This window comes from Cytobacillus spongiae, from assembly GCF_021390075.1.
This window is the reverse complement of sequence record NZ_CP089997.1, coordinates 1-230,686: the sequence shown is the minus strand read 5'-3', so window position 1 is coordinate 230,686 and position 230,686 is coordinate 1. Positions and strand designations below refer to the sequence as shown.

Annotated in this window: 208 protein-coding genes, 25 tRNA genes, 15 rRNA genes, 1 other RNA gene, 3 pseudogenes and 3 other annotated features (1 of these 255 cut by a window edge); of the genes and pseudogenes, 23 read left to right on the top strand and 229 right to left on the bottom strand. The window is 40.3% G+C overall.

Annotated elements, in window-relative coordinates:
- The 4 genes from LS684_RS01255 to LS684_RS01240 form a co-directional block, all read right to left on the bottom strand.
- Positions 1-2,263, bottom strand: the 5' portion of a protein-coding gene (locus LS684_RS01255; RefSeq protein WP_233809195.1) for an efflux RND transporter permease subunit. Its footprint begins 884 nt before the window's first position; 2,263 of the gene's 3,147 nt are visible here — the first part of the coding sequence; its start codon is at positions 2,261-2,263; its stop codon lies off the left edge, out of view.
- Positions 2,264-2,962: a GTP pyrophosphokinase gene (locus tag LS684_RS01250; RefSeq protein ID WP_432418789.1), complete on the bottom strand. Its 699-nt coding sequence runs from the start codon at positions 2,960-2,962 to the stop codon at positions 2,264-2,266. It abuts the gene before it with no gap.
- A gap of 150 nt (positions 2,963-3,112) precedes the next feature.
- Positions 3,113-4,441, bottom strand: a complete 1,329-nt coding sequence (locus LS684_RS01245; protein WP_233809193.1) for a HAMP domain-containing sensor histidine kinase — start codon at positions 4,439-4,441, stop codon at positions 3,113-3,115.
- Positions 4,438-5,154 (bottom strand): response regulator transcription factor, encoded by a 717-nt coding sequence (locus LS684_RS01240; protein ID WP_233809191.1) that lies wholly within the window; start codon positions 5,152-5,154, stop codon positions 4,438-4,440. Before LS684_RS01240 ends, LS684_RS01245 begins: the two co-directional genes overlap by 4 nt.
- Positions 5,155-6,019: 865 nt before the next feature.
- Between LS684_RS01240 and LS684_RS01235 the strand changes: the two genes are divergently transcribed.
- Positions 6,020-7,762: a methyl-accepting chemotaxis protein gene (locus LS684_RS01235; protein ID WP_233809188.1), complete on the top strand. Its 1,743-nt coding sequence runs from the start codon at positions 6,020-6,022 to the stop codon at positions 7,760-7,762.
- A 45-nt stretch (positions 7,763-7,807) separates the two neighbouring features.
- Here LS684_RS01235 and cyoE read toward each other — a convergent pair whose 3' ends face one another.
- From cyoE to LS684_RS01215, 4 genes are all read right to left on the bottom strand, one after another.
- Entirely contained in the window at positions 7,808-8,728 is a 921-nt protein-coding gene (cyoE, locus tag LS684_RS01230; protein WP_233809186.1) for a heme o synthase, read from the bottom strand.
- Positions 8,729-8,966: 238 nt separating this feature from the next.
- Positions 8,967-9,365 (bottom strand): VOC family protein, encoded by a 399-nt coding sequence (locus LS684_RS01225; protein WP_233809184.1) that lies wholly within the window; start codon positions 9,363-9,365, stop codon positions 8,967-8,969.
- Positions 9,366-9,385: 20 nt separating this feature from the next.
- Positions 9,386-9,862: an SRPBCC family protein gene (locus LS684_RS01220; RefSeq protein WP_233809182.1), complete on the bottom strand. Its 477-nt coding sequence runs from the start codon at positions 9,860-9,862 to the stop codon at positions 9,386-9,388.
- The gene (locus LS684_RS01215; RefSeq protein ID WP_233809180.1) at positions 9,834-10,169 is read right to left on the bottom strand and encodes an ArsR/SmtB family transcription factor; all 336 of its coding nucleotides are present in this window, start codon (positions 10,167-10,169) and stop codon (positions 9,834-9,836) included. The genes LS684_RS01220 and LS684_RS01215 overlap by 29 nt, the downstream gene beginning before the upstream one ends.
- Before the next feature lie 126 nt (positions 10,170-10,295).
- Between LS684_RS01215 and LS684_RS01210 the strand changes: the two genes are divergently transcribed.
- Positions 10,296-11,276 carry an alpha/beta fold hydrolase gene (locus LS684_RS01210; RefSeq protein ID WP_233809178.1) on the top strand — a complete coding sequence of 327 codons (981 nt, stop codon included), beginning with the start codon at positions 10,296-10,298 and terminating at the stop codon, positions 11,274-11,276.
- 113 nt (positions 11,277-11,389) lie between these two features.
- Here the strand turns inward: LS684_RS01210 and LS684_RS01205 are convergent, their stop codons facing one another.
- Positions 11,390-12,709 carry a M48 family metallopeptidase gene (locus LS684_RS01205; protein WP_233809176.1) on the bottom strand — a complete coding sequence of 440 codons (1,320 nt, stop codon included), beginning with the start codon at positions 12,707-12,709 and terminating at the stop codon, positions 11,390-11,392.
- A gap of 156 nt (positions 12,710-12,865) precedes the next feature.
- Between LS684_RS01205 and LS684_RS01200 the strand changes: the two genes are divergently transcribed.
- The gene (locus LS684_RS01200) at positions 12,866-13,246 is read left to right on the top strand and encodes a winged helix-turn-helix transcriptional regulator (protein WP_233809174.1); all 381 of its coding nucleotides are present in this window, start codon (positions 12,866-12,868) and stop codon (positions 13,244-13,246) included.
- A gap of 24 nt (positions 13,247-13,270) precedes the next feature.
- Here LS684_RS01200 and LS684_RS01195 read toward each other — a convergent pair whose 3' ends face one another.
- The 4 genes from LS684_RS01195 to yfcC all read right to left on the bottom strand — a co-directional run bounded on the left by LS684_RS01195 (position 13,271) and on the right by yfcC (position 17,701).
- The gene (locus tag LS684_RS01195) at positions 13,271-13,954 is read right to left on the bottom strand and encodes an NAD(P)H-dependent oxidoreductase (protein ID WP_233809172.1); all 684 of its coding nucleotides are present in this window, start codon (positions 13,952-13,954) and stop codon (positions 13,271-13,273) included.
- Positions 13,955-14,257: 303 nt separating this feature from the next.
- On the bottom strand, positions 14,258-14,731 hold the full coding sequence (locus tag LS684_RS01190; RefSeq protein WP_233809170.1) for an NUDIX hydrolase: 474 nt from the start codon (positions 14,729-14,731) through the stop codon (positions 14,258-14,260).
- A gap of 188 nt (positions 14,732-14,919) precedes the next feature.
- Positions 14,920-16,092, bottom strand: a complete 1,173-nt coding sequence (gene iadA / locus LS684_RS01185) for a beta-aspartyl-peptidase (protein WP_233809169.1) — start codon at positions 16,090-16,092, stop codon at positions 14,920-14,922.
- A 106-nt stretch (positions 16,093-16,198) separates the two neighbouring features.
- Positions 16,199-17,701 (bottom strand): putative basic amino acid antiporter YfcC, encoded by a 1,503-nt coding sequence (gene yfcC / locus LS684_RS01180; RefSeq protein ID WP_233809168.1) that lies wholly within the window; start codon positions 17,699-17,701, stop codon positions 16,199-16,201.
- Positions 17,702-17,948: 247 nt separating this feature from the next.
- Here yfcC and LS684_RS01175 point away from each other — a divergent pair, with 247 nt between their 5' ends.
- Positions 17,949-19,955: a sigma-54 interaction domain-containing protein gene (locus LS684_RS01175; RefSeq protein ID WP_233809167.1), complete on the top strand. Its 2,007-nt coding sequence runs from the start codon at positions 17,949-17,951 to the stop codon at positions 19,953-19,955.
- A gap of 60 nt (positions 19,956-20,015) precedes the next feature.
- Here the strand turns inward: LS684_RS01175 and LS684_RS01170 are convergent, their stop codons facing one another.
- From LS684_RS01170 to LS684_RS01155, 4 genes are all read right to left on the bottom strand, one after another.
- Positions 20,016-20,834: an HD-GYP domain-containing protein gene (locus tag LS684_RS01170; protein ID WP_233809166.1), complete on the bottom strand. Its 819-nt coding sequence runs from the start codon at positions 20,832-20,834 to the stop codon at positions 20,016-20,018.
- Between the two features lie 132 nt (positions 20,835-20,966).
- Positions 20,967-21,368, bottom strand: coding sequence for a hypothetical protein (locus LS684_RS01165; protein ID WP_233809165.1), 402 nt, complete (start codon positions 21,366-21,368; stop codon positions 20,967-20,969).
- Positions 21,369-21,454: 86 nt separating this feature from the next.
- Complete coding sequence (locus LS684_RS01160; protein WP_489886018.1) at positions 21,455-22,552, bottom strand: CopD family protein; 1,098 nt, start codon at positions 22,550-22,552, stop codon at positions 21,455-21,457.
- A complete protein-coding gene (locus tag LS684_RS01155; protein WP_233809163.1) occupies positions 22,552-23,136 on the bottom strand; it encodes a copper resistance CopC family protein in 585 nt (194 codons plus the stop codon). The genes LS684_RS01160 and LS684_RS01155 overlap by 1 nt, the downstream gene beginning before the upstream one ends.
- Before the next feature lie 211 nt (positions 23,137-23,347).
- On the opposite strand from LS684_RS01155, the gene LS684_RS01150 reads away from it, so the two are divergent.
- From LS684_RS01150 to LS684_RS01140, 3 genes are all read left to right on the top strand, one after another.
- Positions 23,348-23,716: an ArsR/SmtB family transcription factor gene (locus LS684_RS01150; RefSeq protein WP_233809162.1), complete on the top strand. Its 369-nt coding sequence runs from the start codon at positions 23,348-23,350 to the stop codon at positions 23,714-23,716.
- Positions 23,709-25,832 (top strand): heavy metal translocating P-type ATPase, encoded by a 2,124-nt coding sequence (locus LS684_RS01145; RefSeq protein WP_267930350.1) that lies wholly within the window; start codon positions 23,709-23,711, stop codon positions 25,830-25,832. The genes LS684_RS01150 and LS684_RS01145 overlap by 8 nt, the downstream gene beginning before the upstream one ends.
- 140 nt (positions 25,833-25,972) lie before the next feature.
- Entirely contained in the window at positions 25,973-26,371 is a 399-nt protein-coding gene (locus tag LS684_RS01140) for a nuclear transport factor 2 family protein (protein ID WP_233809161.1), read from the top strand.
- 142 nt (positions 26,372-26,513) lie between these two features.
- On the opposite strand, the gene LS684_RS01135 is transcribed toward LS684_RS01140, so the two are convergent.
- The 9 genes from LS684_RS01135 to cntA all read right to left on the bottom strand — a co-directional run bounded on the left by LS684_RS01135 (position 26,514) and on the right by cntA (position 36,226).
- Positions 26,514-27,200 (bottom strand): MBL fold metallo-hydrolase, encoded by a 687-nt coding sequence (locus LS684_RS01135; RefSeq protein ID WP_233809160.1) that lies wholly within the window; start codon positions 27,198-27,200, stop codon positions 26,514-26,516.
- 562 nt (positions 27,201-27,762) lie between these two features.
- Positions 27,763-28,116, bottom strand: coding sequence for a DUF2200 domain-containing protein (locus LS684_RS01130; RefSeq protein ID WP_233811508.1), 354 nt, complete (start codon positions 28,114-28,116; stop codon positions 27,763-27,765).
- Positions 28,117-28,654: 538 nt separating this feature from the next.
- On the bottom strand, positions 28,655-29,824 hold the full coding sequence (locus tag LS684_RS01125) for a SidA/IucD/PvdA family monooxygenase (RefSeq protein WP_233809159.1): 1,170 nt from the start codon (positions 29,822-29,824) through the stop codon (positions 28,655-28,657).
- Positions 29,825-29,932: 108 nt separating this feature from the next.
- Entirely contained in the window at positions 29,933-31,111 is a 1,179-nt protein-coding gene (cntE, locus tag LS684_RS01120) for a staphylopine family metallophore export MFS transporter CntE (protein ID WP_233809158.1), read from the bottom strand.
- A 47-nt stretch (positions 31,112-31,158) separates the two neighbouring features.
- The gene (locus LS684_RS01115; protein WP_233809157.1) at positions 31,159-31,905 is read right to left on the bottom strand and encodes an ABC transporter ATP-binding protein; all 747 of its coding nucleotides are present in this window, start codon (positions 31,903-31,905) and stop codon (positions 31,159-31,161) included.
- Complete coding sequence (gene cntD / locus LS684_RS01110; RefSeq protein WP_233811507.1) at positions 31,889-32,716, bottom strand: staphylopine uptake ABC transporter ATP-binding protein CntD; 828 nt, start codon at positions 32,714-32,716, stop codon at positions 31,889-31,891. The genes LS684_RS01115 and cntD overlap by 17 nt, the downstream gene beginning before the upstream one ends.
- Positions 32,717-32,719: 3 nt before the next feature.
- Positions 32,720-33,616, bottom strand: a complete 897-nt coding sequence (gene cntC, locus LS684_RS01105) for a staphylopine uptake ABC transporter permease subunit CntC (RefSeq protein WP_233809156.1) — start codon at positions 33,614-33,616, stop codon at positions 32,720-32,722.
- Complete coding sequence (gene opp1B, locus LS684_RS01100) at positions 33,617-34,549, bottom strand: nickel/cobalt ABC transporter permease (RefSeq protein WP_233809155.1); 933 nt, start codon at positions 34,547-34,549, stop codon at positions 33,617-33,619.
- 81 nt (positions 34,550-34,630) lie between these two features.
- On the bottom strand, positions 34,631-36,226 hold the full coding sequence (cntA, locus tag LS684_RS01095) for a staphylopine-dependent metal ABC transporter substrate-binding lipoprotein (protein ID WP_233811506.1): 1,596 nt from the start codon (positions 36,224-36,226) through the stop codon (positions 34,631-34,633).
- 489 nt (positions 36,227-36,715) lie between these two features.
- On the opposite strand from cntA, the gene LS684_RS01090 reads away from it, so the two are divergent.
- A complete protein-coding gene (locus LS684_RS01090) occupies positions 36,716-37,042 on the top strand; it encodes a YnfA family protein (RefSeq protein ID WP_233809153.1) in 327 nt (108 codons plus the stop codon).
- A gap of 406 nt (positions 37,043-37,448) precedes the next feature.
- Here the strand turns inward: LS684_RS01090 and LS684_RS01085 are convergent, their stop codons facing one another.
- The 5 genes and pseudogenes from LS684_RS01085 to LS684_RS01065 all read right to left on the bottom strand — a co-directional run bounded on the left by LS684_RS01085 (position 37,449) and on the right by LS684_RS01065 (position 41,762).
- A complete protein-coding gene (locus LS684_RS01085) occupies positions 37,449-38,066 on the bottom strand; it encodes an NUDIX hydrolase (protein ID WP_233809151.1) in 618 nt (205 codons plus the stop codon).
- Positions 38,056-38,709 carry an HAD family hydrolase gene (locus tag LS684_RS01080; protein ID WP_233809149.1) on the bottom strand — a complete coding sequence of 218 codons (654 nt, stop codon included), beginning with the start codon at positions 38,707-38,709 and terminating at the stop codon, positions 38,056-38,058. The genes LS684_RS01085 and LS684_RS01080 overlap by 11 nt, the downstream gene beginning before the upstream one ends.
- A 670-nt stretch (positions 38,710-39,379) precedes the next feature.
- A pseudogene (locus tag LS684_RS01075) lies at positions 39,380-39,832 on the bottom strand (Type 1 glutamine amidotransferase-like domain-containing protein); the annotation flags it as partial.
- A gap of 221 nt (positions 39,833-40,053) precedes the next feature.
- On the bottom strand, positions 40,054-41,199 hold the full coding sequence (locus LS684_RS01070) for a DUF4179 domain-containing protein (protein WP_233809147.1): 1,146 nt from the start codon (positions 41,197-41,199) through the stop codon (positions 40,054-40,056).
- Positions 41,196-41,762: a sigma-70 family RNA polymerase sigma factor gene (locus tag LS684_RS01065; protein ID WP_233809145.1), complete on the bottom strand. Its 567-nt coding sequence runs from the start codon at positions 41,760-41,762 to the stop codon at positions 41,196-41,198. The genes LS684_RS01070 and LS684_RS01065 overlap by 4 nt, the downstream gene beginning before the upstream one ends.
- Before the next feature lie 532 nt (positions 41,763-42,294).
- Between LS684_RS01065 and istA the strand changes: the two are divergent.
- Positions 42,295-43,839, top strand: a pseudogene (istA, locus tag LS684_RS01060) (IS21 family transposase).
- Positions 43,839-44,152: pseudogene (locus LS684_RS01055) on the top strand (ATP-binding protein); the annotation flags it as partial. The pseudogenes istA and LS684_RS01055, both read left to right, overlap by 1 nt.
- A 467-nt stretch (positions 44,153-44,619) precedes the next feature.
- Here LS684_RS01055 and LS684_RS01050 read toward each other — a convergent pair.
- From LS684_RS01050 to sigW, 10 genes are all read right to left on the bottom strand, one after another.
- The gene (locus tag LS684_RS01050; RefSeq protein WP_233809143.1) at positions 44,620-45,123 is read right to left on the bottom strand and encodes a VanZ family protein; all 504 of its coding nucleotides are present in this window, start codon (positions 45,121-45,123) and stop codon (positions 44,620-44,622) included.
- Positions 45,124-45,183: 60 nt separating this feature from the next.
- Positions 45,184-45,888: a TnsD family Tn7-like transposition protein gene (locus LS684_RS01045; RefSeq protein ID WP_267930348.1), complete on the bottom strand. Its 705-nt coding sequence runs from the start codon at positions 45,886-45,888 to the stop codon at positions 45,184-45,186.
- 215 nt (positions 45,889-46,103) lie between these two features.
- Positions 46,104-46,406, bottom strand: a complete 303-nt coding sequence (locus tag LS684_RS24265) for a TnsA endonuclease C-terminal domain-containing protein (protein WP_432418788.1) — start codon at positions 46,404-46,406, stop codon at positions 46,104-46,106.
- Positions 46,372-46,932: a TnsA endonuclease N-terminal domain-containing protein gene (locus tag LS684_RS01040; RefSeq protein WP_233809141.1), complete on the bottom strand. Its 561-nt coding sequence runs from the start codon at positions 46,930-46,932 to the stop codon at positions 46,372-46,374. The genes LS684_RS24265 and LS684_RS01040 overlap by 35 nt, the downstream gene beginning before the upstream one ends.
- A 786-nt stretch (positions 46,933-47,718) precedes the next feature.
- Entirely contained in the window at positions 47,719-49,521 is a 1,803-nt protein-coding gene (gene glmS / locus LS684_RS01035) for a glutamine--fructose-6-phosphate transaminase (isomerizing) (RefSeq protein ID WP_233809140.1), read from the bottom strand.
- A 446-nt stretch (positions 49,522-49,967) separates the two neighbouring features.
- Complete coding sequence (glmM, locus tag LS684_RS01030) at positions 49,968-51,320, bottom strand: phosphoglucosamine mutase (RefSeq protein ID WP_233809139.1); 1,353 nt, start codon at positions 51,318-51,320, stop codon at positions 49,968-49,970.
- Positions 51,321-51,356: 36 nt separating this feature from the next.
- On the bottom strand, positions 51,357-52,598 hold the full coding sequence (locus tag LS684_RS01025; protein ID WP_233809138.1) for a CdaR family protein: 1,242 nt from the start codon (positions 52,596-52,598) through the stop codon (positions 51,357-51,359).
- Positions 52,591-53,415 (bottom strand): diadenylate cyclase CdaA, encoded by an 825-nt coding sequence (gene cdaA, locus LS684_RS01020; RefSeq protein WP_233809137.1) that lies wholly within the window; start codon positions 53,413-53,415, stop codon positions 52,591-52,593. Before cdaA ends, LS684_RS01025 begins: the two co-directional genes overlap by 8 nt.
- 150 nt (positions 53,416-53,565) lie before the next feature.
- Positions 53,566-54,195 (bottom strand): anti-sigma factor family protein, encoded by a 630-nt coding sequence (locus LS684_RS01015; protein WP_233809135.1) that lies wholly within the window; start codon positions 54,193-54,195, stop codon positions 53,566-53,568.
- Positions 54,196-54,210: 15 nt separating this feature from the next.
- On the bottom strand, positions 54,211-54,774 hold the full coding sequence (gene sigW, locus LS684_RS01010) for an RNA polymerase sigma factor SigW (RefSeq protein WP_233809133.1): 564 nt from the start codon (positions 54,772-54,774) through the stop codon (positions 54,211-54,213).
- Positions 54,775-54,953: 179 nt separating this feature from the next.
- On the opposite strand from sigW, the gene LS684_RS01005 reads away from it, so the two are divergent.
- Positions 54,954-55,118, top strand: coding sequence for an aspartyl-phosphate phosphatase Spo0E family protein (locus LS684_RS01005; RefSeq protein WP_233809131.1), 165 nt, complete (start codon positions 54,954-54,956; stop codon positions 55,116-55,118).
- A gap of 80 nt (positions 55,119-55,198) precedes the next feature.
- On the opposite strand, the gene rocF is transcribed toward LS684_RS01005, so the two are convergent.
- The 14 genes from rocF to LS684_RS00935 all read right to left on the bottom strand — a co-directional run bounded on the left by rocF (position 55,199) and on the right by LS684_RS00935 (position 62,917).
- On the bottom strand, positions 55,199-56,101 hold the full coding sequence (gene rocF / locus LS684_RS01000; RefSeq protein ID WP_233809129.1) for an arginase: 903 nt from the start codon (positions 56,099-56,101) through the stop codon (positions 55,199-55,201).
- A gap of 309 nt (positions 56,102-56,410) precedes the next feature.
- A tRNA-Ala gene (locus LS684_RS00995) sits at positions 56,411-56,486 on the bottom strand.
- Positions 56,487-56,560: 74 nt separating this feature from the next.
- Positions 56,561-56,633, bottom strand: a tRNA-Lys gene (locus LS684_RS00990).
- Positions 56,634-56,638: 5 nt separating this feature from the next.
- Positions 56,639-56,713 (bottom strand) — tRNA-Gln (locus LS684_RS00985).
- Positions 56,714-56,777: 64 nt separating this feature from the next.
- Positions 56,778-56,861, bottom strand: a tRNA-Tyr gene (locus LS684_RS00980).
- A 7-nt stretch (positions 56,862-56,868) separates the two neighbouring features.
- Positions 56,869-56,944 (bottom strand) — tRNA-Thr (locus LS684_RS00975).
- Positions 56,945-56,967: 23 nt separating this feature from the next.
- Positions 56,968-57,043: transfer RNA gene (locus LS684_RS00970), tRNA-Val, on the bottom strand.
- Between the two features lie 9 nt (positions 57,044-57,052).
- Positions 57,053-57,127: transfer RNA gene (locus LS684_RS00965), tRNA-Glu, on the bottom strand.
- Between the two features lie 21 nt (positions 57,128-57,148).
- Positions 57,149-57,221, bottom strand: a tRNA-Thr gene (locus LS684_RS00960).
- 34 nt (positions 57,222-57,255) lie between these two features.
- Positions 57,256-57,330 (bottom strand) — tRNA-Asn (locus tag LS684_RS00955).
- Positions 57,331-57,344: 14 nt separating this feature from the next.
- Positions 57,345-57,461: ribosomal RNA gene (gene rrf / locus LS684_RS00950) — 5S ribosomal RNA — on the bottom strand.
- A gap of 188 nt (positions 57,462-57,649) precedes the next feature.
- Positions 57,650-60,582 (bottom strand): 23S ribosomal RNA (locus LS684_RS00945).
- Between the two features lie 315 nt (positions 60,583-60,897).
- A 16S ribosomal RNA gene (locus LS684_RS00940) occupies positions 60,898-62,448 on the bottom strand.
- Together the 16S, 23S and 5S rRNA genes with 9 tRNA genes alongside form the textbook arrangement of a ribosomal RNA operon.
- 235 nt (positions 62,449-62,683) lie before the next feature.
- Complete coding sequence (locus LS684_RS00935) at positions 62,684-62,917, bottom strand: hypothetical protein (RefSeq protein WP_233809127.1); 234 nt, start codon at positions 62,915-62,917, stop codon at positions 62,684-62,686.
- A gap of 140 nt (positions 62,918-63,057) precedes the next feature.
- Between LS684_RS00935 and pdaB the strand changes: the two genes are divergently transcribed.
- Entirely contained in the window at positions 63,058-63,810 is a 753-nt protein-coding gene (pdaB, locus tag LS684_RS00930) for a polysaccharide deacetylase family sporulation protein PdaB (protein WP_233809125.1), read from the top strand.
- Positions 63,811-63,839: 29 nt separating this feature from the next.
- Here the strand turns inward: pdaB and LS684_RS00925 are convergent, their stop codons facing one another.
- Positions 63,840-64,466 (bottom strand): KinB-signaling pathway activation protein, encoded by a 627-nt coding sequence (locus LS684_RS00925; protein ID WP_233809123.1) that lies wholly within the window; start codon positions 64,464-64,466, stop codon positions 63,840-63,842.
- Positions 64,467-64,614: 148 nt separating this feature from the next.
- Here LS684_RS00925 and gerD point away from each other — a divergent pair, with 148 nt between their 5' ends.
- Entirely contained in the window at positions 64,615-65,256 is a 642-nt protein-coding gene (gene gerD / locus LS684_RS00920) for a spore germination lipoprotein GerD (protein WP_233809122.1), read from the top strand.
- 54 nt (positions 65,257-65,310) lie between these two features.
- Here the strand turns inward: gerD and LS684_RS00915 are convergent, their stop codons facing one another.
- Positions 65,311-66,363, bottom strand: coding sequence for an Mrp/NBP35 family ATP-binding protein (locus LS684_RS00915; RefSeq protein ID WP_233809121.1), 1,053 nt, complete (start codon positions 66,361-66,363; stop codon positions 65,311-65,313).
- A 187-nt stretch (positions 66,364-66,550) separates the two neighbouring features.
- Between LS684_RS00915 and LS684_RS00910 the strand changes: the two genes are divergently transcribed.
- Positions 66,551-67,087, top strand: coding sequence for a dihydrofolate reductase family protein (locus LS684_RS00910; RefSeq protein ID WP_233809120.1), 537 nt, complete (start codon positions 66,551-66,553; stop codon positions 67,085-67,087).
- Between the two features lie 17 nt (positions 67,088-67,104).
- On the opposite strand, the gene cwlD is transcribed toward LS684_RS00910, so the two are convergent.
- From cwlD to spoIIE, 106 genes are all read right to left on the bottom strand, one after another.
- Positions 67,105-67,830, bottom strand: coding sequence for an N-acetylmuramoyl-L-alanine amidase CwlD (gene cwlD, locus LS684_RS00905; RefSeq protein ID WP_233809119.1), 726 nt, complete (start codon positions 67,828-67,830; stop codon positions 67,105-67,107).
- Positions 67,831-67,908: 78 nt separating this feature from the next.
- Complete coding sequence (locus LS684_RS00900; protein ID WP_233809118.1) at positions 67,909-68,352, bottom strand: YbaK family protein; 444 nt, start codon at positions 68,350-68,352, stop codon at positions 67,909-67,911.
- Between the two features lie 644 nt (positions 68,353-68,996).
- A complete protein-coding gene (rpsI, locus tag LS684_RS00895; protein ID WP_233809117.1) occupies positions 68,997-69,389 on the bottom strand; it encodes a 30S ribosomal protein S9 in 393 nt (130 codons plus the stop codon).
- A 20-nt stretch (positions 69,390-69,409) separates the two neighbouring features.
- Positions 69,410-69,847 carry a 50S ribosomal protein L13 gene (rplM, locus tag LS684_RS00890; RefSeq protein WP_233809116.1) on the bottom strand — a complete coding sequence of 146 codons (438 nt, stop codon included), beginning with the start codon at positions 69,845-69,847 and terminating at the stop codon, positions 69,410-69,412.
- A 183-nt stretch (positions 69,848-70,030) separates the two neighbouring features.
- Positions 70,031-70,774 (bottom strand): tRNA pseudouridine(38-40) synthase TruA, encoded by a 744-nt coding sequence (gene truA / locus LS684_RS00885; protein ID WP_233809114.1) that lies wholly within the window; start codon positions 70,772-70,774, stop codon positions 70,031-70,033.
- A 9-nt stretch (positions 70,775-70,783) separates the two neighbouring features.
- Entirely contained in the window at positions 70,784-71,581 is a 798-nt protein-coding gene (locus tag LS684_RS00880) for an energy-coupling factor transporter transmembrane component T family protein (protein ID WP_233809113.1), read from the bottom strand.
- Positions 71,578-72,447, bottom strand: a complete 870-nt coding sequence (locus LS684_RS00875; protein WP_233809112.1) for an energy-coupling factor ABC transporter ATP-binding protein — start codon at positions 72,445-72,447, stop codon at positions 71,578-71,580. Before LS684_RS00875 ends, LS684_RS00880 begins: the two co-directional genes overlap by 4 nt.
- Positions 72,423-73,262 carry an energy-coupling factor ABC transporter ATP-binding protein gene (locus LS684_RS00870; RefSeq protein WP_233809111.1) on the bottom strand — a complete coding sequence of 280 codons (840 nt, stop codon included), beginning with the start codon at positions 73,260-73,262 and terminating at the stop codon, positions 72,423-72,425. The genes LS684_RS00875 and LS684_RS00870 overlap by 25 nt, the downstream gene beginning before the upstream one ends.
- 704 nt (positions 73,263-73,966) lie before the next feature.
- Positions 73,967-74,329 (bottom strand): 50S ribosomal protein L17, encoded by a 363-nt coding sequence (gene rplQ / locus LS684_RS00865; protein ID WP_233809110.1) that lies wholly within the window; start codon positions 74,327-74,329, stop codon positions 73,967-73,969.
- A gap of 68 nt (positions 74,330-74,397) precedes the next feature.
- Positions 74,398-75,342, bottom strand: a complete 945-nt coding sequence (locus LS684_RS00860; protein ID WP_233811505.1) for a DNA-directed RNA polymerase subunit alpha — start codon at positions 75,340-75,342, stop codon at positions 74,398-74,400.
- 173 nt (positions 75,343-75,515) lie between these two features.
- Positions 75,516-75,905: a 30S ribosomal protein S11 gene (gene rpsK, locus LS684_RS00855; RefSeq protein ID WP_233809109.1), complete on the bottom strand. Its 390-nt coding sequence runs from the start codon at positions 75,903-75,905 to the stop codon at positions 75,516-75,518.
- 21 nt (positions 75,906-75,926) lie between these two features.
- Positions 75,927-76,292 (bottom strand): 30S ribosomal protein S13, encoded by a 366-nt coding sequence (gene rpsM, locus LS684_RS00850; RefSeq protein ID WP_233809108.1) that lies wholly within the window; start codon positions 76,290-76,292, stop codon positions 75,927-75,929.
- 24 nt (positions 76,293-76,316) lie between these two features.
- The gene (gene rpmJ / locus LS684_RS00845; protein ID WP_000868344.1) at positions 76,317-76,430 is read right to left on the bottom strand and encodes a 50S ribosomal protein L36; all 114 of its coding nucleotides are present in this window, start codon (positions 76,428-76,430) and stop codon (positions 76,317-76,319) included.
- Positions 76,431-76,469: 39 nt separating this feature from the next.
- Complete coding sequence (gene infA / locus LS684_RS00840) at positions 76,470-76,688, bottom strand: translation initiation factor IF-1 (RefSeq protein ID WP_191782121.1); 219 nt, start codon at positions 76,686-76,688, stop codon at positions 76,470-76,472.
- Positions 76,666-76,998 (bottom strand): KOW domain-containing RNA-binding protein, encoded by a 333-nt coding sequence (locus tag LS684_RS00835; protein ID WP_233809106.1) that lies wholly within the window; start codon positions 76,996-76,998, stop codon positions 76,666-76,668. The genes infA and LS684_RS00835 overlap by 23 nt, the downstream gene beginning before the upstream one ends.
- Positions 76,999-77,014: 16 nt before the next feature.
- Positions 77,015-77,761: a type I methionyl aminopeptidase gene (gene map / locus LS684_RS00830; RefSeq protein WP_233809104.1), complete on the bottom strand. Its 747-nt coding sequence runs from the start codon at positions 77,759-77,761 to the stop codon at positions 77,015-77,017.
- Positions 77,761-78,411: an adenylate kinase gene (locus LS684_RS00825; protein WP_233809102.1), complete on the bottom strand. Its 651-nt coding sequence runs from the start codon at positions 78,409-78,411 to the stop codon at positions 77,761-77,763. The genes map and LS684_RS00825 overlap by 1 nt, the downstream gene beginning before the upstream one ends.
- Positions 78,412-78,471: 60 nt before the next feature.
- Positions 78,472-79,767 (bottom strand): preprotein translocase subunit SecY, encoded by a 1,296-nt coding sequence (gene secY / locus LS684_RS00820; protein WP_233809100.1) that lies wholly within the window; start codon positions 79,765-79,767, stop codon positions 78,472-78,474.
- Complete coding sequence (gene rplO, locus LS684_RS00815; protein WP_233809097.1) at positions 79,767-80,207, bottom strand: 50S ribosomal protein L15; 441 nt, start codon at positions 80,205-80,207, stop codon at positions 79,767-79,769. The genes secY and rplO overlap by 1 nt, the downstream gene beginning before the upstream one ends.
- A gap of 32 nt (positions 80,208-80,239) precedes the next feature.
- Positions 80,240-80,422: a 50S ribosomal protein L30 gene (gene rpmD, locus LS684_RS00810; RefSeq protein WP_233809096.1), complete on the bottom strand. Its 183-nt coding sequence runs from the start codon at positions 80,420-80,422 to the stop codon at positions 80,240-80,242.
- Between the two features lie 13 nt (positions 80,423-80,435).
- Positions 80,436-80,936 (bottom strand): 30S ribosomal protein S5, encoded by a 501-nt coding sequence (rpsE, locus tag LS684_RS00805; protein WP_233809095.1) that lies wholly within the window; start codon positions 80,934-80,936, stop codon positions 80,436-80,438.
- 24 nt (positions 80,937-80,960) lie between these two features.
- Entirely contained in the window at positions 80,961-81,323 is a 363-nt protein-coding gene (gene rplR, locus LS684_RS00800; protein WP_233809094.1) for a 50S ribosomal protein L18, read from the bottom strand.
- Positions 81,324-81,355: 32 nt separating this feature from the next.
- Complete coding sequence (gene rplF / locus LS684_RS00795; protein ID WP_233809093.1) at positions 81,356-81,892, bottom strand: 50S ribosomal protein L6; 537 nt, start codon at positions 81,890-81,892, stop codon at positions 81,356-81,358.
- Between the two features lie 30 nt (positions 81,893-81,922).
- Positions 81,923-82,321, bottom strand: a complete 399-nt coding sequence (gene rpsH / locus LS684_RS00790) for a 30S ribosomal protein S8 (RefSeq protein ID WP_233809092.1) — start codon at positions 82,319-82,321, stop codon at positions 81,923-81,925.
- Between the two features lie 29 nt (positions 82,322-82,350).
- Positions 82,351-82,536, bottom strand: a complete 186-nt coding sequence (gene rpsN, locus LS684_RS00785) for a 30S ribosomal protein S14 (protein ID WP_009499044.1) — start codon at positions 82,534-82,536, stop codon at positions 82,351-82,353.
- Between the two features lie 24 nt (positions 82,537-82,560).
- The gene (rplE, locus tag LS684_RS00780) at positions 82,561-83,100 is read right to left on the bottom strand and encodes a 50S ribosomal protein L5 (RefSeq protein WP_233809091.1); all 540 of its coding nucleotides are present in this window, start codon (positions 83,098-83,100) and stop codon (positions 82,561-82,563) included.
- A gap of 26 nt (positions 83,101-83,126) precedes the next feature.
- Positions 83,127-83,438, bottom strand: coding sequence for a 50S ribosomal protein L24 (rplX, locus tag LS684_RS00775; protein WP_233809090.1), 312 nt, complete (start codon positions 83,436-83,438; stop codon positions 83,127-83,129).
- A gap of 37 nt (positions 83,439-83,475) precedes the next feature.
- The gene (rplN, locus tag LS684_RS00770; RefSeq protein WP_233809088.1) at positions 83,476-83,844 is read right to left on the bottom strand and encodes a 50S ribosomal protein L14; all 369 of its coding nucleotides are present in this window, start codon (positions 83,842-83,844) and stop codon (positions 83,476-83,478) included.
- Positions 83,845-83,884: 40 nt separating this feature from the next.
- Complete coding sequence (rpsQ, locus tag LS684_RS00765; RefSeq protein WP_233809086.1) at positions 83,885-84,148, bottom strand: 30S ribosomal protein S17; 264 nt, start codon at positions 84,146-84,148, stop codon at positions 83,885-83,887.
- A gap of 20 nt (positions 84,149-84,168) precedes the next feature.
- The gene (gene rpmC, locus LS684_RS00760) at positions 84,169-84,372 is read right to left on the bottom strand and encodes a 50S ribosomal protein L29 (protein WP_003351417.1); all 204 of its coding nucleotides are present in this window, start codon (positions 84,370-84,372) and stop codon (positions 84,169-84,171) included.
- The gene (gene rplP, locus LS684_RS00755; protein WP_233809084.1) at positions 84,362-84,796 is read right to left on the bottom strand and encodes a 50S ribosomal protein L16; all 435 of its coding nucleotides are present in this window, start codon (positions 84,794-84,796) and stop codon (positions 84,362-84,364) included. The genes rpmC and rplP overlap by 11 nt, the downstream gene beginning before the upstream one ends.
- Position 84,797: 1 nt before the next feature.
- Positions 84,798-85,454 (bottom strand): 30S ribosomal protein S3, encoded by a 657-nt coding sequence (gene rpsC, locus LS684_RS00750; RefSeq protein ID WP_233809082.1) that lies wholly within the window; start codon positions 85,452-85,454, stop codon positions 84,798-84,800.
- 3 nt (positions 85,455-85,457) lie between these two features.
- Positions 85,458-85,799, bottom strand: coding sequence for a 50S ribosomal protein L22 (rplV, locus tag LS684_RS00745; protein WP_233809080.1), 342 nt, complete (start codon positions 85,797-85,799; stop codon positions 85,458-85,460).
- An 18-nt stretch (positions 85,800-85,817) separates the two neighbouring features.
- Positions 85,818-86,096, bottom strand: a complete 279-nt coding sequence (gene rpsS / locus LS684_RS00740; RefSeq protein WP_233809078.1) for a 30S ribosomal protein S19 — start codon at positions 86,094-86,096, stop codon at positions 85,818-85,820.
- A 60-nt stretch (positions 86,097-86,156) separates the two neighbouring features.
- The gene (gene rplB, locus LS684_RS00735) at positions 86,157-86,987 is read right to left on the bottom strand and encodes a 50S ribosomal protein L2 (protein WP_233809077.1); all 831 of its coding nucleotides are present in this window, start codon (positions 86,985-86,987) and stop codon (positions 86,157-86,159) included.
- A 26-nt stretch (positions 86,988-87,013) separates the two neighbouring features.
- Positions 87,014-87,298, bottom strand: a complete 285-nt coding sequence (gene rplW, locus LS684_RS00730; protein ID WP_233809076.1) for a 50S ribosomal protein L23 — start codon at positions 87,296-87,298, stop codon at positions 87,014-87,016.
- Positions 87,298-87,921 (bottom strand): 50S ribosomal protein L4, encoded by a 624-nt coding sequence (rplD, locus tag LS684_RS00725; protein ID WP_233809075.1) that lies wholly within the window; start codon positions 87,919-87,921, stop codon positions 87,298-87,300. Before rplD ends, rplW begins: the two co-directional genes overlap by 1 nt.
- Before the next feature lie 24 nt (positions 87,922-87,945).
- Positions 87,946-88,575, bottom strand: a complete 630-nt coding sequence (rplC, locus tag LS684_RS00720; protein WP_233809074.1) for a 50S ribosomal protein L3 — start codon at positions 88,573-88,575, stop codon at positions 87,946-87,948.
- A gap of 37 nt (positions 88,576-88,612) precedes the next feature.
- Positions 88,613-88,921: a 30S ribosomal protein S10 gene (gene rpsJ, locus LS684_RS00715; protein ID WP_003354783.1), complete on the bottom strand. Its 309-nt coding sequence runs from the start codon at positions 88,919-88,921 to the stop codon at positions 88,613-88,615.
- 592 nt (positions 88,922-89,513) lie between these two features.
- A complete protein-coding gene (gene tuf, locus LS684_RS00710; protein WP_233809073.1) occupies positions 89,514-90,701 on the bottom strand; it encodes an elongation factor Tu in 1,188 nt (395 codons plus the stop codon).
- Between the two features lie 119 nt (positions 90,702-90,820).
- Positions 90,821-92,899: an elongation factor G gene (gene fusA, locus LS684_RS00705; protein ID WP_233809072.1), complete on the bottom strand. Its 2,079-nt coding sequence runs from the start codon at positions 92,897-92,899 to the stop codon at positions 90,821-90,823.
- A gap of 50 nt (positions 92,900-92,949) precedes the next feature.
- The gene (gene rpsG / locus LS684_RS00700; RefSeq protein ID WP_233809071.1) at positions 92,950-93,420 is read right to left on the bottom strand and encodes a 30S ribosomal protein S7; all 471 of its coding nucleotides are present in this window, start codon (positions 93,418-93,420) and stop codon (positions 92,950-92,952) included.
- A gap of 44 nt (positions 93,421-93,464) precedes the next feature.
- Positions 93,465-93,887, bottom strand: coding sequence for a 30S ribosomal protein S12 (rpsL, locus tag LS684_RS00695; RefSeq protein ID WP_233809069.1), 423 nt, complete (start codon positions 93,885-93,887; stop codon positions 93,465-93,467).
- Between the two features lie 106 nt (positions 93,888-93,993).
- On the bottom strand, positions 93,994-94,242 hold the full coding sequence (locus LS684_RS00690) for a 50S ribosomal protein L7ae-like protein (protein ID WP_233809067.1): 249 nt from the start codon (positions 94,240-94,242) through the stop codon (positions 93,994-93,996).
- A gap of 169 nt (positions 94,243-94,411) precedes the next feature.
- Entirely contained in the window at positions 94,412-98,008 is a 3,597-nt protein-coding gene (gene rpoC / locus LS684_RS00685) for a DNA-directed RNA polymerase subunit beta' (RefSeq protein WP_233809065.1), read from the bottom strand.
- Positions 98,009-98,159: 151 nt separating this feature from the next.
- Positions 98,160-101,717, bottom strand: coding sequence for a DNA-directed RNA polymerase subunit beta (gene rpoB / locus LS684_RS00680; RefSeq protein WP_233809063.1), 3,558 nt, complete (start codon positions 101,715-101,717; stop codon positions 98,160-98,162).
- Positions 101,718-101,976: 259 nt separating this feature from the next.
- Entirely contained in the window at positions 101,977-102,582 is a 606-nt protein-coding gene (locus tag LS684_RS00675; RefSeq protein ID WP_233809061.1) for a class I SAM-dependent methyltransferase, read from the bottom strand.
- 144 nt (positions 102,583-102,726) lie between these two features.
- Positions 102,727-103,092, bottom strand: a complete 366-nt coding sequence (gene rplL, locus LS684_RS00670) for a 50S ribosomal protein L7/L12 (RefSeq protein WP_233809059.1) — start codon at positions 103,090-103,092, stop codon at positions 102,727-102,729.
- A 57-nt stretch (positions 103,093-103,149) separates the two neighbouring features.
- A complete protein-coding gene (gene rplJ / locus LS684_RS00665) occupies positions 103,150-103,650 on the bottom strand; it encodes a 50S ribosomal protein L10 (protein ID WP_233809057.1) in 501 nt (166 codons plus the stop codon).
- A 33-nt stretch (positions 103,651-103,683) separates the two neighbouring features.
- Positions 103,684-103,823 (bottom strand) — a sequence feature (ribosomal protein L10 leader region).
- Positions 103,824-103,876: 53 nt separating this feature from the next.
- Positions 103,877-104,620, bottom strand: coding sequence for a 50S ribosomal protein L1 (rplA, locus tag LS684_RS00660; RefSeq protein WP_284701573.1), 744 nt, complete (start codon positions 104,618-104,620; stop codon positions 103,877-103,879).
- Positions 104,621-104,691: 71 nt separating this feature from the next.
- Entirely contained in the window at positions 104,692-105,117 is a 426-nt protein-coding gene (gene rplK / locus LS684_RS00655; protein WP_233809053.1) for a 50S ribosomal protein L11, read from the bottom strand.
- A 174-nt stretch (positions 105,118-105,291) separates the two neighbouring features.
- On the bottom strand, positions 105,292-105,825 hold the full coding sequence (gene nusG, locus LS684_RS00650; protein ID WP_233809051.1) for a transcription termination/antitermination protein NusG: 534 nt from the start codon (positions 105,823-105,825) through the stop codon (positions 105,292-105,294).
- 162 nt (positions 105,826-105,987) lie between these two features.
- Positions 105,988-106,170: a preprotein translocase subunit SecE gene (gene secE, locus LS684_RS00645; RefSeq protein WP_233809049.1), complete on the bottom strand. Its 183-nt coding sequence runs from the start codon at positions 106,168-106,170 to the stop codon at positions 105,988-105,990.
- A 39-nt stretch (positions 106,171-106,209) separates the two neighbouring features.
- Positions 106,210-106,353, bottom strand: a complete 144-nt coding sequence (gene rpmG / locus LS684_RS00640; protein WP_233809047.1) for a 50S ribosomal protein L33 — start codon at positions 106,351-106,353, stop codon at positions 106,210-106,212.
- 92 nt (positions 106,354-106,445) lie between these two features.
- Positions 106,446-107,159: an RNA polymerase sporulation sigma factor SigH gene (gene sigH / locus LS684_RS00635; RefSeq protein ID WP_233809045.1), complete on the bottom strand. Its 714-nt coding sequence runs from the start codon at positions 107,157-107,159 to the stop codon at positions 106,446-106,448.
- A 4-nt stretch (positions 107,160-107,163) separates the two neighbouring features.
- Positions 107,164-107,676, bottom strand: coding sequence for an NYN domain-containing protein (locus tag LS684_RS00630; RefSeq protein WP_233809043.1), 513 nt, complete (start codon positions 107,674-107,676; stop codon positions 107,164-107,166).
- 2 nt (positions 107,677-107,678) lie between these two features.
- Entirely contained in the window at positions 107,679-108,422 is a 744-nt protein-coding gene (gene rlmB, locus LS684_RS00625; protein ID WP_233809041.1) for a 23S rRNA (guanosine(2251)-2'-O)-methyltransferase RlmB, read from the bottom strand.
- Positions 108,419-108,844, bottom strand: coding sequence for a Mini-ribonuclease 3 (locus LS684_RS00620; protein WP_233809039.1), 426 nt, complete (start codon positions 108,842-108,844; stop codon positions 108,419-108,421). Before LS684_RS00620 ends, rlmB begins: the two co-directional genes overlap by 4 nt.
- Positions 108,845-108,848: 4 nt before the next feature.
- Positions 108,849-110,246, bottom strand: coding sequence for a cysteine--tRNA ligase (gene cysS / locus LS684_RS00615; RefSeq protein ID WP_233809037.1), 1,398 nt, complete (start codon positions 110,244-110,246; stop codon positions 108,849-108,851).
- Complete coding sequence (cysE, locus tag LS684_RS00610; protein ID WP_233809035.1) at positions 110,243-110,893, bottom strand: serine O-acetyltransferase; 651 nt, start codon at positions 110,891-110,893, stop codon at positions 110,243-110,245. Before cysE ends, cysS begins: the two co-directional genes overlap by 4 nt.
- 85 nt (positions 110,894-110,978) lie before the next feature.
- Positions 110,979-111,198, bottom strand: a binding site (T-box leader).
- 44 nt (positions 111,199-111,242) lie between these two features.
- Positions 111,243-112,700, bottom strand: coding sequence for a glutamate--tRNA ligase (gene gltX / locus LS684_RS00605; protein ID WP_233809033.1), 1,458 nt, complete (start codon positions 112,698-112,700; stop codon positions 111,243-111,245).
- A 113-nt stretch (positions 112,701-112,813) separates the two neighbouring features.
- Positions 112,814-113,296: a 2-C-methyl-D-erythritol 2,4-cyclodiphosphate synthase gene (ispF, locus tag LS684_RS00600; protein WP_233809031.1), complete on the bottom strand. Its 483-nt coding sequence runs from the start codon at positions 113,294-113,296 to the stop codon at positions 112,814-112,816.
- A 2-nt stretch (positions 113,297-113,298) separates the two neighbouring features.
- Positions 113,299-114,006, bottom strand: coding sequence for a 2-C-methyl-D-erythritol 4-phosphate cytidylyltransferase (gene ispD / locus LS684_RS00595; RefSeq protein WP_233809030.1), 708 nt, complete (start codon positions 114,004-114,006; stop codon positions 113,299-113,301).
- A gap of 19 nt (positions 114,007-114,025) precedes the next feature.
- On the bottom strand, positions 114,026-115,108 hold the full coding sequence (locus LS684_RS00590) for a PIN/TRAM domain-containing protein (RefSeq protein WP_233809029.1): 1,083 nt from the start codon (positions 115,106-115,108) through the stop codon (positions 114,026-114,028).
- A gap of 227 nt (positions 115,109-115,335) precedes the next feature.
- On the bottom strand, positions 115,336-116,409 hold the full coding sequence (disA, locus tag LS684_RS00585) for a DNA integrity scanning diadenylate cyclase DisA (RefSeq protein WP_233809028.1): 1,074 nt from the start codon (positions 116,407-116,409) through the stop codon (positions 115,336-115,338).
- Between the two features lie 3 nt (positions 116,410-116,412).
- Positions 116,413-117,792 (bottom strand): DNA repair protein RadA, encoded by a 1,380-nt coding sequence (radA, locus tag LS684_RS00580; protein WP_233809027.1) that lies wholly within the window; start codon positions 117,790-117,792, stop codon positions 116,413-116,415.
- Between the two features lie 266 nt (positions 117,793-118,058).
- Positions 118,059-120,500: an ATP-dependent protease ATP-binding subunit ClpC gene (gene clpC / locus LS684_RS00575; protein ID WP_233809026.1), complete on the bottom strand. Its 2,442-nt coding sequence runs from the start codon at positions 120,498-120,500 to the stop codon at positions 118,059-118,061.
- 13 nt (positions 120,501-120,513) lie between these two features.
- The gene (gene mcsB / locus LS684_RS00570; protein ID WP_233809025.1) at positions 120,514-121,584 is read right to left on the bottom strand and encodes a protein-arginine kinase McsB; all 1,071 of its coding nucleotides are present in this window, start codon (positions 121,582-121,584) and stop codon (positions 120,514-120,516) included.
- Positions 121,585-121,586: 2 nt separating this feature from the next.
- On the bottom strand, positions 121,587-122,135 hold the full coding sequence (gene mcsA, locus LS684_RS00565) for a protein-arginine kinase activator protein McsA (RefSeq protein WP_233809024.1): 549 nt from the start codon (positions 122,133-122,135) through the stop codon (positions 121,587-121,589).
- A 22-nt stretch (positions 122,136-122,157) separates the two neighbouring features.
- Positions 122,158-122,619 carry a CtsR family transcriptional regulator gene (locus tag LS684_RS00560; RefSeq protein WP_233809023.1) on the bottom strand — a complete coding sequence of 154 codons (462 nt, stop codon included), beginning with the start codon at positions 122,617-122,619 and terminating at the stop codon, positions 122,158-122,160.
- Positions 122,620-123,067: 448 nt separating this feature from the next.
- Positions 123,068-123,184 (bottom strand): 5S ribosomal RNA (gene rrf, locus LS684_RS00555).
- 138 nt (positions 123,185-123,322) lie between these two features.
- A 23S ribosomal RNA gene (locus LS684_RS00550) occupies positions 123,323-126,255 on the bottom strand.
- A gap of 315 nt (positions 126,256-126,570) precedes the next feature.
- Positions 126,571-128,121: ribosomal RNA gene (locus tag LS684_RS00545) — 16S ribosomal RNA — on the bottom strand.
- Between the two features lie 151 nt (positions 128,122-128,272).
- Positions 128,273-128,348, bottom strand: a tRNA-Ala gene (locus LS684_RS00540).
- Between the two features lie 16 nt (positions 128,349-128,364).
- Positions 128,365-128,441, bottom strand: a tRNA-Pro gene (locus LS684_RS00535).
- Between the two features lie 3 nt (positions 128,442-128,444).
- Positions 128,445-128,521, bottom strand: a tRNA-Arg gene (locus LS684_RS00530).
- Positions 128,522-128,534: 13 nt separating this feature from the next.
- Positions 128,535-128,623: transfer RNA gene (locus LS684_RS00525), tRNA-Leu, on the bottom strand.
- Positions 128,624-128,631: 8 nt separating this feature from the next.
- Positions 128,632-128,706: transfer RNA gene (locus LS684_RS00520), tRNA-Gly, on the bottom strand.
- A 9-nt stretch (positions 128,707-128,715) separates the two neighbouring features.
- Positions 128,716-128,800 (bottom strand) — tRNA-Leu (locus LS684_RS00515).
- 10 nt (positions 128,801-128,810) lie between these two features.
- Positions 128,811-128,886, bottom strand: a tRNA-Lys gene (locus LS684_RS00510).
- Between the two features lie 52 nt (positions 128,887-128,938).
- Positions 128,939-129,014, bottom strand: a tRNA-Thr gene (locus LS684_RS00505).
- Positions 129,015-129,026: 12 nt separating this feature from the next.
- Positions 129,027-129,102, bottom strand: a tRNA-Val gene (locus LS684_RS00500).
- A gap of 8 nt (positions 129,103-129,110) precedes the next feature.
- A 5S ribosomal RNA gene (gene rrf / locus LS684_RS00495) occupies positions 129,111-129,227 on the bottom strand.
- Positions 129,228-129,365: 138 nt separating this feature from the next.
- Positions 129,366-132,298: ribosomal RNA gene (locus LS684_RS00490) — 23S ribosomal RNA — on the bottom strand.
- A 315-nt stretch (positions 132,299-132,613) separates the two neighbouring features.
- A 16S ribosomal RNA gene (locus tag LS684_RS00485) occupies positions 132,614-134,164 on the bottom strand.
- Positions 134,165-134,840: 676 nt separating this feature from the next.
- Entirely contained in the window at positions 134,841-136,325 is a 1,485-nt protein-coding gene (lysS, locus tag LS684_RS00480; protein WP_233809022.1) for a lysine--tRNA ligase, read from the bottom strand.
- Between the two features lie 200 nt (positions 136,326-136,525).
- Positions 136,526-137,530 carry a tRNA dihydrouridine synthase DusB gene (dusB, locus tag LS684_RS00475; protein ID WP_233809021.1) on the bottom strand — a complete coding sequence of 335 codons (1,005 nt, stop codon included), beginning with the start codon at positions 137,528-137,530 and terminating at the stop codon, positions 136,526-136,528.
- A gap of 28 nt (positions 137,531-137,558) precedes the next feature.
- A complete protein-coding gene (locus tag LS684_RS00470) occupies positions 137,559-137,774 on the bottom strand; it encodes a helix-turn-helix domain-containing protein (protein ID WP_233809020.1) in 216 nt (71 codons plus the stop codon).
- Positions 137,726-138,253, bottom strand: coding sequence for a 2-amino-4-hydroxy-6-hydroxymethyldihydropteridine diphosphokinase (gene folK, locus LS684_RS00465; RefSeq protein ID WP_233809019.1), 528 nt, complete (start codon positions 138,251-138,253; stop codon positions 137,726-137,728). The genes LS684_RS00470 and folK overlap by 49 nt, the downstream gene beginning before the upstream one ends.
- 2 nt (positions 138,254-138,255) lie before the next feature.
- Positions 138,256-138,615 carry a dihydroneopterin aldolase gene (gene folB / locus LS684_RS00460; protein WP_233809018.1) on the bottom strand — a complete coding sequence of 120 codons (360 nt, stop codon included), beginning with the start codon at positions 138,613-138,615 and terminating at the stop codon, positions 138,256-138,258.
- Complete coding sequence (gene folP / locus LS684_RS00455) at positions 138,608-139,450, bottom strand: dihydropteroate synthase (RefSeq protein ID WP_233809017.1); 843 nt, start codon at positions 139,448-139,450, stop codon at positions 138,608-138,610. The genes folB and folP overlap by 8 nt, the downstream gene beginning before the upstream one ends.
- Entirely contained in the window at positions 139,444-140,322 is an 879-nt protein-coding gene (gene pabC / locus LS684_RS00450; protein WP_233809015.1) for an aminodeoxychorismate lyase, read from the bottom strand. Before pabC ends, folP begins: the two co-directional genes overlap by 7 nt.
- 2 nt (positions 140,323-140,324) lie before the next feature.
- Complete coding sequence (gene pabA, locus LS684_RS00445; protein WP_233809013.1) at positions 140,325-140,915, bottom strand: aminodeoxychorismate/anthranilate synthase component II; 591 nt, start codon at positions 140,913-140,915, stop codon at positions 140,325-140,327.
- Positions 140,912-142,327, bottom strand: coding sequence for an anthranilate synthase component I family protein (locus LS684_RS00440; RefSeq protein WP_233809011.1), 1,416 nt, complete (start codon positions 142,325-142,327; stop codon positions 140,912-140,914). The genes pabA and LS684_RS00440 overlap by 4 nt, the downstream gene beginning before the upstream one ends.
- Before the next feature lie 213 nt (positions 142,328-142,540).
- Positions 142,541-143,467, bottom strand: coding sequence for a cysteine synthase A (gene cysK / locus LS684_RS00435; RefSeq protein ID WP_233809009.1), 927 nt, complete (start codon positions 143,465-143,467; stop codon positions 142,541-142,543).
- A gap of 133 nt (positions 143,468-143,600) precedes the next feature.
- Positions 143,601-144,956: an ABC transporter permease gene (locus tag LS684_RS00430; protein WP_233809007.1), complete on the bottom strand. Its 1,356-nt coding sequence runs from the start codon at positions 144,954-144,956 to the stop codon at positions 143,601-143,603.
- A complete protein-coding gene (locus LS684_RS00425; RefSeq protein WP_233809005.1) occupies positions 144,953-145,642 on the bottom strand; it encodes an ABC transporter ATP-binding protein in 690 nt (229 codons plus the stop codon). Before LS684_RS00425 ends, LS684_RS00430 begins: the two co-directional genes overlap by 4 nt.
- Positions 145,643-145,793: 151 nt before the next feature.
- Positions 145,794-146,675: a peptidyl-prolyl cis-trans isomerase gene (locus LS684_RS00420; protein WP_233809004.1), complete on the bottom strand. Its 882-nt coding sequence runs from the start codon at positions 146,673-146,675 to the stop codon at positions 145,794-145,796.
- Positions 146,676-146,701: 26 nt separating this feature from the next.
- Positions 146,702-147,580, bottom strand: coding sequence for an Hsp33 family molecular chaperone HslO (gene hslO, locus LS684_RS00415; protein WP_233809003.1), 879 nt, complete (start codon positions 147,578-147,580; stop codon positions 146,702-146,704).
- Positions 147,581-147,601: 21 nt separating this feature from the next.
- Entirely contained in the window at positions 147,602-148,381 is a 780-nt protein-coding gene (locus LS684_RS00410) for a type III pantothenate kinase (protein WP_233809002.1), read from the bottom strand.
- Between the two features lie 187 nt (positions 148,382-148,568).
- Positions 148,569-150,548 carry an ATP-dependent zinc metalloprotease FtsH gene (ftsH, locus tag LS684_RS00405; protein ID WP_233809001.1) on the bottom strand — a complete coding sequence of 660 codons (1,980 nt, stop codon included), beginning with the start codon at positions 150,546-150,548 and terminating at the stop codon, positions 148,569-148,571.
- Positions 150,549-150,689: 141 nt separating this feature from the next.
- Entirely contained in the window at positions 150,690-151,235 is a 546-nt protein-coding gene (gene hpt / locus LS684_RS00400; RefSeq protein WP_233809000.1) for a hypoxanthine phosphoribosyltransferase, read from the bottom strand.
- A 22-nt stretch (positions 151,236-151,257) separates the two neighbouring features.
- Positions 151,258-152,646 (bottom strand): tRNA lysidine(34) synthetase TilS, encoded by a 1,389-nt coding sequence (tilS, locus tag LS684_RS00395; RefSeq protein WP_233808998.1) that lies wholly within the window; start codon positions 152,644-152,646, stop codon positions 151,258-151,260.
- Positions 152,647-152,883: 237 nt separating this feature from the next.
- Positions 152,884-153,891 (bottom strand): protein kinase domain-containing protein, encoded by a 1,008-nt coding sequence (locus tag LS684_RS00390; protein WP_233811504.1) that lies wholly within the window; start codon positions 153,889-153,891, stop codon positions 152,884-152,886.
- Complete coding sequence (locus tag LS684_RS00385) at positions 153,860-154,597, bottom strand: VWA domain-containing protein (protein ID WP_233808996.1); 738 nt, start codon at positions 154,595-154,597, stop codon at positions 153,860-153,862. The genes LS684_RS00390 and LS684_RS00385 overlap by 32 nt, the downstream gene beginning before the upstream one ends.
- Before the next feature lie 87 nt (positions 154,598-154,684).
- A complete protein-coding gene (spoIIE, locus tag LS684_RS00380) occupies positions 154,685-157,165 on the bottom strand; it encodes a stage II sporulation protein E (protein ID WP_233808995.1) in 2,481 nt (826 codons plus the stop codon).
- 314 nt (positions 157,166-157,479) lie between these two features.
- Between spoIIE and LS684_RS00375 the strand changes: the two genes are divergently transcribed.
- Positions 157,480-157,553: transfer RNA gene (locus LS684_RS00375), tRNA-Met, on the top strand.
- Between the two features lie 22 nt (positions 157,554-157,575).
- Positions 157,576-157,647 (top strand) — tRNA-Glu (locus LS684_RS00370).
- 234 nt (positions 157,648-157,881) lie between these two features.
- Here the strand turns inward: LS684_RS00370 and LS684_RS00365 are convergent.
- From LS684_RS00365 to metG, 26 genes are all read right to left on the bottom strand, one after another.
- The gene (locus LS684_RS00365; RefSeq protein ID WP_233808993.1) at positions 157,882-158,310 is read right to left on the bottom strand and encodes a S1 domain-containing RNA-binding protein; all 429 of its coding nucleotides are present in this window, start codon (positions 158,308-158,310) and stop codon (positions 157,882-157,884) included.
- Positions 158,311-158,404: 94 nt separating this feature from the next.
- A complete protein-coding gene (locus tag LS684_RS00360) occupies positions 158,405-158,791 on the bottom strand; it encodes an FtsB family cell division protein (protein ID WP_233808991.1) in 387 nt (128 codons plus the stop codon).
- 16 nt (positions 158,792-158,807) lie between these two features.
- Positions 158,808-159,440 (bottom strand): spore cortex biosynthesis protein YabQ, encoded by a 633-nt coding sequence (yabQ, locus tag LS684_RS00355; protein ID WP_233808989.1) that lies wholly within the window; start codon positions 159,438-159,440, stop codon positions 158,808-158,810.
- Positions 159,437-159,739: a sporulation protein YabP gene (gene yabP, locus LS684_RS00350; protein ID WP_233808987.1), complete on the bottom strand. Its 303-nt coding sequence runs from the start codon at positions 159,737-159,739 to the stop codon at positions 159,437-159,439. The genes yabQ and yabP overlap by 4 nt, the downstream gene beginning before the upstream one ends.
- A gap of 87 nt (positions 159,740-159,826) precedes the next feature.
- Positions 159,827-160,087 carry an RNA-binding S4 domain-containing protein gene (locus tag LS684_RS00345; RefSeq protein WP_233808985.1) on the bottom strand — a complete coding sequence of 87 codons (261 nt, stop codon included), beginning with the start codon at positions 160,085-160,087 and terminating at the stop codon, positions 159,827-159,829.
- A gap of 26 nt (positions 160,088-160,113) precedes the next feature.
- Positions 160,114-161,577, bottom strand: a complete 1,464-nt coding sequence (yabN, locus tag LS684_RS00340; RefSeq protein ID WP_233808983.1) for a bifunctional methyltransferase/pyrophosphohydrolase YabN — start codon at positions 161,575-161,577, stop codon at positions 160,114-160,116.
- 8 nt (positions 161,578-161,585) lie between these two features.
- Positions 161,586-163,202: a putative polysaccharide biosynthesis protein gene (locus tag LS684_RS00335; RefSeq protein ID WP_233808981.1), complete on the bottom strand. Its 1,617-nt coding sequence runs from the start codon at positions 163,200-163,202 to the stop codon at positions 161,586-161,588.
- A 260-nt stretch (positions 163,203-163,462) separates the two neighbouring features.
- On the bottom strand, positions 163,463-163,999 hold the full coding sequence (spoVT, locus tag LS684_RS00330) for a stage V sporulation protein T (RefSeq protein WP_233808980.1): 537 nt from the start codon (positions 163,997-163,999) through the stop codon (positions 163,463-163,465).
- Between the two features lie 291 nt (positions 164,000-164,290).
- Positions 164,291-167,815: a transcription-repair coupling factor gene (gene mfd / locus LS684_RS00325; protein WP_233808979.1), complete on the bottom strand. Its 3,525-nt coding sequence runs from the start codon at positions 167,813-167,815 to the stop codon at positions 164,291-164,293.
- A gap of 108 nt (positions 167,816-167,923) precedes the next feature.
- A complete protein-coding gene (gene fin, locus LS684_RS00320; RefSeq protein WP_233808978.1) occupies positions 167,924-168,154 on the bottom strand; it encodes an anti-sigma-F factor Fin in 231 nt (76 codons plus the stop codon).
- Positions 168,155-168,244: 90 nt separating this feature from the next.
- Positions 168,245-168,805, bottom strand: coding sequence for an aminoacyl-tRNA hydrolase (pth, locus tag LS684_RS00315; RefSeq protein WP_233808977.1), 561 nt, complete (start codon positions 168,803-168,805; stop codon positions 168,245-168,247).
- Between the two features lie 230 nt (positions 168,806-169,035).
- Positions 169,036-169,668, bottom strand: a complete 633-nt coding sequence (locus tag LS684_RS00310) for a 50S ribosomal protein L25/general stress protein Ctc (RefSeq protein ID WP_233808976.1) — start codon at positions 169,666-169,668, stop codon at positions 169,036-169,038.
- A gap of 301 nt (positions 169,669-169,969) precedes the next feature.
- Complete coding sequence (locus LS684_RS00305) at positions 169,970-170,926, bottom strand: ribose-phosphate diphosphokinase (RefSeq protein WP_233808975.1); 957 nt, start codon at positions 170,924-170,926, stop codon at positions 169,970-169,972.
- A gap of 19 nt (positions 170,927-170,945) precedes the next feature.
- Entirely contained in the window at positions 170,946-172,319 is a 1,374-nt protein-coding gene (gene glmU / locus LS684_RS00300; protein WP_233808974.1) for a bifunctional UDP-N-acetylglucosamine diphosphorylase/glucosamine-1-phosphate N-acetyltransferase GlmU, read from the bottom strand.
- Between the two features lie 234 nt (positions 172,320-172,553).
- Complete coding sequence (spoVG, locus tag LS684_RS00295; RefSeq protein WP_003347151.1) at positions 172,554-172,844, bottom strand: septation regulator SpoVG; 291 nt, start codon at positions 172,842-172,844, stop codon at positions 172,554-172,556.
- A 317-nt stretch (positions 172,845-173,161) separates the two neighbouring features.
- Entirely contained in the window at positions 173,162-173,536 is a 375-nt protein-coding gene (locus tag LS684_RS00290; protein ID WP_233808972.1) for a RidA family protein, read from the bottom strand.
- Positions 173,537-173,556: 20 nt separating this feature from the next.
- Positions 173,557-174,378: a pur operon repressor gene (gene purR, locus LS684_RS00285; protein ID WP_233808970.1), complete on the bottom strand. Its 822-nt coding sequence runs from the start codon at positions 174,376-174,378 to the stop codon at positions 173,557-173,559.
- Between the two features lie 58 nt (positions 174,379-174,436).
- Entirely contained in the window at positions 174,437-175,306 is an 870-nt protein-coding gene (gene ispE / locus LS684_RS00280) for a 4-(cytidine 5'-diphospho)-2-C-methyl-D-erythritol kinase (protein WP_233808967.1), read from the bottom strand.
- Between the two features lie 397 nt (positions 175,307-175,703).
- Positions 175,704-175,880 carry a small, acid-soluble spore protein, alpha/beta type gene (locus LS684_RS00275; RefSeq protein ID WP_233808965.1) on the bottom strand — a complete coding sequence of 59 codons (177 nt, stop codon included), beginning with the start codon at positions 175,878-175,880 and terminating at the stop codon, positions 175,704-175,706.
- A 267-nt stretch (positions 175,881-176,147) separates the two neighbouring features.
- The gene (veg, locus tag LS684_RS00270; protein ID WP_233808963.1) at positions 176,148-176,411 is read right to left on the bottom strand and encodes a biofilm formation stimulator Veg; all 264 of its coding nucleotides are present in this window, start codon (positions 176,409-176,411) and stop codon (positions 176,148-176,150) included.
- A gap of 245 nt (positions 176,412-176,656) precedes the next feature.
- Entirely contained in the window at positions 176,657-177,535 is an 879-nt protein-coding gene (gene yabG, locus LS684_RS00265) for a sporulation peptidase YabG (RefSeq protein ID WP_233808962.1), read from the bottom strand.
- Between the two features lie 140 nt (positions 177,536-177,675).
- Entirely contained in the window at positions 177,676-178,554 is an 879-nt protein-coding gene (rsmA, locus tag LS684_RS00260; protein ID WP_233808961.1) for a 16S rRNA (adenine(1518)-N(6)/adenine(1519)-N(6))-dimethyltransferase RsmA, read from the bottom strand.
- Positions 178,547-179,107, bottom strand: coding sequence for a ribonuclease M5 (gene rnmV, locus LS684_RS00255; protein WP_233811503.1), 561 nt, complete (start codon positions 179,105-179,107; stop codon positions 178,547-178,549). The genes rsmA and rnmV overlap by 8 nt, the downstream gene beginning before the upstream one ends.
- 153 nt (positions 179,108-179,260) lie before the next feature.
- The gene (locus LS684_RS00250; protein ID WP_233811502.1) at positions 179,261-180,445 is read right to left on the bottom strand and encodes a resuscitation-promoting factor; all 1,185 of its coding nucleotides are present in this window, start codon (positions 180,443-180,445) and stop codon (positions 179,261-179,263) included.
- Positions 180,446-180,684: 239 nt separating this feature from the next.
- A complete protein-coding gene (locus tag LS684_RS00245; RefSeq protein WP_233808960.1) occupies positions 180,685-181,452 on the bottom strand; it encodes a TatD family hydrolase in 768 nt (255 codons plus the stop codon).
- A 121-nt stretch (positions 181,453-181,573) separates the two neighbouring features.
- Positions 181,574-183,544, bottom strand: coding sequence for a methionine--tRNA ligase (gene metG / locus LS684_RS00240; protein ID WP_233808959.1), 1,971 nt, complete (start codon positions 183,542-183,544; stop codon positions 181,574-181,576).
- Between the two features lie 759 nt (positions 183,545-184,303).
- Between metG and abrB the strand changes: the two genes are divergently transcribed.
- Positions 184,304-184,579 (top strand): transition state genes transcriptional regulator AbrB, encoded by a 276-nt coding sequence (gene abrB, locus LS684_RS00235; protein WP_233808958.1) that lies wholly within the window; start codon positions 184,304-184,306, stop codon positions 184,577-184,579.
- A gap of 51 nt (positions 184,580-184,630) precedes the next feature.
- Here abrB and rsmI read toward each other — a convergent pair whose 3' ends face one another.
- From rsmI to LS684_RS00190, 9 genes are all read right to left on the bottom strand, one after another.
- Positions 184,631-185,506, bottom strand: coding sequence for a 16S rRNA (cytidine(1402)-2'-O)-methyltransferase (rsmI, locus tag LS684_RS00230; protein ID WP_233808957.1), 876 nt, complete (start codon positions 185,504-185,506; stop codon positions 184,631-184,633).
- Positions 185,484-185,771: a GIY-YIG nuclease family protein gene (locus LS684_RS00225; RefSeq protein ID WP_233808956.1), complete on the bottom strand. Its 288-nt coding sequence runs from the start codon at positions 185,769-185,771 to the stop codon at positions 185,484-185,486. Before LS684_RS00225 ends, rsmI begins: the two co-directional genes overlap by 23 nt.
- Complete coding sequence (locus LS684_RS00220; RefSeq protein ID WP_233808955.1) at positions 185,758-186,501, bottom strand: tRNA1(Val) (adenine(37)-N6)-methyltransferase; 744 nt, start codon at positions 186,499-186,501, stop codon at positions 185,758-185,760. Before LS684_RS00220 ends, LS684_RS00225 begins: the two co-directional genes overlap by 14 nt.
- Positions 186,502-186,596: 95 nt before the next feature.
- Positions 186,597-186,977: a DNA replication initiation control protein YabA gene (yabA, locus tag LS684_RS00215; RefSeq protein WP_233808954.1), complete on the bottom strand. Its 381-nt coding sequence runs from the start codon at positions 186,975-186,977 to the stop codon at positions 186,597-186,599.
- Positions 186,978-186,990: 13 nt separating this feature from the next.
- Complete coding sequence (gene ricT, locus LS684_RS00210) at positions 186,991-187,818, bottom strand: competence/sporulation regulator complex protein RicT (RefSeq protein WP_233808953.1); 828 nt, start codon at positions 187,816-187,818, stop codon at positions 186,991-186,993.
- Positions 187,811-188,818 (bottom strand): DNA polymerase III subunit delta', encoded by a 1,008-nt coding sequence (gene holB / locus LS684_RS00205; RefSeq protein WP_233808952.1) that lies wholly within the window; start codon positions 188,816-188,818, stop codon positions 187,811-187,813. Before holB ends, ricT begins: the two co-directional genes overlap by 8 nt.
- A gap of 52 nt (positions 188,819-188,870) precedes the next feature.
- On the bottom strand, positions 188,871-189,200 hold the full coding sequence (gene darA, locus LS684_RS00200) for a cyclic di-AMP receptor DarA (protein WP_233808951.1): 330 nt from the start codon (positions 189,198-189,200) through the stop codon (positions 188,871-188,873).
- Positions 189,201-189,308: 108 nt separating this feature from the next.
- Positions 189,309-189,941: a dTMP kinase gene (tmk, locus tag LS684_RS00195; protein ID WP_233808949.1), complete on the bottom strand. Its 633-nt coding sequence runs from the start codon at positions 189,939-189,941 to the stop codon at positions 189,309-189,311.
- A gap of 24 nt (positions 189,942-189,965) precedes the next feature.
- Entirely contained in the window at positions 189,966-191,402 is a 1,437-nt protein-coding gene (locus LS684_RS00190; protein WP_233808948.1) for an aminotransferase class I/II-fold pyridoxal phosphate-dependent enzyme, read from the bottom strand.
- 266 nt (positions 191,403-191,668) lie between these two features.
- Between LS684_RS00190 and LS684_RS00185 the strand changes: the two genes are divergently transcribed.
- Positions 191,669-191,872, top strand: coding sequence for a sigma factor G inhibitor Gin (locus LS684_RS00185; protein ID WP_233808947.1), 204 nt, complete (start codon positions 191,669-191,671; stop codon positions 191,870-191,872).
- 248 nt (positions 191,873-192,120) lie between these two features.
- On the opposite strand, the gene rrf (LS684_RS00180) is transcribed toward LS684_RS00185, so the two are convergent.
- From rrf (LS684_RS00180) to tadA, 12 genes are all read right to left on the bottom strand, one after another.
- Positions 192,121-192,237, bottom strand: a 5S ribosomal RNA gene (rrf, locus tag LS684_RS00180).
- Positions 192,238-192,375: 138 nt separating this feature from the next.
- Positions 192,376-195,308: ribosomal RNA gene (locus LS684_RS00175) — 23S ribosomal RNA — on the bottom strand.
- Positions 195,309-195,712: 404 nt separating this feature from the next.
- A tRNA-Ala gene (locus LS684_RS00170) sits at positions 195,713-195,788 on the bottom strand.
- A gap of 8 nt (positions 195,789-195,796) precedes the next feature.
- Positions 195,797-195,873 (bottom strand) — tRNA-Ile (locus tag LS684_RS00165).
- Between the two features lie 89 nt (positions 195,874-195,962).
- Positions 195,963-197,513, bottom strand: a 16S ribosomal RNA gene (locus LS684_RS00160).
- Positions 197,514-198,147: 634 nt separating this feature from the next.
- A complete protein-coding gene (locus LS684_RS00155) occupies positions 198,148-198,411 on the bottom strand; it encodes a pro-sigmaK processing inhibitor BofA family protein (RefSeq protein WP_233808946.1) in 264 nt (87 codons plus the stop codon).
- An 84-nt stretch (positions 198,412-198,495) separates the two neighbouring features.
- Entirely contained in the window at positions 198,496-198,720 is a 225-nt protein-coding gene (locus tag LS684_RS00150; RefSeq protein ID WP_233808945.1) for a YaaL family protein, read from the bottom strand.
- Positions 198,721-198,737: 17 nt separating this feature from the next.
- Positions 198,738-199,334: a recombination mediator RecR gene (recR, locus tag LS684_RS00145; RefSeq protein WP_233808944.1), complete on the bottom strand. Its 597-nt coding sequence runs from the start codon at positions 199,332-199,334 to the stop codon at positions 198,738-198,740.
- A gap of 12 nt (positions 199,335-199,346) precedes the next feature.
- A complete protein-coding gene (locus LS684_RS00140) occupies positions 199,347-199,667 on the bottom strand; it encodes a YbaB/EbfC family nucleoid-associated protein (protein ID WP_233808943.1) in 321 nt (106 codons plus the stop codon).
- Positions 199,668-199,685: 18 nt separating this feature from the next.
- Positions 199,686-201,386: a DNA polymerase III subunit gamma/tau gene (gene dnaX / locus LS684_RS00135; RefSeq protein ID WP_233808942.1), complete on the bottom strand. Its 1,701-nt coding sequence runs from the start codon at positions 201,384-201,386 to the stop codon at positions 199,686-199,688.
- 208 nt (positions 201,387-201,594) lie between these two features.
- An RNA gene (gene ffs, locus LS684_RS00130) (signal recognition particle sRNA large type) lies at positions 201,595-201,859 on the bottom strand.
- An 80-nt stretch (positions 201,860-201,939) separates the two neighbouring features.
- A complete protein-coding gene (tadA, locus tag LS684_RS00125; protein ID WP_432418812.1) occupies positions 201,940-202,461 on the bottom strand; it encodes a tRNA adenosine(34) deaminase TadA in 522 nt (173 codons plus the stop codon).
- Between the two features lie 167 nt (positions 202,462-202,628).
- Between tadA and LS684_RS00120 the strand changes: the two genes are divergently transcribed.
- The 4 genes from LS684_RS00120 to LS684_RS00105 all read left to right on the top strand — a co-directional run bounded on the left by LS684_RS00120 (position 202,629) and on the right by LS684_RS00105 (position 206,336).
- Complete coding sequence (locus LS684_RS00120; protein WP_432418811.1) at positions 202,629-203,159, top strand: cysteine hydrolase family protein; 531 nt, start codon at positions 202,629-202,631, stop codon at positions 203,157-203,159.
- Positions 203,160-203,256: 97 nt separating this feature from the next.
- Positions 203,257-204,543 carry a glycosyl hydrolase family 18 protein gene (locus LS684_RS00115; RefSeq protein WP_233808936.1) on the top strand — a complete coding sequence of 429 codons (1,287 nt, stop codon included), beginning with the start codon at positions 203,257-203,259 and terminating at the stop codon, positions 204,541-204,543.
- Between the two features lie 487 nt (positions 204,544-205,030).
- Positions 205,031-205,684 carry a deoxynucleoside kinase gene (locus LS684_RS00110; protein ID WP_233808934.1) on the top strand — a complete coding sequence of 218 codons (654 nt, stop codon included), beginning with the start codon at positions 205,031-205,033 and terminating at the stop codon, positions 205,682-205,684.
- Positions 205,668-206,336 carry a deoxynucleoside kinase gene (locus LS684_RS00105; protein ID WP_233808932.1) on the top strand — a complete coding sequence of 223 codons (669 nt, stop codon included), beginning with the start codon at positions 205,668-205,670 and terminating at the stop codon, positions 206,334-206,336. Before LS684_RS00110 ends, LS684_RS00105 begins: the two co-directional genes overlap by 17 nt.
- A gap of 185 nt (positions 206,337-206,521) precedes the next feature.
- Here the strand turns inward: LS684_RS00105 and LS684_RS00100 are convergent.
- From LS684_RS00100 to guaB, 6 genes are all read right to left on the bottom strand, one after another.
- Positions 206,522-206,614 (bottom strand) — tRNA-Ser (locus tag LS684_RS00100).
- A 97-nt stretch (positions 206,615-206,711) separates the two neighbouring features.
- A complete protein-coding gene (gene serS, locus LS684_RS00095) occupies positions 206,712-207,989 on the bottom strand; it encodes a serine--tRNA ligase (protein WP_233808930.1) in 1,278 nt (425 codons plus the stop codon).
- 85 nt (positions 207,990-208,074) lie between these two features.
- Positions 208,075-208,297, bottom strand: a binding site (T-box leader).
- Between the two features lie 63 nt (positions 208,298-208,360).
- On the bottom strand, positions 208,361-208,942 hold the full coding sequence (gene pdxT / locus LS684_RS00090; RefSeq protein ID WP_233808928.1) for a pyridoxal 5'-phosphate synthase glutaminase subunit PdxT: 582 nt from the start codon (positions 208,940-208,942) through the stop codon (positions 208,361-208,363).
- A 9-nt stretch (positions 208,943-208,951) separates the two neighbouring features.
- Entirely contained in the window at positions 208,952-209,836 is an 885-nt protein-coding gene (gene pdxS, locus LS684_RS00085; protein ID WP_233811501.1) for a pyridoxal 5'-phosphate synthase lyase subunit PdxS, read from the bottom strand.
- A gap of 170 nt (positions 209,837-210,006) precedes the next feature.
- Positions 210,007-211,374 carry a D-alanyl-D-alanine carboxypeptidase family protein gene (locus LS684_RS00080; protein WP_233808926.1) on the bottom strand — a complete coding sequence of 456 codons (1,368 nt, stop codon included), beginning with the start codon at positions 211,372-211,374 and terminating at the stop codon, positions 210,007-210,009.
- 199 nt (positions 211,375-211,573) lie between these two features.
- Positions 211,574-213,040, bottom strand: a complete 1,467-nt coding sequence (guaB, locus tag LS684_RS00075) for an IMP dehydrogenase (RefSeq protein WP_233808924.1) — start codon at positions 213,038-213,040, stop codon at positions 211,574-211,576.
- Between the two features lie 113 nt (positions 213,041-213,153).
- Here guaB and LS684_RS00070 point away from each other — a divergent pair, with 113 nt between their 5' ends.
- Entirely contained in the window at positions 213,154-214,107 is a 954-nt protein-coding gene (locus LS684_RS00070; protein WP_233808923.1) for a YaaC family protein, read from the top strand.
- A 350-nt stretch (positions 214,108-214,457) separates the two neighbouring features.
- Here LS684_RS00070 and rrf (LS684_RS00065) read toward each other — a convergent pair.
- The 13 genes from rrf (LS684_RS00065) to dnaA all read right to left on the bottom strand — a co-directional run bounded on the left by rrf (LS684_RS00065) (position 214,458) and on the right by dnaA (position 230,686).
- Positions 214,458-214,574, bottom strand: a 5S ribosomal RNA gene (gene rrf, locus LS684_RS00065).
- 138 nt (positions 214,575-214,712) lie between these two features.
- Positions 214,713-217,645 (bottom strand): 23S ribosomal RNA (locus tag LS684_RS00060).
- Positions 217,646-218,049: 404 nt separating this feature from the next.
- A tRNA-Ala gene (locus tag LS684_RS00055) sits at positions 218,050-218,125 on the bottom strand.
- A gap of 8 nt (positions 218,126-218,133) precedes the next feature.
- A tRNA-Ile gene (locus LS684_RS00050) sits at positions 218,134-218,210 on the bottom strand.
- An 89-nt stretch (positions 218,211-218,299) separates the two neighbouring features.
- Positions 218,300-219,850, bottom strand: a 16S ribosomal RNA gene (locus LS684_RS00045).
- Positions 219,851-220,259: 409 nt separating this feature from the next.
- Positions 220,260-221,351, bottom strand: coding sequence for an HD-GYP domain-containing protein (locus LS684_RS00040; RefSeq protein ID WP_233808922.1), 1,092 nt, complete (start codon positions 221,349-221,351; stop codon positions 220,260-220,262).
- 98 nt (positions 221,352-221,449) lie between these two features.
- Positions 221,450-223,948 carry a DNA gyrase subunit A gene (gene gyrA, locus LS684_RS00035; protein WP_233808921.1) on the bottom strand — a complete coding sequence of 833 codons (2,499 nt, stop codon included), beginning with the start codon at positions 223,946-223,948 and terminating at the stop codon, positions 221,450-221,452.
- A 149-nt stretch (positions 223,949-224,097) separates the two neighbouring features.
- Positions 224,098-226,020 (bottom strand): DNA topoisomerase (ATP-hydrolyzing) subunit B, encoded by a 1,923-nt coding sequence (gyrB, locus tag LS684_RS00030; protein ID WP_233811725.1) that lies wholly within the window; start codon positions 226,018-226,020, stop codon positions 224,098-224,100.
- Between the two features lie 138 nt (positions 226,021-226,158).
- Positions 226,159-226,407, bottom strand: coding sequence for an extracellular matrix regulator RemB (gene remB / locus LS684_RS00025; protein ID WP_233808920.1), 249 nt, complete (start codon positions 226,405-226,407; stop codon positions 226,159-226,161).
- A 9-nt stretch (positions 226,408-226,416) separates the two neighbouring features.
- Entirely contained in the window at positions 226,417-227,535 is a 1,119-nt protein-coding gene (gene recF, locus LS684_RS00020; protein WP_233808919.1) for a DNA replication/repair protein RecF, read from the bottom strand.
- 20 nt (positions 227,536-227,555) lie between these two features.
- A complete protein-coding gene (yaaA, locus tag LS684_RS00015; protein WP_233808918.1) occupies positions 227,556-227,771 on the bottom strand; it encodes a S4 domain-containing protein YaaA in 216 nt (71 codons plus the stop codon).
- Positions 227,772-228,018: 247 nt separating this feature from the next.
- Complete coding sequence (dnaN, locus tag LS684_RS00010; RefSeq protein WP_233808916.1) at positions 228,019-229,155, bottom strand: DNA polymerase III subunit beta; 1,137 nt, start codon at positions 229,153-229,155, stop codon at positions 228,019-228,021.
- A gap of 184 nt (positions 229,156-229,339) precedes the next feature.
- Positions 229,340-230,686, bottom strand: a complete 1,347-nt coding sequence (dnaA, locus tag LS684_RS00005; protein ID WP_233808914.1) for a chromosomal replication initiator protein DnaA — start codon at positions 230,684-230,686, stop codon at positions 229,340-229,342.

Below are 230,686 nucleotides of genomic sequence, written 5' to 3'. Positions count from 1 at the left end.
TTCCGATTTGGCCTGCTGTTAACCCATACTGGCTCAGCTTTTGCTGGTCGGCAACAAATGTGTATTCTTCAAATGCTTCTGAAATACTCGTGTCCGCATTCGTTAGATCTTCATTCTCGCCTACAATTTCCATTATATCGTCTACAATTGGCTTAACCTCATCAATTCCATTTCCATAGACCAATAAAGAGATGCTATTACTGCTTCCGCTTGAAGATATATTTTGGAAGCCCCAATCTCCATTTTCACTTAATTTTTCTTGAAGATATTTCGATACATTTTCTTTTTCCTTACCAAATTCCTCTGTATCATCTTGATACTGGATAAAGAATAAGGCTTGTGTTGAGCCTGCAGGACTCATTGGATTGCCTCCACCTACTGAGTACTGAACCACTTCAACATCCTTTTTATCTAAGAAATAATCTTCTGCGACTAATGCTACTTTTTCAACCTCATCCTCTGTTTGACCTGGTGCAGGATTATACGTAGCAATAATCATTTTATCTTCTTCATCAGGCAGGAAGCTTACTCCAATCACAGGAACTAAGAACAAGCTGCCGATTAACAGAAGTACAGCAGATCCAAATGTAATTAACTTGTGGTTTAATGACCATCTCAAAACATTTTTATACCCATTTGCAAGCTTGCCTGGCTTTTCTTCAGAATGGGATGCCTTAACTCCCTTCTTAAAGAACATATGAGCCATCATCGGAACAATCGTGACAGCCACTAAAAGGGATGCAAGTAACGCAAATACCATCGTTAAAGCAAAAGGCAGGAACATTTCTCCAACAGGACCTGTTACAAGACCTAGTGGTAAAAATACAGCAATCGTTACTATGGTAGATGACAAAATCGGAACGAACATTTCCTTTGTAGCTTCACGAATGAGATCTCTACCTTTTAAGGTCTCGTTTGATAATGACATTCGTCGATATATATTCTCAATAACAACAATCGAGTCATCGACAACACGACCAATGGCAACTGTCATCGCCCCAAGAGTCATAATATTCAACGTAATATCCATTTGGTTCAATAGTAGAATAGCAATTAATAGAGATAACGGGATTGATATAACAGAAATGATCGTCGATTTAAAATCCCGTAAGAATAGTAGAATAATTAGTATAGCAAAGCCTGCTCCAACTAGTGCTTTACTTAGCATCGTGTGAACCGACTCTTCAATAGGTTCACCTTGATCAAAGACTGTTTCGATTACTAAGTTTTCATGCTGTTCTTCTAAATCGATTATTTTTTCTTTAATTCCATTAACAACATCAACTGTATTGGCATCGGCTGCTTTCACCACTTGGAAGCCAATTGATTCCTTTCCATTTGTTCTAGAAATCGATTCCGCTTCCCCCACTACTTCAATATCAGCAATCTCAGATAAAAGTACTGTTGGAATTCCTTGAGCCGCTACATTTGGTTGCTGCGTTGAAGGTTGTTGCTGCCCTTGTTGTAATTGTTGTGCTTCTGCTGCTCCTTGTTGCAGCTGCTGTCCTTGAGGTTGAGCTGGAATAGCTGGAATTTCTATGTTTTTCAAATCTTCTAAGCTTGTAATATTTCCATCTACTACTACCGATTTTTGGCGATCTTCAAATGTATATAAACCTAAAGGGAATTGAATTGCTGACCCTTTAATCATTCCTTCAACCGTATCGACAGTTAACCCGAATTCCTTTAATTTATCCTCTTTATACGTTAATTGCACTTCTTTGACCTGTTGCCCAGCAACCTCAACGGAGGCAACTCCATCTACCCCTTCAAATATAGGAGTGACCTCTTCTTCAACCAGCTTGGTTAATTCTTCAAGTGATAAACTATCATTTGATAAGCTCATCGACAGAACTGGGAATGCATCAAAGCTTAGTCTGGATACACTTGGCTCTTCCACACCCTCTGGCAGAGTTAGCTTCGTAAGTGCTTCTTTCACTTCTTGTTCGGCTTTCTCCATGTCTTTGTCATAGCTATATTCGATTTGAATGGAGGAGGCATTAGCTAAAGAAGTTGAGCTAACAACATCGACCCCATCTAAGTTCCTGACCTTTAGTTCAATCGGCTCTGTTACTTTATCCAATACTTCGTCTGGTGTTGCACCAGGATATACCGTCGTCACTGTCACTAGTGGGGTATTTATATCAGGTAATGTTTCCATTTTCATGTTAAGACCTGAATATAATCCAGCTACGGTAATAATAATCGTCAGCAACCAAACGGCTAGCTTATTTTTGATTGAGAAATTGATAATCCTCTCCAATTAAGACACTCCTTCTTTCGTTAAATGGGATAGCTGTTCAACATCTTTTTTTAAATTGACCATTTTATGATCTAAATAATGGACCAATTCTGCGGTTTCCTTCAGTTCCTGCTTTAGATGTGAAGGCACGGCCTGGTCATATTTGTAATAGATTTTGTGCTCAACACTTGCCCAAAAGTCCATAGCCACTGTACGAATTTGAACCTCTACCTTTACACGCTCTGTGCGACTAGGTAAGAAAACGGGAATTTCTACAATTAAATGTAGACTTTTGTAACCGTTTGGCTTAGGGTGTTGGATATAGTCCTTTACCTTTAATACTCGAATATCATCCTGTTCTTGAAGCATTTGGTGTATGTGGTAAATGTCTGATAAAAACGAGCACGTAATTCGGACACCAGCAATGTCGTGAATATGCTCTCTTGCCGCCTCTGGTGTGATTTCAAGACCTTTTCGCTGAAGCTTCTTGATTATGCTCTCCGGTTCCTTCACTCTCGATTTGATATGTTCGATGGGATTGTGAGCATGGGCATGTTGAAAATCTTCATTTAAAATACGGAGCTTTGTATTAATTTCATCCAGCGCATATTTGTACAAAATAAATGAAGAACGCCACTCCTTTAGATCTGTTAACACATCGTTTGCAAAGCTTACTTCTTTATATTGCTTTTTGTGAATTGGCAAATCAGCAACTTCCACCTGTTCCTCGTCCTTTCAATTCTTCTTTATTTGGGCTATTTGTATCGTAACAACCAAAACTAAAATGGAAATGAACCAAAAATAAAAAATTATAAAGAAAGTGGGAAGTTGAGAAAAAAAACAGACTACCTTGTGAAAGGCAGTCCGAGGTTATTCCTGATCCAATTCGATTCGTATTCCTAGGCCTCCGTATGGCGAACGATAAGCAGAAATGATTCCGCCTTGTCTTTCTACTATTGACTTACAGGTTGCTAAGCCAAGACCCGTACCGCCTTGCTCCGTTTGCCTAGACTGATCCACCGTGAAGAATCTCATAAAAATATGATGAAGTTGCTCCGTTGGAACGCCCACTCCATTATCCTCTATTGTAATAATGGCACGTTCGTCATCGTTGAACCCTTTCATATAAATTTTAAGATCTTCTTTTTGGCTATATTTCACTGCATTGCTAAAAATATTGGCAAAAACCCTGCGCATCGATTTTTCATTTAACAAAAGGGTTTGATTTTCATAGAAGCTGTGGCTCCAAATAAGTTCATAATCAAAACCGGATAATTCTGCTTCATATTCAGAGGCTATATTCTCAAAGAGTGTCTTTAAATTAACTGTATCCAATTCCAACTCATGAATTTCCATTTCTCCTTTTGAAAATGATGAGAATTCATTCACAAGCTCTGTAATATGCTGACTCTTCTTCTTAATTAGCTTTAAATATTCCTTCTTTTGCTCATCTGTCATTTCTTTCTGTGTATCCATCAGCTCTAGAAAACCATTAATCGACGTAAGAGGCGTTTTCAAGTCATGTGCTATGGCTGCGATCATATTCACTTGCTCCTCTCGAGCCTTGTGAATCCGGTCTTCCATATGCTTTACATGGTGATAGAGCTCACCAATTTCATCTTTCCTTTTTGTAGACAGGGAGGGAAGGGGACCTCTTAAGGATACTTTCGAAAGATGCTTGTTCAGCTTTTCAATCGGACTTGTAATAAAATAATGAAAATACACGACTAATGCCGCAAAAATTGTTATTAAGACGAGTAGAAGAAAAAGGGTAGTTTGGGTCACGACCGATTGAAATGATGATTTTTTCAAGTGAAGTGGGCGCTCTACTAATAAGAAGTATCTTGTTCCTCCTTCCTTCCCTTCAATAGAGTACCAATCCGTGATAATGTACTCTTTTGAAATAATATTACTATTTTGGACAATCATTTCATCTAGCTGCTGGTCATATAAGGTGAGCCCAATTTGCTCATCTTCTTGAATAGAGACTACATATTCTTTAACCGCCACTGGGTCATAGGAGAGCTCCTGGAATTTCTTAACAAGGTCATCATTTTTAGCTTCTAGCTCCTGCTTTACACCTGATACAATTCCAAAAACTGAATTAGAAACCTCTTGTTTTATATAAAAATGCATGATTAAGATTAACGTGACAAACAAGGATAAAAACATGATGGGTAGCCAGTGCTTTAGTTTCATCCGTTTGCACCTTCAAAAACAAATTTATAACCTACTCCCCAAATGGTGCGAATTGCCTCAAATTCCTTCCCAAGCTTCTTTCTGATATTTTTTATGTGGACCGTAACCGTGTTGATATCCCCGAACTCATCTCCCCACACACTTTCATAGATCTGCTCACGAGTTAATACTTGGTTTGGGTGTTGAAACAAATAGTGAAGAATCTGAAACTCTTTTGTCGAGAGCTCTAGCTTGTCTCCGTATAAGAAGGCTTCGTATGTCTTTACATTTAAATTAAGTGGATAATCACTATCTGCACTTTCCTGATCTTGATTTGGTTGAACCACATTTAAATTCTGCTGTATCCGATCCGTTCTTCTAAAATGTGCTTTTACACGCGATATAAGCTCCTGTATACTAAAAGGCTTCGTCATATAGTCATCTGCCCCAATTTCTAAGCCAATCACCTTATCGATATCCCGATCCTTTGCACTCAAGAACATAATTGGGTGATGATACGTATGCCGAACCGTCCGGCAAAACTCAAGTCCATCCATCTCAGGCATCATAATATCTAAAATCATAAAATCAATCGCAGGATTTTGTTGAAGCTTTTCGAAGGCTTCTTTTCCTGAATAAGCAGGAATTACATGAAAATCCTCGTATTTCAAGCTATCCATAATTAATCGGACAATATCTCGATCATCATCTACAACTAATATCGTTTTATTCATTCTTGTCACCTACCACTTTCCCTGTAGCAATTCTTCTTCCATTTTATCCAGAACTCCCTATAACCCATCATACTCGATAAAAATAAATAGAAAATAAAAGAATTATGAAGATATATGAAAAGAAGTTTGATAATTGGTGAGGCGGTCAGGTCCTTTTAGCTAGGCTGGCTCTTTTCGTTACGATTTTTTGGAGTGTTTTTGCTTTAGTGGGATTTCCGGAGGTTTTGCTGCTTTCTGACCTGACTGTGGTCGTCTACCTTGGTTTGCCCCTGTCCAACTTGTGAGCGATCGCTCCTTTTTTGAGCGTTCGCTCACACATCCTTAGATTTCGATCGCTTTTCTCATTTTTCGCTCGCGTTCGACAAGCTTTCGCTCACTTTCGATACACTTTCGCTCGGTGAGGCTTTGTTTTCGCTCATCATGGGGGGCGACTGCCTTCTTTTGTTACGGTTTTTCCGAAAAATCCTTACTTTTGGTTTTTCTCCGGAGGTTTTATCGCTTTCTGACCTGACTGTGGTCGTCTACCTTGGTTTGCCCCTGTCCAACTTGTGAGCGATCGCTCCTTTTTTGAGCGTTCGCTCACACATCCTTAGATTTCGATCGCTTTTCTCATTTTTCGCTCGCGTTCGACAAGCTTTCGCTCACTTTCGATACACTTTCGCTCGGTGAGGCTTTGTTTTCGCTCATCATGGGGGGCGACTGCTCTCGACTAGTATTTTTAGTTCAAAATAACTAAAAATAATAGAATATTAACGTTCTGTTCATATCTTTTTAACTATATTAGTCCACAATAAAAGAGTTCAAATTACACAAAAGATAACTTACCACGTATAATGCACTTGAATAACGATAAGGGGGAACGATTTTGAAGCCAATCAATTTGACTGTCAAGAAAAAGCTATACATAGGGTTTATCACGTTATTAGTGGTGATGGGAATGATAGGGGCTATATCCATCACGAGCATGAACCAAATTAACGAAAAATCTACTGAAATTACAACTAGTTGGCTTCCCGGTGTGGAGAGCATTAACCAAATTAATTTTTTGACTGAAAATATTCTAGCACTTGAATATAAGTATGCACTTGAACCAAACAAACAAAATTTAAAGGCTCTTGAGGCAGAAATGGATGAAGTATTTCAGCAGATTGAAACCACTTTTAAAAAGTACGAAGCAACGATTTTCCTAGCAGAAGACCAAAAAACCTTCGATGAACTGAAGGAGAAGTGGGGGAAGTATACTGAATTACATGAAACATTTATTCAGATTGGTTCAAAGATGGATGTAGTGGAAGGAGCGGGTGTTGAGAATGGACGACAATTAGCCCAAACTTTCTACCAAGCCGAACAATTATTTTCTGATATGCAAACGAATTTAGACTTTTTAGTTACTCTAAATAGTGAAGGAGCAGCAAACGCAAGTGCTGAAGGGGATCAAATCTTTGCTCGTTCTTTCACTTTAATCCTAGTGATTTTTATTAGTGGAGTTGCACTTGGATTGGGTACCGCTTATATTGTCTCACTAAATATTTCTAAGCCGCTAAAGCTTGTAACCGCTAGTGTAAGAGAAGTAGCAGCTGGAAATTTAACGATTGATCCAATTAAGGTTAAAAATAAAGACGAAATTGGGGACTTAGCGGACTCCTTCAACCTTATGGCAAGTAATTTAGCTACTCTCATTCGAAGGGTCACACAAACATCTGAAACATTGGCTTCTTCTTCCGAGGAGCTCCTTGCAAGCTCAGAGCAAACTTCAAAGGCCACTGAACAAATTACAATTTCCATACAAGACGTGGCAAGTGGATCTGAAGTACAAATGAACAACTCCATTAATACGGAACAAGCAGTTAAAGAAATTGCTAGTGGAATGGAGCAAGTAGCTAACTCCATTCAATTGGTATCAGATTTAAGTATGAACACAAATGAAAAAGCAAGCTCGGGGTTACGAATAATTGAAGAAACCGTTACGCAGATGGGGCTTGTTCAAAGTAATGTTTCGCAAACAGCTTCTATCATTGAAGCATTAGGAAAAAGATCAAATGAGATTGGTAATATTATTGAAGTGATCTCAAACGTCTCGGACCAAACGAATTTGCTAGCCTTAAATGCAGCAATTGAAGCAGCCCGTGCAGGAGAACAAGGGAAGGGCTTTGCTGTGGTCGCTGATGAAGTGAGAAAACTTGCTGAAGAATCAAGTAAAGCAACAGAGAATATTCGCCAGATCATTCAACAGATTCAAAGCGAAATCTCCCAAGTTGTTGTGTCCATGAACGAGGGGACTACAACCGTGAATTCAGGTATTGATAAAGTCAACAAAACTGGAGAATCTTTTAAAGAAATTGCGGAAATGATTGAAGGAATCACCACTCAAGCTCAAGAAGTTTCAGCAATAGTTGAAGAAGTGAATGCGAGCAGTGAAGAGATGGTTCACATGATTTCTGATATTACTTCGATTTCAAAGGAATCCGCAGCAAATACACAGCAAGTAGCTGCTGCTGCTGAAGAACAAAATGCTTCAATGGAGGAAATTTCAGCATCCGCAAATACTCTTAGTCATTTAGCTGAAGATTTACAGAGTAACGTTTCCAAATTTAACATCATTCTTTAGCAAAAAGGAATGTTCCTATCCAGGGAACATTCCTTTTTCCATTTCTTATAAACCAAATAGGATTCCCATGACCGAATAAATGATAACGGTTGAGAACAGAATGGTCATATGAATGAGCGAATAAACAAACATTAATTTAGCCCATTTTTCAGAATCCATTCTCTTTAAGCCAACCACACTTAATACTAGCCAAATGATGCTTAAAAGCAGAGCAACAAGTGTGAGTCCTTTGCTTAATGACCAAAATAGAAAGCTAGTCGCAATGAGAATAACTAGATAGACATTCGTTTGTAGGTACGTTCTTTTAAACCCCTTTACGACTGGTAGCATCGGCACATTTGCCGCCTTATACTCATCATGCTTTCGAATTGCGATTGCATAAAAGTGTGGCATTTGCCAGATGACAGTGATGACGAATAGTCCAAGAATAGCTGGGTGTGAGATGTCTGGATATATGGCAGCCCATCCAATTAGAGGTGGCATCGCACCTGATATACTCCCAACTTCCGTATTATAAATCGTTCTTCTCTTTGTCCACATCGTATAAGGAACAACATAGAAAAACAATCCGAGAAACCCAAGTAGTCCTGCTAAGGGTGTTGTAAGAGATAGTGCGATAGTTCCGAAAACAGCCATAAAGATCCCAAGTAGCAAGGCATCTCTCGACTTAATTTCCCCTGTTACCGTTGGTCTATTTTGTGTCCGTATCATAATCGCATCTATATCACGGTCGTATAAATTATTAAAGACTCCTGCTGCTCCAATTACGAGAATGGAACCAATAAAGGCTAATATGATTTCCAGCCATTTATCTATTGGATTAATATCATACGTATATAAGGACAGTGTCAATCCCGCTAACATGGGGATAAGATTGGATTTTATTATTCCGGTTTTGATTGTTTGTGCTATGATCTCAGGCAAAGGCTGACGCCTAGCCACGATATTTTCTTTCTCTTGTATCATCAGTCTCTTCCCCTTTATCCCGAATGATTTTAAGGCATTCGAAAAATCCCTATAGTCAATAGTAGTACAAGTACGCCATACATTCTATACTATTTTAAAATAAGACCTAAGTAACTTGCCAATGTTTTTATTTTTCGCAGCCTTGTTCACTACATACTCTTCTCGGACGGAATAAATGATGGGACTTCAAACCAAAAAAGGATAGCCTATTCCGCTATCCCTTTTCGTTCCATATAGATTATGCTTGATGCTCAGTTGTAATTTGCCATGCCACTCCAAATCGGTCTTTGGTTCTTCCAAACATCTTCCCCCAGAACATTTTGTCAAAAGGCATTTGAACCTCTCCATCCTTTGACAATCCTTCGAACACTCTTCGTGCTTCTTCTTCAGATTTAAATTCTAATACAAGGTCCATTCCATTTCCGCGCTCAAGAGATTCCATGACTTGATCTGCCATAAAGAATGTTTGCTCCCCCACCTTTAATACAAGGTGCATTACTTTATCCTTTATGTCCTCACTTGCTTGTGGAGCATTTTCAAAGGTTTGAATGCTTAGAATTTCTCCATTCAATACCTCGGCATAAAATTCAGCCTGCTCCCTTGCGTTTTCACTAAAAATGTACGGATATAGCTTCATTATCATTCATCTCCTATTGGTTATTTACTAATTGCTTTGCCTATTTTCCCTGAAGCTGCGTTCTCAAGAACTTGTGGCAGTAAGCTGTTAAACATTTTCTTCCAACCACTCTTTAATATTCCTCGTAAAATATATCCTGATAACCAACCATGTGTTTGATCGAAGCCTTCATGAATAGCGGTAACCTTCGTACTGTTCTCACTTATAGAAAGAAGTTCGTACCGGACAAATGAGATGCTATGTGTAGGCATTCCCTGCCAGCTAAATTTCAAATGCGTGACTGGGTTTACTTCTAACACTTCACCATCTACATAGCCCCTCCACCCCTTCATTGGCTTCGATCGGAATTGAAATTTCTTTCCAACCACTGGCTCAAAATCAGTTTCCATGAACCACTGTGATAAAGCCTCTTTATTCGTTATGGCTTCCCACACTAACTCAATCGGATAAGGAAAATCTTTTGATACTTCAATCTGTTTCGTCTTTTTTGCTACCATGCTTTTCCTCCAAATAACTTTCTAAGCTATGTAATTGTTGATTCCAAAATTGCTCGTACTTTGAAAGCCATTCAAAAGGCTCAGCCAATGGTTCGGGTGTTAGAGAATATACTCGGTTTCTCCCTTGGCGATACTCCCTTACTAGCTTGGCTTTTTTTAATACATTTAAATGCTGAGACAAGACAGAGGGTGATGCATCAATCGGTAATTCCATCGCATTGCTGTCCCCATGAGCTAAATACTGTAGGATTTCACGACGATATGGATGGGCAATCGCAAAATAAACATTATCTTCTTGACTTTTCATAGGTTCATTATATTTTAGTAATATTTAATTTACAAGCTTTATTTTAGAAAGTTCTAAAATATTTTCCCGTGAATAAACTTCATGATTCATTTAAACTAAAGTAAGTACATAGAGGAGGCGGTCAGGTTGGCAATATTCTATTGGTCCTTAGCCTTGTTAGGATTACTCTTCATTTCATTTGTAGTTGATTATCAGCGGTTCCTCACCCAAAGAAGGAATGTTTCTCATCAATTCTTAACGGTTGATACAATATATGGAGAAGTTGAATATCTCGATTTGGGTCCAAAAAGCGGACCTGTTATTCTTTTTTCAACAGGGGGAGGTTCAGGGATTGATTCTGTCTATGCGTTTGATTGGTTAGTTAATCACGGCTTCCGCATAATTGCCGTTAACAGGCCTGGCTATTACAAGCTGCCAGTGGATGTAGTTGATTCTATAAAAGGGCATGCCCACATCTATCATGCAGTCATTCGTAAATTAGATATTCAAGAAGTTCATCTATTTGGCGTTTCTATGGGAGGGTTGGCAGCTCTTTATTATGCCCAGTTGTATCCTGTTAAATCGATGGTCTTATGGAGCGCGGTTACAGGAACTTATCATCCAAATCAGGATGCTACTGAATCCCTATTAGGAAAGTTATTTATGACTGATAAAGGAAAGGATTTCATTTCTTGGATGATGGACCGCTCAGCAAGGCTGTTTCCTAAAGCTACTGTCCGTGCCCTTTTGAAAGCTGAATCCAATCTAAGCAAAGAAGAAATGAAACAGGTGATCGATTCACTAATGGATGGTGAGGAAAAGAAACGGTTTATTCAATTTATTTCATCACTTGCACCTATGAGCCAGCTCTACACGGGAATGATGGATGAAGTGCAGAAATCAGCATCTGAACAACAGATCACATGGGAACAGCTTCGTATGCCTATATTAGCCATCCACTCTTCCGTTGATGAAGATGTTGGAATGGAGCATTTCCAGAGACTGAAAGATCATTTACCCCACGGAGAATATATGGTAGTAAGAGCTGGAGGTCATTTTGTTTGGTGGGGAGCGGAGGGGAAGGAGGTTATTAAGAGGACAGTAGCATTTTTCAAAAGGGCCTCTTAAGTATTTTAGACTTCACTCATTTACCGTTCTTGATGTTTGAATAAATAAGAGTACTAATCTTCAATCATAGAAAAAGGCATGAATGAGCTACACCCCCATTCATGCCATCTATCCTATTCTAATATCTCTCTAAGCTCTGCATCTCGATTCTCGATCGCATAGTCATATGCTGTATAGCCTTCAGAGTCTGCAATGGTTTTATCTGCTCCATTTTCTAGTAAGATATTGACCATTTCAACACCATACCCATTATAAACAGCATTCATTAAAGGAGTACTCCCCCAGCTGTCCTGTGTATTAACGTCAGCTCCATTTTGGAGAAGGAGCTCTACTGTTTCAACATCTCCCCAAATCACCGCATATTGAAGAGCAGTTGAACCCTCAAAATCTTTTTCTTCTAAGTCTGCCCCTTCATCTATCAGCTGTTCAAATAGCTCGTAATCCTCATCTAAATAAGCTTGTATTACCTCTGGGTATTCCAATAAGTCTTCTTCATAATCGTAATCGTCTTCCCCATAGAGGTATTCTTCATCCTCATAGAAAGCAGCATCTTCTATGAAGTTCGTAAATGCCATCATTCCTTTAAACAGTAAAAAACCAGTCAGGGATAACCCTAATATCATAAAAATAATGAAAACAATAATTCCGGTTTTCTTCTCCTTCACTAGAGCATGCTGTTCCGGGTACATCCAATGATCCAATGCATTCATTCGCTTCGGTAAATCTGGGTGAGTGGAAAGCAGTTCACTTAACCAAGCAAAGAAACCCGATTCCTCTGAAATTTGCTCAATGTAAGCTTCTTTACTCATACGGTTCGAAAGCTTTTTCCCAATTGCTAAAATAGATAGGGCCTCTTTCGATGTTGCTAAATTCCCAACATAATAAGCTGCATATCGATCACACGTATATTCACAAGCCCGCAAATAGGCTTCACCTAAAAATGGAATTAACATCGCTGGAAGCAGTAATAAATGGACTAAGACATGACGTCTCTTTAAATGAGCGAATTCATGAGCAAGTACAAATAGCAGCTCATTTTCCCGATGCTCCTCGAGCATATCAAACACTTCAGAATAGAGAACGACCATGTTCTTTCCAAAAAAACGACTTGCAAATGCATTTAAGACACCTGTAGATTCAATAACGTATATCGAGGGGACCTTCTCTAGCCCCATTTCATTCGATAGATTTGCCGCCTTTTCATAAAACTCAGGAAATTGCTTTTCACTCAGCTTAACCCCATTGCGGCGAATGGATGCCATTGATAATGCATGAAAGAAATAGGAAACTGCAATAAGCCCAAGAATAATGAAAATCCCTATTATCGAAAAAGCAAGAGCTATATAGGTGATGATACTCACTACTAGAGTAAGTCCAAAATAGATTTCTTCTTTCCGATGTACTAGCCGGTTCTTTAATTCACTTTCTACCAACACCATTTTCCTCCTTAAATACAGATATAACGATTATATGTGAAAGTAGAGTGTAACTCTATGTTAAATTTTTACTTATTTAACCAGTAGGCACAATTCAACATTAGTATTAAAATAGCACTAAGTATATTTTATATCCTGGAGGTCTGTTACTTCATGAACACGGAAAGTAAGCTTGCACAGACTACTAAACCCTTCTTAAAGCAATTCTCTTGTCCAGTTGAAGGAACAGTAGATGTCATCGGAGGAAAATGGAAAAGTGTAATTATCTATCATTTACTTGATGGAAAGAAGAGGTTTAATGAACTAAAAAAATTAAATAATGGGATTACGCAAAGAATGCTGACACTGCAACTTAGAGAGCTCGAAACGGATGGAATTGTTCATCGTGAAGTATATCCAGTTGTCCCACCAAAGGTAGAGTACTCCCTAACCGAATTCGGTCAATCATTAGAGCCACTCATTCTAATGATGAGGGAATGGGGATCCATTCATATGGAAAAGGTATTAAGCAATCGTGGAACTCAGGAAGAGTAGATAAGGAATGGCTAAAGGCCATTCCTATCGAATCCATTCCACAATATCACTCATTGGCTGTCTAGTTTTCCCATACTTCGGTTCTACTACGCGATAGCCAAATGCCACCATAACAGACAGCTCGAGATTGTCATCTTTCAAGATTCCTTCTTCTTTAAGAATTACTTCTAGTTTCTCCTTGTCAAAGCCTTCCATCGGGCAAGAATCAATGCCGATTTGAGCTGCACTCGTCATCATATTCCCTAAAGCTATATAAGATTGCTTTGTAGCCCAATCAAACACTGCACGCTCCGATTCTAATAGGTTGAAATCAGATTCTTGGAATTGTTTATAGAATTGATGTCTCATTTTTTGTCCTTCACTAGGTATTTGCATAATATCATCCATCATATACTTGATGTAGTCCGAATCATAATGCATATCCTTTACAGTTCGTGACAACACAAGAACAAAATGACTGGCTGTTTTTAATTGTCCTTGAGCTCCCCAAGCAGCGGGCATTAGCTTTTCTCGTAGCTCTTGGTTTTGCACGATAATAAATTTCCACGGCTCGTATCCGAATGAAGATGGAGATTGTCTTCCTGTTTCTAAAATAAATTCAAAATCACTGTCCGAAATCTTTTTAGTTGGATCAAATTCTTTTGTTGCGTGTCTAAATTGAAAAGCCTCTAATATCTCTTGTTTCTTTTCACCTAACTTGTTGTTCATCCTTTGTTTCCCCTTTCGAAGATGCTTTTTTTACAATGAGACTTGCTTCGATACCTTGATGTTGAAATTATGGATTTCAACATCACAATTGAATGGACCATCAGAAAACAGCCCAAAATATGGTTGTTTGAAGTATCTTTTTTGTAGAAGACAGAAGTTTTGTTGAGCATCCCTCTTTCCGTCAAATTCATCTTAAAACGAAAGAGTAATAATGAAAAGTACGCACATTTTTGTTGTATAGTATCAAAAAATATACTATTGGAACGAAAGAAAAACCTAGAGTCGTGTCCTCTAGGCTCTCACTTACTGTCTAAGAATGAGATGCTCTGTATACTTAGGTAGCTGCTCCAAGCGATTTTGTAAAAAGGTTGGCTGTATATTTAGATGCTTGACCTGCTCAATTGGTATCCATTGAAACAGAAATTCCTTCTGTTGATCTTGAATGACAAAAGGCGTTCCCCCTTTTTCAATGAATGAGCTTCCTTGTAAGGCTCCTTTGTAATATAAGCCGATTTCGTGAAATTGGTGTTTATCAAGAATAAAGAAATTTTCTACGATCCATAACAATGACTCTACATGTAGGACTGCACCTATCTCCTCTTTCAATTCTCTTCTCAAGGCTTCAGCACCACTCTCCATCATCTGTACACGTCCACCAGGAAGAAACCAGTAATCCTCCTCTTTCCCTCTATTTAGTAAAATGTGTCCTTCTTCTATACAAACGGCAGCCGCTCGATAATTAAAACACTGATTTCCCTTTACAAAAACAAGATCCAAGTACTCATCTCCTTGTATAATGGACAGAAGGAATTATCCTCTCCTGTTACATTCCCTTTTATTGTTAATCATACCACTAACTTTTCTGAAACAAGAAAAAATGCAAAGACTCCCTTGGCACTTGCCCAAGAGAGTCTTCTCTAATATCCTCTTTTGACGTATAGACAGTGTGATCAGCATGCTACACCTTATTCAAACGTTCCTTTCACAATTGCTGCTCCGTTTTCAACCATTTTGGTACCTAGTGCAAAAACAGTTTGTACAGAAAGAGTAGCTTGATCCAGTAGAACGAGGTCCGCGTCTTTGCCTTCGGCGATCGTCCCCTTTTGCTGTAGCTTAAGGATGGAGGCTGGGTTTTTTGTAATCACGGAAATGGCATCCTCTATTGAAACCCCTTCATGTACTATTGCGTCTCGTACTTCTTGATAGAGTGTTGCTACTTTACCTAGCTGAAGACCAATTAGTTCTCCCTCTGCATTGAAATCAGGAAGGCTTGCTTGTCCGTCAGATGTAAAGGTAATTTGAGAGATAGAAACACCTTCGTCAAGCATGATTTTAAGTCCCTTGCTGCATTTTACTTCCCCTTCTTCTAGAAATTTAGGGATCGAGCTAGTGGTAAAATCGACAAATCCGCCTTTTTTAGCATAGCGTATGCCTTCTTGAAACAGATGAGGGTTCCGATTAATATGTGTTGGGTAGAACTGTTTAATTGGTATGTCCGTAGTTTCTACTACTTCTTCAAGGAGTTTCAAGTGGTCATAGCTGTCACCTACATGAACATTTACGATTCCCGCTTTTCCAGAAAGCATGCCCCCTACTCGAGCAGCAGAAGCAATTTTGGCCATTTCTTCTACTGTCGGTTGTGACGATCGGTGGTCAGCGATGGCTATTTCCCCCACCCCAATAATCTTATCGATTAAGATTAAATCATCTTCTATTTTACCTGTTAGCGTCCTTACAGGAACTTGATAAGAACCTGTGTGAATATAGCAAGTTAGTCCTTCTTCCTCTAGTGCGCGAGCTTTTGCGACTAGATTGGTCATTGTTCTCGTAGTACCGTCTGTTCCAATGACTCCCACTAACGTTGTAATCCCTGACAAGGTTGCATCTGTCAGCTGGATTTCCGGGGTACGCGTTTTATAGCTACCTTCCCCGCCGCCGCCAATAATATGAACATGTGAATCAATGAAGCCTGGAACAGCTATTTTCCCTTCTGCATCGACCACTTCCACATCTACAAAATCAGTTGGTATGTCAATGTAATCCTTGATATAACCGATTTTGTTATGTACGAGTAATAGATCTTTTTTGCCTAGATGTTGCGGAGCATATACTTCAGCATTTTTGATTAGTGTTAACAAGATAAATCCCCTTTCTGCTAGTCTATTGATGATTTCAGCAAGTTCTCGAATAGGGAAATCCTCTCTTCTCTCCTATTCGAGAACACTCTTTTAGTTAAAGAGGTTGTTAGAAGCCGATTAGGACAGCGCCAATAACAAAGATTGAAGATACAGCTACAAGAATCAATAGAAACTTGAAGATGAATTTAGCCCATGTACCCCAATCAAGTCTAGCTGCACCAAGCGTTCCAAGTAATGCAGCAGAGGTAGGTACAAAGATATTCGTCAAGCCGTCTCCAAGCTGGAAAGCAAGTACTGCAACCTGTCTCGACACGCCAGCGATATCTGCAAGCGGTGCCATTAATGGCATCGTTAACGCCGCCTGACCGGATCCTGAAACAACAAAGAAATTGAATACGGACTGGAACAAATACATAAACCACGCAGAGATTGCCGCCGGGAAATCCCCTACCACTTGGCCAGCTCCATAAAGAATGGTATTTAACACCGATGGGGCATCCGGGCTATCTCCACCAAGAATAATGACAATCCCTTTTGCCATTCCCACCACCAATGCTGCTGGAAGAAGATCTTTTGCACCATTGATAAACCCTTCTGCAATATCGTCCATCTTCATATTATTTAACTTAAACACAACTGCAATTAATCCTGCTACTAATCCAATGGTAAAGAATTGTGAAGCGATTTCTGGAATATAATACGCGTGCTCCACAACCCCCCATACAATCCAGGCTATTCCAGCTGCAATTGTCAGTAGAACAAGACCATGACCAAGGGTAAATTTGACTTTAATCTTCTCTATTTTCATATCATTCCTAAAATAGTGGTCAGATTCATAGCTAAGGGATTTAAGCGGATCTTTCTTTATACTAGCAGCATAGCGCCACGTATATATGATACCAATTAGTGTGAATACAGCCCACATTCCCATACGAAAAGGAGTGCCTGATAAGACAGGTACACCTGAAACCCCCTGCGCAATCGCTACGCCAAACGGATTCATCCATGATGTAGCAAATCCAATTTGTGTAGCAACATACGTAATCATTACACCTGTAATAGCATCATAGCCCAACGCAACCATTAAAGGAACGAGAATCATTGCAAAAGCAATCGCTTCTTCGCCCATTCCAAAAACGGCTCCGCCTAAAGAGAATAAGAAAAACATAATCGGTACTATGAGAATTTCTCTTCCCTTCGTTCGATCTATTACACTTAAAATTCCCTCTTCAATTGCACGAGTCTTCATGATAATTCCAAAAGCTCCACCTATAATTAGAATAAATGCTACGACTCCCACTGCAGAGCCCCATTTATCACCAGAGACAAGCCCTTCAAATACATAATTTAAAAATCCTGCTCCACCTCCAGGCTCAAAGAGGCTTGTTCCTTCTCGAAGAGGATTCCCCTCTTCATCCTTCACCATCTCAAAACTATCTGGAATTAACACGGTCTTTGTTGATTCTGCCCCATTTTGAGTATAAGTTACCTCTTCTGTCTGAAATTGCCCGACAGGAACTAAGTAGGTTACGAGAGCTGCAAGAACGACTACAAAGAACACAATGACAAATGTATGTGGTACTTTCCACACTTTATTCTTTTCCTTCATCCTTTTTCCTCCTTTTTTAATTTGGGCTGTCTTCTATAATTTTCGATTTCCAACTACTTTTCCAGCTACTTATCATTCCCATTTCATCTTTCTCCTAGAAAACAGCCTTTTTATCTACTTTTTCTTAATGCAATTTTCATGCCACATTAAAAATTCAGAAAATAAGGAAAAATTTAGTTTAATGGTTTGTTAACGGGTGTTTTTACTGTTACAATTATACCCATTAAAACCCAAAAAGGTGGTACTCATGAAAAAGGAATTCGTTTTGCTAGCTGGTACAAAGGAAACTTGTAAGGCATTGGCAGAGCAACTAAGGAGCATGCTCGGACCATTTGTACGAATAAAGGCGTATGCCTCTGAGGAAACTCTTCCTTCTTTAATCGAACATTCACTCGTTGTGTACTCCTCTTATCTGATTCATGAAGAAGTAAAGCATATCATTGCTCCAACATGCACGGTGATTGTGGCACATCGTACAATCAATACCCAATATGTTGATTCACTCCTCGAACTACCTAAAGGCACAAATGTTCTTTTAGTAAATGATTTTCCAGAAAGTGCAAAGGATTCAATTGACACACTAAATAGACTGGGGATTAATCATCTCCATTATTCCCCTTATTCACCAGGTACTGAACTGCCAAGCGATATAGATATTGCTGTTTCTCCAGGGGAAGTAGAGCTGATTCCATCCTCCATCCCAACCAAACTAAACCTTGGTGTCCGTTTAATTGATATACATACGATTATGGATATCGTTCATTATTTTAAGCTTCCAGAAGAGGTCAGTATTAACATAACAGATAATTACACAGGTCGAATAATTGACCTTAGTAAAAAGCTGTCCGTACTCAAGCAGGAAGCAGTGAAATTAAACCACTATTTGAAAAGAATCGTGGATGGAGTAAATGATGGAATTCTAGCATACGATGCTTTTGGAACGATATCCGTTTTTAATGAAACACTGAAGAAAATGACTGGAATTTCACCAGATTATGCGCTTAATAAAAATGTAAACCAGGTCTTTAAGAATATCGAGCTCCTTCAATTTTTACTAAAAGGAAAGTCAGATGAGCCTGAGGCGTTCACTGTTAGACAAACGAATGTAATGGTTCATCGTTTTTCGATAAAGAGCGAAAACACAACTTTGGCTACCTTCAAGGATATGGATGAAACCATAGAAATGGAGAAGCGGATGAAACAGGAATGGCAAAGGAAGGGATATGTTTCAAAATATACTTTTCAAAGTGTCCTAGGGGAAAGTCCTATTCTAAAAGAGACCGTCCGTGTTGCCAAAAAGCTTGCAAGCACAGAGCTCCCAATCTTAATCCAAGGAGAAAGTGGCACTGGAAAAGAATTGTTCGCAGGCGCCATCCATACTGAATCCACTAGAAGAAATGCTCCTTTCCTTGGCCTTAACTGTAATGCGCTTTCTGAAGAATTGCTAGAGAGCGAATTATTTGGATACGAAGAAGGGGCATTTACAGGTGCTAGAAAAGGCGGGAAGAAAGGGGTTTTTGAACAAGCTGATGGAGGAACTCTTTTTCTCGATGAAATTGGCGATATCAGCATGAAATTACAAGCGCGCCTTCTAAGGGTGCTAGAAGAATCCGAGATTCGCAGAATTGGCGGGAATCAAAATATTCCCGTTAATGTACGGATTGTTGCTGCTACAAACCGAAACCTAAAAGAAATGATAGCAGATGGACGTTTTCGTGAAGATCTCTTTCACCGCTTAAAAGTCCTTTCCCTATCCTTACCTTCCCTAAGACAAAGAAAAGAAGATATCCCAAGCTTGATACAAGCTTTTATCCATCAAAGTCACAAGCCAACCGCTACGATAGACCAAGGTACGATAGAAAGGATGACGAGGATGGAATGGAAGGGAAACATAAGAGAGTTGCGGAATACGGTACAGTATATGGTAACTGTCTCTGATGGGAGCATCATCACTTCCGTTGATCTTCCTCCAGACTTGGATGAACAAGTCCAAAGCTTGCCCCTACTATTAGAATACAGCAAGAATAAACCTGAGCATCTACTGTTATTAAAGAGGATTGCGGAGCTAAATGACAAAGGAATCCCTGCAAGCAGGAAAAAACTTTCCGCCATGACACTAGAAACCTCCACTCCACTGACAGAACAACAGGTCAGGCTCAGACTCAAGGAGCTGGAGAAGCAAGGGTATGTCCTCATTCATAAAGGGAGGACAGGTACCCTCCTTACAGAAAAGGGTGCTGGATTACTGTATTAACAGAAATAGCTGATTCCATTAAGGGCAACCCCTCTCAGAATCAGCTATTCCTTTTTTACTTCATTTATTAAATAGACTAATAAAAACATCTGCAATTTCCGGATCAAACTGACGGCCTTTGTTATTCTTGATTTCTTCTAAAGTATGTTCTATCGATAATTTATCTCTGTAGATTCGTTTCGATGTCATTGCATCATATGTATCTGCAATGGCAATGATCCTTGCAGATAAAGGGATCCTCTCTCCACACAGCCCTTTGGGATACCCTTTGCCATCGTATCGTTCGTGATGATATAATACACTATCTAACACGCTGTTATTAGAAAAAACTTTAATATGCTTGATGATATTATATCCAATGAGGGTATGCTGCTTGATTTGTTCATATTCACTCGCATCTAATTTCTCTGTTTTTAATAAGATCTTTTCTCGAATGCCTATTTTCCCTATATCGTGTAAGAGAGCACCAATTCGAATCTCTTCGCATTGTTTTGCAGACAGTCCCATTTTCTTTCCCATTTCAACTGAAAGTCTCGATACATTCTTAGAATGGTCGAGCGTATATGGATCTCGAGAATCCAGTGCATTTGCCAGAGCCACGACCAAATCTAAATTGCTAAGCAGTGCCTTTCGGTAGTGCCTCATTAACCATACAGATAAAAACAAGATGAGCTGATAAACAAATAAATGCACGAAAAATTCAGTAAAGGATAGCGAAGCATCAGATAATAAATATAGTCTTAGCAAAACAATGATCGTCGCCCCAATTATAAGCAACCAAATGGGAAGTTGATAAAAACCTATCCCCCAAAAGATAACAATCAGAATGAAAAAAATAAAGAATGAATCATTTTTTGAAAAGAACAGATTGATAGTCATACTTCCTACCAACAGAAAAATAAAAAGACATCTCGAAAGAACGATGTGTTTTTCCATAAATTCCAACAACCTTTTCTCGATAAGAACTCCATACTATTTTATTATGTTCTCCCATCCCTAAGGAACTATCCTCTACTGTTTATCAAATAATAATCCCGCTATATATTCCTTTAATTCCATTTTAACTTCTTCAAATGGTTCATCTACTAACTCTCCGACTACTTTGCCACCTGGAATTTTTATTGAAATAGGAATCCCCCATAGTGTATGTCCACAATTCCATATTTTTATCAAATGCAGGTCAAGTAGTTCTCCACTTTTATCAGTAAACCCTATAGAGATAGACGAGCAATACCCGGGAAGGAAAGGATCTTCCCCTTCTATATCAACTCCCCCACAAACCACCATATTTCTTTTCCTAAAAGTGGGCTGATATTCAACAATCACTTTTTCAATAAATTCGTTAAGCTCTATTTCTAGGGATTTGATTCTGTTCTTGAGCTCTAGTGTGAAATCCTTCTGTTGATATTCCATCGTAAGCCCCTTTCTATAGATATTACTCATATTATACTCTGATAAAAAGGCCCCCTTATCCAAAGGGAGCCTTTCTCATTCCGATATTATTGAAGGCTTAGCACGAGCCCTAAATACCCTGTTAAAACAAATAAAAGAATCATTAAATACGTAACGGCAACTGATGCTCTTTTAACAAATGATAGTAAGATCGAAACTAAACAAACCAATGACAGTCCGAAAAATGATAGGCTGATGCTATTTATCGCAAACTGGACGGAAAGCTCTGGAACGATGCTTCCTCGATAGATCAATGAAAACAGTTTGGTAGCGCCCTCCGATTTAATTGTGACGGCTAGATCGTGCGGAGGTGATTGTTGTCCAAGGGCTGCTGTAATAGAGAAAATCAAGAGAATGACGATACTTTCCGCTTGAGCCCAAGGCTTTGGATTGTAGCTTGAGTCCTTCACTAATCTCTTTTGGATTAGAAAGCTATTGATAAATGCATAAGCCATTAATGGAATAATTAATATATGCTTGAATAAGAGTGTTTGTCCATATGAAATGCTCCAAGTGTTTGGATATTCGTTAAAGTCGACAACCAGCGACATAAGGACGAGCCCTGTTAAAACAGTTACACCAAAGGAGACAATAGCTACTGGACGAAACCACTGAAGAAACAGAAGCCAGTTGGAATAGGTACGCGAAAACCAGCTGACCATTAGTAAGACACCTACCCAAACAGTGACAGCGGTAAAGTGTGCTGTATGAGCCATCAAGCCTTTCCATTGATCCAGTGAACTCGCATGACTAGACCACCCAAGAGCTACTATTAACATAAATGTGATGAATATACCGAACCAAGCATATAAAGGCTTTCTACGATAATCAACCCAAACGAGATAGATAAACAAGAAGGTAGCGACTATATACGTGAACAACCAAGATTTTCCCACTTCAAACGTAAAAAGAACGGATTGAAGGGTAGGTAATAAGCCCCTATCTTGATAAAAATAGTGAACAACTGAGGCCAACGGAACAAAGGAAAAAACAGCTATTCCTCCTGTTGCAACCATCATCCATCCCTTTGAAGCCTGTATGTCTGGCTTATGAGATATGGGCACCAAGCTTAATAGAAAGGCACCCATTAGTATGGAAAAGCATAAATAAAGAAAAGTTTCGCTGATAATAGAGAGCAGAAACATCATTCACTCTTCTTTTTAAAGATGATAAAGAACATGCCAGTCAGAATGAGCCCAATGATCACTAACATAATAATCAATATGGAAAACGGCATAGAGCTCTGCTCCGTATCAGATGCTTCTTCGGAAAATGAGGAGGACGAGCTAGTACTTTCTTCCATTTCTTTCTCTTCTTCTGTTGCTGCCGATTCATCCGTAGGATCAATTTCTTGTTCTTCCGTCGACTCTTCAGCTTCCTCTATATCAACAACGAAAGAAAACGTTCCATCAATCAAGTGTCCATCTGCACCAATAATGCTCCATTGTACGGTATATTCTCCGTTATCTAATGCCCGTTGAACACTACCTTTCATTTGGTTATCATTCAGCGCAATATCCCCTATTGGTACCTTAACTCCACTAGGGTCTACGAGTTCAAAGGTACTTCCCTGCTCAATTTTCGTTTCAAAAGTGAATGTCATTTCTTTAACTGGTTCTGTTAGAACATCACCGTCGTTAGGATTAGAGGATTCCAACCCTGTATGAGCAAATGCGGTGTTCGCAAGTCCAAACAGAAACAGGCATAAGACGAGAATTTTTTTAAACATATTCAACCTCCATATAGTAATAACCGCTTTCTATTTTAGCAGAGAGATGTCATTTAACAACGAATATGTGATTGCGATTTGTGACATTTCAGCAAACTATTCCTAAATCTTGCCTATTTTATGACTTTTTAAAACTCTTGTTTGACCAAACCGCTCGGGTTCGCATATACTAATAATCAAATAGACGTTTGAATGTTAAGGAGGAATTTCTTTGAAGCCTAAAGATGTATGCGAAACGGCTTGTGTAGACGAACCAAAAGTGAAACGGGTAAAAGAGGAGATTTCTCAACAAAATACATTAGAAGTATCGAAGATATTCAAAGCTTTGTCAGACGACACGCGCATTAAAGTAGCTTATTCATTAAGTGTAGAAGATGAATTATGTGTATGTGATGTAGCGAATATTGTAGGCTGTTCAACCGCCACGGCGTCACATCACTTAAGACTACTTCGAAATATGGGATTAGCCAAATATCGAAAAGAAGGAAAGTTGGTATATTACTCTTTAGATGATGATCATGTAAGACAGCTCATTCAGATTGCCTTTGAGCATCAAAAGGAGGTGGCTGCTCGTGGATAGAGCATTGGTACAAGAAAAAAATGTATACCGTGTTCAAGGATTTTCCTGAGCTAGCTGTGCGAATAAGTTCGAAAAGAACGTAAAACACCTGGATGGTGTTTCAGATGCTAGTGTCAATTTCGGTGCAGCAAAAATTACGGTTTATGGAGATGCATCCATAAAGGAGCTTGAAAAAGCGGGTGCATTTGAAAACTTAACAATTATTCCTGAGAAAGAACGATTTGAAAAAGTGAAGAATCCATTTTGGAAGGAGCACTCTAGTGTAATTGCTTCTTTTGCATTTTTACTTATTGGGTGGGTATCCGGGTTTTTATATGGAGAAGAAAATAGTGCATCCATTTTGGCATATGCAGCTGCTATCTTAATCGGTGGATACCGCTTGTTCCTAACGGGTATTCAAAACCTCGTACGACTTCAGTTTGACATGAAGACCTTAATGACAATTGCCGTTATTGGTGCTGCTTTTATAGGAGAATGGGGGGAAGGAGCAACTGTTGTCATCCTCTTTGCCATAAGTGAAGCGCTAGAAACATACTCGATGGATAAAGCACGGCAATCGATTCAGTCACTGATGGATATTGCTCCGAAAGAAGCGCTGATTCGCCGTAGCGGGCAAGAAATGGTGATTCACGTTGATGAGGTCCAGGTCGGTGACATTATGATCGTTAAGCCTGGCCAAAAAATCGCCATGGATGGTGTCATTACAAAAGGACACTCAGCTATCAATCAAGCTGCTATCACAGGTGAGTCTGTACCTGTTTCAAAGACAATCGATGACGAGGTGTTTGCTGGAACGCTTAATGAACAAGGGCTTCTAGAAATAAAAGTGACCAAACATGTGAATGACACCACGATCGCGAAGATCATTCACCTGGTAGAAGAAGCACAGGCAGAACGCGCACCCTCCCAAGCGTTTGTTGACAAATTCGCGAAATACTATACCCCAGTCATTATGTTAGTGGCTCTAGGAGTAGCAGTTGTTCCTCCACTGTTTGGTGCAGATTGGAATACATGGATCTACCAAGGATTAGCCGTATTAGTAGTTGGATGTCCTTGCGCGCTCGTTGTATCAACACCCGTCGCAATTGTGACAGCGATCGGAAATGCTGCCAAGAATGGTGTATTAATAAAAGGCGGTATTTATCTCGAAGAAATGGGTTCAGTTCAGGCGATAGCCTTTGATAAAACAGGTACCTTAACTAAGGGTGTCCCGGTTGTCACAGACTTTGTCTCAAAGGTCGATCATTCGAGTGATCTATTCACAATCATTGCCGCTTTAGAAAATGGGTCTCAGCATCCACTCGCTTCGGCCATTATGAAGAAAGCAGAAGCTGAACAATTAGCCTATCAGCTGGTAGATATAGAAGACTTTTCTTCGATTACTGGAAAAGGGATTAAAGGGATGGTGAACGGCGAGAACTACTTTGTTGGTAGCCCTACTCTCTTTGAGGAAATCCTTACAGATGGAATACAGACTGATATAAAGAAGAACATTGAAGACTTACAAAGCCAAGGAAAAACGGTGATGGTGGCGGGAACAGAAAAGAACATACTTGCTTTAGTAGCTGTTGCCGATGAAGTAAGAGAAAACAGCCAACTCGTCATTGAAAAGCTCCATGCGTTAGGAATTGAGAAAACCATCATGCTCACTGGAGACAATGCAAGAACCGCTCTGGCAATCGGAAAACAAGTCGGCGTATCTGATATACAAGCGGATCTATTGCCACAAGATAAGCTCAGCTATATGAAAGAGCTCCGGAGTACTTACGGCCGTGTATCCATGGTCGGCGACGGAGTTAACGATGCACCTGCCCTAGCTGCTTCTACCGTAGGTGTTGCAATGGGAGGAGCAGGTACCGATACCGCTCTAGAAACGGCAGACGTAGCTTTAATGGCCGATGATCTAGGAAAGCTTCCTTTCACGGTTAAGCTAAGCAGAAAAGCATTAACGATCATTAAGCAGAATATTACCTTCTCTTTAGGAATTAAATTACTCGCATTATTGCTCGTCATTCCAGGCTGGCTCACACTCTGGATCGCCATATTCGCAGACATGGGAGCAACCCTGTTAGTAACCTTAAATAGCTTGCGACTCCTTCGAGTGAAGGATGAGTAAGGAATAAAGCTTCCCCCTTTGCGGGAAGCTTTTTTTATTGAAGATTAGGAGGTGAGTAAGGTTCACAACAATTTATATAAAGGACTTTCTTTAAAAAGCTCGAAATAGTATTCAACCCCATACTAGAAAGGATGAGCTAATTGAGCCTAGAACATAAGGAAGTAGAAGCTTTCTCCATCAAGGAAATTGCTGTGTCGTTCCTTCAACTTGTAGCAAGCGGGAATGTTCGACAAGCGTACTCCAGTCATGTGTCTCCAGACTTTTGTCATCACAATCCCTATTTTCGTGGAGATAAAGATTCACTTATGATTGCAATGGAAGAAGATGCAGCTTCGAACCCTAAGAAGGAGCTTGAGATTAAACGTGTTCTTCAAGATGGAGATCAAGTGGTCGTTCATTCTCATGTGAAACAAACCCCTGAAGACCTCGGCTGGGCTATTGTTCATATATACCAATTCCATAAAAATCGCATAGTTGAATTGTGGGATATCGCTCAGCCAATACCTGAGAATTCCCCTAACGAGAATGGGGTATTTTAAATTCGCCAATAGAAACCCTTTGAAGTATGGTTAGGTGAAGAAACCGATGTACAGCTTACTTTAGACTCCTTCAAGTAACCGATCGCATAAAAAAAGCTTCCAAGCAAAAAGGAAGTTTTTTTATTTTCAATAGTTGACCATCTTAGCTATTGAACGTCCCACCATGATAGCAATAGTACGTTGTAGCCTTTAGCGCTCTTAGGTTTTCCAATGATTGTTCAGCCTTCTCCAAATCTAAACAAAAATGCGGGTTTGCAACCTCTAACTGACGATGTTCACAGATCGCTGCATCTCCAGTAATGACACTCTTTAATGCTGGGAAGTATAACGAAATATGTCCTGATGTATGCCCTGGAGTTGCGATGATCTTGCATTGATTCTGCAAGATCAAGTCTCCATCAGAAACTTTCTCATCTATCTCTACAGTCTTCAAGGTCGTTAATTGCTGAATAAACCAGTGGCCAAACTCTTTCTCTCCTTCCGGCATTGTTTCCAGCATGGCTTCTGCTTGCATTAATCGTTCAGACTTACGTTCCCCACGAATAGAGGGAGCTTCAATTCCACTTGCTATTAAACGAACTGAAGGATATTTTTCTTTAAAATCATACAAAGAGCCAATATGATCATCATCAAAGTGAGTGATGATGATATTCTTTAGGTTCTCTAACTCAAACCCATGTCTGACGATTTCGCTTTCAATAAGCGGCATGAAATTTGGATAGCCTGTATCGACTAAAGTCAATTCGCTCCCCATCACTATTAAGCTAGGGTAGATTCGATTCGTTTGCTCGTTAAACTCAAATTCTATTGGTAATTCTATAATCCTCATAACTCTCCCCCTCTATATTTTCAGTGGAAAAAACAAAATGAATCCCTTTAAATAGGTGAACTATTACTCAACATGGGTTGGTTCATGGTAACATAATTGTAAAATAAAGGTTTATCCATTGACCGCGTTTTTCTACCAGTAGATTAATAACAGGAGGAACGCCAGGAACTAGTGATGAAGGATGTCTTCATTTACTGATACGTTTTCTTTTTTCAAAGTGAACAATCCGAACTGGGAAGTTCAATCGGATTGTATCGTAAAATGTCTAACAACTTCTGAATAGATTTTAAAGGAGGAAATTAATCTGAAGAAAACTCTAAAAATCTTTCTATTCATCCTGTCAACCTATGCCATTCTGCTTAGTATCTATAGCTTCCATCATCCTGATGGAAGCTATACTAATCTATTATTATTCCTTTTATCTTTTATTCTTGTGTTTACGGTCTTCATACATTATCTTGACAAGCGATTATAAAACCTAGCGGGTAAAACGTAAAACGCTTGAAAGAATCAACCCAATCACCGATTCTTATTTTGATGGAATCGGTGATTGGGTTGCAACTTATGATTTCCGCAAAATCTTTTCCATAGCCTTTCCCTTAGCTAACTCATCAATTAGCTTATCCAGATAACGAATTTCACGCATCGTCGGCTCTTCTATGTTCTCTACGCGAACACCACAAACCACACCTTTAATCAATGAACGTGAGGAATTCATTTCAGAAGCTTCAGCAAAGAACGTCTCGAAATCTGTCTTTTTTTCCAATTGCGCTTCTAACTCATCCTGACTGTACCCTGTTAGCCAGCAAATGATTTCATCGACCTCTGCCTTCGTCCGTCCTTTTTTCTCTGCTTTTGCAACATAATGTGGATACACGCTCGCAAAACTCATTGTATAAATCCGGTGCTTCTCCATCATAACCCCTCCATCCTCTTATTTTCTTTAGTATAACATGGAAACAATTGGCTCAAACGTTGCGGGGATAAATAAGATGAGCTTAGCTATTATCGGGAAGAAGGAATGCTGGAATAGGAGGTAAGGTAGTGGATACTCTAGTTAGAGCTTCTAGAATTCAAGAACGTTCCATGGTCTCGTCATATTCTACATGGTTTGAATAACGAAACTCCCTTTTGTTGAAGACTTGAATTCAAGGTAAACAAAATAAAAATAACCAATTCAAGTAAATACGCAGGCCCTGCTCGGCGATCCATAAATATTTAGACGTCGTACCTCTCTAGAGAATGTAATGCCTTTCTAAAGAAGTACTTTCAACTGAGCAATGCTCGCTAACATGTGAGAAAACGTTCATTTTGAGGTCTTTGATATTACGCGCTTCCGAATTAGCTGCCATTCGTATGAATGCTTAATAAAGTCCACAACAAACTACATATAACGAAGAAAATACGGTTTTCATAAAAACGTAAAAATGGATCAAATCACCCAATCATTGCTATTATTCACTATAATTTACGATTCGTTCTGCCGCCTTCCTTGCTCCGGAAATATTCCTTGCTGTCGGTCCTATTTCAAGTTCCGCTAATGGTCCGGATACATATAAATGGGGACACCATTCTAATCCTTGATTGACAATGGGGTATCCACAAGTAGCACACGCCAAATTTTCTTTCTGAATCAACTGTTTTAACCAGCCTTTTTCCGGAAGCTTGGACTCAAATCCAGTGGCTAAGATGATGTGCTTGAAAGCAAAATCTCCCGAACCGCCTTTAAGGTTTATACTAATTTCATGATTATGTTTGTTTGCCGCTTCAACCTCATCAAAAACTAAACGTAATGCTCCTTGTTTCTCCAATCTTATTAACTTCTGATAGATATCATTAGGAATTGATCCCTTGTGACGCGCATTCGTAATTTCTTCTCTACGCATTTTATAATCTTCTATCTCAGAAAAGAATTTCATGTTTTTCGGACCTAGCCAACCTGGATCACTATCAAAACCATGTACACGAAACCGATGACGTGAAAGTAATGTAACTTTACCTGGAAACAATCCGCAAAGCTTAATTACCGTATGAGCGGCTGTTATTCCTCCTCCGACAACTAAAATAGGGGGGGTTAAGTCATTTAGGTTCGTTAGCTCTTCGCTAAAGATATGTGAGATGTGACTTGCTGATTCCTCGCCTAAGTCGTTAACCCATTTCGGAATATGTAGATCCTCATTCACACTAATGGAAATGACTAGATTATTTGATAAAACAGACTGGCCTTTATCCGTTTCAATCTTCCATTTTCCTTCTTCTTTATTTACATGGATGACTCTCCCTTGTTCCCAGCAATCTTTAAGGTGAACATTCGTAATAATGGAATCGCAATGTTCATTAAATAAAGCAAGAGAAGGCCTCTTATACTGACCATAAAATTCTGTATGATTGATTAGTTTCCTAAAGTTTTGAAGACTAAATGCATTCACATCTATATGATGTACAGAAGGGGAACGTAAATATTCCATACCTATTCTACTCGTGAGTTTCTTCCACTTTTCCATTGGTTCCTTATGCGAATCGATAATTAACAAATCATCAATTGTCGTTTTTCCGCTTTTGATTAAATAGTTAGCAATCGTACAGCCATGAATTCCGCCACCGATAATGACCCATTCAAACACTTTTGATTTCACCTTCTTACAAATCGTAATAATTACGTTTTATATTATATTATACGACTTATTTTGAAATCAAGTCTCCTATTTCCCTATAAATAAAATTCCAAGTAACTACCCAACAAATTTCTTGCGTCGTTCATAAGCAAAGGGAATCATCACCGCACCAAATATCGCGCATGCTTGATACATAGTTGAATATGAGAATAGATCAGCTATCGGCCCCATAATAACTCCGCCAAGCGATACACCTAAATCGGCCATGGCGATAAATAACCCCAGTAGGACATTTCGATTCAATTTAGGTAGGACGAAACTTAAATACGTTGTTAAAGTCGGATAGAGAAGTGCTTGAGCTACTCCCATTAAAACAGCACCAACGTAGAAAAACACGGAGCCTCCAGCTATAGAATAGCTTACGCACTGTGCCCCCAATGCTAATAAAAGCATCGTCCCCATCATAAAATCTGAGTGCCATTTGCCATCAGAAGGGATTTTTTTTCTTAACGTAAATCGAGAAATAACAACAGTTGCCGCCATCAGCATCAGATAAATTCCAGCATTTCCATTTTTTATTTGATCAGCATATAGAGGGATAAATACAGTAATTGCTCCAAATACCATTGAACCTACTAACATCAGTACACTACATTTAAATAAATGTGGATTTTTCACTAACTGGCCAAATGATTGAAGCATACCCACACCTTGCTGATCATTTTTTAAATTAGCCTGGGATTCTGCTTTATCCATTTTGGCACTATACCCAAATACTCCTGTAAAAATGGCAATTGCTATCATGACAATTGCAAAGTTTTCCATTCCATTCTGCCAAATACCTAATGCCAATAAAGGTCCAATAATGCCTGGTATATACGAAAATAAGGAATAAAGTGATATCCCTTGAGAACGATCCTCCTCTGGCAGTGCATCAATAATGCCTATTTGTAATGCCATTGAAAAGAAAGCAGTTGATACCCCTTGTAGCATACGAGCAACTAAGTAACCGCCTAGCCCAGTTACCGTATATAAGATCAAAGCGAATCCATTGATAATAAGAATAATGCGCAGCACGTTTATCGGCCCATGTTTTTGGATGATATGACCCGCCCATGGTCTAAAAAACATGGTGGTAAACAAATATGCCCCCATAATCATTCCGATTGTTGTATTGGTGGCTCCCAATGCTCCCCCTTGTAACGGGATAATAACATTTAATATCGAATTGGCACTAAAATACAGAAGTACTAACAGGTACAAACGTAGAAAAGGCCAGGACATAGCTCCACTCACAATTCTTCCTCCATCTATCTAATAAGTCTGTTGCTTATAGCAATGTATTAAAAAGTGATTAATGACTGTAATAATTTTTTCGCATAAACAGACTGTACATCCTTTAATTGTTCAATCCCAACGATCTCTTCAATTTGTCCATCTCTAAAAATAATCAGTCTGTCGCAAATATAAGCAGCCGCCTGTATATCATGCGTGATAAAAATGTAACTCATATGGTAGATTCTTCTTAATTCCTTAAGCAATTCAAGAACTTGTGTTTGAACGGATACATCTAATGAACTAATTGCTTCATCCAATATAATACATTTTGGTTCAGTTGAAATAGCCCTAGCAATACACACTCTTTGAACCTCTCCTCCTGATAACTCATGAGGGTATTTGTTTCGATAAGAAGTAGGTAATCCAACTTGGTTTAATAGCTGAACAACCTTCACTTTATTTTCTCTTCTACTCTTGTTCAGAATTTGCATTGGTTCCAAGATTGCATCCTCAACAGTATAGAAAGGATTAATGGAAGATTTATAGTCTTGAAAAACAGCGCTTATGCTACCTAGTCTTACTTTTCTATCTTCTACAATCTTTCCATCAAGTGAAACCATTCCACTATCTGGCTTTTCAATTCCTAATAACAAACGTCCTAACGTCGATTTGCCGCTTCCACTTTCTCCGATAATTCCAAGACATTCTCCATTCTTACATTCAAAACTAACACTCTTTAATACCTCCTGCTTCTCTGAAGAAAACCATCCACCTTTTTTATAGGTTTTCCCAACACTATCGACCTTCAGCAATTAGTAACCCCTCCCCCATTACTTTCTTGAAATGATCACTAAGCGCCAATCTAGTAGATACTAAATATTTTGTATACTCGTGTTGAGCCTCTGAGAAAATGTCTTCCGTTTTCCCTCGTTCGATAATTTCTCCATCCTTCATCACCATCACTTCATCTGCAATCTTTCTCACAACACCCAAATCATGGGAAACAAATATCATGGAACAACCCATTCTTTTTCGCAACTGAATAAATTGGTCTATTACTTCATATTGTGAGATGGTATCAAGCGCTGTCGTCGGTTCATCTGCAAGTATCATATCCGGCTCTAAGACAATGGCCAATGCAATCATAACTCGTTGCAACATTCCCCCTGATAGTTGATGGGGATATTTGTTCATAATATCTCTCGGATTTTTCAACATGACACTTTCCATTGCTCTTGTCATTCTTAGCTCTATTTCGCTTTTACTCCATTTGAAGTGTTCAGCAAGTGTCTCTCTCAAATGAACACCAACCACACAAGAAGGATCGAAGGCACTCATCCCATTTTGCATGATCATACAGAGATTTTTCCCTCTCTTCTTTCTCATCTCTTTTCTAGAAAGTTCGCTAATGTTCTCTCCTTTAAAAAGGATTTCTCCCGACTGGTTAAGAGTGGGCCTGTTTAGTCTCATAATCGCTTTACAAGTAACAGACTTCCCACTTCCACTTTCTCCCACAATTGCAAGGCAGCTCCCTTCCTTTAAACCAAACGAACTATCGTGAATAATCTCTTTCCCCGAATTACTATCCCACACCTTTAAATTATTGACTTCCAATACATTCATCATTTAATTAGCCACCTCTTTTTGTTGAATCTTCCTCTTCGAAAGTGGTAAATTATTTTTATTACTTTTTTTGGAGTTTGCTAGCTTAGGATCTACAGCAACTTGAAGCGAATCAGACAAAAAATTACATGCAGACACCACAATAATAATGGCTAATCCAGGTGCTAACATTAACTCTGGCCTTGTAAACATCACTTCCCTTGATTCGTTTAACATCATTCCCCATTCAGCATTTGGAGCCTGTATGCCTAAGCCCAAAAATGAAAACCCTGAAATTTGCAAAATCATTGATCCTATAGACGTACTAGAAATTACTGCAATATCAGAAAAGGTAACGGGAATAATATGTTTATAAATTATTTTTATATGACTCGTACCTATTGCTTTAGAGAACTTCACATAATCTAGTTCAGCATACTGCATGACAGAAGTTCTAATGACTCGAGCGAACCATGCCCATTTAATTAAGGCAAATGCAATAAGAATGTTTTCAAGACCCACACCTAATACTCCAACAATCGCTAGTGCCATAACGTATCCTGGAAAAGATAACATCGTGTCACATAGTCTCATAATCACCGCATCGACTTTCCCTCTAAAATAGCCAGCTAGAAAACCTAAGATAGCCCCAATTAATACAGATATAAATAGAACAACTACTACCCACAATACACTTGGGCGAATGCCGTAGATGATTCTAGATAAAATACATCTCCCTAGATGGTCATTACCTAATAAGTATTCAAAAGAAGGTGATGCATATCGAAGGCTCATATTGACTTCATTAGGATCAGAGGGAGCAAATAAAGGCGCGAAGATACCAACAATAACTGTGACAACAATAATCAATAAGGAGGTCATAGCTAATTTATCTTGACTTAAGTTCTTCCATATTCTCATTTAAAGATCATTCCTTATCTTAGGATTCATCGCAGCATTTATTATGTCGGAGATCGTATTAAACATAACAAAGGCTGCTGCTAATATAAGAACGTAGGCCTGTATAATTGGGAAGTCTCTGCTTAGAATTGCTTTAACACTTAGAGTACCTAAGCCCGGCCATGCAAAAACATTTTCTATAACAACTGTACTCCCCAAAATGATGGGAATAGACATACCAAAAATAGAAATAGCAACCTGCAATGAATTTCTTAAGATGTGTTTTGTGATTTTCCATTCTGATAATCCGGATGCTCTTCCATATAAAACATAATCCTCATGTAAATTGTTTACCATTGATGTTCTAACATTTCTAAAATATATACCAGCATAACTAACCGTGATCACAATAACCGGTAAGATATAACTTTTATACGATTCCATCCCGCTTGTTGGTAATAAATTCAATTTAACCGATATGTACCATATCATAATAGATGCCAACCAGTAAGACGGCATAGCAGTCAAGAAAAACGAAAATCCCCTTACCGACTGATCTATTATTTTCCCTTCATTCAAGGCACAAATTACACCTAATAATATGGACAAAAAGATAATAGAAACGGATGAAACTAGCGTTAACTTGAATGTATTCAAAAACGCCGGCCCTACTAACGACCACACTGGTTTGCCATTTATATATGAATCTCCAAAATCCAGCTGTAAGATAGCTGAGAGCCAGTCAAAGTACTGTAAAATAAACGGCTTATCCATCCCAAGCTGTTCTTTTGTTTGTTTTATTAAATCTTCTGTTATTTCTGGAACGCCTTGAGCTTGTAATACCACTTCAGCTGGGTCTAAAGGAGAAAGATTGATTAAGATAAAAGTCAAAAACGAAATAGTTAAAAGTAAAGGGATTGCAATTAGTAATCTCTTAATAATGTAACTGATCATAGACAATCTCCTTTCCATTAAATTAATTGGACTTTAGACGTTATTCTTCCTCAAAAATAAAAGAGGGAATACTCCCCCTTTTTATTTGAAGCTCATTAGCTCAAATGGCAGCTCAAATTGAGTTTGTTTGAATGATATTCCGTGAAGATTTTTTGGTGCTACTATAGTAACACTTCCATTTGAAATAGGAATAAAAACCGCTTCATCATGGACAATCTTCAAGATATCAGCATACAAAGCTTTTCTAGTTTCCTCATCTGTAGATACCATAACTTGCTCAATTTTATTGTATAGTTCATCTGCTCTTTCAATTCCTTTTGTCGTGTGCAAATAAGATGACTCCGTTGTAAAAGCAGCAATTGTACTCTGTGGATCATACGCTAGTCCCCAGGTTTGATTAAACAATAAATCATAGTCACCAGTCGATCTTCTATTAGCGACTGAAGTTGACTCTTCACCAATAATCTCTAGTAGAAAACCAATCTCTTTTAATGATGCTTGAATAAATTCAGCCTGTGTTTTTTGAGAAGAAGAATTGCTATCATAATAAAGCTTCATAGCTAATTGTTTTCCATCTTTGGTTCTAACTTCTTCACCGGTTTCTAATTTCCAGCCATTTTGTTCTAGAATGTCCTTGGCTTTTTCTACATCATAGTCTCGCTTCTCTAAGTCGACATCTGCATAATTCACGTTAGGTGAGAATAGTGTATGGGCCACTGATTCTGTTCCATTAAAAATATCTTTACTAATGGTTTCTCTATCGATCGAATACCAAATGGCTTCACGCACTGCTGTTTCACTTATTGGATGATCCGCTTTACTGCTATTAGCTACAATCATTTTGGTGTTCATCGGTTCACTTCTTACAAGTTGATAATCTCCCGAATCTACCAATTGATTCATGGCTTCGACATTCAGACTATCTGCGCCACGATCATCTGTAAATACAAAGTTGACTTCTCCTTTTTGCAAGGCTAAGAAAGTTGTCTCTCCGGCAGGAAGTACTTTCGATGAAATCTTTTTCGTTTTAGGAGGTCCATTCCAGTAGTCTTCATTTGCTGTAAACGTAGCGAACTCATCAATTTTATGATCAGCGAGCTTATATGGCCCTGTACCGTTATACCCACTAACACCATCTTTAGTTTCCCCATTTTTGAAATCTTTTGGTGAAATGAATACATACGGTCTGGTCATAGACAATTCGACCAAGGTTGGGTAGTATGCTTCTGACAATACTAGCTCAACCGTATATTCATCTACTACGTTTACACTTTCTATTTTTGTGGATAATTTAATCCAGGCATGCTTTTCTGCATTATGTTGGACAGCTTCAATATTATTCTTCACTGCCTCTGCGTTAAACGGCTCTCCATCATGAAATGTCACATCTTCTCTTAAAAAGAATGTGTATACTTTTCCATCTTCTGACACTTCCCACGACTCAGCAAGCAAAGGCTTTATTCCTTCTTTAGTGTTCTCCACTAATGATTCATAGATCATCCCTTGTGCTGGCATAGAGCCTGTATAAAGATGAGGATTCATATCATTAATGTCTTTAGCTGATGCATAAATTAACTCACTTTCACTTTTACCTGTATCTCCATCTTTTCTTTCACTATTAGAAGTTTCTTCAGAACAGGCAACTAATATAGATATGAGTATAAATATCAAACCCATTAGCTTGAATTTTTTAATAACCAATTTAGTTCTCTCCTTTAGACTTTTTATAATGGAATTACTCAACTTGCCAGAAAAGTAGTTTCCTATCTAAAACAATACCTACTTTTAGCAAAACGTAATCATTACTATTTACATAGTATATGAAGCTTTTAGCAAAAACAAGCTCAATATCTACTTATTGGAAAAATATTTCTGGGAGAAAGCTAGAATATGGCTAGGCAAAAAACACTATCATCCTTAGTAAATATTAGATAAATAGAGTTCAAGTAAGGGAAATGAACTCGTAAATGAAAGTCCTGAGATTCCTGTTACGTTCAAATATTTCAATTGATTGCTCGTTAAAAGAGCCTCTAAGATGGACTGAATGAACAGTATATTATTGAATACCTACCGAATTATCGGCTCTGCTTGTTTGCAGGAGTTCATTCAGTTTTTTGGGGATATGATACAATTACGATAAATAAAATGATCAAGGGTGGGCAATAAATGGTTTATGCAATTGGATTATTTATTTTGGCTGGAATTGCAGAGATTGGTGGAGGTTATCTTATTTGGCTCTGGATAAGAGAAGGGAAGCCCTTTTATTGGGGGGTACTCGGAGGAATATCCTTGGCGTTATATGGGGTTATAGCTACACTTCAAACATTTCCATCCTTTGGGAGAGTATATGCTGCCTATGGAGGTGTGTTTATTGTCCTCTCTGTATTGTGGGGATGGGGGATTGATAAAAAGACACCTGATATATACGATTGGTTAGGTGCTGGTATTTGTTTAATAGGTGTCTCAATCATGTTATTAGCACCTCGCCAATAAAGGGGGATTGAGCCTTTTGGACAGGCGTCCCTCTAACATATAAACACACGTTTGATTGCTTTAAATGTAATCAATCACGTGTGCTTTTTAGAAAAATTCATTGTTAATTCATAACTGTTTCCAACGAATAATAACGTTCCCGCTTTCTTTCTCACTCTTGCTCATGTTTTCTTCCTTCTTTTCAGTTAAGAACCCTTGTTGTATCTATCTTTCTCACGATTTTCCCCTTGCTTTCCCTCATGTGTTTCTCGCCTTTCTATTTTAAACAAATAAAAGACCGAAGTCTGCTGAGTCGATTCAGGAAGCCTTCGGTCTTGGAATGTTTTTTTATTTAAAGTACCTTGTTTTTGTTTAAGGTAAGGGGATCAAACTTTGAGACATTGTAGTGATTAGGGTTAAGGAAAAGTTAATCAATGATTGCTTCTTTATCTGGATTTCTTAGAAAGTCAAATAGCATTTTAATTTGAGATTCAGTATTTCTGTTTAAAGATAGGGTAGGCAAATAATCTTCGAAATAAAAATCTACACCTTTTGTTTCCAGTCCTACAGTTGCATATCCACCCACTATCTCACATTGAATAAACAATTTGTAATAATGATAGGGTTGAGGTGGATGGGGATGTTTATTCATGTCTAATAATGCAAGTAATCTTGTAGGAATAACATCGTAGCCCGATTCTTCTTTTATTTCTTTTACAATGTTTTCTTTAGGTGACAATCCTATATCACAAAATCCTCCTGGTAAAGACCATCTATCGTCAATTTTTTCTCTTACCATTAAGACTTTATCATCTTTAAACACTACCCCGCGAACATCTAACTTAGGAGTTTGATATCCTGTTTCATTAGTAAATAAATCTTTGATTTTTTGCATTTCTAATCCAGTATATTCTTCCATGATCTCAGCACTTATTTTTCGTAGTTCTACAAAGCGTTCAATGTCATAATCATCTTTTGAAAAAGCTAATCCAGCTTGTGATAATGATTGAATTTTTTTTGCCCATTCCAACCACTTATGACTCATTCGGAACACCCATTTTTATAAATTCATGAAATTCAGCTACACTATTAAAAATAGAATCTGGTTCAATAGTAAATTCCAATGCTTGATAATCTGGCAACCAATGAACTCCAACCGTATAAACATTCGCCTGTACACCTGCTTGGATATCAGCGTTACTATCTCCAACAAACATTGCCTCACTTTTTTCTAAACCTAAATCAGTTAAAGCCTTAAATACCCCTTCTGGATGCGGTTTTGGGTTTGTTACATCATCACCCGTTATAACAACATCAAATAAGCCTTCCATTTTTAGAGCTTTTATTGAAATGTCCAAACTCCTCCTTGCCTTACCTGTAACAATCCCTAGCTTTACTCCCCTGTTTTTTAAATACTGTAATAAATCATCTATTTCTTGATTATGTTCTACTAAATCTTCATGAAATTCTGTATAGGTTTCATAATACATTTCAATTGCTTGTTCTTTATTATGATGACATAGATTATCTCTAATAATCCCCGTTTCAGAAGGTCCAAACATCGCTTTTATCTCTTCTGACGTAAGCTCTCTATTATCAAACTCTCTAAATACTTTCTTGAAAGCACAATAACAAATTGGTAAGGTATTCGCTAACGTTCCATCAAAATCTAGGATTACCGCTTTCATAGGAACACACCCTTTCAATATTCTTCACATACTATTTTTTCAATATTACTACGTAACCTTTCATTCAATTCGTCCCAAACCTTCTCTTGAATGAGTAGTTTTAACCTTTTACAATATTCATGTCAATTGTCTCCTTAATTTTCTGATCATTGGAATTTTTCCATTTTATCTCTTTTGTTCATAATCACACTCCTCTAATAATATAAAAAAATCCGTTCGCTTATTTAATCATAAAGGAACGGATTTTAAATATCTATTTTTTTACAATTATATTTCAACTGACTTTATTCCTATTTAAACAACTTTATTCCTATTTAAACAACTTTATTAATTGAACACATACAACTGTTGCCTTGAAATAAAGTTTGATTAAAAATACCTCGTAAACCTATATTTTACGATAAATTAAAAGCATCCATTTTGAAAAAAAGATTGATCAAAATGGATTCTTTTTCAGCAGATTTAAGCTTGGATTTTATAAAAAAGTTTAATCATTTTCTTACCAACGATCTTCAATAATAGCGCCCGATTGTGGAAGACCATTCTGCCCATCTATGCTTTTTATATAACAGAAAAACGAATCTAAATTCCGTAATTCTCCTTCATTAAAAATTAATTTGAAGCATTGCAAAATGAAATTAATCCAATAAAGAAATACCATTCACTTCAACTAGATTGTCACATCCAATTTCTGAATTCTCGAGTTGGAAATTAAATATACATTGCCAAGAATGTCGATTTTGTCTCCCCTTACACGTACAGCGCAATCTTTGTTTGACGCATAAATATCCATTTCTTCCGATAAGGGGGATAGTTCGCTTTGAACCAGCGCAATGTTATTTTCCAGATTAAAATGAGACAGGACGGAAAAATCGTCAAGACCGATTCCGTTGTAAGCAGTGCTTTTGTCAACTTTATATCCAAGGTTTTTAGAGCATAACCATTTTGCGGACATGTTGATCGCACCAGCACTTGCTCCGATCACAATAGCTCTGCTTTTCTTAATCGAATCTGTCAATTCATATTCCCTCAAAAAATCATTTTGTTTAAGAGTATCTCCACCCAACAAGAAAATGACTGAGGCATATTTAATTAACGTTTGGGCATCTTCCTTCTGTAGACGAATAATAGTGAGTTTTCATAAGCGCCCCCCCGTAGCAACGTGTAAATAACATTAATTCCCTGCATTACTCATTCTGTTTTCTTATCACCAACACAATATTCCCAATATGGCCTTTGAAAGCAATAGTAGGCGATTTCTTTATTCCGCGAAAGCGCCCGATTGTGGAATAAAACTAAAAGAACTGTCCTATTTAAAAAAGACAATCCTTTCAGTATTTTACGTTATTTCTTTAATTCAATAACGATATCTTCTAATACAAATTCTTCTTTTCCTTTACCTGACTTCTCTGGTAGTGTGATTTCCCTTTCATCTCCATCTTTCGATACTTTTACAGAACTATAATTATCGGAATTGTAATCTCTTAAGGTGATATGAGGAGATACAATGAGTTTCGTTGCATTCTCGTCTAATTTTTCAAAAGTTTTACTCAAACTCATATTATAAGAATCTGTACCTTTTCCTCCATTTCCTTCACCTGAGTAGACATTCCCTAAATCATCTTTAATCTCTAATTCAACATCTACCCCATCCCATTTGTTGCTTATATTTTCTGAAACTATTTGGTCATAATAAACAATAAAAGACATTGGGGTGACGGATATTTTTTCTATATTTAATTTTACACCATTTTGTTCTGAACTACTGTCACTTATTTGCATTGTGCTATCAACAGCATTTAGACTAAAATCAAAATTCCAATCTCCTTGTATCTTTGTTTGATTATCTGTATTTTGAATGCTATCAATATCCCATTTAATGTTAGCAATATCTAATTTTGTCTCTTCCAAATTACTGAGAGTAAGTATGCCAACATAGTTGTTTTTATCGATTTTAGTTGTTTTTCCACTCCCACCTATAGCTCCTACTCCTTCTATATCTGGTGAATCTATAAATGCATTTTCACCCAAATCTTGTTCACTTTCAATTGAATATGTTATAGATACTGTCTTTCCATCAAAAACTGCATCATTTACTGTGATTTTAACTCCATTACTTTCCTTTGTAATATTAATTTCATTTGAGAATTTTTTATAGTTATAATACAATCCTTTTTCTTCATCTTTAACATCATTACTGTCGATTGAGCTTTCAGTTCTTCCATTATCGATAAATCGAAAAATATCTTCAATTACAGGGATGTTTTTAGCGTAAGCTGGAAATGTTAATCCAAAGGTTGTAGCTGATAAGCTGACTAAAATGGATGCTACCGCAACATTCTTTTTCCAACTCTTCATTTTTCTCTTTTTATTAATAGATCTTTTCAGTGTATTCTTTACTTTAGCTTTTTCAAGTTCACTAACTTCCATTTCTTTAAATTCATTTTCGTCTATATTGATATCGTTTAGTAATTCATAAATGTCCTTCATATTACATTCTCCTTTAACTTAAGGTTGGTAGCTTTTTTATTCAATTTCTTTTTTCCTCTATAAATCCGATTATCTACCGAGGATTTGGTCAAACCAAGTTTGAATGAAATTTCCTCAGTATTTAATCCCAAGAAGAATTTCATGATAAAAATATCTCGCTCAATAGGCTCTAAATGATTGATTAACTTGATTAGTTCAGTTCTGTCTTCCTGCATAATAAGTTCATCTTCTGCTGATTTTTCTACATTCAAATCTATATCATTGGAGGTGATTTCTACTTTCTTAGTCACCTTTCTGTAATAATCAATAGATTTAAACTTAGCAATCGCACAAATCCATTTCTTGAAATCATCTGAATCTCCATAAAATTTCCCCGAATTATTCCAGATAGAAAGAAAAATATCATTGATACATTCTTCTATGACACCTTTGTTTTCAAGGGGAGTGAGAACTTTATATGTAATCCCCTTGATTAATGGCAAATATTTATCAACTATAAATTCTAAAGCATCTTCTTCTTGTCGCTTTAATCGCTGTATAAAATTTGTATTATTTGACGTCATTTAGCAATTCCCCTTATTTTTTTGTAAAAGCCTTTACACCCTATACAACGTATTGAAAAAGATTTTTTCTCACATTTACAATAAAATTCTTTAATTTAATCTATCATAGTACCAAAGTGAGGTCCTCCATTTGAGACTTTTTGTTAATTTATCAAATGCAAGATATTCATTGAACAAAGACAATTAAAAAAGTCCACTTCTTAATGTGAAATTGACTTTTATACTTAAAATTCCTGTAGCGTACAAAACACATAGTGTTGGAGATATGTTTCCTAGTGAATAAACCTTTATTTAGTTAAGTTTGATTCAATCTTTAAGGAAAAATGTTTCTAAAAACTGAGAGGCGCTTATTCAAGTATCTGGCCCTTTAATGGAATAACTTTATTATCACTTAACAGGTGTGAACGCTAGAATAAAGTTGACAGTTTTTGCTCGATTAGATTTTACACTTTTGCTCAATCAACCTATTACTTTAGTAAAATAGTTAGTGACGTTATTTTACTGGAGGTTAGAGTGATTGGAGGAGAAGTTAGTGTTATATGTAAAGATTCATGAACTACATAAAAGAAAAATTAAAGTAGCACAAATCGCTAAGGAGCTTAAGATTTCAAGACCAACTGTTTACAAATATTTAGAAATGACATTTGATGAAGCAAAAGCATACATTCAACAACCCTTGGGGAAGAAGAAAAAGTTAGACCACTATAAAGACTGGATACTTGCTTGGCTAGAAGAATATCCTCACCTAAGTAGTGCTCAAATTCATGATTGGCTTTTGGAGAGGTATCCCGACCTTTCGGTTGGGGGAAGTACTGTGAGGACTTATGTTCGAAATATCCGTGAAGTCTATCAGATTGAGAAAAAGGTTATTGTCCGCCAATACGAAGCAGTTCCAGAACAACCAATGGGCAAACAACTTCAGGTAGACTGGGGTGAAACAAAACAGAAGACGGCAGACAATAAAGAAATCAAACTGTACTTTATAGCCTTTGTACTCGCTCATTCCAGACATAAATATATGGAATGGCAGGCACGTCCGTTTACTACAAGAGATGCAATCAGATGTCATGAAAATGCATTCCAATTCTACGGAGGACGAACAAATGAGATTGTCTATGATCAGGACCATTTAATCGCTGTGAGTGAAAATGCAGGTCAGCTACTTTTAACAGAAGAATTCCAAAAGTATGTGAATGAGCGTCAATTCAAAGTTCACTTGTGCAGAAGAGCCGATCCGGAATCTAAAGGCATGATTGAAAATGTAGTGAAATACATAAAAGGAAATTTCGCAGACAGTCGAGTGTTTAGCGACATAGAAGATTGGAATGATCGAGCATTACATTGGCTTCAACGTACGGGGAACCATCAGGTTCACCAGACAACGAAAAAAAGACCAGCAGAAGTGTTTCTCCTCGAAAAGCAACACTTACAGCCAGTCTCTTCGTTACTTTCATATGAAAGCACCAATATACAAAGTATAACAAGAACTGTAAGCAAGGACAACACGATCCGTTATAAGTCTAACCGTTATTCTGTCCCACTAGGGACTTATCAAACAATGACTAAAAATCTTGTATGGATTGAAGTGACCAACGAAGAACAACAAACTCTTGTGATACGCAAAGCAGCAAATGGTGAAATCATCACCGAACATTTTATTAGTTCAGAAAAAGGGAAACTCATTCAAAACCGTCACCATACTCGAGATCGTTCAAAGGGAATTGAAGAGCTTAAGCAACGTCTCATCTCTTACTTTGAAGATCAGACTCAGGCAGCTGTGTATTTTGATGAGATCAGCCAAAAATACCCAAAGTATCGTCGTGACTAATTTGCGATCATCTACAAGGTGATTCAACAGTATCCAGCATTAATAGATACTGTGATGGCCAAGTGCATGACAGATAAACTATACAATGCGAATGATTTTCGTGATATCGCTCATCACCTTTATACCTTACGTGATAAACCAGTAAAAGAGGTACAATCCTTTTATGCCAGTCCAGCAAAACATCTTCCTATTAAGGCTTCTACCCGTTCTTTAAATGAGTATACTAGCATTTTAGGAGGTCGAGGATGATGAACAAGACGGTGCATGAATTACAAGATCAATTTCGACAGTTACGTTTATCAGAGCAGAGACTGCGGAGGAGCTACCACAGCTTCTTCACGAAGCTGAAAAAGCATCCTTGACCTACTTGGAATTCTTAGAATCTATCACGAGATATGAATTAGCAAAACGTGAAACAAAGAGCCTTGAAAAAAGAATGAAATGGGCACGCTTCCCTTTCGTGAAGTCATGAGATGAGTTTGAACTTAAAGGTCAAAACGTTCTAACAGCCCGCCAGCTTTCTCAACTTAGAGAATTAAGCTGGTTAGAGCAACAGTATAACAAATATTTCTATTAATCTGTATCCTGTACAGTATGCTCTAAGAGTCTACTTTACAGGGTCTTTTTGTTACAATAAAAAAATGACCCTTGTACTGGACAGGGATCATTCTTCTTAAATAACTATTCAAGTTTTAACTTTAATTCTCCTCTAGATACTACCAACTTTATGCCCCTTGACTACTACTATGTGACTCTTGTTTAGACAAGTTGAAAAATACCGTCTTGCAGAGTTGAAAATATGTGTGGTGTTTTGATTGGGAGCCTTGCCTATACAAAAGCAAGGTAGCCAGTAGCCTCAACACTGGCTTCACCACATGAGGCTATCATGCCCGCCACTCCATATAAAGTTGCTACGAAGCAAAAGTTCTAAAATACTTTTAAAACTAATATCTTCTACCTTCAAATACACTTCGCACGAATCGGTGATTTGTCCTTCCTTGTAAAACCTTTTATAATTGCATAAATTAATTATAACTTTTCATTATATGAAGAGTAATTAGTATTTATATCTAAATAGTTTCCTATGACTTTTGTTTTCCAAATTCTGAATCCTATAATAGCACCTAGCATGTTTAGTATAAAATCATCAATATCGAAGCTCCCTCTTCTTGTAACCAATTGAATAAATTCAATAAAAAATAACAATGGAATCATGGAAACAGCCAATTGCTTATATCCCATTACTTTTTTCGTGAAAAAAGGTAGATAAATACCCATCGGCAAAAATAAGAGGAAATTCCCAAAGAGATTTTTGATAGGGATATCGAAATTCATACTTCCGTTATAAAATCCCATAAGGTATGTGCTAATGGTTTTAAAAGGGATTAAATTCGATGAACTCATTAGATATTCAAGAAATGAAAGGTCAGTATATATATATCCCCTAATAGGTCTTAAAAATAATAAGCCAAATACTACAATTAAATAAAATACAAAACTAATGCTAAAAACAGTTTTAATAATTCTTTTCATCTTATCAAATATCCTACTCTCAATTATAAGATTTATCTTTTAGAAGTGTTCAATTTCCATTTATGTTTTATTATACCATTTCACAAGGTTTATTATATTACTTTTTTTAAATAATAGTTTCTCCTGTATTATCTCATCCAATGCAGCCGATGTTTCCCGATAAGCCGGTAATGCTCTAATAGTCGCTAGAGTTACCGTATTATGATTTTTCTTTAATAAACCTATCGCATAATCTAACTTCCTGATTTGATACTCCTCTACACTTTCAATTTGTTCTTCTAGAACTTTAAGAGTTTTAACAAGTTTGTGTGGTTTGTTTTGCAACAAATACTTACTAGTAGTTGAAAGTTTAGATTTAATTAAGTTTTTTGTTATACTCATTTTTGGGGATTGCTCTTTTAAGTTATCTACAACAGTTATAACTTCATCGATGAGCCTTTCATCCTCTTTAGTCCAATCTTTCTCTAAATCATATTTAGATGGAAGTATCTCCTCCATCCACCCCTTCTCTTCTTTCATTAGGTACTTATAAATTTCAGCCCCTACTTTTTCTCTAATTTCAGTTCTCAAGACAGTAGGGGTTGCATTTATATATTCCATTATTTTTTGTTTATAGGCTGTCATCTTTTCGTTTTTGTTCTTATAAGATTGACTTGTTTGTTTTACCATCTCTTTTGGTAGATACTTTTTTAAAGTCTTCCTGTCTATCCCTAAAACCAATGATGTCCTTCTAATACTTTTGGTTGTACTGTATACCTCGATCATTTCTTCTATTTGTGCGGGCGTAGTAAAATCTTTACTATCTTTCATTTGGTAATCAGGGGATAAATTATTTAAATATTTTCTAGCGATAGGTTCCTTTACTCAACAATAAACCTCAGTAATTTTTAATGACTTGGTCTCTCTATACTTTAAAACTAACTCTTGTTCCCACTTTTCTCCAAAAGAAATATTTATACTCATTCTTTCACCTCATTAATTTATAAGTAATCTTGCTGTTTATCATAAATCTTTAATGGTTGTGATGGGTTTATGATCTCATTCATATCAGTTTCCCAAATTTTGTTTGCAAGTAAGTACTTAACAATAAATAGACAGGATCCTTTATCCAGACCAAATATCTCGTCGTTTTTAAGAGCCAGGTTTGATAAACCTGTCTTTTCAGTTTTAATTGCCTGGAATAATATAGGTTTCACGGATTCAATTAATTCCTCATTAATATTTGGTCTATAGTCAATATTCTTACAGTCACAAAACCAATCGAAATTCCTGATAAAATTCATTGGTATATCTTTTATCAGTAACTATCTTCCAGTCCTCAATTCCCAAATCTTGAAAATATCTTTTTTCAATCTCAAATTTTTCTAACTTCCTATTATCAAGCTTATTTTCTGGCTTAATTGTTCGGATGCGAGTTTTTAATCCGTCTTTTGTATTAATCACTATAAAAAAATCTGTTGTCATAACTTTAAACGGACCACTTGCTCCATTTTCTCTAGGATGTTCAACTCCGATTTCTTCAGCAATAGCCAAGGTTTTTTCTAATGGAAGCAATGGATATTGTTCTCGAATATCGACAACATATGGAGACCATTCCAAGGTATACAGATAAAACAATTCTAAATCCGAAAGGAAGTGATGCCTCCTACCCGTTTTCCATCCTTTCTCTCTTGTTGAATGACCCTTTGAAGCAACATCTTGGATAGTTAACCACGGTTTATAATCTTTCCCTTCCCCCTGTCCTCTTCCTTCCTTAATCCACTTCTTCACTTTTTCTTCAGTTGAATTATTTCTTTGCCTTTTTGACATAATCAAACCTCCATCTAATAGAACTATTCGTATAATATTTTCAAAAATAAAAGGCTGCCCCTAAGGACAGCCTTTAAAAAATTTTGACTTTATTAACTTGCTTTTTTGATTCAACATTGAAATCACCCAAAAGTAAAAGTATTTATCTGTATTTCCACTTTTTATCTTTTTTATTCTCAATTTTATCATCGATAATAAGAGGAACATTTATTTCCTACTTTTTTGTTACGTTTCATACTTTTTTTTAGCAATTGTACCCGTAAAATAAAGTCGTTCCCTAACCTCCTTCTCAAACCCTTGCCCTGACTGACTTTCCATATATGCAGGCGAATTAGTTGTTCCCTAATTCGCTCTTTTTTTGTCCTATTTTTTGTCAGATTTCAGGATTTCCAGATAAATAAGTTGTTCCCTGAAACGCTGGATTTGTTCTGCTTTTTCACGCCTTTTCTCATACTTTTTCTCGCTCTTTAACCCGCCTCTTTTTTATCCCGCTTTCTTTTCAAACCGAAGGTTTATCAGGCTTTCTCTCACGCTTTTCTTCTCGCTTTTCCCCCACGTTCTTTCTCGCCAGGCTTTTCACTCGCTCTTTTTATCCAACAAAAAACACGAGGAAAATCGGATGGTGATTCCGATTTTCGCTCGTGTTAGGGAACGTTTTATTTGACCAACAATACAGTTTATTTTGCTAAGGAAGAACTCTATTTTGCTGGTACAGCAATTCCAACTTTTTTACGCAATTTCTAACATTTTTTACCTTTACAACAACTTTTAAACTACTACCGTCCCTTACTCAACCGTAACAGACTTGGCAAGGTTTCTTGGTTTATCTACGTCACAGTCACGGTGCAGTGCTGCGTAGTAGGAGATAAGCTGGAGTGGTACGACAGAGATAAGTGGTGTTAATAGTTCGTGCACTTCTGGGATGGTGAAACGATCTTCGTCTGTTTCTAGTCCCTTCATGGAGATGATACATGGGTTGGCACCACGTGCAACAACCTCTTTGACATTTCCGCGAATGCTTAGGTTTACACTTTCTTGTGTTGCTAAGGCAATGATTGGTGTTCCGTTTTCGATCAGAGCAATGGTTCCGTGCTTAAGCTCTCCACCAGCAAAGCCTTCTGCTTGAATATAGGAAATTTCTTTAAGCTTTAATGCCCCTTCTAGGCCTACGTAGAAATCGATGCCTCTACCGATAAAGAAGCAGTTGCGTGTAGTAGCTAGAAATTCACGAGCAATGTTCTCAAAATCTTCTTTCGCTCCGCAAAGTACATCCATCGCATTTGCAACAATTCCAAGCTCTTGAACTAGATCAAACTGAACTTCCAGTCCACGGCTTTTTGCTGTTACTTCAGCAAGAATAGCTAGAACAGCAAGTTGAGCTGTGTAGGCTTTCGTAGATGCTACTGCAATCTCCGGTCCTGCATGTAACAGTAATGTGTAATCTGCTTCACGTGATAAAGTCGACCCTGGTACGTTCGTAATCGTTAGGGCTTTATAGCCCTTCTCCTTCACTTCTACTAATACAGCGCGGCTATCTGCTGTTTCTCCGCTCTGAGAAATGAAAATAAACAAGGGCTTTTCAGATAATAATGGCATGTTGTAGCCAAATTCGCTTGAGATATGAACTTCTACTGGAATTTTTGCCATCTTCTCAATGAATTGCTTCCCTACTAGACCTGCATGATAAGAAGTACCCGCAGCAATGATGTAAATACGATCTGCATCGTTCATTGCTTGTAAGATATCTTCACTAATTGTTAATTGTCCTTGTTCACTTTGATACTTTTGAACAATCTTACGCATAACAGCAGGCTGCTCATCAATTTCTTTTAGCATATAGTGTGGGTATGTTCCTTTTTCAATGTCGCTAGCATCTAGCTCAGCTGTGTAAGGAGCACGATTAATGATTTCACCATTAAGAGTTTGAATCGTTACTTCGTTCTTCTTCACGATTACGATTTCTTTGTCCATTAGCTCTACATATTGATTTGTTACTTGAAGCATGGCCATTGCATCACTTGCCACCACGTTGAAATCGTCCCCTAGGCCAACAAGTAATGGGCTTTTGTTCTTTGCAACATAGATGGTTTCGTTGTCTTGATTGTCTAATAAAGCTAATGCATAAGAGCCTTTTAATAGCGTTAGTGTTTTGCGGAATGCTTCTTCTGTGTTTAAGCCATCCTTCGCAAATAGTTCAATCATTTGAACGATTACTTCTGTGTCCGTGTCACTAATTAACGTTACGTTTTGTAAATACTCACGTTTTAGTAAGTCATAGTTTTCGATGACACCGTTGTGAACCAATGTATATCTAGCTGTTGTACTTTGGTGTGGATGGGCATTCACCGTACTTGGCACACCATGTGTTGCCCACCGCGTATGACCAATTCCCGTACTAGCTAGCGTATTCTCATCGACGATACTGCGAAGATCAGCAATTCGACCCTTTTCTTTAAAAACTTTGACGCCGTTTTCGTTAATTACTGCGATTCCTGCTGAATCGTAGCCTCTATATTCAAGCTTTTCTAAGCCTTTTAATAAAATTTCCTTTGAGTCCTGGTTTCCAATAAATCCAACAATTCCGCACATTCTTCTTGTTCCTCCTAATAATAAGAGGCAAGAAGCTTCTTGTTAAAGGAGCAACTTGCCCCTTATCTCTGTTTGTATGTTGCATTTTCTTTCCTTTGTCCATTGAGTTGCCTCATTGTTTTAAGAAAGAAATTACGGTTGTGCGTTCAACCGGGAGGCATCCGCCGAAACTTCGATAAACCTCCTCCTCGTCAACTAGCTCTTTATCGACCAAAGCCAGTTCAGGCGCTTTAAAAATCAGAATATACCAGACAATCCACCTTTCTCTATTTGAATGGGTTTTACAAAAACAGGATTATCATACAACACGAAGAGAGAATTCGTCAACTAAAAACTTAAAAAGCACGGCTCGAGCTAGGTTTGCATTTTAGACTTCTCAAAAAAATTCCCTCTAATAAAAAATATGCATAAGGGATGAAAACGTTCCCTTATGCATATCATACCCATTACGCTTCTTTTAAGCCCATTTCCTCCGTTACTACTGCTGCAATACGATTGACATAGGATTCACATAATTCCTCTGTTGGAGCCTCAGCCATTACCCGTACAAGTGGTTCTGTCCCAGATGGGCGAACGAGTATGCGCCCATTCCCAGCCATTTCTGCTTCCACTTCTTCAATAATCGTTTTTACTTTTTCGTTATCTGTTACATGATGCTTATCAGTCACTCGGATGTTAACAAGCTTTTGTGGAAACTTATCCATTTCACTCGCAAGTTCAGATAAACGCTTTTTCGTCATCTTCATAATATTGACAAGCTGAAGGCCTGTTAATAATCCATCACCCGTTGTATTGTAATCTAAGAAGATAATATGACCTGATTGTTCTCCGCCTAGGTTATACCCATTCTTCTTCATTTCTTCTACAACATAGCGATCTCCAACTGCTGTTTGAACACTTTTAATCCCATGAGCCTCTAAGCCTTTATAAAAGCCTAGGTTACTCATAACCGTCGAAACGACTGTACCATGCTTTAATTGTCCATGTTCACCCATATACTTACCGCAAATGTACATGATCTGGTCACCGTCAACAATTTCTCCATTTTCATCAATAGCAATTAAACGGTCTCCATCTCCATCAAAAGCAAGACCCACATCTGCTTCCTTTTCCTTCACAAAAGCGGCAAGTGCCTCTGGGTGAGTAGATCCTACGCCATCATTAATATTCAACCCGTTCGGTGAAGCTCCCATTGTCGAAATATCTGCATCTAGATCGGCAAATAAATGAGCGGCTAAAGAAGAAGTTGCACCATGCGCACAGTCTAATGCGACATGAATCCCAGTAAATTCTTCGTCTACTGATTGCTTTAAGTATTGAAGGTACTTCTGACCACCTTCGAAGTAGTCATTCACTTGTCCAAGATTTCCACCAGTTGGACGTGGAAGTTCATCTGCACCTAAATCCATCAATCCCTCAATTTCATTTTCTTGATCATCAGAAAGCTTAAAGCCATCTGGCCCAAAAAATTTAATTCCATTATCTTCTACAGGGTTATGTGAAGCCGAGATCATTACCCCAGCTTGAGCCCCTAGTGCTTTTGTTAAGTAAGACACACCTGGCGTTGAAATCACGCCTAATCGCATAACTTCTGCCCCAATGGAAAGAAGACCTGCGACAAGCGCTCCTTCAAGCATATGACCCGAAATACGCGTATCGCGACCGATGATTACCTTTGGTCTTTCTTTATCCTTTGTTAATACATATCCTCCAAAACGCCCTAGCTTAAAAGCTAATTCTGGTGTTAATTCACTATTTGCAACTCCGCGTACTCCATCCGTACCGAAATATTTACCCATTTATCAAATCGCTCCTTCTACGAATAATGGTACAAGTTATACTTCTTTTTGAGTAATTGAGATTTTAGCTGACGCTCTCGCAAGCTTCCACGTAACCGAATCAGGTCCGCTTACAACAATATCTACATCATGGTCCCCTTCATCCAGATCGGATAAGTCTAAGAGAAGGCTAAAATCCTCTGAACTTAATGCCTTTACAATATTAATCGGACCCGTAACGGTTAGATTAACAGTTCCATTGGATGGATCCTTTATATCTACCTCATACTGTTCGGCTAAGCCTTTTGTTTTAATAGGGAGGTCTGAGAAGGTTTTATTTTCCTCTGTTTTCACCCTCACAAAGACCTTCACAGTTTGCGGGCTTACCTCAACGACTCCATCCGAAATAATTACAGGCAGCTCAAGCTCCGTATTTCTATCGATTTTGCTTAGATCTACTTCTACACGCACATCTTGTGTTTCGCCAAGTGTCGTTTCATCCCCAAGAATGGTTGCTTCATTTTTATCTAACGAAATCGATTCAATTTCTACTCCTTCTGGAGGTGAACCTTTTCGAACAATCGAAATAGGGACCGATTTACTAGATGCCTTTACAGGAATAGAAACATTTACAACCGCTGGCTCAACTAAAACGTCCAATTTATTCAACTCTTGATCAAATACCAAAACCGTTGCTTCACGGCTAATTTTCTCTTTTATTGGTCCTTTTATATCTACTGTTGCTTTTACAAAGCTTATTTTTTCAATTACGTCCTTAGCACCCGTAATTTTCACCTTATTCGGCTCTACTTCTGGCGCGCTCGCTATATATCCAGCCTCAATTAAACTACTGTTAAACTCTGCCTCTACTTTAAATTCCTGTGTTACTTTTTCCTGTACAGACACACTTGCAACTTTTGGTTCAATCGTCGCCTTTATTTTCTCAGAGAGATCTTTGATCTTAATCTCTACCTGATGTGTACCAATTTCGGCCTCAGATAAGTCGATATACACCTCGAAATTCTTTAGTGTCTTTGCTTGCTGGAGGACAATCTTTGGTCCTTCTAATTTAACCGAGACGGTCTCTGGAATGCCTGTTACAACTAGGTTCTCAGTATCATAATACGCCTTAACGGGAACATCTTGAATCGTCTCTGTATCTTGTTCCCCAGGAACATTGACAGAGTTTAAGGTTTTATTTATATCATAGACGGAATCAAATAATAACAAGGCTAAGATAAGAGAAATGAATTGCATAAACCATTTACTATCGATGAGTTTATCAATATACTTATCCATTTTTCTTTCCCCTCCAGTTCCATCGAGCGGAAGATGCTTGTTTCACTTTGACTGTAATTAACTCCTTCGACAATACCTCTTTAAATTTATCGGAAGAAAGATCTCTGAGCAGCTCTCCATTCTTCGTTAGAGAGACGCTTCCTGTCTCTTCTGATACGATCACAGTAATACTATCTGTTACTTCACTAATCCCAAGCGCAGCTCTGTGTCTTGTACCAAGCTCTTTTGAGATAAATGGACTCTCCGATAGTGGCAGATAACAAGCTGCTGCTGCTACCGTATTCCGTTGCAGAATGACAGCTCCATCATGCAAAGGTGTGTTTGGAATAAAAATATTAATAAGTAATTCAGAAGAGATTTTCGATTGTAGCTGAACCCCTGTCTCTATGTAATCCCCCATCCCTGTCTCGCGTTCAACGGAAATGAGCGCTCCAATTCGACGCTTCGCCATATAATCAACCGCTTTTGTAATGGATTCCACCATTTTCTCTTGATCTTCTTCTTCCTGCGAACTACTTCGCGAAAAGAACCTTCCTCGCCCTAATTGTTCAAGGGCTCTTCTTAACTCAGGCTGAAAAATAATTATGATGGCTAAAAATCCCCAAGTTAGTACTTGTTGCATCATCCAACCTAATGTTTGTAAATGGAATTGATCACTGATGATTTTAACAATCAGAATCACAAAGATCCCTTTGAGAAGCTGAACAGCCTTTGTTCCTCTTACAATCATGATCAGCTTGTAGATCACGTACCAAACTAGGAGAATGTCAATAGTATTAGCCAATAGTCTCATGAAAGAAAAATCTGCAAATGACATTAACCTTCCTCCAAATGTATATTGAAAAGCAAGTTGCTTCATTTCGTCAAGCTGTAGCTATCATATTATATCATAACTTTGAGTAATTCCACTTTATCGAAGCAAGCTCTTCAAATAGAAAAAATCAGTCATATGTGACATATGACTGATTTATTCCTGTTTATCGTCTTCACCAAATACATTGACAGCTTCTTTGGCGGTCTTTTTCATGTGATACCATAGCCATTCAAATACAGCATTTACTTCTTTGATTTCACCAGTAACATGGCCGGCAGACGCCAAATATTGTTCCCCGTTAATAACGGTCACATTTCCATCGACTTGACCTTCTATTTTAATGATTCCGTTCTTTACAACGACGTCCCCTTTAATCACTTCTCCTTCGGGTACGATAACGGTATCGTTTTGAACGACGAGATTAGGTTGTTTGGAAACAGAAAACTGATGTTCCTCATTCCATGTCGATAAGATACTTCCCGACATCAAGATAATAAATAAGGAAGCGGCTGTTAACAGAGGGTGGTGTCTAAACCACCTTTGAACGCCTACCTTCCGTTTTTCCTTCGGTAGCTTTGCCATGACGTTTGAAGTAAAATCCGATGGAGCCTGAATATGAGAAGTACTCTGCACTAACGCAATTGCTTTTTCCATCTCGAAAAAATAATGGCGGCATTCTTCACAGGTCTGGATATGTTTTCTAAGTTCCTTTTCATGGTCAGCTGTGATCTCTTCATCTAGATATTCATGCATATATTCGATAATCTCTTCTGGACATTTCAAAGCTCTCACCCCTTTTTAGACGTGTCGTAATTGTTTTCGTAAAGCCTCTCTACCACGGTGTATTCTCGTTTTCACTGTGCCTAGCGGGAGATCTAACACTTCACTAATTTCATTTAAAGATAACTCTTCAATATACTTCAAGACAATAACTGATCGATATTTCTCAGGCAATCTCGAAATCTCATGCTGTATAGTTTCCTGCAATTCAAGGGTTTCTACCTCTGTTTCAGGCAACTTTGTATCGGCAGCAATCTGTGAATACATATTCAGACCGTCTGTCCCCGCAACCTCTGCATCTAAGTAATAGTCAGGTTTCTTCTTTCGTATACGGTCGATGCATAAATTGGTCGCTATTCGATAAAGCCATGTAGAAAATTTGCGATCAAGATGAAAGCTACTTATGTTAACATATGCTCTAATAAAAGCTTCCTGTGCAATATCCTCTGCTTCGTGGCGGTTTCCAAGCATACGATAACAAATCTGAAAGACTTTGTCCTTATAGACCTCGACAATTTCCCCATATGCGTTTTGATCGCCCTTTAATACTTGATTAATCCTTTTCTTTACGATTGCTTCCATATTTTTTACCTCCGCTCTAATGCGGCTAATCGATATTACGAATCGATAGCGGAAAAGGTTTCACATTTTCTAAAAAAATCTCGATAGCTTATATTTTAACAAATTTTCCAGTGTTTGTTTAAAAAATTTCACAAGGGGGAATACAAGTGCTAAAACGATCTATTGAAAGGGTGGTTTGAATGTGTGTACAAGATCTATTAAAAAATATTGAAGACTGCCGAAGAGAAATGGTCGATTTAGCTGAAGCCTATTCATTATCTAACACTCAGGTCGTTGAAGTCAGTACTCGATTAGACCACTTATTAAACAAATATCATGGGATGATTCAAAATAAAAAGCAGTAACGGCACGGTCGTTACTGCTTTCTTTGTTTGTCATTGAAGAGCGGCTTGTATTGAATAAAAATATGAAATAGTCAAAAATTTTACAGCAGCTTCTCCCCAAATAATGAGCCCATTAAAGCAACCGCAACAGAAGCTGTTTTGTTTTTATCGTCTAGTATTGGGTTAACTTCCACAAATTCAGCAGAAGTAATCATCTTAGATTCTTCTAACATTTCCATCGCTAAATGGCTCTCACGATAGCTAATTCCACCGGTTACTGGAGTTCCTACACCTGGTGCATCATGTGGATCTAACCCATCTAAATCTAAGGATAAATGAACCCCATCTGTTCCCCTTACTTCTCTTAAGTAATGAATGGCTTCTTCCATCACCTTTGTCATTCCTAATCGATCAATTTCATGCATTGTATATACTTTAATGCCTTTTTCTTTGATAAGAACCCGTTCGCCTTCATCTAGAGATCTAGCACCGATGATGACAATGTTCTCTGGGTTTACTTTCGGTCCATAGCCTCCTACCCCAGTTAGCAAAGGATGACCAAGACCTAAGCTCACTGCTAGAGGCATCCCATGAATATTACCTGTAGGAGAAGTCTCAGCTGTATTCAAGTCCCCATGAGCGTCATACCAGATCACTCCAAGGTTCTTATAATGCTTTGAAACACCAGCTAATGTTCCAATCGCAATACTATGATCTCCTCCAAGAACAAGTGGAAATGAACCTGACGCTACCACTTCATCAACTTTTTGCGCAAGCATTTCACTTTTCTCCGCAATTAAGTCAAGGTTACGCAGATTCGATTGGGGATCAACCACAACTTCTGGTCTACCGATTGCAATATCTCCAAGATCTGCAACTTCGTCAAATAGCCCTCTTAGTCTTTCATTTACACCTGCATATCGAATGGCACTTGGTCCCATATCCACACCACGTCTCATTTGACCAAGATCCATCGGCATCCCGATAATAGACAACTTTTTCATTATGTATCCCCCTTAACATGTTTGTTCTCTTATCTATTTTAACCGCTTTCATAACAATGACTCAACTCGACAAAATTATGTATATATATTCGCATATTAGGCTTTGTATAGATTAGGCAAAAAGGAGTTTGATTACGTATTATACTAGTAGGCAGTTTTCGTATCTTTTAGAATATAGCCAACTAGTAATATATGAGGAAAATTATGCGCTCGTCAAAAACTACTGTGGGGATAAGTTCTTTTAAAAAGAAGGCAAACAAAAAAGCCCTAGACTAGAAATTAGTTTAAGACTTGTAAGGTAATTTGTTATGGTGGAGCCTAGCGGGATCGAACCGCTGACCTCCTGCGTGCAAGGCAGGCGCTCTCCCAGCTGAGCTAAGGCCCCAAAAGCATGGTTTCTTTTTTATATTCAAGAATAACCAGACCCTCAGGGAATTCCCTTTAGATCTGGTTACATGATGAGCCATGAAGGACTCGAACCTTCGACCCTCTGATTAAAAGTCAGATGCTCTACCGACTGAGCTAATGGCTCATAATTGGCTGGGCTAGCAGGATTTGAACCTACGCATGACGGAGTCAAAGTCCGTTGCCTTACCGCTTGGCTATAGCCCAATGATGAATGTCATAATAAAAAGGACACTATTATCTTGTCCACTTTTTAAGAATTTATCCTAAATGGTGGAGGGGGACGGATTCGAACCGCCGAACCCGAAGGAGCGGATTTACAGTCCGCCGCGTTTAGCCACTTCGCTACCCCTCCAAAAAAATGGTGCCGGCGAGAGGACTTGAACCCCCAACCTACTGATTACAAGTCAGTTGCTCTACCAATTGAGCTACACCGGCATTTTTTATTTGTAGAAATTATATGGTGGAGGATGACGGGATCGAACCGCCGACCCCCTGCTTGTAAGGCAGGTGCTCTCCCAGCTGAGCTAATCCTCCATATTTAAGTGGTGACCCGTACGGGATTCGAACCCGTGTTACCGCCGTGAAAGGGCGGTGTCTTAACCGCTTGACCAACGGGCCAGTATCATTGATGCTTTGCAGAGCTTCCAACCGGGCTCGAACCGGTGACCTCTTCCTTACCATGGAAGTGCTCTACCTGCTGAGCTATGGAAGCAAAGTGTAAAAGCTCAACAATCTATAATAGAAGTTGGCTCCGCAGGTAGGATTCGAACCTACGACCGTTCGGTTAACAGCCGAATGCTCTACCACTGAGCTACTGCGGAATAAAATTTGAACAGCTTGGCGACGTCCTACTCTCACAAGGGGACAGCCCCTAACTACCATCGGCGCTGAGAAGCTTAACTTCCGTGTTCGGCATGGGAACGGGTGTGACCTTCTCGCCATCGTCACCAAACTATTTTCAAAGACAAATAGTATTATATAATACAACCAGCTTTGATTCAAGAGGTTTTTTTAAAAATTTGTTCCCTCAAAACTAGATAATGTATAGAAGAAAGAATTACGGTAATGCCATTGAATTGACTAGTCCAGCTACGGCTCCTACCTTCTATCGAAGTTGTACAGTCGCCTTCGCTTTCTTATTTGGTTAAGTCCTCGATCGATTAGTATCAGTCAGCTCCACATGTCACCATGCTTCCACCTCTGACCTATCAACCTGATCATCTTTCAGGGATCTTACTAGCTTGCGCTATGGGAAATCTCATCTTGAGGGGGGCTTCATGCTTAGATGCTTTCAGCACTTATCCCTTCCGCACATAGCTACCCAGCGATGCCTTTGGCAAGACAACTGGTACACCAGCGGTGCGTCCATCCCGGTCCTCTCGTACTAAGGACAGCTCCTCTCAAATTTCCTACGCCCACGACGGATAGGGACCGAACTGTCTCACGACGTTCTGAACCCAGCTCGCGTACCGCTTTAATGGGCGAACAGCCCAACCCTTGGGACCGACTACAGCCCCAGGATGCGATGAGCCGACATCGAGGTGCCAAACCTCCCCGTCGATGTGGACTCTTGGGGGAGATAAGCCTGTTATCCCCGGGGTAGCTTTTATCCGTTGAGCGATGGCCCTTCCATGCGGAACCACCGGATCACTAAGCCCGACTTTCGTCCCTGCTCGACTTGTAGGTCTCGCAGTCAAGCTCCCTTGTGCCTTTACACTCTACGAATGATTTCCAACCATTCTGAGGGAACCTTTGGGCGCCTCCGTTACTCTTTAGGAGGCGACCGCCCCAGTCAAACTGCCCACCTGACACTGTCTCCCGCCCCGATCAGGGGCGTGGGTTAGAATTTCAATACAGCCAGGGTAGTATCCCACCAATGCCTCCACCGAAGCTGGCGCTCCGGCTTCCAAGGCTCCTACCTATCCTGTACAAGCTGTACCAAAATTCAATATCAGGCTACAGTAAAGCTCCACGGGGTCTTTCCGTCCTGTCGCGGGTAACCTGCATCTTCACAGGTACTATAATTTCACCGAGTCTCTCGTTGAGACAGTGCCCAGATCGTTACGCCTTTCGTGCGGGTCGGAACTTACCCGACAAGGAATTTCGCTACCTTAGGACCGTTATAGTTACGGCCGCCGTTTACTGGGGCTTCGATTCAGAGCTTCGCTTACGCTAACCCCTCCTCTTAACCTTCCAGCACCGGGCAGGCGTCAGCCCCTATACTTCGCCTTGCGGCTTTGCAGAGACCTGTGTTTTTGCTAAACAGTCGCCTGGGCCTATTCACTGCGGCTTTTCAGGGCTATTCACCCTAAAAAGCACCCCTTCTCCCGAAGTTACGGGGTCATTTTGCCGAGTTCCTTAACGAGAGTTCTCTCGCTCACCTTAGGATTCTCTCCTCGCCTACCTGTGTCGGTTTGCGGTACGGGCACCTTTTTCCTCGCTAGAGGCTTTTCTTGGCAGTGTGGAATCAGGAACTTCGGTACTTTATTTCCCTCGCCATCACAGCTCCGCCTTATGGTAACGGGATTTGCCTCGTTACCGGCCTAACTGCTTGGACGCGCATATCCAACAGCGCGCTTACCCTATCCTCCTGCGTCCCCCCATTGCTCAAACGGAAAAGAGGTGGTACAGGAATATCAACCTGTTGTCCATCGCCTACGCTTTTCAGCCTCGGCTTAGGTCCCGACTAACCCTGAGCGGACGAGCCTTCCTCAGGAAACCTTAGGCATTCGGTGGATGGGATTCTCACCCATCTTTCGCTACTCATACCGGCATTCTCACTTCTAAGCGCTCCACCAGTCCTTGCGGTCTAGCTTCAACGCCCTTAGAACGCTCTCCTACCACTGACATCGTAGATGTCAATCCACAGCTTCGGTGATACGTTTAGCCCCGGTACATTTTCGGCGCGGAGTCACTCGACCAGTGAGCTATTACGCACTCTTTAAATGGTGGCTGCTTCTAAGCCAACATCCTGGTTGTCTAAGCAACTCCACATCCTTTTCCACTTAACGTATACTTTGGGACCTTAGCTGGTGGTCTGGGCTGTTTCCCTTTCGACTACGGATCTTATCACTCGCAGTCTGACTCCCATGGATAAGTCTTTGGCATTCGGAGTTTATCTGAATTCGGTAACCCGATGGGGGCCCCTAGTCCAAACAGTGCTCTACCTCCAAGACTCTTACTACATGAGGCTAGCCCTAAAGCTATTTCGGAGAGAACCAGCTATCTCCAAGTTCGATTGGAATTTCTCCGCTACCCACACCTCATCCCCGCACTTTTCAACGTGCGTGGGTTCGGGCCTCCATCCAGTGTTACCTGGACTTCACCCTGGACATGGGTAGATCACCTGGTTTCGGGTCTACGACCACATACTCATTCGCCCTATTCAGACTCGCTTTCGCTACGGCTCCGTCTATCCAACTTAACCTTGCATGTAATCGTAACTCGCCGGTTCATTCTACAAAAGGCACGCTATCACCCATTAACGGGCTCTAACTACTTGTAGGCACACGGTTTCAGGATCTTTTTCACTCCCCTTCCGGGGTGCTTTTCACCTTTCCCTCACGGTACTGGTTCACTATCGGTCACTAGGGAGTATTTAGCCTTGGGAGATGGTCCTCCCAGCTTCCGACGGGATTTCACGTGTCCCGCCGTACTCAGGATCCACTCAAGAGGGAACGAAGTTTCAACTACAGGGTTGTTACCTTCTCTGACCAGCCTTTCCAGGCTTGTTCGTTTACTCCGTTCCTTTGTAACTCCGTATAGAGTGTCCTACAACCCCAAGAGGCAAGCCTCTTGGTTTGGGCTAATCCCGTTTCGCTCGCCGCTACTCAGGGAATCGCATTTGCTTTCTCTTCCTCCGGGTACTTAGATGTTTCAGTTCCCCGGGTCTGCCTTCCATATCCTATGTATTCAGATAAGGATTCCATCCCATTACGGATAGAGGGTTTCCCCATTCGGAAATCTCCGGATCAAAGCTTACTTACAGCTCCCCGAAGCATATCGGTGTTAGTACCGTCCTTCATCGGCTCCTAGTGCCAAGGCATTCACCGTGCGCCCTTTCTAACTTAACCTATAAGCTTTCAATACACATCGCATCTCTTCGTCAGCTTCCTTCGCTCCGCTCCTCATGTACGTAAGTACATTCCGGTGCTCACTCAGTTGCTTCCTCGACCTGCTCGCGTCTTGAAACCTTCTAATTTCTTGTTTAGAGAAAATCTTAAGATTGGCGATTACTCGGTAATTCTTTTTTCTTCTATATTTCATTATCTAGTTTTCAAGGAACAAGTTCACTTTCTTCTATAATAAGAAGAGAGTTTGTTATAGAGAGATTGCTCTCTCAAAACTAAACGAACCATAAGCGTCAACTTTCATGTAAATATCCTTAGAAAGGAGGTGATCCAGCCGCACCTTCCGATACGGCTACCTTGTTACGACTTCACCCCAATCATCTGTCCCACCTTAGGCGGCTGGCTCCAAAAGGTTACCCCACCGACTTCGGGTGTTACAAACTCTCGTGGTGTGACGGGCGGTGTGTACAAGGCCCGGGAACGTATTCACCGCGGCATGCTGATCCGCGATTACTAGCGATTCCGGCTTCATGCAGGCGAGTTGCAGCCTGCAATCCGAACTGAGAATGGTTTTATGGGATTGGCTAAACCTCGCGGTCTTGCAGCCCTTTGTACCATCCATTGTAGCACGTGTGTAGCCCAGGTCATAAGGGGCATGATGATTTGACGTCATCCCCACCTTCCTCCGGTTTGTCACCGGCAGTCACCTTAGAGTGCCCAACTGAATGCTGGCAACTAAGATCAAGGGTTGCGCTCGTTGCGGGACTTAACCCAACATCTCACGACACGAGCTGACGACAACCATGCACCACCTGTCATCCTGTCCCCCGAAGGGGAACGCCCTATCTCTAGGGTTGTCAGGAGATGTCAAGACCTGGTAAGGTTCTTCGCGTTGCTTCGAATTAAACCACATGCTCCACCGCTTGTGCGGGCCCCCGTCAATTCCTTTGAGTTTCAGTCTTGCGACCGTACTCCCCAGGCGGAGTGCTTAATGCGTTAGCTGCAGCACTAAAGGGCGGAAACCCTCTAACACTTAGCACTCATCGTTTACGGCGTGGACTACCAGGGTATCTAATCCTGTTCGCTCCCCACGCTTTCGCGCCTCAGCGTCAGTTACAGACCAGAGAGTCGCCTTCGCCACTGGTGTTCCTCCACATCTCTACGCATTTCACCGCTACACGTGGAATTCCACTCTCCTCTTCTGCACTCAAGTTCCCCAGTTTCCAATGACCCTCCACGGTTGAGCCGTGGGCTTTCACATCAGACTTAAGGAACCGCCTGCGCGCGCTTTACGCCCAATAATTCCGGACAACGCTTGCCACCTACGTATTACCGCGGCTGCTGGCACGTAGTTAGCCGTGGCTTTCTGGTTAGGTACCGTCAAGGTACCGCCCTATTCGAACGGTACTTGTTCTTCCCTAACAACAGAGTTTTACGATCCGAAAACCTTCATCACTCACGCGGCGTTGCTCCGTCAGACTTTCGTCCATTGCGGAAGATTCCCTACTGCTGCCTCCCGTAGGAGTCTGGGCCGTGTCTCAGTCCCAGTGTGGCCGATCACCCTCTCAGGTCGGCTACGCATCGTTGCCTTGGTGAGCCGTTACCTCACCAACTAGCTAATGCGCCGCGGGCCCATCTATAAGTGATAGCCGAAGCCATCTTTCAGAATCCTAACATGTGTTAGGAGCCATTATCCGGTATTAGCCCCGGTTTCCCGGAGTTATCCCAGTCTTATAGGCAGGTTGCCCACGTGTTACTCACCCGTCCGCCGCTAATCTTTAAAAGCAAGCTTTTAAAGATCCGCTCGACTTGCATGTATTAGGCACGCCGCCAGCGTTCGTCCTGAGCCAGGATCAAACTCTCCATTAAAGAGTATTGATTAGCTCAATAGTTAAAACAAATTTAAAACGTTGACGTTATGGTTCGTTTAGTTTTCAAAGAACAATCATTGTCGCCGATAAGCGACTTTATCAATATATCATCTCACTTTGAACGTGTCAACACTTTTTTTAAGAAGTATTTTCGTTGTTCATCAGCGACGTTTATTAATATACCAAGATAACAATATAGAGTCAACACTTTTTATAAAAAAAATGAAATGTATTTAAAAACTTCCTTTTTCTTTCGGGTGTTTTAGCTTCATATACTTTAAACACTCGTTTGGTGTGGCGACTCTCTTGAACAAATTAAATAAAATTCCATAGCGCTCGTTCATCGCTCTTTTCACGATATGATCTATCCGCTCGTCACCCATATCAAAAAGGATTTCATCCATCTCCCTTTTAATTAGATATTGGATTTCTTTCATTTCTCTCTCATTAATAAGCATGCCTAGCATGAGAACAGCTCCTTTTGGATAGTTTGGTTTTTGTAGTGTTTTCCAAAAAATCACTTTTTATGAATCTAAACTTCTTTTCATATTTTATTTTCCCCATCATATGATGGAGACAAGGAGTCTATTGGACGAGGTGAGAGGATATGAATTTCTTTTTTGTCATGAATGGTAAGTCAGTGAAACAGTTCATGCTCATTGTAGTAGCCGCCTTTTTTACAGCTTGGTTTCTGTATATGGAAAATATCGTGAACATTCCGGTGTTTTCCGCAAACAATGAGCCGAAAGCAATTTATAAAGGGGAAAAAGATGTTAGCTTAACTTTTAATATTGGCTGGGGGGATGAAAAAGCAGAGCCTATACTTGATATTCTAAAAGAGCAAAACGTTCAAGCCGCTACCTTCTTCCTCTCAGGCGCTTGGGCTGAGAGTCATCCAGATTTGGTTAATCGAATCGTCAAAGAAGGGTACGAAATTGGGGTTCTAGGCTATAATTATGTGGAATATACAGATTTGGAAGAAGAAAAAATTAGGAGGGACCTGGCACTTGCTCAAGAAGCTTTTAAGAAACTGAACGTAAAGGATCTTAAGCTTGTTCGGGCACCTACTGGGCACTTCGATCAAAAAACCTTAAAGATTACAGAGAAAATGGGATATACACTTGTCCATTGGAGTATAGATTCTAAGGATTGGAAGAACCCTGGGGTGGAGGAGATTACCAAACATGTAGCTAAAGCGAAAAAAGGCGATATCATTTTGCTTCATGCTTCTGACTCTGCCAAGCAGACTGCAATTGCTTTACCCGCTATTATAAAAGACCTCAAATCAAAAGGACTTAAGCTTGTTACTGTATCTGAGATGATCGCTAACGCAAATACGAAAACAAATGAAATAAAGTAAGAGCCTAAGCGCAAATAAAAAGCCGCCCATTATTTGGACGGCTTTTTGTTTGTTGTTTTCCCTTTTTCATTTAATTTATGAAGAATTAATAACTGATAAGCGTTACAAACGATTAACGAATATAGCATAATATATAACCAGCTTTCCTTATTTACGCGCAGCGCTGGTACCCATTCGATTATTGTCACAACTACCATAAAGAACAGGGCAGGTACAAAGGCTCCCTTATTCGTTTGCTTTGATTTAATGCCAGCTATTATAGCTCCAATGACAAGGATGATGATAGCAAAACCCATATAGCCGAAAATGCTCTCTCCCTCTTTTGCAAACGCATTATAGCGTAAGTACACAAGATCGCCTAATGCAAATACAATTAAAACCACTTGAACAATATTCCATAATTTCGCTGACTTAAATATTCCAAGTCCAAAACGATGAACCGTTAAATATGCAAAAAAGCCCATTTGGCTAATAATACTAAAGATAAATCCAACACCAATTAACCATAATAAAACAGATAACATTTCTACAAAATCAAATGTTGTTAAAGAAGTTTGAAACTCATTCCAGCGTACAATAATCCCAACAATCCCTGATGTTACTCCACCAACTAGTAGGGTGGATAAAAATAACCTTACCCAATTCCGGCTATTCACTCTCTTTTTCCCCCATTATAAAATACTCACTTCTAAGATTGTACCAACCATGCATTGAAAAATCTAGGGATTCTCATTCAAACGAATAATATTTAGCAAATTTCTCATTCTAACATTAAGGATATTTCTGCGAAAGGGGCTAACGCTTATGTCCAAGATAAAATTCTTAAGTAGTACATTCCTTCTCCTCCTTGTGATTTCTGGATGTTCTCAGAATGAAGGCGGCGGAGGACAGCTTGAATATGAAGAAACAAAGAAGATGGTTGTTGATATATTAAAGACGGATGATGGAAAAAAAGCCATTCAAGAAATTATGTCTGACGATAAGATGAAGCAAGAGCTCGTAATGGATCAAGCCATTGTCTCTTCTACAATTGAAGAAACCTTAACCTCTGATAAAGGGGCTGAGTTTTGGAAGAAATCCTTTGAAGATCCTAAATTTGCCGAAAGTGTTGCCAAAAGTATGAAGAAGGAAAATGAGCAGCTGTTGAAAGATTTAATGAAGGACCCTGAATATCAAGGGATGATGATTGATGTACTTAAGGATCCAGAGTTAGAGAAGCAAATGACTACCATTTTAAAAAGCAAAGAATATCGAGAGCATCTACAAAAGGTGATGACCGAAACCTTTGAAAGCCCTCTTTTCAAAACAAAGATTCAAGATATTTTGATAAAAGCTGCAGAAGAAACGGGAGCTGGTAAGAAAGAGGAAGAACAAGGTGGAGGTTCTGAAGAAGGCGGCGGAGAAGCTGGTGAAGGCACGGAAGAAGGTGGCGGTGAAGGAGCTTAGATGTTTATCTTATTTCAATAGAAAAAGGCCTCTTCCAAAAGAGGCCTTTTTCTATTATTCATCTAATGCAGTTACTACCTTCTCAGCAATATTCATATAAATCTTCCCTAATTGATGATCTTGTTGGTAGACTGATGGAGCAAAGTCTTCTTCATTCCAATCTGGCTGAGCAAGCGGAAGCTTCCCAAGTACTTCTGTTTGTAGTTCATCTGCTAACTTCTCACCGCCACCTTGTCCAAATACAAATTCTTTTTCCCCAGTGACTTTGCTTTCAAAATACGACATATTTTCTACAATACCGAGAATTTCATGATCGGTTTTTAAAGCCATTGCCCCTGCACGAGCCGCAACAAATGCTGCAGTTGGATGTGGCGTAGTGACAATTACTTCTTTACAGCTCGGCAGCATCGTATGTACGTCTAAAGCCACATCTCCTGTTCCAGGTGGCAGGTCTAATAATAGATAATCAAGATCGCCCCACTCAACCTCATTGAAGAAGCTGTTTAGCATTTTCCCAAGCATAGGCCCTCTCCAAATAATCGGTGCATTATCTTCGACAAAAAAGCCCATTGAGATTACTTTTACCCCAAATCGTTCAACTGGTAGAATTCTTTCACCTCTAACCACAGGCCTTTGTGTAATTCCCATCATATCTGGAACACTAAAGCCATAAATATCCGCATCGACAAGACCAACCTTTTTACCTAGTCTTGCAAGAGACACCGCTAAGTTGACTGAAACGGTTGATTTCCCAACCCCACCTTTCCCACTCGCAATGGCAATAAAAGTGGTCTTACTCGTAGGAGATAGAAGGCCTTCCTCTTCTTTTGCTTCTACACGAAACTTAGCTAATGTTTCTTCTGACAACTCAGTAAACCTTAGACCAACAGTATCTGCTCCTGCTTCTTTTAGCAGACTAACCATCTGAGATTGAAGCTGCATTTGCTCTGCTGTTCCTGTCTTCGCTATGGCAATTTTCACACTAACATGGTTCTTTTCTTCCTTAATGCTAATTTCCTCAATTGCCTGAATCTCTTCAAGTGTTCTATGTAAAAATGGCTCCTCTAGCCCTTTAAGAACGTCTCTTACTTTTGCTTCAGTTAACATTCCTACACCGCCTTTTGTATTCGTTTGCAAGTCAAGTATAACACGCATATAGGCAAATCACAGTTAATTCAATCACACCCTCTTTATTATAATCGAAAAATTCGATCATAATAAAGGAAAAGGATGTTTTTTGGCATTTCCACCTATACATGCTACAATAACCAAACATACGTTTTGGGAGGTTGCTATGAATCAACGACGGAAGATTCAATTATTTATTGCTATGAGTTTAGATGGGTATATTGCGACGAAAGAGGATTCATTGGATTGGCTGTTTTCAGTTGAAGGCGAAGGCGATAATGGATATTCATCGTTTTATGAAGGCATCGACACCATTATTATGGGCAAGCGCACATATGATTGGGTCATGAAAGAGATGAAAGGGGAATTTCCCTATCAAAATAAAAAATGCTTTGTGTTCTCTAGAAGCCCTCACCCACATACAGAATTTGTTCAGTTTCAGTCAGGAAACGTGACAGAGTTTGTACATACATTAAAGCAATCGGAAGGGAAAGGTATTTGGATTGTAGGGGGAGGTGAGGTGCTTCACACCTTTTTAAAAGAAAAATTAGTGGATGAAATGATTGTTACGATTGCACCCGTTATATTGGGCGAAGGAATTCCTCTATTTAAAGAGGGGGACTATTCAATGGACCTTCATCTAAAAGAGACAAATAGGTACAATCAGTTTGTAGAGCTAAAATATGACGTAAAAAAAGCTTGAGTGTTCTCAAGCTTTTTTTACTCCCATTGTGGGTCTGGGAGTTCTTCTTCATTTGTAAAATGACGCATAATACCTTTATAAATTGAAGCCGCTACTTTCTCCTGGTACACTTCGTTTTGTAAGTCCCTTTTTTCATCTGGATTTGATAAGAAGCCTACTTCAACTAAAACGCCTGGTTTTTCGGCATGCTTTAAAATGTAGACGTTTTGAATGGGCTTTGCATTGCGATCTGTATTCTCTAAATTAATTCGAAGCTCTTCTTGAATAAACTTGGCTGCCTGTTCATTCTCTTGGAGTTGTGGGGCAAAAAAGGTTTGAGCACCTCTCCAGCGTGAAGAAGGAATGGCATTTAGATGAATGCTAACAAAGAAATCGGATCCGGAATCATTAATCATTTCTAATCGCTTCTTCAGATCTTCAACTTTTCTACGGCTATAGCCTTTCGTATCGTCCGATGCAAGGTCCTTATCTTCTTCTCTTGTCATTATTACTAGGGCCCCTTGTTGCTGAAGGTAATCACGAAGCTGCAAAGATATGTTTAGTGCAATATCTTTTTCCAATGCTTCCTCGTCTCCTGCTCCCCCATCTGGCCCGCCATGACCCGGATCAAGTAAGATAATTTTCCCTGATAGCGGTAAATTCCATGATTTCCATGAATCATCCTCAGAGAAATCGTATTGCAAGATGATAAATAACGTTATTAAGCCCATTACAAAGGCACTGATTTTTATTTTCCTTTTCATACTTAGGTCATCCTCCCGCTCGTCCCTCTTCATTTCAATATATGGGACAAGTGGGTGGGATAGAACAACATCGCTCAATTAATGCAATCTTAGTTTATGCTTTTTCTCTCCATTCCGAATGCCTTCAAGCCACCACCTGTTAACATACTGCTCACATATATAATACATATCCTCACTTAATGGACCCTCTTCCCCATCACCCCAGTAAAGTAAAAAGTTATAAAGGGTATCTACTAAGTGTTGATATTCATCAGAGCAGCGACTTTTCACCATATCCTGGCTTTCCCCATAATAGCCAAAACGGCTAAAATGGGCACCTAATAGATATGCTTCAATGGCCACATCATAACAGCCTTCCTCTATGCCTGTATTCATCATTAGGCTAGAGGTCAGTCGAGAAGACCCAAATGCCATCTGAACACTTTCCTTTAGTGCTTTTATTGAAAGATCACGAAGCATCGATCGTTCATATTTTATCTGTTTTTCACGTTTTTTTTCATAAAAGGTTGTAATGACGTTCACTTCTTTTCACCTCTTAAAGGATAGTCTTTATCTCCTCTTAAAGGAACATACAAGAAGCGATGGGGATTCGATTTCCAATTTTGCTACCATTTTTCTCTCTTCAGGCGAGGACTTATGTTTTTACGTATTTTGCATATACTAAGCAATAAGAAATCAATTCAAGGGTATTAAGGAGGTTTTCTTGTGAATAAACCGATGAGATGGAAATATAGACGATTATGTAAAGTAAGAAAACGCATGCAGTGGCTCTGCTAATGCGATGTTCTTCTCCCAATGATGGATTTCATGTTACGTTCAGTCAAATATATCAACAAACGAAAGTTTTCCTACCTCTATATTGAAAAAAGTAGCACTATTTACTCCTATTAAAGCCTACATTCCTTTGCCATTCCCCATTATGAGCGAAAAACGGTTCAGATTGAGCGAATTTTTGTCGAAGGTGAGCGATTTCTTGTCGATTACGAGCGAAATGAACAGAAATGTGAGCGAAATTCAGTGGTTTATAAGCGTTCGCTCATAAAAGGAGCGAACGCTCACTTTAACAAACACTGGACCATCAGCTTTGTCCCCCTCCCAAGACCATCAACCAATAACAATAAAAAAGACCCCCAAGCATATGCTTGAGAGCCTTTGAATTGAAAAGATTAACGCTTTGAGAACTGAGGTGCACGACGAGCGCCTTTAAGACCGTATTTCTTACGTTCTTTCATACGAGCGTCACGAGTTAATAGTCCTGCACGCTTTAATGTTGGACGGAATTCTGGATCTGCTTGAAGTAACGCACGAGCGATACCATGACGGATTGCTCCAGCTTGCCCAGTGTATCCACCACCATTAACGTTTACAAGAACATCGTAGCTACCAAGAGTTTCAGTAGCGTTTAAAGGTTGCTTAACAACCTCACGAAGTGCTTCGAATGGAATATAGCTTTCGATTTCACGACCGTTGATTACGATTTTTCCGTCGCCTGGAACTAAACGAACACGTGCAACGGAGCTCTTACGACGACCAGTACCAATATATTGAACCTGTGCCAAAATAATAACCTCCCTAAAAATTATCCACGAAGTTCGTAAACTTCAGGTTGTTGTGCTTGGTGCGGATGCTCGCTACCAGCATATACGTGTAATTTCTTGAAAATTTGACGACCAAGAGAATTCTTTGGAAGCATGCCTTTAATAGCAAGCTCAAGCATTTTCTCAGAGTAGTTTGTTCTCATTTCAAGAGCTGTTCTTGATTTTAAACCACCTGGGTGCATGCTGTGACGGTAGTAAATTTTGTCAGTAAGTTTCTTACCTGTAAGTTCAATCTTTGCTGCATTAAGAATAATTACATGATCACCAGTGTCAACATGTGGTGTATAAGTTGGTTTATGTTTTCCACGTAAAATTGATGCTACTTCAGAAGCAAGACGCCCTAAAGTTTTACCTTCTGCATCAATTACGTACCATTTACGCTCAATGTTTTGTGAGTTAGCCATAAACGTAGTACGCATGAGTTTCCCTCCTAATAATTAATCCAAAAATCATTTTCGTATATTTTCATCAACACAATAAGTTCCGGGGCTTATCGTGGTATTAAAATATCACACTTAAAATATGATATATCTTTGGAAACAGAATGTCAAGAAAATGTTACACCAGGTTTAGTTGTCATACAAATTTTTTTTAAACCCTTACTAGTTTTCATAATGCACTTCCCACAAATATAAACCATGAGGGGGTGCCGTCTTTCCTGCTGCTCCACGATCCTTCTTAGCTAGTATTTCTTCCATAGCCTTTGGCTCCAGCTCTCCAGCTCCTACCTGCAATAGCGTACCAACTAAAATTCGTACCATATTATATAGAAAACCATTTCCCTCAAAACAAAAAATGAATCCTTCCTCAACCTCTATAAGCTCTATTTTCGTAAGCTCTCTTACCTTATCCTCAACTTCTGTTTTGGCAGAACAGAAGCTAGTAAAATCATGAGTTCCTAATAAAAATGGAGCAGCTTCCTCCATTGCCTCTTTGTTTAAAAGAAATGGATAATAATATTGGTAGGAATGTTTAAACGGGTCTCTAGTCTTTCCTTGGTAAACAAAATAGCGGTATTGCTTTCCTACAGCATCAAATCTCGCATGAAATGAAGCTTCTGCCTTTTCCACCTTCTGCACTACAACATCAGTAGGTAAAAGAGCGTTTAGCGCTTTCGGCCATTTTTCCTCAGGAATAGAAAGAGGAGAGTCAAAATGAATGACCTGTCCCTTTGCATGAACGCCTGCATCGGTTCTACCTGATGCATGAATTCGGATAGACTCTCCTTTATGAAGTGTTGTTAATGCCCTTTCTATCTCTAGCTGAACTGTCCGCTTGTTCGGTTGAACCTGATAGCCAAAAAAATGGGATCCATCATACATGACGATGCATTTATATCGTTGCATATGTTCTCCTTAAGCTCTTAATAATGCTAACACAATGGCAAGTGCCCCTAGTAATAAAAGCATACCCGTATCGATACCCTTCCAATCAAGCTGGCGGTATTTCGTTCGACCTTCTCCACCTTTATAACCTCTAGCCTCCATTGCCGTAGCAAGTTCTTCAGCTCGCTTAAACGAACTTACAAACAACGGGATTAATAACGTAATAATCGCACGTGCACGCTGTTTGATTGGCCCACTAGAGAAGTCGACACCTCTTGCAGTTTGCGCCTTCATAATCTTGTCCGTTTCCTGCATAAGAGTGGGGATGAACCTTAGTGAGATGGACATCATTAGTGCCAGCTCATGTACAGGAAAATTCACTTTATTTAATGGAGCCAATAACGTTTCAAGTCCATCGGTAATTTCAATAGGTGTGGTGGTTAAGGTTAATAGGGAAGTCATCAATATTAAGAGGAAGAAGCGTAATGAAATAAAAACCCCTTGCCTTAATCCCTCTTCATATATTTGAATCCACCCAAAATCAAGCAGAACTTGCCCCTCTTTTGTTAAAAATAAGTGCAAGAAAAGCGTAAAAATAACCAACCAAATAACCGGCTTTAAACCTGCCATAATAAATGAAAATGGAACCCTTGATAATCCTACCATCATAATGGAATAGGTAAGTATAATCCCATATGTCAACATATTATTGGCGAGAAACACAATACAGACAAACAAAAAAACCACAATGAGCTTTGATCGAGGATCCATCCGATGAATAGCTGATTCAGCAGGTACGTAGCGACCGAATATCATCTTATCCATCATACGTGGTTCCTCCTTTTCACTAACAGATCAATTTGGTCTGTTAGTTCATCTAGAGTTAAGCATACCTTATCAAAGGAATGCTTAAGTGTATTCTCCAGCTTCAGCTGAAACCTTACTACTTCAGGTACGTCTAGTCCTAGCTCTATTAAGCCTTCTGGGGAGGCAAAGATTTCTTTAGGTGTTCCTTGACGGTATACGTTTCCTTTTTGCATGACAACGATTTGATCAGCATATTTAGCTGCATCCTCCATGCTATGAGTAACTAGGATGGTTGAAAGATTTCGCTTCTTATGAAGCTCATAGAACATATCCATAATCTCGCTGCGGCCTCTTGGATCTAGACCAGCTGTAGGCTCATCTAAAACAATCACATCCGGTTCCATTGCTAACACCCCTGCAATGGCTACGCGGCGCATTTGACCACCAGACAAATCGAATGGTGACTTGTCCAAAAGCTCTTCAGACAATCCAACAAGCTGAATTGCTTCCCTTGCACGCTGCTTCGCTTCGTCTTCTGTTACCCCAAAATTCATAGGTCCAAAGCAAATATCTTTTTCAATTGTTTCTTCAAACAGCTGATGTTCCGGAAATTGAAAAACGATCCCTACTTTTTGACGGATATTCTTTAGATTCTTTTGTTTTGTTCCACCTACGATTTCTCGCTCACCAATTATGACCGTCCCACTCGTAGGCTGAAGAAGTGCATTTAAATGCTGCAAGACCGTAGATTTTCCTGACCCTGTGTGTCCAATTAACGCAAGAAAGGTGCCGCTTGGAATCTGAAATGAGACATCCTGAATAGCTAACCTTTCAAATGGTGTATTTAACTGATAGCGATATTCTACTTGTTCAAGTGAGATGTCCATAATTCCGTCACCAACTCTTCTTCTGTTAGAAAATGTTTTGATAATGCGATCCCTTTTTGCTTCAGGTTCTTACTAATTTTCACAGGAAATGGAATGTCTAATCCAAGCTGTACGAGCTCTTCATCCAACTGAAAAATGTCTTCAGGTGTCCCTTCACGGTAAACGACACCCTTGTTCATTACAATCATTCGGTCTGCTTTTGCTGCTTCTTCTAGATCATGTGTAATAGAGACGACGGTCAATTTATGATCGTCTTTTAGCTTACGAACAATATTAAGTACCTCTTCTCTTCCGCGAGGGTCGAGCATAGAAGTCGCTTCGTCTAAAATGATAAGATCTGGTCGTAAAGCAATCACTCCCGCGATGGCTACGCGCTGCTTTTGACCTCCTGAAAGATGATGTGGCTCTTGTTCAAGAAAGGAACCCATATTGACAAGCTCTAGAGATTCATAAACTCTCTTGACCATATCCTCACGAGGAATTCCGTTATTCTCAAGTCCAAACGCAACATCATCCTTTACAGTTGTTCCGACAAACTGATTATCTGGATTTTGAAAAACCATTCCAATTTTACGACGGATATCCCAAATTGAATCCTCTGATAGTTTAACTCCATCAACAAGGATTTCTCCACCTGTCGGAAACTGTAGGCCATTCAGTAACTTGGCAAGAGTGGACTTCCCAGACCCATTATGTCCGACAAGAGCAAGCCACTCACCATTATATATATCAAAGGAAACATTTTTTAGAGCAAATGGTCCATCCTGATCATATTGAAAAGAAACATCTTTGATTGAAACTAATTTTTCTTTCACATCATTTCCTCCTCTCAGCTCTACTTAGCTATTCTTCTCTCAACTAGAATTACTCCTATTTTAACTAAAAACAACATAAAAGTTCTAGAAATAAATAATGAATGCACAGAAATAGCTATTCAGCCGTATTAGCAGATATACACCCCACACATTCTTTAAACGGAAAAATATTAAAGGACAAGTTAAAAAATAAACTCGCAAACAGAGCGAGTAAGATAAGTAGACCATGAGTAGAGTTTCTCGAAAATTTCCATATAAATAATAAAACTCGCCATTTGGCGAGCCTGGGTAGAAGAAACAGTATAATTGCAAGTAAGCTCTAAAAAGGAAACAACGATCCTGTATTCTTAATCCTGGCCCATTAAAAATTCTGACATAATAAAAAAGCCTGCACCTCTTTCATAACACCTTTATGAAAGAGGTACATGAGCTAGACGAGACACAAGGAAATAAGTAATAGCATTCTTCCAAGGAATTATGCCTTCTGACCAGTCTAATGAGAGACAGTCAAATGACCCAAACGATGTGGGATTCTCCTTATTAACAATAGGAGTCCATTTCTAGTATATATGAAATGGTACTTATACCTACATGCTCATCGTAACACTCGTTTTGGGCTCTAGATAGGATGACTATCCTACAGAAAAAGGGCAAAGAACAAGTTCAAACTAAACTGTCCAGCGCCCCTGTTGTCTGTTGAGTTATTAAACTAACTCAATAATTACCATTGGTGCTCCGTCACCACGACGAGGCCCAAGTTTCATAATACGTGTATATCCACCTTGGCGCTCTTCATAACGAGGTGCAATATCGCTGAATAACTTTTGTACAGCATCCTTGTTATCCTCAATGCTTGCTACTTCATTACGGATGAAAGCAGCAGCTTGGCGACGAGCGTGAAGATCTCCACGTTTACCAAGAGTAATCATTTTTTCAACAACCGAACGAAGTTCTTTTGCACGAGCTTCTGTTGTCTCGATGCGCTCGTTGATGATTAAGTCTGTTGCTAGATCACGTAACATAGCTTTGCGTTGAGCACTAGTGCGTCCTAACTTTCTGTATCCCATGAAAGTTTCCCTCCTTTGTTGAAGTCTATTTATCGGTCTATAAGGCTATCAAAGAGTATTTATGTTAATCAGTCATCTTTACGAAGGCCTAATCCAAGCTCTTCAAGTTTATGCTTAACTTCTTCTAGAGACTTACGACCTAAGTTACGTACTTTCATCATATCTTCTTCCGTCTTATTTGCTAATTCTTGGACGGTATTGATTCCAGCACGCTTTAAGCAGTTGTATGAACGAACTGATAGATCAAGTTCTTCAATCGTCATTTCAAGAACTTTCTCTTTTTGGTCTTCTTCTTTTTCAACCATGATTTCAGCATTTTGTGCTTCGTCAGTCAAACCAACAAAGATGTTTAAATGCTCAGTTAAAATCTTCGCTCCAAGTGCAACCGCATCTTGTGGACCTGTACTACCGTCAGTCCATACATCGAATGTTAACTTATCATAGTTAGTCATCTGGCCTACACGTGTATTTTCTACTTGGTAAGATACACGTGATACTGGAGTGTAAATGGAGTCGATAGGGATTACACCGATCGGTTGATCCTCTCTCTTGTTTTGATCAGCAGGCGTATACCCGCGTCCACGTCTTGCTGTTAAGCGCATACGTAGGTGACCATTTGTTCCAAGAGTAGCAATGTGAAGATCAGGGTTAAGAATTTCAACATCACTGTCATGGGTAACATCAGCAGCCGTAACGGCTCCTTCACCTTGAACATCTATTTCTAGCGTCTTTTCTTCATCTGAATAGATTTTAAGAGCTAGCTTTTTAATATTTAAGATAATAGTTGTTACGTCTTCTACGACGCCTTCAATTGTTGAAAACTCATGAAGTACCCCATCGACTTGAATCGATGTGACAGCAGCACCTGGGAGTGAGGATAGCAGGATACGACGTAAGGAGTTACCCAAAGTAGTACCATACCCACGCTCAAGTGGTTCAACGACGAACTTACCGTACTTCGCATCATCGCTGATCTCAACCGTTTCGATTTTTGGTTTTTCTATTTCGATCATCATATATACCCTCCTTCAAAACGTCGAAACCCCGGTCTTGGATAACCGAAATTCCTCATATAATACGTTCCCGATTGTGCACAACAACTGGATTCATTCATCTGTATAAGAAACATGAAAAGTTCTCATCATATCCCATTATGGACAGGGATACAAATAATATACAGAAAAAATTATACGCGGCGACGTTTTGGTGGACGGCATCCGTTATGTGGTACTGGAGTTACATCTTTAATTGCAGTAACTTCAAGACCAGCAGCTTGTAGAGCACGGATCGCAGCTTCACGTCCTGCGCCAGGACCTTTAACTGTAACTTCTAGAGTTTTCATACCGTGTTCCATTGATGTTTTAGCAGCCGTTTCAGCAGCCATTTGCGCAGCGAATGGAGTAGATTTACGAGAACCTTTAAACCCAAGAGCTCCAGCACTTGACCAAGAAATTGCATTACCATGTACATCAGTAATAGTTACGATAGTGTTGTTAAACGTTGAGCGGATATGTGCAATACCACTTTCGATATTCTTTTTCACACGACGTTTACGTGTATTCGTTTTACGTGCCAATTAGATAACCTCCCTTACCAATTATTTCTTCTTGTTAGCAACAGTCTTACGAGGACCTTTGCGTGTACGAGCGTTGTTTTTCGTGTTTTGACCACGAACTGGTAAACCACGACGGTGACGTAGACCACGGTAGCATCCAATTTCCATTAAACGCTTGATGTTAAGAGAAACTTCACGACGAAGGTCACCCTCAACTTTTAATTTGTCTACAACTTCACGAATTTTGTTTAATTCATCTTCTGTTAAGTCACGAACACGAGTATCTTCAGAAACTCCTGCGTCTGCTAATACTTTTTGTGCTGTAGCTTTACCAATACCAAAAATATAAGTTAATGAGATAACTACACGCTTTTCACGTGGGATATCCACACCAGCAATACGTGCCATACTCTAGCGCACCTCCTTCTTAGATTATCCTTGTTTTTGTTTGTGCTTAGGGTTTTCACAGATAACCATAACTTTGCCCCGTCTGCGGATAACTTTACACTTTTCGCAGATCGGTTTAACAGATGGTCTTACTTTCATTATCCTAACCTCCTTAATAGTTCGGAGTGCAAATAATCATTATTTAAAGCGGTATGTTATTCTTCCGCGAGTTAAGTCATATGGAGAAAGCTCTACTGTTACTTTATCTCCTGGTAAAATTCGAATGAAGTGCATGCGAATCTTTCCAGAAACGTGAGCTAAAACTGTATGACCATTTTCTAATTCTACCTTAAACATTGCATTAGGCAAAGTTTCTACAACTGTACCTTCAATTTCAATTACATCGTCTTTCGCCATTGAACTTGTCTCCCTTCTTCAATTCAAGTATGTCATTCAAATACTTTGCAAGTGCAAAGCGTAGCTTTCCATTTGTTACACGACCGGTTTCGATAAGACTGCTCTGAACTTCCGAAGATACATAATCAATACATTGTAGATGTTGAAGGTTTTTCTTCTTCGGACGGTCATATTTTCGTTTATCACCGTCAGCGATTAAAACATACCTATCATCGAACAACTTTATAATTATACCATATTGACCTGCATCACGCCCGCGTTTTATTTGAACAATTTGTCCAAGCTGCGGTCTTGAATCAGAATCGACCAATGAGATCACCCACTGCTTAAGCTTTCGTTAGAATTTCATAACCAGTTTCAGTGATAGCAACTGTATGCTCGAAGTGAGCACAATACTTTCCGTCTACCGTTACAACTGTCCAGTCGTCGGCTAACGTCTTCACATAGCGAGTTCCTGCATTCACCATCGGTTCAATAGCAAGTACCATTCCGGGTTTTAAACGAGGACCCTTATTAGGTGGACCGTAGTGAGGAATTTGTGGATCCTCATGTAAGTCTTGCCCTACTCCATGCCCTACATACTCACGTACAATCGAAAAGCCTTTTGATTCTGCATACGTTTGAATTGCATGAGAGATGTTCGATAAACGTTCACCTGGTTTAGCCTCTTTAAGTCCTCTATATAGTGATTCTTCTGTTACATCTAGAAGATTTTGTGCTTCTTCATCGATTATACCTACAGCATAAGTCCAAGCAGAGTCTCCATGATAGCCATTGTATTTAGCTCCGATATCGATGCTAATAATGTCACCTTCATTTAGAACTCTTTTTCCTGGGATCCCATGAACAAGCTCGTTGTTCACAGACGCACAAATACTGCCAGAAAAGCCATTATATCCTTTGAAAGAGGGAATTGCATCATGCTTACGAATAAACGATTCTGCAATTGCATCTAACTCTTTTGTCGTAATTCCAGGTGCAATATGCTTTTTTAACTCTTCGTGAGTTAATGCCACAATACGCCCTGCTTCTCGCATGATTTCAATTTCTCTTGGGGTTTTACAAATGATCATTAATTCAAGCCCCCGAGTAATTGATCGATATCCGTAAATACAATATCGATATCCTGCTGACCATTAATATTGCGTAGATACCCTTTAGACTCATAAAAATCTAATAGTGGTTGAGATTGTTGAATGTTCACTTGAAGGCGATTCTTAACAGTGGATTCATTATCATCCTCACGTTGATATAGCTCTCCGCCACAACGATCGCATTTCCCTTCCTGTGCTGGAGGATTGAAAACTAAATGATACGTAGCACCGCACTCTTTACAAATACGTCTTCCAGTTAAACGCTCCATTAAAATCTCTTGGTCTACATCAATATTGATGACATAGTCCATCTTTTTGTTCAAATCTGCAAGAATACCTTCTAAAGCTTCTGCTTGAGGTACTGTACGAGGAAAACCGTCTAGTAAGAATCCTTTTTCACAGTCATCTTTACTTAATCTTTCGCGTACAATTCCAATCGTCACTTCATCTGGTACTAATGCACCTTGATCCATAAAAGACTTCGCTTTTAAGCCTAGTTCCGTTCCATCTTTAATCGCAGCACGGAACATATCTCCAGTTGAGATATGAGGGATGTTGTATTTATTAACAATTTTCTCAGCTTGGGTACCTTTACCAGCACCAGGGAGCCCCATTAAAACTAAATTCACACGTATTCCCCCTCAGTCTCTTAATTGGCTTTAGGGAGCGATTTGTTCCCTAAAACCGAATTATTTAATGAAACCTTTATAGTGACGTTTAACCAATTGAGCTTCTAACTGTTTCATTGTTTCAAGTGCAACACCGATCACGATGAGCAAGCTCGTTCCACCAATCTGAGCTGATTGTGGAAGTCCAGCAAACTTAATAAAGAATACTGGAAGAATTGAAATAACGGTAAGGAAGATCGCACCAATAAATGTTAAACGATAAAGTACACGAGTTAAATATTCCTGAGTATTCTTTCCAGGGCGAATACCAGGGATATATCCGCCTTGCTTTTTCAAGTTTTCTGCCACTTGTTCAGGATTAACTTGAATAAAGGCATAGAAATAGGTGAAGGCAATAATCAGTGCACTATATATGATCATACCAATCGGAGTCGTGTAATCAAACACTCTTTGAATCCACAATGTTACATCGTTTGTACCAAAGAACGTAGCAATCGTTCTTGGCGTAATGATGAATGAGATTGCAAAGATTACTGGAATAACACCGGCAGCATTTACTTTTAAAGGCAAATGTGTTGATTGACCACCTACAGGATTACGGCCAGCAACCATGCGTTTTGCGTATTGAATTGGAATCTTTCTTAATGCTTGTTGCACGAAGATTGTTCCAACAACAATAGCAATTACTGCAAGGATGATAAGGACCACAGTTACAATTCGTAAGAAAAGCTGATCGCCAGCATCTTCAAACTGTTGAGCATAGATCTGGTTAACCGTATTTGGAATAGCCGCAACGATTCCAGCAAAAATGATAATTGAAATACCATTTCCTACACCCTTAGATGTAATTTGTTCACCTAACCACATTAAAAATGCAGTACCAGCAGTAAGTACAGTTGCAATAAGCAAGTAAGTTGTAATACTTGAGTTTTCAATAAGTAGACCATTTGCCATATTATTGAACCCGTATGACATACCTAATGCTTGGATAAACCCAAGCACGATTGTAAAGTAACGTGTAAATTGTGCTAATTTACGGCGACCTACTTCACCTTGCTTTGACCATTCCGTAAATTTAGGTACAACATCCATCTGTAACAATTGAATGATGATAGAAGCTGTAATATAAGGCATGATCCCCATCGCCAATATGGAGAATTGGGAAAGGGCGCCTCCTCCAAATGTATTTAGAACACCAAATACACTTAGCTCATCTTGAGCTTTAAGGATGTCGGCATTCACAAACGGTACTGGAATAAAAGTACCGATGCGAAAGACAATCAACATTAAAAGGGTGAATATGATTTTTCGTCTTATATCACCCACGCGCATAAAATTGGAGATTGTCTGAAACATTAAATCACCTCAGTTGTACCGCCGGCAGCTTCGATAGCTTCCTTCGCAGCAGAGGAGAATTTATGAGCTTTAACAGTAAGCTTTTTCTCAACTTTGCCTTTAGCAAGAATCTTAATTCCTGCTCTTTCTTTGCTTACAACGCCTGTTTCGATCAGAAGTTCTGGAGTTACTTCTGTACCGTCTTCAAAGCGGTTAAGTGCATCAAGGTTCACAATCGCAAATTCTTTACGGTTAATGTTAGTGAATCCGCGTTTAGGCAGACGTTGGAATAAAGGAGTTTGACCCCCTTCAAAACCAGGACGAACACCGCCGCCAGAACGTGCGTTTTGACCTTTATGACCTTTACCAGCAGTTTTACCTTGACCAGAACCGATACCACGACCTAAGCGTTTACGTTCTTTACGAGAACCTTCTGCAGGTTTTAATTCATGAAGTTTCATGTTGGCACCTCCTTATTTGAAGAAGTATTTAATTATTTTTCTACAACCGTTACAAGATGAGCTACTTTGTTAATCATTCCGCGAATAGCTGCATTATCTTGTTGTTCAACTGTTTGGTGCATTTTGCGTAAACCAAGAGCTTTAACTGTTTCACGTTGATCTTGCGGACGACCAATCACGCTTCGAGTGAGGGTAATTTCTAGTTTATTTGCCATTTCATTTCCCTCCTTATCCTAACAGTTCTTCTACTGATTTTCCACGTAGCTTAGCTACATCCTCAGCACGTTTTAATTGTTTAAGACCTTCGATTGTAGCACGAACCATGTTAATTGGTGTGTTCGTTCCTAAAGATTTAGAAAGGATGTCATGAACACCAGCTAATTCAAGTACAGCACGAACAGGTCCACCAGCGATAACCCCAGTACCTTCAGATGCAGGCTTTAATAGAATTTGGCCAGCACCAAAGTGTCCGATTACTTGGTGTGGAATTGTTGTACCAACCATAGGTACTTCTACTAGATTTTTCTTAGCATCTTCAATTGCTTTACGGATTGCATCTGGTACCTCTTGCGCTTTACCTGTACCAAATCCAACGTTACCGTTTTTGTCTCCAACTACTACTAGTGCAGAGAAACGGAATCGACGTCCACCTTTAACAACCTTCGCTACACGGTTAACTGTAACTACGCGCTCTTCAAGTTCAAGTTTGTTTGGATCAATACGACGCATTTGTTTATGTCCCTCCTTTGTCTATTAAAATTCTAGTCCGTTTTCACGAGCAGCATCTGCTAATGCTTTTACGCGACCATGATATAAGTATCCTCCACGATCGAATACTACAGACTTAACACCTTTTTCTACTCCACGCTTAGCAACTACTTCTCCGACCTTAATAGCTGCATCTACGTTACTTGTAGAATCGATAGAGATTTCTTTATCTAAAGTAGAAGCACTTGCGATTGTTACACCGTTCACGTCATCAATTAATTGAGCGTAAATGTGTTTGCTTGAACGGAACACATTTAGACGAGGACGAGCAGCTGTACCGCTAAGTTTAGCACGTACACGTGCATGGCGCTTCTTACGAACTGTATTTTTATCAGCCTTCGTAATCATTTAGGTCACTCCTTTCGTTTACCTACGCGGTATTACTTACCAGTTTTACCTTCTTTACGACGTACATATTCGCCTTCATAACGAATACCTTTACCTTTATAAGGCTCAGGAGGACGAACGTCACGGATATTTGCTGCTAAAGCACCAACGCGTTCTTTGTTAGTACCTTTAACAATAATCTTTGTATTAGAAGGAACTTCAACTTCAATACCTTCTTCAGGCTCGATCTCAACTGGGTGAGAGTATCCAACGTTTAAAACAAGCTTATTACCTTGTTTTTGAGCACGGTAACCGACACCAATAAGCTCAAGACCTCTTTCGTATCCTTTAGAAACACCTTCAACCATGTTTGCTAAAAGAGCACGTGTTGTACCGTGAATTGTACGGTGTTCTTTAGAATCAGTTGGACGAGTTAAAGTAATGATGTTGTCTTCCACTTTAATTTCGATATCAGGGCTGAAAGTACGAGTTAATTCGCCTTTAGGACCTTTTACTGTAACAGTGTTGTTATCGAATGAGATCGTAACACCAGCTGGGATTTCAATTGGTTTTTTACCTACACGAGACATCTAGGCACCTCCATTCTTTAAAAAAATCTATTACCAAACGTATGCTAATACTTCTCCGCCAACTTGCTTAGCACGAGCTTCTTTATCAGTAAGAACGCCGTGAGAAGTAGATACTAGTGCGATTCCAAGACCATTTAGTACGCGTGGTACTTCGTTTGACTTAGCATAAACACGAAGTCCTGGCTTACTAATACGTTTAAGACCTGTGATAACACGCTCATTGCTACCACCGTATTTAAGGAAAACACGGATGATACCTTGTTTGTTATCTTCGATATACTCAACGTCACGGATAAATCCTTCACGCTTAAGGATTTCAGCGATTTCTTTCTTCATGTTAGAAGCAGGAACCTCTAATTTTTCGTGACGAACCATATTCGCATTACGGATGCGAGTAAGGAAATCTGCAATTGGATCTGTCATGACCATTGTTTTTACCTCCTTCCCAGAATTGGGTTTTACCAGCTAGCTTTTTTCACACCAGGAATTTGTCCTTTGTATGCTAATTCACGGAAACAAATACGGCAAAGCTTAAATTTACGGTATACAGAATGTGGACGTCCACAACGTTCACAACGTGTGTATTCCTGTACCTTATATTTAGGCGTACGCTTTTGTTTCGCAATCATTGATTTTTTAGCCACGTTGTCGCCTCCCTCTATTAGAGATTACTTTTGGAACGGCATTCCAAATTGAGTTAAAAGTTCACGAGCTTCTTCGTCAGTGTTAGCTGTGGTTACAATAACAATATCCATACCACGAACTTTGCTTACTTTATCGTAATCAATTTCAGGGAAGATTAATTGCTCTTTTACACCTAATGTGTAGTTTCCACGACCGTCGAAAGATTTTTTAGATACACCGCGGAAGTCACGTACACGTGGTAGAGAAACAGATACTAATTTATCTAGGAACTCATACATACGCTCACCACGTAGTGTAACTTTTGCACCGATCGGCATACCTTCACGAAGACGGAAGCCTGCGATTGATTTCTTAGCACGAGTTACTACTGGCTTTTGACCAGTGATGATAGCTAATTCTTCAACAGCTGTATCAAGAGCTTTTGCGTTTTGAACTGCATCACCAACACCCATGTTGATTACGATCTTTTCGATCTTTGGTACTTGCATAACTGATTTATAATTAAACTTGCTAACTAGAGCAGGAGTAATTTCTTTTACAAATTTATCTTTTAGGCGGTTCATCTAAAGTACCTCCCTTCTTAATTAAACTATTTATCTAATAATTCACCGGATTTTTTCGCAACGCGTACTTTTTTGCCATCAACCACTTGGTATCCTACGCGAGTTGGTTCACCAGATTTAGGGTCGATTGGCATAACGTTTGATACATGAATTGGTGCCTCTTGGCTAATGATTCCACCTTGTGGATTCACTTGGGATGGCTTCGAGTGTTTCTTAACGATGTTTACACCTTCAACTAGTACTCGGCTTTGTTTTGGGTAAGCTGCAAGAATAACACCTGTTTTGCCTTTATCCTTACCAGAGATGACCATAACTTTGTCACCTTTTTTCACATGCATCTGTGCGCACCTCCTTAAAGGCAATTTTTTTGTTAAATTATAATACTTCTGGAGCTAAAGATACGATTTTCATGAAGTTGCTGTCACGTAGTTCACGAGCAACTGGTCCGAAGATACGAGTTCCACGAGGGCTCTTATCATCACGGATAATTACACATGCGTTTTCATCAAAGCGAATGTAAGTACCGTCATTACGACGAACTCCGCTCTTAGTACGAACAACTACTGCTCTTACAACATCACCTTTTTTAACAACGCCACCTGGTGTTGCTTGTTTCACTGTACAAACGATGATGTCGCCGATGTTAGCAGTTTTGCGACCAGAGCCACCTAGAACCTTAATAGTTAATACTTCACGTGCACCTGAGTTATCAGCAACTTTTAAACGTGATTCTTGTTGAATCATGTGTGTAACCTCCCTTCGGGGTGTAGCTTATTCCGAACGATTAGATAATAACTGCTTTTTCTACTACTTCTACAAGACGGAAACGCTTTGTCGCAGATAGCGGACGAGTTTCCATGATACGAACGATATCGCCTGTTTTTGCTAGGTTTTGCTCATCATGAGCTTTAAGCTTCTTAGAGTACTTAACGCGTTTACCATAAAGAGGATGCTTTTTGTATGTCTCTACAAGAACAGTAACGGTTTTATCCATTTTGTCTGAGACAACGCGTCCAGTGTAAACCTTGCGTTGGTTACGTTCACTCATTCGTGCGAACCTCCTCTCAATTATCGATTGTTGACGCCGATTTCTCTTTCACGAATAACAGTTTTCATACGAGCAATCGCTTTGCGTACTTCACGAATACGAGCTGTATTTTCAAGTTGTCCAGTCGCCAATTGAAAGCGAAGGTTGAAAAGCTCTTCTTTTAAAGATTTTACTTTTTGTTCAATTTCAGCAGTGGTAAGGTCACGAATTTCATTAGCTTTCATTTGATTCACCACCAATTTCTTCTCGTTTTACAAACTTACACTTTACAGGAAGCTTGTGTGATGCAAGGCGTAATGCTTCACGAGCGATCTCTTCAGAAACACCAGCGATTTCAAACATTACTTTACCTGGCTTAACAACTGCAACCCATCCTTCTGGAGCACCTTTACCAGATCCCATTCGGACTTCTAGAGGCTTAGCAGTGTAAGGCTTATGTGGGAAAATTTTGATCCAAACTTTTCCGCCACGTTTCATGTAACGAGTCATTGCAATACGAGCTGCCTCGATTTGACGGTTTGTAATCCAAGAAGCCTCAGTAGCTTGTAAACCGAACTCTCCAAAGCTTACTTCTTTACCGCCTTTTGCTTGACCACGCATCTTACCTCGGTGTTCACGACGATATTTAACGCGTTTAGGCACTAACATATTATTTGCCTCCTTCCTCTGTTTTCTTCTTCGTAGGAAGGACCTCTCCACGGTAGATCCATACTTTTACTCCAAGCTTACCGTAAGTAGTATCAGCTTCTGCTGTAGCATAATCGATATCAGCACGAAGTGTATGAAGTGGAACTGTACCTTCACTATAAGATTCAGAACGAGCGATGTCCGCACCGCCAAGACGACCTGATACCATTGTTTTGATACCTTTAGCACCAGCGCGCATTGCACGTTGAATTGCTTGCTTTTGAGCACGACGGAATGATACGCGGTTCTCTAATTGACGAGCGATGTTCTCAGCAACTAACTTCGCATCAACGTCAGCTCTTTTGATTTCAAGAATATTGATATGAACACGTTTGCCAGTAAGTGAGTTTAAAGCTTTACGTAGAGCTTCAACTTCCGTACCACCTTTACCGATAACCATTCCTGGTTTAGCAGTGTGAACAGTGATGTTTAAACGGTTAGCAGCACGCTCGATTTCTACTTTAGAAACAGAAGCATCGCTTAAACGCTTAGTGATGTACTCACGTACTTTAAGGTCTTCGTGTAAAAGATTAGCATAGTCTTTACCTGCGTACCATTTAGATTCCCAATCACGGATAATTCCGATACGCAAACCGACTGGATTTACTTTTTGACCCACTGATTACCCCTCCTTCTTTTCAGATACTACGATAGTGATGTGGCTAGTACGCTTGTTGATTTGGCTAGCACGACCCATTGCGCGAGGACGGAAACGTTTTAAAGTTGGTCCTTCGTCAACGAATGCTTGAGTAACAACTAGGTTGTTAATATCCATTTCGTAGTTATGCTCAGCGTTAGCTATAGCAGACTTTAATACTTTTTCAACTACTGGTGAAGCAGCCTTAGGCGTAAGGTTTAAAATCGCAACTGCTTCTCCTACTTGCTTTCCTCGAATTAAATCAACGACTAAACGAACTTTACGAGGAGCAATACGAACTGTTCTTGCAACAGCTTTAGATTGCATTTGGATGCCCTCCTCTCATTAACGTCTTGTTTTCTTATCGTCACTAGCATGGCCTTTATAAGTACGTGATGGAGCGAATTCTCCAAGCTTATGACCTACCATATCTTCAGTGACGTATACAGGCACATGTTTGCGACCATCATAAACTGCAATAGTGTGTCCGATGAATTGTGGGAAGATCGTAGAACGACGAGACCAAGTTTTAACAACTTGCTTCTTTTCAGATTCATTTAACTTTTCGATCTTAACCATTAAATGTTCATCTACAAATGGTCCTTTTTTTAAGCTGCGGCCCATATTAGAACCTCCCTTCGTGATTGTTCTACGGTTCGTTCATTGAACCGTAGCTCAATCCCGTTATTTTTTACGACGACGTACGATAAACTTATCTGATTTGTTCTTTTTCTTACGAGTTTTGAATCCAAGAGTTGGTTTACCCCATGGAGTCATTGGTGACTTACGTCCGATTGGTGAACGTCCTTCACCACCACCGTGTGGGTGATCGTTCGGGTTCATTACAGATCCACGTACAGTTGGGCGCTTACCTAACCAACGAGAACGACCTGCTTTACCAATGTTAATAAGTTCATGTTGCTCGTTTCCTACTTGACCAACAGTAGCACGGCACTCAGCTAGGATCATACGAACCTCACCAGAGTTTAGACGAACTAATACGTACTTTCCTTCTTTACCTAATACTTGTGCAGAAGTACCAGCAGAACGTACTAATTGTCCACCTTTACCAGGCTTTAACTCGATGTTGTGCACTACAGTACCAACAGGAATGTTTAGTAATGGTAATGCGTTACCTACTTTAATATCTGCCTCTGGGCCAGACATAACTTCCATACCAACCTGAAGGTTTTTTGGAGCTAGGATATAACGCTTTTCACCATCCACATAGTTAATTAATGCGATGTTTGCAGAACGGTTTGGATCGTACTCGATTGTAGCAACGCGTCCTGGAATGCCATCTTTGTTACGTTTAAAATCGATAATACGATATTGACGCTTATGGCCGCCACCTTGATGACGAACTGTTAACTTACCTTGGTTGTTACGGCCGCCTTTTCTCTTTAAAGGAGCAAGTAAAGACTTTTCTGGTTGATTCGTAGTGATTTCTGCGAAATCAGAAGTAGTCATGCCGCGACGACCATTGGAGGTAGGTTTATACTTTTTAATCGCCATTTAAATTCCCTCCTCTTCTATTAAAATTAAACTTCAAAGAATTCGATTTCTTTGCTGTCTGTTGTTAATTTAACGATAGCTTTACGACGTTTGTTTGTATAGCCTCCGAAACGTCCCATGCGCTTGAATTTACCTTTGTAGTTCATAACGTTAACCTTCTCAACTTTAACACCGAAGATTTCTTCAACAGCGTCTTTCACTTGAGTTTTGTTAGCTCTAACGTCAACTTCAAAAGTGTACTTCTTCTCAGCCATTAAATCAGTAGAACGTTCAGTGATAACGGGGCGCTTAATGATATCGCGTGCATCCATTATGCAAGCACCTCCTCTACTTTTTCAACCGCTGCTTTCGTCATGATTAATTTATCATGATTTAAAACATCCAATACGCTGATTCCGTTAGCAGTTACAACTGTTACTCCTGGGATGTTACGAGCAGATAATGCTACGTTCTCATCTAGGTCAGCAGTAACGATAAGTGCTTTAGAAGCAACAGAAAGACCACTTAAAACGCCTTTAAAGTCTTTTGTTTTTGGTGTTTCGAAAGCAAGGTTTTCTAATACTAAAATGTTTTCTTCTAATACTTTAGTAGATAATGCAGATTTGATCGCTAAGCGACGTACTTTCTTCGGTAGTTTGTAGCTGTAGCTACGTGGAACTGGACCGAATACAGTACCCCCTCCGCGCCATTGTGGAGAACGGATAGATCCTTGACGTGCACGACCAGTACCTTTTTGACGCCATGGTTTGCGCCCACCGCCTGCTACTTCAGAACGGATTTTAGTTTTATGAGTACCCTGACGTAAAGAAGCTCTTTGCATAATAACAGCTTCGAATAATACGTGGTTATTTGGCTCAATACCGAAAACAGACTCATTAAGTTCGATTTCTCCAACTTGAGAACCGCTTTGGTTAAATAATGCTACTTTAGGCATTCTTGTTTCCTCCTTTCTCAGATATTACTTTGCTTTAACCGCACTTGAAATTTTTAATAATGCTTTTTTCGCTCCAGGTACGTTACCTTTAATTAAAAGTAGGTTACGCTCTACGTCTACTTTTACGATGTCAAGGTTTTGAACAGTGATTTGCTCTCCGCCCATACGTCCAGGTAATAATTTACCCTTGAAAACACGGTTTGGAGCTACAGGACCCATTGAACCTGGGCGACGGTGATAACGAGAACCGTGTGCCATTGGTCCGCGAGATTGTCCATGGCGTTTAATTGCACCTTGGAAACCTTTACCCTTTGAGATTCCTGTTACATCTACTAGATCGCCTTCAGCGAAAATATCTACTTTGACTTCCTGACCAACCTCATACTCATCTAAGTTTACTCCGCGGAATTCACGAACGAAGCGCTTAGGAGCAGTATTAGCTTTAGCAACGTGTCCTTTTTCAGGTTTGTTAGCTAACTTTTCACGTTTGTCTTCGAAACCTAATTGGATTGATTCATAGCTATCCGTTTCGTTTGACTTCTTTTGAAGAACAACGTTTGGAGCAGCTTCAACAACAGTTACTGGGATAAGGTCACCGTTTTCAGCGAATACTTGAGTCATACCGATTTTTCTTCCTAAGATTCCTTTGGTCATTACAGTCACACCTCCTATTGTTATGTTCTATTATGAATTATAATTTGATTTCAATATCTACACCTGATGGTAGGTCTAAACGCATTAATGAATCAACTGTTTGTGGAGTTGGATTCACAATATCGATTAAACGCTTGTGCGTACGCATCTCGAATTGCTCACGAGAATCTTTGTACTTATGAACCGCACGAAGGATTGTGTATACTGACTTCTCAGTTGGTAATGGAATTGGACCAGATACAGCCGCACCAGAACGCTTTGCAGTCTCAACAATCTTCTCAGCAGATTGATCAAGAATTCTGTGATCATATGCTTTTAAACGGATACGAATTTTTTGTTTTGCCATTATTTTCCCTCCTTTTCGCCTATTTTAAAATAGACCTTCTCAGTGAAAATTTCCCACACATTCGCCATGGCAAAGCGGCCGGGTGTGTCAGCAACCTTTCACATCATCGCAGTCAAAGACCAACATTGTCTATTATACAGAAACTATAAAGTAAATGCAACATATATTTATGTTTCCTTTATGTTTCGCGCACTTTCTCTATTATAACGACTGCACGGGAACATTTCAAGTGCTATTCTAGTTGTCAAAATATATAAATAGTATGAATTAGAAATCCCACCAATATCACACTCTAGTAACAAGCTTGATCAGTTCATTCTTGGATTTTCGCAATGTATGATTCATTGATCTGATACATTCATAAGTATTATATAGAAGAAACTAGGGTGGTTATAATAATATTTTTCAAATAATGATCCTCTGTGGGATATCTTATAAGTTGATCAGAACAAAAAATCAAATGAACTTGATCAAGCTAGGGCAGGCTCAACTAAAAAGGTTTAGGATAGAACTCAAAACGATTATCAACCATTTCCTTCTAAAGAAAAAAAAAAAAGCAGATGAACAATGTTCATCTGCTTTTTATCAATTATTACTCAACGATTGTAGCAACTACTCCAGCACCTACAGTACGTCCACCCTCACGGATAGAGAACTTTGTACCTTCTTCGATAGCGATTGGAGCGATAAGCTCAACAGTCATTTCGATGTTATCGCCAGGCATAACCATTTCTACACCTTCAGGAAGGTTACAGATACCAGTTACGTCAGTTGTACGGAAGTAGAACTGTGGGCGGTAGTTAGTGAAGAATGGAGTGTGACGTCCACCTTCTTCTTTAGAAAGAACATAAACTTCTGCTTTGAACTTAGTGTGTGGAGTGATTGTACCTGGCTTAGCAAGTACTTGTCCACGTTGGATATCTTCACGAGCAACCCCACGAAGAAGAGCACCAATGTTATCTCCAGCTTCAGCATAATCAAGAAGCTTACGGAACATTTCTACTCCAGTTACAGTAGTTGATTTTGGCTCTTCAGTTAAACCGATGATTTCAATTGTGTCACCAACTTTAACTTGTCCACGCTCAACACGTCCTGTAGCAACTGTTCCACGTCCAGTGATTGAGAATACATCCTCAACTGGCATCATGAATGGCTTGTCAGTGTCACGAGTTGGGTTTGGAATGTACTCGTCAACAGCGCTCATTAATTCCATGATTTTTTCTTCCCACTCAGCTTCTCCTTCAAGAGCTTTAAGAGCAGAACCTTTGATTACAGGTACATCGTCACCTGGGAAATCATATTCAGAAAGAAGATCACGAACTTCCATTTCTACTAATTCTAGTAATTCTTCGTCGTCTACCATGTCACACTTGTTTAAGAATACAACAAGGAAAGGTACACCTACTTGACGAGAAAGAAGGATGTGCTCACGAGTTTGTGGCATTGGACCGTCAGCTGCAGATACAACTAGGATTCCGCCGTCCATTTGAGCAGCACCAGTGATCATATTTTTAACGTAGTCAGCATGTCCTGGGCAGTCAACGTGCGCATAGTGACGCTCAGTAGTTTCGTACTCAACGTGTGCTGTTGAGATTGTGATTCCACGCTCACGCTCTTCTGGAGCAGCGTCGATTTGGTCATATGCACGTGCTTCTCCACCGCCTGCTTTTGCAAGTACAGTAGTGATAGCAGCTGTTAAAGTAGTTTTACCATGGTCAACGTGACCGATTGTACCGATGTTAACGTGTGGCTTTGAACGATCGAATTTAGCTTTTGCCATTAGGAAAATCCTCCTTCAGATATTGGTTAAGTATTTTGAAATGGGCTGTGAGTATGAATAATCATATCACAGCACCATGCCTACATGATATTTATACTTGATTAAAAAGGTAAAATCAATTATTCACCTTTATTTTTTTTGATAATTTCTTCAGAAATTGATTTTGGAACTTCTTCGTAGTGATCGAAGTGCATTGTAAATACTCCACGACCTTGTGTGTTAGAACGTAATGAAGTAGCGTAACCAAACATTTCAGAAAGTGGCACCATCGCACGAACTACCTGAGCGTTTCCGCGAGCTTCCATTCCTTCTACACGTCCACGACGAGAAGTGATATTACCCATGATATCACCCATGTACTCTTCCGGAATGATAACTTCTACACGCATTACCGGTTCAAGAATTACAGGGTTACATTTTGAAGCAGCATTCTTAAGTGCCATAGATGCGGCAATCTTAAACGCCATTTCAGATGAGTCAACATCATGGTATGATCCGTCAAACAATCTAGCCTTAATGTCAACCACTGGGAATCCAGCAAGCAGACCTCTATCAAGAGCGTCTTCAAGTCCTGATTGTACTGCTGGGATGTATTCACGTGGAACTACACCACCAACGATACCATTTTCAAACTCAAAGCCTGCACCCTCTTCATTTGGAGAGAATTCGATCCAAACGTGTCCGAATTGTCCACGTCCACCTGATTGGCGAGCGAATTTCCCTTCAACTGAAGCAGAATTACGGATTGTTTCACGATATGCTACTTGAGGTGCACCTACGTTTGCTTCCACTTTGAACTCACGACGCATACGGTCAACTAAGATATCTAAGTGAAGCTCACCCATACCGGCGATGATTGTTTGTCCAGTTTCCTGGTCAGTGTGCGCACGGAAAGTTGGGTCTTCCTCTTGTAGTTTTTGTAGAGCTGTAGACATTTTATCTTGGTCAGCCTTAGACTTAGGCTCGATAGATAATTGAATAACTGGCTCTGGGAATTCCATAGATTCAAGAATTACTAATGATTTCTCATCACAAAGTGTGTCACCAGTAGTAGTATCTTTTAAGCCTACAGCTGCTGCGATATCTCCAGCGTATACTGTTGAGATCTCTTCACGAGAGTTAGCGTGCATTTGTAGGATACGACCTACACGCTCACGCTTACCTTTTGTAGAGTTCTTAACGTATGAACCTGATTCTAATGTACCAGAGTATACACGGAAGAATGTTAGCTTTCCAACATAAGGGTCTGTCATTACTTTAAATGCAAGAGCTGCGAATGGCTCGTCGTCACTTGAAGGACGAGTTACTTCTTCATCTGAATCCGGAAGAGTACCTTTAATAGCAGGTACATCTAATGGAGATGGAAGGTAGTCAATTACAGCATCAAGCATTTTTTGAACACCTTTGTTTTTGAAAGCAGATCCGCAAATAACAGGATAGAATTCAACATTAACAGTACCTTTACGAATAGCAGCTTTTAACTCTTCGTTAGAGATTTCTTCTCCACCAAGGTATTTTTCCATTAAGTCTTCATCTAATTCTGCTACAGCTTCGATTAACTTTTCGCGGTACTCTTCAGCTTGGTCCATATACTCAGCAGGGATATCTTTCTCCTGAATATCTGTACCTAGATCGTTACCGTAGAATGTAGCTTTCATTTCAACTAAGTCAATAATACCTTCGAATTGATCTTCAGCACCGATTGGTAATTGAATTGCAGCAGCATTCGCTTGTAAACGGTCATGTAAAGTACCTAGAGAGTAGATGAAGTCCGCACCGATTTTGTCCATTTTATTAACGAACACAACACGTGGAACTCCATAAGTTGTAGCTTGACGCCAAACTGTTTCAGTTTGAGGCTCAACACCAGATTGAGCATCTAGTACTGCAACAGCACCATCAAGTACACGTAAAGAACGCTCAACTTCAACTGTGAAGTCTACGTGTCCTGGTGTATCGATGATGTTAACGCGGTGACCTTGCCATTGAGCTGTTGTAGCAGCAGAAGTGATTGTAATACCACGTTCTTGCTCTTGCTCCATCCAGTCCATTTGAGAAGCACCTTCGTGAGTTTCACCAATTTTGTGAATACGACCAGTGTAATAAAGTACACGCTCAGTCGTAGTTGTTTTACCGGCATCAATGTGTGCCATGATCCCGATATTACGAGTATTTTCTAAGGAGAACTCTCTTGCCATTGGTTTCTTTCTCCTTCCTAATATAAGAGTGATTTAGTTTTGGATTAATTTTACCAACGATAGTGAGCAAACGCTTTGTTCGCTTCAGCCATTTTGTGTGTGTCTTCACGCTTCTTAACAGATGCACCAGAGTTGTTAGCTGCATCCAGAATTTCGTTAGCTAAACGCTCTTCCATCGTTTTTTCTCCGCGAAGGCGAGCGTAGTTTACTAACCAACGAAGACCTAAAGTTGTACGACGCTCTGGGCGCACCTCAACTGGTACTTGGTAGTTAGATCCACCTACACGGCGTGCTCTAACTTCTAGTACTGGCATGATGTTTTTAAGTGCTTGATCAAAAACTTCCATTGGGTCTTTTCCAGAACGATCACGAATGATGTCAAATGAAGAGTAAAGAATAGCTTGAGATTTACCTCTTTTCCCATCAGTCATCATTTTGTTAATTAAACGAGTAATTAACTTTGAATTATAAATTGGATCTGGTAATACGTCTCTCTTTGCTACAGGTCCTTTACGTGGCATGTTTTTTCCTCCTTTCAGAAAGGTTGATTTTTATTTGGTTTAGATTACTTTTTAGCAGCTTTTGGTCTCTTTGTTCCGTATTTAGAACGACCTTGCATACGGTTGTTTACACCAGCAGTATCAAGCGCACCACGAACGATGTGGTAACGCACCCCCGGTAAGTCCTTTACACGTCCGCCACGAATTAGAACAACACTGTGCTCTTGTAAGTTGTGGCCGATACCAGGAATATAAGCAGTTACCTCGATACCATTTGTTAAGCGTACACGAGCATATTTACGTAACGCTGAGTTTGGTTTCTTCGGAGTCATTGTACCAACACGAGTACAAACACCACGTTTTTGAGGTGAAGAAATGTTCGTTTGAGCTTTTCTTAGACTGTTATATCCTTTGTTTAGCGCAGGTGATTTTGACTTTTCCTCGATAGCTTTACGAGGCTTGCGCACTAATTGGTTAATAGTAGGCATTGTTTTTTCCTCCCTTCACATTTTCATTTAAGCCCACACATCCAGGTGGTTCATTTTAAAGCAAAAAACAAAGTCTTTGTAGATATCTATCTTACAAAAACAGTTTTTAAGAGTTTATAGCTACAGTTGCAGCTCCAACTTCTATTCCACAAGCCTTCCCTAGTTTTTTCATAGAGTCGACGTAGATAATTGGTACATGAACTTCATTTGCGGTTTGAATCACCTTTGCTGTCACTTTTGGATCAGCATCAGATGCAATCAATACTTCCTTGACCGTTCCTGTCTTTAGAGCTTTCACTGTTTGCTTTGTTCCTACTATAAAGCTGTTAGCCTTCAATACTTTTTCATAAGACATTTTCTATCCTCCAAAGTATCAATAAATAGGAGCACCTTTGCTATATTATCATCATGTACAGATGTTGTCAACACTGAGTTGTGATTTTTTTACCTGAGTGCTTTTATTCTTCAAAAATGAAGATACGGTACATAGACTTTCATCTAACGTACCGTATCTTCTTTATTTTCTATTCTACAGATACAGTATCTTCTACTTCATCGTGGGTAAAAGGTTCTGCTTTACGGTAACGTTGCATACCTGTTCCAGCCGGAACTAGCTTACCGATAATAACATTCTCTTTTAAGCCGAGAAGTTCATCACGTTTTCCTTTAATTGCTGCGTCTGTAAGAACTCTTGTCGTTTCTTGGAAAGATGCAGCAGATAGGAATGAATCTGTTTCAAGAGATGCTTTAGTAATCCCAAGCAATACAGGTCTTCCAGTAGCAGGAAGTCTCCCCGTACGTAGGGCTTTTGCGTTAGCATCTGTGAATTGGTGGATATCGAGTAGAGATCCTGGCAATACTTCTGTTTCACCAGCGTCGATAACACGTACTTTACGAAGCATTTGGCGTACCATAACCTCTACGTGCTTATCACCGATTTCAACCCCTTGCATACGATAAACCTTCTGTACTTCACGAAGTAAGTACTCTTGAACAGCTGTAACGTCTTTCACTTTAATTAACTCTTTCGGGTCAATTGATCCCTCTGTTAATTCTTGACCACGTTCTACATGATCATTAACAGCTACTTTTAATCGAGCCGTGTATGGAGCTGTGTATGTGCGAGACTCCACATCCCCTTGTACTACGATCTCATGTTGACGATCGCGGCCTTCGTTAATTCCTACTACGACACCTTCAATTTCAGAAATAACAGCTTGACCTTTCGGGTTACGCGCTTCGAAAATCTCCTGGATACGAGGTAAACCTTGCGTGATATCGTCTCCTGCTACCCCGCCTGTATGGAAAGTACGCATCGTTAACTGTGTTCCAGGCTCTCCGATGGATTGAGCAGCAATAATACCTACTGCTTCTCCAACTTCAACCTCTTGACCTGTCGCAAGGTTGCGGCCGTAACATTTTTTACATACTCCGTGGCGAGTGTTACAAGTAAATGCAGAACGAATCCATACTTCTTCGATATTCTCATTTACGATTTCTACTGCAAGATCCTCTGTAATTAAGCCATTTTCAGGAACAATTACTTCATTTGTTTCAGGATGTCTAATCGGTTTTCTTGCATAACGACCAATTAAACGCTCATCAAGTGGCTCGATGATTTCTGTACCGTCACGAAGGGCTTTAACTAGAATCCCACGATCGGTTCCACAGTCATCTTCGCGAACAATTACATCCTGTGCTACGTCAACAAGACGGCGAGTTAGGTAACCCGAGTCAGCTGTCTTAAGTGCTGTATCAGCAAGACCTTTACGCGCACCGTGAGTAGAGATAAAGTATTCTAATACCGTTAATCCTTCACGGAAACTTGATTTGATTGGTAATTCGATAATACGTCCAGCCGGGTTGGCCATTAGACCACGCATACCAGCTAACTGTGTAAAGTTAGATGCGTTACCACGGGCACCAGAGTCACTCATCATGAAGATTGGGTTTGTTTTATCAAGAGACTTCATCAGTTTAGCTTGGATTGTATCCTTCGCAGCACTCCAAATAGAAATTACTCGATCGTAACGCTCATCTTCTGTGATTAGTCCACGTCTGAACTGCTTTAGGACATTATCAACTTTTGTTTGTGCTTCACTAATGATTTCTTGTTTTTCACCTAGTACGACGATGTCGGCTACACCAACTGTAATACCAGCTTTTGTTGAATAACGGAATCCTAAGTCCTTCATACGGTCAAGCATTTTAGACGTTTCTGTAATCTTGAAGCGTTTAAATACTTCCGCAATGATGTTTCCAAGAATTTTCTTTTTGAACGGATCAACAAGAGGCATTCCTTGGATAACTTCTTTGACATCCGTTGCTTTATCAACAAAATAGTTTTCAGGTGTTTTTTCTTCAAGGTTTTGTTTTGTTGGTTCATTAATATATGGGAACGTTGCAGGAAGAATTTCATTAAAGATAAGCTTTCCAACAGTTGTTAGTAAAAGCATCCCTTTTTGTTCTTCAGTAAACGTTTGGTTATTTAAAGAACCTGCGTATACAGCCACACGAGTGTGTAAATGTACATAGCCATTTTGGTAAGCGATTAGAGCTTCATTTGTATCTTTGAAGATCATGCCTTCTCCGACAGCGTTTTCTCTCTCTAATGTTAGGTAGTAATTACCCAATACCATATCCTGGGATGGAGTAACAACTGGCTTACCATCTTTAGGATTCAAGATATTTTGAGCAGCAAGCATAAGCAAACGTGCCTCAGCTTGAGCCTCTGCTGATAACGGAACGTGCACAGCCATTTGGTCACCATCAAAGTCCGCATTGTATGCAGTACATACAAGTGGATGAAGACGGATTGCACGGCCTTCAACAAGAGTAGGTTCAAATGCCTGAATTCCTAATCTGTGTAGAGTCGGTGCGCGGTTAAGAAGAACTGGATGTTCTTTAATAACATCTTCTAGTACATCCCAAACCTCTGGGTGAACTTTTTCAATCTTGCGTTTTGCAGACTTGATGTTATGAGCCAATCCTTTTTCAACTAGCTCTTTCATCACGAATGGCTTAAATAGTTCTAAAGCCATTTCTTTCGGTAGTCCACATTGATACATTTTTAAATTTGGTCCTACTACGATTACGGAACGACCGGAATAGTCAACACGCTTTCCAAGTAGGTTTTGACGGAAACGACCTTGCTTCCCTTTTAACATATGAGAAAGCGATTTTAATGGGCGATTACCAGGTCCTGTAACAGGACGACCACGACGACCATTATCAATCAGGGCATCAACAGCTTCTTGAAGCATACGCTTTTCGTTTTGTACGATAATGCTTGGTGCACCAAGATCTAATAAACGCTTTAAACGGTTGTTTCGGTTAATTACACGACGATACAAATCATTTAGATCGGACGTAGCAAAACGCCCACCATCCAGCTGAACCATTGGACGTAATTCTGGCGGAATAACCGGAAGCACATCTAAAATCATCCAAGATGGCTCGTTTCCTGAGTTACGGAACGCTTCAAGTACTTCTAATCGCTTAATGGCACGTGTACGACGTTGCCCTTGAGCGGTCCTTAGCTCTTCTTTTAAAATATCTACTTCTTTCTCTAGGTCGATATCAGAAAGTAGTTTTTTAATCGATTCCGCACCCATTGAAGCTTGGAATTTATTCCCATACTTATCACGATATGCACGGTACTCTTTTTCAGAAAGAAGTTGCTTTTTCTCTAAAGCTGTATCACCTGGTTCCGTTACAACGTAGGAAGCAAAATAGATAACTTCTTCAAGAGCACGTGGAGACATATCTAACACAAGGCCCATTCGACTAGGGATACCCTTGAAATACCAGATATGGGATACAGGGGCAGCTAGCTCGATATGACCCATGCGTTCACGACGAACTTTTGCACGAGTCACTTCAACTCCACATCGATCACAAACTACACCTTTATAACGAACACGCTTATACTTTCCACAATGACATTCCCAGTCTTTCGTTGGTCCAAAGATACGTTCACAGAATAAGCCGTCTTTTTCAGGCTTTAGTGTACGATAGTTAATCGTTTCAGGTTTTTTAACCTCGCCAAAAGACCAAGAACGAATTTTATCGGGCGAAGAAAGTCCAATTTTCATATACTCAAAATTATTTACATCCAGCAAGGGGCCTACCTCCCTTTTGATCTCGGGTTTTACCCTTATTGCTAACAATAAGCTATGAGCTCTATTAAAAGAGCCTATTTAAGTGTGATCCACTCCAATTTTAGTTAGAGTGGATCATAAAGCTTTATGAAGTAAAACATTTTTCCAAACGTTATTCTTTCGTTCCAACCTTTTCTGTATCTACATTTTCTGGTTCAGGAGATACAGTTAGAGATTCTGCTTGTTGTGCGTCTTCTTCATCCTCTAAGTCACGCATTTCAATTTCCTTTTCGTCACTTGAAAGAATCTTAACGTCCATACCTAAGCTTTGAAGCTCTTTAATTAATACTTTGAATGATTCAGGTACACCAGGCTCTGGTACATTTTCACCTTTTACGATAGCTTCATACGTTTTAACACGTCCTACTACGTCATCGGACTTAACAGTTAAAATCTCTTGAAGCGTGTAAGCAGCACCGTATGCTTCTAGTGCCCAAACCTCCATCTCTCCAAAACGCTGTCCACCGAATTGAGCTTTACCACCCAATGGTTGCTGTGTAACAAGAGAGTATGGTCCAGTAGAACGTGCGTGAAGCTTATCATCAACCATGTGAGCAAGCTTAATCATATACATGACACCAACAGATACACGGTTATCAAATGGATCACCTGTGCGGCCATCATATAGAACCGTCTTCGCATCTCTTGCCATACCTGCTTCTTCAATTGTTGACCAAACATCTTCCTCGCGAGCACCATCGAATACAGGAGATGCTACATGAATGTTTAGCGCTCTCGCTGCCATTCCTAAATGAAGCTCAAGCACCTGTCCGATATTCATACGAGAAGGTACCCCTAGTGGGTTTAACATGATGTCAACAGGAGTTCCATCAGGTAAATATGGCATATCTTCTTCTGGAAGAATACGAGAGATAACCCCTTTGTTTCCGTGACGTCCTGCCATTTTATCTCCTTCAGAGATTTTACGTTTCTGAACGATATAAACACGAACAAGTTGGTTTACACCTGGAGGTAATTCGTCCCCGTCTTCGCGGTTAAAGACTTTAACATCTAAAACGATTCCCCCGCCACCATGTGGCACTCTTAATGATGTATCACGAACTTCACGAGCTTTTTCCCCGAAGATTGCATGTAATAGACGCTCTTCAGCTGTTAATTCAGTTACTCCTTTAGGTGTAACTTTCCCAACTAGAAGATCTCCATCTTTCACTTCAGCACCAACGCGGATAATCCCACGCTCATCCAGGTTACGAAGGGCATCTTCCCCAACGTTTGGAATATCACGTGTAATTTCCTCAGGTCCTAATTTCGTATCACGAGATTCTGATTCATATTCTTCAATATGAATAGATGTGTATACGTCATCTTTAACAAGTCTTTCGCTCATAATGATGGCATCCTCGTAGTTATATCCATCCCATGTCATGAAGGCTACAAGTACGTTTCTACCAAGTGCTAATTCACCAAGTTCCATAGAAGGACCGTCTGCAAGGATTTCTCCTTTAGTAACACGGTTTCCAACCGCAACGATCGGACGCTGATTATAGCAAGTTCCTTGGTTTGAGCGAATAAATTTTAACATTCGATATTTATCAAGGTCACCTTTTACTTCTTGACCATCTACTTCTACGATACGGCGAACCCAAACTTCACGCGCTTCAACATGTTCAACAATTCCTTCGTGCTTACAGATTACTGCAGCACCTGAGTCTTTTGCTGATACATACTCCATCCCTGTTCCAACTCTTGGAGATTCTGGTTGCATTAACGGAACAGCTTGTCGTTGCATGTTCGCACCCATTAGAGCACGGTTCGAGTCATCATTTTCTAAGAAAGGTATACATGCGGTTGCAGCAGAAACTACTTGTTTAGGTGATACGTCCATATAGTCTACACGCTCGCGTTTGACAACTGTGTTCTCTCCGCGGAAACGAGCTACTACTTCTTCATCTAAGAAGGACCCATCATCACCTAAGCGAGCGTTCGCTTGGGCAACAACATAATTATCTTCTTCATCAGCTGTTAAGTAATCAATTCTTGAAGTCACTTTTCCTGTTTCAGGATCAACACGACGGTAAGGTGTTTCAATGAAACCAAAACGATTTACTTTTGCATAGCTGGATAAGGAGTTGATTAGTCCAATGTTCGGACCCTCTGGAGTCTCAATTGGACACATACGACCATAGTGAGAGTAGTGAACGTCACGTACTTCAAACCCTGCACGTTCACGAGTTAAACCACCCGGCCCTAATGCAGATAAACGGCGTTTATGTGTTAATTCAGCTAATGGATTCGTTTGATCCATGAACTGTGATAACTGAGAGCTACCAAAGAACTCTTTAATAGAAGCGATAACCGGACGAATATTAATTAGTTGCTGAGGAGTAATGGTGTTCGTATCTTGAATAGACATTCTTTCACGAACAACACGCTCCATTCTTGATAAACCAATACGGAATTGGTTTTGAAGAAGCTCTCCAACAGAACGTAAACGACGATTTCCTAAATGATCAATATCATCTGTGTCTCCAACTTCATGTAATAAATTGAAGAAATAGCTGATAGAAGCAAGGATATCTGCAGTCGAAATATTCTTCACAGATTCATCTACATACGCATTCCCAATAACATTGATCACTTTCTCATCTTCATTTGGAGCATAGATTTTAATAGATTGGACGACAACCTCTTCTTCTACAACTCCTCCAACTGGAGAAACGGATTTAAACCCGATATCCTTTTCAATATTAGGAAGGATGCGATCTAATGTGCGACGATCTAGTGTCGTGCCTTTTTCTGCGATAATCTCACCTGTTTCTGGATCTACTAGCGTTTCAGCTAGACGCTGTCCAAAAAGGCGATTTTTAATATGAAGCTTTTTGTTGATTTTATAACGACCTACATTAGCAAGGTCATATCGTTTTGGATCAAAGAATCTAGAGTAAAGTAGACTCTTTGCATTTTCTACTGTTGGTGGTTCGCCTGGACGAAGACGCTCATATATTTCTAATAGAGCTTTCTCTGTACCTTCAGTGTTGTCTTTTTCAAGAGTATTACGAATATACTCATTATCCCCAACCAAATCGATGATTTCTTGATCAGAGCCGAACCCAAGAGCACGCAAAAGAACCGTAACGGGTAGCTTCCTCGTACGATCTATTCTCACATACACAACATCTTTAGCATCTGTTTCATATTCTAGCCAAGCACCGCGGTTCGGAATTACAGTAGCTGTGTATCCTTTTTTCCCATTCTTATCAACTTTTCCGCTGTAGTATACGCTCGGAGAACGCACTAACTGGGAAACGATAACACGCTCGGCACCGTTAATTACAAACGTGCCCGTTTCAGTCATAAGCGGGAAGTCACCCATAAAGACTTCCTGGTCTTTTACTTCGCCTGTTTCTTTGTTGACAAGACGTACTTTCACACGTAATGGTGCAGAGTATGTAACATCTCGTTCTTTCGATTCCTCTACAGGATACTTTGGATCACCTAGGCTGTAATCAATAAATTCAAGCGACAAATTACCAGTAAAGTCTTCAATCGGAGAAATATCTTGGAACATTTCTCGTAAACCCTCATCAAGAAACCACTGATATGAAGAGGTTTGGATCTCGATTAGATTTGGTAATTCTAAAACTTCACTGATTCGTGCGTAACTTCTTCGTTGGCGGTGTCGTCCATACTGAACTAGTTGACCTGTCAACTGATTCACCCCTCAAATCAAGCGTTATAATTGCATGTATTTTGCGTCTTATGGAAAAACTCTGTACAAGCAGCTCATTCATAAGACAAAAAGAAAAAGGGTTTTCATCTTAAAAAACCACATTTTCACATTCGTACTATTATTTTGTTAGTATTCCCGCTATTAACCATATATATACAGCATAACTGTAATTTAGTAATAACTAGAATATATTATGTTGGCATTTTACAATGTTACTATAGCGTTTTGTAAAAGTCAATCATTTTTTAGCTCTAATAATAAAATAACCCTTCTTTTTATCGACGGTTTCCACTTCACTAAATAGGGTAGTTAATTTATCAATAGAAGATGGTGCTCCCTGTTTCTTTTGAATTACTACCCAAAGCTCTCCCCCGTCTATTAAAAGATGGTAGCTTTGTTCGTAGATTTTATGAACAACATCTTTTCCAGCTCTAATTGGTGGATTTGTCAGAATATATGCTACTTGCTCTGCCTTCACATTCTCCAACCCATCACTCTCGTAAATCTGCACGTTCGTAATTTGATTCCGTTCTGCATTCTCTTTGGCAAGCGCTATTGCACGCTCATTCACATCAACCATATGAACCGTTCTATCAGGGAGATACTTTGCCATTGCGAGACCAATTGGACCATAACCGCAGCCAACATCTACGATAGTTCCATCACCAATTTCCTCTGACTTATCAAAAGTTTCAATTAGTAGCCTAGAGCCAAAATCTACATCACCTTTTGAAAATACACCGTTGTCGGTTTTAAAACGGAATACGGACCCTTTTAGTGTATAATCCCAGTGTTTTGGATCACTTTGAACATCCGGCGTCTTTGAGTAATAGTGCCCTGTCATCCGATCACCTCCATAAAACTAGTCATCTTGTTTTAGTCTAACCCGATTATACGAATTTACATACGTAATAGCAAAATCGGATCAAGCAGATGAACAAGCAGACAAAAAAAGCCCGCTTATGCAGCGAGCTTTTTTATATCTTTATTACTTAACTTCAACGTTAGCTCCAACTTCTTCAAGTTTAGCTTTGATTTCTTCAGCTTCTTCTTTAGCAATTCCTTCTTTAACTGCCTTTGGAGTGTTGTCAACAAGTTCTTTTGCTTCTTTAAGTCCAAGACCTGTGATTTCACGTACAACTTTGATAACTTTGATTTTAGAAGCACCAGCATCAGTAAGTACTACGTCAAACTCAGTTTTCTCAGCAGCAGCGTCTCCACCAACAGCGCCACCCATAACAGCTACAGGAGCAGCAGCAGTTACACCAAACTCTTCTTCGATTGCTTTTACTAGGTCATTAAGTTCTAAAACAGTCATGTTTTTAACTGCTTCAATGATTTGTTCTTTAGTCATGATTAATTTCCTCCTTATAATTGGTTTTAATTCTATTAGTTAAACGATAATTCTAGATTATGCGCCTTGTTCTTCTTTTTGATCTGCAACTGCTTTTGTAGCAAGAGCAAGGTTGCGGATAGGTGCTTGAAGAACGCTGAGTAACATAGAAAGTAAGCCTTCGCGTGATGGAAGTTCTGCAAGAGCCTTCACTTCTTCAACTGATGCGATGTTACCTTCGATTACACCCGCTTTAATTTCAAGAGCTTCATGCTTCTTAGCGAAGTCGTTAAGAATTTTAGCTGGTGCTACTACATCTTCATTACTGAACGCGATTGCGTTTGGACCAGTTAATGCTTCATTTAAACCTGCAAGCTCAGCAGCTTCTGCTGCACGACGAGTTAGAGAGTTTTTGTAAACCTTGAACTCGATTCCAGCTTCACGAAGTTGTTTACGAAGCTCAGTCACTTCAGAAACAGTAAGACCACGGTAGTCAACAACTACTGTTGATTTACTAGCTTTGAATTTATCAGCAATTTCGTTTACGATTAACTTTTTTGATTCAATTGCGCTGCTCATCCTTACACCTCCTGTAGAAATTCTACATTCATACCGGCCATAAAAATACCTCCATATCTGAATAGAACATGGAGGTAGTATACAATAGTCGTACTAATATATCTATCGTATTACCTCGGTAGGAAATTAAGCCTTGAGGCACCTACTGTCTACGGCATAAATGTTATTTTATTTTAACAACAAGAATGATTATATAAAATCTATTCTTGAATGTCAACTAACTTTTTTATTTTGCAACAACAGATGTAGGATCTACTTTTACGCCAGGTCCCATAGTTGTTGTAACAGAAACATTCTTCATGTATGTTCCTTTAGCAGCAGAAGGTTTTACTTTCATCATTGTATCGAAAATTGTTTGGAAGTTTTCAACTAACTTCTCATTTTCGAAAGATGCTTTACCGATTGGTACGTGGATGTTTCCAGCTTTATCAACACGGTATTCAACTTTACCTGCTTTAATTTCGTTAATAGCTTTTTCAACATCGAAAGTAACTGTTCCAGTTTTAGGGTTTGGCATTAAACCTTTAGGTCCTAATACACGACCAAGCTTACCAACTTCACCCATCATGTCAGGAGTTGCTACGATTACATCAAAGTCAAACCAACCTTGTTGGATTTTAGTGATGAATTCAGAATCTCCAACATAATCTGCTCCAGCAGCTTCAGCTTCTTTTGCTTTTTCGCCTTTTGCAAATACTAATACACGTTGAGTTTTACCAGTTCCGTTTGGAAGTACTACAGCACCACGGATTTGTTGGTCAGCTTTCTTCGGATCTACTCCAAGACGGAAAGCTACTTCAACTGTTGCATCAAATTTAGCAAAATTTGTTTTTTTAGCAAGTTCGATTGCTTCTTCAATTGCATATACTTTCGTATTATCTACAAGCTTAGCAGCTTCAAGATACTTCTTACCTTTTTTAGCCATTATAATTTCCTCCTTGATTGTGGTTTTAGCGGAATAACCTCCCACGAATAAAGGTTGCGAGTGAAACTTAATTCAGCGTCGCAACCCTTGGTCACCTAAACATTTAGCTACATGGATTAGTCTTCGATAACGATACCCATGCTGCGTGCAGTACCTTCAACCATACGCATAGCAGATTCTACACTTGCTGCGTTTAGATCAGGCATTTTAGTTTCAGCAATCTCGCGTACCTTGTCACGCTTAACTGTTGCTACTTTATTACGGTTTGGTTCACCAGAACCAGACTCAATACCAGCCGCTTTCTTAAGTAGAACTGCTGCAGGTGGAGTTTTCGTAATAAATGTAAATGAACGGTCTTCAAAAACCGTAATTTCAACAGGAATGATTAAACCAGCTTGATCAGCTGTACGAGCATTGAACTCTTTACAGAATCCCATGATGTTAACACCGGCTTGACCTAGAGCAGGTCCAACTGGTGGTGCTGGGTTTGCTTTCCCTGCAGGGATTTGTAATTTTACCATTTTAATTACTTTTTTAGCCACGAGACACACCTCCTTAAAGTCCGTGATGTGGTAATAGGGAATTTTTCCCTCCCACTCATATGTTGTCTTTATATAAAAATAAAGAACATTTATCATTTTGTCATGTCTCATGTCCGAGACATACTGACCTATGAAATATTATCATTTTTTACAGATGATTTCAAGTTTTTCCGATTATAATTTTTCAACTTGTGTAAAATCAAGCTCTACCGGTGTTTCACGACCAAACATATTAACAAGTACTTTCAGCTTTTGCTTGTCTTTATCGATTTCTTCAATCGCACCTTCAAAGTTTGCGAATGGTCCTTCATTAACTTGAACCGTTTCACCAATTTCAAAGTCAATATCTATGCGCTTTTCGTCTACACCCATGCGTTTTAGAATGCGACTAACTTCTTCTGGTAAAAGCGGCGTAGGCTTTGATCCATGGCCAGCAGAACCGACAAATCCAGTAACTCCAGGAGTATTTCGAACCACATACCAAGAGTCGTCAGTCATAACAATCTCAACAATTACATAACCAGGAAATACCTTCCTTTTTACAACTTTCTTCTTGCCGTTCTTAATATCTGTTTCTTCTTCTTCCGGTACAACAACACGGAAAATCTTATCTTGCATTCCCATTGATTCTACACGCTTCTCTAGGTTTGCTTTTACTTTGTTTTCATAACCCGAATACGTATGAACAACATACCAATTCTTTTCCATTCAAGAGGACGTAGTGTCCTTCCCTCCCAGCACTATATATTCCAATCTACCAAAAGCCATTCCATGTGGTCTTGTCCATTTTAAGCCAAATGAAAAAACCCGTCTCCGGGCTTTGCAATTTCTTCCTGCTTTATTCTCCATTATACCATGAGAATAGAGGTGTTATTCAAGAATTAAACGAATCAATTCAGAAATTCCTAAATCCAATACCGCAAAAAACACAGCAAAGAAAATAACAGTCGCTAAAACGGTAATCGTATAGCTTGTTAGCTCTTTTCTTTTCGGCCAGCTTACCTTCTTAACTTCACGTCCAACATCTCCGAAAAATGAAAACACACGTTGCATTTTGTAAACCTCCAACCTTTGAAGACATATCTATTATCATTACTTTGTTTCTTGATGAGTTGTATGAGTGCTGCAATTGTTACAAAACTTCTTAAGCTCTAAGCGACCTGAATCCTTATTAGTCATCGTCGAATAATTCCGCGTTCCACATTTCGAACAGGCTAGAACCACTTTTTTTCTCATTATCTGCACCTTCTAGAATGCTTGTTTATCCCTAAAACTTTAACACGTGGACCAGTTTATGTCAATAAGTGCCTAGTGAGACTGCAAGAGACTTATACCGTAAATTCACGAATCTCTAAGTATCTTTCAAGCTTCCGCTTAACTCGTTGTAATGCATTATCAATGGATTTGACATGACGGTTTAGTTCCTCAGAAATCTCTTGATAAGATTGTCCATCTAAATAAAGGGCCAACACCTTTTGTTCAAGATCACTTAAAAGCTCAGTCATCTTCACTTCAATGTGATCAAACTCTTCTTGATTAATAATGAGTTCTTCTGGATCAGTAACCTTTACACCAGAAATAACATCCATTAATGTCCGATCTGATTCTTCGTCATAAATGGGCTTGTCTAAAGATACATAGGAATTAAGCGGGATATGCTTTTGCCTTGTTGCTGTTTTGATAGCTGTAATAATTTGTCTAGTAATGCAAAGCTCCGCAAATGCTTTAAAGGATGAGAGCTTGTCCTCTTTAAAATCACGAATTGCCTTATATAACCCAATCATGCCTTCTTGAACAATATCTTCTTTATCAGCACCAATTAGAAAATAAGATCTCGCTTTTGCGCGGACAAAGTTTCGATACTTGTGTATCAAATAATCTAATGCCTCACTCTCTCCTTTATGAACCAATTCCACAATCTCTTCATCTTCAAGCTGTAAATAGTCGTTTTTGTTTACTTCAAAGTCAGCACTCACAATGATCCCCCCGACCGTACAAGCATGGATAGAAATATTATACAGTAGGTTTTTTTCAAGCGTCAACCGCTCATTTATCCCCTCGGCGCCATTTTTCGAATATTTCTGCGACTTCATCACTTAATGGAATTTTTGATATAGGTCGTTTTTCTTGAATTATTTTTACATTTTTCTCAATTTTTCTCTCGATCACTTCAACCTCTGTAAGCAGCTCTCTTGCTGATATTCTCAAGGCTCCCTGTCCAAAAATCGCCCATTGTTCTGTGTAGTCGGAGGTTGCAACATGTATTTGTGTTTTACGGTTACTTAATTGTATGGCTAATTTTTCTATGCGTTCGTCGGCAGTTTCGCTTTCTTTTGTAAAAATGACCTCTACTTTATATTTTTTTGAGATTTTTTCAATACCCTTCACATAGTGTGCATCAAAAACGATGATAATCCGATACCCCGAATACCCCTGATATTCGGCCATCTTTTCAATTAAACGATCTCTCGCTGCTGATAGATCTTGATTCCTTAAGTTCCGCAAGTCTGGCCAAGCACCTATGATGTTATATCCATCTACAATGAGGATATTATTCATTTCTATCCCTCTAGAGGATTGCGTTTACGATATACCTCATACATAAGCAGAGCCGCTGCAACAGATGCATTCAATGAGGTAACATGCCCAGTCATTGGCATTTGAATAAGAAAGTCGCATTTATCTCGAATGAGACGCCCCATACCTTTCCCTTCACTACCAATAACCAACCCGAGCGGCATTGTCCCATCTATTTGACGATAATCCTGCTTTCCTTTCGCATCTGTGCCTACAATCCAAACTCCACGGTCTTTCAGCTCGTCAATTGTCCTTGCCATATTCGTTACCCTTACAACCGGGATATGTTCAATCGCGCCTGTTGAGGCTTTTGCAACGGTAGCTGTTAACCCAACTGCTCTTCTCTTCGGAATTACAACCCCATGTGCTCCAACTGCATCGGCTGTTCTCATAATTGACCCTAGGTTATGGGGATCTTCAATCTCATCCAGAAGCAAGAAGAACGGGGCTTCTCCTTTTTTTTCTGCAGCTATAAACAAATCATCGATTTCTGCATATTCGTAGGCAGCAACCTGCGCAATTACCCCTTGATGATTTCCTTCAACCATTTGATCAATTTTCTTTTTAGGTACGTATTGAATGAGGACATTCGATTCCTTAGCTAGTCCTATTACTTGCTGCATCTGTCCTTTTTGCGAACCTTCCGCAATCAAAATTTTATTAATATCACGATTTGACTTTAATGCTTCAATAATTGGGTTTTTTCCAATAATATAATCTTGGCTCATTTCAGAGCTCCACCTTTCTGTTCATCCACTAACTGGAGGGCGGCTAGAATAATTTCCTCAAGCCGCTCCTTAGCATCTGATAAAAATAAATAACCAATTAATGCCTCAAAAGCTGTACTATACCGGTACGTTTGCACGTCTGTATTTTTAGGAACCGTTCCAGACTTTGCATTTCGTCCTCTTCTCACAACCGCCTCTTCCTCTTCACTCAAATACTGATCGTTTAGAAGTTGGTGAATAATTTTCGATTGTGCTTTTGCTGACACATATTTTGTAGCTTCTCTATGCAAATGATGAGGCTTTACTCTTCCATTCTGTATAAGATGGTGGCGTACATAGATTTCAAATACACTATCTCCCATATAAGCGAGGGCTAGACTATTCAACTGCTTTTGATCGATTTTTTTCTCGTAATGCAGCATGCTATTAGCCTCTTTTCCAGCGTGTACCTTGAGCTGTGTCCTCTAATATAATATTCATATCCTTTAATTGATCGCGAATTTGATCGGATCGTTGGAAATTCCGATCTTTGCGGGCTTGAATTCGCTCTTGAATTAACGCTTCAATCTCCTCATCGAGTAGCTCCTCTTTATCCAAAGAAAGCCCTAGTACTTGTGTAAGCTCTTGAAATACTTTCAAAAAGTTGTCGATTACTTCAACCGATGTATTTTTCTCTAACAAGTAATAATTCGCTTGCTTTGACAGTTCAAATAAAACAGACACTCCATTGGCCGTGTTAAAATCATCATCCATGTCACGAATGAACTGCTCACGTAAATCCGCAATCTTCTTCACCCATTCCTCATTATGGTTCGTGAGGTCCGTGCTTGTCGCTTTTCGGTGCTTTAAATTTTCATATGATGTACGGATGCGATCAAGACCTGCCTTAGTGTTTTCGAGAAGTTCTTCACTGTAATTGATTGGGTTTCGATAGTGTACGGAAAGCATAAAGAATCTTAAGACCTGCGGATCATGCTTCTTAATGATATCGTGAACGAGCACGAAGTTCCCTAACGATTTCGACATTTTTTCATTATCAATATTAATATAGCCGTTATGCATCCAGTACCGAGCAAATGGTTTTTCATTTAATGCCTCTGATTGAGCAATTTCATTTTCATGATGTGGGAATGCCAAATCTTGACCCCCTGCATGAATATCGATGGACTCACCTAAATATTTCTTAGCCATTGCAGAGCACTCAATATGCCAACCCGGACGACCTTTTCCCCAAGGACTTTCCCAATAAATTTCCCCTTCTTTTGCAGCTTTCCAAAGAACGAAATCAAGAGCATCTTCTTTCTTCTCGCCTACAGCAATTCGTGAGCCAACGCGCAGTTCATCAATCGATTGGTGGGACAGTTTGCCGTAAGTTTCAAACTTGCGTGTATGGAAATACACATCCCCACCTGATTCATAAGCAAATCCTTTTTCAATTAAACCAGTTATAAATTCAATAATAATTTCCATGCTCTCTGTCACACGTGGATGTACATCAGCTCTGTCACATCCTAATGCTGACACATCCTCAAAATAGGCGTCTATAAAACGTTCGGCGATCGTCGGAACATCTTCTCCTAACTCTCTTGCCGCTTTGATTAGTTTGTCGTCTACATCGGTGAAATTCGAAACAAACTGAACATCATATCCGCGAAATTCTAAATATTTTCGAACCGTATCAAATACAATAGCCGGCCTTGCATTCCCTATATGGATATAGTTATATACGGTTGGTCCGCACACATACATCTTCACTTTTCCCTCTTCTAATGGAACAAACTCTTCTTTTTGTCTTGTCATCGTATTATAAAGTTTAATACTCATCTTTTTACCCCACTTTCCTTCGTATCTGCTAGTTCTTTCTTTAATTTCTCCACTTCTGCTTCTAATATCTTAAAACGGTCAGATATTGGATCAGGCAAGTCTGAATGATTAAGATCTCTTCTTACCTTTACCCCATCTTGAATAACAATTTTTCCTGGAATACCAACTACCGTTGAATTAGGTGGAACATCTTTCAATACAACAGAACCTGCACCCACTTTTGAATTCTCCCCAACAGTAATCGAGCCGAGCACCTTAGCACCTGTTGCAATTAAGGCATTATCCATTATGGTAGGATGCCGTTTCCCTTTCTCTTTACCTGTACCGCCAAGGGTAACTCCTTGAAACACAGTAACATTGTCCCCAATTTCACATGTTTCACCAATGACAACCCCCATACCATGATCTATAAAGAAGCGCCTACCAATTTTTGCTCCGGGATGGATTTCAATTCCTGTAAAAAAACGGCTTATCTGTGATATCGCACGGGCTAAGAAGTAGAATTTCCGTTTGTAGAACGCATGCGCTAAGCGATGAAACCAAACTGCGTGTAAGCCCGAATAGGTTAAAATGACTTCAAAATAGGTTCTTGCAGCGGGGTCCTGCTCAAAGACAACCTCGATGTCCTCCTTTAGTAATTTCCACATGATATCTCCCCTCCTTTGTTAAGAAAAGCTCAAGCAGCCTTAGTACTCTGTCAAAGAAGATAGAAAAAAGCGCCCCTGTCAAAATGACAGAGACGCTTATTAAACGCGGTTCCACTCTGTTTAGCCATCAAGAAAGATGACTCAACTTAGCCTGTTAACGGATGGTTCCGCTCATATCTACTTCATTGTTCAATATGAGATTCAGAGGTGCATTTCAAAAAATGAGCGGTTTGAACCACTTTCAGCCGGTGATGGTTCTCTCTAAAAAACATCATTTCTTTACTTCTCCTCATCAGCACTTTAGCATATACAGTTAATACTTTTACTATATTACATTTTTGCCAATTTGTTAATTAATAATGCTTGTTAATCGTTTTTTTACCATTTCTTTCCCTAAAAGGGCAATGGCTTGTGGAAGGTCTGGGCCATGCGTTTGACCTGTAGTCGCAACACGGACAGGCATAAACAACTTTTTGCCTTTATGCCCAGTTTCCTTTTGTACAGCTTTTAATGCCCCTTTAATTCCATCAGCATCAAAAACTTCTAGCTCGTCAATTTTCTCAAGGAAAGCGGAAAGAACTTCTGGTACCTGTTCTTCTTGTATAACTTCTTTTCCTTCTTCTTCAAACTCAATCTCATCTTTGAAGAATAGTTCTGTTAAGTCTACAATTTCTGCACCAAAGCTCATCTTCTCTTGATGTAGAGCAATTAAGTCACGGAACCATTTGACTTGTTCTTCTGACATATTCTCCTCGACGCGCCCTGCTTTAATCAGATGAGGTAAAGCGATTTCTACTAATTGATCAACTTCAAGCTTCTTCATGTATTGATTGTTCATCCAAGTTAGTTTCTGTTTATCAAATAACGCTGGAGATTTTGATAAACGATCCGCATCGAAAATTTGAATAAACTCTTGTTTTGAATGTATTTCTTCTTCACCAGCAGGTGACCAACCTAATAATGCAATAAAGTTAAATAATGCCTCTGGAAGGTAACCTAGTTCTTCATATTGCTCGATAAATTGAATAATTGATTCATCGCGCTTACTCAGCTTCTTACGGCTCTCATTCACAATTAACGTCATATGACCAAATACAGGTGGCTCAAAACCTAAAGCCTCATAAATCATAAGCTGCTTCGGTGTATTTGAAATATGATCATCTCCGCGAAGAACATGAGAGATTTTCATCAGATGGTCATCTACTGTTACCGCAAAGTTATAAGTTGGTGTTCCATCCTTTTTTACAATAACATGGTCGCCGATCCCGTCTGACTCGAAGGCAACCTCTCCTTTAACCATATCGTTAAACGTAAATACTTTTCCTTCCGGTACTCGGAACCGAATACTTGGCTCTCTGCCTTCTTTTTCAAATTGCTCGATTTGCTCTGGGGTTAAATGACGGCATCTTCCAGAATAACCTGACATATCGTTCTTTTCCGCTTGAATCTCGCGCTCTGCCTCTAATTCTTCTTCCGTACAATAGCATTTATATGCAGAACCATTTTCTAAAAGCTGCAGGTAGAATTTCTCGTAAATGTCATTGCGCTCGGATTGACGATAGGGCCCATATTCTCCACCAACATCAATACTTTCATCCCAATCCATCCCGAGCCATTTCAAGTAATCTAATTGACTCTGTTCTCCACCTTCAATATTACGCTTTTTGTCCGTATCCTCAATACGGATAATAAATTTTCCACCTTTATTACGCGCGTATAAGTAATTAAATAGTGCTGTACGAGCATTTCCAATATGTAAATGACCAGTTGGACTCGGCGCATAGCGCACTCGAATTTCAGTTGTCATAATATTCCTCCTGTAAAATAATACACCGTGTTATTCTTGACTATTTTATCATCCTGCCCAATTGAGATAAAGCAGAACTTTGCTGCAAATAGTTCGGTTGAGGGATTAAAAATCTACCCTTCTCTTTTTTGTAGTAAAACTACCGCTTGAGAGGCAATCCCTTCCTGGCGACCAGTGAAGCCGAGCTTTTCTGTAGTAGTTGCTTTGACATTTACCTGCTCCGGCGCCGCTTTCAAAAGCTCAGCAATACACTTTCGCATATCATCAATATGTGGTGCCATTTTCGGCATCTGAGCTATTATCGTGCAATCTGCATTTACGAGTTCATAGCCTTCTTTCTCAACGATTGCCCATACATGAGCTAATAGTTTAGCTGAATCTGCATCCTTAAATGCAGGATCTGTATCAGGGAAATGCTTACCAATATCCCCTGCACCAATCGCACCTAAACAAGCATCTGCCACAGTATGGAGCAAAACATCTGCATCCGAATGGCCAAGGAGCCCCTTTTCATAAGGTATTTCAATTCCGCCAATGATTAACGGGCGCCCTTCAGCTAACTGGTGTACATCAAATCCTTGTCCAATTCGAAACATCTCTATTTCTCCTTTTCATTAACTATTTGCTTTCTGTTTTTTTGTAAGATCGCCTCAGCAAAATACAAATCCTCTGGCGTCGTTAGTTTGATATTGTCGTAGTTCCCTTCAACAATGACAACACGTTCACCCAAACGTTCTACTAGACTTGCATCATCTGTGCCCAAAAAATGATCTTGCTCCGCTTTTTCATATGCTTTATGCAATAAGGAAATACGAAAAGCTTGTGGGGTTTGAACTGCCCACAAGCTAGAACGTTCGACCGTTACTGCAACTTTATGATTTTCTACCTTCTTAATCGTATCCTTAACAGGAACAGCTAGAATGGCCGCACCATCTTTCTTTGCAGCTTCAACAAGTTCATGTATGGCAAGTTGTTCGACAAATGGTCTTGCTCCGTCATGGACTAGCACCACCTCTGCCTTTTCTACTGCTTTTAACCCATTATACACACTATGCTGTCTCTCTTTTCCACCGATTACGAAGGAGATTACTTTAGATATATGATGTTGCAGAATAAGTGCTTCCATGTTCTTTCGATCATCAGGATGAATCGCTAGAATAATACCCTCACATTGATCATCTGCTTGAAATACTTTTAATGTATGAATGAATACAGGTATACCTTTAAGTTCCAGCAATAGTTTATTTTTCCCTGCTCCCATCCTCTTCCCTTGACCAGCAGCAGGAATAATGACTTGATAAGTCATAGAGCAAACCCCAATTCTATTATAACGCTTTTTCTAATAATTTCGGCTTGGCGAAAATCATTCGACCAGCCGATGTTTGTAAAACACTCGTCACCAATACATCAATATGCTTGCCAATATAATTACGACCTTCTTCAACTACAATCATCGTACCATCATCTAGATAAGCTACACCTTGGTTATGCTCTTTCCCATCCTTAATGACTTGTACATTCATTTCTTCTCCGGGGAGAACAACAGGCTTCACAGCATTAGCAAGATCATTAATATTCAACACGGCAACTTTTTGCAGCTCACACACCTTGTTTAAGTTAAAGTCGTTTGTTACAACAACCCCATTTGATATTTTCGCTAATTTTACCAGCTTGCTGTCTACTTCTTGAATCTCTTCGAAGTCCCCTTCATAGATCTCGACATTAATAGCAAGTTCTTTTTGAATTCTGTTCAGAATGTCTAATCCCCTACGGCCACGGTTTCTCTTTAAAACATCAGAAGAGTCCGCGATATGCTGAAGCTCCTCTAAGACGAATTGTGGAATAACAATCGTTCCTTCTAAAAATCCTGTTTGGCATATATCAGCGATGCGCCCATCAATAATTACGCTTGTATCAAGGATCTTTAGTTTATTTTCGGGCTGTTTTTCGACTTCTTCCTCTGCGTTCTTTCTTTTTCGATTAGAGAAAAGGTTTAAAAGCTCATCTCTTTTCTTAAACCCTACTTGGAAGCCCAAGTATCCAAATAATAATGTCAAAAGTATAGGTGCTACTGTGTTTAGAAAAGGAATATCAATTGCATTAAATGCATAGCCAATTAAAAATGCAATGATTAAACCAAAAGCTAAACCAACGCTTCCAAATAAAATATCCGTTATAGGTGCCTTCACCAATGACTCTTCAAACCACTTAATAAAATTCGCTACATAATCAACCGCCCAGAAAGTAATAAGATAAAATATAATTGCACCTAAGACAGCCGATACGTAAGGATTATTAATTATAGGAATGTCATCCAATTGAATTAATGATAGTAAATCAGGAATTAAAATAATACCAAGCGTTCCTCCGGTAATTAGGAAGCAGGCTTGAACAATGCGTTTTAACATTCCTTCACCTCCTTCTAATCATTATAAACAATTTCCTAGAATTGAAACCTATTATTACATAGAAATTTTATCTTTGTTAGACATTTGAAATATACGTTATTTTGCTATATTATTTTGTAATATTTTAAGCCGGCTTCTTCCCCTTAAGAGTAGCACTGGAAAAATAAGGTGTCAAATAATTTAACTTTTCATATTACCATAGATTGCACCTATAATTCAATGCTTATTTACAGCTGTCGATCTGCATAAAACTGCTCTCGAATGAGCTTGAGCCCTTCTTTTATTTTTCGTGCTCTAACCTCACCGATCCCGTCTACATCGTCTAATTCTTCAACAGTTGCTTTGACAATTTGGGGAAGCTCTCCAAAACGATCGATTAAATTTTCAATAATAATGAGCGGAAGTCGCGGAATCTTATTTAGCATACGATAACCCCTTGGACACTTGAATTCATCAATGTGAACATAGCCTTGATAGCCTAAAAGCTTTAACGTAGTTGTATCCTCTAGTACCTCTCCTGTTGCTAAGTCTTGCAGCTTTGACAAGAGCTCATTTGGATCTACACTTCGGCTTTGCGCATAATCTTTAATCACTAACTTAGCTTCTCTTTCCATATCCGTTAGTAGCTCAGTCATTTGTAATCGGATGAGTCTTCCCTCTGTTCCAAGCTCATTCAAGTAATTCAATAGCTCATTTTTTATCCGCAGAACCATCTCAAACCGGTGAATCACTTGTAGTATATCACTATAGGTAACAAGCTCTTCAAATTCGAGTATGCTTAAATTCGATATACTTTGCTCAAGAACAACTTTATATTTCTCTAACGTTTGAATCGCCTGATTAGCTTTCGTTAAAATGACTGCAATCTCCCGTAGAGCATAACGATAATTCCCTCTATATAATGTGATCACATTTCTCCGCTGAGAGATGGCAATCACTAATGACTTCGTTTGTTTCGCCACACGCTCTGCCGTTCGGTGCCTCATTCCCGTTTCAGACGACGGGATACTTGGGTCTGGCGCTAGCTGTGCATTTGCAATTAATATTTTATTTCCATCCGCGTTTAAAATAATGGCGCCATCCATTTTCGCTAGCTCGTACAAATAACTAGGGGTAAATGGACAATTGATTTGAAAGCCTCCGTCAACAATTCCTTTTACTTTTTCATTGCACCCCAGGACGATTAATCCTCCTGTATTTGCCCTTAGGACATTATCAATCCCTTCCCTAATAGGGGTTCCGGGTGCAATAAATTGAAGTATTTCGCTCATCGTTTTTTCACTTAGATGGTTTTTCTCCACATTTTATCCCCCTAATGTTGCCTTCAATGCCTCACTGACTGAGTGAACTCCCACTAATTCAATCCCTCTAGGTCCTTTCCATCCACCAAGATTATTTGCTGGTAAAATGACTCGTTCAAAACCTAGCTTGGCAGCTTCCTGCACTCTCTGCTCAATGCGTGAAACTCTTCGAACTTCACCGGTTAAACCTACTTCCCCAATTATGCAATCTGTCGCCTTAGACGGCTGATCTCGAAAGCTAGAGGCGATGCTAACTGCAATAGCTAGGTCAATGGCGGGTTCATCCAGTTTTACTCCACCAGCTACCTTTAAATAGGCATCTTGGTTTTGAAGTAATAATCCTACCCGCTTTTCTAATACAGCCATAAGTAACGATACTCGATTATGATCTATTCCTGTAGCCATTCTCCGTGGGTTTCCAAAGCTAGTTGGCGAGATTAACGCTTGAATTTCAACGAGGACAGGACGTGTTCCTTCCATTGATGCAACGACAGTGGAACCAGATGCACCTTGGGAACGCTCCTCTAAGAAAATTTCCGATGGGTTTTCAACTTCCTCTAATCCAAGCTCCTTCATCTCAAAGATCCCCATCTCATTGGTTGATCCAAATCGATTCTTCACCGCTCGCAATATTCGATAGGAATGGTGACGCTCTCCTTCAAAATATAGAACTGTGTCCACCATATGCTCTAGTAATCTAGGACCGGCAATCGACCCTTCTTTTGTAACATGCCCGACAATAAAGATGGCAATTCCCTTTGTTTTTCCAATCCTCATAAGCTCTGCTGTACATTCTCTTACTTGAGACACACTTCCAGGAGCTGACGTTACATGTGGATGAAATATCGTTTGTATTGAATCCACAATAACAAATTGAGGGTTAACCTGTTCAATCGTCAAATTAATTTCTTCCAAGTTGGTTTCTGAATAGATGAGGAGATTTTCTGAGGTGACACTTAATCGATCCGCTCTAAGCTTGGTTTGTCGCATTGATTCTTCTCCAGATATATATAACACCTTTTGCTGTTTATTCGCTAATTGAGAAGACACTTGCAGCAACAATGTCGATTTTCCTATACCAGGGTCCCCGCCAATCAGTACTAAAGAACCTCTAACGACTCCTCCACCAAGCACTCGATTCAGTTCTTTCAAGTCTGTTTCCATCCTCGGCTCACTAACAGTTTCAATTGATGTAATAGGTGTTGCTTTCGAAGCAACTCCAGTGGATTGCGAGTGAACAAAAGCTCCTTTCCTTGCTGGAGCTGTCTTTTCTATTTCTTCCACCATTGTGTTCCATTGACCACATCCTGGACATTTTCCCATCCATTTTGGTGATTCATACCCACAATCTTGACACATAAATTTCGTTTTTCGTTTGGCCATTGTGTTCTTCCTCTCTTGCTCTACTTTTCTTCCAGTATAAATGATATTTGGGCGAATGAAGAATGGTGGGAAGAAGTTCTCTCTACTATTCTTATTCAAAAATAGCGTATATTAGAAAAAATGTTCCGCCATTTGTTGATTTTTCAGAATTCCTCTATGTATTGTTCGAAATTTCATAAGAAACATCAAAAGAGGTACACGTTAAGAAACAGAACGTGTACCTCATTGATGCAAACATATCTGAAAAACGCTAATAAAGAGGGTCCTTATTTCACAGTCCCGCTTGCCTCAGCCGTTTTTACAACAAATTCATTTTCTTCCACATCAATGATGATTTGATGCCCTGTTAACACATTTCCTTTTAGCAATTCTTCTGAAAGTCGGTCTTCGATATGTTTTTGAATTGCTCGACGCAATGGTCTCGCACCATATTCAGGATCATAGCCTTCCTCAGCAATCTTCTCTTGTGCAGCACCCGTTAATTCAAGAGAGATATCCTGTTCTTTCAAGCGTTTTGTTAACTGATCCGACATGAGCGTAACAATTTCTTTTAAGTGCTTTTTCTCAAGAGCATGGAAGACAATGATTTCATCGATACGGTTTAGGAATTCTGGACGGAATGCGCGCTTAAGCTCCTCCATCACTTTCCCTTTCATATCCTTATAATCTTGCTCGCCATCTTGAATATTGAAGCCGACGTATTTATTACGTTTCAATGCTTCAGCACCCACATTTGAAGTCATAATAAGGACCGTATTTCGGAAGTCCACAGTTCTTCCTTTTGAATCAGTTAAACGCCCATCCTCTAGTACTTGTAATAGAATATTAAATACATCAGGGTGAGCCTTTTCAATTTCGTCTAATAAAATGACAGAGTATGGCTTTCTACGAACTTTTTCAGTTAATTGTCCACCCTCTTCATATCCTACATAGCCTGGAGGTGATCCAACTAGGCGTGATGTTGAATGCTTCTCCATGTATTCAGACATATCAATTCGAATCATAGCATCTTCATCACCGAACATTGCTTCAGCTAACGCACGAGCTAGCTCTGTTTTTCCGACACCAGTAGGTCCTAAAAATACAAATGAGCCTATCGGTCTCTTCGGATCCTTTAACCCTGCTCGAGCACGGCGAACAGCTTTCGAAATGGCCTTTACCGCTTCCTCTTGTCCTATTACACGTGAATGGAGAATATCTTCAAGCTTTAGCAGCTTATCCGTCTCAGTTTGAGCTAGTTTTGAAACTGGAATACCCGTCCAGCTAGAAACCACATGCGCAATATCCTCTACCGTTACTTCGGTATTTTCTTTCCCTTGCTGTTCTTTCCAAGTTTTCTTCGTATCTTCTAATTGTTCACGAAGACGTTGCTCTGAATCTCTTAGAGAAGCAGCTTTTTCAAATTCTTGACTTTGAACAGCGGCATCCTTCTCCTTGCGAACCTCTTCAAGCTTCACTTCAAGCTCCTTTAAATTAGGTGGTGTTGTATATGAACGTAAACGTACTTTTGACCCTGCTTCATCAATAAGATCAATCGCTTTATCAGGTAAGAAGCGATCAGAGATATATCGGTCGGATAGCTTGACTGCTGCATCAATTGCTGCATCTGTAATCGACACACGATGATGCGCTTCGTAGCGGTCTCTTAATCCCTTTAATATCTGAACGGATTCATCACTTGATGGCTCATCTACCATAATTGGCTGGAAACGTCTCTCAAGTGCTGCATCCTTTTCAATATATTTCCGGTACTCATCTAGAGTAGTCGCTCCAATACATTGAAGCTCCCCGCGTGCAAGAGATGGTTTTAATATATTTGACGCATCAATCGCACCCTCTGCTCCACCTGCACCGATTAGTGTGTGTAGCTCATCAATAAAAAGAATAATGTTTCCAGCTTGACGAATTTCGTCCATCACCTTTTTCAAGCGATCTTCAAATTCTCCTCGATATTTCGTTCCTGCAACCACTGTTCCCATATCTAACGTCATCACTCGCTTATCACGTAGAATTTCAGGAACTTCATTTTGGACAATCTGTTGAGCTAATCCTTCTGCAATTGCCGTTTTCCCTACACCAGGCTCACCGATTAATACTGGATTATTCTTCGTACGGCGACTTAGTACTTCAATCACTCTTTGGATTTCTTTGCTTCTACCAATAACAGGATCTAAGCTGCCTTCTCGGGCAATTGCCGTTAGGTCACGTGCTAAGTTATCAAGTGTGGGCGTATTTGCATTTGCTGCCGCTCCACCTTGGTGATTGGCAGATTCACTGCTTCCAAGCAGCTGTAGTACTTGCTGGCGAGCTTTATTTAAGCTAACCCCTAAGTTGTTTAACACCCTAGCAGCTACACCCTCCCCTTCGCGAATCAAACCGAGAAGAATATGCTCTGTTCCTACGTAAGAATGACCTAGCTTACGAGCTTCATCCATAGAAAGCTCAATTACTTTTTTCGCTCGAGGTGTATAGTGAATGGACTGAGAGGTATCCTGACCACGTCCAATCAGGTTTTCAACTTCCTTTTGAATTTTCTCAGAGCCTAAACCTAGTGCATATAAAGCTTTCGCTGCAATTCCTTCTCCCTCTCTAACCAACCCTAGCAGAATATGTTCAGTGCCAATATTATTGTGTCCTAATCGAATAGCTTCTTCCTGGGCTAATGCTAATACCTTTTGAGCTCTTTCAGTAAAGCGTCCAAACATCATATTTTCATCCTCCCTACTCGTTATCTTCCATTTTTAGTCTTTCTCTTATTAAAGTCGCACGACGGATATCCCGTTCATGTGGCCGCAACGGACCACCTGCATATTGCTGTAAAAATCCTGGCTGAGTTAATATCATCAGCTCATTAAGAATATTTTTAGATAGACCTTTAATATATCCAAGGTCTATGCCAAGCCTTACATCAGATAAGCACTTCGCTGCTTCCAGCGATTCGATAACTCTGCTATTAGATAGGATTCCATAGGAGCGGAATACTCTGTCTTCTAATTGTATGTTGGAAGTTTTCACTAATGCTTCACGAGCATATCTTTCTTGTGAAATAATCTGTGTCACAACACTCTGCAAATCTTCTACGATATCTTCTTCAGATTTACCCAAGGTAATTTGGTTTGAGATTTGAAAGATGTTCCCTAAAGCTTCGCTACCTTCCCCGTAAATTCCTCTAACCACCAATCCAAATTGACTTATTGCAGGAACAATTTGATTGATTTGTTGGGTTAACACGAGACCAGGCAAGTGCATCATGACGGAGGCTCTTAGCCCAGTTCCAACATTTGTTGGACAGCTAGTTAAATAGCCGATATGCTCATCAAATGCATAATGAACATGCTCTTCTAACCAATCATCGATCCGATTAGCTTGATCTAACGCTTCAGATAATTGAAGTCCTGGAAATAAACACTGGATACGAATATGGTCTTCTTCATTGATCATGATACTGATATCTTCCATATCAGATAATACACATGCACCTTGTGTAGCATCCTCTGCTAAGTGAGGACTAATCAAGTGCTTTTCCACTAATACTCTTTTTTGTAAAGGTTGTAGACCTTCCATTAATAATAGTTCCATATCATTTGGAACTGGAAAAAGGCCGGAACTAAGCTTTTCCTTTATTAATTGAATAATTTCCTTTGCTTCTTCATTTGAGAATTGAGTAGGAAATTTATATTGCTGTATGTTTCTAGCCAAGCGAATTCGAGAGCTTAAGACAATGTCAGCATCAGGACCTTCTGAACTCATCCACGAGCTGATGGCTTGGTTTATAAATTTTTCGAATGACAACCCTACTCCCCTCCTTCATTTGCTTGCTTTAAGCTATTTTCTAAAGAGCGGATTTCATCTCGAATTTCAGCTGCTTTTTCAAATTCTTCTTGATTAATAAGATGCTTTAGTTCAATTTTTAGCTCATCTATTTTCTTTTTCAGGTGAATGCTTCCACCAATTCGCTTAGGAATTTTCCCTGTATGAGAAGAATTTCCACTGTGAAGTCTTCTCAATATCGGTTTAAGTTGTTCTTTAAATGTCTCGTAACAGCCAGAACAACCAAATCGACCTACTTTAATAAATTGTTGAAACGTCATTGAGCAATGCTCACATTGTACGATTTCTTCTTTTTTAAAAGCTTCTTGCTTTGCCTGAGAAAAACCAGGTTCTACATTTAAAAGACCAGCTAATAAATTATTGATTGAAAATCCAGAAGCTCCGCCAAACATAAACTTCTCTCCGGTGTCCTTAGCACATTGCTCACAGAGGTGAATCTCTGTTTTTTCACCATTAATAATTTTCGTGAAATGTAGGGTTGCCGGCCTTTGGTTACATTCCTGACAGATCATACTTTCACCTCTCCATCAAGCTTTATTTATATTTCAAAGTAGTAATCATTGCTTTAAGCATTCGCGAACGTAGTTCATCACGGTATGGAAGGTCGATATAAAGAACAGAACGATCGATTACACTTAACATGATCTTTGCTTCCCTCATATTGATGATGTCCTCTTCTACTAAGCGTAATATAACATTCTCTGCACTGCTCTGTGATATTCGATTTTGTATTAACGATAGTAACTGGTCTATTAAGTGGGCAGCATCGTGAGATTGGACCTTCATAATTCGGATATAACCACCGCCACCCCGTTTACTCTCTACGATATATCCTTTTTCAATTGTAAAACGGGTATTGATTACGTAATTAATTTGAGAAGGTACACATTGAAATTTATCGGCTACTTCACTTCGTTTTATCTCAACAATTTCTTCCTCGCTCAATTCTAATACCTTTTTCAAATAGCTCTCGATTATATCAGAGATATTCCTCACTAAGCCTCCCCCTATCTGACTTTGACTATATTTGACTTTAATTATACATGAAATATGTAAGTCAACGCAACGAACAACTCTTTCTCAATTTTCCCATTTCTTTAGCTTCTCAAACCTATGAAAAGTATGAGATTCTGTTTGTTTGGATAGGTTTGAGTGAACAGGGAGTTTTTTATTTGATCATTTAGTTTCTAAAGGTAGAGCGGTTTGTGTTTCTGAGAGTTCGCTCTTTTTTAAAGTGAATGCTCTTGGCAACTACTCCATTAAATACCAATAAGGTGAAGTGGATACACGTTTGTTAATCTACGTTAACAAAAAAAGTGAGGAAACGCTCTCATTGAACGTTTCCTCACTTTTTTTAGGATTTATCCGAAGTTTGAATGTATATGCTTTATGCTATTTGTTCATTAACAAAAAAAGCAGCTCAATTTGAGCTGCTTTTTTTATTGCCTGGCGACGTCCTACTCTCACAAGGGGACAGCCCCTAACTACCATCGGCGCTGAGAAACTTAACTTCCGTGTTCGGCATGGGAACGGGTGTGACCTTCTCGCCTTCATCACCAGACTATTTTAATTTGAGGTTTGTTCCCTCAAAACTAGATAATGTATAGAAGAAAGAATTACGGTAATGCCATTGAATTGACTAGTCCAGCTACGGCTCCTACCTTCTATCGAAGTTGTACAGTCGCCTTCGCTTTCTTATTTGGTTAAGTCCTCGATCGATTAGTATCAGTCAGCTCCACATGTCACCATGCTTCCACCTCTGACCTATCAACCTGATCATCTTTCAGGGATCTTACTAGCTTGCGCTATGGGAAATCTCATCTTGAGGGGGGCTTCATGCTTAGATGCTTTCAGCACTTATCCCTTCCGCACATAGCTACCCAGCGATGCCTTTGGCAAGACAACTGGTACACCAGCGGTGCGTCCATCCCGGTCCTCTCGTACTAAGGACAGCTCCTCTCAAATTTCCTACGCCCACGACGGATAGGGACCGAACTGTCTCACGACGTTCTGAACCCAGCTCGCGTACCGCTTTAATGGGCGAACAGCCCAACCCTTGGGACCGACTACAGCCCCAGGATGCGATGAGCCGACATCGAGGTGCCAAACCTCCCCGTCGATGTGGACTCTTGGGGGAGATAAGCCTGTTATCCCCGGGGTAGCTTTTATCCGTTGAGCGATGGCCCTTCCATGCGGAACCACCGGATCACTAAGCCCGACTTTCGTCCCTGCTCGACTTGTAGGTCTCGCAGTCAAGCTCCCTTGTGCCTTTACACTCTACGAATGATTTCCAACCATTCTGAGGGAACCTTTGGGCGCCTCCGTTACTCTTTAGGAGGCGACCGCCCCAGTCAAACTGCCCACCTGACACTGTCTCCCGCCCCGATCAGGGGCGTGGGTTAGAATTTCAATACAGCCAGGGTAGTATCCCACCAATGCCTCCACCGAAGCTGGCGCTCCGGCTTCCAAGGCTCCTACCTATCCTGTACAAGCTGTACCAAAATTCAATATCAGGCTACAGTAAAGCTCCACGGGGTCTTTCCGTCCTGTCGCGGGTAACCTGCATCTTCACAGGTACTATAATTTCACCGAGTCTCTCGTTGAGACAGTGCCCAGATCGTTACGCCTTTCGTGCGGGTCGGAACTTACCCGACAAGGAATTTCGCTACCTTAGGACCGTTATAGTTACGGCCGCCGTTTACTGGGGCTTCGATTCAGAGCTTCGCTTACGCTAACCCCTCCTCTTAACCTTCCAGCACCGGGCAGGCGTCAGCCCCTATACTTCGCCTTGCGGCTTTGCAGAGACCTGTGTTTTTGCTAAACAGTCGCCTGGGCCTATTCACTGCGGCTTTTCAGGGCTATTCACCCTAAAAAGCACCCCTTCTCCCGAAGTTACGGGGTCATTTTGCCGAGTTCCTTAACGAGAGTTCTCTCGCTCACCTTAGGATTCTCTCCTCGCCTACCTGTGTCGGTTTGCGGTACGGGCACCTTTTTCCTCGCTAGAGGCTTTTCTTGGCAGTGTGGAATCAGGAACTTCGGTACTTTATTTCCCTCGCCATCACAGCTCCGCCTTATGGTAACGGGATTTGCCTCGTTACCGGCCTAACTGCTTGGACGCGCATATCCAACAGCGCGCTTACCCTATCCTCCTGCGTCCCCCCATTGCTCAAACGGAAAAGAGGTGGTACAGGAATATCAACCTGTTGTCCATCGCCTACGCTTTTCAGCCTCGGCTTAGGTCCCGACTAACCCTGAGCGGACGAGCCTTCCTCAGGAAACCTTAGGCATTCGGTGGATGGGATTCTCACCCATCTTTCGCTACTCATACCGGCATTCTCACTTCTAAGCGCTCCACCAGTCCTTGCGGTCTAGCTTCAACGCCCTTAGAACGCTCTCCTACCACTGACATCGTAGATGTCAATCCACAGCTTCGGTGATACGTTTAGCCCCGGTACATTTTCGGCGCGGAGTCACTCGACCAGTGAGCTATTACGCACTCTTTAAATGGTGGCTGCTTCTAAGCCAACATCCTGGTTGTCTAAGCAACTCCACATCCTTTTCCACTTAACGTATACTTTGGGACCTTAGCTGGTGGTCTGGGCTGTTTCCCTTTCGACTACGGATCTTATCACTCGCAGTCTGACTCCCATGGATAAGTCTTTGGCATTCGGAGTTTATCTGAATTCGGTAACCCGATGGGGGCCCCTAGTCCAAACAGTGCTCTACCTCCAAGACTCTTACTACATGAGGCTAGCCCTAAAGCTATTTCGGAGAGAACCAGCTATCTCCAAGTTCGATTGGAATTTCTCCGCTACCCACACCTCATCCCCGCACTTTTCAACGTGCGTGGGTTCGGGCCTCCATCCAGTGTTACCTGGACTTCACCCTGGACATGGGTAGATCACCTGGTTTCGGGTCTACGACCACATACTCATTCGCCCTATTCAGACTCGCTTTCGCTACGGCTCCGTCTATCCAACTTAACCTTGCATGTAATCGTAACTCGCCGGTTCATTCTACAAAAGGCACGCTATCACCCATTAACGGGCTCTAACTACTTGTAGGCACACGGTTTCAGGATCTTTTTCACTCCCCTTCCGGGGTGCTTTTCACCTTTCCCTCACGGTACTGGTTCACTATCGGTCACTAGGGAGTATTTAGCCTTGGGAGATGGTCCTCCCAGCTTCCGACGGGATTTCACGTGTCCCGCCGTACTCAGGATCCACTCAAGAGGGAACGAAGTTTCAACTACAGGGTTGTTACCTTCTCTGACCAGCCTTTCCAGGCTTGTTCGTTTACTCCGTTCCTTTGTAACTCCGTATAGAGTGTCCTACAACCCCAAGAGGCAAGCCTCTTGGTTTGGGCTAATCCCGTTTCGCTCGCCGCTACTCAGGGAATCGCATTTGCTTTCTCTTCCTCCGGGTACTTAGATGTTTCAGTTCCCCGGGTCTGCCTTCCATATCCTATGTATTCAGATAAGGATTCCATCCCATTACGGATAGAGGGTTTCCCCATTCGGAAATCTCCGGATCAAAGCTTACTTACAGCTCCCCGAAGCATATCGGTGTTAGTACCGTCCTTCATCGGCTCCTAGTGCCAAGGCATTCACCGTGCGCCCTTTCTAACTTAACCTATAAGCTTTCAATACACATCGCATCTCTTCGTCAGCTTCCTTCGCTCCGCTCCTCATGTACGTAAGTACATTCCGGTGCTCACTCAGTTGCTTCCTCGACCTGCTCGTGTCTTGAAACCTTCTAATTTCTTGTTTAGAGAAAATCTTAAGATTGGCGATTACTCGGTAATTCTTTTTTCTTCTATATTTCATTATCTAGTTTTCAAGGAACAAGTTCACTTTCTTCTATAATAAGAAGAGAGTTTGTTATAGAGAGATTGCTCTCTCAAAACTAAACGAACCATAAGCGTCAACTTTCATGTAAATATCCTTAGAAAGGAGGTGATCCAGCCGCACCTTCCGATACGGCTACCTTGTTACGACTTCACCCCAATCATCTGTCCCACCTTAGGCGGCTGGCTCCAAAAGGTTACCCCACCGACTTCGGGTGTTACAAACTCTCGTGGTGTGACGGGCGGTGTGTACAAGGCCCGGGAACGTATTCACCGCGGCATGCTGATCCGCGATTACTAGCGATTCCGGCTTCATGCAGGCGAGTTGCAGCCTGCAATCCGAACTGAGAATGGTTTTATGGGATTGGCTAAACCTCGCGGTCTTGCAGCCCTTTGTACCATCCATTGTAGCACGTGTGTAGCCCAGGTCATAAGGGGCATGATGATTTGACGTCATCCCCACCTTCCTCCGGTTTGTCACCGGCAGTCACCTTAGAGTGCCCAACTGAATGCTGGCAACTAAGATCAAGGGTTGCGCTCGTTGCGGGACTTAACCCAACATCTCACGACACGAGCTGACGACAACCATGCACCACCTGTCATCCTGTCCCCCGAAGGGGAACGCCCTATCTCTAGGGTTGTCAGGAGATGTCAAGACCTGGTAAGGTTCTTCGCGTTGCTTCGAATTAAACCACATGCTCCACCGCTTGTGCGGGCCCCCGTCAATTCCTTTGAGTTTCAGTCTTGCGACCGTACTCCCCAGGCGGAGTGCTTAATGCGTTAGCTGCAGCACTAAAGGGCGGAAACCCTCTAACACTTAGCACTCATCGTTTACGGCGTGGACTACCAGGGTATCTAATCCTGTTCGCTCCCCACGCTTTCGCGCCTCAGCGTCAGTTACAGACCAGAGAGTCGCCTTCGCCACTGGTGTTCCTCCACATCTCTACGCATTTCACCGCTACACGTGGAATTCCACTCTCCTCTTCTGCACTCAAGTTCCCCAGTTTCCAATGACCCTCCACGGTTGAGCCGTGGGCTTTCACATCAGACTTAAGGAACCGCCTGCGCGCGCTTTACGCCCAATAATTCCGGACAACGCTTGCCACCTACGTATTACCGCGGCTGCTGGCACGTAGTTAGCCGTGGCTTTCTGGTTAGGTACCGTCAAGGTACCGCCCTATTCGAACGGTACTTGTTCTTCCCTAACAACAGAGTTTTACGATCCGAAAACCTTCATCACTCACGCGGCGTTGCTCCGTCAGACTTTCGTCCATTGCGGAAGATTCCCTACTGCTGCCTCCCGTAGGAGTCTGGGCCGTGTCTCAGTCCCAGTGTGGCCGATCACCCTCTCAGGTCGGCTACGCATCGTCGCCTTGGTGAGCCGTTACCTCACCAACTAGCTAATGCGCCGCGGGCCCATCTATAAGTGATAGCCGAAGCCATCTTTCAGAATCCTAACATGTGTTAGGAGCCATTATCCGGTATTAGCCCCGGTTTCCCGGAGTTATCCCAGTCTTATAGGCAGGTTGCCCACGTGTTACTCACCCGTCCGCCGCTAATCTTTAAAAGCAAGCTTTTAAAGATCCGCTCGACTTGCATGTATTAGGCACGCCGCCAGCGTTCGTCCTGAGCCAGGATCAAACTCTCCATAAAAGAGTATTGATTAGCTCAATAGTTAAAACAAATTTAAAACGTTGACGTTATGGTTCGTTTAGTTTTCAAAGAACAATCATCATCGCCGAGAAGCGACTTTTATATATTAACATTTCATTTTCGCATAGTCAATATATTTTTTATTTTTTTTTGGTGGAGCCTAGCGGGATCGAACCGCTGACCTCCTGCGTGCAAGGCAGGCGCTCTCCCAGCTGAGCTAAGGCCCCGATCTATATTAGAAAATGGTCGGGAAGACAGGATTCGAACCTGCGACCCCTTGGTCCCAAACCAAGTGCTCTACCAAGCTGAGCTACTTCCCGAAATGGCGCGCCCGAGAGGAGTCGAACCCCTAACCTTTTGATCCGTAGTCAAACGCTCTATCCAATTGAGCTACGGGCGCAATATTTATAAAATGGTGCCGAGGACCGGAATCGAACCGGTACGGTAGTCACCTACCGCAGGATTTTAAGTCCTGTGCGTCTGCCAGTTCCGCCACCCCGGCACTACCTTTGGAGCGGAAGACGGGATTCGAACCCGCGACCCCCACCTTGGCAAGGTGGTGTTCTACCACTGAACTACTTCCGCGTATCTAAATGGTGCGGGTGAAGGGAGTCGAACCCCCACGCCTTGCGGCGCCAGATCCTAAGTCTGGTGCGTCTGCCAATTCCGCCACACCCGCATTATGAAAATGGTGAGCCATGAAGGACTCGAACCTTCGACCCTCTGATTAAAAGTCAGATGCTCTACCGACTGAGCTAATGGCTCAAAAAACATTAACATACAAATGTATTAATATTTATTCATATTGAACAAAAAATGGTGCCGGCGAGAGGACTTGAACCCCCAACCTACTGATTACAAGTCAGTTGCTCTACCAATTGAGCTACACCGGCATTAAACATATATGGTGGAGGATGACGGGATCGAACCGCCGACCCCCTGCTTGTAAGGCAGGTGCTCTCCCAGCTGAGCTAATCCTCCATATAAAAGCCTGGCGACGTCCTACTCTCACAAGGGGACAGCCCCTAACTACCATCGGCGCTGAGAAACTTAACTTCCGTGTTCGGCATGGGAACGGGTGTGACCTTCTCGCCTTCATCACCAGACTATTTTAATTTGAGGTTTGTTCCCTCAAAACTAGATAATGTATAGAAGAAAGAATTACGGTAATGCCATTGAATTGACTAGTCCAGCTACGGCTCCTACCTTCTATCGAAGTTGTACAGTCGCCTTCGCTTTCTTATTTGGTTAAGTCCTCGATCGATTAGTATCAGTCAGCTCCACATGTCACCATGCTTCCACCTCTGACCTATCAACCTGATCATCTTTCAGGGATCTTACTAGCTTGCGCTATGGGAAATCTCATCTTGAGGGGGGCTTCATGCTTAGATGCTTTCAGCACTTATCCCTTCCGCACATAGCTACCCAGCGATGCCTTTGGCAAGACAACTGGTACACCAGCGGTGCGTCCATCCCGGTCCTCTCGTACTAAGGACAGCTCCTCTCAAATTTCCTACGCCCACGACGGATAGGGACCGAACTGTCTCACGACGTTCTGAACCCAGCTCGCGTACCGCTTTAATGGGCGAACAGCCCAACCCTTGGGACCGACTACAGCCCCAGGATGCGATGAGCCGACATCGAGGTGCCAAACCTCCCCGTCGATGTGGACTCTTGGGGGAGATAAGCCTGTTATCCCCGGGGTAGCTTTTATCCGTTGAGCGATGGCCCTTCCATGCGGAACCACCGGATCACTAAGCCCGACTTTCGTCCCTGCTCGACTTGTAGGTCTCGCAGTCAAGCTCCCTTGTGCCTTTACACTCTACGAATGATTTCCAACCATTCTGAGGGAACCTTTGGGCGCCTCCGTTACTCTTTAGGAGGCGACCGCCCCAGTCAAACTGCCCACCTGACACTGTCTCCCGCCCCGATCAGGGGCGTGGGTTAGAATTTCAATACAGCCAGGGTAGTATCCCACCAATGCCTCCACCGAAGCTGGCGCTCCGGCTTCCAAGGCTCCTACCTATCCTGTACAAGCTGTACCAAAATTCAATATCAGGCTACAGTAAAGCTCCACGGGGTCTTTCCGTCCTGTCGCGGGTAACCTGCATCTTCACAGGTACTATAATTTCACCGAGTCTCTCGTTGAGACAGTGCCCAGATCGTTACGCCTTTCGTGCGGGTCGGAACTTACCCGACAAGGAATTTCGCTACCTTAGGACCGTTATAGTTACGGCCGCCGTTTACTGGGGCTTCGATTCAGAGCTTCGCTTACGCTAACCCCTCCTCTTAACCTTCCAGCACCGGGCAGGCGTCAGCCCCTATACTTCGCCTTGCGGCTTTGCAGAGACCTGTGTTTTTGCTAAACAGTCGCCTGGGCCTATTCACTGCGGCTTTTCAGGGCTATTCACCCTAAAAAGCACCCCTTCTCCCGAAGTTACGGGGTCATTTTGCCGAGTTCCTTAACGAGAGTTCTCTCGCTCACCTTAGGATTCTCTCCTCGCCTACCTGTGTCGGTTTGCGGTACGGGCACCTTTTTCCTCGCTAGAGGCTTTTCTTGGCAGTGTGGAATCAGGAACTTCGGTACTTTATTTCCCTCGCCATCACAGCTCCGCCTTATGGTAACGGGATTTGCCTCGTTACCGGCCTAACTGCTTGGACGCGCATATCCAACAGCGCGCTTACCCTATCCTCCTGCGTCCCCCCATTGCTCAAACGGAAAAGAGGTGGTACAGGAATATCAACCTGTTGTCCATCGCCTACGCTTTTCAGCCTCGGCTTAGGTCCCGACTAACCCTGAGCGGACGAGCCTTCCTCAGGAAACCTTAGGCATTCGGTGGATGGGATTCTCACCCATCTTTCGCTACTCATACCGGCATTCTCACTTCTAAGCGCTCCACCAGTCCTTGCGGTCTAGCTTCAACGCCCTTAGAACGCTCTCCTACCACTGACATCGTAGATGTCAATCCACAGCTTCGGTGATACGTTTAGCCCCGGTACATTTTCGGCGCGGAGTCACTCGACCAGTGAGCTATTACGCACTCTTTAAATGGTGGCTGCTTCTAAGCCAACATCCTGGTTGTCTAAGCAACTCCACATCCTTTTCCACTTAACGTATACTTTGGGACCTTAGCTGGTGGTCTGGGCTGTTTCCCTTTCGACTACGGATCTTATCACTCGCAGTCTGACTCCCATGGATAAGTCTTTGGCATTCGGAGTTTATCTGAATTCGGTAACCCGATGGGGGCCCCTAGTCCAAACAGTGCTCTACCTCCAAGACTCTTACTACATGAGGCTAGCCCTAAAGCTATTTCGGAGAGAACCAGCTATCTCCAAGTTCGATTGGAATTTCTCCGCTACCCACACCTCATCCCCGCACTTTTCAACGTGCGTGGGTTCGGGCCTCCATCCAGTGTTACCTGGACTTCACCCTGGACATGGGTAGATCACCTGGTTTCGGGTCTACGACCACATACTCATTCGCCCTATTCAGACTCGCTTTCGCTACGGCTCCGTCTATCCAACTTAACCTTGCATGTAATCGTAACTCGCCGGTTCATTCTACAAAAGGCACGCTATCACCCATTAACGGGCTCTAACTACTTGTAGGCACACGGTTTCAGGATCTTTTTCACTCCCCTTCCGGGGTGCTTTTCACCTTTCCCTCACGGTACTGGTTCACTATCGGTCACTAGGGAGTATTTAGCCTTGGGAGATGGTCCTCCCAGCTTCCGACGGGATTTCACGTGTCCCGCCGTACTCAGGATCCACTCAAGAGGGAACGAAGTTTCAACTACAGGGTTGTTACCTTCTCTGACCAGCCTTTCCAGGCTTGTTCGTTTACTCCGTTCCTTTGTAACTCCGTATAGAGTGTCCTACAACCCCAAGAGGCAAGCCTCTTGGTTTGGGCTAATCCCGTTTCGCTCGCCGCTACTCAGGGAATCGCATTTGCTTTCTCTTCCTCCGGGTACTTAGATGTTTCAGTTCCCCGGGTCTGCCTTCCATATCCTATGTATTCAGATAAGGATTCCATCCCATTACGGATAGAGGGTTTCCCCATTCGGAAATCTCCGGATCAAAGCTTACTTACAGCTCCCCGAAGCATATCGGTGTTAGTACCGTCCTTCATCGGCTCCTAGTGCCAAGGCATTCACCGTGCGCCCTTTCTAACTTAACCTATAAGCTTTCAATACACATCGCATCTCTTCGTCAGCTTCCTTCGCTCCGCTCCTCATGTACGTAAGTACATTCCGGTGCTCACTCAGTTGCTTCCTCGACCTGCTCGTGTCTTGAAACCTTCTAATTTCTTGTTTAGAGAAAATCTTAAGATTGGCGATTACTCGGTAATTCTTTTTTCTTCTATATTTCATTATCTAGTTTTCAAGGAACAAGTTCACTTTCTTCTATAATAAGAAGAGAGTTTGTTATAGAGAGATTGCTCTCTCAAAACTAAACGAACCATAAGCGTCAACTTTCATGTAAATATCCTTAGAAAGGAGGTGATCCAGCCGCACCTTCCGATACGGCTACCTTGTTACGACTTCACCCCAATCATCTGTCCCACCTTAGGCGGCTGGCTCCAAAAGGTTACCCCACCGACTTCGGGTGTTACAAACTCTCGTGGTGTGACGGGCGGTGTGTACAAGGCCCGGGAACGTATTCACCGCGGCATGCTGATCCGCGATTACTAGCGATTCCGGCTTCATGCAGGCGAGTTGCAGCCTGCAATCCGAACTGAGAATGGTTTTATGGGATTGGCTAAACCTCGCGGTCTTGCAGCCCTTTGTACCATCCATTGTAGCACGTGTGTAGCCCAGGTCATAAGGGGCATGATGATTTGACGTCATCCCCACCTTCCTCCGGTTTGTCACCGGCAGTCACCTTAGAGTGCCCAACTGAATGCTGGCAACTAAGATCAAGGGTTGCGCTCGTTGCGGGACTTAACCCAACATCTCACGACACGAGCTGACGACAACCATGCACCACCTGTCATCCTGTCCCCCGAAGGGGAACGCCCTATCTCTAGGGTTGTCAGGAGATGTCAAGACCTGGTAAGGTTCTTCGCGTTGCTTCGAATTAAACCACATGCTCCACCGCTTGTGCGGGCCCCCGTCAATTCCTTTGAGTTTCAGTCTTGCGACCGTACTCCCCAGGCGGAGTGCTTAATGCGTTAGCTGCAGCACTAAAGGGCGGAAACCCTCTAACACTTAGCACTCATCGTTTACGGCGTGGACTACCAGGGTATCTAATCCTGTTCGCTCCCCACGCTTTCGCGCCTCAGCGTCAGTTACAGACCAGAGAGTCGCCTTCGCCACTGGTGTTCCTCCACATCTCTACGCATTTCACCGCTACACGTGGAATTCCACTCTCCTCTTCTGCACTCAAGTTCCCCAGTTTCCAATGACCCTCCACGGTTGAGCCGTGGGCTTTCACATCAGACTTAAGGAACCGCCTGCGCGCGCTTTACGCCCAATAATTCCGGACAACGCTTGCCACCTACGTATTACCGCGGCTGCTGGCACGTAGTTAGCCGTGGCTTTCTGGTTAGGTACCGTCAAGGTACCGCCCTATTCGAACGGTACTTGTTCTTCCCTAACAACAGAGTTTTACGATCCGAAAACCTTCATCACTCACGCGGCGTTGCTCCGTCAGACTTTCGTCCATTGCGGAAGATTCCCTACTGCTGCCTCCCGTAGGAGTCTGGGCCGTGTCTCAGTCCCAGTGTGGCCGATCACCCTCTCAGGTCGGCTACGCATCGTTGCCTTGGTGAGCCGTTACCTCACCAACTAGCTAATGCGCCGCGGGCCCATCTATAAGTGATAGCCGAAGCCATCTTTCAGAATCCTAACATGTGTTAGGAGCCATTATCCGGTATTAGCCCCGGTTTCCCGGAGTTATCCCAGTCTTATAGGCAGGTTGCCCACGTGTTACTCACCCGTCCGCCGCTAATCTTTAAAAGCAAGCTTTTAAAGATCCGCTCGACTTGCATGTATTAGGCACGCCGCCAGCGTTCGTCCTGAGCCAGGATCAAACTCTCCATAAAAGAGTATTGATTAGCTCAATAGTTAAAACAAATTTAAAACGTTGACGTTTTGGTTCGTTTAGTTTTCAAAGAACAATCACTGTCGCTCAGCGGCGACTTTTATAATGTTACCAGAATCAACTTCGTAAGTCAACATCTTTTTTCAAAATGTTTTTTAGAAGTTATTCTCGTTTGTAGCTGTCTTGCAGCAACAGATAATAATATACCATCGAATAAAAGGTGGCGCAATAGTTTTCTTGAAGTTTTTAACGAGTTTATTAAAGAAAAAATATTCAATCATTTGATCGCTATACTATTAAGATGACTTATACCTAAAGCCCTTACTAAATATCATTTTGACTAGAGAAAGAGATAACTATCCATTACCAAACACAACACTAGTGAATCATACTTGCTTATGATTAATTAAGCACCTTACATTACAGATTCTCTACCGCAAAGACATGATCTTTCATTTCAAGGGAACAAAGCTTAGTGTACCTTGGTTAGGCTAAGGCAAGTAAGACCCTTTAGAATAGAAGGTATTCTTTGCCTTCTACTCTAAATATGCCTTATGACCTCGAGGGGCTTGGCATTGAAACTGGAAGTCTAAGCGCTTATCAACAATTGATAAATTTTATATTTTCTTAAGCAATAAAAAAAGCAAAGTGCAGACTATCTGCACTTTGCCTCTATGTTATCGATGGCGCATTAATGGGAAGAGTAGAACATCTCTAATAGAAGGAGAGTTCGTTAAAAGCATGACTAGTCGGTCAATACCAATACCTAAACCACCAGTTGGAGGCATGCCATACTCTAATGCTTCTACAAAATCATGATCCATCATATGTGCTTCGTCGTTTCCTTGTTCTCTCTCTTTTAGCTGAGCCTCAAAACGCTCACGTTGATCGATCGGATCGTTTAGCTCAGTAAATGCGTTCGCATGCTCACGAGCGACAATAAATAGCTCAAAACGATCCGTGAAGCGTGGATCTTCATCGTTCTTTTTCGCTAACGGAGAAATTTCTACTGGGTGCCCATAAATAAATGTAGGCTGAATCAATTTCTCTTCTACCTTCTGCTCGAAGAATTCATTAACAATATGCCCATATAGCATCGTGTCTTTAATTTCTACATTATGTTCTTTTGCTAACTGTTTCGCTTCTTCTGTACTCATTTCTTTCCAGAAGTCGGCTCCTGTATATTCTTTAATAGCGTCTACCATATGAAGTCTCTTCCATTCTGGCTTTAGATCTACTTCGTATTCACCGTATGGTACAGTTGTTGTGCCAAGTACTTCTTGAGCAATATGAGCAATTAGATTTTCTGTTAGGCTCATAATATCGCGATAATCTGCATATGCCTCATATAACTCAATCATCGTGAATTCCGGATTGTGTCTAGTTGAAACACCTTCGTTACGGAACACGCGACCAATTTCGTACACCTTCTCTAAACCGCCGACAATTAGTCGCTTTAAATGAAGCTCAATTGCGATACGCATATACAATTCCATATCTAACGCATTGTGGTGCGTGATGAATGGACGAGCAGAAGCACCACCTGCAATTGAATGCATCATTGGCGTTTCCACCTCAAGGTATCCATTTTGGTCTAAATAACGGCGCATTGATTGAATTATCATGCTACGCGTGATAAACGTTTTCTTGCTCTCCTGGCTCATGATTAAGTCTAGGTAACGCTGACGATAGCGCTGCTCTACATCTTTAAGACCATGGAATTTCTCTGGAAGTGGGCGCAACGATTTAGTAAGAAGTTCGAATTGTTCTACTTTAATAGAAAGTTCCCCCACTTTTGTTTTAAAAAGTGTTCCCGTTACACCAATGATATCTCCTAAGTCTGCCATATTGAAAATATCATAGCTTTCATCACCAATCGCATCTTTACGAACGTAAATTTGAATTTGGCCTGTTAAGTCTTGGATATGAGCAAATCCTGCTTTCCCTTTTCCACGCTTTGTCATAATTCGTCCTGCAAGCGTGACAGAGATATTCTTCTCTTCTATTATTTCCTTTTCAAGCTCCGCGAATTGATTGAAAAGCTCTTGTGATTGATGAGTGCGTTCAAAACGTTTACCGAATGGATCTAACCCCTGCTGACGAAGAGACTCCATTTTATCTCTTCTTACTCGTAACTGGTCATTTAATTCTTCATGACTCATGATCATCAACTCCATTTTCAAAAACTAGTATGTAGACGCAGTATTGCGATTATTCAACGTAGTACATTCTATTATTTTACACAATTAGAACAATTGAGACACCTATATTGTTTAAAATAGAATAAAAACTGCCAGTAAACAACTGGCAGTTTCTTTATATCAAAGGTATTATAGTGAAACTGTTTGAATATGTCAAATCATTAGCCAACTTGAAGCTCTTTCTGTGTATCTTTTTCTTCAGTTTCCACGACAAGGTCCGTTAAGATCGTTACAAGATCCTGGCGTGTGTTACATTCATTTATAGCATTTCTGACAGTCGCATTTCCGCGTATTCCCTTTAAATACCATGCAGCATGCTTTCGCATTTCACGGATGGCTACTTTTTCACTTTTCAAGGCGATTAAGCGATCTAAATGTAGAATACATACATCAATTTTTTCCCGAATAGACGGTTCATCCATTAACACGCCAGATTCTAGGTAATTTACTGTACGGTAGATCATCCACGGATTCCCTAAAGCTGCACGCCCAATCATTACGCCATCGCAGCCCGTTTCTTCAAGCATACGCTTCGCATCCTGTGGTGTTTGAACGTCTCCATTACCGATAATTGGGATGTCTACTGCTCGCTTTACATCACGAATGATCTCCCAGTTAGCGGTTCCCTCATACATTTGCACACGCGTTCTACCATGTAACGCTATTGCCTGTCCACCAGCACGTTCTACGGCTTGAGCATTTTCGATTGCATAAATGTGTTCATCGTCCCAGCCCATTCTCATTTTTACTGTGACCGGTTTGTCTACTGCCTCAACAACAGCGGAAACCATTTCATAAATTTTGTTCGGATCTAATAGCCATTTAGCTCCCGCATCACATTTTGTAATCTTCGGAACTGGACATCCCATGTTTATGTCAATAATATCTGCATTTGTATTTTGATCAACGAATTTAGCAGCTTCAACAAGCGTTTCTTTCTCTCCACCGAATATCTGCAAGCTAAGAGGCTTTTCACGCTCATCAATGTAAAGCATATTCATTGTTTTTGCATTTTGAAGAACTATTCCTTTATCACTTACCATTTCCGCACAGACCAGACCCGCTCCAAACTCTTTAACCGTTAGTCGGAAGGCGGAGTTACAAACACCTGCCATTGGTGCTAAAACGACTTGGTTTTTCATTGTGATATCGCCAATTTTAAGCATGCTTTCCCTCCTTCATTCTAAGATGAATCTATTCGCTCTCCTCTGGAGGAGTTAAGTCTTTAAGACTGATTTGAAGAATTTCGGACACATACGATAGAAATTCCTCAGTAGGCATTCGATTTCCTCGCTCAATTTCCCCTAATATCGAGACTGAGACACCCATTTCTTTTGCGAAGCTTTCTTGAGTGTAGCCTTTTAATTTGCGAAAAGCGCGAATACGTCTTCCCCATTTTTCTGCTTCCATATTCGTACACCTTCTCTATCTCTTATATTCTGTAAAAAAGAATTTAGATGTATCTCCATCTTCGGAATTTTAATTGTAGGATGAATCTCTAATAGAGGGATTATGACAAATGCTCTCTCTAGCATCCGAGGATGAGGAATTGTAAGCTTCTCTGATTCTATATTTTCTTTATTATAGAGAAGAATGTCAAGGTCTAAAGTCCGAGGGCCCCAACGAATATCCCTTTTCCTCCCAAATTTCTTTTCAATCTTTAACAACCGGTCTAATAGCTCTTCAGGTTTGAAATTGGTTTCTAGCTTCAGCACCATATTCAAAAATGGTGCTTGATCCTCGAAACCTACAGGATCGGTTTCATAAATCGATGAAACATTTACCACTTGGATATTTTCATCGTTAACTAAGCAATCTATTGCACTCTCTAAAAAGTGTGAGCGGTCTCCAATGTTGGAACCCAAAGATATGTAAGCCTCATTATTCACGATTATCTTCCCCTTGTAATTTCCACTGCGACAGATTTGTAATGACCAGGTATTGGAGGGTCTGGTTTAATCACCTTAACTGTTAACTGATGAATAGATGAATAATGTTGAAGTATTTCCCCTGCCACTTTTTCAGCTACTGTTTCTACTAGCTTATAGGGCTTTCCCTCCACAATCTCCCTTGTCATATTATACAGTTCACCATAATTTATTGAGTCATTAAGGTCATCGCTTTCTCCTGCTTTTCTTAGGTCTGTCTCAACAACAAGATTCACTCTGAACCGCTGCCCTAAGCGAGTTTCCTCAGGAAAAACACCATGATAGCCAAAAAATTCCATGTCATTTACATAAATTTTATCCATTGCTTTCACCCTTTCCCATTAATGCATCCATCATTTTTGCCATACGACTCATTTCTTTTACATCATGTATTCGGACAATTTGACAGCCTTTTTGAATCCCAAAGCATACAGTTGCTCCTGTACCTTCCATCCGTTCCTCTACAGGCAGATCCAAAACATGCCCGATTAATGATTTACGAGAGGTACCTAGTAAGACGGGATATCCGAGTGCCACTATTTTATCTAACTCACGCATCATTTCTAAGTTTAAAGGGATGTCTTTAGCAAACCCAATTCCAGGATCTAAAATGATGTTCTCATCCATAACCCCACGCTCTTTCACTAGTGCAATGCTTTCATACAGATCACAGATCACATCACGGGTAAAATACGTGTAATCTCGATTCTGTCGATTATGCATCAGAATAATCGGCACTTGCAGCTCTCCAGCAATTGTTGCCATTAGCGGGTCTGCTTTCGCTCCCCACACATCATTTATTATGTGCGCTCCTGCTTTAATCGCTTTTTTTGCCACTTCCGCCTTAGACGTATCAATAGATATAGGAGCTTCTACGTGCTTAGCTATCGCTTCAATTACCGGAATCACGCGCTCTAGCTCCTCTTCTGCTGAAACTGCACGGTGCCCAGGCCTTGTAGATTCTCCCCCCACATCAATAATATCGGCACCTTGTTCAACCATTTGCTGTGCATGACTTACTGCTCGGTCTATATCTAGGTATTTTCCTCCGTCAGAAAAGGAATCTGGGGTTGCATTTAATATCCCCATAATTAATGTCTTCTTCCCATAATCCAACGTGTAGTTTCCACACTGAATGATTTGATTTGCTTTTAGCATTCTAATTCCCCCTTAAGCTCCTTCCGACTCCACAAAAAGGAGCTATAGTTACGGTAGTCCTTGTGAAGCTGAGTCGCGACCACCCCTTGTTTCCCTGGAAATGACTTTTTATCGATTCTTGAGATGGGGACGATTTCTTGAATAGAATTCGTCACAAATACCTCATCAGCCTCCAATAGAGATACCTTTTCGAAAAAACCCTGTTGTATGTCTAGCTGGTGGATTTGTGCGAGTTGCAGAATAAATTGCCTTGTAATTCCATTTAAGATGCCTGTATCAACAGAAGGAGTGTACAGAGTATGGTTCTTTACCCAAAATACATTGCTTACGATCCCCTCAGCAATATAATTACCCTCTGTTAAAAAGATTCCCTCACAATTGACCTTATGTTTGATTTCCTGCTTAGCAAGCAGATTGTTGAGATAATGATGGGACTTCAGCCGAACCTCACCCTCTGGGGTATTCCGCTTGACCCTAAGCCATACCGCTTCTTTTTCTTGCAGCTCATCACCAGCAGGTTCCATTGGCCTTGCAAATAACATGATATTAGGAGACGTATAGGAGTCTGTTTGTAACCCAATTTCTCCGACGCCAGCCGAAACATTTAACCGAATATTCGCATGGGTTATTCCATTTTTGGCTAAAAGTTGTTGGATTGCATCTAAAATAGTCTCTCTTGAGAATTGGGCTTGTATATTTAGCTGAGTTAGCCCATCGTTTAAACGGGCTAAATGATCATCTAATAAAAATGGATGTCCATCGTATATTCGGAATGTTTCAAACAGTCCCAGCCCGTATAAAAATCCGTGATCAAATGGTGATATTAACACTTCTTCTTTTTTTATGACGCTTCCATTAAAATATACGTACATGCCTATCGCACCTTATATTCGTTTGCTTGATAAGCATGGAGGAAGTTTTTCAATAAGTCCTTCCCCCCAGCTGTCATGATTGATTCTGGGTGAAATTGAACACCTTCCACAGGTAATTGCCTATGTCTTAACCCCATAATTTCTCCTTCTGCAGTCCAAGCACTAATTTCTAAGCAATCAGGTAAGGTTTCTCTTTTAACAATTAAAGAATGGTAGCGAGTGGCTACAAATGGATTCGGCAGCCCCTCATATATGGTTTTGCCATCATGATGGATTTCCGACGTTTTCCCATGCATCAAACGGCCCGCTTGGACAACATCGCCACCAAACACTTGAGCAATGGATTGGTGCCCGAGACACACACCGAAAATGGGCAGCTTCCCTGCAAGCTTTTCAATCGCATCTAGACTAATTCCTGCTTCATTAGGACTGCATGGACCCGGAGAGATCATTAGATATTTCGGCGATAGTTCCTCAATCTCTTCAATCGATGTTTGATCATTGCGCTTGACTACCAATTCTTCTCCTAATTCACCAAGATATTGCACGAGGTTATAAGTAAAAGAGTCATAATTATCGATCATAAATATCATGATTGTTCACCTGTTTTCATTTCAGCCATTTCCTTCGCTTTCCAAAGGGCAATCGCCTTTTTAAGAGATTCCTTATATTCATAAGCAGGATTCGAATCAATGACAATGCCTGCACCTGCTTGAACATATGCTTTTCCGTCTTTAACTAGCATCGTACGAATGACAATATTAAGTTCGAGATCACCATTAAAACCCATCCACCCTAATGAACCTGTATAGATAGATCTTCTAACCGGTTCAAGCTCCTCAATGATTTCCATTGTACGAACCTTAGGTGCACCTGTTATCGTTCCACCAGGGAAAGTAGCATTCACTAGATCAACACCCGACTTATTATTAGCTAATGTTCCTCTAACGTTGGATACGATATGCATCACATGGGAGTATTTTTCAATTACCATAAACTCGTTTACTTCTACCGATCCATACGCGCATACTCGTCCTAAATCATTGCGCTCCAAATCAACTAGCATGACATGCTCTGCCCGCTCTTTCTCATTCTCAATCAATTCATTGGCAAGCTTGATATCCTCTTCTTCACTTTTCCCTCGTGATCTTGTTCCTGCAATCGGCCGGGTGCTAACTTCCATATCTGCTTTTTTAATTAGCAGCTCTGGTGAGCCACTAACCAACTGAAACTCAGGGGTGTGATAATATCCCATGTACGGCGAAGGGTTTAATACTCTTAGCTGCTTATAGACTTCAATTGCATTTACAGCAAGTGGTTTCGCCTGGCGCACAGATAAGTTGACCTGAAACACATCTCCTTGAGATATGTATTGTTGAATCCGCTCTACTGCCTCTCGAAATGCCGCTTCGTCCATCGAAACATCCAAATAATCTTCCCCCTGCTTCAATGGAGGCGAATAGGAGACTTCCTCATGCTCTTCTAGCCAGAGCTCCTCCCATTTATTTGCAATACTCTCAATCTCTGACCCATTATCTTCATACAAGAAAATAAGCCATAAACATTGTTGTTCATGATCAAAGACAAATAATTGTTTAAACGACAGAAAGAAGAGTTCAGGTATATCTAGATCTGCTTCGGCGCTCGCTGGAAGTTGTTCGATGTGCCTTGCATAATCATAGCTAATGAAACCAATAACTCCCCCTTGAAAATCAGGGAGGTCATGAAGCGTTTCCACTTGAAAATGACTCATCCATTCCTTCATCAGATGAAGAGGATTTCCTGATTGTCTCAATTCCTCCCCTGTTATCTGTTTAATAACTAGCTCATCATGTCTTCCGATTAATATCGTATCTGGATCAAAGGCAGCAATGCTAAAACGACCACCACGGCCACTTTCTAAAATGACGTGATACTCTTTATCTTGTGTTAGCCACTCGTATTGATTGAAAAAGCGAGAACTTGAATACGGTATTTTATTGCTGTATATCTTAAGCTGCTTCAATAACAGTCACTCCCCAAACATAATATCTGCTCTCATCATACATGAAGTTGACTTCGCTTTCATTTTTTTACACAAAAATAGTGAAAAAAAGAAAAGCCCTCTCATACGTTGTAGCTTTCTATAATAACTTCCAAACGGTCTATTCATTATTCATTAAAAAACATAAAGAAAAAGCAACGATCGGACCGATCATTGCTTCCCTTTTCTAGCATGTTAATCTTCAAATTGATAGAGTGGCGTACTTAAATATCGCTCACCGTTACTTGGGAGAATAGCAAGCACCTTCTTGCCTTTTCCAAGCTCTTTCGCCACTTTTAAGGCTGTATATATCGCTGCACCTGAAGAAATTCCACCAAGAATCCCTTCTTCTTTAGCCGCACGACGAGCATAATCAAAGGCATTATCATTCGATACCTTTACCACTTCATCATATATTTTCACATCTAATATATCCGGAATAAACCCAGCGCCAATTCCTTGGATCTTATGCGGACCCGGCTTCCCTCCTGATAATACAGGAGAATCCTCTGGTTCAACTGCATAAATCTTTATATCTTGATACGTATCTTTCAGAACTTGGCCTGCACCTGTTATCGTTCCACCCGTTCCAATACCCGCTACAAAGGCATCTAATTGACCGCCCATTTGCTCGACGATTTCTTTACCAGTAGTTCGTCTGTGAACTTCTGGATTCGCTAAGTTCTTAAATTGCTGTGGCATAAAGTATCCTTTTTGGCTGGAAAGTTCTTCAGCTTTGCGAATGGCTCCACCCATACCTTCTGGCCCTGGCGTAAGCACAAGCTCTGCTCCATATGCACGCAGAAGATTCCGTCTCTCCATACTCATCGTATCAGGCATAACGAGAATTGCTTTATACCCTTTTGCAGCAGCAATCATCGCAAGTCCAATTCCAGTATTTCCGCTCGTAGGCTCGATAAGCGTATCTCCTTCTTTTAAATGCCCTTCCTCCTCAGCCGCTTCAATCATCGCAAGTGCAATACGATCCTTTACACTGCTTCCTGGATTCATATATTCTAACTTCACATACACATCTGCACTGTCTTCTGTAGTTAAACGGTTTAACTTGACGATCGGAGTTTGCCCGACTAGCTCGGCAACAGAATTTACAACACGTACCATGATCCACACTCCTCATTTTTTATTCCGAGTAAATTTATTGGTTTTATTAAAATTTATCAACTCGTTTGAAAATTGTCAATTCATTTAACCGTTAATTGCTTCTTTTCCTACTTTCGCCTAGATATATAAACGATTATACTTCTCTTCTCATAGCTTTTAAGACATCCACATTAGTAGCCCGCTTAGCCGGACGCATTCCCGAAATAATTGTCACGATATAACAAATAGCAATACAAATAAGCGGCAAAGAAATCGGAATGTAGCTAAAAATCAACCCTTCTGGCGGCTCTTCGCCAAAGGCTTGACTAACAATCAATGGCAGCGAAAAATTAACAACAAAACTTATTCCGTAAGATACTATTGTACCGATTATCGCCCCTACAATTCCAATATAACTACTTTCTAATAAAAAGATCTTTTTTATCGTGGATGGATGAGCACCAATCGCTTTCATAATACCTATATCTGGCGCACGCTCTGTAACCGCCATTGTCATCGTATTATAGATCCCAATGGACGCAATAATAATGGCAATTGCCCCAATAAAAATTAGGCCAGCTTTAATTACAATAAAGATTTTATTAATATTTTCTAATTCACTCACTACGGAATAGCTTGCAAACTGTTGTTTATCTAGCGTACTAACAATGTCTTTTACTGCTTCAATGTCTTTTGCATATACTGTAACTAGATCATACGTATCTTCTCCTAATTGAAAAAGCTCACTTTCTTCTCCTTGACTAGGGTCCTTCAGCATCCCTCTAGAGGTTCCTGTAAAGTCTTCTATTTCCTTTAATACTTCACTCGAGATAAATGCATTTTGATTTTCAAACCACTCCCTAGTCGGTTTCTTTCCAACACCGACGACTGTTAGAGGGATTTCTTTAGTCTTCTCTTTTCCCCCTTCAAATTGCCTTACCGTTAGTGTTAGTTCTTTTCCCAAGATTGAATCGTGGTATCCATATTCTGCTTTTATCTTACCTGTGTTATCATCGTAAATATTCTCGTCTTCCTTATGTTCTTTCACTAAATATTGGGCAAAGTGATACCCAACCATAATTTCAGATGACTTTTTTGGAAAGCGTCCCTCAGACAGTTCGAAACCTGCCGTAACCTCAGATGGTATATGAGCCACGACTGTATCTGCGTAGACTTCATATTCACCTATCGAATACCGTCCTGACTGCTGCAGGTGCTGGCGTCTTGTAACTGACTTTACATGATCGATACCTTCTAGCTGCTCAATATCTTCCTTCTTTAATGATTGATAACTTTCATTCTCATCCATTTTTCCATGGACTTCGATTTGTGTAACTGCTCTATCCTGCGTAATATCCTGAATAATCGATTTGTGCAAACCAAAGCCAACCGAAGCGAGAACAATTAAGAAGGCACAGCCCATTGCAGTAGCTAGAATAGTCATAAATACTCTCGAACGATTTTTTTTCATATTTTGTCTAACAAAGCGAAATTGATCTGCTAGTTTCATTGTCCCACCTCCTCTTTAATACTTCCATCTACTATTTCAATCATCCGGTTACCAACCTGAGCTACTTTCTCATCATGAGTAATAATGAGGAAGGTGATTCCCAAATCCTTGTTTAGCTGAATAATAAAGTCTAATAAATCTTCTTCCGTTTCACTATCTAAGCTACCTGTTGGTTCATCAGCTAAAATGAGAGGGGGATTAACAATTAATGCTCTTGCAATACTCACTCTCTGCTGCTGTCCACCTGACAGCTCACTTGGATAATGGTCCTGGAAATCTAGCAACCCTACTTTCGTCAAGATCTCCTTTGTTTGTTGCTCTCGTTCCTTTTCCCCTATCCCTTTTAAAATGAGAGGAAGCTCTACATTTTGGTAAGCAGTCATGCTTGGAATAAGCTGAAAGCTTTGAAAGATGAATCCTAAATGGTTGAGACGAAAGTCAGCAAATTTCCCTTCACTAAAATTCGAAACAAGCTCATTCTGGATCCAAATTTCCCCTTCCTTCGGCTTTAAAAATCCACTAATTAAATTTAGTAGCGTAGACTTCCCAGAGCCACTTCGACCAACAATCGTGACAATTTCGCCTTTTTTTACTACAAAATTTATATTCTTCAGAACAGGAATGATATTTTTCTGCCCTTTTTTCCCAATTTCAAACTCATGGGAAACATTTGACACTTTAATCATTTGTTTCTCCTCCTTCAAATCTTCCTGTATTAATAGACGATGGAAGAACAATAAATAACTACAGAGAAATTAAAGTTTTTTATACAACCCCAGTTCGTACGCGAAATATGAACCCCCAGAATACAAAAAAACACGGACGATTGCCCGTGCTTTATTTTGCGCCTTCACCGTAAAACCAGTCTACCTTCACTTCTTTCCAAAAGGATGCTGCCGTTACAGGAACATCCATTTGTTCTAAAGCAATTTGGCGCCTTATTTGATTCTTCACTTCATCAAAAGTATATTCTTTACCTTCGATTTTCTCGTGTACATAGACTATCATGTAGCCATCTTCTGTCAGAATAGGGTGGCTATACGTTTCTGGCTTCATGTTTTTAATTTGTTTAAGAAGCTGAGGAGAGATATGCTCAGCTTCTTCGTTTACATACCCCATGTCGCCACCTTGATTTGCGGAGAACTCATCTATGGATCGTTCCATTGCTAAAGCTGCAAAATTAGATCCTTTTTCAAGTTCCTTAATCGTTTGGTTCGCATCTTTCTCAGTTGGAACGACAATTTTTGATAGGTGGAAGGAAGCTGGGACATTATAGATGCTACTGTTATCATCATAGTAAGCCTTCATCTCTTCCTCAGATACCACAACATCTCTTGTTAATAGCTCTTCAAGTAGTAAACTAAAACGAATTTGCTCCTTCCATTTCTCGACAGAAGCCTGCTCTTCCCCGAATGATCCATATAACGTTTTTACCATCAGCAATTCATGCTCAATTGCTTCGTTCGAAACGGATATTTTATATTTATCTGCTAACGTCTCAATTACTTTTTGATCAATAAGATCCTTCAGTACAGCTTTGCCATACCGGTTTTCAAGCTCTGTTAGCCATTGCTGCCTCGTTATCGTCTCTTTCCCAATTGAAGCTACTCCTTCTTCAGAACCAGCAAACAAATCACCTTTGGTTAGAAAAAAGACAACAGTTAAGCAGTTTAGCATAATTAAGCTCGCAATAATAATCCATAACTGCTTTTTCTGCAAGATTTCCTCCCCCAAAACAAAAAACCTTATTGTGCTTTTTCTTTTAGTTCTTCCAGTTCATCTCTTGAAATCATGTATTTTTTATTACAGAAATGGCAGTGTGCCTCCGCCTCTCCGTCTGTATCTATCATATCCTGAATTTCCTCTTCCCCTAAGCTCACGATTGCTTCTGAAAATCGCTCTTTAGAGCACGTACATTTAAACGTAACTGGCATCGTCTCAAGGAATTTCACGTTATCTTCTTCAAGGATTTCAATAAGAATCTCCTCTGGAGTTAGTCCTTTTTCAATCAATTTTGAAATAGGGGGAATCTCTTTCATTCGATTTTCAATTGCTGTAATTGTTTCATCATCTGTACCAGGTAATACCTGCAAGATAAAACCTCCAGCTGCCAAAATCGTATTATCTGGATTCACTAGCACCCCGACACCAACTGCTGAAGGAATTTGTTCGGATGTAACAAAATAGTAAGTAAAATCATCTCCTAATTCTCCAGAGACAATTGGAACTTGTCCTGTGAAATGATCTCTCATTCCAATGTCTTTAACAACACTTAACGTACCAGATGTCCCAACTGCACGACGAACATCTAGCTTTCCATGCTCATTCAAGTCGAAATGGGTTTGCGGGTTCGTTACAAAACCTCGAACCTCTCCTTTGGCATTACTATCTGCTAGAATAACACCTATTGGACCCCCGCCTTCTACTTTTACAGTTAATTTATTATCGCCTTTCAACATCGCACCCATCATAACAGCTGCAGACATCGTTCTTCCTAATGCAGCAGAAGCTGTCGGCCATGTATAGTGGCGCTCTTGAGCTTCTCCAATTGTTTCCGTACTACGAACAGCGTATGCCCGCACTTGCCCATCATAAGCTAATGCTTTTACTAAGTAATCACTCATGCTGCTACTCCTTTCAATCCCCTACTTCTTTAGGGTTTCCATGTTTCTTTTATAAATAAGCTGCAGTCCTTTTAAAGTTAAGAAAGGATCCACAATATCAATCATATCTGATTCTTGGGCAATTAAATTGGCTAGCCCACCTGTAGCGATTACCGTTGGATTTTCTTTGCTTTGATCCTTCATTCGCTTAACAATACCTTCTACTTGTCCAACATATCCATACAGGATTCCTGCTTGCATAGCTGACACGGTATTCTTCCCAATAATATTCTCTGGTCGAGCAATTTCAATTCTTGGCAACTTTGCTGCTTTTGAGTAAAGTGCCTCTGTAGAAATATTTACTCCCGGTGCAATCGCTCCGCCCATATATTGTTTATTTTCATTAATATAGCAATATGTTGTAGCCGTACCAAAATCGACGATTATGAGCGGGCTCCCATATTCTTGAATAGCTGCAATAGCATTCACAATACGATCTGCCCCAACTTCTCTTGGGTTTTCATACTTAATATTTAGGCCCGTTTTTATCCCTGGACCAACGACTAATGGCTTCACATGAAAATATTTTTGACACATTCTTTCTAACGAGAACATGATGGGTGGTACAACAGAAGATATAATAATACCATCTATATCGGAGAAAGATAAATTCTCATGCTCAAATAAAGTCTTAATCATCATTCCGTATTCGTCTTCCGTCTTGTTACGGTTTGTTTCTATTCGCCAATGGTGTTTAAGCTCGTCTTGGTCATAAACCCCTAATACTATATTTGTATTCCCAACATCAAAAACAAAAATCATTATGTTCACCACTCAGTATTTTTTCGATTAATCACACTGCCAACATCATATCATAATTAAGATTAAGGTGGGAATATATTAGGTCTGTAGTTCTCGATTAGGACTGAAACAAAGGCTTACCTCCTTCATTACCATGATCCTTGCACAACAAAAAAAGATGCTCCCCGGAGCATCTTTTTGTTGTGCATTATTTTTGGTCATCCTCAGAAGTAGACTCGCTTTCAGGTTTGTCAGTTGAATCTTTTTCTTCTTTCTCGAAAGATTCTTCCTCTCCTTTGCGGATGTTCACTTTTACTTCATCATTTTTTTGGCCTTCTGGTGCTTCTATTGCTACTGGTCGATCAGGAAGCTTTCCATGATCAATTAAATGCTTAATTTGTTCAGCATCTAACGTTTCAACCTCTAATAAAGTATTGGCTACAAGGTCCAGCTTATCTCTATTTTCAGTTAGAAGCGTTCTTGCTTTTTCATAGCATTCTTTGATGATGCGTTGAATTTCCAAATCAATTTCGTAAGCAATCTTATCTGAATAGTTTTGCTCACTATGAAGATCACGGCCTAAGAATACTTGCCCACCTTGTGATTGACCAAATTGTAATGGACCTAGCTTATCGCTCATTCCAAACTCAGTTACCATGCGACGCGCAATTCCTGTTGCTCTTTGGAAATCGTTATGAGCACCTGTACTCACTTCGCCGAATACGATTTCTTCAGCTACACGACCACCTAGTAAGCCGACAATCTTATCAAGCAATTCAGGCTTTGTCATAAAGTAACGATCTTCCTTCGGTAGCATGACAGCATATCCACCCGCTTGACCACGAGGAACAATTGTTACTTTGTGTACCATTTCCGCTTCGTCTAAGACCACGCCAATTACGGTATGACCAGCTTCATGGAATGCTACAATATTACGTTCTTTCTTCGAGATAACCCGGCTCTTCTTCGCAGGGCCAGCAATTACTCGGTCTGTTGCTTCATCAATATCAGACATATCCACTTTTTTCTTATTTTGACGAGCAGCAACAAGGGCAGCTTCGTTTAATAAGTTTTCTAAGTCAGCACCTGAAAATCCAGGTGTACGCATAGCGATACTTTTTAAGTTTACTGACTCATCAAGCGGTTTATTTCTAGCATGTACTTTTAGAACTGCTTCACGTCCCTTAACATCTGGGCGATCAACCGTAATTTGACGGTCAAAACGTCCTGGACGTAATAATGCTGGATCTAAAATGTCTGGGCGGTTTGTAGCGGCGATTATGATAATTCCTTCATTTGCGCCAAAACCATCCATTTCAACGAGTAACTGGTTCAATGTTTGCTCACGTTCATCGTGACCCCCACCTAAACCAGCACCACGCTGACGCCCTACTGCATCAATCTCATCAATGAAGATAATACATGGAGCATTTTTCTTGGCATTTTCAAACAAATCACGTACACGTGAAGCTCCGACACCGACAAACATTTCAACGAAGTCAGAACCACTAATTGAGAAGAATGGTACTCCTGCTTCTCCCGCAACTGCTCGTGCAAGCAATGTTTTCCCTGTCCCAGGAGGCCCTACTAATAGAACACCCTTAGGAATTCTCGCTCCTAGCTCGGCGAATTTACGAGGATCTTTTAAGAACTCAACAACTTCGACTAGCTCTTGTTTCTCCTCATCAGCCCCTGCAACATCTTTAAAACGTACTTTCTTCTTTTCTTCACTGTAAAGCTTTGCCTTACTTTTGCCGAAGTTCATCACTCGGCTTCCTCCACCTTGTGCTTGGTTTAAAAGGAAGAAGAATAAGATGAAGATAATGATAAACGGAATGATGGATGTAAAGAACGTCACCCAGCCGCTTGTTTCTTTTGCAGGCTTTACTTCTACTTTTGCTTTTGCAGCAGCAGTATCTAAACGATCTAGAAGCTTATCACTATTCCAAACATAAGTTAAGAAATACTTATCCTTGTCATATCCTTCTAGCTGACCACGTACTTCATATACACCTCGTTCAGGCTGCATCGTTAGGGATTTAATATCCCCCTTTTCTACGTGAGCAATGAACTGATCATAAGATATATGTTCTGTTGGCTCATTGTTTCCACTAAAAAAACTAACTACGCCAATAATGACTAAAAAGATTAATAAATAAAAGATGGTATTACGGAAAATCCGATTCATCCCTTACCTCCTCCCACGGTAAACAAACTATATTCAATAGTATCATAGTAAATTGTTCCAACTCAAGAATTTACACTTTTTAAACCGGGCTAATCATGTTGTAGTAAAGGCTATTTCGATTTTTAATGAACAAAGGGTTCGTTAATCAATATTGCTATATACTTCGGGTTTTAAAACACCAATGTACGGTAAATTTCGGTATTTTTCCGCAAAGTCTAACCCATACCCTACAACAAATTCGTCAGGTACAATAAATCCTACATAGTCAGCTGTAATATCAGCTTTTCTACCTGTTGGCTTATCAAGCAATGTAACAATTTTAATTGATTTTGCTTTCCGATAGCGGAATAACTCTACAAGATAGCTTAATGTTAAGCCACTATCAATAATATCTTCAATGATTAGGATGTCACGCCCTTCAACAGAAGTATCCAAATCTTTTAAGATTTTCACTTCTCCTGAAGAAACTGTAGAGTTACCATAGCTTGATACGTCCATAAAGTCCATTTCAAGATATGTATCCATACGTTTGAGAAGATCCGCCATGAATGGCATAGCTCCTTTTAAAACGCCAATCGCTAATGGGAAACGATCTTGATACTCTTCTGTTAGCTGACCTGCTAACTCCTTAATTTTCACTTGAATTTCTTCTTCCGTTATTAAAACCTTTTCAATGTCTTTTTTCATAAATAGTGTGCCCCCTAGAAGATCAAAGCTTTTTATAAGTTAAAAGTATATAACTGCCGTTAGTTGGCTTTAATGAAAGATCGGCTTCTTTTAGCGCTGGTAACCAGATAATTTCATTAAAGTAGTCAGTAATAATTGGCCACCCTTTGCGGTCAAGCATAGGAACCTTTTCATCAATGAAAATGCGATTGAGCTTTTTAGTCCCTTTCATTCCCTTTACTGTCATCCAATCTCCATGTTCTCTCGTTCGGATCACTAGAGGCAAAGTAACTTGCTCAGGGTTTAATAGCAAATGATTCCTACTCATAAATTCCTGTGAAGGTTCATCCACAAACTCCATAGTTATTATGCTTCCGTTGGGTATATGCCATTCTCCAGGACCACCGATTTCATATCGAAAGCTTGGTGAATCCTTGCAGGAAGAATAAAACCCGCACTCATTATAGGATCGAACAACTTTCAAACCATTTGGGAAATCAAGAACTCCAGAAGGTTGAGGACTTCTGATAATGGAAAACAATTGGTCAATATGTATAGCAGATAATGATGGAGGTTTTTCCTTATAAAGATAGTTTAATATTAGTTGAATCCCTCTTCTTTGTAAAGGCATTGGCATTGCGATAAAACCTTGAATAAGAATAATGATTTCTCCATCTTTCTTTTCCTTAATAACTTTCCTCATTTTTTCTTCAGCTAAGGTTACTAAAACATCTTCATCACTTTGAAGTTCTTCACTGAACCGCCGAAAGTGCTCATGAACCCTTGGATTTTCTTTTTGAAGAAACGGCAGAACATGCTTTCGATAGCGATTTCGACTATAGGTTTCCTTCTCATTACTCGGATCTCTTCTAGGCTTTAGTTGGTGTTCTATGCAATAACCTTCAATTTCTTCCCTATTTATGCAGAGAAACGGTCGAATAATCTCGCCTTTTTGGAATGGTCTAGAAAATGGAATTCCTGCTCTCGCTTTTCCAGTACTTCCTCTTGTTAATCTCATTAGGATGGTTTCCACCTGATCGTCCCCATGATGACCAAGTACCAGAAAGTCCATAGCGTACTCGTTCATTAGTCTTTCAAAGAACTTGTATCTACATTCTCTGGCAGCTTGCTGTGAACTTAACCCCGTTTGTCTCATATATGCGGGAACATTCATTTGTTCCATTTCAAATGGGATGTTTCTGCTTTCACAAAAACGCTGAACAAAGATGGCATCTTGCAAGGATTCTTCTCCTCGAAACATGTGATCAACATGTGCAGCTACGAGAAATAAATTCCTTTTTTCCCTTTGTGTCCAGAGATAATGAAGAAGGGCTAAGGAATCCGGACCACCAGATACCCCAACTAAAATCCTCTTATCCTTCAGCTCATATCCTTTTTGTTCAAGAAACGTTTCTACCTTTTTGACTAACATGCCATTCTTCCTTAGTTCAATGTGTATAATAATTGATATTAGCTTATCATTTTTCTATGTAACCATTCAAAGCATAACTATTAATTCTCTTAAAATATGTTACATAGTAAACGGATATACGAATGAAAATGAATAAAGTTTCACAAAATACTAATCAAATATTAATTAGTGTATGTATATTTGGGACAAGTTATTCTCATACAAAGGGGCACTTCCCCTATATATGAGAATAACTAATTAAACCAACTGTCCGTAAATGTATATACCATATAAAATAGAGATTATTAATACAATAAGGACGGTTTCAATAAAACCAACCAACTTCCGCTGCTTTTTATATGTTTTACGCGTTACATTTGGCTTTTGCATGATCGAATGATGCCCTGCTTGAGTACTTCTTGTTACACTTTGTGATTTATATTGACGCTGCCTTGAAGAAGTCTGTTGGTTTATTTTTTGTACCATCGCTTCTCGCATTTCCTTTGCGCTAGAAAAACCACCTTGTAGGGCACCTTTTATCACCTCTTCATAAGCTAGCAGTTCTTTTTTTTGCCTAATCATATTCGTTAATTGCATCATTCCACCAGTCGTTTTATTAAATCTTTTTGGATAGGCCATGTTCAATATAATCATTCCAACTGCAAATAAATCATAGCTAGCTTCTGCTTTCCTCGAACCTAACCCCCAATACCCCCTATCATAGAATTCGGTATACTCTTTTATAGCCCTTCCTTGTATCGTAGTCCCACCCACATCGATACAACGCACTCTAGTCGGCTCACTTGTTACAATGAGATTTTCAGGTTTTAAGTCACCAAATACCCAGCCATTTTCATGTAGGGATTGTAAATCCTTTAGGAGTTGAAGAATAAGCACCCCCGTCCATACGTGTCCTTGCTTCTCAATAAACTGCAATAGATCAGGCCCCTTGATATACTCCATTACGTAGAATGAAACTTTCATATTCCTCCTTACCCAATCATCTACATCAAGTAAAGAAGGTCCTAGGGTAGACCCTTGGACCTTCGCGAAGGCTTTTAGAACATTTACTTCAGAAGTAATTGACATCCCGTTATCGCTCATTTTTAATGCAACCTTCTGATTTTGGAACTGAGCTAAATAGACAATTCCGTTCGCTCCATAACCAAGTTCTTTAATAATTGTATATCGATGCTTATGCCATTTTCCTTCAATAATCGTCCCAGGAGGTACTTTACACAGACTCTTCAAAGAATTGTTCATCATCACGAGAAATTAAGCTCCTTAACGAACGTTTTTTCTGGAAATAAGTCAGTGCCTCACGGATTGCTGGACCTGTTGGTGTAATCCCTCCCGTAGTTAACTTGGCAAAAATACTTGTAAGTGAATCTAGCTTAGGTGTCCAATCTAGTAATTTTTCGACATCTTTCTTTTTCCCGGGAAATACAAAGACAGAAAAACGATTCTCACCTGTTCGGGCATTTAAACTAAGAGATAAGTCTAGTAGCGCTTCTTTAACTGTTGGAAGCTTATGCTTCATGCTTGCACTTGTGTCGACAAGAATCAACACTTCTAGACCAACCGTCTCTCCTAGCTCGTCCACAACTTCCATTACTTCCCCACGCTTTTCTGGAGGCAAGTCCTCAATCGTATCTGAGCCTCCTAATATTTGCTGTAGCTCTTTATTCACTACACCTTGAAGCGTTTGCGTCATGGCTTTTCTTGTCACCATTTGAACGGTTTGTGATAGCTGCTGGGAGTATACAATCTGACTTACGCCACCACCTGACATGGCTATTCCTTCAATTTCCTTCATTCCTTGGTCATCAATGACATCCTGTTCCATTACGCCAATCACATTTACCGTAATTCCTTGTTCTTGGGCTAGTGCTGACATCGCAATTGGATCTTCTCCAGTATTTGAGCAACCATCTGTAATCAAAAGTATTTGTTTTAATGTTCCTGTTTTCATAAGCTCCCCTCCAGTCTTAGTTATTACCCATTCTCGACGGAATCAGGGGCTTTTATACATAATCCATTAGGACATGTGCAAAAATAATTAGTTCGCTTTTTGCTGATTTGGATACACAGGGATCGTAGTCCACTTAGGTGTGTTATGCTTGATTTTTGACACAACTACGGTCATGTCATCCTCTATGGAACCAGATCGTGAACGAATAACCTCCTCCATAATTAAGTCTGCTATCTCTTGAGGATCTTCTGTTTTTATTTCATGAATTTTTCGTTTCATCCATAAATCAAAATTCTCCACATGCTTTGGTCCCTCAAACACACCATCACTCATCATGATAAGAAGATCTCCCGCTTTTAGCTGTTCACTAACTACGTCTAAATCAAAGTCTTGAAGAATTCCCATTGGTAAATTATTGGCTTGTATTTTCATTATTTTAGTACCTCGTTTTACAAAGCTAGGAGTAGAGCCAATTTTCAGAAATTTAGCAGATGCATTTTGTAAATCAATCATGGCTAAATCTAATGTTGAAAAGATTTCATCTGTTGTTCGTAGGGATAAAACTGAGTTAACAGATTTAATTGCCACCTTTTCTTCTATTCCCGATTGAAGGATCTTTTGCAATAATCCTAGTGTTTCTTTACTTTCAATATGGGCACGCTCTCCATTTCCCATTCCATCACTAATTGCTACTGCATATTTCCCACATCCCAGTTCTATTGTCGAAAAGCTGTCTCCTGAAACAAATCCACCATCTTTTGCTGCGTGAGCCACACCCGTCTCAACCGTAAAGGCTGAAGCTGAACGGAATGTCACATGGCAAAATCCATTTGGATAGGTAGAGCACTCCTCCGAATTTACAATAATTGATTCTCTTAAGATATCCGATAGCATGGGAGCGATTAACTTTTCACATTCACCGTGTCCTCTACAATACGGAATCGTCATTTCAATATCCACATTCCCTTGTTCGAGGCTATAAATCTCTACTTGTTCGATATGAATTCCAAATTCCTGAAGCGCTTCTAAAATTAGCTCTTCCTGCTTATGGTGATTCTCACGCTCTCTTTGGATTTCCTTTGCAAAATTCCCCATCACCTCAGATACACCAAGTAATTGATCTGCGACTAATCTTCTGCTCTCTTGAACTTGTTTTTTTAACTTCTGATTCGCTTGATAATAGGTGAATTCTTGCTGTATCGCTTCTATTACTCTGCTTGATTTCGTACAATACTTTTCCCAATCTCTTGAGAGTTTTTTCGAAATGCTTCCATTATTTTGATCCATTTCATTCATAATTGTTTCCATATGCTCATATGTTGTATTAAAGTTTCTTGTCCAGCAGTGATCCTTTTTAAAGCAAGTTTGGCATGTCTTTTCAGTCACATTGCTTAAAAAATAATCTCTCTCCCTGCTTTCATCGTCACGCCATTCTGAAGGTTCGTCATAAGCAGAGAAGCTATTGGATAAGGCTTGAAAGACTGTAGAAAATTGCTCGACTCTCTGAGCCGTAACATCACGCATTTTCCGCATATACTGCTGTTGTTCTGCTGCATACTCGGGTGTCCCTGGTATATGCATAGCGAGCTTTGAAGTCAAAGCCTGTGGTGTTAATAGAAAAAGAAGGGTAGCTGCCGACGTTTCTAATATAGACTGAAGCAATGTTCCTCCACCTTCGCCATACATCCCAATTAGGAGCGTGGCAATAAAAAGCCCTATGGAGACACCAATTTTTTTCCCTTCCTTTAATAACCCACCTAGAAGTCCTGAGAAAGCAAGTAAACTCATATGATAAAAGCTGGATACATTTGCTAAGCTAAATATTAATCCCGTTACAACCCCTACAGTGGATCCAACCGTTGCACCTGCAACGAATGCGAACATTAGAACTAAATACCTCGACATGATATGTTCTATTGATAGATTATAGATGGACCAACCGATCGTCCCAGTCATTACTGATGCTAACATAATAATGAGGCAAACGATTTCTTCCGTCTTTAAAGTTTGACGGCGTTTATTAATAGATAATAAGGGTATACTTTGTAGAAAGATTAACGTTAAAATAAACCCTAAACTTGCCTCTACCCCAGACATCATCCCATCGTATAGGGAAAACGCTCCTGTTTGTAAATAACCTTTCACCAATGTTCCACCTAGCAGCGTAAATGCGACAAACAATGGTAAATATCTTAGTTCATTCTGTATCCATTTTTTAAAGAAGCGGTAGAAGATGAGGAAGAGAAACGAAATTCCAAACGTATAGACAGCATCCATGACTGATAATGTTGCTGCTCCTGCAACAATCCCAATTAGAGCTAACGGAGCCTTATCTCTTCTTAGAAAGTATACCGCCGCAAAAAAAGGAAGACTAAATGGCGTAAGCTTAGCTAAAATTAACGCTCTCCCAAGTAAGAAGCCGATCAGTAATAAAACGAAGCCCTTTTTCAAGAAAACGTTCTCCATCCCTACTTGGAATTTTTTTAGTCCATTGGCTAATTCAACTTTGGGTCTAGCAAAATTCACCTCTCCGACTGGTTCTATCAAATTCCGCTCTACCTTCTCCATTTTTGACACTCCCCATATTTTTATCGTTGCTGATAAGTATAAATGGAAAGAAATTAGAAGTTTGTCAAAATAGGAGACAAGCTCTTAACTTTTGTTCGACGGTTTTCCACGTAATATCCAAAAAAGCGAATAAATTCCGAATGAAAAATCATGGATGAATATTCAAAAAAACACTTTCATGACCGGTTTATAGCCCTCTATTAATATTTCCAGCTATACAGGACATACTTTTTTCAAACTACGACAATTTTCTTTCAAATATCCATTGACAGAAACTTTAACTATTTGTATTATATTTCTTGTGTCTAAAACATGGCGGTGTAGCTCAGCTGGCTAGAGCGTACGGTTCATACCCGTGAGGTCGGGGGTTCGATCCCCTCCGCCGCTATTATTTATTCCTTTTAGCATACGGCCCGTTGGTCAAGCGGTTAAGACACCGCCCTTTCACGGCGGTAACACGGGTTCGAATCCCGTACGGGTCATAAAACACGAAAAGAGTTAGTGAATTATTCACTAACTCTTTTTTTATTCTTCTTGGGAAGACGTTTTTATAAAAAATTGACATATACGGATGATTTTCTGTTCCATGCATGTTCTTTGGTAGCCCTCAAGCCACCCACCCTCATCACCGCTCCATAAAGCACAAAAAAAGGCAAGTCATTTCTGACTTACCCAATGGAATTCCTGCTATCTATTATCATCAAATAAGCAGCAAGTTAACCTCTTCTAGCTCCTCTTCCGCCGCGCTTAGACTCAGTATTACGTTTTAAAGAAGATAAACGGTCTTCACTATCTTTCAAGAAACGAGCCATTTTAGATTCAAATGTTTCTGTTCTTTGTGGACGGTTATCGTTTGTTCTACCATGACGTGGACGTTGTGGTCTTGGTGGTCTAGATTCACTTTCTGGTCTTTCTTTCGCTTTTTTGATGGATAAACCGATCTTTCCATCTTTCTCTACGTTAATTACCTTTACTTCTACTTCGTCGCCAACCTTCAGATGTTCATTAATGTCTTTAACATAATTATCTGCGACTTCACTAATGTGAACAAGACCAGTTGACCCTTCTGGCAATTCAACAAACGCACCAAAATTTGTAATACCTGTTACTTTACCCTGTAACTTGCTGCCTACTTCGATTGACATAAAAAAAATTTTCCTCCTTAAAGATATAAAAAATCGTACTTATACTATATTATACAGAATTTAAAAAAAACGTGTCAACAAACCGGTCAATGGGTTATTTTTCCTTATCCTCTTCTTTTGGGATGTTAAAGATGATTTCATTCTTCTCTGAAAGAAAATAATCCTTTCTAGCTAGCTTAGCAATGTATTCATCATCGTTCAATCGAACGATATCTTCTTTTAATAATACTTGCTTTGCTTTTAATTCCGTTAACTCTTGATCCAGTAGCTTTTTCTCCGCTTCCTTTTCCTCAAGAGCAGAGGCTTGCGAAATGAGTGTAGAGATCATAAAAAAGATGATCGTCCCTGCTCCGATAAAAAAGACCGTCAATCTTCTTACTAAAAGGGCTCTTTTTCGATCTCTAAAACCTTTGATGTTTTGTTGCTCTTGAACATATGAATTATTCATTTTCTTGATGTTTGTTTTACGGACCGCACTCATTTATCGCATTCCCTCCTTACTTACGCTTATTTTTCCAGTTTGTTTTCCACTTGATAATGTAATTCTTGATTTGACGGGAATATCCTTCAAAACCATTATATAACTTGTCGACTGTTTTTTTAATTTTTTTCGGCATAAATTTCCAAAAAATACGTAAAATCCAGGTAAATGGGGAAATTATTACTTTCACTATCCATAATAAGGCCCTATAGATGAATCTTCCAAGTGCCAAAAGACCCTTTCCTGTCGAAACAACAATTGAAATGACTGCGAAAAAAATGGCATGTAGAGGTTTGAAGATAAAGATACGGGCCATTCTCACTATAAACTTATAAATAGAGATTATCATCGAAATGATAATCTCTAATAACCTTAAATACCAGCCTTTCAATAGACTTTGATAGGCTGCAAAGCCACATAGTAAAGCAATAAAGATATAAAACCTTAATTCTCCCTGGTTTACAATAAACAAAACATAAAAGATAAATAACCCCTGAGCTAACCAAAATAATATATCGTTTAAAAAAACTAGCCAGCTCTTGCGATTCGAGCGTTGCAAAAAACGATTATACGTATCTAGTGCCGCTCCAAATACACTCCCCATGCTAATCATTGCTAGCATAGTCATGAACTGTGTGGTTAATGTCATCGGAATAGCTTGCTAAAGAACCCTTTAGCTTTCTCCCCGTGTTGTTCATCCATATAGACCAGGTCGAAAACTTTTCCTTTAATTGACACAACGCCTTTATCCACATCTAAATTCTTCATATGAAGGTTTTGGCCCCTAACTGCTAGAAATCCCATAACCGTTTCTAATAGGAATTCTTCGGTATCAAAGCTTTCTACCTGCTTTACGCCTGTTATATCTAGAAGCTTCCTTCCCCGCATGATCACGTCATGCTCTTTCATACTCGAATTGTTACTGTTTGATTCATAATATTGACTCATTTTCATCCCTCGCAATCACATAGTACAACCTTTTGTACATTTGTATGAACGTGGGATAAGAATTAGAACAAGCCATTCCATACGGCTTTATACTTCTACCTTTTCTTCTTTGATAATGGAATACATATCTGCAGCGTCTTCTTTTCTTGTTGTTTCTTGAATTCGTTCAATTTTCACGGTGACGATTTTTTGGCCAAAGCGAATCGATAACTCATCGCCAACCTTAACATTTGCACTCGCTTTTGCTTGCTGACCGTTTATAGAAATTCTACCTTGATCAGAAACCTCTTTAGCTAGCGTACGTCGTTTAATTAATCTAGATACTTTTAAGAACTTATCCAGGCGCATCCTATCATCTCCTACCCTGCACGTATTTATAAACCTAACTTTTTTGCTTCGTTCCAGAACCCATCCAGCTCTTCTAATGAAAAGGCTGAAAACTCTCGGCCACTTTCATGAACCTTCTCTTCGATATATTGAAAGCGCCTTTTAAACTTTTGGTTTGTTTGAAAAATGGCTTCTTCTGGGTTTATCCTGTAATATCTCGCAATATTTACAAAGGCAAATAAGATATCACCAAATTCTCCTAATGAATCTTGATGTTCTCCCTTTTTTGCTAACTCTTCTTCAAACTCCAAAAGCTCTTCTTTTACTTTCTCCCATGCGGAACTAATTTCCTGCCAGTCAAATCCGACAGTGGCTGCCTTTTTTTGAATATCAAAGGCTTGCAATAACTGAGGAAGCTCCTTATTTATTCCGTTAAGTAGTGAACCTCTAGCTTCCCCTTTCTCTAATCCCTTTATCTCTTGCCAATTTTTCAAGACATCCTCTTCTGTATCTGCCACTCGTTCACCAAACACATGAGGATGGCGTCTAACCATTTTCTCTGACAAACCTTGAATAACATCTTCTATCGTGAAGAATCCTTCATCCTCGCCAATTTGCGCATGTAGCATGACTTGCAGGAGTACATCCCCTAATTCTTCTATCATATGGTCTACATCGTCATTTTGGATGGCTTCAATTAGTTCATATGCTTCTTCTATAAGGTATTTTTTTAATGACCGATGTGTTTGTTTTTTGTCCCAAGGACATCCATTTGGACCTCTTAGCTCTGCAATAATTTCCCTTAGCTTGTAAAACTCTTTATATGCGAGCTGTTCATCAGTGATAGGGGGAATATACAACGAGGTTAGATTACTCAGCTCTAGCTCATGATCCAACTCAAATAATGGGAGCTTTGTAATGTTCTCTGCCTCGCTCCCAGCAGCTGAAACTATATACACTTCATAATCATATGGAAGCTTCTCCATTAATGTGAGCTTCACATCTGATGCTACGAAGGAATCATACACTTGACCTATAATCATGTGCTGTGATAAATGAAGGTCACTTCCATTAAGGGATGTCCCATCTAATAGTTGGAAACCATCAATTGGATCAATTTTCAATGCCTGAAACATCGCATCAATAAAACTCTGTCCCCCGCCAATTTCAATCGAAATCCCCGCCTTAGGACCGTCCTCTAATAGTATTTGAACCGTCTTTTCAGCAACAAGGGGGTGGCCAGGTACTGCATAAATGATTTCTTGCTGATTTGACGCAAGGTTTAATAAAGTTTCACTTATTTCCTCATACACCGCATCAAAATGATCATGTTTTTCATATATGTCATCGAAGGAAGTAAAAGTAAACCCCTCTTCTACTAAATCAGCTACAACAGGATGTTCTTTAGTACGTAAAAATACCAATTGACTCTCTTTCAATCGTTTATATATACCCAATGGTAGCTGGTGATAATCCCCTGCCCCCAAACCTAACACAATTATTCTTCCCACTGCTTTTTTCATCTCCTATTCTTAGGTAATAAAGCGATCAGCTTGCTTCCAAAAGGAAGTAAGGACAATTCTTCCTTTTTAAAAACATGTCCTCGTAAGACAACATATATATAAATAAACCCACCCAAGATTACAGCACTTAGTGCTTGAAAGGTTGCCATAAAGCGTACTTGACTCCCCGTTGAATATAGCCCGTTTGTTATCAAGAGATAGCCTTTTAAAAACACGATCATACTTAGGGCTCCGAGCAATATCGTTTGAATAAACTTAACCGTTACAAATCGGACCTTCATCACCATTCTTAGCTTTGACATTAACATGAATAGGATGACAACCAACGTTACATTCGATGCAATCGCTCCTCCTAATGCTCCATAATTAGGAATAAGCAACCAGTTTAGAATGAGCTTTAAAAAAAACGAGACGAAAATAACAAATGCGGGGAAAAGAGCATATCCCAGTCCCTGCAAAATAGCCGTGATTGTTAAAATCAAAGAGCTCAATAATATAACTAGACTCATGACAGCTAACACATGAGAACCATCTGTATTCTCAAATAGCATAATATTCGTCGGTTTAATAATGCTAAAGAGCCCTGCCGTTGCTGCAACTCCAATGAATACACTAACTTGCAAAGCTAGACGAACTTTGTTCTTTAGAAATTCAACATCCTCTTTTAGCTTAGCGCTCGTAATGAGCGGAACAAGTGAAAGTGAAAGCGAAGTAGCTACAATCGTCCCTAATTGAATGAGAGGCTGACCTCTGTCATAGACTCCTTTGAGAACCTTTGCTTCCTCTCCTTCTACCCCTTGAGATAGGAGGAGAGAAAAGAAGTTAAATGAATCGGCCATTTGCAAAAAAATGAGAAGCATGCTGCTGATCGAAATAGCAAACCCTTCAATCGACAGCTTTTTGATAATCAGTAAGCTTTTCCTCCATGTGATTGATGGCAGGTTTAAAAAGTTGGTCTCTTCTCCTCTTTTTCGATAAACAAGAAAAGTGAGAAGGACCAGTACAGAAATAAGTCCACCTGTTATTGAACCAAACATTGCTCCACTGCTGACAATATAAAGGGACATCCCTTTTTGTATTAACACAGTAGAGGCAATTAGAATCGTAGATACCCGTACAGTTTGTTCGCTAACCTGTGATACTGCTGTTGGGAGCATATCCCCAGTAGCTTGGAAAACTCCTCTTAAAAGAGAAATGGCGGGAAAAAAAAGATAGATGACAGCTAACACTTTCATTATGACTGCCAATTCTTTATCTCCCATAATACCGGCTAACCATTCGGCACCAAAATAAAATAATGAGAAGAACCCGATGCCTAGCACCGTTAAGAAGAGAGATGAAATTACGATAAGCTGCCGCTGATCTTCTCTCCCTCTTTGCTCTCCTGTTTCTACATATAACTTAGAAATAACTACAGGAAATCCGTATGTAGACAAGATTAAAGCCATGCCATAGAAGGGATATACTTGCTGGTATATGTAAAAACCTACATCGCCGACAATATTCTGAAATGGCACTCGATAAATGGCGCTTAATACTTTCATAACAAGGGCAGCAACCGTTAGAATTAGAGCCCCCTTAAATAAATCTTTTGCCTGTTTGGTGGGCTCCACTGTCCTTCACCTACTTGGAATTGGGTTTAATTTAAGCTGAGTGCCGCCTCATACAACATTCATATTAGCTATGCCCAGATTTTAAATTCGCAAGTATTATAGCACAACCTGTTTAAGATTGTTTAACAGCAGGATGATAGAAGTGTTACAGATAAAACTGGGGGTTGCGATTTTGAGGAGAGGGAAAATAGGATAGAATAGAAAAAAGGCAGCAGATTGCTACCCTTTCATTAGCCGATTATTTCTTTACAATTGATTACTTACGATTCCATCTGTCTAGCTAGGAAGCCAGCAGCCGTTTCAACAGCTTTCTGCTCTACCTCACCTAAACTGCCTTCTTTCGCAAAAATCATAACAGCTCCAATTGGATCTCCATTTGCAATGATAGGTCCGACTGTATAAGAAGAAACCTCTTCCTCTGTTCCATCAATAATTGCAATATTCCCTTGTGGATTCATTAATACAGATGTTCGCTCTTCCATCGTCTTTTCCATTAGGTCACTGATGTTTTTATTTAGATAATCTTTTTTGGATCCTCCAGCTACAGCAATAAATGCATCTCTGTCACATATTAATACTGGATTTCCTAAGCTATCATATAAAGCTTCTGCATATTCTTTGGCGAAATCACTTAATTCACTAATTGGAGAGTATTTCTTTAAGATGACTTCTCCATCGCGGTCTACAAAGATTTCTAGTGGGTCTCCCTCGCGAATTCTGAGGGTTCTGCGGATTTCTTTCGGAATAACCACACGACCTAAATCATCGATTCGACGAACAATTCCAGTTGCTTTCATTCAACGTTGCCTCACTTTCATCTGATGATTTTATTTGGCAATGATGGGGTTGCTGCTTATGTATCATCGCCATATTTGAACTTAGTATCTTTCATATGGAAAGTTCTATACACATTCTTAGATTTTTTCTCCTATCGGCTAATTAAACCATTGATATTAAAACATTCCAATCGAGCTATTTTCCTATATTTACCCCTGTCCAAATAACTTAAAACCTTCTCTAATCCCTTTTTAGAAAAAATAGGAAAACAAAAAGCTACATCCCTAGTAGAGAGATGCAGCTTTTTAGGACTATGAGGCTACTTTCTTCGAATCGACTAGCCCTTTTACCATTTCAAAACAGGCATTTAGCCATTCTTCGATCTTCTTCCCTTTTATATGAAGAACAATTTTTAGCCTTTGGCCATCCATTCCCAAGCCAACCATTCTTCCATACTGACTGCTTTTCTGGAAGATTTTCTGGCCATCAATTTGTCCACTAGCTTCTTCAGACAATAGAATGGTTACTTCTTGTTTAATCTGCTTAATGGTTTCCACACCAGCATGTAAAGCCAGCACTTTCATTTCTGCGATTTGGAACAGGAAAGCTACTTCATCCGGATATTCTCCGAAACGATCGGTAATTTCCTCTTGAAGCTCTTCTACATCTTCTAAAGTGGATAGGCCCCGGAAACGCTTATACATTTCAATCTTTTGATTGCCATCTGCAATATAGGCATCAGGAATATAAGCATCTACATCTAGATCAATCTCCACCGATGGTTTAACAGATGTAGCGCCATCTCCTTTGCGTTCCTCAATTGCTTCTTTAAGCATTTGAGAGTAAAGATCAAATCCAACAGAATCAATAAACCCATGCTGTTCGGCTCCAAGAAGATTCCCAGCCCCTCGAATGGACAAGTCACGCATAGCAATCTTAAACCCAGAGCCTAGCTCTGTGAATTCTTTGATGGCTTGTAGTCGCTTCTCTGCTACCTCAGTTAGCACTTTATCTTTACGATACGTAAAATACGCATACGCTACTCGATTTGAGCGTCCCACGCGACCACGGAGCTGATAAAGCTGTGATAGGCCCATTTTGTCAGCATCATGAACTATTAATGTGTTAACATTTGGAATGTCAACTCCTGTTTCAATAATAGTTGTACTAACTAGCACATCGTACTCTCCTTCAAGAAAGCCGAGCATGACCGACTCAAGCTCATTTTCTGTCATCTTTCCATGTGCAAATGTGACTCTAGCGTCTGGGACAAGCATGGATATTTCCTCTGCCTTACGTTCAATATCCTCGACCCGATTATACAGGAAGTACACCTGCCCATCCCTTGCTAGCTCACGTTCAATTGCTTCACGAACAAGACCTCCATTATACTCCATCACATACGTTTGAACAGGAAAGCGGTTCTCAGGTGGTGTTTCAATTACTGATAAGTCTCTAACTCCAAGCATAGACATATGAAGTGTTCTTGGAATTGGTGTTGCTGTTAGTGTAAGTACGTCTACATTTGTCTTCAGTTTCTTAATTTTTTCCTTATGTGTTACCCCAAATCTTTGCTCTTCGTCAATAATCAGCAATCCTAAGTCACGGTACATAATATCCTTTGAAAGCAATCGGTGTGTTCCCACCACAACATCAACGGTGCCAGCCTTTAATCCTTTCATCGTTTCCGTTTGCTGCTTTTTCGTTCGGAATCTACTTAGTAACCCAATTTCTATTGGATAATCTTGAAACCTCTCCCGCATCGTTTCATAATGCTGTTGGGCTAGAATCGTAGTTGGTACGAGAATGGCTACTTGCTTTCCATCAGCAATCGCTTTAAAGGCTGCCCGAATGGCTACTTCCGTTTTTCCATAGCCTACATCTCCACAGAGCAGGCGATCCATTGGGCGTTCTTTTTCCATATCTAGTTTAATTTCATGGATGGATCTTAATTGATCTTCGGTTTCCTGATATGGGAATGATGCTTCGAATTCTCTTTGCATATCCCCATCTGGTGAAAAGGCGTAGCCTCTTGAAGCTTCTCGTTCTGCATATAGCTTAATCAAGTCATCTGCGATATCTTGAACAGACGATTGAACCTTTTTCTTGACCTTCTTCCAATCATTTCCGCCCAATTTATATATCTTCGGTTCTTTTCCTTCTGATCCTACATACTTCTGAATTAAATCAATTTGCTCTACTGGTACATACAGTTTATCCGTGCCTTGATAGCGAATATGAAGATAGTCTTTATGCACTCCATTGATTTCTAGTGTTTCGATGCCTAAATATTTTCCTATCCCGTGATTCACATGAACTACATAGTCTCCTACCTTAAGCTCAGAATAGCTTTTAATACGCTCTGCATTTGATAGCTTTTGTCGTCTAGAAGATTTTTTCGTTCGCTTATTAAACAGCTCTTCTTCCGTAATTACAACGATTTTTTGAATAGGTAGCTCGAATCCAGAGTGTAAACTCCCCTTCATAATCTGGGTAACTCCCGGTAGAATCTTACCTTTTTCATTCACTTGAGAATGGTCAATCTCGTAGTCCTCTAGAACTCTCTGAAGTTTTTGAACTCGCTCCCCATCAGTGCCCAGAAAGACAACCGAGTAATTCCCTTTTTTGAACCGTTCCAATTCCCCTTTGAGAACATTCATTTGCCCATGAAAATTCTGCATTTGCTTGCAGGAGATATTTATAATATTTTGCGGATTGGTATTGGCTACATGCTTTAAGAACAAAGACATGTATACAAGTGGCTTAGTTGATTTTTGCACAAAATCAGATAAGCTATGTGAAACCTTTATATCATGAATGATTTGTCCCTCATTCAGAAGACTCGTATACCACTCAGCTTCTTCCTTCGATAGAGAGTCATTCATTTCCTGAACTCTACTGATTTCATCTATAAAAATTAAACCATCTTGAGGTAAGTAATCTACTAGACTATTACCTTCTTCATAGATTAAAGATAAGTATTTAAATAATTGCTCTGGCTTTTGCCCATTATTAAGCAACTCAATTTCAAATGAAATATGTTGCATTAAAAGAGTTTTAACTTTCTCATCCTTTAGCTTCTTCAAGCTTTTTGCTAGCCCTTTTTCCAACTTTTGAATAAGAACATTGTAATCATCCGTATGTAAAGGCATTTCCGTTGCCAGAGTAATTTGAATCTGCTCAAGCTTTTTCTTCGAACGTTGATCTTCAATGGAGAACGTTCGGATGGAGTCAACCTCTGTATCGAATAGTTCAATTCGAATAGGATCAGCTTCTGTTAAAGGATAAATATCAATAATCCCACCACGAACACTGAATTCTCCTGGTGAGCTTACCATATCAGCTCTTACATATCCCATTTTAACAAATTGCAGCAAGCAGGCATCTAAGTCAATCTCATCGCCAACTTTAAATAATAACTGCCTTTGTTTCCATAAGGAGCTTGGCGGGAGAATCTTTCGCAACCCTGCCATTGGTACAATGACGATTCCATTGTGATGATTTGCCCAATAATTCAATGCCTCAATTCGTTGGGCCTTTAATTCTGGGCTAGCTATACTTAGCTCTGCGGCTATTAGCTCGTTGGCTGGATAGAGAAATACTTCTTGCTCTCCAACTAAATTAATCATATCGTCATAGAGCTTTTGAGCCTGTAACAAATTGTGGGTAACCACTAAGATAGGTTTATTGGTTTGCTCATAAACAGATGCTAAGAACACCGTTCGAGCCGAGCCAGATAAGCCTGCAATTAATTGCTCTCTTAGCCCTTCATTTATCCCTGATATAACTGTTTGAACATCTTCCTGCTGCTGAAATAAGTGTTTTAATCCTTCCATGGAACCCCTCCCCTCGAAGCAAACTTCTTTTTATGTTTAACCTGTAAAAATCTCTTGTTCGTCCTATTTGAAACAGAAAAATGCTTTGGATTACGAGTCCAAAGCCGTTCAATGGATTAAATAATCATATTGATGGTAGTCAGGATTTCGCTGTAACGATTCTTGACAATCTTCACAAATCGCTTTAATTTGCAAACTACCTGTTGAATCGTAAGAGATCATATCTTGACGTTCCTCATCTGTGAGTTTATGTAATCCTAACTTTTCCGTGTAAACGGACATGTTATCAATTGTTCCTATCTTTACCCCACAATGACGGCAGTGGTAATGGATGGCCATAAGACTGTCCCTCCCTATTCTAACAATTCCTACTGTTAGTATTTACGCATAGAGGGAGATTTATTCCACTTACCATCTTCAAATTATCCATCACTGATTAAAGTCATTCATAACTTGTAAAAAAGGCTTTTCTAACCATTGCTCACATGCATTCGTGCACTTAATAATGACCTCATTCATAGCCTCTTGCTCTTCTTTCGTAAAGCGACCTAAGACATAATCGGGAACCTTCATTCCATTTTGAGGGCGATCTACTCCTACTCGTATTCGCTTGAATTCCTGACTACCTACATGAGCTATCGTAGATTTAATTCCATTATGGCCACCCGCACTGCCTTTTTGGCGAAGCCTAATTTTTCCTACTGGCAGATCTAAGTCATCATATATCACTAGTAAGTCTTCCAAATCTATTTGATAGAAGTCCATTATGGCGCGTATAGATTCACCTGATAAATTCATATACGTAAGTGGCTTCAGAAGAAAGACCTTTTCTCCCTTTACATGGCCCATTCCAAATAACCCTTTAAATTTTGCTTGGTCTAAAGGAATTGACAGTCTGTTTGACATGTCATCAATTACATCAAACCCAATATTATGCCTTGTCTTATCATACTGTTTACCAGGATTCCCTAAGCCAACAATCAATTTCATTTTCACACACTCCTAATATAATACCATTTACCACATGAACCCGTCTTTTTCCTTCTTAAAAACCAAAATAAAAAGAGACTGACAAAATAAGACACTATCTCTCAATCGTCAGCCTCCCTATTCAGCGGATGGCATCTGGAGGTATCCATATAGAAAAGCATAGCAATAAACATGAGCTATGCCTTCTTTAGCTATGCTGGTAAACAATCCTTTGATGCTAGAAAACTCATTTATTCAGATGCTTCCGTCTCTCTTCCTTCTTCATTTTCAGGCTTTCCTGGTTCTTGTTCTTCACCTGTATCAATTTCTTCTTCTTGCTTAGGAGGAAGAATGGAAGCAATGACCTCTTCTTCATCATGATTGATTAGATACCCTTTTGATTGCTTAATATCAGCAATCGTAATGGTTTCACCTACTTGTAAATTCGCAACGTCTACCTCTATAGATGGAGGAATATCATTCGGTGAAGCTGTGACGGACACCTCATGCAATGGCTGCTGCATAACTCCTCCATCTTTTACACCAGCAGCATCACCTACCAGCACAATTCGAACGTCTGCATTGACTTTAGATGACTGATCAAATGCTAGGAAGTCCGCATGAATCATTTCATTTTTAATCGGATCCATTTGGTATTCACTTAAGATGACTTTTACCTCAGAGCCATTAATATTTAATCCCATGACGCCATTTCGCCCAACATCACGAATAGTCTTAATAAAATCCGCTTCGTTAATTGAAATCGCCTTATTATCCTTCTTGTTGCCATAAACAATTGCAGGGAAATTCCCTTCTCTTCTTAAAGCCGTCAATGCTGAACGTTTAAAATCTTTTCTTTCATTTGCTTGCAATAAAGCACTCATGTTATAAGTCCCCTTCCACTATTTAATTTCAAAGGTTGTCTATATAACAAAATGCCCTAAAAGCACATTCTCTAAACATGATTACGGGATTTTACTGGTTCTTTTCACAAGTCCCGCTACTAGAATGAAGAGCCTCATATTGCTCTACACCTTATTGTATCTTGGCAAGTCAAATCACAATATGGGATCTACTTCTATTCGAAAAAACAACTAAACAGCAGCCATCTCCAGTTCTACTTTCCCCTAGACTCGCCATAAGCAAGAAAGGCTTGCATTAGCTGCAAGCCTAATCATCCTAGGATTAATCAAATAAAGTACTAACAGATTGTTCTTCGTGCACTCGAATAATTGCTTCACCAATTAGAGGTGCTACTGATAATTCATGAATTTTTCCTGTTTTCTTCTCTTCTGGTAACGCAATAGAGTTCGTCACAACTAGCTCTTTAATTTTTGAATTCTCGATTCTTTCAATCGCAGGTCCAGACAATACCGGGTGGGTACAACATGCATATACTTCTGCAGCACCGTTTTCAACTAATGCATTAGCAGCTAACGTAATTGTTCCAGCAGTGTCTATAATATCATCGATAAGGATAGCTACTTTTCCTTCAATATTTCCAACGATGTTCATAACTTCTGCCACATTTGGCTTTGGACGGCGCTTGTCAATAATGGCAATTGGTGCCTTCAAACGCTCTGCCATTTTACGAGCACGTGTAACGCCACCATGATCTGGCGATACGATAACGATATCTCCATTTAATTCTTTTGTTCCGAAATATTCAGCTAAAATAGGAACACCCATTAAATGATCAATCGGAATATCAAAGAAGCCTTGAATTTGTGGAGCGTGTAGGTCAAGTGTAATAACTCGAGTAGCTCCCGCTGTTTCAAGAAGGTTAGCTGCAAGCTTTGCTGTAATTGGCTCACGCGCTCTTGCTTTTCGGTCTTGTCTCGCATATCCATAGTAAGGCATTACAATGTTAATCGTTTTAGCTGAAGCACGCTTTAAAGCGTCGATCATAATTAATAATTCCATTAAATGCTCATTAACAGGAGAGCTTGTTGACTGGATAACGAAAACGTCACAGCCACGAATGCTTTCCTCAATATTAATTTGGATTTCTCCATCGCTAAAGCGAGTTACTGAGCATTTACCTAGCTCCACACCAATTACCTTAGCAATTTCTGCAGCTAAATCACGATTGGAATTTAATGAAAATACTTTTAAGTTAGGATCTAAATATTGGTTCGACATGTTGGACCTCCGATTGCTTTTATTTCTTTAGATTCATCTTCGTTACATAGTTTTCTTTATTCACTTGACGAGCTCTAGCAATTGATAGCGCTTCCCCTGGTACATCCTCAGTAATTGTAGATCCAGCAGCTACATATGCACCTCTACCGATTGTTACAGGTGCAACTAAGTTAGAATTACAGCCGATAAACGTACCATCCTCAATCTTCGTTAGGAACTTATTTTTTCCATCATAATTTACGGTAATGGTTCCACAGCCAATATTTACATCTTGACCAACCTCTGCATCACCAATGTAGCTTAAATGAGAAGCCTTGCTTCCTTTTCCAAACTGCGATTTCTTAATCTCGACAAAGTTTCCAATTTTCACTTCATCATGAATATTGGACTTCGGTCGAATGTGAGCAAATGGTCCAATATTTACATTAGAGCCGATTTGACTATCATGTGCTACAGATTGACGAATGATGGTTTCATTCCCTATTTCACAATCCTGCACCTCTGTGTTTGGACCAATTTCACAATCAGCACCTATCACTGTCTGACCCATTAAATACGTACCTGGATAAACAATAGTATCTTGACCAATTTGAACATCAGCACCTATATACGTGTTCATAGGATCAATTATGGTTACACCATTTCGCATATGACCTTCATTAATCCGCTTTTTTAGAATCCGCTCAGCTTCTGATAAGGCAACCCGGTCATTTACGCCTAATGTTTCTTCAAACTCAGCTGTTTGAAAAGCAGAGACAACCTCTCCCTGAGCTTTTAGAATTTCCACTACATCAGGTAAATAATATTCGCCTTGAACATTATCGTTTGATACATTGCTTAAAGCAGCAAACAATGCTTGATTATCGAAGCAATACGTTCCTGTATTGATTTCGTTAATCTTTCTCTCTTCGTCTGAAGCATCTTTATGTTCGACAATTTTCGCTACTAGGCCATCTTCATTTCTGATAATACGACCATAGCCTGTCGGTTCATCTGCTAATGCTGTAAGAATGGTTGCCTTTGCACCTGTTTCTTCATGATGCTTAAATATCGCTTCCATCGTCTCTGCTTTAATTAATGGCGTATCACCACACACTACAATGGTTACACCATCTTTCCGATCTAACATTTCCTTTGCTTGCATAACCGCATGCGCAGTTCCTAGCTGTTCGGCTTGCAAGGCAAAACTGCTTTGTTCACCAAGCTGAGACTTAACAAGCTCCGCTCCATGCCCAATAATCGTTACAATCTCGTCTATATGAAGCATTTTGACTTGATCAACAACATGTTGAACCATTGGTTTACCGCAAACAGGGTGAAGAACTTTATAAAGCTTTGATTTCATTCTTGTCCCTTGACCTGCAGCTAATACGACGGCATATCGTTTAGACATTTAGTGGCCTCCATTTTTACCTTTTTATCCATTAAAAATATATCTTAAATACCTACTGATTTCAAGGTATGAAAGCAAAGTACATTTTTTTGTCAACAACCGTACAATTCTTTCGGGAAATTCTTTTGGAGTAATGTTTAATTGCCTTGACGGAGGGTAAAGGGGGGAATAGCCCATTCATTTGAAGGCATAAAAAAGAGCCTTACTTTCGAAGTAGGCCCTTGTTGTCAGATCCTAGGAAGCTCCGGCTTCTTCAAATTCAACTTCTAATTCACCTAAACGGTGGTATTCAGCCAATACAGCTTCTTGGATTTTTCCACGTGTTCCAGAATTTATTGGATGAGCAATGTCACGAAACTCTCCATCAGGAGTGCGCTTGCTTGGCATCGCAACAAATAACCCATTATTTCCATCAATTACACGAATATCATGAACAACAAACTCGTTATCTAATGTAATCGACGCGATTGCTCTCATTCGACCATCCGTATTTACGCGGCGTAATCTTACGTCAGTTACTTCCATTTTGTTCACCACCTTTTCACGATGAGATAGAAATTCTAGTTAAATTATTCAACAGATTTTTCAATATTCCTCCTTTTATCCAAAAATTTTTAGAAAAATTAGGGCAAAATGGTGAAACTTTAGAAAAATATGGCTTTTTTACCCATAATTAGACGCATAAAATTGGGTATTTTTGAGATAAGGTCGTTCTCTAAATATAGGTAGCTCTTCTATATTGCCGGGGAAGTGAGGGGGGATCTCGCCAACAATGCACAACAATATCCCTTTTCAACTCCAAAAAAAGACTATAGATCATGTCTACAGTCTTTTTTCGTCAATTATTTAACTAGTGCTACTATTTCTATTTCTACAAGCGCGTCTTTTGGCAGCCTTGCTACCTCTACGCATGAACGTGCAGGCTTATGAGTTGAGAAATATTCACCATACACTTCATTAATGGCTCCGAAATCATTCATATCTTTAATAAACACCGTTGCCTTAACGACTGATTCAAAAGAGGTGCCAGCTTCTGTTAATACAGCTTCTAGGTTTTTGAACACTTGATGTGTCTGCTCTTTCACATCTCCTGTAACCATGTGTCCCTCAGCAGTTAAAGGAATTTGACCAGAGCTATAAAATAGATTATTTACAACGATTCCTTGAGAATAAGGTCCAATCGCTGCAGGTGCAGAATTCGTTTGAACATATTTCATTTCAAAAACCCCCCTCTAAATTAATTATGCTTGAAGTAATTCCCTTCAGATACCGAAATCTTTTTCTCTTTCACATCTACATTTGATAGTTTAACAAGAGATAAGTAATCCTCAACTAGTCGTTCTTCAATTTCCTCAGATTCTACTAAAACGGCGATACCAGCCACTAGTGCATTAAATTCATCTAATAAGCTTACCATTCCGTTAATCGTTCCGCCTGCTTTCATAAAATCATCTACAATCAGCACCTTTGATCCTTCTTCTAGACTTCTTTTCGATAGGACCATCGTTTGAATTCGCTTAGTTGAACCGGATACATAATTAATACTCACAGTAGAACCTTCTGTTACCTTGCTATCTCTTCTAACAATGACAACAGGCACGTTGAGCTGACTAGCTACCGCATAGGCTAATGGAATTCCCTTTGTTGCAACCGTCATGACTACATCTATATCAGCATGAGCATAAGCAGAAGCAAATAACCTGCCTGCCTTTTGAACGATTGAAGGATTCCCTAGAATATCTGTCATGTAAAGATAGCCTCCAGGAAGTAGCCTTTCTGGACTTGCAATTAGCTCACAAAGTTCATTTATAAAAGGCTTTACCTCTTGATTACCTACTTTTACAAAAAATTTCACACCGCCTGCTGCTCCTGGAACCGTCTGTAACGTACCGATACCTCTTTGTTCAAAAGTCTCTTTAATGATCGCTAAGTCTTCACTAATAGACGATTTAGCCGAATCATATTTATCAGAGAAAAAGGTAAGAGGGATCAGTTGTCTTGGATGTTCTAATAAATAATTCGTCATATCAATTAGTCTTTCACTGCGACGAAACTTCATAGGCTGGAACCTCCACAAATCCGAATATTTTTAAATAATATAACACTAATATACGGATTTAATCAAGAGTATGCTGATCTCCAAGCATCCGTACAGCAAATACTTGATCACAAAATCCTCTCAGCCCATTGTAGATTCGCTGCATTCTAGAATCATGCTGGACAAGTCCAAATACCGTCGGACCACTTCCGCTCATTAACACCGCATCTGCTCCAAACCTCTTAATCTGATCTTTGATTTGAGCTACCTCCGGATGAAGCTTTAAGGTTACATCTTCTAAAACATTGCCCACATTTCTACATACAGCAGTGTAATCCTTTTGTTCAATTCCTTTGATCATTTCTTTCGTATTTGGGTGGTGTAAATCGGCTACCTTTAATCGACGATAGACATCTGAGGTGGACACTCCAATAAATGGCTTAGCAAGTACGACCCAGCATGTTGGAGGAGCTGAAAGAGCCTGAATAATTTCACCTCTCCCCGTCGCTAACGCAGTACCACCATACACACAAAATGAGACATCTGAGCCTATTTCTGCTCCAATTGCCGCTAACTCGTCCATAGACAATCCTAAGCCCCAAAGCTTATTCAATCCTCTTAAGGTAGCAGCTGCATCGCTGCTTCCTCCAGCTAATCCGGCTGCAACTGGAATATGCTTTTCTATTGTGATCTTAACTCCTTCTTTAACTTCGAATCGCTCCTTTAGAAGCTTTGCAGCTTGATAAGCTAAATTACGTTGGTCATCTGGAACAAACCGATTTTGAGAGTTAATAACAATTTCATCTTTATTTATTGATTGAAGTTCTAAGCGATCGGCTAGATCAATAGTTGTCATCACCATCTCTACCTCATGGTACCCATCAGGACGCTTATGCAAGACATCCAATGATAAGTTGATTTTAGCCGGTGCTTTTACCAACAGCTTCAAAATTTCCACCTACTTTATCCATTTCGCATCATATTTGTCCTATTTTACCACAAAACGAGTTGATACAGACATGGTCGCCTTGACAAATACGCTAATTAAACGTAATTTGTCGTATTTTTGTGATTCTGTTAATTGCGGATGAAAGTTCCCTCTGAATATGAAGCAAGCAAGAGACCCTCATGGATGTTTTTACTGCTTCTTAGCGGATCTCACTCTTTCTACCTCCGCCCTTGCTCCAAAACGGCACACAGCCATATATGAGCCTTATTTAATGAGGATCTTGTACCTTTATATATGATAAAGAGCCGAAGCAATAGCTCCGACTCGCGTGGTGATCTCCGTTCATCTTCAGTTAACTTTGACAAAATCCTCTGAGTGTCTTCATTCGTTCACCAGCTTAGGATTGATTTTTAAGTTGTTGCTGGGCCATTTCTATTGCCCGTTTCACCATGTTTCCCGCATCCCTTGCTCGAATGCCGCCCCATCCTTCCTTTTGGACGACATCATAAAAACCAAGTTCCTTCGCTAACTCTTCTTTAAACCCATCAGACATGACTCCATTTCTTCTGCCCAAAGTAACATCCCCTTCCTATTCACCACGTACCATTAGTATGGAAAGGAGTAATCCTTTTATTCGGAAAAAAAGGTTCATTGGCATTGGTCAGCCTTGGGCAAGTTAGCCTATTTAAAAAAGAAGGCACTCTTTGTCTTAATTCCAAATTGGCATATGGCCTTGAGGGGCAAGGCACCTCTGCTGGATGCCGAAGTGCTTATCCACAATCTATCATCTTAAACAAAAACAAAAAGCAGCAAACGTTAGTCCACTGCTCTTCCTAATATATTAGCTTAGTGCAATATTTCCTGATGTATCTTCGTAGAAGGTAATTTGAACCGTTTCTGTTAAAACATCCGCATAGCTGTATGATACACGTTCAAAAGCATTTTCATCTTGGTCTAATTCAATTACAAAAACGGATGGATAGGTTTCTGCAAGAACTCCTGAACGCTCAATAGTCTTTCTACGTCCACCATTCGCCTTCAGCATAAGCCGTTTCCCTAAATTTGAATCTAGAGCCTTCTTAATATCAATTAATGTTTTTGCCATTCGGTCCACCTCACTATGTAAAGTATATCACACTGACACCGAAGAAGTCAAACAAAAATATAAATTATACCAACAAATAATTTTATATGTCAATATTTTTTGTTCTACTTTTTCCGCTTATTTTCAACAATTTTAGGTTCTCCGAAAAAATTAAAGGTTATGTATGTATTTTAAAATAAGTATAACAGCCACTAACATACGAAAAATCAGCCAAAAAAATAAGCCGTTCAACGGCGGCTTATTTATCAGTGATTTGATTCTCCACTATAAGGCATACCTGTTCGAAGGACACCTCTTGTCTCGATTCCTCCCAACCCCTTCTCACCTGTTAATGTATTTCTTAGCACATCCCATACATTAATTCGTTCCATAAATGGAGTAAAGCTGATTTTCGCAACGATGTACACAGGATCAAGAGCATGTATGTTTACTCGTGAAGGCGAGCTTGCGAAGTTTGCACCTGCATGAATCAGTGATTCAAAGTGAGATTGACAAGCGCCTGCAAATATAACTAGTTGATCTAAGTGAGGTACCTTTTTTCTAGCTTCCCGTACAGTCTGCACAAAATGCTTCGAATGACGATAGGCGTTAATATCTGACTTATTTCCCTTTGTCTTTGTATAAGCATCATGCCCAGTAATAACTAGTATATCTGGACGGTAATACTCAATCAACTGCCCTATTTTGGTTGACATCTCTTTTTCATTACAATGAATTCCCGTTACAGGGATACCAATTTTTTCATAAAGAGTAAGGCATTTTTTCAAATAAGAAGGATCCCCATCAAGATGAAGAACTTTCCCGGGAATTTGAAAGTAATTATTCGGTTTACTATATCCCTCTGTTGTTTCGTATTCTTGTCTGTTTTGGAGAAGGTTCACTTCTTGGCGAAACAGTTGATATGATTGCTCTTCAAGTGATTGAAATTTTTTAGCGATCCTCATTTGATCCTGCTGGCTCATCGGCACTAAATCATCATAAGGAGCATCCGCTACAAGCCGGAAGTCCTCCCCATAAAGAATGGCTATTTTCTTCCCATTCACTTCTCTTATATCGATAACCCGAAACATAATATCACAATTATGAGACACCCTTCCGACAATATCCATAATGCTTATAGCCATGTTGGTCACTCCAATTACATCTAATTGAGCGAGTCTAGTTATATATCCCTCTCCCTTAAATTATGCATTTGTCTAGATGGGTGTGCCGGATTGTTTTGTCTGGTGAAAGAAGGCAAAATAAAAAGCCCTGTACAGGACTTTTATTGAAAATAAGGATATAGGGCATCGCTTAGGCGTGCAAATTCTTCAATAGACAGGGTTTCTCCTCTTCTTCCAGGGTCTACCTCTGCCTCGCTTAATGCAGCAAGAATTTCCTCTTTACGCAACTTTCCGTCTGGTAGCTGACTTGATAAATTGTTTAAAAGGGTCTTTCTTCTTTGAGCAAAGCTTGCACGGGTCACTTGGAAGAAGAAATCTTCATCCTTCACCTGTACGAGCGGCTCTGTCCGCTTAATGAGACGAATCACAGCAGAGTCTACATTCGGTTGCGGGACAAAAACGGTCTTTGGTACAACCATCGCAATTTCAGCCTCTGTATAATACTGAACAGCAATTGATAATGAACCATAATCCTTTGTTCCCGGCTTTGCAGATATCCGATCAGCTACTTCCTTTTGAAGCATTACGACAAGCCCTCTAATCGGCAATTTCTCTTCTAAGAGCTTCATAATTATAGGTGTCGTTACATAATAAGGGAGGTTTGCCACCACCATGACATCATCATACTCATTAAATTCCTCTGCCATCACTTCATTTACATTCGCTTTTAATACATCTGAATGAATGACCTTTGTATTTGAATAAGGCGCTAACGTCTCTTCTAGGATAGGTAATAGACGTTGATCAATTTCAAAGGCTACTACCTTTTTGCTTCTTCTTGCTAACTGCTCAGTCAATGCTCCAATACCAGGACCAATCTCAATGGCTCCTGAGCTTTCTGTTAAGTCTGCATGGTCTACAATCCTTTTTAAGATATTCGTATCAATTAAGAAATTTTGGCCTAGACTTTTCTTAAAAGAAAACCCGTGCTTTTCCAATATCGCCTTTGTTCTTATAGGGGTAGCAATATCTTTATTCATGTTGATCCTCCTTACGCATTTCTTCTATTGCATGTGCAAATTGCTCTTTCGTAATCTCAAATATCATCAGACGCTTATGAAGCTGCTTTCCATTTGTGTATCCAATCTTTAAGAGCTTCCCAAGTCTTTCTCTTCGTTCCTTTGAACCTTCACCACCAACAAGCCCTGCGTCCAATAGGTCTTCCTGTGTGATTTCCTCCTTAGGGGCTTCTGACATCATCTGAGCGTCCTTTAAAGCTTGTCTAATGACTTCAGGTGAGGCGTGCTCTACCCCTACCCCTTTACCGAGCTTATGAATAGCCTCAGCCTTCTCAATAAAGGCATGCTTGCAACTAGGTACATGCTCTAGGATTGTCTGTCGTATTTTTTGTCCAGGGAAATCTGGATCTGTTAATACGATGACTCCTCTTGTTTCAGCAGCCAATTTTATTTTTTCGATGGTTTCCCTATTAATAGCAGAACCATTCGTTTCGATCGTATCTGCATTAACTGCTCTCTTAATGGCTGTTGTGTCATCTTTTCCCTCAACCACAATAATTTCTTTAATTTTCATCATTTCCTCCAAAAACAAAATGAAAAATTTGAAAAAAACTTGAAACATTTTTGTAATCTAAATCGTCTAAATATGTGAATGCTCTTTATTATATCTTAAAGGTTACTTTCTCCCAAATAAAAATGCAGAGGAAAGGTTCCCCTGCATCTGAGATTAATTTAGAATTTTAATTTTTACAGTTCTTCTTCCCCAGCGATATGCATCCGCTTTAGATGCAAAGAATACATCGATTTTATTCCCTTTTACGGAAGATCCTGTGTCAGCTGCTACAGCATACCCATAGCCTTCGACATAGACTTTCGTTCCTAGCGGGATGACACTAGGGTCAACGGCAATTACTTTAATATCTGGATTTGCTCGTAAATTAATCCCTGTTGCCGTATTACCTGAGCACCCACTGCAATTTGCTGTATAAGCAGTAGAAGTTACATACATTTCTTTTCCGCCAGACGGAGCTGTACCACGAGAAACTTGCTGTGCAACTACTTTTGTTCCAACAGCCACAACTTGATCTTGCTTTTCTTTTAAGGTCTTTTCAGAAAGTAGTTTTCTAGATACTTCTTTTCCATTTTCTAGAATGACTTCGTATTCTTTAGAAACTAAACCTTCTTGACCCTTCGTCATCACTTTTTCTGTTCCTTGGTTTAGGCTGCTATCCTTCTTGGATACAACAGCATAATTAATCGGTTCTTCCACTACATCGGTGACTTTTTCAACTCGGATGACATTGACAACCGTATTTGCTTTAACCGGTTCTTTAACATTTGGTTCAACGCGATCGAATTCATTTAGTGTAATTCCTTGCTGTGATAAAAAGTCAGCGACCGTAGTCGAAGTTGACCAAACCTTTTCCTCTTTACCGCCATCAACTAGCGTTAAAGCAAAAGCTTTATTGACTTCAATTTCAAGATCTTTTTTGATGACGTCATCTACCTTCGGATGTACCTCATCATATTCGCTCAGAGTGATATTTTGCTCTTTCAACAATTCTCCCACAGTATCTACTGTGGTCCAAACCGTTTTCTTCTCGTTATCTTTTACAATATGAACCTGTTTGGCCGGCTTCCAAACCACTTTTAAGTCGTTTTTAACCTTGGTGTTCTTTTCAGGAAACACATAGTCTTTTGAGTTTAGTGTTACATTTATTTCTTCTAGTAGCTCTTCAATCGTTGCTGCGTGTGTTTTAACTGTTTTTTCTTGACCATCAATTGTAAGTGCTACTGTTTTTTTCGTAGTTTCATAAATTAGGAACCCAAATGCGGCTGCAAATACTACGAAACTAGTAGCGATAATGGCCAGTTTCTTCTTACTCAAAGACTTGGAAAACAGGTTTTTCATGTTTTGAATCACGATGAAAAACGCCTCCTTCTCTCTCGGAGTGATTATATAGAGTATCTTGTCGGCTGTCAACCTAAACCTATCACTTGGAACGTATTCCCTATTATGCAAGAAGCTCAAGAGAAAGGAAAGAAAGACTTATCGACATGGTTATCCTATGAGAGGAAGGAGACTTGTAGAACTTTTTAGAATCGGAATTCATTTGGACAAGCTTTTTGATGATCCGACAAATTTCACTATCAATTTATGCCGAATAATTTCTTTGCATTGTTCGTTGTTACTTCTGCTACCTCTTCAAAAGAAATCCCCTTTATCTGAGCAATTTGTTCAGCCACTAACTTCACATAACTTGGTTCATTTCTTGTTCCCCGATGTGGATGAGGTGTTAAATAAGGGCAATCGGTTTCAATTAACAATTTCTCTAATGGGATCGCTTCTGCCACTTCTTTAGGTTTTTTTGCATTTTTAAAAGTAACTGGGCCACCTAAAGAAATATAGAAGTTCATATCAACGCATTCTTGCGCAACTTCCACGCTGCCACTGAAGCAATGCATGATTCCTCCCACATCTTTAGCATCCTCTTCCTTTAGAATCTCTACAATATCTGCTGTTGCATCACGATTATGAATAATAATTGGTAGATTCACTTTTTTTGCAAGTTGAATTTGCTTTCGGAATACTTCTTTTTGAACTTCTTTCGGGGATTTATCCCAATAGTAATCCAAACCCATTTCACCGATGGCGACTACTTTTGGATGATTTGCTAACTCTTCAATCCACTTTAAATCTTCATCTGTCATATCAATGGCATCAACTGGATGCCAGCCTACCGCTGCATAAATAAATGGATATTGATCAGTCAATTCCATCGCCCTTTTTATCGTTGGATGGTCAAAACCAACCACAACAATTTGTCCAACCCCTTCTCCTTTTGCTCTTTCTATAACCTCTTCTAAATCTTCATCGAATTGATTTGCATTTAAGTGAGCATGTGTATCAAACAACATATCCTAAACTCCTTCATTTTTAGTTGAACTTTTTCGGCAAAAATCTTCAAAAAAGGAAAAGCATAGCTCTATTTCGACGTATTGTTACACGTGAAACATTCCTATGCTTTCCTCTTTTGTCTTATTTTACCCGAGAACCAACGGGAAGTGATTCAGCAATTGTCGCTAGAGATAAGATATCCCCTTGTTTACCTGCTAATATCATTCCTTCAGAACGTTCTCCCCTTAGCGTAACTGGCTTAAGATTAGTCACACAAATAACTTTTCGACCGACAAGCTCTTCTGGCTTATAGTGCTGAGCAATTCCCGAAACAACCTGACGTTTTTCATAGCCTAAGTCAAGCTGTAGCTTTAATAATTTATCTGCTTTTTTAACTGGCTCTGCTTCTAGAATTTCAGCTACTCTTAGATCTACCTTCATAAAGTCATCAATTGCAATTTCTTCACTATCAGGCTTTTCAACAGCGGCTGGAGTCTCTTCTTCCTTCTCCTCAACAGGAGCTGATCCACCTTGCATTTTGGTCTTTATAAAATCAACCTCTTCATTCAAGTCTAGACGTGGGAAAATAGGATTCCCTTTTTCAACTTTCGTTCCTTCAGGTATGATTCCAAAGCTCTTTAAACTATCCCAAGAAGTGAACTCTTCTCCGCTCACATTTAACTGCTGGAAAATTTCTTTCGGTGTTTGTGTTAAGAACGGCTGTAACAGCACAGCAACTCTTCTTAGCGATTCAGCCAAATGAGTCATAACACTAGCTAACTCCTCATTCTTTGCCTCATCCTTCGCTAATACCCAAGGCTGTGTTTCATCAATGTACTTATTTGTACGACTAACAAGCTGCCAAATGGTCGTTAAGGCAACAGAAAACTCCATTTTTTCCATCGCTTCTTCGTATTTTTCAACGGTTTCTTTATTTAATTCAAGCAAACTCCTGTCAAATTCGCCAGCAGAGCCTTTGTAAACTGGAACAGTTCCATCAAAATACTTATTGATCATCGCAACAGTTCGGTTTAAAAGATTTCCAAGATCGTTTGCAAGGTCAAAATTAATTCTCTCAACAAAGCCCTCTGGAGTGAATACGCCATCAGAGCCGAACGGTACTTCTCTTAATAGATAGTAGCGAAGGGCATCTAAGCCATAGCGATCAATCAACGTCACTGGATCGACTACATTTCCTTTAGACTTTGACATTTTGCCATCTTTCATTAATAGCCAGCCATGGGCAAACACTTTTTTCGGAAGTGGTAGATCTAATGCCATTAATAAGATTGGCCAGTAGATTGTGTGGAAACGTACAATTTCTTTTCCAATAAGGTGAACATTTGCTGGCCAATAATTTAAGTATTTAGAGTCATTTTCAGTTCCATAGCCAAGAGCAGTAATATAATTTGATAATGCATCAATCCAAACATAGACTACATGTTTAGGGTTATTTGGAACCTTTACTCCCCAATCAAATGTTGTTCTTGAAACAGCCAAATCTTCAAGACCTGGTTTAATAAAATTATTTATCATCTCATTCTTACGAGATTCAGGTTGGATGAACTCTGGATTCTCTTCGTAATATTGGAGAAGACGATCGGCATATTTACTTACCTTGAAGAAATAGGACTCTTCTTTTACTTTTTCAACAGAACGTGAGCAATCTGGGCAATTTCCATTTACTAATTGTCTTTCTGTAAAAAAAGATTCACAAGGAGTGCAATACCAGCCTTCATATTGATCGAGATAGATATCGCCTTGCTCAACTAAACGAGCAAAAATTTTCTCAACAATTTGCTTATGACGATCTTCAGTTGTACGGATAAAGTCATCGTATGAAATGTCGAGTTTCTTCCAAAGATCTTGTATTCCTTCCACAATCTCATCTACATATTGTTGAGGAGTAACACCCTTTTCTTCTGCTTTTTGCTGAATTTTTTGTCCATGCTCATCTGTACCTGTTAAATACATTACATCAAACCCGCGCAGGCGCTTATAGCGAGCCATTGCATCCCCTGCAACCGTTGTATAGGCATGTCCAATGTGGAGATTTCCACTTGGATAATAGATCGGCGTTGTGATGTAAAACGTCTTTAATTTATCTTCCATTATACTTTTTCCTCCCTTTAAGGATATGTAAGAAAAGCGCTGAAGCTAGACAATGCACTAACTTTGAGAACTTATACCTTCTTAACTTCTAAGAAAAGACTTCAGTCACATTTAACTAGAAAATCTTCCAGCTTAAACAATTGTTCTTATGAAACAGTAGATAGCAACGTTTAAGTTAGTAAGAGTAACAAAAAACCTCGCCCAATAGGACGAGGCCGGAATGTTCAAACTATGAATCATCGTGCCAAGCTTGGGCCATGTTCATTCAGTTGTTACACTCGTCATCATATCCTCTTATATCATCAAAATATACCTAAAAATTAGAAAATGTGCAACTAGATGAAGCCCTCTGAAACAAATTAAACTAACGACTAATTGGCGGGATCTCTTTTAATCCAAATGAGCCTAAAAAATATTCGCTATCCCCAGAAATTCATTAGTCCATTCGAATGATATTTGTGTCGAATAAAACAAAGAAAATTGTCGTTTATTGTCGAATTGTCGATTGGTGGCAATACTATTGTAAGATAATCTTCACTATAAGAATAGAAAACATTGGAAGTCTTTGAAGCCACTCAACATCCAAAACCCTAATATACCAACATTTTTTATAGACCAAAATTTTCTATATAATTTTCATTAAAAGTAATTGACGTTTATGGGAATGGCTGGTATTATTAACTCAACCGAAAAAAATGTCGAATAATGACGAAACTATATAAAATATAATTAGGTTAAATTGAGAGGAGTAACAAAATTATGAAATCTACTGGTATTGTTCGTAAAGTTGATGAGCTAGGTCGTGTGGTAATTCCAATCGAATTAAGACGTACTCTTGGAATCGCGGAGAAAGATGCACTTGAAATCTATGTTGATGACGATCGCATCATCCTTAAAAAATATAAGCCAAACATGACTTGCCAAGTAACTGGTGAAGTATCTGATGATAACATTTCACTAGCTGGTGGTAAGTTAATTCTTAGCCGTGAAGGTGCTGAGCAATTACTTTCTGAAATCCAAAACAGCTTTAAATAATAGTTGATTATACAAAAAGAGCTTCTCTTTTGAGAGAAGCTCTTTTTTCCATTATTGTTCAATATGAAATGCATGGTACACATCTCGTTTGTTCATTTCACGCTCTTTAGCTACTTGCTTAATAGCTTCTTTTGAATTCATCCCTTTTTCTTCTATATAATATGTGACATGATCCGAAAGGGACAGCATTTCCCACCAATGTTGTTCATTTTGAAAAGCCTCTCGCTTTCCTTCAACGATGATACAGAATTCCCCTCGAACATCATCTGTATTTGCCCATTGAATCGCTTCCGAAATCGTCCCACGGATAAACTCCTCGAATTTCTTTGTTAGCTCTCTGCAAAGTGCGATGGTCCGGTCTCCAAAGGTTTCCTCCATTAATTGCAATGTTTCCTTTAATCGGTGAGGAGCCTCATAGAAAATAATACTCCCCATTTGATGTGATAAAACCTCTAATTCTTTGCGCTTTTCTTTTTTATTTCTTGGCAAAAAGCCATAAAAGTAAAATGGTTGTGTATCAAGACCAGATGCAATTAAAGCGGTTAAGGCTGCATTTGCACCTGGAAGTGGAACAACTGCTATCTTTTGCTCAATCGCTGCCTGGACCAACTCAAATCCCGGGTCAGATATGGTAGGCATTCCTGCATCACTAACTAGTGCTATTTTTTCCCCATCATGCAGCTTTGTTAATAGCTTTTCACCGCTTACTTCCTTATTATGCTCATGATAGCTTATTACTGGGGTTGTAATTTCAAAGTAGTTACACAGCTTCTTTGTATTTCTAGTATCCTCAGCTGCAATCCAGCTCGCTTCTTTCAGCATGCGGATGGCACGATAGCTCATATCCTCTAAGTTTCCTATTGGAGTAGGGACAAGGTATAAAATCCCTTTCTGTTCTTCATTTTCAAAGCTTTTTTGCTGCCACATAATAACCACCTGTTTCCTTCATTAAGAAATCTTCCTTCTTTTTCCGAGACCATTGTTTAAAGGTATATTCCGCCTTTAGTGCCTCCCCTTTATTAGGGTAAGCTTTAGAGTATACCACCATGACTGGTCCTCTACCTCTTGTATATTTCGCACCTTTTCCCTCATTATGCTGCTTCACTCGTCTTTCTAAATCATTGGTATAGCCACCATAGAAGCTCCCATCCTGGCAAAGAAGCACATAAAAAAAGTGACTATTGCTTTCCATATAAAATTTCTCTTATTTCTGGTGAATATTCATTTCCTTCATTATATACAACAAGTGGAGGTAGAATTTTCAGGTCTGGATTTCCATCCTTTATTGCTTCTATTAATAATGTGTTGGCTTCTTTTCCCGCTTTCGGATAAACGAACTGAATCCGCTTTGGCTCCAGTCGATACTTTCGCATGAGGGTCACAATATCTAATAAGCGACCTGGACGGTGTACAAATGCGACTTTACCACCTTGTTTCACAAGCTGGCTCGAAGCAGCAATTGCATCTTCTAATGTACAGTGTATTTCGTGTCTTGCAATGGCTAAATGCTCATTTTCATTGATTTCTTCCTTAGAGGGGGTAGGGAAATAAGGTGGATTACATGTCACTACGTCATATTTCCCGTAGCCTAATATGTTCGGCATCTCCTTTAAATCCCCATGAATCATATGTAAACGATTTTGTAGCTCATTATATTCAATACTTCTCACGGCCATATCGTATAGCCTTTCCTGGATTTCTACCCCTGTAATTGTACCTTTGGATCTCTTGCTTAAAAATAAAGGAATGACTCCATTCCCACTGCAAAGATCGAGCAAATTTCCCCTTTGAATTGGCACATATACAAAACGTGCTAACAGAACGGCATCCAGTGAAAAAGCAAATACAGAAGGACTCTGAATAATTCTTAAATCCTCAGCTAATAAGTAATCTAACCGCTCATCGCCCTTTAATTCAATCATCTTTCTTCCTCCAACAACTTCCTTATCATATAGTTAGCCCAATTCTTTGAAAAAATAGCCTTCCTTATGAAAAGGAAGGCTGATGAAAATTTTTTTTATTTCTTATTCAAGAAGGATAAGCAGAACAGACAATCTCCCTCTGTTCTAGGACTCCCGAAATGTAAATTACAAATATGAAAGCCCTCTTGATATAACCGTGCCAAATTGTCATACCCCTCACCAATATCGATGATTTTTTCATCATTGGGTGGACTTGCTTTTCCTTTTTTATGATTTCGAACATTTTTGCGATTTATCTCTTCAAATTCAGTTGTTTTCTCAAGCCGTCGTCTCAAATGGTCATTTTCCAGCTTTAAAGAGTTATTCTCTTCTAGAATTTCCGCCAAATGCTGCTTTAACTCACCAAGCTGTCTATATAGTTGTCCAATTTGTTCTTCCATATTACTTACTGAGTCAAAGATTTCTTTTTTATCCACGAATTCCACCTCATTAATCTGTGGATTGTACAGACATTGTGCCCTCTTTCATAATCTCTTCCAACGTATATTCTAGGACCCGTTCTCTCTCGGGTACTTCCACTTGAAGAACTCGTTCTAAAATATTTAAACCAACCACTTTTCCTACCCCATCTGGTGTGGCAATTGTCTCTCCAATATCAGGTAGCTGTTCTTTAGCTGTTTCATACTCATCATTTTCATACTTTAAACAGCACATTAAGCGCCCGCAGAGACCAGATATTTTCGTAGGGTTTAGTGAAAGGCTTTGATCTTTTGCCATTTTAATAGATACTGGCTCAAAATCACCTAGGAATGTAGAGCAGCAAAGCATTCTCCCGCATGGGCCAATTCCACCGAGCATTTTCGCCTCATCTCGAACTCCGATTTGTCGTAGCTCAATCCTAGTTCGGAAAATAGCCGCTAAATCCTTTACCAGCTCACGGAAATCGACTCTCCCATCAGCTGTAAAATAAAAAATGACTTTATTTCGATCAAAAGTGTACTCAACATCAACTAGCTTCATATCTAACTGATGTGTGATCACCTTCTCACAGCATACCTCATAGGCTTCTTTAGCCGCCTCTTTATTCTCTTCGACAATTAATCGATCCTTTTGATCTGCAATTCTTAGAACCTTTTTTAAAGGAAGAACTACATCATGCTCCTCCACCTGCTTACGAGCTAGTACGACCTTTCCATACTCAACGCCCCTTACAGTTTCTACGATTACAAAATCGTCCTTTTCAATTGAAAGATCTCCGGGATCAAAATAATATATCTTACCCGCTTTTTTAAAGCGTATTCCTACAACATCATACAAATGTAGATCCCTCCTGCAATTTTAACACAAGCTGTTCCATCAACAGCTGCGGATTCATATTTGCATGCAGCTTTCTCTTTGCATCCAAAATAGCTGTCATCTGCTCTGTGAGACGACGTCCGGACGTTTGTAATGCATATTGCTCTAAACGGCTTTTTTCCTTGAGAAAAACAACCTGACTTGTCTTGTCTAGCTGTATATATAATAAATCTTTAAAAATAAGAAGTAGTAGATCTAGACCTCGATCAAACTGTTCTTTTTCTTTAAAGTGCAAAAACCAATCCTCTTGAAGACTAACCATCGCTTCTAACGGATTCTTCTTCAGCACTTCATATAATTTTAACACTATTTTTTGTGCTTGTGCAAACCAATCATCACGACTTAGCTCGACAGCCTCTTCTAAATTATTGGTAAGTTGGGCAAGTAATGGAGAAAGCGATTCCGAGACTCCACTCGCTCCAAGCTGTTCAATCATGCCTTTTGTAGATAGCGGCTGAAATGTGATGCTCTGACATCGAGATAGAATCGTAGGAAGGATCCTTTGAGCCTGTTCCGTTACTAATATGGCAACCGTATCAGAATGAGGCTCTTCAAGAAACTTTAAGAGGCTATTCGCTGCGTTAACTGTCATTTTATCTGCGTGGATAATCGTGTAGATTTTCTTTCTAGATTCGACCCCTGTCTTGGAGAATTCTGCTTGCAATGATTGAATCTGCTGTTTTTTAATTGAAAGTCCATCAGGCTCTAATAAATGAATATCAGGGTGATTCCCATGATTAATTCGCTTACAATTAGAACAGACTTCACAAGGCTTTACCCCATCAATTGGGTTATCACAGAATAAGCTTTTGGCAATCAGCACACTTACATCCTTCTTGCCAGTTCCTCTCATCCCTTCAAATAAATAAGCGTGGGCAAGCCTCCCCTTCTGTATGCTATTCTTAAACATTTTTAACACATTAGGCTGCACTTCTTCAAGCTGATCCCACGTTTTTGCCAAACCTATCACTCACTTACGTTTACAAGTTTATTAGAAATCCATTAACCTCATTTTAGAATTGATGAAACTGATCTACTGGTAGAACGAATACGGTAGCTCCACCGACTTCAACTTCAACAGGATATGGAACATAAGAATCCGCATTCCCTCCCATTGGGGAAACGGGTGCGACCATTTGCTCTCGCGATTGACAGTTGTCCTTAATAATTTGCAAACACTTATCAACTCGGATGTCTTCCGTTCCAACCATAAATGTCGTGTTTCCAGATTTCAAGAATCCACCTGTACTAGCCATCTTTGTGGCACGAAAATTATGATCTAACAATGCATTTAAAAGTCGATTACTGTCCTGGTCTTGAATTACTGCTAAAATAAGCTTCATATTCCACTACCCCTTTCACTATTCTCTACCGATTGGTCTTTTCATTTATTATAACAGCTATTTTCATTTGAAACAGAGGTTTCAAATGGATCACAGTTGGAAATTTCATTATGCTTGGATAAATTCCTTAATTCTACGAAGTGCTACTTCATAGACAACATCTAATGACGGGGATGCATCAATAAGAAAGATACGATTGGGAAACTTGTTCATTAATATATAGTAGCCTTCTCTCACTTTATGATGGAAATCTAGATTTTCTAAATCTAACCGATTAATCTCCCTTCCTTTGTTTTTTTGAATACGCGAAAAACCTACTTCCGGTTCTAAATCAAAATACAGGGTTAGATTCGGCATCATATCTGCTACAGCAAATTGATTAATTGAGAATACCTCATCTATTCCTAATCCCCTCGCATACCCTTGGTACGCTAAAGAACTATCGATAAAACGATCGCACAACACAATTGCTCCTTGCTCAAGTGCAGGTCGTACTTTTTCAACCAAATGTTGCCTTCTTGCAGCCGCATAAAGAAGGGCTTCTGTTCGGGAATCCATGCTCGTATGGCTTGGATCCAAAATCACCTTTCGAATTTTCTCCGCTATTTCAATCCCACCAGGCTCTCTCGTTTGCATAATAGGAAATCCTTCTTCTGCAAGCTCCTTTGCTAATCGTTCAATAAGCGTTGTTTTACCTGCTCCTTCTGGGCCTTCTATCGTAATAAATAATCCATGCTTCATCGTAAACCTCCAGGTGCTATTTTCTTATATATATACGGTAATATTCCCTTGCTTCAAACCAGCTCCACCTTGAAACCTTGCTCCTTTTTCAAGCAAATATACAAGGTGAACTACTGCTGCCTCTGTAATCTCTTCTCCTGGAAAAAGAAGAGGAATTCCAGGTGGATATGGGGTAATTAATTCTCCAGAGATAAGTCCTACGGCTTCTGAAATTGGTACGGATCTCTTCTCTCTTGATTTTTGCTCCTCAAAGCCGACAGCTAATTGACTAACTGCTGGCTGAAGCTTCCGAATCTCAAGTCTCTTATCCGTCTGGCCTTCAGGCAGCTTGCTACAAGCACGACTAATACTTGATACAATTTCATTAAATGGAAAGTCCACATTTGCTTTTAGAAAAGGGAGAACGAGCAGTACATTATTAGGGTCTGCTAATTCGGTGAATACCCCTTCTTTTTCGAAAAGTTGCTGTAATTCAAACCCACTCACAGATGTCGTGGATTGAATAGTCAGCTTCAGGGGATCCACACGTTGAATAGGACCTTCTAACACACGTATTCCCATTATCCTATTAAGCTTACTCTTAAGCTGAAGAAATCGCTGGTTTAGATCATCCAGGTCTCGATCTGTTATTTGACTTAAATACCTTCTAGCCACATCAAGTGAGGCCATGATCGGATATGAAGGACTACTTGATTGTAATATTCGTAAATAACGGGTGAGTTTTTCTAATGACACAAACTGACTATTAAAATGAAGAAAAGATCCCATTGTCATAGCAGGCAATGTTTTATGGGCTGATTGAACAATCACATCTGCACCTAATTCCGTAGCAGATTCAGGAAATATTCCCCCGCTTATAAAATGGGCTCCATGTGCTTCATCGACTAATACTGGTATACCAAATCGGTGAGCTAATTCGATTATCCCCCTCAGATCAAACACCATTCCATAATAGTTCGGATAAGTTAGGATAATTGCCTTTGCTTTTGGAAACGATTCGATTGCTTCCTTAACAGTCTCTAAAGTAACACCTCCAGCTACTTTCCAGTCTGGATCATATACTGGTTCAACAAAAAGAGGATCTGCCTTTGCTAATTGGATACCATTCAAAATCGACTTATGACAATTCCGCTGGACTATTACTTCATCCCCTTCTTCTAGGGTAGCCATGATCATTGCTAAGTTTCCAACGGTTGACCCATTTATTAAGAAGAAGCTATTCTCTACTCCATACAGATTTGCCAGTAGCTCCTCTGCCTCAAGAATTACACTCTCAGGAGAATGGAGATCATCTAGTAATGTTAGTTCCGTAACATCGGTTTGTAAAATATCGCCAAAGAGCTCTTTGTATTCTGACGGAAAGTTCATTCCATTTTTGTGTCCAGGGACATGTAAAGATATGGTTTTCATGTCTCGATGCTGTTTTAATACATCATATAAAGGAGTCCTTAATTGGTCCATGTACTATTCCTCATTATTTTTATCTAGTATCTCATTTATTTTACCAACTCTTTAGGCTGAACACCATAAAGCATCATAATTCATCGTGATAAAAGAGCTACCGAAAAAAAGAATAAGCCATAGCGAAATTATTTCGGTTAGACATACACCCAAACGAAAATTCTTTCATAGAATATAAATCAAGTAATCTCTTTTGAGTTGAATTTTCATAATTTTGCATACAATCATAGAAACTTGGGCAGAATAGGTGTATGGAGGTGGAGCAAATGGGTTTGCTATTAACTGAAAATCATCTGGGGGAAACGTGTGTCGTATGCGAGCAGACTAAATATAAAGGGATTCATCTATACACTTCTTTTATCTGCTTGGACTGTGAAAAAGAACTAATTACAACAGATACAAGCAATCCAAAATATAAATATTTTTTAAATCAACTACGAAAAATTAATACACCTGAGATTTATTCTTGAGTCTACACTTTTAGCTCCCTATGGTGGAGCTTTATTTATTTTTCGGAATTGATTAAGTAGTGAGCAGGTGTCACTCGCTTTTTGAGGATACCCACTCCTATTCAACGAGGGTTTGCTCCAGTTTCACATATACTCGCCCAGTAGAGGCCTCCTACCGCTCGTTATGGGGCGTTCTATCGACGAATGACCTCATTCATTATTTGATTCTTAACACGAAAAAAGCAGCTCAGATTGAGCTGCTTTTTGTTGCCTGGCGACGTCCTACTCTCACAAGGGGACAGCCCCTAACTACCATCGGCGCTGAGAAACTTAACTTCCGTGTTCGGCATGGGAACGGGTGTGACCTTCTCGCCTTCATCACCAGACTATTTTAATTTGAGGTTTGTTCCCTCAAAACTAGATAATGTATAGAAGAAAGAATTACGGTAATGCCATTGAATTGACTAGTCCAGCTACGGCTCCTACCTTCTATCGAAGTTGTACAGTCGCCTTCGCTTTCTTATTTGGTTAAGTCCTCGATCGATTAGTATCAGTCAGCTCCACATGTCACCATGCTTCCACCTCTGACCTATCAACCTGATCATCTTTCAGGGATCTTACTAGCTTGCGCTATGGGAAATCTCATCTTGAGGGGGGCTTCATGCTTAGATGCTTTCAGCACTTATCCCTTCCGCACATAGCTACCCAGCGATGCCTTTGGCAAGACAACTGGTACACCAGCGGTGCGTCCATCCCGGTCCTCTCGTACTAAGGACAGCTCCTCTCAAATTTCCTACGCCCACGACGGATAGGGACCGAACTGTCTCACGACGTTCTGAACCCAGCTCGCGTACCGCTTTAATGGGCGAACAGCCCAACCCTTGGGACCGACTACAGCCCCAGGATGCGATGAGCCGACATCGAGGTGCCAAACCTCCCCGTCGATGTGGACTCTTGGGGGAGATAAGCCTGTTATCCCCGGGGTAGCTTTTATCCGTTGAGCGATGGCCCTTCCATGCGGAACCACCGGATCACTAAGCCCGACTTTCGTCCCTGCTCGACTTGTAGGTCTCGCAGTCAAGCTCCCTTGTGCCTTTACACTCTACGAATGATTTCCAACCATTCTGAGGGAACCTTTGGGCGCCTCCGTTACTCTTTAGGAGGCGACCGCCCCAGTCAAACTGCCCACCTGACACTGTCTCCCGCCCCGATCAGGGGCGTGGGTTAGAATTTCAATACAGCCAGGGTAGTATCCCACCAATGCCTCCACCGAAGCTGGCGCTCCGGCTTCCAAGGCTCCTACCTATCCTGTACAAGCTGTACCAAAATTCAATATCAGGCTACAGTAAAGCTCCACGGGGTCTTTCCGTCCTGTCGCGGGTAACCTGCATCTTCACAGGTACTATAATTTCACCGAGTCTCTCGTTGAGACAGTGCCCAGATCGTTACGCCTTTCGTGCGGGTCGGAACTTACCCGACAAGGAATTTCGCTACCTTAGGACCGTTATAGTTACGGCCGCCGTTTACTGGGGCTTCGATTCAGAGCTTCGCTTACGCTAACCCCTCCTCTTAACCTTCCAGCACCGGGCAGGCGTCAGCCCCTATACTTCGCCTTGCGGCTTTGCAGAGACCTGTGTTTTTGCTAAACAGTCGCCTGGGCCTATTCACTGCGGCTTTTCAGGGCTATTCACCCTAAAAAGCACCCCTTCTCCCGAAGTTACGGGGTCATTTTGCCGAGTTCCTTAACGAGAGTTCTCTCGCTCACCTTAGGATTCTCTCCTCGCCTACCTGTGTCGGTTTGCGGTACGGGCACCTTTTTCCTCGCTAGAGGCTTTTCTTGGCAGTGTGGAATCAGGAACTTCGGTACTTTATTTCCCTCGCCATCACAGCTCCGCCTTATGGTAACGGGATTTGCCTCGTTACCGGCCTAACTGCTTGGACGCGCATATCCAACAGCGCGCTTACCCTATCCTCCTGCGTCCCCCCATTGCTCAAACGGAAAAGAGGTGGTACAGGAATATCAACCTGTTGTCCATCGCCTACGCTTTTCAGCCTCGGCTTAGGTCCCGACTAACCCTGAGCGGACGAGCCTTCCTCAGGAAACCTTAGGCATTCGGTGGATGGGATTCTCACCCATCTTTCGCTACTCATACCGGCATTCTCACTTCTAAGCGCTCCACCAGTCCTTGCGGTCTAGCTTCAACGCCCTTAGAACGCTCTCCTACCACTGACATCGTAGATGTCAATCCACAGCTTCGGTGATACGTTTAGCCCCGGTACATTTTCGGCGCGGAGTCACTCGACCAGTGAGCTATTACGCACTCTTTAAATGGTGGCTGCTTCTAAGCCAACATCCTGGTTGTCTAAGCAACTCCACATCCTTTTCCACTTAACGTATACTTTGGGACCTTAGCTGGTGGTCTGGGCTGTTTCCCTTTCGACTACGGATCTTATCACTCGCAGTCTGACTCCCATGGATAAGTCTTTGGCATTCGGAGTTTATCTGAATTCGGTAACCCGATGGGGGCCCCTAGTCCAAACAGTGCTCTACCTCCAAGACTCTTACTACATGAGGCTAGCCCTAAAGCTATTTCGGAGAGAACCAGCTATCTCCAAGTTCGATTGGAATTTCTCCGCTACCCACACCTCATCCCCGCACTTTTCAACGTGCGTGGGTTCGGGCCTCCATCCAGTGTTACCTGGACTTCACCCTGGACATGGGTAGATCACCTGGTTTCGGGTCTACGACCACATACTCATTCGCCCTATTCAGACTCGCTTTCGCTACGGCTCCGTCTATCCAACTTAACCTTGCATGTAATCGTAACTCGCCGGTTCATTCTACAAAAGGCACGCTATCACCCATTAACGGGCTCTAACTACTTGTAGGCACACGGTTTCAGGATCTTTTTCACTCCCCTTCCGGGGTGCTTTTCACCTTTCCCTCACGGTACTGGTTCACTATCGGTCACTAGGGAGTATTTAGCCTTGGGAGATGGTCCTCCCAGCTTCCGACGGGATTTCACGTGTCCCGCCGTACTCAGGATCCACTCAAGAGGGAACGAAGTTTCAACTACAGGGTTGTTACCTTCTCTGACCAGCCTTTCCAGGCTTGTTCGTTTACTCCGTTCCTTTGTAACTCCGTATAGAGTGTCCTACAACCCCAAGAGGCAAGCCTCTTGGTTTGGGCTAATCCCGTTTCGCTCGCCGCTACTCAGGGAATCGCATTTGCTTTCTCTTCCTCCGGGTACTTAGATGTTTCAGTTCCCCGGGTCTGCCTTCCATATCCTATGTATTCAGATAAGGATTCCATCCCATTACGGATAGAGGGTTTCCCCATTCGGAAATCTCCGGATCAAAGCTTACTTACAGCTCCCCGAAGCATATCGGTGTTAGTACCGTCCTTCATCGGCTCCTAGTGCCAAGGCATTCACCGTGCGCCCTTTCTAACTTAACCTATAAGCTTTCAATACACATCGCATCTCTTCGTCAGCTTCCTTCGCTCCGCTCCTCATGTACGTAAGTACATTCCGGTGCTCACTCAGTTGCTTCCTCGACCTGCTCGTGTCTTGAAACCTTCTAATTTCTTGTTTAGAGAAAATCTTAAGATTGGCGATTACTCGGTAATTCTTTATTGTCTAGCTTCGGCTCCTAACTTCTCGGTCGTTTCGATCCGCCCTCACAAATCCAAAAACAGGATTTGCATGGTCAGCTCTCCGACGGACAGGGCGTCCTAGTGTCGACGTTGCCACAGGATGTGGCGCTTTTAGTCGACCAACGTCTGTCGAAGTTGAACAGTCGCCTACGCCTTTCAATTTGGTTTCTTCTATATTTCATTATCTAGTTTTCAAGGAACAAGTTTGGTGGAGCCTAGCGGGATCGAACCGCTGACCTCCTGCGTGCAAGGCAGGCGCTCTCCCAGCTGAGCTAAGGCCCCGTTATGAATGGTGGGCCTAAATGGACTCGAACCATCGACCTCACGCTTATCAGGCGTGCGCTCTAACCAGCTGAGCTATAGGCCCACATAACAGAATATTTCTATTAAATTGAAAGATTGCTCTCTCAAAACTAAACGAACCATAAGCGTCAACTTTCATGTAAATATCCTTAGAAAGGAGGTGATCCAGCCGCACCTTCCGATACGGCTACCTTGTTACGACTTCACCCCAATCATCTGTCCCACCTTAGGCGGCTGGCTCCAAAAGGTTACCCCACCGACTTCGGGTGTTACAAACTCTCGTGGTGTGACGGGCGGTGTGTACAAGGCCCGGGAACGTATTCACCGCGGCATGCTGATCCGCGATTACTAGCGATTCCGGCTTCATGCAGGCGAGTTGCAGCCTGCAATCCGAACTGAGAATGGTTTTATGGGATTGGCTAAACCTCGCGGTCTTGCAGCCCTTTGTACCATCCATTGTAGCACGTGTGTAGCCCAGGTCATAAGGGGCATGATGATTTGACGTCATCCCCACCTTCCTCCGGTTTGTCACCGGCAGTCACCTTAGAGTGCCCAACTGAATGCTGGCAACTAAGATCAAGGGTTGCGCTCGTTGCGGGACTTAACCCAACATCTCACGACACGAGCTGACGACAACCATGCACCACCTGTCATCCTGTCCCCCGAAGGGGAACGCCCTATCTCTAGGGTTGTCAGGAGATGTCAAGACCTGGTAAGGTTCTTCGCGTTGCTTCGAATTAAACCACATGCTCCACCGCTTGTGCGGGCCCCCGTCAATTCCTTTGAGTTTCAGTCTTGCGACCGTACTCCCCAGGCGGAGTGCTTAATGCGTTAGCTGCAGCACTAAAGGGCGGAAACCCTCTAACACTTAGCACTCATCGTTTACGGCGTGGACTACCAGGGTATCTAATCCTGTTCGCTCCCCACGCTTTCGCGCCTCAGCGTCAGTTACAGACCAGAGAGTCGCCTTCGCCACTGGTGTTCCTCCACATCTCTACGCATTTCACCGCTACACGTGGAATTCCACTCTCCTCTTCTGCACTCAAGTTCCCCAGTTTCCAATGACCCTCCACGGTTGAGCCGTGGGCTTTCACATCAGACTTAAGGAACCGCCTGCGCGCGCTTTACGCCCAATAATTCCGGACAACGCTTGCCACCTACGTATTACCGCGGCTGCTGGCACGTAGTTAGCCGTGGCTTTCTGGTTAGGTACCGTCAAGGTACCGCCCTATTCGAACGGTACTTGTTCTTCCCTAACAACAGAGTTTTACGATCCGAAAACCTTCATCACTCACGCGGCGTTGCTCCGTCAGACTTTCGTCCATTGCGGAAGATTCCCTACTGCTGCCTCCCGTAGGAGTCTGGGCCGTGTCTCAGTCCCAGTGTGGCCGATCACCCTCTCAGGTCGGCTACGCATCGTTGCCTTGGTGAGCCGTTACCTCACCAACTAGCTAATGCGCCGCGGGCCCATCTATAAGTGATAGCCGAAGCCATCTTTCAGAATCCTAACATGTGTTAGGAGCCATTATCCGGTATTAGCCCCGGTTTCCCGGAGTTATCCCAGTCTTATAGGCAGGTTGCCCACGTGTTACTCACCCGTCCGCCGCTAATCTTTAAAAGCAAGCTTTTAAAGATCCGCTCGACTTGCATGTATTAGGCACGCCGCCAGCGTTCGTCCTGAGCCAGGATCAAACTCTCCATAAAAGAGTATTGATTAGCTCAATAGTTAAAACAAATTAAAACGTTGACGTTATGGTTCGTTTAGTTTTCAAAGAACAATCATCGTCGCCGAGAAGCGACCTTATTAATATAACACGTTGTCTCTACCGAGTCAATAGTTATTTTAACTTTTTGTTTTTCTGTTATTGTCTCAATGCGACAACGAAAATAATCATAACACCTATTTATTATACCGTCAACATAATTTTAATATTTTATATGATTTTATTGATAATTATATATTTCCTTCATATTAATAGATTAAAAACACCAGTTTTCTAATAAATAACCCTAACCGACACTATATGAGTCTATAGTCATATCAGGAAATGCTTGTGATACAACGTTAAGATATATGAGATATTCTATTTCCCTTTTAAAGGCACACTTTCTTGCTACGCTACCTATTCTAGGTACTAACATTGAAAACTGAACAAAAGCTCAGTGCGCCCTTTGTCAGGCTAAAGCAAGTAAGACAGTCTAGAATAGAAGGCGTTCTTCTCCTTCTATTCTAAATTAGCTTGTGACCGGGAGGGCTGACGTCGAATGGTTATCAACAAATGATCAATTTCATACTTTCTTAAGCAATAAAAAGGAACCTACAATACGGTTCCTTTTCTCATATGATCCAAGTTTGTATGGCTACTAAAGCAAATAAGCCAGGTATTCCAAGAAAGCCAGATACAGCAGAAGTGATAAGATTAATCGGTACATGAATGCCAAATTGATTTCCAAAAGCATTTAAGAAGAATAAAAATAGTGCACCAATTAGAACCTTAATCATTCCTTGTCCTACAAACCGGAGTGGTTTAAAGGGGGTACCGACTAGTAATAGTACTAATATGAGACCGCCCAATATCGAAATAATTGTAATTGGTTCCAAAGAAAAACCTCCCTTTAGACAACTTGTACTACTATGACTGTATGACAAGTAGATACAAATTAGAACGAAAGAGAGGACGTGCTTTTAATTATATTTTTTTATGGAGGTATTTCTTAATTTCGCTTCTTTAAATAGAAAGAAATATTTCGCCTCAGCTACTTTCGCTTGAGTAACAACTTCCTCAGAAGGATCAAAGCTTTTTTCAACAAGTGTCTTCTGGTTAGACCAATCCTTTTTTAACCCATCTAACTGGTCTAATAGCAACTCATCAAATTCTTTTCGAAGCCAACCTTTTTTCCGAAATAACATGATATTGTCCTCCGCTGTTAAACTTCTCTTCTGCCTTCAAGTGCTTTCGAAAGTGTTACCTCATCAGCATATTCAAGGTCTCCACCAACTGGTAATCCATGTGCGATCCGTGTAATGCGAATGCCAGATGGCTTTAATAGGCGTGAAATATACATAGCTGTTGCTTCACCTTCAATGTTAGGATTAGTTGCCAAAATAACTTCTTCGACCGTTTCATCTTGTAATCTTTTGAGAAGATCAGGAATGTTTATATCTTCAGGACCTATTCCATCCATTGGAGAAATGCAACCATGAAGGACATGATATAGACCATTGAATTCCTTCATCTTCTCCATGGCAATAACATCCTTTGGATCTTGTACAACACAAATAACTGTTCGATCCCTGCGCTGGTCTTCACAAATGTAGCAAGGATCTTGATCTGTAATGTGTCCGCATACAGAGCAATAGGTTAAATTCCGTTTGGCATTTACTAATGCTTTTGCGAAATCTAAGACTGTATCTTCTTTCATACTTAATACAAAAAAAGCCAGACGAGCGGCCGTTTTTGGGCCGATACCTGGCAATTTCATAAAGCTATCAATTAGCTTTGATATCGGTTCAGGATAATGCATATCGATTCCCTCCTAGAACATTCCTGGAAGGTTCATTCCTTTAGTGAATTGTCCCATTGTTTGATTTGTTAGTTCATCTGCCTTTTTAAGAGCATCGTTAGTAGCAGCTAACACAAGATCTTGTAACATTTCTACATCTTCAGGATCTACTACTTCTTCTTTAATTGTTACTTCTAATACTTCTTTATGTCCACTAACGATGACAGTTACCATACCACCGCCAGCTGTACCCTCAATTCTTTTTTCTCCTAACTCTTCTTGAGCCTCAGCCATTTTCTTTTGCATTTTTTGCATTTGCTTCATCATATTTTGCATATTACCCATTCCACGCATGTGTTGTACCTCCTAATATTATTCTTTAATTTCAATTAAATCTGCACCAAATAGTTTCTTAGCTTCAGCGATAAGCGGTTCTTCCTCTACTTGCATAGCATCAGAATGCGAATCATCTTCCTGCTGATCCTTTAAAAACTCTTGGCGAACTTTCTGCCATGGTTCTTCAGGAATCCCTAATGCTTGAATTCTCTTGCCTAAAAGCTCGTAAAGAACATTTGAAAGGACTTCGAGAAATTTGGCATTCTCCATGGCCATTTGGCAATGGATCTCATATTTAAATTTAATTATAACTGCATTTTCAGATGCCGCTACAGGCTCAGCTTCATTCAGAAGAGCTGCTTGCGAACGCATTTGGTTATTAACGAGAAGGTTTAACATCTCGCCCCATCGACTTTTTAATTGCACTAAGTCTTGCTTAGTTGCATTTTTTAAGATTTCTTTTATTTTCCCCATCGGGACTTGAACGCCTTTTCGTGACGCTCGTGCTGGTTTCTTTTGAGCAGAAACAGAGGGTTGTTCCTCAGACTGAACAGAAATTCCATTCTGCTTAAGCTGCTGTAGCTCTTTTTCTAATTCATTTACTCTATTTAACAAAGTATCTATCTGTGGTAAAGCTTGATGATTCACGTTCTTCTCACTTTGACAAAGCTTTACAATAGCAACCTCTAAGAAAATTCTTGGATGATTCGTCCAACGCATTTCTTGCTGCGCACGATTTAATTCTTCAATTAACTCATAGATGGATTCTGCCCGAATTTCTTTGGCTAATAATTGAAACTCTTCATCCAGCATTACTCGTTCCATTGACTCTTCAAGAGTAGGAGCAGCCTGATACAATAACATATCTCGATAATAAAGAATAAAGTCCTCTACAAATCTAGCAGGATCTTTTCCGTGAAAAAGAAGTTCTTCTAGAGCTTCTAATCCTTCTGCAGCATTCTTTTGTTGAATCGATTTAGCTAACCTGTTTAAAAAACCTTGTGAAACTGACCCTGTTACTGTTAAAGCATCTTCCACTGTTACTCGATCTTGACTAAAGGAAATTGCTTGGTCTAATAAACTTAAGGCGTCACGCATCCCACCCTCTGCCGCTCGAGCGACAATTTGCAATGCATGTTGATCACAATCTACTCCCGTTTCGTCTACAATTAACTTCATGCGGTTTACAATTGCTTTAGCTGTAATTCGCTTAAAATCAAACCTTTGACATCTGGAAATGATGGTCAAAGGAATTTTATGAGGCTCGGTAGTTGCGAGAATAAAGATTACATGCTTCGGTGGTTCCTCAAGGGTTTTTAATAACGCATTGAAAGCTCCAATCGATAACATATGTACTTCGTCTACAATATAGACCTTAAATTTAGATGCATTAGGGGCATATTTCACTTTATCTCTAATATCTCGAATCTCTTCAACCCCATTATTAGAGGCTGCATCAATCTCTATTACATCAGGAATGGATCCATCTGTAATTCCTTTGCAGGTTGGGCACTCATTACACGGCTCCTTAATCGGTGCTCGCTCACAATTAACGGCCTTAGCAAGGATTTTTGCTGCACTCGTTTTCCCTGTCCCTCTAGGCCCAGAGAATAAGTAAGCATGTGATATTTTCTGCTGAAGCAGGGCGTTTTGCAGTGTTTTCGTTACATGCTCCTGACCCACCACATCAATAAATTGCTGAGGTCGCCATACACGATATAAAGCTTGATAACTCATAACACGCCCCCCTTTCATAACATCCTTTATATTATAACGTATCTATTTTCCTTTTTACAAAGTGAAACCTAATTTTTTTCAATTCTTATTGAAATAAACGAACTCATCAACTCGAGATGGTCATCCTTCAATAGAGTGATTTATAGTCGTAATACATAATAAAAAACCCACCTCTGAAATGAGGTGAGTTACCTTCTTAATTTAACTGCCGTGCACCTTCCGTCGACTGACGCCCATAGGCGTTACTTAAGCAGTTGGCTCGGCCCAGGCTACCCTGCGGCACATGAGATGGTCCACTTAATGCTGCTTCCTTCCGGACCTGACATGGTTCATGGATTCTCATTGCACAGGACCCGGGCGTCAACACCACTTACTTAAGGCAGACCCTACAGGAAGCCAGCCTCAGGAAGGGATTCAGCCTCGCTAGAGCGGATTGCGAGTACAGGGCACCGCTACCTCCCCGCCTAGCACGGCAAAGTTGATACCAATTGTTAGGTTGCGTCATGTCCGACGCATTTACAAGTATACTAACTTTCCAAGTAAAATGCAATGCTTAACAACTGTCAATTTTTGTATGGTCATTAACAGCTGTTTTTTGTAGGTTTTTTTCCGCCTTTTTACGAGCTCGGAGTTCTCTGAAAAAGGTTGAAAGCAACTCACCGCATACTGCTCCACTAACACCTGAAACAACTTCACTTTGATGATTAAACCGTTCATCTTGTAGAAGATTCATAAAGGTGCCGGCACACCCACCCTTCGGATCGACCGCACCGTAGACTACCCGTTTAACTCGAGACATGAGAATGGCACCTGAACACATCGGACAGGGCTCTAATGTAACATATAATGTGGTATCCTCTAATCTCCAGGTTCCTAGCTTTTCACATGCTTGCTGTATAACGAGCATTTCCGCATGAGCAACTGCATTTTGCTCTGTCTCCCTTAAATTATGTGCTCTTGCAATAATCTCTCCATTTAAAACAATGACAGCCCCAATTGGGACTTCGCCTAATTTTTCTGCCTTTTTTGCTTCTTTTATCGCTTCCTCCATAAAGTATTCATCTATATTCTCCATCATATCCTCCCCTCAGCTTACTCCTATTCGTGTATTTGTCCCTTATTCTTTCTCAATCAATAAAAGTACCCTTACCTGCAAATCCTACCTATATGTCACTTTCATTTTGGCTATACCCAAGTCTGCTCCACACTGATCTAACTAACATCCCATCATTAAAGGAGGGTATTATGAAAGAAAAGCCCGCATTACTTATAATTGACTTAATTAATCCATTTGATTTTAGCCACGGAAAGCAGCTAGCATCAAAAGCTGACTCCATGATCCAAACAATCAATGGGTTGAGATTAAAATTCTATCTTCGAGACTGGCCGGTTATTTTTATTAATGATCATTATAATCTGTGGCAATACGATTTAACGAAACTAATCTCCTACTGTCAAAATGATATTAGTCATCCTATTTTAAACCAAATCACACCTAATGATCAGGATTATTTTTTAATAAAGCCTAAGCATTCAGCTTTCTTTGACACGGCACTCGATACATTGCTTCGTACTTTACAGGTAAATACCTTGTATCTAGCAGGAGTTGCCGGGAATATATGTGTGCTCTTTACAGCGAACGATGCGTATATGAGAGAATATAACCTATATGTGCCGAGTAATTGCATTGCATCTGTTAGCGATCAAGATAATGAATATGCACTTAAGATGATGAATCAAGTACTAAAAGCGAATATTGAACCGATATCTTAACATTTCATAGCTTATCCACCGTAATATTACGCATAATCCGCCTATTCCCTTCATAGGATGATGGTAGCGCGTCTATTTGTCTCAAGGAGGGAAAGGTATGCAAATCCATGTCGTACAACCCAATCAAAGCTTAACTGGTATCGCACAAGCATATGGTACCACAGTCAATGATCTTGTAGAGGCGAATGAAATTCCAAATCCAAATAATCTCGTGATTGGTCAAACATTAGTCATTCCAATTGTCGGTAGTTTCTATTGGGTGCAGTCTGGTGATAGTTTATATTCAATTGGTCAAAAATTTAATATCCCCTTCCAGCAGCTAGCAGCTATTAACGGCATCTCTATTAACCAACCACTTCAAGTCGGTTTTCGTTTATACATTCCGCCCCGCACTAAAGCAGAAGGCGAGTTTAATGGGTATGTAGAACCACGAGGAAATACAGTGGCTCCTAATCTTGAAGAAAGTGCAAGGGATGCTGCTCCCTATTTAACCTACCTTGCTCCATTTAGCTTTCAGGCACTGAGGGATGGATCCTTAAAAGAGCCGCTTATAAATGATTTCCCAGCGATTGCAAAAGCGAACAATGTCGTGCTCATGATGGTCATTACCAATCAAGAAAATGATCAGTTTAGCGACGAACTCGGTAGAATCCTTTTGAATGACCTAGCCATTCAAGAGAAATTTCTAACGAATATTGTCACCACTGCAAAGAAATACGGCTTTAAGGATATCCATTTTGACTTCGAATACTTACGCCCTGCAGATCGAGAAGCCTATAACAATTTCCTCAGAAAAGCAAAAACCCGCTTTAAGCAAGAAGGCTGGCTTCTTTCAACAGCTCTAGCACCTAAAACAAGCGCTACCCAAAAAGGAAAGTGGTATGAAGGGCATGATTATAAGGTGCATGGGGAAATTGTTGATTTTGTCGTGATTATGACATATGAATGGGGATATAGCGGAGGACCAGCCATGCCCGTTTCTCCGATTGGCCCCGTCCGTGACGTGTTAGAATATGCCATATCAGAAATGCCTCCTTCCAAAATTCTGATGGGCCAAAATTTATATGGATACGATTGGACTCTTCCTTTCAAAGAAGGGACAATCGCAAAAGCCGTAAGCCCTCAGCAAGCTATTCAGCTAGCAGCAGACAATAATGTACCGATTCAATATGACTATAAAGCACAGGCACCCTATTTTAATTACGTCGATGGCGATGGGAAGCGGCATGAAGTTTGGTTCGAGGATGCTCGTTCGATTCAAGCTAAGTTCGATCTCATCAAGGAACTTAACTTACGAGGAATGAGCTATTGGAAGCTAGGACTTTCCTTTCCGCAAAACTGGTTATTAATTGTCGATAACTTCGATGTTGTAAAAAGAGCTTAAAGAAGAAAACTGTATTTTTAACACTATCAGACTATAAAAGCATTTTGAGTTTCCTCTAGTCGTTTTTAATGAAAATAAGTCTCATAGGCGAGGTATATGATAAACAAACTATGATTGGAGTATCCTTAGGGGTCTAAAAAAATGTCCATGCAGGCGATGCTTACGTTTGCTTCCATGAACTTAGATACGGAAAGTTTCTTATAGAGCACAAACTTAGGTTGATTGGAGCGGAAATCATCAGCAAGTTCTCCTCCGAAATTAATAATATAGACAGAAAGCATCGAAGTCTGATGCCTTTTGTCGATAATCTGAAGCTGCACTTAGCAGCTTTTTTCTTTTGTACTTTTTTACAGATGGATTAAATTCCATATCCCCCTCTGCTCATAGTGTGTTAAAATATTTTCTGTGTCATTTTGAAACTTATTGAAAAAAGACTATTTTTCATAACCATAGATAAGAGAGATTCACTTAAGAAGGAGGACAAACTATGGAGGGGACGCCTTTTATTACAGTGGAAGGACCTATAGGGGTTGGTAAAACCTCATTGGCAAAGGCACTTTCAGATCATTTTAATTTTGCTCTTTTAAAGGAAATCGTTGATGAAAATCCATTCCTCGGAAAATTTTACGAAAACATTGAGGAATGGAGTTTTCAAACGGAAATGTTTTTCCTATGTAATCGATATAAACAACTTGGCGATATCAATAAGCATTATATCCAAAAGCAACAACCTGTTGTAGCTGATTATCACATTATTAAAAACCTCATTTTTGCTCAACGAACACTTAATGAAGTTGAATATCAAAAATACCTTCAAATTTATAATGTGTTAACCAAGGATATGCCTAAGCCAAACGTCATTATTTATTTACATGCTAGTTTAGATACTCTTTTAAAACGCATTGAAATGCGTGGTAGAGAGATCGAAAAGAATATTAGCCCACTCTATCTCAAACAGCTATCACTTGACTATGAAACAGCCATTGATGAATTTGAGAAGCAGCACCCTCAAATTCCTGTACTTCGGTTTAATGGAGATAATCTTGATTTCGTTAAAAATCAACAGGATTTATCCTCAATCATAGAAGAATTATCAGCAGTATTTAATAAAGGAGCATATAATCATGAATCTTCGAAATAAATACGGGATTCCTGGCAACTCGGTAATTACGATTGCAGGTACGGTCGGCGTTGGAAAATCAACCATGACAAAGGCATTAGCAAATGCCCTTAGCTTCAGGACATCCTTTGAAAAAGTAGATACAAATCCATATTTAGATAAATTTTATGCAGATTTCAATCGCTGGAGCTTTCATTTACAAATCTACTTCCTTGCAGAAAGGTTTAAGGAACAGAAAAAGATTTTCGAATATGGGGGCGGGTTTATTCAAGATCGCTCCATTTATGAAGATACAGGAATTTTTGCCAAGATGCATTATGAAAAAGGAACCATGTCAAAGGTAGACTATGAAACCTACACAAGCCTATTCGAATCAATGGTGATGACGCCATATTTTCCACACCCAGACCTATTGATCTATTTAGAAGGGTCTATAGAAGATATCCTTTCACGTATTAATGAGCGCGGCCGTCCAATGGAACAGAAGACACCTGTTGCATATTGGGAAGAGATGCACGGACGATATGAAAACTGGATTAATTCGTTTAATGCTTGCCCGGTTCTTCGACTTAATATTAATGAATACGATATATTAGATGACGAATCTACCATCGAACCTATTATTGAGAGAATTTCGAATACGTTAAAGCAAACTCAGTTGCTTAAAAAGTAGACAAAAAAACCTTCTAGCTAGCTAGAAGGTTTTTTTGTCTACTTTTTTCATCAGATCGCGCTCCGCAGCGTAACGTTCAATTCGCTTCTTTTCGGAAAAAAGCATAAAAAATCCATCAAAAAACCCGCTAAGTAAGTAGCGGGTTTTTATGTATCTCCAATATTTATGCGCAATATTAATATAGATGGCGGAGGAAGAGGGATTCGAACCCCCGCGCGGTTTAACCCGCCTGTCGGTTTTCAAGACCGATCCCTTCAGCCGGACTTGGGTATTCCTCCGTATCGACAAGATATAATATATCATCTATTGAATATCATGTCAACAACTTTTATTCGTATTTTTTCGAGCGGGTTTTCACACCCGCTCTGACATGTATTATAGCTGAATGACCTCGCGATTCCCCATATACGGACGTAATACTTCAGGAATCATTACACTACCATCTTCTAGCTGATAGTTCTCTAGGATAGCTGCAACTGTACGTCCAATTGCGAGTCCTGAACCATTTAGTGTGTGAACATATTCTGGTTTCCCTTTTGGGTCGCGACGGAAACGGATATTTGCTCGTCTAGCTTGGAAGCCTTCGAAATTACTGCAAGAAGAGATTTCTCTATACGTATTATAGCTAGGTAACCAAACTTCAATATCGTACTTCTTCGCTGCTGTAAAGCCAAGATCTCCTGTACACATACTCATGACGCGGTAAGGTAAGCCCAATAATTGCAATACTTTTTCAGCATGACCTGTTAATTTCTCTAATTCAGTATATGAATCCTCAGGTCTTACAAATTTCACTAGCTCTACTTTATTAAATTGGTGCTGACGAATTAACCCTCTTGTATCACGTCCAGCAGAGCCGGCTTCAGAACGGAAACAAGCACTAAATGCAGCATAGTTAATCGGAAGCTGTTCCCCTTCAATAATTTCGTCTCTGTGTAAATTGGTTACAGGAACTTCCGCAGTTGGAACAAGGAAATAATCTTCATTTTCAATTAAAAATGCATCCTCTTCGAACTTGGGTAGTTGCCCTGTTCCCGTCATACTAGCGCGATTTACCATGTATGGTGGCAGAATTTCTTTATATTCATGCTCATCTGTATGAAGATCAAGCATGAAATTAAATAGGGCTCTTTCTAATCTTGCTCCTAGCCCTTTATAAAATACAAAGCGGCTTCCAGTCACTTTTCCTGCTCGCTCAAAATCAAGAATATCTAGTTGATCAGCAAGCTCCCAATGTGGCTTCGGCTCAAAATTGAAGCTCTTGATTTCTCCCCATTTTCTAGCTTCTACGTTATCATCTTCTGTTTCACCAACAGGAACACTTTCGTGAGGAATATTAGGAATACTTAATAATAAATGGTCTAATTCTTCTTCCACACTTCTTAGCTCTTCATCTAATCCCTTAATCTGATCGCCTACTTCGCGCATTTCTGTAATTAATGCATCGGCATCTTTCTTCTCACGTTTGAGCTGAGCTACCTGTTGAGATACTTCATTTCTTCTGCTTTTTAGCTTCTCAGCCTCAACAATTAGCTCACGACGTCTTACATCTAAATTTTCAAACTTCCCAAGGTCAGATAAATCTTCTCCTCGGTGATTCAGTTTCTCTTTTACTTCATCAAAATTGGCACGTAACAGCTTTACGTCTAACATAACGTTTCCTCCCAACAATAGTTAAGTACGAGCTTCAACCTCCCCTAGAGTTTCCGCTAAAAAAACAAAAAACTCCCGTCCCCAAAGAAGGGACGAGAGCTACCCGCGTTGCCACCCTAGTTGAAAGCATATAGCTTTCCAGCTTAAAAGGAATAACGGTTTTACCCGAAAGTATTTACTAGCCTATTTCATAGGCGTTCCATACCTTGCTCAAGGATGGATTCATAAGGTTCATACACCAGTTTACACCGACCACTGGCTCTCTTTAGTATGTAGCACTTATTACTATTTCCTCTCACTGCTTTTTCATAATCCATTTGTTATGTCATAATTTACTATAATTATGCTCGTTTGGCAATGACATTATACAATTAATTTTTTTGACTTTGCTCAACCATATCGATAAAGTACTGTGTTAACCGATGATCTTCTGTTAACTCAGGATGAAAGGAGCAGCCAAGAAATTGACCTTCTTTTGCCAAAACGATGCGGTCCTTATGCTTAGCTAGAATCTCTACATTTTCACCCGCACTAACGATATGCGGCGCTCGAATGAAAACTGCATTAAAAGCCCCTTCAATTCCAGCAATATCAAGATCTGCTTCAAAGCTCTCTCGTTGGCGACCAAAGGAATTTCGCTCAACAGTTACATCCATAACTCCAATATGCGGTTCATCATACCCAATAATCGTTTTAGAAAGTAATATCAAACCAGCACAAGTACCGAAAATCGGTTTTCCAGACTGGGCAAACTCTTTTAACACACCCATGAAGTCATATTTATCAATGAGCTTTCTCATTGTTGTACTTTCTCCGCCAGGAAGAATAAGCCCGTCTACTTCCTCTAGCTGTTGTTTCTGCTTAATCACGACTGCCTCTGCTCCACATGCTTCTACAGAGCGTGCATGCTCTCTAACAGCACCTTGCAGTCCTAAGATCCCTATTTTCAGCATGACGACCCCTTACCAGCCACGCTCTTGCATACGTGCTTCTGGTGCTAATGAGGAGATCTCAATCCCTTTCATTGGGGTACCTAGCTCTTTGGAAAGCTCTGCAATTAGTTTGTAGTCTTTGTAATGAGTAGTAGCTTCCACAATCGCTCTAGCAAATTTAGCTGGGTTGTCCGATTTGAAAATACCTGACCCTACGAACACACCATCTGCTCCTAATTCCATCATTAGTGCAGCATCTGCTGGAGTAGCTACCCCACCAGCTGCGAAGTTAACAACTGGAAGACGACCATTTTTCTTGATATCTAATAGAAGTTCAAATGGTGCTCCAAGAAGCTTAGCTTCAGTCATCAGCTCATCTTCATTCATACTTACAACTTTACGCACTTGTGCATTTACTTTGCGCATATGACGAACCGCTTCTACAATGTTTCCTGTTCCTGGCTCACCCTTCGTACGAAGCATAGATGCTCCTTCACCAATACGCCGAGCAGCTTCTCCTAAATCACGGCAACCGCATACGAAAGGAACCGTAAATTCGCTTTTATATAAATGATACTCTTCATCTGCAGGAGTTAATACTTCACTCTCATCAATATAATCTACTCCCATAGCTTCTAAAACACGTGCTTCTACAATATGACCAATACGTGCTTTCGCCATTACAGGAATTGATACCGCATTCATAACTTCTTCTACAATACGAGGATCAGCCATTCTTGCTACTCCACCAGCAGCGCGAATATCTGAAGGTACTCTTTCTAGTGCCATTACTGCTACAGCACCTGCTTCTTCAGCTATTTTAGCTTGTTCTGCATTGACAACGTCCATGATGACGCCACCTTTTTGCATCTCTGCCATACCACGTTTTACACGATCTGTACCTGTCTTCATGATTTATCCCCCTTCATTAATACCATCTACTTTTGATGGAAAAATTATTATATAGAAATATAACAACCATAATAAGGAAATTCAAATTAATTCAATCGGAATTAGTTTAGTTTCCCCTATTGAAAATAAACAATAAAAAGGGACTCCTGTCAAGACAAGAGACCCTACAAAATTTAGAACCAACCTTTTACAGTCGATGATACACTTCCCCAAATATCACCGAAAAATCCACCAATTCCGCGCATCATTAGCACAAACCAATTTGCTTTCTCCACATCGCTAGCAGCTACTACGTCTACTGTCACGCTCTTTTGGCCAGCTGCATTTAAAAATTGGATTGCTTGTTCATCCTTTGATTCAATTGTTAATGTTCCAACCTTATCTCCTTTTTTAATAGGAGCTGTCAGCTCACCATCTTCATTTAGCTTGTCCTTATCAAGCGTCAGTACAGGCTGAAAGTTTTCTTTCTCTCCACCCTGTAGTACTAATGAGATAGAATCTTTCGTCTGAATTTTCACCTGATCTTCTTTTCCTTTAATGACAGGAAGCGATTTATAACCCTTCACTTGATAATCTTTTGAAACAATTTCTTCTTTCGCAAAATTATTAAAAGCATAATCCAGGATCTTTCTCGTTTCGATAAAACGTTCACCTTGAGAGCTTGTATTCATGACAACCGTAATAAACCGTTGATCATTTTTTACAGCAGTCCCTGTAAAGCAATAGCCCGCAAAATCTGTTGAGCCTGTCTTTAATCCATCTACCCCATCATATACAAACTGCTGGTAGTTTGGATAATCCTCTGCAACCTGAGCATACCCTTCAATCATCCAGTTCCAGTTATCCATTAAAAATTCATCTTCTGTTCCTTCAGCAAATTTCTTCTCTGGAATGCTAGATGTTTCTAGGACTTCTGGAAACTCCTTAATTAAATAGTATGCAAGTGTAGCTACATCACGTGCTGACATAACATTTTCTTCTTCCTCACCACCGACTACAGGAAAGTTATGCTTCACTAAGTCGCGGTTATTTAGCCCGGTCGAGTTTACAAATTTATATTTTTGAAAGCCAAGTTCTTTCGCTTTATCATTCATTTGCTGAACAAAATTTGCTTCGGTTCCTGCTACAATTTCTGCAATAGCAATCGTCGCTGCATTGGCAGACTCAATAGCCATTGCCGCATACAGGTCTTCTACTTTATATTTTCCTTCGACACGAAGGTAGACATTACTTAATCCTTCATCATGAGACATTTTAGATAACTCTGGAGAAACTGTGTACTCTTGGTCCCAAGTTACTTTACCTTCTTTTACAGCTTCTAACAGTAGGTACTCTGTCATCATTTTTGTCATACTCGCGATGCCTAATGCCGCTTCGGAGTTTTTCTCATAGAGGATTTTTCCTGTTTCTGCATCTACTAAAATGGCAGCTTTTGCATTCACATCGAATGTATTTGCCTTTGCTGGCACTTGAACAATCCCCATAGCTAAAATAAATACTAATACACAAGCAAAATATTTTTGAAACAAGCTTCTCTTCACTGTTAGCCCTCCAAGTTTTAATGTACACTTTCGTTATTTTAACATAGTTCCAATACGAAGAATAGACAGATAATCTTCCTACTTTTACAAATTCATTATATTAATAGACTCTTTATTAAGCAGGAAAAATGGCCTTATTTAGCTTTCCGTACCAACAACGAAAAAAGCTGGCAACCGAGATGGTTAACCAGCTTTTCTATTATGAAAGGGAGTAGTTTGGCGCCTCTTTTGTAATTTGTACATCATGTGGATGGCTCTCACGTAAGCCTGCACCTGTCATGCGAATAAATTGAGCATTCTCTCTAAGCTCATTAAGATCCTTTGTTCCACAATAGCCCATTCCTGATTTTAATCCACCAATCAGCTGATAGATGGTATCGGATAGTGGACCTTTGTAAGGGATGCGTCCTTCAATTCCCTCTGGTACAAACTTTTTATTATCTTCTTGGAAGTAACGATCTTTAGATCCTTTTTCCATCGCTCCAACTGAACCCATTCCCCGGTAAACCTTAAATCTTCTTCCTTGGAAAATTTCTGTTTCTCCTGGGCTCTCTGACACACCAGCAAGAAGGCTTCCAAGCATAACGGCGTGACCTCCTGCTGCTAGAGCTTTAACGATATCACCAGAGTACTTAATCCCGCCATCTGCAATTATTGCTTTACCATACTTCTTTGCTTCAGTAGCGCAGTCATAGACAGCTGTAATTTGTGGTACACCTACACCTGCTACTACACGAGTCGTACAAATCGAACCAGGTCCAATTCCTACTTTAACAATATCAGCACCAGCTTCAATTAAGTCTCTCGTAGCTTCAGCTGTAGCCACATTACCAGCAATAATATTCAAGTGAGGGTATGCCTCTCTAATCTCTCTTACTGTATCTAAAACACCCTTAGAATGACCATGAGCTGTATCAACCACTATTACATCTGCATTTGCTTTTACGAGCATTTCTACTCGCTTCATCGTGTCGGTAGTTACACCAACTGCTGCACCAACTAATAATCTTCCTTTAGCATCTTTAGCTGAATTCGGAAACTCAATTACTTTTTCTATATCCTTAATTGTAATTAAGCCCTTTAATACTCCTTCTTGATCTACAAGCGGTAATTTTTCAATTTTATACTTTTGAAGAATGCTTTCAGCCTCTTCTAATGTAGTTCCGACTGGGGCAGTTACAAGATTTTCTTTTGTCATTACATCTGAAATCTTAATGGAATAATCTTGAATGAAACGAAGGTCTCGATTTGTAAGAATCCCCACAAGCTTTTGAGAATCTTCATCACTAACAATAGGAACACCTGATATTCTATATTTGCCCATTAAGTGTTCAGCATCGAAAACTTGATGATCTGGCGTTAGGGAAAATGGGTCTGAGATAACTCCACTTTCTGAGCGCTTCACCTTGTCCACTTGATCTGCTTGTTGTTCAATGGACATATTTTTATGGATAATTCCTATTCCACCTTGACGCGCAATTGAAATCGCCATTTCTGCTTCTGTTACCGTATCCATTCCAGCACTAATAACTGGTATATTGAGCTTTAAACTATCTGTTAATTCAACCTTTAAACTAACATCTCTAGGAAGCACCTCAGATTTAGCTGGAACTAAAAGCACGTCATCAAATGTTAAACCTTCTTTTTCAAACTTATTTTCCCACATCAATTTGACCCCCTACACTCAAAAATATTATTAGTAGGTTATCAATTGGACATAATACTGTCAAGAAGAGTTTAATATGTTAGATTTTTCTAAATTTTCGGAGGTTTAATATTGTGGAATTTTCTTATAGAGGATGGGAATCTTATAGTTATTTTTTTTCAGCAGATATCTCTCAAAATTATCTAAATACATGCTATCAAAAACAACATTTGGAACAATCTGAACAAAAAAGTTATGAAAACTGCTATCCCTTTATTTACTACATTGAACATGGTCAAATTTATTATGAACAAGCAAAACATTCTCCGATTACGATTAAACCAATCCTAATTTTTTATGGATTAGTTCACTTAGTAAAGGCTTGTATATTAACAATTGATCCAAACTATCCTGAGACAACATCAGTTCTTGCCCATGGTGTATCAACGAGGAAACGAAAAAAACAACAGTATCAATTTTTACATGATGAAGTCAAAATACAAAAGAGTGGTCTCTTTCCATTTATGGCAGAAAAAATGTTTCATATGAATCATTTAGAAGGAACCAAATTTTCAATGGAACAGTTATTAGAACATATACCAGAGCTCGGTTCTTTAAATGAACGAATATTTGGGAGATGTGTCTTTGAAAAAATTCGACTGAAGGATGGACGTTTTCAATTCCCTCCATCGATTCTCGACTTGTATCATATGACAGAAAATCGCTTTATTGAGTATTATCAAACAAAAAGTCGCACCCCCGTCCTTGAATCGATTAGTAATGAAGATGGAGTCTATCTGGAGTTAGTAACTGGATTATCTAACTTAATTCCTTTGAAATACCATTTAAAAGAACAAGAATTTGTATTTCCTTTATCTAAGAACGAACTACTTGGTTTTCATGAGCTTCTTATTCATTATCTGTTACTTTATAACTTAAGTATGATTGCTAGATATGAGACTGAATGGTGGAGTGAACTTATAAAAATGATGCATAATCAAGACTACCCCTTTATTCAATCGTTCTTAAATGTAACGATCGAGAAGGGTCCATTTTTTATTTATGAATTTCTGATGGAGAGGAATTAGAGGCTCAGGTGTGTTTAAAGTTGAGTGGAGCGAATTCTGTCGTTCATTTCCCATGAGGAAGATTAGATAGGATTGACGTGTGAGGCCATCGGTTTGAATGTTACAACTTGGAGCGACACATTTTTTGAGCTTTCGCTCTTATTTGAGCTATTCACTCATTAACTAGCCGGTGTCACTCGCTTTTTGAGGATACCCATTCCTATTCAACAAGGGTTTGCTCCAGTTTCACATATACTCGCCCAGTAGAGGCCTCCTACCGCTCGTTATGGGGCGTTCTATCGACGAATGACCTCATTCATTATTTGATTCTTAACACGAAAAAAGCAGCTCAGATTGAGCTGCTTTTTGTTGCCTGGCGACGTCCTACTCTCACAAGGGGACAGCCCCTAACTACCATCGGCGCTGAGAAACTTAACTTCCGTGTTCGGCATGGGAACGGGTGTGACCTTCTCGCCTTCATCACCAGACTATTTTAATTTGAGGTTTGTTCCCTCAAAACTAGATAATGTATAGAAGAAAGAATTACGGTAATGCCATTGAATTGACTAGTCCAGCTACGGCTCCTACCTTCTATCGAAGTTGTACAGTCGCCTTCGCTTTCTTATTTGGTTAAGTCCTCGATCGATTAGTATCAGTCAGCTCCACATGTCACCATGCTTCCACCTCTGACCTATCAACCTGATCATCTTTCAGGGATCTTACTAGCTTGCGCTATGGGAAATCTCATCTTGAGGGGGGCTTCATGCTTAGATGCTTTCAGCACTTATCCCTTCCGCACATAGCTACCCAGCGATGCCTTTGGCAAGACAACTGGTACACCAGCGGTGCGTCCATCCCGGTCCTCTCGTACTAAGGACAGCTCCTCTCAAATTTCCTACGCCCACGACGGATAGGGACCGAACTGTCTCACGACGTTCTGAACCCAGCTCGCGTACCGCTTTAATGGGCGAACAGCCCAACCCTTGGGACCGACTACAGCCCCAGGATGCGATGAGCCGACATCGAGGTGCCAAACCTCCCCGTCGATGTGGACTCTTGGGGGAGATAAGCCTGTTATCCCCGGGGTAGCTTTTATCCGTTGAGCGATGGCCCTTCCATGCGGAACCACCGGATCACTAAGCCCGACTTTCGTCCCTGCTCGACTTGTAGGTCTCGCAGTCAAGCTCCCTTGTGCCTTTACACTCTACGAATGATTTCCAACCATTCTGAGGGAACCTTTGGGCGCCTCCGTTACTCTTTAGGAGGCGACCGCCCCAGTCAAACTGCCCACCTGACACTGTCTCCCGCCCCGATCAGGGGCGTGGGTTAGAATTTCAATACAGCCAGGGTAGTATCCCACCAATGCCTCCACCGAAGCTGGCGCTCCGGCTTCCAAGGCTCCTACCTATCCTGTACAAGCTGTACCAAAATTCAATATCAGGCTACAGTAAAGCTCCACGGGGTCTTTCCGTCCTGTCGCGGGTAACCTGCATCTTCACAGGTACTATAATTTCACCGAGTCTCTCGTTGAGACAGTGCCCAGATCGTTACGCCTTTCGTGCGGGTCGGAACTTACCCGACAAGGAATTTCGCTACCTTAGGACCGTTATAGTTACGGCCGCCGTTTACTGGGGCTTCGATTCAGAGCTTCGCTTACGCTAACCCCTCCTCTTAACCTTCCAGCACCGGGCAGGCGTCAGCCCCTATACTTCGCCTTGCGGCTTTGCAGAGACCTGTGTTTTTGCTAAACAGTCGCCTGGGCCTATTCACTGCGGCTTTTCAGGGCTATTCACCCTAAAAAGCACCCCTTCTCCCGAAGTTACGGGGTCATTTTGCCGAGTTCCTTAACGAGAGTTCTCTCGCTCACCTTAGGATTCTCTCCTCGCCTACCTGTGTCGGTTTGCGGTACGGGCACCTTTTTCCTCGCTAGAGGCTTTTCTTGGCAGTGTGGAATCAGGAACTTCGGTACTTTATTTCCCTCGCCATCACAGCTCCGCCTTATGGTAACGGGATTTGCCTCGTTACCGGCCTAACTGCTTGGACGCGCATATCCAACAGCGCGCTTACCCTATCCTCCTGCGTCCCCCCATTGCTCAAACGGAAAAGAGGTGGTACAGGAATATCAACCTGTTGTCCATCGCCTACGCTTTTCAGCCTCGGCTTAGGTCCCGACTAACCCTGAGCGGACGAGCCTTCCTCAGGAAACCTTAGGCATTCGGTGGATGGGATTCTCACCCATCTTTCGCTACTCATACCGGCATTCTCACTTCTAAGCGCTCCACCAGTCCTTGCGGTCTAGCTTCAACGCCCTTAGAACGCTCTCCTACCACTGACATCGTAGATGTCAATCCACAGCTTCGGTGATACGTTTAGCCCCGGTACATTTTCGGCGCGGAGTCACTCGACCAGTGAGCTATTACGCACTCTTTAAATGGTGGCTGCTTCTAAGCCAACATCCTGGTTGTCTAAGCAACTCCACATCCTTTTCCACTTAACGTATACTTTGGGACCTTAGCTGGTGGTCTGGGCTGTTTCCCTTTCGACTACGGATCTTATCACTCGCAGTCTGACTCCCATGGATAAGTCTTTGGCATTCGGAGTTTATCTGAATTCGGTAACCCGATGGGGGCCCCTAGTCCAAACAGTGCTCTACCTCCAAGACTCTTACTACATGAGGCTAGCCCTAAAGCTATTTCGGAGAGAACCAGCTATCTCCAAGTTCGATTGGAATTTCTCCGCTACCCACACCTCATCCCCGCACTTTTCAACGTGCGTGGGTTCGGGCCTCCATCCAGTGTTACCTGGACTTCACCCTGGACATGGGTAGATCACCTGGTTTCGGGTCTACGACCACATACTCATTCGCCCTATTCAGACTCGCTTTCGCTACGGCTCCGTCTATCCAACTTAACCTTGCATGTAATCGTAACTCGCCGGTTCATTCTACAAAAGGCACGCTATCACCCATTAACGGGCTCTAACTACTTGTAGGCACACGGTTTCAGGATCTTTTTCACTCCCCTTCCGGGGTGCTTTTCACCTTTCCCTCACGGTACTGGTTCACTATCGGTCACTAGGGAGTATTTAGCCTTGGGAGATGGTCCTCCCAGCTTCCGACGGGATTTCACGTGTCCCGCCGTACTCAGGATCCACTCAAGAGGGAACGAAGTTTCAACTACAGGGTTGTTACCTTCTCTGACCAGCCTTTCCAGGCTTGTTCGTTTACTCCGTTCCTTTGTAACTCCGTATAGAGTGTCCTACAACCCCAAGAGGCAAGCCTCTTGGTTTGGGCTAATCCCGTTTCGCTCGCCGCTACTCAGGGAATCGCATTTGCTTTCTCTTCCTCCGGGTACTTAGATGTTTCAGTTCCCCGGGTCTGCCTTCCATATCCTATGTATTCAGATAAGGATTCCATCCCATTACGGATAGAGGGTTTCCCCATTCGGAAATCTCCGGATCAAAGCTTACTTACAGCTCCCCGAAGCATATCGGTGTTAGTACCGTCCTTCATCGGCTCCTAGTGCCAAGGCATTCACCGTGCGCCCTTTCTAACTTAACCTATAAGCTTTCAATACACATCGCATCTCTTCGTCAGCTTCCTTCGCTCCGCTCCTCATGTACGTAAGTACATTCCGGTGCTCACTCAGTTGCTTCCTCGACCTGCTCGTGTCTTGAAACCTTCTAATTTCTTGTTTAGAGAAAATCTTAAGATTGGCGATTACTCGGTAATTCTTTATTGTCTAGCTTCGGCTCCTAACTTCTCGGTCGTTTCGATCCGCCCTCACAAATCCAAAAACAGGATTTGCATGGTCAGCTCTCCGACGGACAGGGCGTCCTAGTGTCGACGTTGCCACAGGATGTGGCGCTTTTAGTCGACCAACGTCTGTCGAAGTTGAACAGTCGCCTACGCCTTTCAATTTGGTTTCTTCTATATTTCATTATCTAGTTTTCAAGGAACAAGTTTGGTGGAGCCTAGCGGGATCGAACCGCTGACCTCCTGCGTGCAAGGCAGGCGCTCTCCCAGCTGAGCTAAGGCCCCGTTATGAATGGTGGGCCTAAATGGACTCGAACCATCGACCTCACGCTTATCAGGCGTGCGCTCTAACCAGCTGAGCTATAGGCCCACATAACAGAATATTTCTATTAAATTGAAAGATTGCTCTCTCAAAACTAAACGAACCATAAGCGTCAACTTTCATGTAAATATCCTTAGAAAGGAGGTGATCCAGCCGCACCTTCCGATACGGCTACCTTGTTACGACTTCACCCCAATCATCTGTCCCACCTTAGGCGGCTGGCTCCAAAAGGTTACCCCACCGACTTCGGGTGTTACAAACTCTCGTGGTGTGACGGGCGGTGTGTACAAGGCCCGGGAACGTATTCACCGCGGCATGCTGATCCGCGATTACTAGCGATTCCGGCTTCATGCAGGCGAGTTGCAGCCTGCAATCCGAACTGAGAATGGTTTTATGGGATTGGCTAAACCTCGCGGTCTTGCAGCCCTTTGTACCATCCATTGTAGCACGTGTGTAGCCCAGGTCATAAGGGGCATGATGATTTGACGTCATCCCCACCTTCCTCCGGTTTGTCACCGGCAGTCACCTTAGAGTGCCCAACTGAATGCTGGCAACTAAGATCAAGGGTTGCGCTCGTTGCGGGACTTAACCCAACATCTCACGACACGAGCTGACGACAACCATGCACCACCTGTCATCCTGTCCCCCGAAGGGGAACGCCCTATCTCTAGGGTTGTCAGGAGATGTCAAGACCTGGTAAGGTTCTTCGCGTTGCTTCGAATTAAACCACATGCTCCACCGCTTGTGCGGGCCCCCGTCAATTCCTTTGAGTTTCAGTCTTGCGACCGTACTCCCCAGGCGGAGTGCTTAATGCGTTAGCTGCAGCACTAAAGGGCGGAAACCCTCTAACACTTAGCACTCATCGTTTACGGCGTGGACTACCAGGGTATCTAATCCTGTTCGCTCCCCACGCTTTCGCGCCTCAGCGTCAGTTACAGACCAGAGAGTCGCCTTCGCCACTGGTGTTCCTCCACATCTCTACGCATTTCACCGCTACACGTGGAATTCCACTCTCCTCTTCTGCACTCAAGTTCCCCAGTTTCCAATGACCCTCCACGGTTGAGCCGTGGGCTTTCACATCAGACTTAAGGAACCGCCTGCGCGCGCTTTACGCCCAATAATTCCGGACAACGCTTGCCACCTACGTATTACCGCGGCTGCTGGCACGTAGTTAGCCGTGGCTTTCTGGTTAGGTACCGTCAAGGTACCGCCCTATTCGAACGGTACTTGTTCTTCCCTAACAACAGAGTTTTACGATCCGAAAACCTTCATCACTCACGCGGCGTTGCTCCGTCAGACTTTCGTCCATTGCGGAAGATTCCCTACTGCTGCCTCCCGTAGGAGTCTGGGCCGTGTCTCAGTCCCAGTGTGGCCGATCACCCTCTCAGGTCGGCTACGCATCGTTGCCTTGGTGAGCCGTTACCTCACCAACTAGCTAATGCGCCGCGGGCCCATCTATAAGTGATAGCCGAAGCCATCTTTCAGAATCCTAACATGTGTTAGGAGCCATTATCCGGTATTAGCCCCGGTTTCCCGGAGTTATCCCAGTCTTATAGGCAGGTTGCCCACGTGTTACTCACCCGTCCGCCGCTAATCTTTAAAAGCAAGCTTTTAAAGATTCGCTCGACTTGCATGTATTAGGCACGCCGCCAGCGTTCGTCCTGAGCCAGGATCAAACTCTCCATAAAAGAGTATTGATTAGCTCAATAGTTAAAACAAATTTAAAACGTTGACGTTATGGTTCGTTTAGTTTTCAAAGAACAATCATCGTCGCCGAGAAGCGACCTTATTAATATATCATAATACTTCTTTTTGTGTCAACACTTTTTTAGAAAGTGTTTTTAAAGTATTTGAATCAGAGGCATCATTTCCTGCTGACTTGAATTATTCTATCAGTCATCCTCTCGATTTGCAACCCTTTTTTATCTTAAAATAATATTTTTCTAACTGAAAAGGATCTATTCTCATTTTAAATTGATACTAGACGACTAATTCTCTTTCTAATGGGCTTTCCAATCTAAAAAAGCAATCTTCTAAACTTCTTACTTAAACTTCATTTTATTCTTCAAATAAAAAGTAGACAGGATTCTTATCTGTCTACTTAATCACTTCTTCTATATAAAGCTGGCGGTTTTTCTCTAGGGCGATGATTTGTTCAGAATCGATTAGTTTTACAAGTGGTCTTGTTGGTGACTTCTCGTCAACAAACATAATTTCGGCTGTATCACCATTGGAGAGTTTTACTCTTGTACCAATCGAGAAATTAATGAATCCTGAAGCTAATGCTTGAATGGATGCAATATCGAATTTACCAAATTGCTCTTGTGCCATCATTTCTAGCACTTTAAATGGAGACTGCTTTTTGCGATACAATCTTTCGGATGTCATGGCATGAAATGTGTCAGCTACTCCAATAATCTTAGCAAACGGGTGGATCTTTTCTCCTTTTTCTCTTAATGGGTAACCGCTGCCATCAAGTCGCTCATGATGCTGGAATATACTTACCTTTGTTACATCCCTTAATAAAGGTATATTTTGAATCATGCGGTATCCATATGTTGGATGGTATTTAATTTCATTATATTCATCCATGGTAAGGGAGGATTGTTTGGTTAGGATAGATGTTTTAACTTTTGCCATTCCACAATCAGCTAAACATCCAGCTAACGCTACTTGAAGCATATCCCCTTGATTATAATTTAATTTTTTCGCAATAAACCCGCATAGAATCCCAACAGCTAATGAATGTTGATATAGGTAGTCCTCTTTAGTAGAAAGGTGATGTAAGTGAAAGATATCCGCAGGGTTCTCTTGGGAACTTTCAAGAAGCGGAAGTAAAATGGATCTGATTTTTGATATATCCACCGGTAATCCTGATTGCCAGCCTGTAAATTCTTTTTTATAATCTCGAACAGCCATAAGAAATTTGCTAGTGAAATTTAGTTCTTCATCTTGACGAGTTTCTTCAAGACTAGAATCTACTTCCTCTAGAATATCTTGCGGCACAAACAACTCACCAGTTACGAGTGTTTTCTCAATACTAACTTCTTTTATTAAAAATGCAGCTAGTATTTCTAAGTGCTCTTTCCCAATAATCGTTTTTTTTGGCAAGATTGGGCGATTTGTTAAACCAAAAATGTCCTCTGTTACGATACAACCTTGTATTAGTTCTTTACTATTTACACGCACTAAAACCACCTCAACATAATAAGTCCTAGGTCAATTCTACTGCATAATATAGAAAAAAAGGAGTACAAAAACATTTTTGCACTCCTTTTTTATCAAATTTATTCTTCAGTTGGTTCAGAAAGAACATCTTCTTGAAGATCTAGTTCTGATTCTTGTGGTTCATCTTCTTTCTCAACCTTCGCTACAGTAGCAACGTATTCATTTTCACTTTCATCAAGACGGATTAGACGTACTCCTTGAGTATTTCGTCCCATCGTAGAGATATCATTAACCGCCATTCGAATTAATACCCCACCTGTTGTGATTAGCATGAGATCCTCGTCACCTGTAACGACTTTCATTGAGACAAGACTGCCGTTCTTTTCTGTGATATTGCAGGTTTTTATCCCTTTTCCGCCCCTACCTTGAATTCGATATTCTTCAGCAGGTGTACGTTTTCCATAGCCATTTTTCGTAACTATGAGGATTTCACTTTCCTCCTCAAGTACTTCCATTCCCACAACAGTATCTTCGGAATCAATGGTAATTCCTTTCACACCTGTTGCTGTACGGCCCATCGAACGGACATCTGTCTCTGGGAAGCGAATGAGCATTCCATTTTGCGTTCCAATAATTATTTCCTTAGATCCGTCTGTTAGACGTACGGAGATTAACTCGTCATCTTCTCTCAGATTTAGAGCGATCAGACCGTTATTACGAATGTTTGCAAAGGAAGATAACGGTGAACGTTTGGATACACCTTGCTTGGTTGTAAAGAATAAGAACCAATCGTCTACAAACTCGCTCACAGGAATGATTGCATTTACCCATTCACCTTTTTCAACCTCTAACAGGTTAATAATAGGAATCCCTTTAGCTGTTCGGCTATACTCTGGAATTTCATACCCTTTAGAGCGGTATACTTTTCCTTTGTTTGTAAAGAAAAGGATCGTGTCATGTGTTGAGGTTGTAATCAGGTGCTCAACAAAATCGTCCTCATTTGTTCCCATCCCCTGTACCCCACGTCCTCCACGCTTTTGCGCACGGTAAGTGGAAACAGGTAGACGCTTAACATATCCGTTATGTGTAAGCGTCAATACGATATTTTCTCTAGGAATTAAGTCTTCATCTTCAATTTGTTCAATCCCGCCAGCAACAATTTCCGTACGACGAGTGTCATTGAAGCGCTCCTTAATTTCCATTAACTCTTCACGAATGATTTCAAGAACTTTTTCTTCATCAGCTAGAATTGCCTTTAAATCTGCAATAAGCGTCATTAATCCTTGATATTCATCTTCAATCTTTTCTCTTTCTAATCCTGTTAACCGTTGCAGACGCATATCTAAGATCGCTTGCGCTTGCTTTTCAGAAAGATTGAAATTGGTCATTAATCCTTCTCTCGCAATATCAGTTGTTTGAGAGCTTCTAATTAAACTAATGACTTCATCAAGGTGATCCAAAGCAATTCGTAAGCCTTCTAAAATATGTGCTCGAGCTTCTGCTTTACGGAGCTCAAACTCGGTTCGACGTCGAATAACTACTTTTTGGTGATCTAAGTAATTTGTTAAACATTGCTTTAAATTCAGTACCTTCGGCTGTCCGTCAACTAAAGCTAAAAGATTAATACCAAAGCTTGTCTGTAGAGCCGTTTGTTTATATAAGTTATTTAAGAGAACATTTGCATTTGCGTCTTTACGCACTTCAATGACAACACGCATTCCGTTACGGTCAGACTCATCACGCAAATCCGAAATGCCGTCAATCTTCTTATCCCGAACAAGATCTGCAATTTTTTCAATAAGCTTTGCCTTATTCACTTGATAAGGAAGTTCATGAACAATAATGACTTCCTTCCCATTTGCTTTTTCTTCGATTTCAACTTTCGCACGTAACGTTATCGATCCGCGACCTGTTTCGTAGGCTTTACGAATTCCACTACGCCCTAAAATCATTCCAGCAGTTGGGAAGTCTGGCCCAGGGATAATGTCCATCAATTCCTGAATGGTCATTTCTGGGTCTTTACTTACAGCAAGCACCCCATCGATTACTTCTCCAAGCTGATGCGGTGGAATATTAGTAGCCATTCCAACTGCAATCCCTGATGTTCCGTTTACAAGTAGATTAGGAAAACGGGCCGGTAGAACAATCGGTTCTTTTTCTGCTCCATCATAGTTGTCCTGATAGTCAATTGTGTCTTTGTTGATATCACGCAAAAGCTCCATCGATATTTTCGACATACGTGCTTCGGTATAACGCATAGCAGCAGCCGCATCTCCATCAACAGAACCAAAGTTCCCATGACCGTCTACTAGCATATAACGGTAGTTAAAATCCTGAGCCATCCGAACCATAGTGTCATATACTGCAGAGTCACCATGTGGATGGTACTTCCCGATTACTTCACCTACGATACGAGCAGACTTTTTGTAAGGCTTATCAGAATGCATTCCTAAGTCATGCATTGCATATAAAATTCGGCGATGAACAGGCTTTAATCCATCACGAACATCAGGTAGTGCACGGGATACAATAACACTCATTGCGTAATCAAGGAATGATGAGCGCATTTCCTGGCTAATATTGATCTCTTTTACTTGAGAACTAGGCGTTTCAGCCATTGGCATGGAACCTCCTTCAGAGATACCTCGTAATCGTTTCAGTTAATCTGAATCACTATTTATTGAAATACTAGGTATGTTTATCATTCGTTTTTATCAAGGATAAAATGAAAAAGTAGGATAGAGGGAAACTATCTATCCTGATAAGCTTAAATATCTAAATTCTTTACATATTGGGCGTTTTCTTCGATGAATTGTCGACGTGGTTCTACTTTATCACCCATTAAGATTTCAAATGTTTCATCTGCTTCAATTGCATCTTCTAGGCTGACTTGCAGAAGTGTTCTTGTCGCAGGGTCAAGCGTTGTTTCCCAGAGCTGACCTGGATTCATCTCTCCTAGACCTTTATAGCGTTGAATTCCAGGCTTTGGTTGACTAGGTAGCTCGCCTAATATCCGTTCAAGCTCGCGGTCATTGTAAGCATATTCTATCCGCTTTCCTTGTTGAATCTTGTACAATGGTGGTTGTGCAATATAGATGTAACCCGCTTCGATAATTTGTCTCATATAGCGATAGAAAAACGTTAATAACAACGTTCTGATATGCGCTCCATCTACATCGGCATCGGTCATGATCACAATCTTATGGTAACGTGCTCTTGATATTTCGAAGTCTTCTCCGATTCCAGTTCCAATTGCCGTTATGATGGCACGAACCTCATTGTTTGATAAGATTTTATCTAGTCTAGCTTTTTCAACGTTTAAGATTTTCCCTTTGAGCGGTAAAATCGCTTGGAAATGACGATCTCTTCCTTGTTTTGCTGATCCACCGGCAGAGTCACCCTCTACTACATATATTTCACTGATGGAAGGGTCTTTCGATGAACAATCAGCTAGTTTTCCTGGTAGGCTAGAAATTTCTAATGCGCTTTTTCTTCGAGTTAGCTCACGAGCTTTTTTCGCCGCTAATCGAGCTCGAGCTGCCATAAGACCTTTCTCAACAATCTTCCTTCCAACCGTAGGATTTTCCAGCATAAATTTCTCTAAGTGTTCAGAGAAGATGGTGTCTGTTACTGCACGAGCTTCAGAGTTGCCTAGCTTGGTTTTCGTTTGCCCCTCAAATTGGGGATCTGGGTGTTTAATGGAGATGATCGCAGTTAAGCCTTCTCGAACGTCCTCACCAGATAGGTTGGCATCACTGTCTTTGAAAATCCCGTTTTTTCTAGCGTAGTCATTTATAACCCTTGTCAGCGCTGTTTTAAATCCAGACTCATGTGTTCCACCTTCATACGTATGAATATTGTTTGCAAATGAGTAAAGATTGCTTATATAGCCATCATTATATTGGAATGACACTTCGACGGATATTCCATCTCGTTCACCTTCGATAAAAATCGGCTCTTCATGCAGGACTTCTTTTGTTCTGTTTAAGTGCTCAACATATGACTTAATTCCACCTTCATAGTGGTATTCATTTCGCTTATCTTCTACACGCTTATCTTCAATCGTAATTTTAATTCCACGGTTTAAGAAAGCTAGCTCTCGAAGGCGGTTGGCTAATGTCTCAAAATCATACTCTAGTGTTTCCGTGAAAATTTCACCATCTGGTTTAAAGTGGATCGTTGTTCCTGTTCGATCCGTATCGCCGATGATTTCAAGCTCTCCACTAGGGGCACCTCGTTCAAAACGTTGGTAATGAATTTTCCCATCACGATGAACAAAAACCTCTAATTCTGTAGATAGAGCATTTACAACCGATGCACCTACTCCATGAAGTCCACCAGATACTTTGTAGCCTCCGCCGCCAAACTTACCTCCAGCATGGAGAACGGTCATGATGACTTCAACTGCAGGGCGTCCCATTTTTTCATGAATTCCAACAGGGATTCCTCGGCCATTATCAACAACGGTAATGCTATTGTCCGTCTCAATGTTTACATTGATTTCTGAACAATAACCGGCTAATGCTTCATCAATACTGTTATCAACAATCTCCCAAACTAAATGGTGAAGTCCCTTCGCACTTGTGGATCCAATGTACATTCCAGGACGCTTTCTTACAGCTTCTAACCCTTCTAAAACCTGTATCTGATTTTCATCATAGGATTGTCCTTGCACCGCATTTTGTTCCATTGCCACATCGATCACCTAACTTTCTATTTACACATCTATAATCTATATTTTTTTAATCTGTTTGATTTCGGTTGATTTCCGCATGATTACGAAACACACCGAGAGCATACAATCTAGTTCGAAACCGGTTTTCAATTGTTAAAATTCATGTACGGATAATCCCTGTGAGCGCTTCTTTAGCGTTCCCGAGGCTAAGGGGGAAAAGTATATTTTATCACAAGTTACAACAATTGATTTATAAGATCCCTTAGAAAGGTCTTCAACCAACGTACTTTGCCGCTCTAAAAATTCCTGAACATGCTCTGCTTGGCTTACACTCTCTTTATCTAGAATGACAATAATATCTCTAGATCGAACTAAAGTGTCTTCGCCCACATGAACATACATGCCCTCACCTCACTGGATTTTTGTCATTGTTCCGGTACTCACTTGAAATGTGGAAGCATCTTTTAATGTTTGATGATCGATTCCATCAACATTTGTCGTGGTTACAAAGGTCTGTACTCTACCTTGAATCGTATTTAAGAGATGGGATTGTCGATAATCATCAAGCTCAGAAAGAACATCATCAAGTAGCAAAATCGGATATTCGCCAATTTCCGAATGAATTAACTCGATCTCAGCAAGTTTCAGTGAAAGAGCTGTTGTTCTCTGCTGACCTTGAGATCCAAATGTCTGTACATCCCGGTCATTCACATAAAATACGAGGTCATCTCGGTGAGGTCCAAACATCGTAACCCCCCGCTCTATTTCACGCTTTTTTATTTTACCAAATTTCTCCTCGTAAATTGTTATCATTTTCGACAAATCCTGATCTTCTAATACGTCTACTGAAGGTTTATACTCAATTCTTAAGTTTTCTAACCCGCGTGAAATCCCTTCATGAATCGGTTTCGCCCATTCTTGTAGTAGGTGTAGAAATTCATACCTTTTTGCAATAATTTTAACAGCCGTCTCAATAAACTGCTCGGTTAATATGTCTAGCATCGTCAAATCTGTTTGTTTTTTTGTTTGTAAAAGTTTTAAGTAATGATTCCGCTGCTGTAATATTTTCTGATATTGCCCCATATCGTGTAAATATACAGGGGAAACCTGACCAATTTCCATATCAATAAAACGGCGCCTAACTTGAGGGCTCCCTTTTACGAGATGGAGATCTTCAGGCGCGAACATGACTACATTTAAATTTCCGACATATTGGCTAAGTCGTTGCTGTTCTATGTGATTACATTTAGCTTTTTTCCCTTTTTTTGAAATCACTAATTGCAAAGGGAGTGAACCGTGTTGTTTTTCAACTCTACCTTCTATTTTAGCATATTCTTCGTCCCAGCGAATAAGATCTTTATCATTTGACGTTCGATGTGATTTAGCCATCGCAAGAACATAAATAGACTCCATTACATTTGTTTTTCCTTGCGCATTTTCCCCAAGAATGACATTGACTTTATTTTCAAACTCTATATCTAACTGTTCATAGTTTCGGTAGCTTCTCAATTTTAATTGCTCAATATACATTAACGCGACATCCTTTTTAGCTAACCCTTAATGATAAACCGTCCAAAATCAGCAATTTCTACAATATCTCCATCTCGAAGCTTTCTTCCTCTGCGTTGATCCTGTTCTCCGTTGACGTAAACTTCATATTCGCTCAAAAACCATTTAGCCATTCCGCCTGATTGAATGATTTCAGCAATCTGTAGGAACTGCCCTAGTGTCATATACTCCGTTTCTAATTTTACTGTATTTTCCATTCTTTCACTCTTTCCGTTCTAAATTAGCAAGAAACCTTTACTAGTATCTATTCGTTTATTTTACTAAATAATCGAATCATACACAAAAATATATTCGAATTCCCTTTAATAATAACCTTTTATTTCCAATATATTCGAATTGGAATCGAAATCTTTTAGTTCACCGGCTCCTAACTTTACTAACACCAGCTTTTTTAGAAGTAAAAAAGAACCACCAGCTTTTTGGCAGTTCTTTTCAGAAGCAAAATTAATAAGTTCTTACAGGCAATATCAATTGTAGAATGGACTCATCATTCAGTGGGCGTATGACGAATGGCCTCATCGCACCTGTGAAATTTATAGCAATCTCAGTGCCTTCTAATGCTTTCAAAGCATCCATCATGTATTTGGCACTAAACGAAATTTTCAAGTCTTCCCCTTCAATGGATTGGCTTTGCAGTTCTTCTACAACCTTCCCAATTTCGGGTGTATTCGAAGATATTTCAATCAGATTTCCTTCAATCGTAGAAAATTTAACAACATTATTTCTTCCCTCACGAGCAAGCAGCGAAGCTCGATCAATTGCTTGAAGGAATTCCTTTGTATTCACAACTACTTCTGTTTTATTTTCATTTGGTATTAATCGAGAGGTATCAGGATAATTCCCTTCTAATAGTCTTGAGAAGAATAGAAGGTGCTTTGCCTTAAATAGAACTTGATTTTCTGTAATAACAATATCAATAAGATCATGGTTATCATCCAGAATTTTGCTTAGCTCACTTAAGCTTTTCCCCGGAATTACTACATTGTAGTTTTCGTTATTCTCTGTTTCTACTTTTGCTTTTCGTAGAGCTAATCTATGACTATCTGTTGCAATACAGGTTAATTCGTTGTTTTCTACCTTCCAGTTTACACCTGTCAAGATAGGGCGTGTTTCTGAGGTGGACACTGCAAATACGGTTTGGCGAATTAACATTTTCAATAGATCTGTTGGGACTTTAAATATATTTTCTTCTTCAAGTTGAGGTAAATGTGGATATTCTTCAGCATCTAGCCCATTCAGATTGAATTCTGATTTACCTGAACGAATAACCGTTTGTAATTGATTGGAAACTTCCATTTCTACAGTGTCTGTCGGTAATTTCTTTACAATTTCACTAAAGAACTTAGCTTGTAGAACAATAGAGCCTGGCTGTTTAATTTCAACGATCATATTGTCATCTTCTTCTTTTGGAATGAATGATTCAATAGAGATGTCTGAATCACTTCCAGTTAAAGTAACTCCTTCATCGGTAGCTACAATTTTAATTCCAGTTAAGATTGGAATAGTTGTTCGGCTTGTGACAGCTTTCATGACATCTTGAACACTTTGAACTAGACGATCTCTTTGGATAGTAAACTGCATTTTTCATCCTCCAATTTAATCCTATTTTTAAAGGCGATTGAATATATATATTTTTTTAAAAAAATAGTAGAAGTAATAGTAGGGCCTGTTAGTATGTGGATAACTTAGCTCAATTAAAGGAAAGACAGTCTATCCACATGTGGACAGACTGTTAGTAAAGATAGAAAAGTTATTCACAGACCTCTTAAACTTTCAACAGGCCCATAATTTCTTTCAGCTGTTTTTGAAATTGAGCATCTGAGTGGATGAGCTTCGAAATTTTTTCGTGAGCATGAATTACTGTCGTATGGTCTCGTCCACCAAACTCTTCTCCAATTTTCGGTAAAGAGAAATCGGTAAGCTCTCTCGATAAATACATAGCAATTTGTCGAGGGAATGCGACAGACTTTGTTCGCTTCTTTGCTTTGAAATCTTCTAACTTAACATGAAAGTGCTCTCCTACAACCCGTTGAATTTCATGGATGGTGATCACTTTCGGCTTTGAACTTGGAATAATATCTTTTAAAGCTTCAGCCGCTAAATCGGCATTGATATCTTTATTAATTAAGGAGGAGTAGGCAACAACACGAATTAGTGCGCCCTCTAACTCACGAATATTCGAATCAATTTGATTAGCTATATAAAGCATCACTTCATTAGGGATATCTAGACCTTCAGCCTTTGCCTTTTTTCGTAAAATAGCAATCCTTGTTTCAAGATCTGGAGGTGTAATATCTGTAATTAGACCCCATTCAAAACGCGAGCGAAGACGGTCTTCTAAAGTAGGAATTTCTTTAGGTGGACGGTCACTTGAGATGACAATTTGCTTGCTTTCTTCATGAAGGGTATTAAACGTATGGAAAAATTCCTCTTGAGTTTGTTCTTTTCCAGCAAGAAACTGAATATCATCTATAAGAAGTACGTCTACATTTCGATATTTGTTTCGGAATTCGACGGTCTTGTTGTCACGAATGGAATTAATAAATTCATTTGTGAATTTTTCAGAAGAAAGATAAACCACTTTTGCAGCAGGGTTGTGGTCCATTACATAGTGACCAATTGCATGCATTAAGTGTGTTTTACCTAATCCAACTCCCCCATATATAAAAAGGGGATTGTAAGCTTTAGCTGGTGCTTCTGCAACAGCTAAAGAAGCTGCATGAGCAAAACGGTTACCTGATCCAATAACGAACGTATCAAATGTATATTTTGGGTTTAACATATTCAGCGGTAACTCTGTTTGATCATCAGCTTTGGCTACTTTCTTAGGTGGAACGGGTAAATCGATTTCTTCCTCGCTTTGGTTTTGCGGAATAATAAATTTTACGCCAAGCTCTTCCCCTGTTATCTCATATAAGATCCCAGAGATAAGTTGGGAATAACGTTCTTCTAGCCAGTCTCTAGCAAACTCATTGGGTGCTGTCACGATTAATGAATCACTTTGTAGAGTATGTGCTTTCGTAGATTTTAACCATGTATCAAAGCTAGGCTTGCTAATTTTTTTCTCTATATCGGCTAGAGCTTTATTCCACAGATCCGCAATATTCTCCAA

Excerpts from the sequence above, each read along its gene's own strand:
- LS684_RS01245 (WP_233809193.1), bottom strand. The coding sequence starts at position 4,441 with ATGAAACTAAAGCACTGGCTACCCATCATGTTTTTATCCTTGTTTGTC.
- LS684_RS01240 (WP_233809191.1), bottom strand. The coding sequence starts at position 5,154 with ATGAATAAAACGATATTAGTTGTAGATGATGATCGAGATATTGTCCGA.
- cyoE (WP_233809186.1), bottom strand. The coding sequence starts at position 8,728 with ATGATACAAGAGAAAGAAAATATCGTGGCTAGGCGTCAGCCTTTGCCT.
- LS684_RS01225 (WP_233809184.1), bottom strand. The coding sequence starts at position 9,365 with ATGAAGCTATATCCGTACATTTTTAGTGAAAACGCAAGGGAGCAGGCT.
- LS684_RS01220 (WP_233809182.1), bottom strand. The coding sequence starts at position 9,862 with ATGGTAGCAAAAAAGACGAAACAGATTGAAGTATCAAAAGATTTTCCT.
- LS684_RS01215 (WP_233809180.1), bottom strand. The coding sequence starts at position 10,169 with ATGAAAAGTCAAGAAGATAATGTTTATTTTGCGATTGCCCATCCATAT.
- LS684_RS01200 (WP_233809174.1), top strand. The coding sequence starts at position 12,866 with ATGAACACGGAAAGTAAGCTTGCACAGACTACTAAACCCTTCTTAAAG.
- LS684_RS01195 (WP_233809172.1), bottom strand. The coding sequence starts at position 13,954 with ATGAACAACAAGTTAGGTGAAAAGAAACAAGAGATATTAGAGGCTTTT.
- yfcC (WP_233809168.1), bottom strand. The coding sequence starts at position 17,701 with ATGAAGGAAAAGAATAAAGTGTGGAAAGTACCACATACATTTGTCATT.
- LS684_RS01175 (WP_233809167.1), top strand. The coding sequence starts at position 17,949 with ATGAAAAAGGAATTCGTTTTGCTAGCTGGTACAAAGGAAACTTGTAAG.
- LS684_RS01170 (WP_233809166.1), bottom strand. The coding sequence starts at position 20,834 with ATGACTATCAATCTGTTCTTTTCAAAAAATGATTCATTCTTTATTTTT.
- LS684_RS01165 (WP_233809165.1), bottom strand. The coding sequence starts at position 21,368 with ATGGAATATCAACAGAAGGATTTCACACTAGAGCTCAAGAACAGAATC.
- LS684_RS01160 (WP_489886018.1), bottom strand. The coding sequence starts at position 22,552 with ATGTTTCTGCTCTCTATTATCAGCGAAACTTTTCTTTATTTATGCTTT.
- LS684_RS01155 (WP_233809163.1), bottom strand. The coding sequence starts at position 23,136 with ATGTTTAAAAAAATTCTCGTCTTATGCCTGTTTCTGTTTGGACTTGCG.
- LS684_RS01135 (WP_233809160.1), bottom strand. The coding sequence starts at position 27,200 with ATGAGGATTATAGAATTACCAATAGAATTTGAGTTTAACGAGCAAACG.
- LS684_RS01130 (WP_233811508.1), bottom strand. The coding sequence starts at position 28,116 with ATGGAGAAGCACCGGATTTATACAATGAGTTTTGCGAGCGTGTATCCA.
- cntD (WP_233811507.1), bottom strand. The coding sequence starts at position 32,716 with ATGAATGTATTGGAAGTCAATAATTTAAAGGTGTGGGATAGTAATTCG.
- cntC (WP_233809156.1), bottom strand. The coding sequence starts at position 33,616 with ATGAGAATATGGAAGAACTTAAGTCAAGATAAATTAGCTATGACCTCC.
- opp1B (WP_233809155.1), bottom strand. The coding sequence starts at position 34,549 with ATGATCAGTTACATTATTAAGAGATTACTAATTGCAATCCCTTTACTT.
- cntA (WP_233811506.1), bottom strand. The coding sequence starts at position 36,226 with ATGGGTTTGATATTTATACTCATATCTATATTAGTTGCCTGTTCTGAA.
- LS684_RS01090 (WP_233809153.1), top strand. The coding sequence starts at position 36,716 with ATGGTTTATGCAATTGGATTATTTATTTTGGCTGGAATTGCAGAGATT.
- LS684_RS01085 (WP_233809151.1), bottom strand. The coding sequence starts at position 38,066 with ATGAGTCATAAGTGGTTGGAATGGGCAAAAAAAATTCAATCATTATCA.
- LS684_RS01080 (WP_233809149.1), bottom strand. The coding sequence starts at position 38,709 with ATGAAAGCGGTAATCCTAGATTTTGATGGAACGTTAGCGAATACCTTA.
- LS684_RS01070 (WP_233809147.1), bottom strand. The coding sequence starts at position 41,199 with ATGAAGGACATTTATGAATTACTAAACGATATCAATATAGACGAAAAT.
- LS684_RS01065 (WP_233809145.1), bottom strand. The coding sequence starts at position 41,762 with ATGACGTCAAATAATACAAATTTTATACAGCGATTAAAGCGACAAGAA.
- LS684_RS01050 (WP_233809143.1), bottom strand. The coding sequence starts at position 45,123 with ATGAAAAGAATTATTAAAACTGTTTTTAGCATTAGTTTTGTATTTTAT.
- LS684_RS01045 (WP_267930348.1), bottom strand. The coding sequence starts at position 45,888 with ATGATCGAGGTATACAGTACAACCAAAAGTATTAGAAGGACATCATTG.
- LS684_RS24265 (WP_432418788.1), bottom strand. The coding sequence starts at position 46,406 with ATGAATTTTATCAGGAATTTCGATTGGTTTTGTGACTGTAAGAATATT.
- LS684_RS01040 (WP_233809141.1), bottom strand. The coding sequence starts at position 46,932 with ATGTCAAAAAGGCAAAGAAATAATTCAACTGAAGAAAAAGTGAAGAAG.
- glmS (WP_233809140.1), bottom strand. The coding sequence starts at position 49,521 with ATGTGCGGAATTGTTGGATTTATTGGAAACCAGGACTCAAAGGAAATT.
- glmM (WP_233809139.1), bottom strand. The coding sequence starts at position 51,320 with ATGGGTAAATATTTCGGTACGGATGGAGTACGCGGAGTTGCAAATAGT.
- LS684_RS01025 (WP_233809138.1), bottom strand. The coding sequence starts at position 52,598 with ATGGATAAGTATATTGATAAACTCATCGATAGTAAATGGTTTATGCAA.
- cdaA (WP_233809137.1), bottom strand. The coding sequence starts at position 53,415 with ATGTCATTTGCAGATTTTTCTTTCATGAGACTATTGGCTAATACTATT.
- sigW (WP_233809133.1), bottom strand. The coding sequence starts at position 54,774 with ATGGAAGCAATCGTAAAGAAAAGGATTAATCAAGTATTAAAGGGCGAT.
- LS684_RS01005 (WP_233809131.1), top strand. The coding sequence starts at position 54,954 with ATGTGTGTACAAGATCTATTAAAAAATATTGAAGACTGCCGAAGAGAA.
- rocF (WP_233809129.1), bottom strand. The coding sequence starts at position 56,101 with ATGAAAAAGTTGTCTATTATCGGGATGCCGATGGATCTTGGTCAAATG.
- LS684_RS00935 (WP_233809127.1), bottom strand. The coding sequence starts at position 62,917 with ATGCTAGGCATGCTTATTAATGAGAGAGAAATGAAAGAAATCCAATAT.
- pdaB (WP_233809125.1), top strand. The coding sequence starts at position 63,058 with ATGAATTTCTTTTTTGTCATGAATGGTAAGTCAGTGAAACAGTTCATG.
- gerD (WP_233809122.1), top strand. The coding sequence starts at position 64,615 with ATGTCCAAGATAAAATTCTTAAGTAGTACATTCCTTCTCCTCCTTGTG.
- LS684_RS00915 (WP_233809121.1), bottom strand. The coding sequence starts at position 66,363 with ATGTTAACTGAAGCAAAAGTAAGAGACGTTCTTAAAGGGCTAGAGGAG.
- LS684_RS00910 (WP_233809120.1), top strand. The coding sequence starts at position 66,551 with ATGAATCAACGACGGAAGATTCAATTATTTATTGCTATGAGTTTAGAT.
- cwlD (WP_233809119.1), bottom strand. The coding sequence starts at position 67,830 with ATGAAAAGGAAAATAAAAATCAGTGCCTTTGTAATGGGCTTAATAACG.
- rplM (WP_233809116.1), bottom strand. The coding sequence starts at position 69,847 with ATGCGTACTACGTTTATGGCTAACTCACAAAACATTGAGCGTAAATGG.
- truA (WP_233809114.1), bottom strand. The coding sequence starts at position 70,774 with ATGCAACGATATAAATGCATCGTCATGTATGATGGATCCCATTTTTTT.
- LS684_RS00880 (WP_233809113.1), bottom strand. The coding sequence starts at position 71,581 with ATGATGGATAAGATGATATTCGGTCGCTACGTACCTGCTGAATCAGCT.
- LS684_RS00875 (WP_233809112.1), bottom strand. The coding sequence starts at position 72,447 with ATGGACATCTCACTTGAACAAGTAGAATATCGCTATCAGTTAAATACA.
- rplQ (WP_233809110.1), bottom strand. The coding sequence starts at position 74,329 with ATGGGATACAGAAAGTTAGGACGCACTAGTGCTCAACGCAAAGCTATG.
- LS684_RS00860 (WP_233811505.1), bottom strand. The coding sequence starts at position 75,342 with ATGATCGAAATAGAAAAACCAAAAATCGAAACGGTTGAGATCAGCGAT.
- rpsM (WP_233809108.1), bottom strand. The coding sequence starts at position 76,292 with ATGGCACGTATTGCTGGTGTGGATATCCCACGTGAAAAGCGTGTAGTT.
- rpmJ (WP_000868344.1), bottom strand. The coding sequence starts at position 76,430 with ATGAAAGTAAGACCATCTGTTAAACCGATCTGCGAAAAGTGTAAAGTT.
- infA (WP_191782121.1), bottom strand. The coding sequence starts at position 76,688 with ATGGCGAAAGACGATGTAATTGAAATTGAAGGTACAGTTGTAGAAACT.
- map (WP_233809104.1), bottom strand. The coding sequence starts at position 77,761 with ATGATCATTTGTAAAACCCCAAGAGAAATTGAAATCATGCGAGAAGCA.
- secY (WP_233809100.1), bottom strand. The coding sequence starts at position 79,767 with ATGTTTCAGACAATCTCCAATTTTATGCGCGTGGGTGATATAAGACGA.
- rplO (WP_233809097.1), bottom strand. The coding sequence starts at position 80,207 with ATGAAACTTCATGAATTAAAACCTGCAGAAGGTTCTCGTAAAGAACGT.
- rpmD (WP_233809096.1), bottom strand. The coding sequence starts at position 80,422 with ATGGCAAATAAACTAGAAATTACCCTCACTCGAAGCGTGATTGGTCGT.
- rpsE (WP_233809095.1), bottom strand. The coding sequence starts at position 80,936 with ATGCGTCGTATTGATCCAAACAAACTTGAACTTGAAGAGCGCGTAGTT.
- rplR (WP_233809094.1), bottom strand. The coding sequence starts at position 81,323 with ATGATTACGAAGGCTGATAAAAATACAGTTCGTAAGAAGCGCCATGCA.
- rplF (WP_233809093.1), bottom strand. The coding sequence starts at position 81,892 with ATGTCTCGTGTAGGTAAAAAACCAATTGAAATCCCAGCTGGTGTTACG.
- rpsH (WP_233809092.1), bottom strand. The coding sequence starts at position 82,321 with ATGGTCATGACAGATCCAATTGCAGATTTCCTTACTCGCATCCGTAAT.
- rplE (WP_233809091.1), bottom strand. The coding sequence starts at position 83,100 with ATGAACCGCCTAAAAGATAAATTTGTAAAAGAAATTACTCCTGCTCTA.
- rplX (WP_233809090.1), bottom strand. The coding sequence starts at position 83,438 with ATGCATGTGAAAAAAGGTGACAAAGTTATGGTCATCTCTGGTAAGGAT.
- rplN (WP_233809088.1), bottom strand. The coding sequence starts at position 83,844 with ATGATTCAACAAGAATCACGTTTAAAAGTTGCTGATAACTCAGGTGCA.
- rpsQ (WP_233809086.1), bottom strand. The coding sequence starts at position 84,148 with ATGAGTGAACGTAACCAACGCAAGGTTTACACTGGACGCGTTGTCTCA.
- rpmC (WP_003351417.1), bottom strand. The coding sequence starts at position 84,372 with ATGAAAGCTAATGAAATTCGTGACCTTACCACTGCTGAAATTGAACAA.
- rplP (WP_233809084.1), bottom strand. The coding sequence starts at position 84,796 with ATGTTAGTGCCTAAACGCGTTAAATATCGTCGTGAACACCGAGGTAAG.
- rplV (WP_233809080.1), bottom strand. The coding sequence starts at position 85,799 with ATGCAATCTAAAGCTGTTGCAAGAACAGTTCGTATTGCTCCTCGTAAA.
- rpsS (WP_233809078.1), bottom strand. The coding sequence starts at position 86,096 with ATGGGCCGCAGCTTAAAAAAAGGACCATTTGTAGATGAACATTTAATG.
- rplB (WP_233809077.1), bottom strand. The coding sequence starts at position 86,987 with ATGGCGATTAAAAAGTATAAACCTACCTCCAATGGTCGTCGCGGCATG.
- rplW (WP_233809076.1), bottom strand. The coding sequence starts at position 87,298 with ATGGATGCACGCGATATCATTAAGCGCCCCGTTATCACTGAACGTTCT.
- rplD (WP_233809075.1), bottom strand. The coding sequence starts at position 87,921 with ATGCCTAAAGTAGCATTATTTAACCAAAGCGGTTCTCAAGTTGGAGAA.
- rplC (WP_233809074.1), bottom strand. The coding sequence starts at position 88,575 with ATGACCAAAGGAATCTTAGGAAGAAAAATCGGTATGACTCAAGTATTC.
- rpsJ (WP_003354783.1), bottom strand. The coding sequence starts at position 88,921 with ATGGCAAAACAAAAAATTCGTATCCGTTTAAAAGCATATGATCACAGA.
- tuf (WP_233809073.1), bottom strand. The coding sequence starts at position 90,701 with ATGGCAAAAGCTAAATTCGATCGTTCAAAGCCACACGTTAACATCGGT.
- fusA (WP_233809072.1), bottom strand. The coding sequence starts at position 92,899 with ATGGCAAGAGAGTTCTCCTTAGAAAATACTCGTAATATCGGGATCATG.
- rpsG (WP_233809071.1), bottom strand. The coding sequence starts at position 93,420 with ATGCCACGTAAAGGACCTGTAGCAAAGAGAGACGTATTACCAGATCCA.
- rpsL (WP_233809069.1), bottom strand. The coding sequence starts at position 93,887 with ATGCCTACTATTAACCAATTAGTGCGCAAGCCTCGTAAAGCTATCGAG.
- LS684_RS00690 (WP_233809067.1), bottom strand. The coding sequence starts at position 94,242 with ATGTCTTATGAAAAAGTATTGAAGGCTAACAGCTTTATAGTAGGAACA.
- LS684_RS00675 (WP_233809061.1), bottom strand. The coding sequence starts at position 102,582 with ATGACAGGGCACTATTACTCAAAGACGCCGGATGTTCAAAGTGATCCA.
- rplL (WP_233809059.1), bottom strand. The coding sequence starts at position 103,092 with ATGACTAAAGAACAAATCATTGAAGCAGTTAAAAACATGACTGTTTTA.
- rplJ (WP_233809057.1), bottom strand. The coding sequence starts at position 103,650 with ATGAGCAGCGCAATTGAATCAAAAAAGTTAATCGTAAACGAAATTGCT.
- nusG (WP_233809051.1), bottom strand. The coding sequence starts at position 105,825 with ATGGAAAAGAATTGGTATGTTGTTCATACGTATTCGGGTTATGAAAAC.
- secE (WP_233809049.1), bottom strand. The coding sequence starts at position 106,170 with ATGCAACGTGTGTTTTCATTTTTCGGAGATGTTGGACGTGAAGTTAAG.
- rpmG (WP_233809047.1), bottom strand. The coding sequence starts at position 106,353 with ATGAGAAAAAAAGTGGTTCTAGCCTGTTCGAAATGTGGAACGCGGAAT.
- LS684_RS00630 (WP_233809043.1), bottom strand. The coding sequence starts at position 107,676 with ATGAATAATATCCTCATTGTAGATGGATATAACATCATAGGTGCTTGG.
- rlmB (WP_233809041.1), bottom strand. The coding sequence starts at position 108,422 with ATGAGCCAAGATTATATTATTGGAAAAAACCCAATTATTGAAGCATTA.
- LS684_RS00620 (WP_233809039.1), bottom strand. The coding sequence starts at position 108,844 with ATGCTGCATTACGAGAAAAAAATCGATCAAAAGCAGTTGAATAGTCTA.
- cysS (WP_233809037.1), bottom strand. The coding sequence starts at position 110,246 with ATGAGTATTAAACTTTATAATACGATGACAAGACAAAAAGAAGAGTTT.
- cysE (WP_233809035.1), bottom strand. The coding sequence starts at position 110,893 with ATGTGGAAATTACTAAAGGAGGACATCGAGGTTGTCTTTGAGCAGGAC.
- gltX (WP_233809033.1), bottom strand. The coding sequence starts at position 112,700 with ATGACAACTGAAATTCGAGTGCGCTATGCGCCGAGTCCAACTGGTCAT.
- ispF (WP_233809031.1), bottom strand. The coding sequence starts at position 113,296 with ATGTTTCGAATTGGACAAGGATTTGATGTACACCAGTTAGCTGAAGGG.
- ispD (WP_233809030.1), bottom strand. The coding sequence starts at position 114,006 with ATGACTTATCAAGTCATTATTCCTGCTGCTGGTCAAGGGAAGAGGATG.
- LS684_RS00590 (WP_233809029.1), bottom strand. The coding sequence starts at position 115,108 with ATGTTAAAACGCATTGTTCAAGCCTGCTTCCTAATTACCGGAGGAACG.
- radA (WP_233809027.1), bottom strand. The coding sequence starts at position 117,792 with ATGGCCAAACGAAAAACGAAATTTATGTGTCAAGATTGTGGGTATGAA.
- clpC (WP_233809026.1), bottom strand. The coding sequence starts at position 120,500 with ATGATGTTTGGACGCTTTACTGAAAGAGCTCAAAAGGTATTAGCATTA.
- mcsA (WP_233809024.1), bottom strand. The coding sequence starts at position 122,135 with ATGATCTGTCAGGAATGTAACCAAAGGCCGGCAACCCTACATTTCACG.
- lysS (WP_233809022.1), bottom strand. The coding sequence starts at position 136,325 with ATGAGTCATGAAGAATTAAATGACCAGTTACGAGTAAGAAGAGATAAA.
- dusB (WP_233809021.1), bottom strand. The coding sequence starts at position 137,530 with ATGCTTAAAATTGGCGATATCACAATGAAAAACCAAGTCGTTTTAGCA.
- LS684_RS00470 (WP_233809020.1), bottom strand. The coding sequence starts at position 137,774 with ATGGAAGCAGAAAAATGGGGAAGACGTATTCGCGCTTTTCGCAAATTA.
- folB (WP_233809018.1), bottom strand. The coding sequence starts at position 138,615 with ATGGATAAAATTTATGTAAATGACATGGAATTTTTTGGCTATCATGGT.
- folP (WP_233809017.1), bottom strand. The coding sequence starts at position 139,450 with ATGCTAAAAGCAAATCAAATCATTCAGTGTGGAAACTACACGTTGGAT.
- pabC (WP_233809015.1), bottom strand. The coding sequence starts at position 140,322 with ATGTACGTATATTTTAATGGAAGCGTCATAAAAAAAGAAGAAGTGTTA.
- pabA (WP_233809013.1), bottom strand. The coding sequence starts at position 140,915 with ATGATATTTATGATCGATAATTATGACTCTTTTACTTATAACCTCGTG.
- cysK (WP_233809009.1), bottom strand. The coding sequence starts at position 143,467 with ATGGTACGTGTTGTAAATTCTGTTGCCGAGCTAGTCGGGCAAACTCCG.
- LS684_RS00430 (WP_233809007.1), bottom strand. The coding sequence starts at position 144,956 with ATGAAACTAGCAGATCAATTTCGCTTTGTTAGACAAAATATGAAAAAA.
- LS684_RS00425 (WP_233809005.1), bottom strand. The coding sequence starts at position 145,642 with ATGATTAAAGTGTCAAATGTTTCCCATGAGTTTGAAATTGGGAAAAAA.
- hslO (WP_233809003.1), bottom strand. The coding sequence starts at position 147,580 with ATGAGTGATTACTTAGTAAAAGCATTAGCTTATGATGGGCAAGTGCGG.
- LS684_RS00410 (WP_233809002.1), bottom strand. The coding sequence starts at position 148,381 with ATGATTTTTGTTTTTGATGTTGGGAATACAAATATAGTATTAGGGGTT.
- ftsH (WP_233809001.1), bottom strand. The coding sequence starts at position 150,548 with ATGAATCGGATTTTCCGTAATACCATCTTTTATTTATTAATCTTTTTA.
- hpt (WP_233809000.1), bottom strand. The coding sequence starts at position 151,235 with ATGAAAAAAGACATTGAAAAGGTTTTAATAACGGAAGAAGAAATTCAA.
- tilS (WP_233808998.1), bottom strand. The coding sequence starts at position 152,646 with ATGTTAGTCAAAAAGGTAGAAACGTTTCTTGAACAAAAAGGATATGAG.
- LS684_RS00390 (WP_233811504.1), bottom strand. The coding sequence starts at position 153,891 with ATGATGAACAATTCTTTGAAGAGTCTGTGTAAAGTACCTCCTGGGACG.
- LS684_RS00385 (WP_233808996.1), bottom strand. The coding sequence starts at position 154,597 with ATGAAAACAGGAACATTAAAACAAATACTTTTGATTACAGATGGTTGC.
- spoIIE (WP_233808995.1), bottom strand. The coding sequence starts at position 157,165 with ATGGAGAAGGTAGAGCGGAATTTGATAGAACCAGTCGGAGAGGTGAAT.
- LS684_RS00365 (WP_233808993.1), bottom strand. The coding sequence starts at position 158,310 with ATGTCAATCGAAGTAGGCAGCAAGTTACAGGGTAAAGTAACAGGTATT.
- LS684_RS00360 (WP_233808991.1), bottom strand. The coding sequence starts at position 158,791 with ATGAGTGCGGTCCGTAAAACAAACATCAAGAAAATGAATAATTCATAT.
- yabQ (WP_233808989.1), bottom strand. The coding sequence starts at position 159,440 with ATGACATTAACCACACAGTTCATGACTATGCTAGCAATGATTAGCATG.
- yabP (WP_233808987.1), bottom strand. The coding sequence starts at position 159,739 with ATGAGTCAATATTATGAATCAAACAGTAACAATTCGAGTATGAAAGAG.
- LS684_RS00345 (WP_233808985.1), bottom strand. The coding sequence starts at position 160,087 with ATGCGCCTGGATAAGTTCTTAAAAGTATCTAGATTAATTAAACGACGT.
- spoVT (WP_233808980.1), bottom strand. The coding sequence starts at position 163,999 with ATGAAAGCAACTGGAATTGTTCGTCGAATCGATGATTTAGGTCGTGTG.
- mfd (WP_233808979.1), bottom strand. The coding sequence starts at position 167,815 with ATGGAAGGATTAAAACACTTATTTCAGCAGCAGGAAGATGTTCAAACA.
- fin (WP_233808978.1), bottom strand. The coding sequence starts at position 168,154 with ATGGCCATCCATTACCACTGCCGTCATTGTGGGGTAAAGATAGGAACA.
- pth (WP_233808977.1), bottom strand. The coding sequence starts at position 168,805 with ATGAAATTGATTGTTGGCTTAGGGAATCCTGGTAAACAGTATGATAAG.
- LS684_RS00310 (WP_233808976.1), bottom strand. The coding sequence starts at position 169,668 with ATGAGTGCTTTATTGCAAGCAAATGAAAGAAAAGATTTTAAACGTTCA.
- LS684_RS00305 (WP_233808975.1), bottom strand. The coding sequence starts at position 170,926 with ATGTCGAACCAATATTTAGATCCTAACTTAAAAGTATTTTCATTAAAT.
- glmU (WP_233808974.1), bottom strand. The coding sequence starts at position 172,319 with ATGTCTAAACGATATGCCGTCGTATTAGCTGCAGGTCAAGGGACAAGA.
- spoVG (WP_003347151.1), bottom strand. The coding sequence starts at position 172,844 with ATGGAAGTAACTGACGTAAGATTACGCCGCGTAAATACGGATGGTCGA.
- LS684_RS00290 (WP_233808972.1), bottom strand. The coding sequence starts at position 173,536 with ATGAAATATGTTCAAACGAATTCTGCACCTGCAGCGATTGGACCTTAT.
- purR (WP_233808970.1), bottom strand. The coding sequence starts at position 174,378 with ATGAAGTTTCGTCGCAGTGAAAGACTAATTGATATGACGAATTATTTA.
- veg (WP_233808963.1), bottom strand. The coding sequence starts at position 176,411 with ATGGCAAAAACATTAATTGATATTAAGAAGGCTCTAGATTCAAATTTA.
- yabG (WP_233808962.1), bottom strand. The coding sequence starts at position 177,535 with ATGGCTATAAGCATTATGGATATTGTCGGAAGGGTGTCTCATAATTGT.
- rsmA (WP_233808961.1), bottom strand. The coding sequence starts at position 178,554 with ATGAATAAAGATATTGCTACCCCTATAAGAACAAAGGCGATATTGGAA.
- rnmV (WP_233811503.1), bottom strand. The coding sequence starts at position 179,107 with ATGAAAATTAAAGAAATTATTGTGGTTGAGGGAAAAGATGACACAACA.
- LS684_RS00250 (WP_233811502.1), bottom strand. The coding sequence starts at position 180,445 with ATGAAAAACCTGTTTTCCAAGTCTTTGAGTAAGAAGAAACTGGCCATT.
- LS684_RS00245 (WP_233808960.1), bottom strand. The coding sequence starts at position 181,452 with ATGTTGTTTGATACACATGCTCACTTAAATGCAAATCAATTCGATGAA.
- metG (WP_233808959.1), bottom strand. The coding sequence starts at position 183,544 with ATGGAAGATAAATTAAAGACGTTTTACATCACAACGCCGATCTATTAT.
- abrB (WP_233808958.1), top strand. The coding sequence starts at position 184,304 with ATGAAATCTACTGGTATTGTTCGTAAAGTTGATGAGCTAGGTCGTGTG.
- rsmI (WP_233808957.1), bottom strand. The coding sequence starts at position 185,506 with ATGTGGCAGCAAAAAAGCTTTGAAAATGAAGAACAGAAAGGGATTTTA.
- LS684_RS00225 (WP_233808956.1), bottom strand. The coding sequence starts at position 185,771 with ATGGAAAGCAATAGTCACTTTTTTTATGTGCTTCTTTGCCAGGATGGG.
- LS684_RS00220 (WP_233808955.1), bottom strand. The coding sequence starts at position 186,501 with ATGATTGAATTAAAGGGCGATGAGCGGTTAGATTACTTATTAGCTGAG.
- darA (WP_233808951.1), bottom strand. The coding sequence starts at position 189,200 with ATGAAGCTTATTTTAGCAGTAATTCAAGACCAGGACAGTAATCGACTT.
- tmk (WP_233808949.1), bottom strand. The coding sequence starts at position 189,941 with ATGAAGCATGGATTATTTATTACGATAGAAGGCCCAGAAGGAGCAGGT.
- LS684_RS00190 (WP_233808948.1), bottom strand. The coding sequence starts at position 191,402 with ATGGACCAATTAAGGACTCCTTTATATGATGTATTAAAACAGCATCGA.
- LS684_RS00185 (WP_233808947.1), top strand. The coding sequence starts at position 191,669 with ATGGGTTTGCTATTAACTGAAAATCATCTGGGGGAAACGTGTGTCGTA.
- LS684_RS00150 (WP_233808945.1), bottom strand. The coding sequence starts at position 198,720 with ATGTTATTTCGGAAAAAAGGTTGGCTTCGAAAAGAATTTGATGAGTTG.
- recR (WP_233808944.1), bottom strand. The coding sequence starts at position 199,334 with ATGCATTATCCTGAACCGATATCAAAGCTAATTGATAGCTTTATGAAA.
- LS684_RS00140 (WP_233808943.1), bottom strand. The coding sequence starts at position 199,667 with ATGCGTGGAATGGGTAATATGCAAAATATGATGAAGCAAATGCAAAAA.
- dnaX (WP_233808942.1), bottom strand. The coding sequence starts at position 201,386 with ATGAGTTATCAAGCTTTATATCGTGTATGGCGACCTCAGCAATTTATT.
- tadA (WP_432418812.1), bottom strand. The coding sequence starts at position 202,461 with ATGGAGAATATAGATGAATACTTTATGGAGGAAGCGATAAAAGAAGCA.
- LS684_RS00115 (WP_233808936.1), top strand. The coding sequence starts at position 203,257 with ATGCAAATCCATGTCGTACAACCCAATCAAAGCTTAACTGGTATCGCA.
- LS684_RS00110 (WP_233808934.1), top strand. The coding sequence starts at position 205,031 with ATGGAGGGGACGCCTTTTATTACAGTGGAAGGACCTATAGGGGTTGGT.
- LS684_RS00105 (WP_233808932.1), top strand. The coding sequence starts at position 205,668 with ATGAATCTTCGAAATAAATACGGGATTCCTGGCAACTCGGTAATTACG.
- serS (WP_233808930.1), bottom strand. The coding sequence starts at position 207,989 with ATGTTAGACGTAAAGCTGTTACGTGCCAATTTTGATGAAGTAAAAGAG.
- pdxT (WP_233808928.1), bottom strand. The coding sequence starts at position 208,942 with ATGCTGAAAATAGGGATCTTAGGACTGCAAGGTGCTGTTAGAGAGCAT.
- guaB (WP_233808924.1), bottom strand. The coding sequence starts at position 213,040 with ATGTGGGAAAATAAGTTTGAAAAAGAAGGTTTAACATTTGATGACGTG.
- gyrA (WP_233808921.1), bottom strand. The coding sequence starts at position 223,948 with ATGGCTGAAACGCCTAGTTCTCAAGTAAAAGAGATCAATATTAGCCAG.
- gyrB (WP_233811725.1), bottom strand. The coding sequence starts at position 226,020 with ATGGAACAAAATGCGGTGCAAGGACAATCCTATGATGAAAATCAGATA.
- remB (WP_233808920.1), bottom strand. The coding sequence starts at position 226,407 with ATGTATGTTCATGTGGGCGAAGACACTTTAGTTCGATCTAGAGATATT.
- recF (WP_233808919.1), bottom strand. The coding sequence starts at position 227,535 with ATGTATATTGAGCAATTAAAATTGAGAAGCTACCGAAACTATGAACAG.
- yaaA (WP_233808918.1), bottom strand. The coding sequence starts at position 227,771 with ATGGAAAATACAGTAAAATTAGAAACGGAGTATATGACACTAGGGCAG.
- dnaN (WP_233808916.1), bottom strand. The coding sequence starts at position 229,155 with ATGCAGTTTACTATCCAAAGAGATCGTCTAGTTCAAAGTGTTCAAGAT.